The organism is Paenibacillus tundrae (assembly GCF_036884255.1).
GTDB lineage: Bacteria > Bacillota > Bacilli > Paenibacillales > Paenibacillaceae > Paenibacillus.
Map to the genome: position 1 here is coordinate 4,346,997 of NZ_CP145605.1, position 230,686 is coordinate 4,577,682.

Here is a 230,686-nt window from a genome sequence, read left to right on the forward strand (position 1 = left end):
CTCGATATGGTCGAGATAAGCATCCTGCTTCTCAATCAACTCTTCCTCAGGTGACCATATCCCCTGTATAAAATATAAAGGCTGCTGCTTACCCCGATTATAATCGACCAAGGCAGTATAAAAAATCGGCTCATGAACCGTATATACCCGGATTACATTAGCGCCCAGATCTTGAATCTGCTGGAACCACCTCAGATAATCCTCTTTAGTCAGCGGGAATTCACCCGGATAGTGTCCTGGTGACGTTGCGCCCAGATTGACGCCTTTGACGAACATCTCCTTCCACGTACCGTCCGATCCGTATTCCATGAATCGGTCTCCCTCTGTCTTGAACTTCATTTCTGTACCATTCTGCGCTGTATAGGTGACCAGTTTGGGCTGCATATAGTACATGCCGGCAAATATTCCTCCGGTCAATACTACGGCTCCAGCCAGCACCGTTAGCATCCAGCGTTTTCGTCTTCGTCTACTCATGCTCTCGTTTGCTCACCTCTCTAGTATGCATCCCGTCTTATGCCTGTGTTATAGATCAAACATGAAGACATGCGGCATATTCCGCATAGGATGACCGCATGGAATAGAGCTGTCAGCGGTGTAGTTCTCACTATAGCGCTAAGCGTCTGCATTTGTAACTAGGCTGATGGGAGCAAACATAAACTGCAACATTCTGCCCATTATTCGTAAAATACGCCATCAACTAGCATGCTTTCCCTCTGAACTTCATCCTCTGCTCACCATTGTATCTTCCCCCTGTGAACTGAGGATTTAAGATCTGTTCCTGTAGGGACGTATATGCCTGTTATTGTTATATGCAACGCGGATTACAGCATCTGAGTGTGCTTAGACACTTATCCCATTAAACGCAGGTTGTTTTTTAAAGTTGCGGCCTTTTTTACAGTATTAACCATAAAGATTACAAAATTGATACTATAGTCCGATAACGTATCCGTGAAAATCCGCGTCCTATCAAGCTTTTCTGAAATATGCAGAAAATCAAAAAAGGACATCAGTCCTGCACTGTAGGACTGTGCCCATTTATATCCCTTTTACAAATCCGTGAATGAACCAGGGGTCATCACCCAGAGGTCACAGATCTCTAACATTAAATGTAAAAATCCACGTCTTATTTCCTACAATCTGCTCTTCAGCAAGCAATGTAGTAATTGTGTCCAATTTGCAAAATAATTCCGCTTGCCGCATTTTAAATTGTCAGATATGCTTATAAAACAAGAACACATGTTCCATACTGTAAATAAACTGTAAAACAATCACCGAAATGAACCTATTTTGATTCAAACCTATGGATTGAGAAGTCAAAGGAGAGACTTGTTATGCCCCGCAAAGCCACACGTGTCATTATGCTAGCCGATTGCCAGTCGTTCTATGCCAGCGTAGAGAAATCTGCACACCCTGAATACAGGGACCGTCCACTCGTTGTAGCCGGAGATCCCGCACGACGTTCGGGCATTATTCTGGCTGCCTGCCCTTTGGCCAAATCTTATGGCATTACTACTGCTGAGCGACTAGGCGAAGCCTTAGCGAAATGTCCGGACGTTGTCGTCATTCGCCCAAGAATGGCGGAGTATATTCGGGTCTCCCTGCACATTACGAGCATTCTACAGACGTACACCGATCTCGTTGAACCTTACAGCATTGATGAACAGTTTCTAGATGTCACCGGAAGTCTCGATCTGTTCGGCAGTCCGGAAGAGATCGCTAAGAGCATTCAATCCAGAGTCATGGAGGAGACCGGCGTATACATCCGCATTGGTATTAGCGACACAAAGGTCGTAAGCAAAATGGCTTGTGACCTATACGCCAAAAAAGTCCCCGGAGGCATCTACACCCTTCCCCGTAAGGATGTACAGACAACATTATGGCAGATGCCAGTCAGAGATATGTTTATGGTTGGTTCTCGTATGGCGAACCATCTCTATAAGATGGGTATTCATACCATTGGTCAGCTGGCTCAGACTCCACTCTCCCGACTTCGAGATCGTTGGGGCGTAAACGGCGAGGTATTGTGGCGAATCGCTCGTGGTATAGACGATTCTCCAGTGAAGCCGGGAACATATGCCCACCAGCAAAAGGGGATTGGGCATCAGATGACGTTACCTCGTGACTATGAATCCTGGGAGGACATCAAGGTTGTTTTGCTTGAGTTAGCCGAACTTGTTAGCCGGCGCGCACGGGATAAATCACTGATGGGGGACGTTGTATCTGTCGGATGTCGTGGACAGGATTATGATCGTCCTACTGGCTTTTCGCGCCAAATGAAGGTGAATGAACCTACGAACATTACGGATGAGGTATACGATGCTGCGGCAGCCCTCTTCTTACGCCATTGGGACGGATTACCCATCCGCCGAATCAGCGTATCCTTAACTGGGCTTGTCGCTGATTCCGACATACAGCTATCCTGGTTCGACGATCGTGAACGAAAAAGAGAACTGGAACGTGCCACAGATGATATCAAACGTAAGTTCGGAGACACCGCGATTATGCGAGCCTCTTCCTTATGCTCATCCGCCCAGGCACAGGATCGTTCTCATAAAATTGGAGGTCATTATAAATGAGTAAAAAATTACAGCAAAACGGAATCTTTGAATCTTCTCGCATGATGCTCCCTGAACACCGAGAAGCTTATATTCTTCATCAAGAGCATCTGGCTCCACGCACTCGTCCTTCTCTGGATGCTCAGGCAGCAGAGGAAATGTCTCGGTTACTCAGCGATTCGATGGTGTTAGGAGATGCCATCACCATTACTCTGTTCGACGAATATGACGATATTCGTATCACCGGGCAGGTGCTGCGAATGAACCGTCCCGCCCGCACCCTTAAACTACTTACGAATAACGGGACTCGGGACATTCAGATGAATCTAATCACAGACGTCACCCTAGCCGGTGAGTAATACATCGCCCACATACTAACGTCTATATCGTCAATAGGAACTATTGGCTCGTGAAGTCAGATTTGCGGATTTTCGGAGATAGTTGCAGTTCAATTCACGGGGACAGGACTGCTTTCCTACACGAATTGGACTCACTTCATATATCAAGAATAACGATATAGAAGGCAGCTCTCTCGTACTAAAGGAGCAAAAGGAACCAGAAGTGATTCAAAAGATCATCTTAAGGGTATATTTCGCTTTCTTCATGCGTGTTCAAAAAGATCGGTTTTGAACAACCTCTTTTAGAAGAAGCTCCAGTCGAACTCCTTAGAGAGACGCTCAAGCAGATGCACCCCGGCAATACTATTTCCTTTGCGATTTAAAGCTGGCCCCACCAGTCCTATACCGAATTGACCGGGTACTAGTGTCAAAATCCCACCAGATACACCGCTCTTCGCAGGCAGTCCAACCTGAATAGCAAATTCACCGGATGCATTGTACATTCCGCAGGTGGTCATAAATGTTTTGGCAATCTGTACATAACGACGCGGAATTAACTCTTCTCCGGTGACTGGGTCTGTCCCGTTGTACGCAAGCACCAAAGCCATACGTGCGAGATCCGAACAGGTTACCTCAATGGAGCAATGACGGAAATACACGGCGAGTACATCTTCAACATCATCCTTCAGCACCCCGTTGTGCTTGAGGAAATATCCAAGTGACCGGTTTAGATGACCGCTCTCTGACTCAGACTGAAATACTGCCTCGTTGTAGTTTAATTGTTCATTGTTTGCGAGCTTACGGAAAAACTCTAGGATACGTCGGGACTTCTCTTCCTTGCAATCTCCTGCAATTAGAGAGGACACCGTGATTGCACCAGCATTGATTAACGGATTAAATGGGATTCCTGGATCAACTAATTCCAGCTTAATCATGGAGTCATAATCGTCGCCTGTTGGTTCTTTTCCTACATTAAAGAATACAGCTTCTTCTCCATGATCCATCAAAGCGAGAATTAAGGTGAACACTTTAGAAATACTCTGCATCGTAAAAGGTACACCACAATCGCCGGCTGATACATGGTTACCCTCAGCGTCCATGATATGTATGCCAAGCTCATCCTGCGAAGCTTTGACCAGCTCCGGAATATAGGAAGCTACCTTACCTTGCCCTGTATGCAAACGACTCGTTTCCAACCATTCGGGCAGTAGGGAGTTCAATTGATCCATCGTAGAATTGCTCATCTCCATCTCCTCCATCTCTCTAATTATGATCATACGGTATTAGAAAGGATTACCCGGAGTGGGTAATCCTTTACCATACGTTAACATCATTTTAGCGTTTCGCTCGCAAGCTCAGTTCCAGAATCTCCCCTGGTAACCCGTCATAATCGCCCACCCAAGTGGAAACAAAGTTCTGTCTGAGCAGAATTTGACGTGAGGCTGCATTCGTTGGATCAATCACAGCGTAGAGCTCGCTAATTCCTGCTGCCTGTGCCTTTATAATTAACCGAGCGGCAATGGAAGTCCCATGACCTTGTCCCCAATGTTGAGGCAATATCATATATCCGATCTCCGCCCGATCTGGGTTGGCCTCATCTGGAATTAGTTTAGCGTAAGCGATGCCGTTCCCCTCCTTGCTGGAGACCCGATAGAATCCGGTATCATTGTTGAGGTTGTAATCCAGCATGCTTCCGAATTCCTCTTTTGCTTCCTGTTCAGGAAATGCACGTTCGGTAATCTGTTTCATCACTTCACTATTGGAGACAAGCGCATAATAATCTGCAAAATCAGGCTCTGTGTATTTCATAAAATTCATTATATTCGTACCTCCTCTGAATGAACATCAGGGCTTGCCCTTTTGATTTCCCCTAGAGTATACCAGAAGCAAAGTATGCAATGCACATCCCCCACATCACCGATTCGCCCCCCTCCGTTCTTTTCCCTCACAGAACCGTATAAGAAGAACGTCGATCGACGTACTTTCACAGAAGATAGACCAGTGTAGATTGGGATTTTTCTTACGATAATCAAATGATTCATGTCCGCTAAAAACGTAGACTTTCAATTAACTTCAAAAAAAAGCGACCTCTTAGAGGTCGCCCAGTTCATTACAGATTCTAATATATATGTCCGTTCCGTATTAGCTTGCCCGGGATGAAGGATGCAGATTCAGCTTTCCTTCCCGCTGACGTGTACGACGTTGTTGCCCCGGAGGTGTGATAATACATGCAAGTAACAATGAGATCGTACAGAGAACGGCAATCACGATAAAGGTAAGATGGAACCCGCCCAGCAATGCGCTGATAAATGATCCGGCAAGTGCCCCAAAACCAAACCCTTGATAAATGACACCATAGTTTTTGCTCTGGTTTTTCAATCCGAAATAGTCTGCCACAATGGCTGGAAATACCGTGATATTCCCACCAAAACAAAAAGCAATGGCTGCCACACAGGCGAAGAACACTCCAAAACTTAGCGGAACCAGACTCAGCGTCATCACGGCTATCGCTGTAACCAGCAATGCTCCAGCGATAACCTTCATCCGTCCTACTTTATCCGACAATGCACCTAGGATGATGCGACCAGCCGTGTTAAATATGGCGACCATAGCAACCGCGTTAGCAGCCGTGGCTGCGTTTAAACCCGCGAGCTGAACACCAATGTCTTTCACGATCCCGATAAGGTATAGACCACTCATACATGCCGTGAAGAAAATAACAAACAGCATGTAGGCTTCTTTTGTACGCAGCATTTCTTTGACCGTATAATCCTGGCGTACATTCGAGGGCTGGTCTCCTTCTTTTTGACCCGCTGCAGCTTGATTACGAACCACCGCTTCACGGATCAAGAACGAGCCTGCCACGATTAGAACGAGTACGATGATTCCCCAATACATAAATGCCTGAGCCGGGCCTACCGAACTAATGAGTGCAGAATTCACATATTTGAACAGAAGACTGCCTGTACCAAAGGCTCCGACCGAAATACCTGAGATCAGACCTTTGCGCTCGGGAAACCACTTAATTAGATTAGACAACGAAGTGATATAAGCAGTACCGTCTGCGAATCCAACCACAAATCCAGCCAGAAGATAGAGCAGCGTTAACGAAGTAACTTGAGAACTAAGAACAAGTCCGAGCCCAAGCAGGATTCCTGCAATACGAATCAAGCGCTGAAGTCCCCATCGTTCCTGCAAACGTCCTGCAAACAATGTAGCAAATGCTAATGCAAAACTCGTTATTGAAAAAGTGATCGCTACAGAGCTCACGTCCCATCCGAATCGATCGGAGAGCGGTTGGTTGAACAAGCTCCATGTGTAAATTGTACCTAGACCCATCTGTACAATAATGGTGCCCAGTACGATAAGCCAGCGATTAATGGATGTAGATTCAGTCGTTGATGCCATATTAGTTGCTGATGAAATGATTGCTTTCATCGTAATCTCCCCTTTGCCGATGTCAAATGCTTGAATGCGTTCACAAGCTAATCATACATGAAAGGGGATTCATTACACCGATTTTGGCATGAGTTGCATCAGGGCGGGAATGAAATGCCTCTAAATGCGCATGAGCTGCCTGAACTCTTTTACCTTCCCACGACTTACAGGCACTTCTGCCTCCAGATCACGTAGGCGTAACAGATAAGTATTGTTAAACCAAGGCACAATTTCACGGATTTGAGCCAGATTAACCACATACGAACGGTGGCAGCGGAAGAAAGTTTCCTGTGGTAAACGTCCATGGAAATCCGTAATACTGACGGGCATCGTAAATTCACCATTTTTCGTGTATACCTTCGTTACCTTTTCCTGTGCTTCCGCATAATAAATATCCGTAGTATCCGTCACAATGATGTTGTCGTTCCGTAACAGGTTAATCCGCCTCACATCATGGCTGTTCGCTTCCCTCACCTGTTGCGTTCCAGATACCGAGCTTAATACCGACGAGCCGTCATGTGTAGAAGTCGTATGCTGAACTGATCCTTCGCCCATACCACGTTCATGCTCCCCCTGCTCCTGATCCCGGCGGAATGTGGATTCCAGCTTGTTCAGCATGGCTGCAATCCGTTTCTCGTCATAAGGCTTCAATATATAATCCAACGCTTCCAGCTCAAATGCCTCCACTGCATGTTCCTTGTACGCTGTCGTAAATACGATGTAGGGCTTACGGGCAAACTTCCCAATATGATGCGCCAGCGTCATGCCGTCTAACGAAGGTATGTTAATATCCAGAAAAATAACGTCAACTTCCTGCTCTTGCAGAAACTTCAGCACATCCAGTCCATCTTCAAGACAAGCAACGACCTCAATCTGGCTATGCTCCTGAATTAAATAATTCAACTCCTCACTCGCGAGGATCTCATCTTCAACAATAAGGGCTCTCATCGACCAATCACCTTGTTATGCATCTCCTTTGGGCACATCAAATAAAATATCTGTTCCTTGTTCCAGCCGGGTAATGGTTAAGCCTTGTCCATAAATAAGCTTCACGCGCCGGTGTACGTTATATAATCCGATCTGATTCCCAGGCATCCGGTCATGGTACACCTGTTCAATAATGTCTGGATGGATACCTGATCCTGTATCGCTGACACCCACCCGCACAAAATTAGGACAATCCTGTACTCGAATGCGCACTGTTCCCGGTCCTTTCACTTTAAGGATACCGTGGATAATGGCATTTTCAACAAGTGGCTGAATCACCAGACTTGGAATATGCACAGCCACCTCATCAATCTCATAGATCACTTGCAGCCTGTTGCCGAAGCGTGCCTTTTCAATTTCCACATAATTACGAACCTGCTCCAATTCCTTATGAATATCGATCAGCTCGTCTGACAGCTCCAGATTATAGCGCATATATCCCGACAAATTCACAATTAACTCCCTTGCTCGATCGGGCTTGGTACGAATGGAGGAGGCAATGGCATTTAACGCATTAAACAGAAAATGAGGATGGATGGTCGTTTGCAGAGCCCTAAGCTCTGCTTTGTTCGCAGCAGCCTTAATCTCCTCAACACGGGATACCTCCATCTGTGTAGAAATAATCTGAGATAGCCCTACTGCCATGGTCTGCAGAGGATACGTGATCTTGTACGCTTTTCGATAATAAATTTTTAGTGCTCCAGTCACTTCGCCTCGCTCTTCTAGCGGAATAATAAGCAGGGAGTGAATATCCGGCGTTTTCTCATCAATCACATCATTACTAATAGTAATCTCACCACTGGAGATCGTTTTCTTCGTCATCTCACTAATAATCTCATTTCCGATATGATACCGTTCTTCACCAAATCCCACATAAGCGAGTACATTTCGTGTATCGGTAATGGCCACCGCATCTGCCTGGATGTCCTCCTGAATAATTCGGCAGATTGTACGAAGAGAGTCTTCGTCAATAGAACGGAAATACGGCAGCGTTTTGTTGGCAATATCTAATGCGAGCTTCGCCTGGCGAGCTGCGATCATTTCTTTTTCCCCTTCAACACTCTGCACGAGAAGCACAATCAGCCCGATATTCATCTCACCTAGAATCATTGGTAGTGCAATCTGAGATACGATATCCGCCCCCAGTGGGTCTGGATAGGAATACAACAAAATAAGTAACATCGTCAGTGCTTCACAGATCATGCCAGCGCCGATCCCGATAATCCAGCGTTTGGACTTCGGCGTGTACTTGTGAATATAACCCGATACGAGACCTGCAATAATACTTGTAATGAGACAAGGAATAGCCGTTACTCCGTCCATATCAATCAAATAACGGTGCACTCCGGATACAATCCCTGTAATAATCCCCACTGGCGCTCCAAACAAAATACCACCAGATAACACGGCGATGATTCGTACGTTGACAAGAGAACCCTCTACATTAATTCCCGTATATGTCCCGAAAATCGCAAAAGCACAGAACAGTAGTGTAACTGCCACATATTCCTGCCACCTTAATTTGCCCTTCTGCAGGATCTGCCGAAATCGGGGTACTCTGGACAAAAAGAATAAAAAGATAATTAACAATGCCGCCCGTTCAAACAACCCAAGCAGCATAATAAACATTTCAGACAATCGAACTTCCTCCATATCTATTAGACATTAGCGTACCTATGTTAGTACAAAAGCTCCTATGTGTAGAACCCACTCATCATGCTCGTATGCAACAGTTTACCGCTACCCCTACAGGAAAGCAAAGCCCTACCCAAAAATTCAGAATCCATAGGTAATCCTTCGAATGCAATTTTAATATTAATTCTAATTGTATCTTTGATACCTATTGGTTCTCCACATGTCCAACATCATAACAAAAACAAGAAGTGAGATTCCAAGCGCATGCATCGGCTTCCTAACATACATATGTACTTATTCATGATCCTTTACTATCTGTTTATTAGACGGATTGCCATAATCCTTGTACAGATAAATGGATTGCGTTACCAAGCAAACTCCTATTCAACTGAAATAGTAAATAGCAAATAGCAAAGGAGCCATCCCGTCATAATCATGACTTTTGGGATAGCTCCTTTTTAACACATCATTGTTAGATCTCCATTATACATCAGACGTTACACCTATCTAAACATTCCCCATAGCTTAATCAGATGGAACGTATTATTTGGGTCAATCTTCTGTGCGATAACAAAAGCTACAAATTGCTCCTCTTGAGCAGACGAGAAGCTCTCATTCATAATGACTGCTGAAGACTTCACAAGTCTTCTCACCTTTGCACGATCCTGAAGATCCGACTTGGTTACTCCATCGATCAGTTTTTTGATGCGCTCTTTTACAGCAGGATTTTTCATCTTTGTTTTGATCCGCTCCACTAACTGCGGACTAATTCCATATTGTTGATAACCCAAGGGACTTAGCACCTCCTGAATAATGAACTCACTTCTTATTCATATGACAGGAGGGCTTGTACACTTGACCTTTTTCCCAAGGAAATACGGAAAGCGGCAATTATCATCTATTTGCTAAAATCCTTTTTTTCAGTACCAAGAAGATGGGACGAAGCTAGAAATGGAGTAGCGGAGCGTAGATAAGACTACGTGAGCAACTACATTGTTTCCGAAGGAAACAACCTTCGTAAGCATCTACTTATTTCGGCTGAGTCCCAGCTTCGCCGCTGATGATGCCGCAGGCATCTTTCGTAATCAAAGGCGGACTTTTTGAACTACCTCTTACAATCGAAGTTCAAAAAGTACGGTTTTCAGTACCAAGAAGATGGGATGAAGCTAGAAATGGAGTAGCGGAGCGTAGATAAAACTACGTGAGCAACGGACATTTCGGCTGAGTCCCAGCTTCGACGCTGATGATGCCGCAGGCATCTTTCGTAATCAAAAGCGGACTTTTTGAACTACCTCTTACAATCGAAGTTCAAAAAGTACGGTTTTCAGTACCAAGAAGATGGGATGAAGCTAGAAATGGAGTAGCGGAGCGTAGATAAAACTACGTGAGCAACGGACATTTCGGTTGAATCCCAGCTTCGACGCTGATGATGCCGCTAGGCATCTATCGTAATCAAAAGCGGACTTTTTGAACTACCTCTAAGTTAATCGATGAGGTCGCCTTGGAACACTTGTTGCCCCTGTAAATACTCACGCAGTGGTGCGTAGTCGATGGATGTCCAGAAGTTTGCATCGGTAATTAAACTGGAGACGTCATCTCTGGCCTGCTCCAATACTGCAAAGTCAGCAACCATATCTGCCAATCGAAACTCGGGCAATCCGCTCTGCTTGGTGCCGAAGAAATCACCAGGACCTCGCAAATCCAGATCGCGCCGAGACACCTCGAAGCCATCATCCGTTTCCGTCATGACCTTCATGCGTTCTTGTCCAACTTCTGACTTCGGATCAGCAATGAGTACACAGTAGGAAGCATGAGCCCCACGGCCAACACGGCCCCGAAGCTGGTGAAGCTGTGACAGACCGAAACGATCCGCATCCATGATCACCATAAGCGTAGCATTAGGTACATCTACCCCTACCTCGATGACCGTCGTCGAAACGAGCAGCTGAATATCGTTACTGTAAAAGTCACGCATCATTTCCTCTTTTTCCGTCGCCGTCATTCGTCCATGAAGCAAACCCACACGATAGTGAGGAAAATTCTGCTGCATCTGTACATGCAGATCAATCGCATTCTGAACGTCCAGCTTCTCCGATTCTTCAATGAGTGGACAGATCAGATATGCTTGCCGCCCCTGATCCACTTCTCGAGATATAAAGCCCAGCACTCGCTCCATCTTGTCATGCTTCACCCAGTAGGTGGAGATCGGGATACGCCCTTTAGGTCGCTCTGAGATCGTAGATACTTCAATGTCGCCAAAAGCCGTAATCGCCAGTGTCCTAGGAATCGGCGTAGCTGTCATCGTCAACACATCCGGGTTATATCCCTTACGGCGGAGAACACTGCGCTGATTCACACCGAAACGGTGCTGCTCATCGGTTACCACGAGTCCTAAATCACGGAAGAATACATCCTCCTGAATCAGAGCATGCGTGCCTACCACGATATCAATCATGCCCATTTGCAAAGAAGCAATCAGATCTTTACGTTTGCGGCCGTTCACACTACCTGTAAGCAGTCCAACGGTCACCCCAAACGGTTCGAACAGCTTTTGCAATGACCTCATATGCTGCTCTGCCAGAATCTCCGTAGGCACCATTAGAGCTCCCTGAAACCCAGACCGCACCGTGGTGTAGAGGGCAATCGCCGCAATGACGGTTTTGCCTGACCCTACATCTCCCTGAAGCAGACGGTTCATCGAATACGGCGAGCGCATATCATGCAAAATTTCAAGCTCTACCTTCTTCTGTGCATCTGTGAGCTCAAACGGCAAACTACGTACAAATTCGCGAATGGTCGTATTATCCGTCGTATGCACGACCCCATCCATACGATCTCGGTTAAGAGCACGATATGCCTGCATTTTAAGTTGGAATAAGAAGAGCTCTTCATACACCATCCGTTGTCTGGCTCGCTGGCCTTCCTGGTTATCCTGTGGATGATGAATTCCAGCAATCGCTTGTTTACGAGGCAAGAGACTGTATTTATTTAATAAGCTTCGAGGCAAAATTTCAGGAATTAACTCCCCATATTGTACGAGTCCTTGCTGAATGGTTTTGCGCATCCACGTTTGTGTGAGCTTACCCGTTACTGAGTATACAGGTTGAAGTGTACCTGTACGTCCTTCCCCTTTATCGGGAAATTCAGAATCGGATACCGTCATCTGCATGCGCTTTTGTTCCCATTTGCCTGTGATGACAATCTCACGGTTAGGTGTTAGCTGGTCTTTCAGGAAATGTCGATTAAACCACGTAGCTGTAATCATCCATTCCTCTGTCATCACCTTACACGTAAGCCTTGATTTCTTCCCGTATCTCTGCAGCATAGGAATGCCCATAATTTTGCCCTGAATGGTAATCTTGTCTCCATCCTTCACTTCACTGAGAGAACGCAGACGATAATCCTCGTATCTGAACGGATAATATTCTAATAAATCTTTTACAGTAGAGATGCCAAAGGCGTGAAGCTCTCCCTCTTTGAGAGCACTCACGCCGTTGATTTGTTTTACGGATATTTCATCCCATTTCATGTCTAATCCCTCATTCCGGAACAGGCCACATAAAGATCGCAATTACACCAGGACCGACATGGCTACCGATGACAGCGCCGATGTTGGTATACACTACCTCATTCAGTGTAAAATGCCCACGTAACTGCTCTGCACAAGCAATGGCTGATCCGGGATCTGCGGTGTGGCCGATTGCCACATTCACGCGTTTACCCGCGAAATCCTGCTGAAACAGCTCAATGATGCGAGCCATGGCCTTTTTTTGACCTCTGACCTTCTCAACGGCATAAATAATGCCTTCTTCATCGATAGATAGAATTGGCTTAATATTCAAAAGCGTTCCAAAAATCGCTGCCGCTTTGCCGATCCGACCGCCTTTCTGTAGATACTCCAGCGTATCCACAAGGAAGAACAGCTTACGAGTCCGGTGCATGCCTTCTACAGCACTAGCAATGTCGGCTGCTGATTTGCCCTGTAAGGCAAGCTCAGCGGCCTGCACCACCAGCAAACCATATCCATAAGATGCCGACTTGGAGTCCAGCACCGTAATGTCACCTTCACGCTCTAACAGAGACTTGCCAAGCAGAGCAGACTGATACGTGCCACTCATGCCAGACGACAAGTGAATGGATACGATGGCACGTTCCGGATCCTCATCCAGCAGTGACTGATATACGTTCATGAACTCGGTTGGAGAAGGCTGTGACGTCGTTGGCAATGTCGCAGCCTTTCCAAGTTTCGTATAAAACTCCTCTGGGGTCAGTTCAACTCCGTCAGCATACGTTTCTTCACCAAACAATACACGCAACGGCACAACATGAATCCCATACTTGCGAATCAGTTCTTCCGGTATATCTGCTGTACTATCCGTTACAATCGCAACCTTATGGCTCACTACATCCCCTCCTTCTTGGCTAGGTGAACACTAAGACTCTACAGAGAACAAATAATAGTAAACAGGCTGTCCTCCAGCATGTACCTCTACCTCAGCATCCGGATACTGCTCTTCGAGCCAAGCAACCAGTGCAGTTGTAACCTCAGAAGACGCTTCTTCTCCTTCAAGCAGGGTAACAACCTCGTCCCCACTCTCTAGCATGCGTGCAAGCAAACCTTGGCAGGCCTGCAACAGGTCTTCATCCGTAGCCACGATTTTGGAGTTGTGAATTCCAATATAATGACCTTCTTTAATATCCAGCTCATCATACTGAGTATCTCTCACCGCATGAGTTACTTGACCAGATTGCACCCGTGCCAGAGCATCCAGCATCTGATCCCGATTCACCTCAGCCGATTCATCTTCCTGGAAAGCAAATGCAGCCGCCATACCTTGTGGAATGGTCTTACTTGGAATGACAGTAATACGGCGTTCATCCTCCAGCAATTCACGTGCCTGCTCTGCAGCAAGTACGATATTAGAATTGTTCGGCAAAATAAAAATTTGTTCCGCTGCAATTGAACGCACCGCTTTCACAAAATCCTCCGTGCTCGGATTCATCGTTTGTCCACCAGACAGAACGACATCCACACCGAGGCTACGGAAAATCTCAGCAATCCCTTCACCTGAAGATACAGCGATAAATCCATATGGTGCCATCTCATCCGCAGGTGGTACAGCTTCCTCGTGACTACGCGACACTTCTGGTGGAATCTCTGCGAACAGTTCAGGCGAAGGCGCGATATCCATGCCAGCCGTAAGCAGGTCTCTATGCTGTTCACGCATGTTCAGAATGTGAATCTGCGTAATTTCACCATAGCGTAGAGCCAGGTTTAATACATCGCCAGGCGTCTTGGAATGCACATGCACTTTGATGATTTCATCATCGGCAATAATGATAATGGAGTCTCCGTTCACTGATAACGCTTTCCGGAAAACATCCTCATCGAATGTGACTCCTGCGTTGTCGCCAAGCTGACGGTTAATGAAAAATTCCATATCATACAGGAATTCGATATCTTCCGTAACAAGTCTAGCCTGTGCCGATAAGGGCATCTCTGGCGCGATAACCTGTTGTACAGGTTTAGCAGGTGTTACTTCTGGCTTCGCAGCAGGTTTGAGCGCGGAAGACGATACCGAAGGTTGAACTTCTTTTGGCAGAGTCGTCAGGCTTCCTCCATCTTGCTGCAATAAAACTTCCATGAAACCTTCGTAAATATATACAAGCCCCTGACCACCTGAATCCACAACCCCTACCTGTTTCAGTACAGGCAGCAATTCTGGAGTCATCGCCAGTGCTTCTTTTGCTTTTAACAATACTTCATTCATTAATTCAGTAATATCATTCGTCCGTCTAGCGTAATAGTTGGCATGCTTAGCAGCTTCCTTAGCTACGGTCAGAATGGTGCCTTCTACAGGCTTTACCACTGCTTTGTATGCTGCATCCACACCGTTCTGGAGGGCTGCTGCAAATTGGATTGTATTCAGTTCCTCGTAAGGCGCAGCGGAACGGCTGAATCCTCGGAACAATTGAGATAAAATAACTCCGGAATTGCCGCGAGCACCCATAAGCAGGCCTTTCGATAAAATACCAGCAGCTTCTCCGATTGAGGCAGAGCTCTTGCGTTTAATCTCAGCAACTCCTGCACTCATTGTCAAATTCATGTTCGTTCCCGTGTCGCCATCTGGCACAGGGAACACATTCAGGGAATTGACGTGCTCTGCATGCTGCCCAAGTTGTTCCGCTCCGGCAAGTACCATTGCGGTGAAATCTGTTCCATTTAAAGAACGTATACTCAAGTGAGAATTCCCCTTCCTAGCTTGATACACGAACATCTTGCACCAAGATGTTATCTGGTCTGTTCATGCGTTAACGCTATTGCGTTATTCTTCGTCCATACCTTGTCCGGCATAGGCATATAATACAACATGTCAGCCGGGTTTAACGGTCTGGGCGGCCTGGCCACCGATATCCTGCAACCAATTACAGCCCCAAGTTCGGGGCATACGGATATGCACCGGTATCGAGAGCCGGCATGAATGCCGCATGGAGACTGGTGCCAATGATGGAATGCCGCAGCGCGCAGCGTTGCCAAAAAGCAGACCCCCGACCTTTAAGGCCGGTCTTTTCTCCGGCTTCCCCGCGGCAAAAGCCTATTCACCGCTGTATTATGGACTATTCAACATTGTACTATATTAGACAGGAGAAATAAATAAAGTTTTTGGATCAGTTGACGAAGCTTTTTTCGGTATGATATTATATTCAAGTATTGTTTTAAGCAGGTTTAGTAATGGTAATGATCCGGCGATGCTGGCTTGAACAACCCATTAGCTACTGGAAACTGACTTTTTCTAGTCAGGTAGAACAATTTAGTCCTTATGGAATGACTTTCGTCTCTCCGAAGGCACTGGTTATTTTAGGATAGGAGGTGTAATCTATGTCTCGCAAATGTTATGTGACAGGTAAGAAACCGGGCACCGGTAACCACGTATCCCACGCTAACAACCGTAACCGTCGTTCTTGGGGCGTAAACGTTCAGAAGGTCCGCATTCTCGTGAACGGCAAACCGAAACGTGTATACGTAAGCACCCGTGCACTGAAAGCCGGTAAAGTGACTCGCGTATAATCACGCAAAGCTACTATAAATCGGATAAGCAAAAAGCACCTTGTCTATTGCAGGTGCTTTTTTGGTATTTAAACATAAAAGCCCCCACCTTAACACCATAGACATGTGAATGGCCGCCGCATCGTGCTTCGAAAGCTAATTTTCAGAACGCCCTGAAGCTAACAAAGCGGCGGTATTCGCATTGTAATGGATCAGTTCTTTTGAAACGTATTAAGAATCGCCTTTACAAACCCTCCCAAAAACTTCGGCAGTTTGAACGTGTAAAATTTCATACTTCACCCTCCCCATCATGCTCATACATCCGCCGTATCCTATGCTTCATGCCTTTCCCACCGCAAACACGACAAAAAAGGCTACATGAGAAACCTGCTCATGTAACCATATTTATGCGGAACTACCTGTCCCTATTCCATAATGACGAGCCTGAAACAAGGGATTTACATCTGGGTCGGAACAAATTGATAGACAGCGATCATGAATACACTCATTAAGTAGTAGAGTATGCTAAAAATGACAAATGTAACCCGAAGTCTCGTTCGGTCAAATTTACGGAAGTACAAGATGACAATCCCAACTCCAAGTAAAGAGGTAAATGCATTAAATGGAGATTGTACTACCGCAAATAATGCGAGCACTAATCCTGTAACGAGACTTGCAGCCATGGTCCACAGCGTCTCTTTCAGATTCATGTTTAGCCCCCGTAGCTGTTGCGAATGTCAGTAATTGCAGCTGCACGATCTTCACGTCCAAATACTGCACTTCCTGCAACGAGCACATCTGCACCAGCTTCCACCACGAGTGGAGCCGTATCGGCAGCGATTCCGCCATCCACTTCAATATGAACGTCATGACGTCCTTTTTCATTCAGCCAACTGCGAATTTGCTTTATTTTGTTCATTGTTCCGGAGATGAAGGCTTGTCCACCGAACCCCGGGTTAACCGTCATGACCAGCACTAAATCCACATCATCAAGTACTTCTTGAATTGCACTTGCAGGTGTACCCGGATTCAGAGCAACGCCTGCTTTTACACCTTGTTCTTTGATCAAGTGAATAACACGGTGAAGGTGCACACAAGCTTCAGCATGAACAGTAATGACTGCAGCGCCTGCTTTGGCAAACTCCTCAACATACCGCTCTGGATTCTCAATCATCAGATGCACATCAAGCGGCAAGCTCGTATGAGGCGCAATGGCTTTTACAATTGCAGAACCAAGCGTAATATTAGGGACAAAGTGACCGTCCATGACATCAACGTGAATCCAGTCTCCACCTGCGGTTTGAGCTTCCGCTACTTCTGCACCAAGACGGGCAAAGTCAGCAGATAAAATGGATGGGGCAATTTTAATCATGTTAGTACCTCCGCTTCTTGTCTTTCATTTCTGTAAGAAACAACTCATAGTGCCGGTACCGGCTTTCGGCGATTAGTCCTTCTTCCTTAGCTTCAAGTACCTTGCATGACGGTTCGTGGGTGTGTGTACAGCCTCGGAATTTACACTGATCTGCATACTGAGCAAATTCACGGAAACAGGTAGATAGCTCCTCTACACCAATCTCTAGAAAGTCCAGCTGGCTGAAACCAGGAGTATCGGCAACAAAGCCCCCATTATCCAGTGGAATTAACTCCACGTGCCTAGTGGTGTGTCTGCCTCGCCCTAGACGCATGCTGATCTCACTCGTTTCCAACGTAAGACCTGGCATCAAAGCATTCAGCATGGAAGACTTACCTACCCCGGATTGACCAGCAAATACGCTAATCTTACCTGCCAGCCGTTCCTTCAGCATTTCACTGCCTTCCCCGGTTCGCGAACTGGTAGAGATGACTTCATAACCAATCTGTTCATAGAGCGCCTTAACTTCAGCGACAGTATCTTTGTCATCTGCTTCTGAATTAGCTAAGTCTTGCTTCGTTACGACGATAAGCGCATCCAGCCCTGCCTGTTCGATATGAACCAGGAACTTGTCCAGAAGATTCAGATTCATATCCGGTTCCTTGACGGAGAATAGGAGAACAGCCAGATTGACATTAGCCACAGGAGGACGGATCAGTTCCGTGTCACGCTTTTTAATTTCATCTACTGTTCCTTCCCCATTCTCAGTCAACATGTAGCTAACACGGTCACCCACAAGCGGTGAAGTACCCCGCTTCCTAAAAATGCCTCTAGCTCGGCATTGAACGGCAGAGCCTTCAACCGAAGGCACCCCGTTATCTTCCAGTGGCATGACATAGTAGTAACCGCTTAGCGCTTTAACGATGATACCTTCAGGCATAGCTCCGTCGCCCTCCTTTAATTTGGCAATACGATTGTGCAAGCTCCAGACATACGATTTTCAGTGAATGGTTAAACTAACCTTTACTGGCTAAACGTCAGCAATAAGCCGTCCTTTAAGGACGGCTTGATGCATTAACGACTTCCTTGGTTCTCCCCTTGGCCTTACCGTTACCATTGCCATTGCCATTCCCTTGATCCATCGCTGAGGTGTCTCCCTCTTCGTTGTCAGTTTCACCATCCGCAGGCGTTGACTCAGGTTCACCTTCCTGGTTGGTTTCCGTATTATCCTCTTCCACATTTCCTGGATCCGGTTGTTGCTCATCCGGTGGTGGCTGCACGCCGCCCTCAGGCTCAATAGAAGGTACAACAACGGTTCCATTCTTGGCATCAATGTAGGTAACAAGGTACGTATCAAGGAATTTCCCATCCCGATAGACGGACACAGCGCCATTCTCATTTGGTGCAAGTACCAGTGGGATCGTCAACGCTTGGTTAGACTTGTTAATGGTACGTGTTCCCCACTCTTGGTTTTTGCCACGTGCATCTTCAAATGTAATTCGAATACTGCTGTTTTTGCCCTCTTCTTTTGGTGAGACATTAATATTAAACGAATATTCTAACGCTTCTGGCGGATATCCTGTACTGATGTAAATAGTAATATTGTCACCAGGACTAACCTCTGCACCCGCTTCAAAAGGCCATTGTTGGGTTACTTTACCGCGGTCAATGGTATAACTTGACTCTTCTTGAACCTGAGCTAGCGTTAATCCGGCGGATTTAAGCAAACGCTCCGCTTCACTACGGGTTTGATTTTTAAGATCAGGCATCTTAATCGTTTCAGCGCCTCTACTTACGGTTAAAACAATTTGAACTGATTCCAGATCGAAATCTTCATTGACTCCAGGCGTCTGGGAGATCACGTTTCCGGATTGGACTTCGTTGGAATACTCGTCTTTACGCTGAATTTGTTCCTCTTTAATACCCAGAGCAGTCAGACTTTTCACAGCAGCATCATAGGAGGAGCCTTTGACATCTATCATTTTGGTCGGCTCTTTCTCTATGCTGACACTAAGCTGGATCTCAGAGCCCTCTTTGACGACATCGCCTTCTTTTCTACTCTGATCAAAGACAATACCTGGATCAAAACCTTCTTCTGGGGCGCGAATGACCTCATTACTTACCACAAGCCCACTATCTTCCAAGATCTTGCGGGCATTTTCCTCAGTCTCGTTAATGACACTAGGAACCGTTATTTCAGGTACAACGAGCATGCCCTTGACGTACCACACCACGCCGACCATAGCTATCAGAATTAGAAGCGTCAACGAAATAAGCAGTGTTGGCTTTTTCCAATTCTTTGTTTTGCCCTTCTCTTTGCCTTCCTCAGCGTCAGATTCCATAACAGGAACTGCACCCGTTGACGTTACACCACGCGGTTCAGGCTTAATTGCAGGCATGACACGAGTTTGATCAATATCATCCTCATCCGGAAAATCAATCTTGTTTTCATTGCGACGCTCTGGCATCAAACAAGTTTCCAGATCGGTCTGCATTTCTTTCGCCGATTGATACCGCTCGTGCGGGTTTTTACGCATAGATTTCAGAATTACATTTTCCACACTTTGCGGAATCAATGGATTGAATTTGCGTGGTTCATCGAATTCTTCCTGCAAATGCTTCAAAGCAACGCTAATTGGACTCTCTCCCAAAAACGGAAGCTGCCCAGTCAACATTTGATAGAGTACGATACCAAGAGAATATAAGTCCGATTTTTCGCCTGTTACAATGCCTTTGGCATGCTCAGGCGAGAAATAATGAACAGAACCGATCACAGAACCAGTCTGAGTAATCGTCGTTGAGGTTACGGCACGAGCAATTCCGAAATCCGTCACCTTCACACGCCCATTACGTCCAATCAATATGTTATGCGGTTTAATATCCCGATGAATAATCTGATTATGATGTGCGTGATCCAGGGCATCTGCGATTTGAGAAGCGATACGAACGGCTTCATCAACTTGTAGAGGCGCCCTTTCCTTTATAATTTCATTCAAGTTTTTGCCTTCGACGTATTCCATAACAATATAATGCACATCATCTTCTTGTCCTACATCATAGATACTCACTACGTTAGGGTGAGACAGTGATGCAGCAGATTGTGCTTCTCTGCGGAAACGTCGAATAAACTCTTCGTCATGGACGAATTGCTGTCTTAACACTTTGATCGCGACATTTCGATTCAGCAGCAGATCCTGTGCTTTATATACAAGCGCCATGCCGCCGCCACCGACCCGCTCAATCACTTCATAGCGTCCGCCTAGCTGGTGCCCAATCATGACTCGCACCCCGTTTCCGCTACGGAACTTTCCTCTTGAGCCTCAAACAACGCAACGGTGATATTATCATCTCCGCCAGCGAGCAGAGCGAGCTGGAGTAGACGATCCGCTCGTTCCTCCAGAGGAAGATCCAGATTGCCAGCAACTTGAATGAGCTGCTCATTGCTGACCAGGTTGCTTAACCCATCACTGCATAACAAAAGGACTTCGCCCTTATCCAGCTTAACGGGATCCAAATCTACCTTTACCTCAGCATCTGTGCCAAGTGCACGAGTCAGTACATTACGACGTGGATGGTGAGAAGCGTCTTCCTTTTTAATGATACCGTTCTTTAACAAGTCATTGACCAGTGTGTGATCTTCCGTCAACTGAGTTAATGATTTGTTGGCAATTTTGTAAGCGCGGCTATCTCCGATATGACCGATAACTCCCTCAGCATCATTCAATAAGGCAGCAACCACTGTCGTCCCCATGTTATGGTACTTTTCATCTGCAGATGCTGTACGGAATATAACCTCATTCGCATGCAGTATCGCGTCGCTGAGAGCAGCAGACAAAGAGGCATGTGACAAGCCCGGTTCTAATGTACCGAGATCGCTCACGAGTGTCTCCACCGCAAGACGACTTGCGGTATCTCCCGCAAGATGTCCTCCCATGCCATCGGCAACAATGCCTAAGATATAACCTGTTTCCAAATTGCGAATCCAAGCTGAATCTTCATTAACCGAACGCACACGTCCGATATGGCTCACATGAACTGTTTTGATCAAAACGTTCTCACCTCAACTCCATATGCTTGGCACGAAGCTGACCGCAAGCGGCAGCAATATCATGTCCCTGTTCACGACGAATCGTTACATTGACGCCTTGCTCCGAGAGAATTCTCTGGAAGTTAAATATATCGCTTCGTGATGTTCTTACGTATTTGCGCTCAGGCACGTGATTGACCGGAATCAAGTTAACGTGGCACAGCATGTTCTTGAGCACACCTGCTAGTTCAGCAGCATGTTCAGGCTGATCATTAACTCCGCCAATCAGGGCATACTCAAACGTAATTCTCCGACCTGTTTTGGCCAAGTAATAACGCAAGGATTCCATAACATCTTCAAATGGGAAACGACGGTTAACCGGCATCAATTTGGAACGAAGCGCATCGTTCGGTGCGTGAATGGAGATCGCCAGATTAATCTGTGTATCTTCATCAGCAAATTTGTAGATGTTCGGTACGATGCCGCTCGTAGATACGGTAATATGACGTTGACCGATATTCAATCCTTTTTCATGAATCATCGTGCGTAAGAAGGTCATCGTAGCTTCATAGTTTTCAAATGGTTCACCTGAACCCATGATAACAATGCTGCTGACACGCTCGCCACGTTCATCCAGGATTTTCTGTGCCTGTACCACTTGAGCAGTAATTTCTCCAGCCGTAAGGTTACGTTTGAGACCACCCAGCGTAGAAGCACAGAATGTACAACCAATTCGGCAACCAACCTGTGTCGTTACACAGATGCTGTTCCCGTAGTTATGCTTCATGATAACTGTTTCAATGGCATGATCATCATGCAGACCAAACAGGAACTTAACCGTTCCATCCTTGGATTCAAATTTCGTGATTTCTGTGAGCGTTACAAATTCGAATTGCTCTGTCAATTTTTCGCGTAGTGCCTTCGGTAAGTTACTCATTTCATTAAAATCATTCACACGTTTCACGTAGATCCAGTCAAAAATCTGACCCCCACGAAACGCAGGCTCCCCGTTATTAACAGCCCACTGCTGCAGCTCTTCTAGGGAATAATCATATATAAAAGGTTTCATTTTGTTTTCAACACCTATTCCTTCTTTTCATTTAGATTGAACTATAAATATTTACACTTCCACTCCGATGACAGAATAACCTTCCGATCGCTGTTATCCCCAGATTTTTTGAATTCTCTTTTGCAAAGAGAAAATCCGGTGATAAAGGCGAACGCTTCGCTTCTTCACGTTATTTCTGTCCTCTCCGTTCTCGTGTAAATGTCTAATTCAATCTATATAGCTTCCTTCTTATCGTTCCATTCGTCCTATTCTATCATAAAGACCACTTTACATCCATGTATACCCTCGGAGCACACACTTCATGCATTATAACACCTCTATGCGCCTATCGCACCCTAAGATCGTTCGCCAATCACGAAAATCGCCCACTTCTATGGCCTAATGATGTGATATTAAAGTGTTCAAACATTTCATTATGACCTTCAAAAAAGACATGCTTCTCACAAAGAAATCCGCCGAAGTTTCCCTCGGCGGCTCTTGCTACAACGCTATACGATTCATCCATTCGCCGTACGGATCAAACGGGCAATGTAAAATCCGTCGCTGTGTGCATATTGCGGCAAAATTTGCACACCTCCGTTGACTGATCTCCATTCAGCCAATGCCGTATCAGACCATGTCGAATCAGCCGCTTCGAATTCAGGATGACGTTGCAAGAAGTCAGACACCATCATTTCATTTTCCGCTGGTTCAATCGTACATGTGCTGTATATCAGCATCCCTCCTGGCTTCAGAAGTGGAGCTACACGATCAAGCAACTCACGCTGTAGACCCGAAATGTCGTCGATATCTTCAGGAGACTTCGTCCATTTGACATCTGGCTTGCGACGGATAACACCAAGACCTGAGCATGGCGCATCCAGCAAAATCCGATCAAATGAAGCGGCAGGATAACGTTCATTCAGATCTAGTGCATCACCCGTAACGGCATCAATACAGCCTAATCCCAGACGATCCGCCTGATCCATAATCAATTGACGTTTATGAGCATGCAGGTCATTCGCTATAATTCGCCCACGATCTTGCATTTTCTCAGCCATATGTGCTGTCTTGCCACCAGGGGCTGCACAGCAATCCAGCACGGTTTGTCCTTCTTCGGGCGCGACCGCTTCAGCCACCAGCATGGAACTCTCATCCTGCACAGATAACAGACCATCACGATACCAGGATGTAAGAGCCATATTGCCTCCGCTACGCACCAGAATACCATCAGGACTCAGTCGGGAAGGCTCCACCGTTGCTCCCGCGCTCTCCATCTCGCCCATCAGCTTCTCTCGTGTTGTCATCGTTGTATTCACACGAACACTGACCGCAGGAGGCTCATTATTGGCACGGCAGATGTCTTCTGCTGTCTCTTCACCATATTGAGCGATCCAGCGCTCTACCATCCACAGTGGGTGTGAATGCTCCAGCGCAATCCGTTCAGCAACAGGCAGATTATCCGGTATCCGAAGCTCATTGCGATTACGAATCATATTCCGCAAAACGCCATTCACCATACCAGAAATACCTTGGTGACCCAGCTTTTTCGCAAGATTCACCGCTTCACTGACAACGGCATGCTCAGGAATCCGATCCAGATACAACATTTGATACACACTGATCCGTAACAAGCTTCTTACCCACGGCTGTAACTTAGACACACCTTTGGCTACATAACGCTCCAAATAATAATCCAGTGTGTTCAGCCTTGCGATTGTTCCATAGACTAATTCGGTCGCTAAACCTACGTCTGCTGGACTTAAATCAGCTTCTTTTAATCGGCGATTCAACTCTAGATTGCTGTATGCTCCATCCTGTTCAACTGCACTAAGTACCTTTACGGCAACGTTACGGGCAGAGGTTTTGGGACCAGAAGAGCGTTCAGCCCCTCGTGAAGCAGGCCTAGCAGCGCTTTTATTTTGAGTATGCGCAGGTTTGCCGTTGCTCTGATCCTTCTTAGAGTGGGTACGCGTCGTTGAATGTTGTGCTTGTTTCCCCTGACCTGATGTACGGCCTGATGTATTTCCGTTCATCGCAGCACCGTGCCTGGTTTCAAGGTACCACCACGACCAAAGTCTACAGCCTTCATCACTTTTTTACCTGCCGGCTGAACTTCAGTCAACCAGAGTGAACCGCTGCCTGTTGACACCTCGATACCATTAGCACCCAGTTGCAGAACAGTGCCCGGCTCGGTTTGACCCGTTTGAGAAGCTCCTTGTGCATCTGGATGATTTGGATTCGTCGCTGCCCATACTTTGAAGACTTGATCATCCCACATGGTGAATGCTCCAGAGAATGGCACAAGACCACGGATCTGATTAAACAGCTCTCGTGAGGAGCGACTCCAGTCTAGTTTTTCATCTTCTCGAGTCAGATTACGGGCATACGAAGCTTCGGCATCATCCTGAGGGACAGCCGTTGTTTCTCCTGCTATTAATCTAGGCATCTCTTCCTGTAACAATTTAGAGCCTGCTTCACTCAGCTTGATAAACATCGAGCCTGATGTATCTTCATCCGTGATTGGTACTTCTACGCGGGAGATCATGTCCCCGGTGTCCAGTCCTTCTGCCATATACATGAGCGTTACTCCAGTAACCGACTCCCCATTGATAATGGAGCGTTGAATTGGGGCACCTCCACGATATTTAGGCAAAAGCGATCCATGTACGTTCACACAGCCACGAACAGGCATGTCCAACACGGCTTTGGGCAGAATCTGCCCAAATGCTGCGGTAACAATGAGATCAGGTTTCCACTCTGCAAGCCGAGCCACTGCTTCTGGATCACGAAGTTTAACCGGTTGAAACACAGGCAAGCCATAACGCTCAGCTGCAGCTTTCACAGGTGTTGGTGTGAGTATCTTTTTGCGGCCTTGTGGTTTATCCGGCTGTGTTACGACACCGACCACATTGTATCCTTCCGCAATTAGCATATCTAGAGAAGGAACAGCAAAATCTGGGGTTCCCATAAAAACAATATTCAAATCCATCACTCCTTAATTACGTCGAGGTCCTGTCTGATCCGCAGAAATTTCGTACACTTTCTCGGCAATATCAGTAAAGAGAACTCCATCCAGATGATCAATTTCATGTTGGAATGCACGGGACAACAGACCGCTGCCCGTAATAATCAGTTCATTACCTTCACGATCCAGTCCTTTGACGGTCACCGTCTCAAAGCGACGTACATCCCCATTAATTCCAGGAATACTCAAGCAACCTTCCGGTCCGAACTGCTCGCCTTCACTTGAGATAATTTCAGGATTAATCATTTTGATCAGGCCCTGTTCATCTCCAGCATCAATAACAATCAAACGCTTCAAAATACCTACTTGTGGCGCCGCAAGCCCTACACCCTCAGCATCGTACATCGTATCTGCCATATCATCCAGCAGCTTTTGTACATTCGGTGTGACTTTGGTTACTTCCTTAGCTCTTTTGTGTAGCACTTCATCCGGTTCTTTCACGATAATGCGAATCGACATGTTGTAAGCACCTTCCTAATCCTCATCATAATTTCAAGACATCAAGCTGTGTAGTTATATCTCCAGCTATGATGCATGTTTTTACTAATCTATGTTTATACCGCCTGTTCACATTAACATTTGCGGGTCTACATCAAGACTAATTAGCAACTTCTGCGCTTGCACATCATCGTCCATGCGCCGAGCTGTCGCTAGAGCGAGCCCAATAGCGTCTACATCCCCACGCCATTTTATCATACATTGGAATCTGTATCTATTCTTGATCCGAGGAATCGGCGATGCTACAGGCCCGAGTACGTCAAAGGCTTCGTTACTAAAACGATCCAAACTGCCTAACCAGCCTGCTGCGTTTGCACGTTCTTTTAACATTCGCGTGTAGTTTTCAGCAAGCCGGATCAGCACTGGTAGTTGCTCGTGTGAAAAAGTCACCAGAATGAGCCGACAGTATGGTGGATATTGAAGATTACGTCGATGCAGCAATTCTTCTCGTACAAACGATACATAATCATGCTGACTAGCATGACCGATCGAGTAGTGCTCTGGCGTATAAGATTGCACAAAAACTTCACCTGGAAGCTGATGTCGTCCTGCCCTGCCGGCAACTTGAGTTAGCAGCTGGAATGTTTTTTCTGCAGCTCGGAAATCAGGTAAATTCAATGCCGAATCGGCCGTAATGACCCCTACCAGCGTCACATCTGGGAAGTCCAACCCTTTAGCGACCATCTGTGTACCCAGCAGGACATCTGCCTTCTTCTCCCGAAACTGCTTCAGCAACTTCTCGTGCGAACCCTTCTCAGTTGTTGTATCCACATCCATCCGAATGACGCGAATTCCGGGGAATAACTTAGCAAGCTCTTCCTCTACACGCTGAGTCCCTGTTCCGAAGTATCGAATGTGTTCACTTCCGCAATCCGGACACACTTCCGGAGCCGCTTCCGCATAACCACAATAGTGACAACGAAGATTATTAGATCGTTGGTGGTACGTCAGGGAAATATCACACTCTGGGCAACCGGCTACATAACCACAACTTCGGCACATCACAAAAGTAGAGTATCCGCGCCGGTTTAGAAGCAGCACCGTTTGTTCTCCACGTTCCAAGCGTTCCTCCAGACCTTTGTGTAACGCCCGGCTGAACATCGAACGATTGCCGTCCTTAAGTTCCTCACGCATATCAATAATGCGCACGTCAGGCAAGTTATTACCAAGAGCTCGCGTTGGCATCTCCAGCAGGAGTGGTGCGAATTCATCATTACTTTGAGAGCGAGCAGCGTAATAACTTTCTAGCGAGGGCGTCGCAGAACCAAGAACGACAACGGCTTGGTGCTGCTGGGCTCTTTTTACCGCAACATCACGAGCATGATATTTTGGCGTTTCCTCTTGCTTGTAGGAGGTCTCATGCTCCTCATCCATAATAATTAATCCAAGACGGCTGAACGGTGCAAACACCGCTGATCGTGCGCCAATCGCCACCTTGACCTGACCCTCTCTAATTTTACGCCATTCATCGTAACGCTCCCCACCTGACAGACGACTGTGCATAACCGCAACTTGATCCCCAAAGCGTCCTTTAAAACGCTCAACCATTTGAGGAGTCAAGGCAATTTCGGGTACAAGCACGATGGCCTGCCGATCCTGGTCAATGCACTGTTGTATCGTTTGCAGATAGACTTCCGTTTTGCCACTTCCTGTTACACCATGAAGCAAAAAGACGCCGTGGCGTCTCTCCAGTAATCTACCGTTGATGCTATCATACACATGTTGCTGTTCCGGCGTGAGCAAGAGCGGTTCGGTCGCCCGAAACTTCCTGCCCTGATAAGGATCACGAAAGACTTCAACATCCTCTGTTACGAGTAATCCCTTCTCTTCCAGTCCTTTGACAGTGGCCGCAGATACCTGAAGCGTTGACAACAATTCCTTCATTGGCATAGGCAACAGTTCTTTCATCTCGAGCAAAAAGGACAATACTTCCTTCTGACGCTGCGCCTTCGCTGGAAATGCATCAAGTGCTTCTTGTGCTGCCGAGGCGTCAACCGCAAGATCCACAGACTTCATCATCTTTTTGCCCATTTTATCCTTGATGGCCTGGCTTTCTAACAATATGCCGCCTAGAAGCAGTTTTTTGATTAAGGGTGCATGATTAGGGTACTTTCGACTTAGCTGTTGAAGAGGGACTTGTCCACGGCTTTGTACGAACCGAATGATATCCTGCTGTACCTTCTCCGTAGTTGATTCTTCTCCCCACACAAAAAGAACCTCTTCATTCGGCGACGAATTCGCCGTCTTAGCATCGAGTGCATCTCCAATAGAGATGTAACGCTCTGCTTTTCCTTTTAAAGCTGTGGGTACCATCACCTGCAAAGATAGAATGCGATTGCTCGCATAACGATCACTCATCCATTCTGCTAGTTCCACCAGATCTTTGGACAACGGCGGAACAATATCTAGCAGCTCCTGAACAGGCTTGAGCTTAAATGTCTCATTTCCAGTGCGAGGTACGAGATCAACGACGAATCCCTGCACCGTCCGATGTCCAAAAGGTACACCTACCCGACTGCCAATTTCGATCCATTCTCGCATCGATTCTGGCACAAGATAATCAAAAGGTCGGTCGGTTTCCTTCACAGGAACATCGACAATCACCTTGGCGATCTCCATATTAATTCCCCCCGGCAATGCGCTCCGCCGCAATTGAAAGCAACTGGCGTGCCACGTCTTCCTTGGCCATTACCTGAAGCTCTTCTACCAAACCCTCACGGTCATAAATGTTCACCGCATTGGTATCTGTTCCAAATCCTACACCTGCACGGGTGACATCATTGGCTACGATCAGATCACAGTTTTTCCGTTCCAGTTTTTCTCGTGCATACCGTTCAATATCATTCGTCTCTGCTGCAAAACCGATCAGAAATTGATGGGTCTTCTGCTTCCCTAAGGTTTCGAGAATATCTATATTTTTAATAAGTTCAAGCGATAATGTATCGCCAGTTTTCTTCAACTTTTCCTTATAAACTTCTTTAGGGCGATAATCAGCTACAGCCGCTGCCTTCACTACAATATCTGCTTCATCCCATTGGCTTAGGACAGCATCATACATTTCATCAGCAGACTGCACCCGAATTACCTGTACATTCGCAGGTGGGCTGACCTGTGTATTGCCCATGATGAGTGTAACTTCAGCTCCAAGCTCCTGCGCTATAGCCGCAACTGCAAAGCCCATCTTGCCTGAAGAGTCATTCGTAATGTAGCGAACAGGGTCAATACGTTCAATGGTACCTCCCGCTGTGACAACAACTTTTTTTCCTGTTAATAGCTGTGCTTCTGTAGCCGTTTGTGTGGTCATAGGGTTGATAGCGGGTGCCGGAACATAGGATACCTGTCCAGTATTGTTGCCACTCGCTTTAGCAGCGAAAAATTGTTCAACCACGTCAACGATTGTGTCTGGCTCTTCAAGCCTTCCTTTGCCTACATAACCACAGGCCAATTGTCCTTCGCTTGGCTCAATCATTAACGTTCCACGCTGGACTAATAGGTTCATATTATGTTGCACAGCTGGGTGATCATACATATGAACATTCATAGCCGGTGCAATCATTACTGGAGCAGTAGTAGCTAGGAGCGTGGTGGATAACATATCATCCGCCATGCCATGTGCCATTTTTGCAATCACATTCGCGGTGGCTGGAGCTACCAATACAAGATCGGCGAGATCAGCCAAATGAATATGTGAAACAACCGATGGTTCGCGCTCATCAAACGTATCGCTATATACAACATTACGCGTCAACGTTTGCAGTGTTAACTCCGTAATAAACTGTTTAGCAGATTCCGTCATGATGACATGAACATCCGCTCCTCTTTGCACAAGTCTACTGCATAGTGTTGCCGCTTTGTAAGCAGCGATGCCTCCCGTGACTCCAAGCACGATCTTTTTGCCGTTCAACATGTTATTTCCCCCAGTCTATGCGACATTTAAACGATAAATAGGAATCTATCTTGTAAACCCTTTAGAGGTTGTTCAAAAAGTCCGCTTTTGATTACGAAGGATGCCTGGAGGCATCTCAGCGTCGAAGATGGGATTCAGCCGAAATGTCCGTTGCTCACGTAGTTTGGCCTACGCTCCGCTATTCCATTTCTACCTTCATCCCATCTTCTCGGTACTGAAAACCGACCTTTTTGAACACGTACCTTTAGTTCGTTATAAGAAGAATTCAATAGAGAAAAAAATAACAACCTCGCGGTTGTCAAATAAATCCGGCTTACGCCGTATGCAGTTGAAGAGCAGCCGTTGACGGCTTACTCTTCCTCTTCTTCGTCCTGTCCTTTGATGACAACGAGCAAGTCACCATAAATCTCTTCAAGCGCAACGCCAACCTGTTTATTAGATTTTGCATTTCTCAGATCGGATTTTTCGCCTTCACGAAGTTGTCTAGCCCGGCGAGAAGCAGCAACAACAAGAGAATACTTGCTGTCGACTTTGTTCATCATTTCATCAATAGAAGGATACAGCATAGTTACAAAACACCTCTTCACATTAGTATAATCACCCTTCACCGCCAGACCGAACTTCAAGAGGCTGTTCAAATAGGTCATTTTCACGATAATGAAAACACGATTAATTCGAACATGCATCTACACAGTCCGGTCTGTATCCGTCATCCACACGAACGCGTTCTTTATCTATATATCCTATGACTGTAGTCGTGTGGAATATCGCATGTTGCTGCGGTAAAAGAGATTATTTATTGATCTTACAATGTTCGGCGATAATGATGCTTTCTATTCGTTTACACGCCAAATCAATTTCATCATTAACAACTGCGTAATCATACTGCTCCAATAAGCTGATCTCATCTACAGCAACGGACATCCGGTGGTCAATTGTTGCCTGACTTTCCGTGCCGCGGCCTTGAATGCGATCTTTAAGCTCGTCCAAAGAAGGAGGAAGTAGAAACACAAAGATCCCTTCCGGGAACTTTTCTTTTACTTTTAACGCACCTTGGACTTCAATCTCAAGAATGATGTCCCGGCCTTCGTTAATTGTTTTCTCCACAAAATCACGTGGAGTTCCATAATAGTTGCCAACATATTCTGCATGTTCCAGCAGTTGATCTTCAGCAATCATACTTAGAAACTCATCATGCGAATGGAAGAAGTAGTTAACTCCATGCTCTTCACCCAGACGAGGCTGGCGGGTTGTTGCCGATACGGAATAAGTCAAATTCGGCACCCGTTTGCGCAGCGCGCTGCATACTGTACCCTTCCCGACCCCAGATGGGCCGGACAACACTATCAGTAATCCCTTAGACATATTACACTCCATTTTATTCGTCGTTATCATCATCTTTCGAAGAAAGACGATGGGCAACCGTTTCTGGCTGTACCGCAGACAGAATGACATGATCACTATCCGTAATAATTACGGCACGAGTACGTCTTCCATACGTTGCATCAATCAGCATATGACGGTCTCTTGCCTCTTGTATAATCCTCTTGATCGGCGCCGATTCCGGGCTTACGATGGATATAATCCGGTTCGCCGATACGATGTTACCGAATCCAATGTTAATGAGTTTGATTGCCATAATCAGGTTCTTCCCCCTATACATGCGACTCTTCTGCCGAAATATGACCGTTCATTCGATATTCGCTGCTTGCTCACGAATTTTCTCCAGTTCCGCCTTCATCTCGACAACACGGTTCACTAGAGCCAAATGGTTGGCTTTTGATCCAATCGTGTTAACTTCACGATTCATCTCTTGAATAAGAAAGTCCAGCTTGCGTCCCACAGGTTCATCACTCTTCAGCAGTTCCCTGCTCTGTCCAAAGTGACTGAGTAAACGCGTAAGCTCTTCTTCTATGTTAGAACGATCGGCAAACACAGCAATTTCCATACCCAATTTATGCTCATCAAAAGGGAAAGAGCCTTCTTCCTGCATTTCCGTAAGCCTTTGTCTTAGCTTGTTGCGGTAATCACTTACCACAGTAGGTGCAAGAGTAAGCATCTCGGTATGCAGTGACTCCAGACGACTTATTCGACGTTCCAGGTCACTGGCCAGATGAAGACCCTCGCGAGCGCGCATCTGTTCCAGACCGGACAGAGCTTCTTCAAGTCCCTCCTGCAGAACACGTTCCCATTCGTCCTTCTGTTCTTCCGTCAGGAGATTAACCCCTTCTGAATGAACCATGACATCTGGCAACGAAAGTATGTCCATAATGGTCGGCTTGCCCTGCATCCCATACCGGGTCTCCAACTGCTCTGCAGCCTGCAGATAGGCTCTAACCGCCTGCTCATTGAGCACGGCAGGAAGAGCCTGGTCTTCATCTTTTTCTTTCATTACATAAACATCAATCCGCCCGCGTTTCAAACGGCCCTGTACGATTTTCCTCAATCCGTCTTCATAACATGTCCACTCTTTCGGTAGACGCATCATCACTTCACAATAACGATGATTGACCGATTTGACTTCCAACTGTACCTTATAGCCTCCAAAATGAAAAGCGGATTGACCGTATCCGGTCATACTGAATGACATCGGCATCACATCCGTTACACTATTGTAATTGATTATTAGGGTTGAAACAAGTGGGACATTGGTGCTCTGACTTCTCCCACACATATTGCGTAAGTTCCGCCGTCATGTTGTAGAACATAAATGGCGTCATTAGATAGATGCCTTTAAAATACGTGGTGGCTACATCCAATAGTTCCTTGGCGATTTTCACGCCCATCGCGCGGCCTTCTTCGCCTTCCAAACCAGCCATGCGTGACCGCACCTCATCCGACAGCTGAATTCCCGGCACCTCGTTATGGAGATATTCCGCATTTCGTCCACTTGCGAGCGGCATTACGCCAACGAAAATAGGGATTTCCAGATGTTTGGTTGCTTCATGCATTGCGACAATTAATTGTGGATCGTAAATCGGCTGGGTCATAATGTAATCGGCGCCGGAGGCAATCTTTTTCTCCAAACGTTGAACGGCTTTGTCCAGATGTTTCACGTTTGGATTGAATGCAGCTCCAATAACGAACCCCGCTTTTTGCTTGAGCGGTTTACCCGAGAAGGCTACACCATCGTTCAGTTGCTTAATCATCCGAATAATTTCGAAGGAAGTTAGATCATATACCGAGCTTGAACCCGGGAGGTCACCGAAACGGGCTGGATCTCCGGTTACGGCGAGCACATGATTAATTCCGAGCGCATCAAAGCCCATCATGTGGGATTGCGTACCGATCAGATTACGATCCCGGCATGCGATATGCACAAGCGGGCGCAGTCCTGTGCGATCTTGAACGAGATGTCCCAGAGCCATATTACTCATCCGGGTAACAGCAAGCGAGTTATCAGCAAGTGTTAATGCGTCAGCTCCTGCTGCTTTGAGTACCTCGGCGCCTTTCATGAATTTGGCGATATCCAGATCACGTGGTGGGTCAAGTTCAACGATAACCGTATGACGTTGCTTCACTAGATCAACAATTGTAGGTTGTCCTCCACGACCAGCACGTTCATCTACATTTTCATGTAGGACAATGCGTGGTTTGGGATCTGTTAGGTCAGGCTGGACAATCGGAGCAGCTTGATAGTCGGCCAAGGCTCCAGCCATAGCAGCGATATGATCAGGCGTTGTTCCGCAGCAACCACCGATAATCCGAGCACCCAAGTCTGCAAACTGTACTGCTGTCTGACCGAAGTACTCTGGAGTTGCACCATAACGGAATTCACCATCTACATAATCCGCGGCTCCCGCATTAGGATAGACGGACATCGGAATACCAATCCGCCCAGATACCGTTTCCATCGCACGCATAATACCGTTAGGACCTGTGCGACAGTTGAAGCCAATCACATCAGCACCTTGTTCACGCATAATCCGGAACGCCTCAGGCATTGTATATCCATCCAGTGTATGACCAACATGCTCAACCGCAAATTGTCCAATTACGGGCAGGTCACTCAGCTTACGAGTCTGCAGAAGGGCAATGTCCATCTCCTCGATATCATAGAAGGTTTCAAGGAGAATGCCGTCTACTCCTTCGTCAAGAAGTGCAAAAATCTGTTGCTCATAAAAGCGTTTCAGCTCGCTTGTAGATACATTCGTGCGTTTCCCCCCGCGAATTGAACCTACAGCACCAAGCACATAACCTTTACTACCTGCCACTTCCTTGGCGATACGCACACCAGCCCGATTCACACTCTCAACCTTAGACTCCAGGCCAAACTTGGATAACTTATCATAATTGGCAGAGTATGTGTTCGTCTCGAATATTTCTGTTCCTGCATCTCGATAACGACGATGTACATCAGCCACCACTTCAGGTGAAATTAAATTCAACTCTTCATATGAAATGCCTACCGGGAATCCCATTTGATAAAGGAATGTTCCCATCGCCCCGTCTCCCACGAGAACCCGCTCCTGCATTACGCTCCGTAAATCCGCCTTCATCCCATTTCCCCCCGCCTGGCTGTGATCAATTTCATACTAATGTAACACAAAAAACGCTAAAAAACGAAGGAAAACACAGGTTTTTTCCCGGAATTATGATGATATATGTTCTGTTCTGTCTGTTCTCATGGAATGTATGGCTGAACATATATACCCAAATTCTATTTCTGCAATACAAAAAGAGAGGCGCACAGGCCTCTCTTGGCTTAAATCTCCATTTTATGAGGTGATCCCTTTGAACACAACTTCCGCAGGCCCTGTCATATAAACGTGGTTATCTGATTCATTCCACTCAATGTGCAAATCTCCACCTTTGAGGCTAACGACAGCAGTACGGTCGGTGTGTCCGTTCAGAACTGACGATACGAGTGTTGCACAGGCTCCTGTTCCACATGCCAGCGTTGGTCCCGCTCCACGTTCCCATACACGCATATCTACATAACCCCGGTCACGAACAGTGGCGAATTCTACATTAATTTTTTTCGGGAACATCGGATGTACCTCTAGCAGTGGCCCCCATGTTGAGAGATCAAAATTCACAGCATCTTCTACATAAATAACAGCGTGCGGGTTCCCCATGGATACGGCGGTAAACTTAAATTGTTGACCATTCGCTTCAATGGAATGATCCACCACAGGATTTGCATCCACTGTTGTTGGAACCTTAAGCCCGTCCAAAATCGGCTCACCCATATCCACACGAACCGTCTCTACCTTACCATCACGAATGTTAAGGTTAACCGGTTGTACGCCTGCACCAATCGTCTCTATCGTAATATTCTCACCGGATACATGACCGTGATCATACACATATTTTGCGACACATCGAATGGCATTACCACATTGTTCGGCTTCGGAACCGTCTGAATTCATAATGCGCATCTGAAAATCTGCTTTCTCGGAAGGCAGTATATAGACGAGCCCATCCGCACCAATTCCGAAAAATCGGTTACACCATTTCACAGCCAATTCTGGCGCGTCTGCGGGAAGCTTTTCTTCTCCAAATACAACGATAAAGTCGTTGCCTAGTCCATGCATTTTCGTAAATTCCATATAATCTTCCCACTCCTTTTGGCAGTCTGCTGCCAAAGCATTTATTCATTTCAAGTTATGTTTTTTTTGAAAAGTCAGGCTCTTATGACTGGAAGAAGAGATGAAGCTCCGCTTCCAAAAAAAAGCTATCCTGCAAAATGGCGAAGCCGTTTGCTTCGACGCATTTTGAGGATAGCATAACGAAATTGGGAAGTAAAAGGTATTGATTTTATGCAGAAAACTTTGTACTTTTCGGAACGAAACGACCTGGTCCCATACGGCGACGGTTGCGACGGCCTCCCCACACGCTACCTGCCCCCATAAGGAACGTAGGAATTCCGGCAGCAACGATACAGATCGCCCATTCACGCAAGCCGAGTGGTACAGTTTTGAAGATCGGTTGCAGCGGCTCTACGTACATTACAATCAGCATCAGCACGACAGATGAAATGACTGCAAGGACCAAATATTTGTTTTGAAGCGGATTCCGATGAAAAATAGAACGCGAACTCCGGCAGTCAAACACATGGATCAGTTGAGCCAGAACCAATGTCGCAAAAGCCACAGACTGCGCCTTGATCAGTTGACCCGGATGATCCGGAGCGGCTTGTAATGTAAGCCAGAAAGCTCCCAGCGTACATAAACCGATCAGGACACCACGACTTATAATTTTCCAGCCCAATCTACGGGCAAAAATATTTTCCTTCGCACCACGTGGCTTGTGCTCCATGAGATCTTTCTCTGGCTGATCCACGCCCAGTGCCATAGCTGGAAGACCATCCGTCACGAGATTGACCCATAAAATCTGGATCGGTACGAGTGGCAAAGGCAAACCCATCATCATTGCGAAGAACATGGTCAATATCTCACCCACATTGGAGGCAAGTAAGTAACGAATAAATTTACGAATGTTCTCATAGATGTTACGCCCTTCTTCAATAGCAGCTACAATGGTTGAGAAGTTATCGTCACTCAAAATCAGGGCAGACGCTTCTTTCGTTACATCGGTGCCGGTAATCCCCATCGCGATACCGATATCCGCCGCTTTGATGGCCGGAGCGTCATTAACGCCATCCCCCGTCATCGCAACGACATGTCCTTTCCTTTGTAGCGATTTGACTATTCGTAATTTATGCTCAGGAGACACCCTTGAGAAGACATAAATCCCCTCAACGTGTTTATCCAGTTCGTCATCCGCCATGCCCGCTAACTGAAGTCCACTTAATGACTTTCCTCCTCGCGGAAGAATGCCGAGTTGTTGTGCAATGGCTTCAGCAGTTGTGCCATGATCACCCGTGATCATCACCGTTCGTATACCCGCTCTGCGGCAGGTTGCAATAGCATCCCTAACTTCACGGCGCGGTGGATCAATCATGCCTGCTAAGCCTACAAACACAAGCTGACTCTCCGCAGCGTTCTCATCTTCGACTCTTTCTTCTGGTCGTACATCACGATAAGCCATTCCAAGCACCCGAAGTGCTGAAGCAGCCATATTTTCGTTTGCAGCCATGACCTTCTGTCGTAAGGTTCCTGTGAAGGGTACTACTTTACCCTCCCATAAAATGTAGTTACATTGTCCAATCAGGACATCAGGAGCACCCTTGGTGTAGATCATTCGTCCTCCCTGATGATGAACAAGGACAGACATACGCTTTCGATCAGAATCGAATGGGAACTCTTGCTGACGTGCGTATAATTCTTTGAGCCCGTTAGGTGTTAGTCCCATTTTGGAAGCCAGCGCAACCAGTGAGCCCTCTGTCGGGTCACCTTTCAGTTCCCATACCACATCTTGGTCGGAATCTTTCTTCGAATCTTTGCCTTTTTTCTTATTCCGAAGCTCTTCTCCTCTATTCTCTACAATACTTGCGTTATTACAAAGAGCACTGATCTGCAATAGGCGTCGCAGCGTCTGGTCACTCTTCAGATCAACAGGACGTCCATTCTCAAGCATCTGTCCTTCTGGCGAATACCCGTCCCCGGTTACCTTAATTCCACGGCCCTCTAACCAGACATCTGTTACCGTCATTTTGTTTTGGGTGAGTGTACCAGTCTTATCTGAACAGATGACTGATGCGCAGCCTAACGTTTCGACAGATGGCAATTTCCGCACGATGGCTTTTCGCTTGATCATACGCTGTACACCTAACGCCAGAGCGATGGTAACAATCGCGGGCAATCCTTCTGGAATTGCGGCAACCGCAAGGCTGACCCCAGCGAGAAACATGCCTACAGCTGGTTGTCCATGAAGAATACCTGCAACGACAACCATGACAGTGAGTCCAAGAGCGACAAAAATCAATATCTTCCCCAACTGTTCAAGCCTGTGCTGTAGTGGTGTTTCCTGTTCATCGGTATTTTGGATCAGATCAGCGATTTTGCCCATCTCGGTATCCATACCCGTACGAATAACAACACCACGTGCCGTTCCGCGTGTTACCATCGTTCCCATGAATCCGATGTTCTTCTGATCTCCGAGCGGCACATCATCAGCGGCAATAGGCATACAATGCTTGCTTACAGGTACGGATTCACCAGTCAGAGCGGATTCCTCCACATCCAGGCTGTTCGTTTCCAGCCAGCGCACATCGGCAGGAATACGATCCCCACTTTCAACCAGCACAATATCACCAGGCACAAGCAGTTTAGCCGCAACCTGAATCTCTTGCCCTGATCGAAGTACTTTGGCGGCAGGAGCTGATAATTGCTTCAAGGCACGAAGAGATCGCTCCGCCCGAAATTCCTGTACAAACCCCAAAATAGCGTTGAGTACAATAATGGCCACAATCGTTACCGCGTCCAGATACTCCCCGAGCAGTCCGGATACCAGCGTCGCTCCCATCAACACGAGTACCATAAAATCCTTAAACTGATTCAGCAATAATGTGATTGGAGATATGCGTTTTCCTTCGCTCAGTTCGTTTGAACCGGCAACTTTCCTCTTCTCTGTTACAGCTTCGTCCGTTAATCCCTCCTGCGGGCTAACGCCAAGAGTATTACGCAGCTCTTCATCACTTAGCTGATGCCACTTGGTATGTTCCATGCTCCTTGGTTCCCTCCCAGTCTGTATTTCATCTGCAAAACTAGCTCACATGCATCACCGGCGCGCTGGTCGACAGGCTGTACACTATGCCGGACAAACTACCTAATCTATATGTATTCGGACAGACCCTTGATTAGCACACGGAAGGTGAATCCTTTCCCTAAGGGGCATAATAGGCTAAAATAAAAGTCTGTGGTTATATATACGCAACCGAGTTTAGCGTCCCATAGGTAGTAACAGCAAAACTACAACCGCCCTATCTTTTGTATACATAGCCCGGTTGCTCGTTTCAGTTAAAGAAGTTGTTCAAACATTGGTCTTTTTGAACACACACTTATAGATGTAGCATCTGGCATGAAGTCAGACGCTCGATAGAGAGGAAGTGGAGAAAATGGCACTCGACGGCATTGTAACCCGAGCCATTGTTCATGAACTACAAGGTTGTATCGGTGGACGTATCAGTAAGATCCATCAGCCTAATGGTCATGATGTCGTGCTCACCCTGCGTGCTCAGCGCGGTAACAGTAAACTGCTCGTATCAGCAAGTCCAACCTATCCCCGCGTGCATTATACAGAAAAGACGTTCCTGAATCCCACGGAAGCTCCGATGTTCTGTATGTTGCTTCGTAAACATTGTGAAGGGGCAATTATAGAGAACATTCGGCAGATTGGCATGGAACGTATCATTCATATCGATGTGCGGCAGCGCGACGAATTGGGAGATGTTTCGGTAAAACGCATCATCATTGAACTTATGGGAAGGCACAGTAATATTATTTTGCTTGATCCTATCACCGAAACTATTCTAGACGGTATTCATCATGTCACTCCATCCATCAGCAGTTACCGGGTAGTCATGCCTGGTTTCTCGTATACTGCACCGCCAGAACAACATAAGAGTAATCCGCTTGAAATTAGCAAAACGGAGTTCGAGAATAGCTACACCGCTGCCGAAGAGGATGCTTCACGCTGGCTCGTGAATGCGTTTAGCGGTCTAAGTCCGCTAATTGCAGGTGAGATTACTGCTCGGGCCGTTGCTGCTGACAGCGAAAAGCTATCTTCAACCGAGGGTGAGGGCCGCATCGAGGCGGAAGCGCTATGGAATGCTTTTGAATCCGTAATGGGACTCGTTAAGGACAATGTCTACACCCCTGTCACTGGCATGAACGCCAAGGGCAAAATGATCTTCTCTGCCATTCAGCTTCAGAGCATTCAAGATGGCGAGAAAACGTATGACACGATCAGCAAATGTATGGAAGATTACTACGGAGATAAAGCCGAACGGGATACCGTGAAGCAAAGAGTAAGTGACTTGCTCCGCTTCCTGCAAAACGAACGAAGTAAAAATATCAAAAAGTTGGATAACCTGAATAAGGATCTACTAGAAGCGGATGATGCGGACAAGTTCAGATTGTGGGGAGAGCTTCTATTTGCCTCGCTGCACCAGGTTAACAAAGGCGACAAAACAGCTCAGCTTGTTAATTTCTATGATGAAGATCAAGCAACCATTACGATCCAGCTTGACCCGTTACTTACGCCGTCCGATAACGCTCAGCGTTATTTCAAGCGGTATAACAAGTACAAGAACAGTCTAGCTGTCATTCATGATCAGCTTGGAAAAACGAAGGACGAGATCGCTTATCTAGACAACCTGCTGCAACAGCTATCCATCGCATCCATGAACGACATTGAAGAAATTCGAGATGAGCTTGTGCAACAGGGATACCTTCGTGACCGTAACAAAAAGGGCAAAAAGAAAAAGAAAAATGATCGTCCTACTGTACATCAGTTCACCTCCTCAGAGGGGATTGATATTCTTGTAGGTAAGAACAATTTGCAGAATGAATATGTGACGAACCGCTTAGCATCCGCTAATGATACGTGGCTGCATACAAAAGACATCCCAGGATCACATGTTGTCATCCGCAGCACTGACTTTGGCGAAGCTACATTGGAAGAAGCCGCACAGCTCGCAGCCTATTTCAGTCAAGCCAAAGAGTCCAGCAGCGTACCTGTGGATTACACGTTTATCCGCCATGTGCGTAAGCCAAGTGGTGCCAAACCTGGTTTTGTCATCTATGATCACCAGAAAACCTTGTTTGTTACACCCAATGAGGAACTGATCAAGAGTCTGCCTTCCACCATCAAAAATGGATAGATCATTACTCATCCTAAATTGAGTGCAAATACAATTAATCCCCTGACCATCCCATGGTTAGGGGATTTTAATTTTTCGGGAATAGACGGGCTTACGTATCAACCCAGATATGCAGTATTGAATTTTTATTCATCAAACAGTATTATAATTCAATTAATATTTTATTATCTTATCGAAAAGAGGGTTATTACATGACTGTTATTATTCGAACTACCCAACCTGAGGATTTAATTCCACTTACTGCACTCATGCATGAATATATAGTAGGATTTTATAACAACCTTTGGCCTGGTGACGAAGCTATCCACCTTTTGATCAACAACCTGCTCAATCATCAGATCGGGGTTCAATTCGTGGCGGAGCAAGATAATCAACTGATTGGATTCTCCACATTATATTTTACCTACAGCACAATGAAAGCAGAACGTGTAGCGATTATGAATGATCTTTTTGTTGTAGAAGCATTCCGAGACAGCGAAGTTGAAACTAAATTATTCGAACAGTGTCAGCAATATACGCGTGAACACGGGTGCCCTTATATGTCCTGGATCACAGCAGAAACCAATGTACGCGCGCAGCAATTATTCGAACGTCTTGGAGCAACGCGTGGTGCATGGGTGAATTACTCAATCACATAATTTTATAATTCAAAAAAAACATGTGAGCACGATGGGTTACCCCCTCATGTTCACATGCCTACAATGATTATTTAACCTGACTATCCATCTTCGGAAAAGAGAAATCATTTCTACGTTGTTCTTAGGCTCTCTTCTCTAACCAACGATCAAGACTCCCTATTGCGCCTCGCTGCTATTTGCAGGCTCTGCAACACGTCAACTGCGACCGACTTGCTGCCAAGATCCCCATGGAAAACCACACCTTGTCTCACACCGTGATAATCCGACCCTCCGGTCTGAATCAAGCCAAATTCAAGAGCAAGGTCAGCATACTTGCGCTCCTCTGCCAAATCATGATCCGCGTGGAACACCTCAATACCGTCGGGTTTCGAGTTCTGAATGATCTCTCGAACAAGCTCGTCATTCCCATACAAACCAGGATGTGCTATAACAGCGGCTCCGCCTGCCTCCCGAATCCATCGGCACGCCTCCTCTGGAGCCACCCGGGGAACGGACACAAATCCCGGCTTTCCTTCTGCTAGATAACGATCAAATGCATCTCGCATATCCGTCGCATATCCTTTGTTTACTAGTACATCAGCCATATGTGGTCTGCCAATGCTCTCATCCGGCTCCAGTGGACGCCCAAGTCCTTCAATTACTTCCTGCCAGCTAATCGCGAGTCCCAGCTCTTGCAGCTTGGCAATAATCCGATGATTGCGCTCCTCACGCGCTTCCCTTAAGTTTCGCAAGCGCTCCAGAAACGTCTTATCCTCAATATTTACATAATAGCCAAGCACGTGAATGTCTCTTCCACCTGCACGAGTACTAATTTCAACGCCAGCTACAACCTTAATTCCGAGTTCTTCCCCTGCACGTAGTGCTTCAGCTACACCAGCTACCGTATCATGATCCGTGAGCGCCACTGCCGCCAAACCTTTATGTTTAGCAAGCTCCACATTGGCCGTGGGTGACTGCATCCCGTCAGAAGCTTGGCTATGAGTATGAAGATCGCAACGTCCGTTAGGCTGATTCATCAAGAACGACTCCCTTCGATATGGCTTGAATTATTGTTGTAACTCGACCTGCTCCTGCTCCCGCAAATAGTTTAGAAAAGCTACCGCTGATAAGGGCAGTAACGAAGATTTGAGATGAATCGCATAGAATTGACGTTTGAATTCCAGTCCACGAATATCGACGATATGAACCAGACCAAGCGCAATTTCGTGTTGAACAGATGATGGTGATAACATCGTTATGCCCACACCGGCCTCAACGGCTGATTTTACCGCACCAGTACTGCCGAGTTCCATGACTACGTTCATGTCCTGAGGATCTATTTTTCTTTTTTGCAGCTGATCTTCCATCACTTGCCGTGTCCCCGAACCCTTCTCCCGCAATACAAATGGATAAGACATTACTTCTTCCAGCTCTACCTCACCTCGCTGAGCAAGGGCATGCCCCGCCGGAACGATCAGCTTCAGCTCATCCTTCATCACAGGCTCTACGATCATATCCGGATGATGAATAGGCGCTTCAATCAAGCCAAAGTTTAACTGGTGCTTCAGAATCTCATCCATGATTTGTGTTGTATTCATGACTTTCATTACGATTGAAATATCGGGATATTGACGAGCAAAAGGTCCTAGCATTCGAGGCAACACATACTCTCCAATCGTCAAGCTAGCCCCGAGCTGTAATCTCCCCTGGAGCTTTTGTGTGAATGCAGACATCGCTTCATCTGTGTGTCTAACCAATTCAACACTTCGTTTCGCATGAGGGAGTAATGTCATTCCCGCCTCAGATAATTCTATTTTTTTGGTGGAACGGTGCAGTAGTTTGGTGCCAAAGTAATCCTCCAGCGACTGAATCTGCATCGTCACCGCAGGTTGAGTCATATGTAACGCCTGAGCAGCCGCAGAGAAGCTTCCCTTTTCGGCAACTGTATAGAAAATGTGTAATTGATGAAAATTCATATCTTCGCCCCTCTTCTGTACACTTACCTCATTGTATCCGATTTCGCGAATTCCAACAAAAAAAGCATGCAGCTTGTCTGCATGCCATGTAGCCTGAATCTATCATTTAAGAAAATGTGAGATCTCCCGATATCACTTATGCTTGCGACTGTTCTTGACTAGAGTCATCCGTCTTGAATGTCTCAGCCACGAATAATACGATTTCAAATCACGTAGCTCAATGGTCTCTGACATACGACCCAGAAACGTAACCACAATCATTTTGTGAAGTGGATTGCCGGCAATATCATATTCTCCTTCAAGTTCGGAAAATTCAGCAACAACAACCAGATCTTCATCAATCAGGTATACATCCTGCTCATTACGGTAGTATGGTGTAATACGATCCTGCTTCAGACACTCCCATAACCATGCCGCAATATGGTCATCATCATTACGTGTCGGCTCAATGCGATCTGCATACCGCATCTTGGCATGATGGGTAATGACGATGTCTGCCACTTTTTTGTCTCCAAGAGCTACGAAAAACGGCTCGTAGGTGCTCCAACGTTGCATCACCTTATCACGCATGGGAATCACTCTCCACCAGATAGGACTTTCTATCTATTTATTACCAAATATATTACAACATAAGTCCCGTAAGCTCAAGGTATATGTTAAGATTTTTTCATAAGACATGTACGATGTCAATTGAATAAAAGAGCGACTCCGAGGAGTCACTCTATATACTTGATGCACCATGAATCATAGATAATCGTTTGTTTTGCGATCATACTTTGATATTTAGATGCCGTAATAACTTGTCTTGTCCATCGTTTTACTTGCGTACTCCGTTTTGATCTCATTCCGATAGGAACGTTCAATTTTGCGCACATAGGAAAGTCGTTTCACATTTTTCATCGTATCTTCAGCACGTTCTGCATTAACATACATCACAACATAATGCATACGACGGGAGATGTAATGAACAGTGCCATACTTTTCTAAATTACGAGCCGCTTTCAAATCACTTACCCAAATAATGAATCCTGTCCTTTCCGCAAACATCTTCTTCCCCCGCCTTTCGATCATGGAGACCGGATGCTCACGCAGTCCGGCCTAATGGATTAAATCAAACGTCACTTTAACCGCAACTGCACTTCCCGCCGCTTCCGCAACCACCTTTGGGATTCGGATCATTGCTTGGAACTTTAATCGTAGTAGACACAGCATAAGCAATCGTCTCAGACATCTGATGCAGCATGTCGTCCAGGGCTTTCTCAGCCTGCTTGAAACGCGCCACTGCCTCAAAACCCTCTAATTCTAGTTCCAACGCTGTAACCTGATCCTTGGCTGCATGGAAGTCTGGATGAAAATGTCCAAAGCGCTGGGTTTCCTCGAATAGCTCTTTCTTGGCATTCAGCTTGCGTATACCGGCTTGAATCTCCGGGTTCGTCTCAACTTGCTGTTTCCAATATAAATAATCCGATACTTCGGCAGATTGGTTAATCATGTCGCCTAATTCATATGCGCCCGTTAACACTTGGGCCATATCGACCGTGTTCAATTCCGCTACGCTCATGAAATTCATCCTATCTATATATAAAGTTCTACGTAAGGTAGATTACATTATCATAGCATATCCCCGATTAGTTAAGAAGCGTTTTTCCTGCAAATAGAAAACAAGGTAACGCAGAGGGTTAAGCTGGTCAAGGTCTATTGATGTGATCTACCTCACTCTTGCCCCATACTAGGCGTCACTTCATTCATGCTCAGGAACAATTAACCGTATGTTACCCCAGTCTCTTGGAGAGAGCACCTGTCGCTCAAAGACATTCTCTCCCCTACTGAAAGTCACCCAACCCGATAATGTCCAGTCACCGTGACCCTCAATCCGATCCGGTATGATATAGACTATATCTTCATTTCGTTTCAGCTCTAGCTTTGTCTGCCATTCAATCGCCTTGGAGGCAATTTGCCGAGCGGTTGATAGGTGGTACTTCCTCCATTCTCTGTGCCACATTTCCGGAATATCCTTATAGCCAGGCCATAGGTTATCTCGTTCTGTGATCACATATGGTTCATCTTCTTCCTCGTAAGTTTTATCTGCTGTGTGTATAATTCCCTGACTTCGTACATTTAGATTGACGGCTGATTCATCACCCTGGTGTGCCACTTCTAAAGTGGAGTCACTTGAGTTAATCGGTTTAGCTAAATGTTCTTCCGGCACTTGTCCCCATTGCTGCAGCGCCAAGTGCACATGTTCTGGAATGCCAGTCATGGCATGATTATTCAAGAAAAGAACGATCTGATCCAGCGGAAAGCCAATCCTTACCGCTTTCATTACCGATTCCTTTGTAAGCCGGTAAATACTCATTCGATCACGAGTCACAAGCTCAGCACATAGCGCAAGTCTCCAGCGGACATGCGGAGGTGCTTCGGGGGGAAGCAAAATCTCAAAATCAGGCTGTATAAACAGTCCCGATTTCTCTTCTTCTAATCTTTTATCATGTAGCGGATGAACCGAGCAGCATAAATCGGTCGGCGGAACTAACCAACGATAAACCGCTTCACCTGTCGCATCATGACCTACTTCGCCGAACCCCAAGCCTACAAGAGCTCGTAACCAGCTTTGAACAACATGGAGAGACGATAAACTCTTTGGATTGGAATTCTCGCATCTCAATAGATCTTGTTCTTCGACCTGTAGCTCGTCACTCCACGGAAGCAAAGGTCTTATAGGAAACCACTCATTCATTGCGGGTGCAAGTATGAGCAATCGAGATCGAAAATGCTGAGCATATGGTTCGGACATTCCGTAACGTTTTGCGCAAATGTTATAAATTTCACAATACATAGATGACCAAGATCGATTAATCCAGGCTTGCAACTGTTCATTGGATATGAACACGTGTTTATCACTCTTTTCAAGCAAACCTAAATGCAAAAGCAAATCCAGTACGATGGCGATATGAACAGGATATACCTCTGGATCATCATAACGAATATGCAATGCTTGAAAATGACTTTCGTTTAACGCAGTTATGTTACATAATTGTCGAATCGATTTTTTATGTATTGTACCTTTACTGGTTAATGGCAAGCCCTCATGTATGATCCATGCCATAAGATGAAGAAGTTCAGCAGCAATATCCACTTCGGCCTCATAAAGCACCTGTATGTGACCCTTTGTTATCATTTCAGATCGCTCAACATGCTGTTCACCTACTGACCCATCATGTGTATTTCCAGCACCAACTTTAATGGCAAAAACTTCAGTCAATTGGGGAAGCAGGACATTAGGAATATAGTACAGATGCTCCCCCCAGGTTTTGCGAGTCGTTTTGATCCAACCCTTCTGCCTAAGACCGATTAGAGCCATTCTGGCTTCGGCACCACTCAATCCTTCTGTTACCCACACTGCGGAAGAAAACTTCGGAGAGAAAAAGGCTGCAGCATGCTGCCGAAAAAGAGTACTTAGTACAATTTGCTCCGCGGATGATAGGAGCTCTGTACTCCATTGCACTTGTTGTGTGTTATGATTCCGCATTGGTTAGTGCACTCCTTTCACGAACAATCGCATATTCATAACCCTGCTCCACCAAAAACATCTGCCGCCGCAATGCAAACTCTTGTTCCTTGCTGTCCTCGGATACAAGCGCATAAAAATATGCTTTATTATCTCCTGGCTTAGGTCTTAGAATTCGTCCCAAACGCTGTGCTTCTTCTTGCCTTGAACCGTAACTACCCGATATTTCCAAGGCAACAGCAGCATCAGGCAGGTCAACAGCGAAGTTCGCTACCTTAGAGACAACAATCGTTTGAATCTCGCCGCGCCGGAATGCAGCAAACCATTTCACTCGTTCTTGTTGTGACATTGCACCAGATACGAGAGGAGCCTCAATTTCCCGGGCAATGGTCTCCAGTTGATCTAAATACTGCCCAATGACGAGTGCCGGAAGACCTTGATGATGATCTAAAAGCCTTCTAATCACATCTAATTTAGCCGGATTCTCAGCAGCTAGGCGAAACTTGTGCTTCCCTTCTGCCTCCAGATAGGTCAATTTGAGTTCAGGAGGTAACGGAATCCGTATTTCCTGACATTTCACATCTGCAATCCAGCCCTGCTGCTCTAGCTCCTTCCAAGGCATGTCGTACAATTTAGGGCCAATCAGCGAAAAAACATCTTGCTCACAGCCATCTTCTCGAACCAATGTTGCCGTCAATCCCAATCTTCGAGTAGCTTGAATATCCGCTGTCGCTCGGAATACAGGTGCTGGAAGCAGATGAACCTCGTCATAGATGATCAATCCCCATTTCCGTTCACTAAGCAGTTTGATATGGGTAAAATCAGCGTCCTTGGACTTTCGATGAGTTAGAATCTGATACGTTGCCACAGTGATTGGCCTCACCTGCTTTTTCTGACCTGAGTATTCGCCGATGAGTTCTCCAGTAATCGTTGTCTTGCGCTGTAATTCTTCGATCCATTGTCGTACCGATGTTGTGTTCGAGGTCAAAATAAGACATTCACATTGAAGTCGTTCTAATACCCCCATACCAATAACCGTTTTGCCTGCCCCGCAAGGTAATACCAGCAACCCACTTCCACCCATCCCTTCGCTACCCTCGAATGCTTCTATCGCTCTTTGCTGATAGGGACGCAGCTCAAACGCATCATCGTCGTCTGTCTTCTTCCAGCCAAAATGAAGCTGTGTTCCTTGACGATAGCCTGCATAATCAAGAACCGGATAGCCTAGGCGAGTGAGTTCCTGCTTCAACAACCCACGCTGTTCTCCTCGCACGATGAATTCCTCAGGTGCAGCACGTTCCATTCGAAAGGCCGCAACTGTTTTCATCATGGATAATTCATTCAACAGCTGCTCATGGTCTCCAACTAGACGCATATTCTCCTGATCTTGATCCCAGTGCAGCTTCAGCCTGCCATACTGCTCAACTATTCTCCGAATATCTTGTATCAGCGCTGAAGGCACAGTCCAACGTGAAATAGACTCCAAGCTATGGATAATGCGATCCGCATTCCAACCAATGGCCGCAGCATTCCACAGGGATAAGGAAGTCATCCGATACGTATGGAAGCCAGCCGGGGTTTTAATGAGTTCAGCATACATGCCGATCTGTGATCTAGCTTGTTCAAATTGGGGATGACCTACCTCAAGTAATAGGGTAAAATCCCGTTGGACAATACAGGCACCTGAAATTTCCATTACACACGCCTCCTAACTGCTGTTCTGTTCGTTGCTGAATGGGTATCACATGCATGACAAAAAGCCCAGTCCCGGTAAGCTCCGAAAATGAACCTTATGAACCTACTACCGATCTAGATCTCAAATAAAAAAAGAGCATCCTATGTTTAAGGATGCCCAATGAGTTGGTTAATCATTCTATAAGTGCGTGTTCAAAAAGGACGGTGGACTTTATGAACAACCTCTATAATTCAGCCGTATAACCTGTCGCCATCGCAATAAACAGCTTAACTGCATGCTGCATCGCATCTTCATCAAAGTCAAACTTCGGATGATGGTGCGGATAGATTGCGCCTTTATCTGGATTGCCTGCACCAACAAACATAAAGCAGCCAGGAATCTGCTGTAAATAATAAGCAAAATCCTCTGCAGGCATGATCATTGGTGAAGCTTGTACATTTTGTGAGCCAAATACATGCACCGCTTCTTGGAAGAACCGTTCTGTTTCCCGCTCATCATTAACAACTGGCGGGTAACCCATGATATATTTGATATCCGTCTTAGCTCCATAGGCTGCACCCGTCTGAGCCACCATGGTGTGAATGCGTTCTTTCATCCCCGATCGGGTCTCTTCATCAAACGTTCTGACCGTGCCACTCATTTTACAGGATTCCGCAATAACGTTCTGTGCAGCTCCAGCTTGCATTGTACCAATTGTCAGCACCGCCGGTCGCAATGGATCGACGGAACGACTAACTACCGTCTGTAATTGCATCACCAGTGCTGATCCTGCCACCAAGCTGTCTACAGTCGACTGCGGCATCCCCCCATGACCACCTTTGCCTGTGATCTCAATATAGAAATCATCCGCCGCGGCCATCATTGATCCCGCCGTACTCGCGGCAACACCTACAGGTAGAGGTGTCCACAGATGAATTCCATAGATGACATCTACGCCATCAAGCCCACCGTCGGCAATGACGTGAACTGCTCCGCCAGGCAATAGCTCTTCTGCTGGTTGGAACAGAAAACGAATCTCTCCTTTAATTGCAGCCTTATTACGACTGAAATACAATGCTGTTCCTAGCAGAATCGAAACGTGTCCATCATGACCACATGCGTGCATGGCTCCATCTTTTCTAGAAGCATATTCTATATCCTTCTCGTCTTGGATAGGCAAAGCGTCCATATCAGCTCGAAGCATGACTACAGGACCTGGCTGATCTCCGCGGATCGTACCGATAACTCCATGCCCCCCCACATGACGCTTCACTTCCACGCCAAAGCTCTCCAGCATATCTGCTACAAAAGATGAGGTCTTCTCCTCATGAAAGGAAACTTCAGGATTGCGATGAAGATGACGGCGCCACTCCACCATATGGATTTGCAGATCATCCCACCATATATTATTTGTCATATTTCCTCATCCTTTCGCTCTCGATCGGTACTTTCATCAAGCCCGAACCTCTCACTTCAAACCTATTGCAGTATATTGTAGCAGAATTGGAAGAAAACCGATATGAACAAGCCCTTGAAAGCTTGCACGGGAAGGGGAAACATACTATCATAAACTAGAGAAACAACGAGAAATTATACTCGGAAGCTTATGAGGAGGATCAAACGCTTATGATATTTGAGAATACAGGCTTAGACGGCTTGAAAAGCGACTTGGCATACCTGGATGAGAGCGCCGAGAAAGTCGGATTTGTCCGGTGGCAATGGGAGTATTACCGTGCTACATATGACTACAAAATTGAAGATGAACTTACTAAATCGGAATACTTTGTACGTATTAATACCCGTGTTGTGGATGGCAAGCTTGAGAAACCAGATTCTGTTCTTTCTGTAGAAGCAGTCTATCTTGGAAAAGCGACTTTCCCGCATGGTCTGGATTATGACACTACCGTTCCACAGCCAGTCGTGAAGCTGGCCGCTCAAAAATTACAGCAGCTCAAAGAACTGCTGGAAGCTTAGGTTGGGCTGAGCGATGAAACAACAAACAGCCCAAACGAAAACGAAGAGAGGCACGCCGGATTTCCAACTGCTAATCCTCACTTTATTGTTGGTGGGCTTTGGACTGGTAATGGTATTCAGCTCCAGTTCCAGTATTGCAATTGCAAGCGAACGCTTCAACAATGATCCCCTGTTCTTCACGAAAAAACAACTTATGTGGGCGCTCATTGGTGTAGTTGGTATGTTCTTTGCTATGAATATTCGTTTTAATAAGTACAAGAAGCTGTATGCGCCTTTTTTTCTCTTCACGACCGTCATGCTACTGCTTGTTCTCATTACGGGTAAGGTGCTCAACGGTGCTCGAAGCTGGATTCATATTTTTGGTTTTAGTGTTCAACCAGCCGAATTCGCCAAAATCGCCATTATTTTGTATCTCGCTGCGCTAATCACCAAGAAAGGCGAACGCTTTAGAGATCTTAAAACTGGTTATTTTCCTGTTCTTATCATTGTAGGTTTCGTTGCCGGACTCATTATGCTGCAGCCTGACTTCGGTACGTGCTTCATTCTCGTCTCCACGTGTGGTTTGGTGATCTACGCAGGCGGTGCAAGCATGAAGCATATTATGGGTTCAATTCTGCTCGTTGTCTTAGGAGGGGCGCTGGCTTTTGGAGCCAACGCCTTGTTCTCCTCTATGTCTTCGCCAGATGATGCGACAAGTACGGTAACAGAAGCCAAGACGAACTATAAGATCGGACGGATTCAGGCATTCCTTAACCCGCTCTCTGACCCTACCGATGGAAGCCTTAACCTCTATCGCTCCCTTGTAGCGATTGGAGATGGCGGAATTACGGGTTCAGGAGTTGGACAAGGTACAATTAAATTACATTACCTGCCCAATGCATATAACGATTTTATCTTCTCCGTTATTGGTGAAGAGCTTGGATTCTTAGGAAGTACCTTGTTCCTACTTGTCTATCTCTACTTTATCTGGCGAGGCATCATTGTGTCTCTTCGTTGTCCCGATCCATTTGGTACATTGGTCGGCATTGGAATTATGGGACTCATCGCCATCCAAGCCTTTATTAACATTGGCGGTGTTACTCAGACCATACCTGTAACAGGGGTCACGCTTCCGTTCATCAGTTATGGAGGTACGTCACTTTTCGTTATGATGGTCGCCATGGGCATCGTGCTCAGTATTTCACGCACCAATAATCTGGACGTCATCAAGGAAGAGAGAACAAAGTCCGTAACCGTACAGACTCGAACCTCTCCTGCCCTTCGTTCAAGAGAAGCGATCCGTCGTATTCGATAATCAAAGAACGTAAAAAAAGACTTCCCATCCATTATGGATAGGAAGTCTTTTTTGTTGAGTTTCACTTCGTGAGCGGAAGCTCTTCGGATAAACACTCTACGCTGGAAGCCGATCAGCTTATACGTCGTCGCCTTTGAAAGATACACCTTCTACCTTCACATTAACTTCGACAACTCGTAATCCCGTCATGGTCTCTACCGCTTCTCTCACATTCTGCTGAAGCATGCGGGAAACTTCATGAATCGGTGTCTCGTACAGGACGATGATGCGCAGATCAATGGCTGTTTCCAGCTGGCCGACCTCAACGCCCACGCCTTTCTGTACGTTTTTACCGCTGAGACGTTTGGCCCAGCCCTCTGACAATCCTCCAGACATTGCGGCAATCCCCGGTGTCTCAAGCGCAGCCATTCCGGCAATTTTCGCCACCACGTCGTCAGCAATCCGGATGTTACCGCCATCTAGTTGAAGTTGTTCTGCCATGCCACATCCTCCTTCACTTCGTTAATCGTATTTTAAATCCTTTCCACCCCAAAAAGCAAATTAAACTCAAAAAGTTGCGTTTACAACCTACTATGATTTGGTTATATTGAAATATGAAAATAATCTCATAATCATTTCGTCACCTTTTCACAAGATATGGCATGATTCGAATGATTATGATGACCAACATGTGATCACGTGTTGCAAACCAAATAATATGTAACCGAGGTGTGTGTTTGTGAGAAACCGGATTTCATCCATTCTGCTGATTGTTACTTTTGCACTCAGCGCGATTGCCCACTACATGAAATGGGATTCGATTCTACAGTTTGTGATTTCAGCCATTTCGGTTATTTTTGTCGCTGGTTTTTTAGGCAAAGCTACTGAAAATGTTGCCCACTATGCCGGACAGCGGCTGGGTGGGTTTTTGAATGCTACCTTCGGCAATGCTGCCGAGCTGATTATTGCGATCTTCCTCGTTAAAGAAGGACTGTTCGACATGGTCAAAGCCAGTCTGACGGGCTCCATTATCGGAAACCTGTTACTTGTTCTAGGACTGAGCATTTTCGCAGGTGGACTCAAGTTCAAAATCCAGAATTACAATGTTTCGCTTGCAGGCCTAAACGGCTCCTTGATGATTGTAGCTATCATCGCTTTATTCATTCCCGCCGTGTTCCTTAACACCCATTCTATCACTCAACAAGACACAAATACACTCAGTCTTATTGTTGCGGGACTGTTGATTGTGGCCTACATTGCTTGGTTGCTGTTCTCTATGGTCACACATAAGAAGTATCTTGCCGATGTCACGGTAGACGAGGATGAAGAACTTCCACATGAACATGCACCTGAATGGTCGAAGAAAAAAGCAATCCTGTATCTCGTATTGGCAACGGTTATGGTGGCCTTTGTCAGTGAGTGGCTAGTTGGCACGCTTGAAGTATTTACAGAGCGATTCGGACTGAGTGAGCTATTTGTCGGTGCGTTCCTTGTTGCTATCATTGGTAATGCAGCGGAACACAGTGCAGCCATTATGTTAGCGATGAAAAATAAAATCGGTGCCGCAGTAGAGATTGCGGTCGGCAGTAGCTTGCAAATTGCATTATTTGTTGCACCTGTGCTGATTTTTGTCAGCTACTTCACAGGCAGAACAATGGATATTGTATTTACCACCATTGAACTTGTCGCGATCGGTGTATCCGTGTTTATTGCCAAGTCGATCACGCAGGATGGTTCAACGAACTGGTATGAAGGCTTGCTGTTACTTGTGGTCTATATCATCCTTGGGGTGTCATTCTTTCTGGTATAAAATAAAGCACATAAAAAAGGTAGCTAGGTGATGTTTTCACCCAGGCTACCTTTTTTACATCCGTTCACACAGAAGTTCCCTTCCGCTCTCAGGCTGCGGTTAGTTAACTACCCTTGGCATCAAGCTGAGCAGAGGACTACGTGCTACGTGCTGTAACTGCACACATTAGCGAGAAGAAATTCCAAAAGAGCACACAAAAAAAGCATGCAATAACCTGCATGCCTTCTATTCTGACCCGCGCATATGCAGGCTATTGCTCATTCTTTTTGTTCAAGGCTTCATATAGAATCGCCAGATTCCGCTCAAGCGCGCTAACCATCTGCTTACCAGCACCTTCTGGAAGGAGACCTGCACGAACAGCAAAATCAACTTCTTTGGAGAACCCATACATCTGTGTATCCAATACTTCCTCATAGAGAGGGCAGTAGCGGGTAGCCAGATTCTCCATCTGTACTTCAATAAGCTTCTGTATTTTATCTGCATCTTCTTGAAGAAGACTGATCGCTTTCAAATTCAGCTGGTCCTGCAGATCAGATGAAGTCATGCATTTTTCCCCCCTATGTCCCAAAAATCGCGTAAAGACGTTCTATCTCTAATATTAGACGAAATCAGTAGGTAATACAAGAACCTGACCAAAATATCCGAACAAAGTGAGTGTCTTTGGGAGTGCTTATTTCAGATACAGCGCAAGGGGCTTTTTGTGTGATTCAGCTCAGTATACAAAAGAAGCACCCTCGCCACCACTGGCGAAGGTGCTTCTCATAACCATTACTCCGATGCGATCTTTACATTCAGTCCATGCTTAGCAAACACATCAGACATGGCTGCTTTGGCCTCATCGGCATCTGGACCATGAACATGCAATTCATAGCTATGAGTGCTGATCAGTGTTGTAAACAATCCCAAGATACTTTTCACATCGATATACTTGTTGTCTGAATGAAGCACGATTGAAGAAGTAAACTTGCCTGCTGTTTGAGCAATTTCCACTACAGCCGCGTTATTACTCGACATAGGAATCCCTCCGTCTTTTCACTTTTGGTATCATCTATTAATTACCACTACATGATACCGTGAATCCGCTTTCCTAGCAACAGCAAAATACTGATGCTACTTCAAACGGTCTGGATTCAGGCATTCCAGCTCAGGAATAACGAAAATACCGTCTTTCCGGATCAGTACATCGTCAAAATAAATCTCTCCACCGCCGTAATCTGGACGTTGAATCAATACCAGATCCCAGTGAATGGATGAGCGGTTTCCATTATCTGTTTCTTCATATGCCTGCCCTGGTGTGAAATGCAAGCTACCCGCAATTTTTTCATCAAACAAGATATCTTTCATGGGGTGAAGAATGTACGGATTGAATCCAATGGCGAATTCACCAATATGACGTGCACCATCATCCGAATCCAAAATATCATTCAGGCGCTCTGTATCATTGCTTGTCGCCTCAACAATTTTGCCGTCTTTGAACGTGAACTTAATATTCTCAAACGTAACACCATTATACAGTGTTGCCGCGTTATAGCTGATCGTTCCATTAACGGAATCCCGTACAGGAGCACTATACACTTCCCCGTCTGGAATATTTTTTTGACCAGAGCACTTCACAGCACCGATATCCTTGATGGAGAAGCTGAGGTCTGTTCCAGGGCCTGTAATCCGAACTTTATCCGTACGGTTCATTAGGTTAGCCAATGCATCTTGCGCTTTATCCATTTTGGCATAATCAAGGTTACATACATCAAAGTAGAAGTCTTCAAATGCCTCTGTACTCGTATTCGCGAGTTGTGCCATACTTGCATTCGGGTAACGCAATACAACCCATTTGGTATGCTTCACACGCTGCTCGCTATGTACAGGATGAGAATATAATGAATTATACATTTTCATCTTCTCTTCAGGTACATCGGACAGATCGTTGACGTTCTCGCCCGCACGAATCCCGATGTAACAATCCATTTGTTTCATCCGGTTCAGATCAATTTCTGCCCATGTTTTCATCATTTCTTCCGTTGCATTCTTGAGCATTGCACGTTGTACCGTTCGGTCAGTCAACTGCACAAATACGTTACCGCCCTTTTTCCCTACTTCCTCAACCACAGCGTTGATTAAGTCACGCTCGCTTCCGATCATTTCGACCAGAACGTTCTCGCCTGGTTGTACATCTACAGAGTAACCGACCAAGTTAGCGGCAAGCTTCTGAATTCTTGGATCTTTCATCTTGTATAATCCTCCTGTCATGTGTCATTCATAATTGAACAACGGTAAATTACGATACTATTGTAGCACGCTACCGTGATCCCGTCAGCAAGCAACCCGTAACTAGGGCTTGTCTTACATCACACTGAAGAGCTTCTTTAACCGCTTTTTCCGCACCACTGCGTCACTTTCTCTTAATGCCCCCCGGTACGCCTAAGAAAAGGTTTCTGACTTTGAGCATAATTTCAGCATAACTGCTGCTTTTGAAGCTGTAGCAAACTCCCTTGTCTACTCATAAGCTCCAAAGTTTACATCTGTAACGAGAGCTTCTGTATTCTTTTTATTATTCATATCCCGATAGCTAACCTGACTTTCAGATGAGAGCCGAAGAGGCAAGCTGGTTTTGCGATCGACGGTAAGATGGTACACGGTCTGCACACTAGCTTGCTTCATCATCTTATCCATCGTTACCTCCCCCTGCTCCCATACACGTTCCAGCTCCTGCTCAAGCTTCGCCTGGTTCGTGCCTCCGATTGCTTTTGCCTTCCGCATGTACTCCTCTCGCATAGCACTCATCTCAGCATCCAACTGTGTCGTAGCCCATGCCTTGGCATCCTCAGGCTTAAGCTCAATACGCAGAATCTGTGTGCGTCGTCCTCCGCCGTATTCCGATTTAATCGTTTTATTCATACGGTCAATATTCTCTAGCTGTGAAATCGGGTTATAACGAGACAGCGCCCCACGTAAAGGCTCCTGATCATTAGACAAAGCCATCCATTGCCCCTTCCTCCGCTGAAAGGATGCACTGAAACCCCCAGGTTGCTCGGCAGGAAGCACAGAGGTTGCGCTCATCTGTGTACCTCCGGAAGTGGTTACGCCGGGAAGCCGGGTCTGCAAAGTCAGACGGTTATGATCTTCCAATTTGCCTGCAAATTTGAATTGGTTCTCAAACACGCCGTTGCTCTCACGCCGCAGTCCTGCCTGACCCTCAAAACTGAGCTTCTCCTTGCCAGCAAGTCCGGATAAAGCAAGCGAAAAAATCTCCTCTGGCGTTTGATCTTTCTGTATAAATCCGCAACCTGGTGTGCAGATCAGTATCAAACTCAAAATCAGTAACATTACGCGTATATTCCGATAACTAACCATGGCTACCCCCACCTTTTTTGTCAAACGTTCTCCATAGGCTACCCCTCCGTTAATGACTTATACTGTGTGACCCACAATCTGTTCGCATAAAAAAAGAGAGAACGACTCCGACTTCGGAATTGTTCTCCCTTAACGTGTAACTTCTTGTTCTTCTAATACGATACGGTTACGTCCTCCGTGCTTAGCTTGGTAGAGAGCCATATCTGCACGATAAAACAGCGACTCAACACTCACCTTTTCATCCATCCAGCTCCACTCCGCGATACCGCTTGAGACAGTCACCGATGGCCTTGTCTCTTCCGACACCCGGAGACGTATCGTCTCGGCATATTCAAGAGCCTGTCGTATCCCCAATTGAGGCATATAAATCGCCAGCTCTTCACCGCCCCATCGGGCACATATATCCTCTGGACGAACTGAACTGACAACGATGTCACTTACCTGCTTAAGCACCTGATCCCCGGTTTGGTGTCCAAATGTATCATTCACTTGCTTGAATTGATCGATGTCAACCACAATGAGAGAACCACAGAACTCATGCGCCTGCCGTTCATGAATAACGTTATCTAGATAATGACGAACATATAAACCTGTCAGCATGTCCAGATTGGCCAAACGTCGTACTTCGGCATGGAGCGTTGCATTGGTCAGCGCAAGTCCCATATGAATCACTAACATCTGCAACAAACGATAATTATCGTAAGAGAAAAATTGCTCCTGAGTATGCCCGAGCATGATTACACATTTCACTTCACCGTTCACCCAAACTGGTGACGCAATCAGAGATAACGATTTCGTTTGCTCCATAAATTGAGAAGGAAATGAAGCATGTTGACGATAGTTAGACATAATAAGCGGCTCTTCCGACTGATACAACGCACCGGCAATACCGTAATTGTTCGGATATGATTGGCGCCGTAGCTGATGAACGTTAGAGGACATCACTTCAAATTGGTTGGTACTATCATTCAACTGGAGGATACAGCATGATTCAGCTTGGAATATACCAAGCATCTCTTGTTCAGCAAATTGAAAAATTTCCATCAGTTGAAGACTTTTATTCAAACGTTGTGTCAAATCGTTAATTAGACGAAGTTCCTGGATAAGCATATTGGATTGTTCATGCAATTTCGCATTCTCGAAGGCTGTTCCCGCCGTATCTGCCATCATCGTAATCAATTGCAGATCCGACTCCTCCATGAGCTCATCATTCATTTCAATGTAAAACACACCATAAATGCCCTGTTTACCTTTGAGAGGTAGCCCCACCTCAGTAATTCTATTCTCCCCATCGATCGATCGAGCAACAATCAGTCGTCCTTCCATAAAAGAACGTACACAGATATCCTCGCCTCGTTCATGAACCAATAAAGGCTTGATCCGGGCGTTAGAGCTATTCTGATCCTGAGACATAAAAAGCGTAATTCGCATCGTTGGATACAAATAATCCATACTACCAAACACTTCATCCAATATCGTATCCACATCCATGTTGTCGTGCATCCGTTGAACAATCTGGAAAAGTATTGATCTCCGATGTTCTTCTCGTGCCGTTTGCTCATGAGCATGCAATAGATCCGTCATGAATATGTATTCAAACCTGCGGTAAAAACAAGTCCGATAATGTGATGCCTCAGATCGAACCAAGGCTTCTGACGTTTCATATGGATTAGGTTCGTAGACCAATGCAGTGAATACAGCGAACATATCCTTATTGCTTCTAGAATAGAGAGGAAGGGCAAGCAAATGAAACTGACCATGTTGATCACTGCTACGCAGGGTTTGTTCTTGTCCCGTTTCCAGACATCTTAATACGGTGAGACTCACATCCATACTTACGGCATCCTCATATGGATCTCCCACCTTAACGCCTTCAGTATTCCATACATTAAATTTCATCGCTGCATGGTCTTGTGCGGGGCTGCGTTGTTGCTGCCAATCGGCAAAAGCCTGTTGTAGCAGGCTCCCCAAATATGAAAAATCAAAAGGTGTGATATCCACTTGCTGCATCCAGAGCGCATGCTCGTTATGAAGAGATGCAGCAGATGCGGGATCGCCCGAACTTGGCGAGTTCAAACTGGCTGGTAAACTTCCTAGATGTTCTAACATGTCAGGCGCTCCTTTGCACCGTTTTTGCATCTCATAGATGCATTAATCTGCATAGGTTATCGCAAACCTGCAAATTCGTCTGATAACCTTACAGCATAAGTTTATTTAAAGTTAAGATAGAATCTATTTTACTCTCTTTGCAACTTTTTTGCATCCATAGTTCAGAAAATTGTCCCATTATTTTAGGCCTAATGACCTATCGACAAATTTAGACGTTTTTTTCTTTTATCTTAACCTTGACTTTGTTTCTCCTAAACTGTAATATGAATTGTTGATGAAGACTACTAAATGGGTCTTTAAATTTGGGCATTACCGGTTGTGTCACCCTCATTCTTTTTGTTGCTTTCAGGACAGCGGCTGAACTCTCCTGATCGTCCTATGCGTGGCTGAGCCCGCATCAACAAATTGGAGCGCAAACAGAGCCCTATATGAACTTTAACTAAAAAGGAGCTACTTTAAACATGGCACGTTACACTGGTCCTAAATTTAAATTGAGCCGTCGCCTCGGCATTTCCCTTAGCGGAACAGGCAAAGATTTGAAACGTCCTTTCCCTCCAGGTCAGCACGGAGCTAACCAACGCAGAAAAATGAGCAACTACGGTATGCAGTTGCAAGAAAAACAAAAACTGCGTCACATGTACGGTTTGGGCGAAAAACAATTCCGCACTCTGTTTGCTAGAGCGCAAAAAATGCAAGGTATCGCGGGTGAAAACTTCATGTTCTTGCTTGAGTGCCGCCTTGATAACCTCGTTTACCGTCTTGGATTTGCTAACTCCCGTGCAGGAGCACGTCAGTTGGTATCCCATGGTCACATCACAGTAAACGGTAAAAAAGTCGACATCGCTTCTTACCAAGTAAGCACTGGCGACGTAATCAGCTTGCGTGAAAGAAGCCGCGGTTTGTCTTCTGTTAAAGAAGCATTGGAAAACCGTACGCATCTTCCAGCATACGTTGAATTCAACGATACAGCAGTTGAGGGTAAATTCATCCGTCTGCCTGAGCGTTCGGAATTGTCCCAAGAAATCGATGAGAAACAAATCGTCGAGTTCTACAACCGTTAATCGTTGCGATTACATTAAATCTTCAAATAAAACAGCTGTCGAGATTTTCTCGGCAGCTGTTTTTCTATGTTTTTGACTAAGCAAAGTAGAATTTAGGGGTGATATTGAGAAATTCGCCGTATCCATCAGCAGAATAACACGCGAAGGATACCGTTTTGATCAGGAAGTGATGATCTAATAACGTAAGAACTTATATGCAAAGTACGTCACAGCTGAAAAAATACCACTCACCATGATAATAATTGCTGATTCAAACATCTCTATTTCGATTCCAAACTGATATATCACAAGCATTGTGATTATGACTAAAATCATGACTATAAATCCAAGTGAAAATGAAGATTTACAATGTGAAATTATTCTTTCATCATGCTCCGAGTCCACACCCCGTTTAATCCCTTTGTTGTCCATAGCCAATATGATTAAGTTTATAATTGAACATCCGAGCAATCCAAAGCCCAAAGGCATAGCAAACGACAAGTTAGGATTATCTAATGCAAACTTCTGGTAGAGAGCAATTGAAAAAACGAGCAGTCCGATAATACACATAATAATAGATACTATAGTCCATTTCCTCACTCAACATCCCCCTCTTCCTCAAAAATAAAAACCTGCTCAATGCTTTTATTGAACACCCGAGCTATAAGATAAGCCAGCATGATGGATGGATTATATCGCCCTCTTTCCAATGAAATAATGGTCTGACGTGATACGTTAACCTTCTCGGCCAGATCCTGTTGTGTCATGTTAAGCTCTCTACGGTAGGTCTCAATTTTATTCTTCATGGATTTCATATCCTCGCTGTTTGATGTCAAGCTAACTTTACATCAAACATACCTCTCACCCTTCAAAATGTCAAGCTAACTTTACACCAAATCCGCACTATGAAACAGGCTGATAGAAAGTAACTCCTCTGGCCATATTCTTATCTCCTTATGATATGGTGCATTTACAAGCATAATAAATAACATAATTTCGAAAATAATGGCATTATTCGACTATTGCTTGTATTTCTCAGGCATGCAAACCCACCTTTTTATGCTATAATAAGTGCTGTTAAAAGGAGGAAGACACTGAATGGTTGATGTTAATAAGAAAAAGCCCGATGAACAGCCTGTCCGCAAACGTAGCTTCATTCGCAGACTAGGCAGTGTCGTCAAATGGATGGTCGTCCTGGGTATCATGGGTGTACTATTTGTAGGCGGCGCTTTAATGGGATACGTCAGTTCCATTGTGAAAGACGAGCCTGTCCGTTCCAGGGCCCTGATTGAACAGAAAGTCAGCGAAAACTCCATCACAGGCTTTGCTTACTTTGCCGATGGCAGTCCAATCGGTCAATTACGTACAGAAGAAGACAGACGTCCAGTCACCATTGACCAGATCCCACAGAAGGTTATTGATGCAGTTATTTCGATTGAAGACAATCATTTTTACGAACATAAAGGTGTAGACATGAACGGTACACTTCGTGCCGTAAAACAGAAAGTGCTTAAAGAGTCTGTCCAAACAGGCGGAAGCACACTTACACAGCAATTAGCGCGTCGTGTGTTCCTCAATCTAGATCGTACCGAGGATCGGAAAGTAAAAGAAATTCTTCTCTCGCTCCGTCTGGAACGTTTCTTGACAAAGGACGAAATTATGACTGCGTACTTGAACAAGGTTCCATTCGGTAATGGCTCCAGTGGATATAATGTCTATGGCATTAAGGCTGCTGCCAAAGGTTTGTTCAATATTAATGATCTAGAGAAAATAAATACGGCTCAGGCTGCTTACCTTGCTGGCTTACCACAGCTCCCCTCTTCATACTCTGCTTTTAATGGAAAAGGCGATTTTGTTGAGGATAATTTTGAGCGCGCTATTAATCGCCAGCACTTAGTTTTACGTCGAATGTTAGAACTGGGTAAAATCAATCAAACCGAATATAACGAAGCGCTTGCTTTTGACATCAAGAGCTCTCTAGCGCCCAAAACGGTTAAAGCTTACAACACTTATCCTTATCTTATGATGGAAACTGAACGACAAGCTGCTCAAATCTTGATGACGCAGTTGAATACAGATACTACCAAAGGCACAGATGAAGCTACCGACAAGGATGCAGCACCTAAAGATAGCAGTGCATTATTGGAAGAAGCTCAGCAGCAATTGCGCACAGGTGGATATCGCATTTATACCACAATTAACAAAAGTGTATACAAAACGATGCGTACCATTGCTGAAAATGACAGTAATTTTGCCGCAGACGATCCCAAAAAGGGAAAAGAACAAACGGCAGCTATGTTGATCGACCATAAGACTGGTGCCATTCTGGGCATGATCGAAGGTCGAAGCTTCCAAGATGAGCAGATGAACTACGCTACTCAGATGGTGCGTCAACCGGGTTCTGCTATGAAACCAATTGCAGCATACCTACCTGCTATGGATGAAGGTTTAGTTCAGCCGGGTTCCATTGTGGACGATTCACCAATTATTCTTAAGAATGGCCCAAGCGGATATCATATTCCGAAGAATGCAAATAATCGCTACCAAGGCCTGATCACTGCTCGTAGAGCATTGAATTACTCACTGAATACCGTGGCACTTAAGTTATTTAATGAAGACGTTGGAATTGATAAAGCCTGGGCTTTCGCCCAAAAGCTTGGCATTACCACTATTCAGAAAAACGATTATCAAGCACAAACTGGTGTTCTCGGTGGTCTTCAATATGGTGTAACCGTTGAGGAACTTACCAATGCCTATGGTGCCATCGCCAACAACGGTGTGTACAACGATTCATACATGATCAGTAAGATTGTAGACTCTAAAGGAAACATCGTATATAAACACGAAGCTGCCCCTGTTCAGGCGTTCTCCGAGCAGACGGCATACCTCATGACTGACATGCTTCGTACAGTTGTCACAGAGGGTACAGCGGATAAAGTACGTGAGAGCTACAAATATTCGAAGAGTGTACCGATTGTCGGAAAAACAGGCTCTACCCAGAACTATGCCGATGTCTGGTTTGAGGGTTACTCCCCAGATGTCACTTTGGGTGTATGGGTTGGATACAAACAGCCTGTTAACACACTAGAGACCAAGTCTCAGCGCAAACGTGCACAGCAATTATGGACTCAAATTATGAATGAGGTCATTGCCTCAGACAAAGAGTTATTTGTTACGGATAAGTTCGAGAAGCCATCAGGTATAGTAACGAAGACCGTTTCCGCTTATAGCGGCAAACTGCCTACGGCTCTGACAGACCGCTTTGTCACAGATATTTTCAATAGTAAATTTGTTCCCAAAGATAGCGATGATGGTGTCGCTAAGGCGAAGTACATCACTTACAATGGTGTGAACTACATCCCTCGTGATGAAACGCCTAGCGATATGCTGAAAGAAAAAACCGTAATTAAACGTAAAAAACCAATCTCCGATCTCATTAAAGAGTTGCAAAATGCATTCTCTCGTATGAGCCGGCATGAGTCACTTGCCTATTACCTGCCGCAGGATGCAGATTCAGACATGCCAACTCAGATTGATCCGCGACAAGATAACGGTAAAGCTCCTGATGCTCCAGGAAATGTAAGACTGTCTATGTCCAATGGCAGAGCAATCATTACATTTAACGCTACACCGGAAAGTGATGTTGTTGGGTATCGGTTGTATCGTTCTGTTAATGGCGGAGGATTCCAGAATCAAGGGCAAGTCGTCCTTACAGGGGAATCTCGATCATTTACCGCGTATGCACAAGGTGGTAGCTTCTCCTTCTACGTTACAGCAGTTGATGTAGCTGGCAGAGAGTCTGCACCAAGCGCAATTGCTACTAGTGCTGCGGTTGTAGAGCCGCCACCAGAGGAAGAAGTGAAGGAACCGATTAATGTTCCTGGAACAATCATCACGCCTGGCGAAGGATCAGACGATACTGCAGCAACTTCACCAAGCACACCGAGTCAGGTGAGTGTTACAGCTCTATCCCAAGGTATTCGTATCCAATGGGGATCAAACGCTGAAGCAGAAGGTGTACAGAGCTATTCCGTCTATTACAGCGAAACGGGCAATGCTCCATTCAACAAAATCGGCTCTACCTCAGGTACCTCGCTTGACTTCGGTGTACCGGCAACAACCAGCGGATGGTTTAAGGTCTCTGCGAGCAACAGTGCAGGAGAATCTGAACCTTCAGCAGCGGTACATTATCAACCATAAAGTTAGATCAATACGATCACACCAAACGGCCTCCTAAGTTTATCTTAGGGGGTCTTTTGTTTAACAAGTCAAAAAGCCTGATCTCTTAGACATCGCAGATCAGGCTTCTTCATGATGATATCAATTGCAATTCGGCAACTCGTGGCTTACCATATTCAACATTTAGTCTTCAATGGTGGACAGGTCTCCTGTCGGCAAATCAAGCTCCCAGGCTTTCAAGACACGACGCATAATTTTACCAGAGCGTGTCTTCGGCAATTTATCCTTGAATTCTATCTCACGCGGTGCAGCGTGGGCGGACAGGCCTTCTTTTACAAAACGATAAATCTCTTCCTTCAACTCCGGTGTCGCCTCATACCCATCACGAAGCGCTACAAAGGCTTTGATGATCTCTCCCCGTGTTACATCCGGTTTACCGATTACGCCAGCCTCAGCTACAGCAGGGTGCTCTACGAGCTTACTCTCCACCTCGAAAGGGCCGATACGCTCGCCAGACGAATTAATCACATCATCAATTCTGCCCTGAAACCAGAAGTAGCCGTCTTCATCCATATAAGCAGAGTCTCCAGATACGTACCAGCCAGAGAGCCGGAAATACTCCTCGTATTTAGCGGGGTTGTTCCAGATCTTCGCCATCATCGACGGCCATGGACTGCGTATTGCTAAATTCCCCATACTGTACGGAGGTAACTCCTGCCCACGATCATCGATAATTGCAGCTTCAATTCCGGGCAAAGGTCTTCCCATTGAACCTGGTTTAATCGGCATACCCGGATAGTTACAGATCAATTGCGCACCTGTTTCCGTCATCCACCACGTATCATGAATTCGTTGATTATACGCTTTCCAGCCCCAACGAACCACTTCAGGATTGAGCGGCTCGCCGACAGACATGACGTGACGCAGACTACTCAGATCATGCTGAGCAATCGTCTCGTCTCCTGCCCCCATCAACATCCGGAACGCCGTCGGTGCGCTGTACCAGACGGTCACTTTATTTTTTTCAATCGTACTATACCAGTCTTGTGGACTGAAACGACCTCCACGAATAACATTGGTTACCCCGTTCAGCCATGGTGCAAAAATACCATAAGACGTGCCTGTGACCCAACCAGGGTCTGCGGTGCACCAGTAAACATCATCCTGGCGTAAGTCGAGTACAACTTTGCCTGTATAATAATGCTGAACCATTGCATTCTGCACATGATATACGCCCTTCGGTTTCCCAGTAGAACCCGAAGTATAATGGATAATGAGTCCATCCTCACGAGTGAGCCATTCCACGTCCATCTCATCCGAAGCAACAGACATCTCTGCATCAAAATCAATCAGTCTATTTTCCGTCTGCTCACCACCACCAACGACAAATATATGCTTCAGCTCCGGTAATTCGGAGCGCTTAATTCGTCCAAGAAGCTCAGGTGTCGTCACAAGTGCAACTGCCCCACTGTCCTCCAATCGGTCTTTGACGGCGGTCTCCATAAAAGCTTCAAACAGCGGCCCTGCGATTGCACCCACTTTCAAGATACCCAAAAGGCTGAAATACAGCTCAGGGCTTCTCGGCATAAAAATAAATACTCGATCCCCCTTGGTCACCCCATATTTCCGTAGTACATTACCAAATCGGTTGGATTGCTCGCTAAGATCGGCAAAAGTGTATGCCTCTTCCCGTGAAGCATCACTGTATAGCAATGCCGTTCTACCGCCTCTTCCTTCCAGTACATGGCGATCTATCGCCTCATGAGCCATATTCACTTTTCCGCTGGCGTGCCACGTAAAGTGCCTTTCCACCGATTCCCAATCAAATCGGCTTCGAGCCTCCGCGTAATCGCCCAAGTTAGATTCAGACACAACCGTTTGCAGCATCTCTTCAAATGCTTGACTCATGCTTGCCAGCCTCCTTCAACTCGACATTTCGATTCCCTTAAATGGGTGACTTCTCATTGCCTTGTGTTGACTGAACTTCCAGTTAGCGCTTACATTAATAGAGAGAACATTCTCTTTATTTACTTGCTTGACCTACTGAATGAATTTTGAGCTGCACTTGAATTGTGAACATTTTTTGTCTACGCCATTATAGCAAATCTTCTCAATCATCGTCTAGGGGGAAGAAAGGAGCATGAACCATGGAACATATTAAGAAGCATCATATGCGTTCCATCTTCAAATCCGGTCACCACATCACGATTGAAGGCCCTATGCCCGCTGAGGCCATTTCACAGCTAGGTTTCCATCCGGATCTCGATGCTTTTCGGAGACCATCAGAGCAGCAGGAAGCCCTAACGGAGATTGCCGATCTGCCGGAGGGTCGTATCATTCTAGCACATGAAAATAGCATCATTATTGGTTACGTTACGTTTCATTACGCTGACGAATGTGAACGTTGGTCTGAAGGTAATATGACGGATCTCATAGAACTGGGAGCTATCGAGGTTGCTGATGAGTACCGCTCTCTAGGTATAGGACGTGAGATGCTGCTCACTGCGTTCGAAGGTGAACAGATGGAGCGATATATCATTTTTACGACCGAATATTATTGGCATTGGGATCTGAAAGGCAGCGGTTTATCCGTGTGGGATTATCGTAAAATGATGGAGAAGTTAATGCAAACCGTAGATATGACCTGGTACGCGACCGATGATCCTGAAATCTGCTCTCACCCGGCAAACTGTCTTATGGTAAGAATCGGCAGCCAGGTACCACTCGCGTCTGAGGAACAGTTCGATCGTGTGCGCTTCCGCTATCGGTTTATGTATTGAGTTAACCTTGAATTATGCTTACATAAAAAAACGCCTATCGTCGAACTTCTACAAAAGACAGACCGCGTTTGATTGTAGTTTTTGTTGCGATCATCGAATGGTTCAGCTCCGCTGAAAACTTATACGTTCTATCATCTAAAAAACCGCTTCTCACCTAGCTCTGCATACCTTAGGAGCTATCCGTTGAGAAGCGGTTTAGTTTAATTTTTGTTCAGGCGGCTCACTGCGAGCTTTTTTTATTTATCCTTATAAACCTTACATATTCTCCAGCATATGCTCCACAATGCGATGTGAACGCTGGGAAGACTGCACTGTAAATTCAGCAAAGTTAACATGTGCGGAACCATCTGCTTTATCGGACATGCCTCTCAGAACGACAAACGGTACACGATTCATGTAACTTACCTGTGCAACAGCCGCACCTTCCATTTCTGCACATGCTCCATCCATTTGGGTGTAGAGCATATTTACCGTTTCTTTGCTCGCAATAAACTGATCTCCTGATAACACCTTGCCAATCCGGTAATGAGCCCCTTGCGCCTTACAAGCTTCTTCAGCAAGTGCAATCAGTGAAGCATCTGCTGGAAATGCAGAGGTTTCTTGATATGGGATAACGCCCCGTTCAAACCCAAGTGGAGTCACATCCATATCATGCTGCACGCATACCGAAGAAATGACGATATCTCCGATGTTCAGCTCAGGATGAACCGCACCTGCAACGCCTGTAAAAATAATCCGGTCCACTTGGAAGCGATCAATCAGAATCTGCGTAGTTACTGCCGCATTAACTTTACCTACACCCGATTTGCAGACAACGATTTGTTTACCTAACCACTCGCCTGCTACATAGGTGATTCCGGTCTGTTTGACCGTTTCCAATTGCTTCATACCTGCAAGTAACAGTTCTACTTCCTCATCCATAGCACCAATAATACCGATTGTTTCGCGCATGTCCTAAGCCCTCCAGTCGATTCTATTCAGCACAAAAGCTCCGTCTCCGGAGCTTCTGCTAATTCGATATGTAGAGAGAATGTCTTCTCCCTGCCCTATACCATTTCCAATGCTATATTTACTTATCCAGCATGGCTTACAGACAAACGTAAAATCGTTTCATGCGGTAGAATAACCCGTGGGTTCTCCACATTTTCTTTTTTCATCAGCTTCGTCAACAAACGCATCGCAACAGCACCAAGGTCATACATCGGCTGAGCGACAGTTGTCAATTGTGGACGCACCATGGAAGCCATACGAATGTTATCCACACTAATGATGGAGAAGTCATCCGGTACTTTCAGACCCTCATCTTGAATGCTGTGAATCGCGCCAATAGCCATCTCATCTGTTGCAGCGAAGATTGCTGTTGGTTTTTTCTTCAGTCCGAGGAAATATTTCATTGCTTCCACACCGGATTCATAACGATAGTTACCGATGCGCACCAGATCCTCCTGATAGTCCATACCTGCTGCTTCAAGAGCTTTCTTGTACCCTTGGAAACGTGCATAGCCGTTAGCTGGATCTTGCAGCGTGCCACTAATCATCGCAATTTCTTTATGTCCATGACGAATCAATGTATTCACCGCATCAAATGCTGCAGCTTCATGATCGATATCTACAGAAGGATAAGTTCCCTTCTCGTCACTTGTCGCACAGAGCACGATAGGTACTGCTGCGGATTGAAAGGCTTGGATATGTTCATCCGTTACTGTACCGCCCATGAAAAGCAAACCGTCGACTTGCTTTTCTAGCAACGTGTTAATAACACGAATTTCTTTTTCTTTCTTCTTGTCCGCATTACATAGAATGATATTGTAGTGATACATATTAGCAATATCCTCAATTCCGCGAGCAATCTCAGCGAAAGTCGAGTTCGAAATATCAGGAATTACCACACCGACTGTTGTCGTCTTTTTGCTAGCCAAACCTCTGGCTACAGCATTCGGACGATATCCCAACCGATCAATGGCTTCATATACTTTTTTACGTGTTTGTGGCTTCACATTAGGGTTATTGTTAACTACCCGTGATACCGTTGCCATGGACACCCCAGCTTCGCGTGCCACATCATAAATGGTTACCGTCACAGTACTTCTCTCCATTACCAGTAAATTTTCAACCCATTTTCATTAAGAATTATATTACGACAAATTTTTGCATTAATCAATTAAAATAGGCTCTAGGACTCACTTAAAACCTGCGTGAGCGTGGTCGAAGTAATATCAGAATGGGAAGTATGCCATACAGGCATTCCCTTTTTAACTAGAATTGCCTGTGGAGATTCATGCTTAACACCCAGTTTCTCTGCTGCTTCGTTAGATACAGGGCGGTCTTCCACAACATAAATAATGCCGTATTTCACTTGTTCATTAGGATTGTTTTGCAAATAGTTGTTCATCTCCTGATAAGCATTCGCACTAATTGGGCAACGTGTACTATGCTTAAACAGAAGCAAAGGTTGTTCCTCGGTAGCCTCCACTGCGGAGTTTAGCTGTTCAATACTTGTCATTTTAGTCATGTCAGCCATTGGATATACATCCCCCTTTTTCAGGAATACCGCTATGTTGAGCGTTTTCACTCTTCGATATCTTAACAAAAAGCGCGCGAAAAAGCCAATTTTCATGAAAACAAGCATTTTACACGTCAAAACTAGACAGCATTCGAGAAATGCGCCTGCCAAACGAACCCCGATAACTGACCCAGTCTACGCTGCGTTGTCTCGATCCATTCTGCATCACCCGACTTTTGAGCATAACCCAAAATATCGAGCAATAGATTAATCCTTTCCTTCACAGCCTGCTGCATCTGATCTCGCATCTCTTGATCCGTTGCATTGGGTCTAGCAAGCAGCTGCTCGTGGAACAGGTCTGCAAGCTCATTTTGTTCACCAAATAAGACATCCTGCTTATTGGGCTCTTCGCCCAATTTACTAATACATTCTTTCAGGTCAGGCTTGACCGGTTGAAGCACTTCGTATGAAATACAATCTGTACACGCGAATACAGGTACGTTACGAATCTCTACTTTTTTGGCGTACACAACCGTTCTTAGTTCTAATTCCATTACATGTCCGCATCTGCACGATTTGCGCACATCCATCACCTCATTCGTTCTATACTCGTATACTGTTACCATTCGACCTTTTTCCGCCTAAATCCTGCTGCAAACCAAAGGTTGCACAAATTACCACTGACGCCAGGTTAAGGGTTGGTTGCGTATGCTAACAACGATTGAAATCGGTTACTCATCTTGGATGGTTATGTGTTCCGTGAAGCGAAGCTAGGAATCTGTTACAATGAAGTCGATTCATGCTACCGCAAAAGGAGAGATGGATGTGAGATTAACAGGCAAGAAAGTTATCGCTCTAGTTGATGAAGAATTCGAGGATCTGGAGCTATGGTATCCCGTACATCGTGTGCGTGAAGAAGGCGCCGAGGTGCATCTAGCAGGGGAGAAAAAAGGTAAAACCTACATCGGAAAATATGGTGTTCCCGCTGAAGCGGAATACAGCTTCGACGAGTTGGACAGTTCTGCATATGATGGTATTCTTGTGCCTGGCGGTTGGGCGCCGGACAAGCTCCGCCGCTATCCCAAAGTGCTTGAACTTGTGAAGGAGATGCATGCAGATCGCAAGCCCATCGGACAAATCTGTCACGCAGGCTGGGTGCTGATCTCTGCCAAAATTCTGGAAGGTGTTACCGTGACCTCCACTCCAGGCATTCGAGACGATATGGAGAATGCAGGTGCAATCTGGAAAGACGAGCCTGTTGTCGTAGATGGACATATCATATCGGCGCGTCGTCCTCCAGACCTTCCCCCTTATGGAAAAGCGTTCTGTGACGCGTTAGCTACAGCCAAAACGGAATGAACACTGAATCACCAAAAACCCCCTCGCTCTGTAGCGTGGGGGTTTCATGTTTTAGGTGGAACTCTTCTCATCCATTTACTTAACAAAATACGTTTACTAAGATTGGATTATCAAGAGGCATTCGAGCCACTTTGTTCATCCGGGTTGCCTGCTCCGTCATTAAACGTCTGTAAACGTTGTTCGATATCCAGGCTTTTTCGCAACGTGAAGCACTCGTGTGCTATTTCTTTGGCCGCTGCTGCAGTCGTGTTCAACACCCTATGCTTCACACGCAATAGTGATTGTGGAGACATACTTAGATTGCGTATGCCTAGCTCAAGCCATAGTGGAATCGAACGCTCGTCCCCTGCCATCTCTCCACATACACTAATCTCAATCCCAGCAGTGTGAGCTGCTTCTACCGTTGCTCTAAGCATACGCAACACGGCTGGATGATATGGATGATACATATGAGCGATCTGTTCGTTCATCCGATCCACAGCCAAGACGTATTGAACAAGATCATTCGTACCGATGCTGAAGAAATCCGCTTCCTCTGCTAATAAGTCTGCAATCATCACCGCTGCAGGCACTTCAATCATAATACCCACTTGGATATGTGGATCATATGGCAATTTACGCTCATCCAGATCGGCCATAGCTTCACGCAAGATTTCATTCGCCTGTTGAAGTTCTTCGACTGACGAAATCATAGGGTACATAATCTTTACATTCCCCGCAGCGCTTGCGCGCAGAATAGCCGTAAGCTGTGTTTTGAATAGATCCTTACGATCCAAACTGATGCGGATGGCGCGGTATCCAAGAAACGGATTATCCTCTTCAGGTAGCTCGAAATAATCAAGCTGCTTATCCCCGCCAATATCCAGTGTACGAATGACGACAGACTGACCTGCTGTTTTTTCAGCGACCAATCTGTATACCTCATACTGTTCCTGCTCACCCGGGAACGTAGCACGATCCATATAAAGGAACTCGGTACGGAACAACCCTACCCCCTTCGCCCCATGCTTCAGAGCGAGATCCAATTCCTTCACTGAACTGATATTGGATGCTAGGTGAAGTACTGAGCCGTCCTTGGTCACGGCATCAACAGTAGCAAGCACCTGCAATTGTTCTTTTTTCTGAAGCTGTTTGCTACGAATCATCGTGTAACGCTCAATCGTTTTGCGATCCGGCTCGGTAAATACAAGTCCGTTGTCCCCATCCACGACAAGCATATCGCCTGTCTCAACTGGCATGCCAAGACTCGCCTCCAGACCGGAAACGAGAGGTATACCCAAGGCACGAGCCATAATAGCGGAATGAGATGTTTTGCCACCAATTAGAGTAACGATGCCAAGCACATGCGTAGGATTGAGATGCGCCAGTTGTGAAGGCGACAGCTCTTTGGCTACAAGGATATACGGCTGAGTGTCTGAAGGAAGGGTAATCTCTGGTGCACCCAATAGATGCTTTAACAATCGATTGCCGACATCCTTGATGTCGATCGCCCGCTCCTTCATGTACTCATCATCCAATAAGTCAAACATCGTTACAAAGTGGTCAATCGCTTCTTTTACCGCCACTTCGGCAGCTTTATATTGCCGTTCAATAATGCCTCGAATTTCGTTCATAAACACAGGATCTTCCAAAATCGCTAGATGCGCATCAAAGATGCTTGACTCTTCTGGACCCACAACTTCCTTGAATTCATTCTTAATGTACTCTATCTCATCTCGTGAAGTCCGGATGCCCTCATACAGCCGTTCGAATTCCTGGGCGAGATCCACCGAATCCATCTTCTGATCCGGCAGATCCCATTCCCAACTGGGCAGGACAAATGCTTTGCCGATGGCTATGCCTGCAGCGCCGTTGATGCCTTGTATCTTCATTCTACCCCTCCAACGTTCCTGTCATAGAGCACCACGGACATAACGGATGCCTGACCTTTCTTGACTTGCTTGAATGGAGCAAAACTCCATGATTTGACACGATCCGGATTGGTAATTACCATCGGTGTTGTCAATGATGCTGCTTGTTCCCGCAGAACCGCAAGATCGAATTTAATCAGCAATTGACCTGGCTCAACCGTATCGCCTTCCTGAACAAAAGCTTCAAAATGACCTTTCAATTGTGAAGTATCAATTCCGATATGGAGCAGAACCTCAAGCCCTTCTCGGGTGGAAATGCCTAACGCATGCATCGTTGGATACAGATGCATAATCGTACCGAAGACAGGAGAAACCAGCTCTCCCCGCTCTGGGACAAAGGCTACTCCATCCCCAACAAGCTTGGCTGCGAATATCTGATCTGGCACCTCTTCGATCGGCAGCATTTTCCCCTGTACAGGCGCACAGAACAGCACTTGTGGCAGATCCCGTTCCAGTAGCTTCGCAATCTCCTCACGGATCAATTCGGAATAGGTACCGAATACCACCTGCACATTGCCTCCACCGAGCTTGATTAACCCAGCCGAGCCCATGCTCTTCATCGCACCCGTATCAATCAGGCGATCATCGTGCACCGTCAGACGAAGACGTGTGATACACGCCTCCACCTGCACAATGTTACTCTTGCCACCCAGCGCTTCCAAAATCAAAGGAGCCTGATAAGGAATATTGCCTACCCAATCCTCTAACATCGAACCTTCTTCACGTCCTGGCGTAGGAATCTTAAATGTACGAATCGCCCAGCGGAATAAGAAGTAATAGACTAGCCCATATAGTATGCCAATCGGGATAAGCTTCCAAGCATTCTCTGATAGATGGAAATTGAGTATGTAATCAATTATACCTGCCGAGTACGAGAACCCGTGGCGTATATCAAGCCAATAACTAATCCACATCGCAACACCAGACATCACCGCATGCACAATAAACAGATAAGGAGCTGCAAATAAAAAGGCAAACTCAATTTGCTCAGATACTCCTGTTAGGAAACAGACTAATGCTGAAGTAAGAAATGTTTTCTTAATCTTCGGCTTCAAGTCTTCCCGAGCTTCCTGAATAATGGCAAACGCAATCGCTGGAATAGCGAACATCATGATTGGGAACAACCCAGCCATGAAGAAACCTGCCGATGGATCACCTGCAAAGAAACGAGGCAAATCCCCCTGTACAATGTTTCCGTCAGGCGTCTCAAACGTCCCCAATTGAAACCAGAATACATTGTTCAGCAGATGATGTAAGCCAAAAGCAACCAATACTCTGTAGAGCACGCCATAGATGAACAAGCCAAAGCCACCGAGACTGTATTCCCATGTGGCAACCGCATTCAATCCATGCTGTAGTATTGGAGCGATCCATAACATAAAACAGGAGAACAGCGCCGAGCAGAGCCCAACGATGAGCAAGACGAACCTCGAACCGCCAAAAAATTGCAAAATCTCTGGCAGCTTAATACTTTTAAACCGGTTATGCATTACCCCAGCCAGTGCGCCGAGTATAATTCCGATTAAGGAAGCAGGCTGAACGGTGCCATCACCAAAATTGCGAGTCACTTGATCATATATGACGATACCAGCCAGTGCAGCGAGTCCCGCTTGTCCGGCCTGGTTGGAGAGTCCCAGCGCTACACCGACCGCAAATAAATAGGGCAAAAAATAAAAAATACCGTGTCCAGCCACGGTAGACACTTCACCAACAACTTTTATCCCCCAGGCGTCCCAGGGTAAACTGCCAACACTAAGCAATATTGCGGCGGCGGGCAGGACCATTGTAGGCAGCATTACCGCTCTTCCGAGCTGCTGCAAGGATCCGAGCCAATTCATGGCGACCTCTCCTTTCTATCCTTGATGGTAAGCTTTAAGAAACATTTTGTCAAAGCAAAACAGCAACCTACTGTAAAGTTAATTAGACTCCGCAATCACATACCAAAAAGACCACATACTGATGTGGCCATAACAATAACAAAACGTAATATATTCTCCAGAAAGGCAAGATGCTAAGCTAAGCCTTATGATGCTATATTCGCGATCACCCTAATGCAGTTATGCTACAAAAAAGAAATATCCCGTTAACTTATTGTCCGTTAACGGGATTCTCTACGTGCATAGTCTGATCCTATAGAACGTACTTTCCTAACACCTGGCATAACACAATACCAGACCGCCGCAAAACGACGGAAATGGCGCTTAGTCGCGTCCAGCACCGCGCAGAACGATGGAATCTTCGACCTTGATACAACGATTCGTAACAGCCTTCAGACCGTTCTCAGCCGCAATATGCACTGCTTCATCATTATGGATACCCAGCTGCAGCCACAATACGTTAGCTTTGATCGCCGCAGCCTCTCGTGCTACATCAGCACAATACTCTTCTCGACGAAACACATTAACGATATCTACTGGCTCTGGAATATCTGCGAGCGTGGCGTACACCGTTTCTCCAAGAATCTCACCTTGCACCTGAGGGTTCACAGGAATGATGCGATATCCTCTGCTCTGCATAGCTTCAGCAACCATGTAGGATGTGCGATCTGATTTGTCTGATAAACCAACGACTGCGATGTTGCCTGCATTACGTAAAATTTGTCCAATTTCTTCACGAGTAGGGTTGTTAAATTCCATGTTCAAGCACCATCCTTTTCTGCTTACAGATATCAGCTGATTTCCAACTTCGATGCTGATCATACCGCCAGGCATGTTTCGTACTCACAAGCGGACTTCTGGAACTACCTCTGAACGTGAGTGTTATTTTACTCTTTTACCCATTGTACGGAGGCACCAAGCGCCTGCAAGTGATCAAAGTATTGTGGGTAAGACTTGGCTACATGGTGTGCATCCCGAATGCGGAGCGGTTGCTTGGCACGAAGTCCAACAACGGTTAGAGCCATGATGACCCGATGATCATAATGAGCATTAATCTCAACGCCACCTTCGACGCCTTCTGGACGTCCATGCACGATGATCTCAGCCTGACGCTCTTCAACGTTCGCACCCGCCTTACGAAGCTCATTCAAGTAATCCGTAATTCGGTCACATTCCTTATAGCGTAGGTTCTCTACATTATAAAACCGTGAAGTTCCTTCCGCAAACACAGCCGCCGCTACCATGGCCAGAACAGCATCTGTTGCAGCATCTCCATCGAATTCAATTGCCTTTAATTTCCCGTTACCCTGTACGTGTACAACATTGTTCTCATGTGTGAGTGGCACTTCCATAATGCGCAGTACATCCACGATGGCACGTTCCCCTTGCTTGCTCTGTTCCATCAAACGCAAGATTTTTACATCCGATTGTGTCACTGCTGCTGCCGCGAGAACTGCTGCTGAACCTGGGTAGTCTCCTTGGACGGTATACGTCTGTGGTTGGTATGACTGGCCGCCAGGTACACGGAAGGACATATAATCATCGCTTGCATGGATAACGATTCCTGCTTGCTCCAATACCTCCAGCGTTTGTCCGATCACGACCTTGGATTTCAGGTCATTCAGCACTTCAATTGTGCTGTCTTCTGCTAGCATAGGTGTTACAAAGAGTAATGCACTGAGATATTGGGAGCTCACAGAACCGGATACACGGATATGCCCACCTTTGGGCTTGCCACCTTTGATTGTAATAGGTAGACGTCCTTGTTCATGCTGAACCTCCACACCAAGTTGTCCCAAGGCATCGATCAGATCATCATGTGGCCGCTTGCCGAGTGAATCTGGATACGTATTAACAAAAGTAACCTCAGGACATAATGCCGTTACACCCATCAGAAAACGTAAAACAGCACCTGCATTACCTACATTCAGTTCACGTACATCGCGTGGACTGCTACCGAAACCTTGGATTACGATTTTGCTATCGTCTTCTTCCAGAACTGCACCTAGATCACGAATACATCTACGCATCGCGTCACTATCTTCACTATGCGCAGGGAAATGGATGGTGCTTGTGCCTTCTGCCAATGCAGCAGCTAGCAAATAACGTGTTGTGTAGTTTTTGGAGGACAAGGCTCCAATTTCCCCTTTCAGGGAGGGAGTAGGTGTTACGATAACGTCCATGAATGAATTCTCCTTCATTATTCAAATTAATTAAACACTAGAATCATACCCGAGGGCATCTTGCTTAAATTGACATTCCCTGCATCGCTTGGGTATCATTATAAGCGTTAAGTCGATACAGAAAAGAGGATCTGAATATGACGCAAATTGCTGAAATTGAAACGTCTGAGCTACGCCGCCGTTTACAGGCTGGCGAGAAGTTGCAGATGATAGACGTCCGCGAGGACGAAGAGGTCGCACAAGGCATGATTGAGGGAGCGAAGCACATCCCCCTAGGACAAATTCCAGACAGATTGTCTGAAATTGAAAAGTCTGGTGAGATTGTCCTCATCTGTCGCAGTGGTTATCGCAGCGAGCGTGCTGCTGAATATCTGCAACAACTTGGCTACGAAGGCTGCACCAACATGGTTGGCGGCATGCTGCAATGGCAACAGGAAGACTAATTGAACGAGCCGATCGGCTCGTTTTTTCTTTAACCTGTACTTCCCACACCTCTATCGAAAACATACAACGATTACAGGCTTAGACGCGGTAATGCGCTAAAATTAAACGAGTCACTTCTGCCGCGGATAACGACGTGGTATCCACCGTGTAATGTGCAAACCGATATGCGTCTTTGCGTTCCTCCATAATCGTCTGAATCCGTTCCTCCGCATTGCCTGCCAGTAATGGACGATTGTCACAACCACTCACACGCTCTACAATCACTGCGGGATCTGCAGTCAGCGCAACGACCCAGCCATTCTTAGACATCACATCACAGTTGTCAGCACGCAGTACAACACCGCCTCCAGTTGCAATGACCTGTGCCTTCTTCTCTAGTACAGAGCACAGCACCCGACTCTCTGCATCCCGAAAGTAAGTCTCACCTTTACCTGTGAACAATTCAGGAATGGTGCAACCTTCCTCTTTCTCCACTGCGGCGTCCACATCAACCAACCGATAGCCTAGTTCTCGTGCAAGCAGATCTGCAACTGTTGATTTGCCGGTCCCCATCATACCGATGAGTATAATATTGTTAGCCTTGCTCAAAAGGTACACTCCTTTATTCCAAGAGGTTATTCAAAAAGTTCGCTTTGGATGACGAAACATCATTTTGAATTCGCATTTCAAGCATTTCTTGAGCACTTTTGTCCTATCATAACACAGCCCTGCTAACTGGGGAAGGCTAGAGCGCCGACGGCAGAGGTCAGAGCCATCTATGACCTTCTGTATGAAATAAAAAAGACCCACAACTCGGCATTGCCGAAATTGTGGGTCTTTGTGTCAGAGGTAATTTCCGCTCTAAAACTACTCCATCCAGTTGTGGTGGAAGCTGCCTTCTTTGTCCAAACGTTTGAACGTGTGTGCACCGAAGTAGTCACGTTGTGCTTGCAACAGGTTTGCAGGCAAACGCTCTGTACGGTAGCTATCGTAGTAGGACAGCGCGCTGGAGAAGCCAGGAACCGGAATTCCTTGTTGTACAGCAGCTGCCACGACTTCACGCCATGCGCCTTGGTAAGATTCAACGATGTTTTGGAAGTATGGATCTAAGAGCAGGTTTTTGAGTGCTGCGTCTTTATCATATGCTTCTTTGATGTTTTGCAAGAACTGTGAACGGATGATGCAGCCACCACGGAAGATCATAGCGATGTTACCGTATTTCAGATCCCAGCCATACTCATCGGATGCAGCACGCATCTGAGCGAAGCCTTGAGCATAGGATACGATTTTACTTGCAAAGAGTGCTTTACGCACGTTTTCAATGAAGGCTTTTTTGTCGCCAGAGAATGCTTCTGTCGCAGGACCATTCAGAATTTTGCTTGCTGCTACGCGCTCGTCTTTCATCGCAGACAAGAAACGGGAAAATACGGATTCAGTAATCATGGACAGTGGTACGCCGAGATCAAGCGCACTTTGGCTTGTCCATTTACCTGTTCCTTTTTGTCCAGCTGCATCCAAGATCACGTCTACCATTGGTTTGCCTGTTTCTGGATCGTATTTGGAGAAGATGTCTGCTGTAATTTCGATCAGGTAGCTATCCAGCTCTCCTTGGTTCCATTCTGTGAAGATTTCATGCAACTCTTCTACGGAAACGTTAAGTACGGATTTGAGCAGGTGGTATGCTTCCCCAATCAATTGCATATCACCGTATTCGATACCATTGTGAACCATTTTGACATAGTGTCCTGCACCGTCTGGTCCGATATATGTACAACAAGGGTCATCGCCGACTTTAGCTGAGATTGCTGTCAGAATCGGCTCTACTAATTTGTAAGCACTCTCTTGTCCACCTGGCATAATGGAAGGCCCTTTCAATGCACCCTCTTCACCACCAGATACGCCTGTACCGATGAAACGAATACCTTTGTCTTCCAGCTCTTTGCTGCGACGTTGGGTATCAGGGAAGTATGCATTTCCTCCATCAATGATGATGTCGCCTTCATCCAAATGAGGTAGCAATTGTTCAATGGTTGCGTCAGTCGCTTTACCTGCTTGAACCATGATCAAAATTTTGCGTGGGGATTCCAGGGATGCTACGAATTCTTCAATCGAGAACGTACCTGTCAGATTTTTACCCTCGGCCTCTTTCAGAAGATCCTCTGTTTTCTCTTGGGAACGGTTATATACCGACACCGTGAAACCTCTGCTTTCAATGTTAAGGGCCAAATTCTTGCCCATGACAGCCAGTCCGATTACGCCGATCTGTTGTTTAGTCATCTGGTCTCCCATCCTTTACTCCAATTGATTTTTAATGATATTGTCTCTCAACAACACTCTCATTTTAACGGTTTTACGTATAGAAGTGAACCCCGCAGAGCGTCCACACAACGAGAAAACGCCTCAATCAGCCGAGGTGTTCATCGTATTTTCATAATTACCTAGGATGGGGCGGACGTGGAGAAAACGAATCTTTGGAGCAAATCTTCTCCTATACAGCAATAAAAGCCCTGGCGTGTGCCGGGGCTTTGTTTACAAGTGTAGTCTAAAATGGGTATGTTTCATGCTTCCAGCATCAACAGATGTCCGGATAACCGCTGCAATACTTCGCGGCAAGCGTTTGCCTTTTCCATATTATTGAGCTGTATAGCGTTATGCAAACGTTCCAGTTCATCGTCCACTTCCATGCGCAACAGCATTAATCGCTCCTCGCCTTCACGCGAGAGGAACATTTCTTCCATCTCTTCCGCCGTAGGCGCAGGTTCCTTTTGAAAAATAACACGTTGCTTGAACCCAGATACCTCCACCAAACGAATCACTTCACCAAATAAAATGTTCTCTACCGTCATCTGCTGATCCTTGAATCGTTTTACAACCGCATGCCCTCTTGTGTCACCAATAAGCTTCTCCAGCCATTCCGCTAGCTTCGCGTCTTTGATGATGTAATCACCTGTCATTTTGTAGTTGCCACTGCGTGTTTGTTGAAAACGGAGCTTTACCAGCTTACGCCCAGTGCGGACTGACAAGATAAAGAAGGATTCGTCCTCGCTCCAATATAGTGAATAGCCCTCACGAATAAGGTCTTTGATCAAATTTTGGATATGCCGACGGTTGAACCGCAGCTCCAGATTGCAATATTCAACTTCATAACTCTTATTCACGGCACTCCCCTCCATCTGTACCGGATCTACACCGGTTCGCTTCTTACATCGCTTTTTACATGGCTTCTTCTACATCGGCTTACCCTATTTTATACTTCATTTTATGTAAGGGTACTTGGTTATTTGACTATTTTTCACCGAATCAACCCAGTGATCAGACCTTTCCGCAAGCGCACAGGGGCAAGCCCCCTGATTTTCATGATATAATAGACGCGAAATGGAGGAATACAGATGGATTTTTCCGGTTTTAACAGTCGCGATTTTGATGTATTTCAAGTTCCTGGGCTAGAGCCACGTATGGAGATGCTGATTGAACGAGTTCGTCCGAAGCTGGAAGCACTTGGTACAGAGCTTGCACCTTACCTCACTGAATTGTGCGGGGAAGAGATGTTTGTGCATGTCGCCAAACACGCACGTCGTACCGTCAATCCTCCCATAGATACATGGGTTGCCTGGGGATCTTCCAAACGGGGATATAAAGCACTGCCTCACTTTGAGGTGGGCATGTTCGATACACATGTGTTTGTCATTTTCGCTGTCATCTACGAAAGTCCGAACAAAATTACGTTTGCCGAAGCACTGGAGCGTGAGTTGGATGAGGTGCGCCGCAATCTGCCTGGAGAGTTCTATTGGTCGATGGATCATATGGATCCACAGGGTACATTTCATAAGGATATGAAGTCTGAGGATTATGACAAGATCATCACTAAGCTTAAGACGGTTAAAAAAGCTGAGGTTATGTGTGGTCTTCGTATTGAGCGAGATGACCCACTTGCTGCAGATGGGGAACAATTACTCAAAACGATACGTTCCACCTTCAAGACGTTACTACCGTTATACAGAATGTCTTTCTAATAATAACAAAGGGAATGTCACAACCGATCTGGTTGACGACACTCCCTTTTTTTTGAATTGAGCCCTTTACTCATTAAAATGCGCTATTTGGCAGGTGCTGTACGATATGGATTGCGTGACAATATAAAATGCACGATCGCAAGTCCAGCCATCACAATCGCGCTACCGATAAATGGTGCTGGGTGGCTGATATGATCCCACAACAAGCCTGAGACGATCGGTCCAACCACCATGCCTGACCCTTGTAATGCAAGGAAAAAGCCCCAGATGGCACCTCGTTCTCCTTTGGGAATAAGTGTGGCTACAAATGCGTTCCACGCCGGCAAAATCATAGCGTAACTAACTCCAACGAGCATTACAATTCCAAAGACCACCGGTATGGCGGTAATGGAAGCGAACGCGAACAAACTTGCGGATGCCATCAAAAAACCGATGTGCAAAAACACGGATGTTCCGAACCGATCCACCATTTTCCCTACGGGCAGCAATGCAATCACGGTAATGCCCCCACCCGCAATCAGTAACAGGCTGTAGAGATTGGGTGAGATATGCAGGTCGGTACGCGTATACAGTGTAATGACCGGACTGAGTAAGCCAATAACAAACGATTGCATAAACAATGCAGGGTATACGAGCGGGTTCACATTAAGTGTACTTCGCACACGCTGTAACGTGCCTTGAATGCTTCTTTTGAGCTTAATAAACGGTGTAAGCAGGTTCGGCTTGGGTGGGTAATGTGCAGGATGGCTCATTGTCTCTCCATGAGCTTGCTCCCCTTCCACAACGACGCGTCCTGGCAAGATTAAGGCGACTAGAATGACCAGAATGGCACAGCCCATCAACACTAGAAAGACCATACGATAATCATGATGAGTACGCTCTAGCAGCCAGTTCATGCCCACAGGTCCAAGTCCCGTCCCTCCAAGAGCCGCCATTTCAAGCGCACCCATTGCTGTGCCATTTTTGTTCTGTGGTCCTGACATCGCCGTCACACCTGTCATGGCGCAAGGCCAGAGCGGTGAAGTCCCTATTCCCAGAATGAGACAAGCCATGGCCAGTCCGAAGGCACTTTTGAAAAATATAATCATAATGACCGCAATCAACGTACAGATTAAAGCCGTCACCATCGTTGCACGAAACCCTATTCGTTCGGCTGCCCAGCCCGAGGGCGCACGGAATAGATTATCACCCAAATATTGAAGGGCAAATGCTACACCAATCACACCTGCTGACAACCCCAAAATGTTGTCCATATACACAGGTAATACTGCGACCAGTAAAGCACCTTTTATAATTTCGACTAAGAAAAGCGTCAGCCACATTGCGATAAAAAAAGGTGACCGCAAAATTTTGGCAGGTTTCGTGTTGGTTTGCATTCTTTTTTTCTCCTTTCGACGCTCCATTGCCCTTCCCCTAACCTTAGTGTAACCGCGGGGAAAGTGACCAAATCTCGGCAATTCAAAAATTTGTCGCTCATACCGCTTGCATTCGGTTCTTAATTTGCTATACTCATCTTTGTTTACCAATTTTATTAGGAAGGGTTGTGACAGCACTGATGAATCACCACCGTACGCCGCTGTTTACCGCTTTAAAAAATCATGCGGCACTCAATCCGGTACAGTTTCATATTCCGGGACATAAAAAAGGATTGGGAGCGGATACCGAATTCCGTGAATTTATTGGCGATAATGCCTTCTCCATAGATTTGATCAACATCGCACCACTGGATGACCTGCATCAGCCGACAGGTGTCATTCAGGAAGCTCAGATGCTGGCTGCCGATGCCTTCGGAGCAGATTATACTTATTTTAGTGTACAAGGTACCAGCAGTGCGATTATGACGATGATTCTATCGGTCTGCGGACCTGGCGACAAAATTATTGTGCCCCGTAATGTGCACAAATCGGTACTGTCTGCCATCATTTTCTCAGGTGCTAAACCTGTCTTCGTTTCTCCTGCACAAGATGTCAATCTTGGTATCGATCACGGAGTAACCATTCAATCTATACGTCGCGCTCTTGAGCGTCATCCGGATGCTAAGGCGTTACTTGTCATTAATCCAACTTACTACGGCGTATGTACGGATCTGAAAGCAATTGTTGAGCTGGCTCACAGCTACCAGGTTCCTGTCCTTGTGGACGAGGCACACGGCGTACTCATTCATTTCCATGAAGATCTTCCTCTGTCTGCTATGGCAGCAGGAGCCGACATGGCTGCAACTAGTGTCCATAAGCTCGGTGGCTCCATGACACAGAGTTCTATACTCAATCTGAATACGAAGAATGGATTCGTGAATCCCCAGCGTGTACAGACGATCCTGAGCCTGCTGACATCGACATCAACCTCATACATTTTGCTTGCCTCACTGGATACATCGAGACGCAATCTGGCTCTGCACGGTCATGAGATTGCACAGAAAGCGATCGACTTGGCAGAATTCGCGAGACGAACCATCAACGATATTGATGGATTGTATTGCTTCGGCAAGGAACTGCTCGGGACGGAAGCGACGTTTAATTATGACCCAACCAAAGTAACGATTCATGTTCGCCACTTGGGTATCACAGGCTATGAAACGGAAAATTGGCTACGTGAACACTACAACATTGAAGTCGAACTCAGTGATATGTACAATATTTTGTGCCTTGTGACGCCAGGTGATACAGACGACTCTGTAGGAATCTTACTGAATGCCTTGCAGGATCTGTCCAGAACGTATTATCAGGTTAACCCAGCTCACGAGCTCGTCGTTAAGGTTCCCGATATTCCGCAATTGATGCTCACGCCGCGTGATGCCTTCTACGGAGATACGGAAGTCATTCCTTTCAGAGAATCCGCAGGACGTATTATTTCGGAGTTCATCTATGTATACCCGCCAGGCATTCCAATTCTACTTCCAGGTGAGGTCATTACTCAAGAGAATATTGACTACATTATCGACCATGTTGAAGTTGGATTGCCCGTTAAAGGCCCTGAAGACCGAAGCGTAACGAATGTAAAAGTAATCGTGGAAGCAGATGCGATTTTCTAGAAGATCTTGCTGCAGTCATATATAAATGCATTAGACCAAGAGCCAGGCTTTCCCGCCTGGTTCTTTTTTTGTGCAAAAGAACAAAAAACAAAAGACCCCTTGGTCTCAAGGAGTCTTGTTGTTATTCCGAAAGAATGACTATTCTTGGCTTGCAACGAGTTCGTTGTACGCCGCTTCAACACGGCCCCACTCGGCTTCGTCTTCAATATTGTAGAGCACCATTTCTTCGTCTTCTTCTTCCATACGCAGAATGATGCCGTCAGCTTCAGGATTATTACGTTCCAGCAGGAGCGCATAAACATGGTTCTCCACGTCAAACGTCTCCACCAAAACCATCTCCACGTCGTTTCCGTTCTCGTCTGTGAGTGTCAGAAGAACTTCTTCATGCTCGTGGTCGTGGTCATGGTCGTGACCGCATCCGCAGTCAGCGCCGTGTTCATGTGTGTGATCGCTCATTGAAATACCTCGCTTTGTAAATAGTAATAGTGTAACCCTGCATATCGTAACATGTTCATGAATCCAGGTCAATTTACCCAGCTAGGTTATTTTGGGTTCAATCGTTCAGAGCGGTAATGATTTTCTCAGCTACCAGAACGTAGTTACTGTTTGCATTTTCTTTAATATGAAATCCGACTTGGTATTTACCAGCACGATTGAAATCATACGTAAAATCATAGGTGCGGAACCAGAAGTTGTCTTTCTGCGTTGTAAGCTCCTGTGACTGAATATCTTTCACTTGACCACTTGGATTCGTAATGGTTACTTTAACGGCAGCCACATCTGCTGTTAGACTGTCCACTTGAGAAAACACGTTGAATTTCAGTTTGCCTACGTTGACGTTACCAAACACAGTGTCTCCTTTGAACAGAAAAATATGTACATTCGGCTTGATCACCGTGACTCTCTTGTTGTTACTATCCCATCTGGCGATACCGCCAGCTTCTCTAACAGGTACATATGTCGTTCCATCAATTAAATAACCGCCATCAGCCGCTTCCTTGCCATTAATTAGAACTCGAATTTTCTCGTTCACTGAATCCGCAAATAATAAAGATCCGCCGAGCAAGGAAAAAACCGTGACACACAGCAAAACTCTCTTCCATTTCATCCCGTCATATTCCCTCCCCGCTGCTAGGTGTTGTACATTTATACTCTAGATTCAGCCACAAAGTTGCGCTGTTTTTCATCATTTTTCATTTTTTATCCAGAATTTTTTCCACGCCTTGGAACGTCCAAAAAGAAGCACTTCCTAAAAGGAAATGCTTCTATAATAGGTTTCTTATGAATGCGCTATTATATGCAGCTGTTGCATATCGCTTGTTATTTCCATCTATTGGGATCAAGATGACGTATGACGGGTCAAGATGCAAGGTACACCTTTACCGATTGCTCCATCCACCCGCATTCTGGCTGCATAGTTCATGCCCCGGGTACAGGGCGTTTTACAGCGCTCACATACATCCGATGTAACCAATTTCATGGATACACGCACTTTGTCACTCTTTAATGCAGCCGTCTTTTTGCCTTTTGCTTTTGCCATCCTGGATTCCCCATTTCCCCAAGTGCTTACTGATGTAGTGCATCATATGGGGGTTCGCCCAGTTTGGTGCCAATCTTAGGTGATTTATCAGAAATTTCAGGATTATTCCTCGGAGAAGTAGTGAGCAATGGGATTTTCTATTTTTTCAACATCTATCTCTTGACCCTGCTCATTCAGCACATAGTACTGATAGTAGTCGTTAGTAAATCCAATGGTGTTCTGCATTTGTAATACATAAGCTTGGGCGGCCTTTTCGCTCTGATGATCCTCATTCCAGAAATAATGCAGCATCAACCGATTCTGGTTATACGGATGTTTAATGATATATGCTCCTGAGGCATGAGGCTGTTCCATCATATATTTCCAAGCAAAACCAATCTGCTTCGCTCGATCCATAATACTGGGCTTCAATGCTTGCACGAATCCATTGTTCTTCGCGTTACCAAAGACAATCACGTTGCTCGTTGATATCTCACTCTTCATCTTTTGCTTCAATTCTCCGCGATCCTTGACCACTTCATATTTTACACCACTTGTATTGAAAAAAGCCGTTAATTGACTCATTATCGCCTCTTGCTGCTTATCCGCTTGTTTACTTAGCTGATCACTGAGGACAATCGTTAGTGGCTCATCCTGAAGAACCTTGGCCATCAGGCGATTCATCACTTCTACAGGTAGATCGGGAACCAGATTTAAGGATGCTTGATATTGCAATTGAAAAACGTCATGAAAATAGGCGGTTCTCTCTTCAAGCGATAGCTGGAATTCAGGCTTCAACACAAAATTAGGCTGTAATAAGGCGGTCTCCATCTCCTTGCGCTGTTCATGTCCTAACACATCTTCGATGGTCTGAAGTAGTCCATCAACCGTCGCATTCTGGTAGACATACCGCTTGAAATAGGCTTGCATAAAAGCATCAAATTTCTCTTCGCCAACAGAGCGGTATAGCTGGTAGATGGCTTGTCGTCCTTTTTGATAGTACAACAGTCCTGCCAGGTCTCCTGCCTCTTCATTCGTTGAAGCAACCGCTAAATCTACGGGTTCATTATCGAAACGTAAGGCGTTAAAGCCATTGAGCTTATCTCCCTGCTTCTCTTGAAAATATACCATGGAAAAGTCAGCAAATGCCTCATCTAAGAACGATTCGTTCTCTGAATCATTACCAATTAAGGCATGAAACCACTGATGCGCGATTTCGTGTATGAACGTGGTGTCTTTCTCTGGCAAAGAGTCCGTTGACAACTGTCCCATCTGAATTAGTCTTGAATACTCCACAGCTACATTCTCCACATACGATTCAACAATTCGGAACTCTGGATAAGGATACTGTCCATACTTCTTACCGAAGAACTCCATGGCTTTGAACGCCTGATTAATATATTGTTCAGCAATTTCTTTCTTACCTGGCTCGTTGTCCAAATAATAATATTCAACCGTCAGACCATTGCGGGTAATGCTAGCCACTGTGTAATTCGGGCTGGCAAACAAAACGAATTCTCGCGTATTGTTCGCCTGAGCGGATATGATTTTTCGGCCTTGCTCTGCATCCTCCCTTGTTGTCATGACACCAGGCATCGCGACCTCATAATCCTCCGGTACGCTCAGTTGCACGTCAAAATCGGATGAGGTATAATAATCGCTCTCGAAAGAGCGGCTATATGGCGTTGTATTCCATACTTGTTTACCTTCATCGTAGACAGACATGACAGGGAACCAATGTGCTCCATTGATCATGTCCTTGTAATACGATATCCGTTGCAATCCATACGGTATCTTCAAGTGAAAATCAATTTGTAGGGATACGGATGCGCCTGGTTGAAGCGGACTTGGCAATTGCACAGTTAACGCTTGATTTTCATTTTTATAATCCAGAGCTTGACCTCCCGTCATTGTCACATGCTTGATGTCGATTCCCCCGAGAAAATCCTGTGGTGTTTTATCCGGATTATTCTGGCTGATCTGCTCATTAGACTGTGCAAACGTGTCTGCCTGCGTGGATGCTGAGCGATTCGCATCCGCATATGTATGAAGAACTAATTGCTCCAATGTATCCTTACTTGTGTTTAGATACGTAATTTGCTCACTCCCCTCCAAGGTCATGTCCTTCTCGTTCAGTTTGGCTTGAATGTGGTATTGAATTGATGCCTGCTGCTTAACATTGTTTTGGATTTGCATTAACCCTGTGGTTGGATTCGTTGCAGTTACCGATTGTGCAATAGCATAATCCGTATTCACAAGTGGATAAGCTGCAAACATGAGGGCAAGTGCAGCCGTAATCCCTGTTTTGACAAACTTGGACTTGAATGGACTGGAATGTTTCATATGTTCTCTCCTCTACGTTATGTTGAATGTTGATTTAAGTTTAGAAGAAGAACCTTATGTTGAATTTGTGGTTTCTTTAATTTTGGTTTAAGAAAAGGAGTTGTTTCGTTTAAAAATAGAATTGAGCTTTAACGATACGAGGAATTGCTGATATGATTCTGGTGCATGTACGAATGTTAATGAGGATAACGAAGAGTTAGTCCGCTCTGTTACAGATGTTCAGCAAGAAGTTATACAGCCAGAGAATCTAACGACTACGATCACCGAGAACACCTCGAATACACCATCCGAGTTCGTAGCATTGGATCAGGGTAGTCTGTCTGTAAGAGATTTTGAATCAGCTTATGCCTTGTGTGTATCTGCCCTCACAGCGTATTACAAAGCCACTTGGAATGACTCGGAATTTGATGTGAACACTTATTTTGACAACGATAATTTAAAACAATATATGCAAGCGAAAATCGATTCCCAGCATGAAATATTTCTCCAAAATGACCTTACGGATAATACAGTAACAGGTCTTAAAGCAGGTGTTGAGAAAGCAGAGTTTCATGATGAAGGTGACTTCTTCTATCTTAAAATAGACGCAGAGGTAATTAAGGATGTGGGAAGTTATGCTGAGCCTACTGAATTTCTCATTCAGAACTCACGTGGAAATTTAGTTATCGTGGATTGGTATACTAGCGGGAAAGATAGCTATGATTCTATGATCCGCGGGGAAGGCCAGATTATTGATAATCCTGAGATTTGGAAAGATCGTGATTGGGTTAAGAGCTTGCAGCCGACTACGAACTAAATTGTGAGGTTAAATGGATTAGAACAATGTCGTGTAATTAAAGCCCGATAACTTTTCCTAAATAGGGAATCGAAAATTTCCTCAAACCTTTTAATAGTTAAACGATCAAAAAGCCCTTAATAGCCTGGATAGCCAAGGGCTTTTTTGATCTTTAGTGAAATCACGTAATTCGTTGATCGGAGCGTTGCCGAGGCTTGATTTCATCCAATTAAATTGCGAGTATTGTATTTTTTCCCTTTGATTGGACAGGGTTATTAGGGTTATTTCACCATGAGATTAAATCAAAAAAACAGCCACAATAGGCTGTCAATTAATTTTCAATTTATAGGACGAGTGGGGATCGAACCCACGACCCTTACCCTGTCAAGATAATGCTCTCCCGCTGAGCTATCGCCCTTCAATAATTGTATTATATCCACTGATAAAAAATATTTCAATATGGCATTAACTCATTACTCCAGCTGAGCTAACTGATCATGTACATATATGTAAATCAAGTAACAGTATCATATCAAGTAACCGCGTACATTGTCAATTGTTTTGTGGTTAGATTACTACCATATTGGAGAACAATAAAGGAATGATTCCCAATTAAATAATGAGGTGATTCTCTATGAAACACATACAATTGCGCAAAGTACGTTATGTGACTGCCAAACTAGTGGCTCTGCTCAGTGTCTCCCTAATCATTATTGTCTCTTCTGGCTGCAGCTTGGAACGGGATGAGCATACTGTACAATTTCAACAGTTACAGAGCCCAAGTGGGGCTGAAGCACTCCCGGTCTGGCTTGATGTATATTCCAAATCAATTATTAAGGACGTATATTCTCCACAGGGAAATAGTGAGGTTCTACCTTAAGTTATACTTTAATCGTATAGCTCACAGTTACTCATCTTCATCCCACTTCTTAGAATACGCCTTCTTGGTGACATAATATAATAAAGCAAACATACCGGCAGATAACAAGAGTGTTATGGTCATAACCCCTGCCATACCCATCATCAACACCCCTTTCCATTATGTTCCACTTTAACTATACAGGAATTGCATTTTTTTGTATAATGCATTCTTACACGTCGCGCAAGAGCAGAAAGAAGGAATGGAATTGGCAGCGGAAATTAGTTATGTAACAACAGAGGAACAGCTCCAAGAAGCTCTGGAGATACGCAATCAGGTTTTTGTAATCGAACAACAGGTACCCGCCGATCTGGAGATTGATCAATATGATGTTATTAGTCCCGATGCACACCATGTGTTATTGTATGCGGATGGACAAGCGGTAGCAACAGGACGTCTTCTCTATTACAGCAAGGATACCGCCAAAATGCAGCGTATCGCTGTACTTCAATCCCACCGTTCATTTGGTTATGGACGCGTGCTTTTGTTAGCGATGGAAGAGCGGGCACGAGAGTTAGGCCTAACGTATTCTGTACTGGATGCACAATGTCAGGCTCAGAAATTCTACGAGAAATTAGGATACGAAGTGATTTCGGATGAACCTTTTTATGATGCAGGTATTCTGCATGTTCGGATGAGAAAAGCACTATAATTAACACTTACGGCTTATACTTCTCTTCTCCAATGCATACTTTCTACTATTCCGGACAGGATAAGGTTGAAACCAGAATCCTACTTGTTCAGATAAGGAGAGTGTGACAACATGGATCAGACAACTCGTGAGAGCTTCACCGCCGTGCAGAAGAATGGAGATGGTGATCTGACTGCCTTTCAAACTTCAACAGGTCGGGTGTTAGATTATCAACAGGCACTGACAGAAGTACAGGCTGGCGCGATTGCTGGTGTCAATGTATTTAAGGGCAAGGATGGGGAGATGTATATCCGTGGTGATGCCGATGGCGATCCAACGAATAATCTCGATCAACTGCCAAGCTTCTAAATTGAGAGCATCGAACTGATATATAAAACGCTAATCCGTGTTAACGGGTTGGCGTTTTTGATTACGCTTATTTTGCCGGTTTAATATTCCGTAAAATATTTCAGGGCATCCACTTTGGGTTTGGGCTTTTGAATCGGTGTAGTCACCTGCTCCCATGCCTGCAATATTTGAATACCTTCAAGTGTTGACTTGTTCTCCCAGTAAATATATTGTCTGCGCTCAAGCTCCTGCAAGGACTCTTGGATGAGCGCTTTACTTCTGCCTGTCTTGGTCTCCAACTCATCCATACGAGGCATACGACGGCGTTGTCCTGCGTAATTTACAATAATTCGTAAGACTTTACGATCAAAATCATTTAGCATAGTCCAGCTTCCCTTCCTTCTGAAGTACTGGCCGCCAGGCTAGGATTCCCTGTTCAAGAAATGTTCGGGGAGCTCCATCTTTTCCTGCGGATGCTTTAATCAATCCACCTCGTACACTGTTAATTCGAATCTGACGCTGTGTAATGTGCCCTGCACGATCCATGTATACAAGCTCAACCATCTGACCGATGTATTTACCTAACATTAACGACCCCTCCTAAATAAGAACATATGTTTGTTATTCATTATATGCGAACATAAGTTCTTTATTCAACAACTAAAAAAAGGATTTGGTAAAAATAAAACCAGACATCCCTCTGTTCAGGGCTGCCTGGTTTCTATGGAGCGAGCACTATCCGCTATAACAAGCTTTGCACTCAGTGTCGATCTGATTCTGTAAATTGAACGTTTTTTAATTGCTGAGTTGAAGGATTGAAATCAACATTGACATACACCGCAAATTCTCTACCGTCTTTGGCTCGTACCCATAACTTGAATTGCTCCCTAGACTGATTAGCTGTAAGAGAGGTACGACCAATATGTTTATAATCGACAATATCAACATTATACTTAGTCTGGGTTTCCTTAACCGCAATGATTCCCCACTTCGCATAATCTGGTATCGTCGCTCCATTGCCTGTTGCAGAAACTCCCGTAAAACTGAGAATCACGGACATGAGAGTTACAATGAGCATTTTCATTTTACTCACTCCTTGAGATTGTTTCCCATTAGCCTGCCCCGCTAGGGCTCCAATTACACCAAGAGCTTACAGTTATGATGATTGGATGCCTCACCCACAGAATCATACTTACGATGAACTCATACCTAGTTGTTGAGGAATCGAAGCTCATCCCACAAAAGAACCATTTATGTATAAAACTGTTTGAACACCTCCAATCCAGTGTAATAGGCAAGTGACAGAACGACTTCACTGATCTAGCACTTATTCTAGAGGAGGTTACATTTGAATGTTCAAACGCATGGATGAAATTGCAATTGAAATTCCTGATGTCGAGAAGCCGGATCCGAATGCAGCCGCAGCAATACAAGAATTGTTGGGTGGCAAATTCGGAGAAATGTCAACATTGAACAACTACCTCTATCAGTCCTTTAATTTCCGCTCCAAAGAGAAGTTAAAGCCGTTCTATGACCTTGTGATGAGTATTACTGCGGAAGAGCTAGGCCATGTTGAGCTCGTGTCACACGGCATTAACAAATGTCTTAGAGGCTCAACAGAGTACAAAGAGCCTGATAACACCCCGCTAGGTTCCGTGAAGGATGCTCGCCTCTCGTATCACTACTTGGCAGGGGCACAAGGAGCTATGCCTTTTGATTCAATGGGGAATCCATGGACAGGTGCTAACGTCTTCAATAGCGGCAATCTCGTCGAGGATTTGCTACACAATTTTTTCCTTGAATGTGGTGCACGTACCCATAAGATGAAAGTGTATGAAATGACCGATCATCCTGCAGCACGAGAAGTTGTTGGTTTCCTGCTCGTTCGTGGCGGCGTTCATGTTGTGGCTTATGCCAAAGCATTGGAGATCGCAACCGGCGTCAACGTAACAAAGCTGGTGCCGATTCCTTCCTTGAACAATAAAGCCTTTAATGAAACTCGCAAATATGAAGACAAAGGCGTACACACCAAGCTATATACGTGGAGTGATAATGATTTCAATGCAATCAATCAGATCTAGAAAGGAACTCATCCTGAAGATGGGCTGCCTTTAGAGGTCATTCAAGGTGCACCAGAAGGTGTTCCTATACCTGAAGCTCCTCCGGTCGAGGAAGAGTTTGCTCCTGGCATTTCACACGAGGACTTCAAAGAAATCGCACGTCGCCTCAAAATGGCCGGCAATATTACAGATTAAACTGGTTATTGTGTGATAAAGTTTGATCACCACTAACGAATATAGATAAGGTAAAGCCCTCAGTTCCTGCTCTTTGCATGGAATTGAGGGCTTCTTGCATTTATAAATATTATGAGATTGACTCTATCGATTACTTACTGCTTGCCTTCTTATACATGTATCTTCCCCAGATCACCAAGGTCACACACAACAAAATAACACAGTATGCCCACACAAACAGCATGGCAAGTCCCAGTCCGATATTAGCATCCAAACGTTCATCAAACATCTCTGTATACAGTGCAAATCCAAGTGGTACCGCTCCCACGATAAACAGTCCAATCAGTCCAGCACCCCAGCGTTTTGACTCCCAGCCGGTTCCACCGCCGGAGAGCTTGCGAATGCCTTGGGTCAGAAGCAATAGAATTAAAATAAATCCAATGCAAGTCATCAAAATTTTCAGCATTTTCATTACCTCCTTCTTCAAGATCAGGACGTAAAAATCGCAATCCTTCTCTTTATATTTTTTTGGATATATTCATGAACGATCATAATCACATATTGCATAAGGCCGATACTTAAAATTACCCATTTGGCATGCAGTTACCACAAATCGTCTTCATCCTATCCATGCGCCCTCTTCCTCTCCACTTCCCACTTCCTTTGTATACGTTCATTTCATTCAAAGCGGTTCAGAGCAATTCATTAAATAAGCAATACTGCTGGTATCGTACAATCTACAATACGCTAGTCTTATTTCATTCATAACAAAAAAAGCCATCACCCGACTCCTTCCAAGTCAAGGCGATGGCATATATATAGAATTCCTTCTGAACAATTCTTAAAACTACATCACGAGTTATGCCCCAAACTGAGCGTAATGCAGACGACTATACACGCCTCCTGCGGCAAGCAATTCATCATGACGTCCCTCTTCAGTGATGCCCTGCTCAGCCACGACGATTATGCGATCAGCATTCTTGATCGTAGCCAATCGGTGAGCAATGACAAGTGTTGTCCGGCCTTCAGACAATTCAGCAAGAGACTGCTGAATCGCTGCTTCTGTTTCGGTATCGAGTGCAGATGTCGCTTCGTCAAGAATCAGGATTGGCGGGTTTTTCAGGAACATTCGTGCAATAGACAAACGCTGCTTCTGTCCTCCAGACAACTTCACTCCGCGCTCCCCAATTAACGTATCCAGACCTTCTGGCATGGACAAAATCAAGCTCTCCATCTGGGCGCGACGAGCCGCCATCCAGATTTCTTCTTCACTCGCATCCAATTTTCCATACGCGATATTCTCACGAATCGTGCCATCGAACAGGAATACATCCTGTTGAACGATACCGATCTGACTACGCAATGAATCCAGCGTCATATTCCGGATCTCCTGTCCATCGATCAAGATGTGTCCTTCCAACACATCATAGAATCGAGGCAGCAGACTGCACAGTGTTGTTTTACCCGCCCCTGAAGGCCCCACAAGTGCAACCGTTTCACCTGCTCGAATACTTAAATTAACGTTTTTCAGCACAGGCTTCTGATCCGGCTCATCCGAATATCCAAAAGTCACTTGCTCATAACGGATATCCCCGCGTAGCTGCGACACCTTCACTGCACCAGGACGATCTTCTACATCTGGCTCCATATCAAGCAGATCTGTATACCGTTTGAAGCCTGCCATTCCTTTTGGATAGGTCTCAATGACGGAATTAATCTTCTGGATTGGCGTTAGGAATACGTTAGATAACATAATAAATGCAATAAATTGACCGTAACTCATGCTTCCCTGAATGACAAACCACGTTCCACATACAAGTACAAAGAGAGAAACGAGTTTCATTAACATATAACTGATGGACGAATTCCACGCCATGATCTTGTAAGCAATCAACTTAGTTTGACGGAAACGACTATTGTTAACTGCAAATTGTGCTTTCTCATGCTCCTCATTAGCGAAAGCTTGAACAACACGAATTCCTGATACATTGTTTTCAACGCGAGCATTGAAATCGGCGATATCTCCGAACATTCGGCTAAACGCTTTGGACATCTTACTACCGAAGTATAAGGATATATAAATAATTAACGGCACAATGATAAACGTTAATATAGCGAGATTACCATTAATGCTCATCATGATACTGAAAGCACCCACCAATGTCATCACGGCGATAAATACATCCTCTGGTCCATGATGTGCAATCTCCCCAATATCCATCAGGTCATTCGTCATACGGGAGACCAGATGACCGGTTTTCGTATTATCGAAGAAACGGAATGATAGCTTCTGCACATGATCGAACAATTTTTTGCGCATATCCGTTTCAATGTTAATCCCCAGTTTATGACCCCAATAGGTTACCACGTAGTTCATGAAAGAACTGAGTAAATACACACCGAGCAATCCAAGACATGCCCATAAAATCCAGTCCCAGCGCCCTCCTGGCAGCAGTTCATCCACGACTTTATTTACAGCTAATGGAAATGCAAGCTCTAAAGCGGCTACGAAAATCGCACAGCTGAAGTCTAGAATAAATAGTTTTTTGTAAGGTCTATAATAGGCCATAAAACGGCGAAGCATATACAGATTTCCCCCTTATAGCAACCACTCCGTTATGATCACTTTCTATTTCGTCCTGCTCAAGAGATACAGGAAGTATGGTGCACCAATAATTGAAACTAGAATGCCGGCTGCCATCTCAGAAGGCTGTAGAATAACACGTCCTACAGTGTCTGCCACCAGAACCAACAACGAACCGATCAACGCAGATGCAGGCAGCAAAAATTGATGCTTCGGTCCAACCAGACGACGAGCCAGATGTGGACCAATGAGTCCGACAAACCCAATACCACCACTAACGGATACACATGACCCAGCAAGCCCTACCGCAGCAGCCAGCAAAATCAATCGTTCCCGATTTACCGGAGCACCAAGACCGGTTGCTGTCTGATCCCCGAGATTAAGTACATTAAGTACACGAGCCTTATACAATACCAACGGAACCAAAATGACGATAAACGGTAGCAGTGCCCATACAAACTTCCAGTTGGAACCCCAGATACTACCGGCCATCCAAGTGGCAACGAATTGATATTTCTCTGGGCTTAGTCTAAGGGTTAGCACGATCATTGCGGAACTAATCCCTGCGGCTACCCCAATACCTGTAAGCAACATACGTGTAGGCATGATGCCCTCTCCCTTTTTATAAGAGAGTACGTAGATAAGGAATGCAGCAAAGCTTGAGCCGATCAAAGCCAGAATAGGCAGCAAAAAGATCGGAGCGGCTGTAGTTGTCGGAAAAAATGACACAAACAACATCACGACAAGCCCAGCTCCAGCATTAATCCCAAGGATACCCGGATCTGCCAAAGCATTGCGGGATACCCCCTGCAAAATCGCACCTGATAAAGCAAGACCAGCCCCAACTAATACGGCAATTACAATCCGCGGTAAACGAAATTCAAAGAGGATTAGCTCTTGCTTAGGCGTGCCGGCTCCAAACAGTGTTTTTAATACCTCAATTGCGGACAGCTTGGTAAACCCCGTGTTCATGCTTATGATAAATGCAGATATAATTAGCGCACCAAGTACAAATAGTACAGCCGTGCTTTTCAGTCTCTTCTTACGCTCTGTTCCAACCATACTTGAGGATGCCATCTTTACAGAGCTCTCCTTTCTTTCCGCGCCAGATACAGGAAGAAGGGTACCCCGATCAGGGCAACCAGAGCGCCTATTGGCATCTCGTATGGCGGGTTAATCATGCGTGCAGCCAGATCTGCAAATACAATAAGCAGACTTCCCAAGACGGCCGAACAAGGAATAATCCATCGATAATCGACTCCAACCAACTTACGTGTAAGATGGGGAATGATAAGCCCAACAAAACCAACAGCGCCAACGATGGATACTGCTGTTCCTGCCAGAATAAGTACGACAATAAGACCAACGAGTTTAATGAGACCTGTACGTTGACCTAATCCCATAGCGATTTCTTCCCCGAGACTTAGCAGGGTAATCGATCGAGAGATGATCAAACCTCCAATGAGTGCAATCAAAACCCAAGGGAACATAATCTCCAGTTGAGACCACTTGGTTCCTGCAACACCACCTGCTGTCCAGAAGGCAATATCTTGTCCCACTCTGTAATACAAAGCGATCCCTTCGCTAAAAGCGGACAACATTGCGGTTACCGCAGCACCAGCCAGGACAAGTCGCAAAGGTGTGAGACCCGATTTGGACGATGCACCGAAGCCGTAGACGAGCAAAACCCCAAGCCCTGCACCGAGGAAACAATACATAATGATGTACATATACGGTAGACCTGGGAAAAACGCAAAACAGATCGCAAGCGCGAACCCTGCACCTGCGTTCAGTCCGAGCAATCCCGAGTCCGCAAGCGGATTCCGCGTCATCCCTTGCATGATTGCGCCAGCTACGGCGAAGCAAGCACCGACCATTGCCCCACCTAAAATTCGGGGTAACCGAATTTCCCAAATAATCTGATGTTGGTTAATATCTGGGTTAAAGTTGAAGATGGCTTGCCATACCACACTCAACTTAATACTTGCAGCTCCGAAGGAAACGGATAACGCCATGCTCAAAACAAGTAATATGGTTCCGCCGATCAAAATTAACGTTGCAGCCCAGGGACGAGTATGTATTTTGGCTGTCGGCGATTCTGTATTCTGACTTGCTGATGAATCTTGAGGAATCATATGCTGCCACCCTCGTTATGAGTGCAAACCGATTCTATGTACATAACAATCACCTCTCTGTAAATGCCGAACTTTAATGATATTGATTCTCATTCCCATACAACATTGTATGTCAATGAACGATTTCTCGCAATGGACAAAATGGACAAGTTTGTTGCACTTATTTTATTGGATAGCCCATTTAGAGCAAAAAAACGAGAAAATCATTAGTTCTATAGCTTTTTTTCTAATACAAAAAAAGCCACACTGGCAAAAACCCAGTATGGCTATGTATACATATGTGTCCGCATGATGTTTACGTGTTATGTGTTATTCCTTTCTATATTTAGTCAATACAATATGAAATATTAGATCATCAACGCGTATGCGCAGCAGTCAATGCTGCCAATACATCAGGTACATCCGTAATGATGCCCTGAACTCCCATCTCAATCATCGCTTTCATCTCTTCAGGATCATTCACGGTAAATGGATGAGTCGCCACCCCTTGCGCGATTGAAGCAGCAACCTCTTCTCGAGTCACGGCGAATTTATAAGGATGCAATGCGGACGCCTCCAACTTAACCGCGTAATCGTAAGGGCGATACAACTTTTCCATGTAAAGCAGCGCTGTTTGAATCTCGGGCGCCAGACGTTTACATCTCACTAAGGAAGCGTGATTGAAGCTAGAGAGAATGACCTGTTGCTCGAGATCCCAATCTCGAATAACCTGTACGATCTTCTCTTCCATTCCTTTGTAACTAACAATCCCATTTTTCAGTTCAAGATTCAGTAGGATCTTTTTCCCTCGAATTAGTCCAAATAGTTGCTCTAAAGACGGAATGCGCTCCGCTGCAAACGCTGGATGAAACCACGAGCCTGCATCAAGTTCTCGCAATTCCTCATAGGTCTTATCTTTGACCCAACCCTCTGCACCCGCTGTTCGCGTTAATGTCTCATCATGGATAAGCACGAGTCGACCATCGCTGGTCATCTGCACATCCGTCTCGATACCAGTAGCACCGAGTTCCAAACATCGTTCAAATGCAGCCATTGTATTTTCTGGGCACACTGCCGATGCTCCTCGATGGGCAATAATCTCTACCTTTTTCACTTCCGTAGCCTCCTCACATTACATTCCTTATATCACCTCACTATACATATCGTTTGTCATTCCAGTATTAACAGAACGTTTACTTATGTACTTGCTCATCGTCCAAGGTAAAGATATAGGGTAACATCCAGCAGGCTGGGGATTCACTCATTTTTGCGAACTCAATCTGTGAATTTGACATAACATAGTATGAACGATAGATGTTTCTCACTGCGCCATAAGGAGGTTGACTATTGAAGCCTTCAACGAAAATTCCATCTAGCCAGCGCCGCCGCACATCGCAATCACAGTCGGCTTCCAGGCTTTCCAAACCTACTGCGCACATTAAAAACAAATCCACCAATTCAGCCAATCAGCGCAATTCCACTCCCATCACAAGCAGTACGTTGGATCAGCTTGCTGTTATCGCGGCAATACTTTCCTTGATCGCGGCTGCCATCGGGCTGTATATCGCCTGGAAATCCTTAAGTATCCCAGACCAGACTGCTGTTGTGGTATAAGCTGTGCCAACTCAAATGTTTTACACTTGCGATGATTAGTCCTGCTTCTAAACAATCCATTGGAGGCAGGATTTATCTTTTTCTAATCGACTTATTCTTGGTGAAAAAGCAAAAAAAACCTTTCCCCTGAAACGCCGGAACATCCCCGGCGTTCCTTGGAAGGGCCATTTACCTACCGGGTTCGGTCACACGTCTGTGCCCCGCCCAATCTTAGAATGGCTGACGAAATTACAGAATGAACGCACTGGAGATAATAACCAGCAAAATGAACAATACCAAAATCGCGCCTGTAGATGTCCATGCTCCGCCGCCGAAACCTCCGCAATAACCATAGCCTGCACCTTTAAGTCCGCTCATGAGTGACACTCCCTTCTGTAAGAAAGTACACTATAGACTATGTCTAAGGCTGTTAATTGCTTGGGCAGAACGGAAAGTTTTCCATAGCGGCTACAGCACCCCGTTTGTCACTTTTTATCTAGCTGGGACCACTTTTGAGATAATTCAGCTGGAACATAGGCAGACATATGTTCTAACAATGTTGCTGGATCTGATTCCAAACTCCATAGACTAAGATGTGAAGTATTCGAAAATCCTTCATGCACGCTATGCTCCACCATCTTCATAAGCGGTTCATAGTACCCTTTCACATTTAATAGACCCACAGGTTTACGGTGAATACCAATTTGAGCCCAGCATAATACTTCGAACAATTCCTCAAACGTGCCCATACCCCCAGGTAGAGCGATGAACCCATCCGATAGTTCAGCCATCGTAGCTTTCCGCTCATGCATCGTACCTACCTCGATCAGCTGTGTAAGACCTCCATGTACAATTTCTCCCCGAAACAGCCCTGTAGGCATAACACCAATCACTTCACCACCATGCTGCAGCGCTGCGTCGGCCACCGCACCCATAAGTCCCATACATGATCCACCATAGACGAGAGTAAACCCGCCTGTAGCAATTAATTTGCCTAATTCAATAGCTTGCTGTGTATATTCCGGCTGATGACCTGGATTAGAACCTGCAAAAACACATATACGTTTCATACGCCTTCACTCCTTATCTCTTGTTGTTTATCTCACTAGTATATATCACAAATGTCATTGCTATGTTACTCCAATTTACATTCCTACAAGACCAGAAAAGCCCGACCGTTTGCAGCCGGTCGGGCTCCCATGTTATTACACATCATTTAGAAGGGGTTGTTACACTTAATATAACGGCTAAAGATTAAATCCAGATGATCTATACATGAAATGAATATTAAATATATTTATATGTTTAACGAATTCCTCGTCGTGAACGCACGACAAACATATATTTGTCCTTGCGAAGAAATCGACCATCTGCAATCTCAACCTGGTCTTCGTCATGGCGGAGGATGGTGGTGGATAAAGCTACAATCTTGGCTCTTCTCCATATCATCACTTCTGATTTAAAGTAAATCGCATTATCAAACTGTATGGCTTTCTTCATAACATATCCAACCTTATGCACCTCAGAACGCGCCTTCTTCAAAGGCAGGCTCTCCTCGGGCAAGGGTCTGATCATTGCGATATTATCGAACGATACCTTGATACGTTTAGGCCCAATCCGTACACAACCCGATTCTTCGTCCCAATCGACCAGCGTTCCTTTTAACGGCTCTCGAATACCAGTCGCTCGGTATACAGCTACTTTTCGTCCCACCCAATGTCGCAATGTCCTCACCCTCATTTGTCTAGTTTTGCGGTATATTCCAGTCGATCGGTTCAATACCTTTGGAGGTCAAGAAATCATTGGCCTTCGAGAAGGGACGACTGCCAAAGAATCCACGATGAGCCGCAAGTGGACTTGGATGTGTGGACTCCAACACCAGATGCTTGTCTCGATGGATAAAGGCACCCTTCTTCTGGGCATGACTGCCCCACAGCATAAATACCATAGGCTCCGAACGCTCGTTCAATTCCCGTATAACAGCATCCGTAAATGTCTGCCAGCCTAGACCTTGATGTGAGTTAGGTTGACCTTCACGTACAGTTAACACATTGTTAAGCAGCAATACCCCCTGTTTGGCCCAATGAACCAAATAACCATGTTCAGGGATAGGAAGACCCAGATCAGCATGCATTTCCTTATAGATATTTCTCAAGGATGGTGGAATGCGTACACCTGGCATAACTGAAAAACTCAACCCGTGAGCTTGGCCTTCACCATGATAAGGGTCTTGTCCAATAATGACTGCTTTGACCTGATGATACGGGGTGAGCTTTAGCGCCGAGAACAAATTCTCCTTAGACGGATATACAGTTTGAGTTTTGTACTCTGCCGCCAGCGCATAACGAATTTTATTGAAGTACTCGGCATTCACTTCTTCATGCAACACCGAATCCCAATCATTTCCAAACATAGATGTAGGCTCCTTCCCCTGGATGAATACGTACCTTTGCAGCCATCTAGCTGGCTGCTAGCTGTGTGAGCCGCTACCGTCGGCTCATAGACTATCCATCATTTTAACATAACCTAAGACTACAGGCTAGAAATCTGCACACCACCTGCAATTTGAGCCTCTCTCTGCTAGTGTACTATGTGCCCCACGAACCGTATTTTAGTTGTTAAACCTATCTAATATTGAGCCACAATGGTATCGAAATACAAACACATATGCACATAAGCAAAAAACGCCTTCTCCAAGGCGTTATCCATCGGAGAAGGCGCTAGTTTGTACCATTCAAGTCACGTCAATCACAAGTCAAGTCAAATACTTCTGGATGCTTATGATTAATACTTGATCAAATCAAGCGTTTCGTCGAACAAGTCACGTTGTTCCTCAATTTTGCTCTCATTACCAATAACGCACCGATGTTTCTCCTCAAGGATTGCTGAGATCAGCGGAGCAAAGTTGACGATGTGTGCTTCTGTGGTGCTCAGCACTTCATCTCTTTCTTTCTGGAGGTCTGCCTCCGTCACATTAGACAAGTAACACTCCAATGAGAAGGTTCCCTCTGCGTATGGAGTTCTAGGCGCATCGAGGTCTTGAATTGCACCAATGATATAACGGGTCATTTCGCGTGAATCCGCTTTGAAATTTTGCAAATACTGCGGCATCTCTTCGTACACGTTATAGGTTTTCTCTAGGTTAGGATCTCTGTAGGATGCCATATAGCTGTCGCCACTCCGTCTGAAACCTGTCATACAACCATATGCGCCACCTTTAGCGCGAATATTTGTCCATAAATAGTCCAGTGACAGAATTCCCTGCAATACGCGAAGCGAGCCTGTATACTCGAATCCTTTATGGATGAAGTTGCCTGTCTGCACGACGTACTGAACCTCTGATGGAGACTTGAAGCCCTCATTGTGATGGACTGCTTGGAACTCAGTATGTTCTTTAACAACCTCTTGCGTGTATAGCTTCGCTTTTAGTTTCGATACGTGCTGCTCTAGACTAGCATATCCTTGATCATCAGCCGTATAACTTACCAGTAGATTCTCAGGTCTAAAGATCATTCCTGTCAGTTCTTTCAGACGGTTCGTTAGTTCTTCTTTGCGATCTTCATAATTTGCCTGCAGCTCCTCAAGCCACTGATAGAACGCCACGCCACTTACCGCTTCACGAAAAGCAGCTACGGCTGAATGCTTGGCAGAGGATCTGCCCATTGCTGCCGAGTGTCCACTATTGATCAAGCTACGCTGCAATCTGCCCTTCAATTGGGAAATGATCTCGTACAACCGCTTCGTATCGTGGAACTGCGAAGTCAGTACAATCTCCTCAATCATATCAAAAGCAAAATCCAGCTTATCATATAGAATTTTAGCTTCAATCTCAAAATGAGCTTTATACGTATTATATTGACGAGCATCGGCGCTCGCCCCTACGCTGGCACTGATTCCACCGGAATGGATGTGGATTTCATTGGACAGACCATTGAATTTGAAGTTTGCGGTATCCACGTAACCTAACACACTTTTCAAAAGTCCTAAGTACGGCTGTAGATGCTCGGGAACTTCCTTCACATTAAACAACAATTTCAGATATCCAATTCCGTTCGTGTACAGATTGTGATGTACAATCGTTGTTCCCTCGACGGACTTTAATGTATTCGATAATTTGGACGCTTGCGGATCGATATCTTCAATCGACAAGGTTGGAATGACCTGCTGTTGTTCTTTCGTTGAAGGTGCATTCTGATAATCCGCGAGTTCCTTGGTACGTTGAACCAGTTGCTCGATCTCTTCCTTACTCAGACTGGCTTGGAGTGATTTCAAACGCGATTTCAATGCCTCTTCCTTACGCAAACTGAGTCCTTTATCCGGAGTCACGGCCACAAACGACGTGTGCGTATTTTGCAATAAATATTGCTGAATCAATTGCTCGAAATATCCTTCGTTCATCTTCGTTCTGAGCGAAGCAAATACGGCATTGGCCTCCAAATGGGTGAACGGTGCCTTGTCGTCATATAACCAGCTCTGTAGCGTATAGAAGCCGTAGATCAGCCCTTTAGGCATTCTTCCAAAGTCTGCTTCCCGATGATTAAATTCATATGAATTAATTCCGGCTAGAAGTGCTTTCGGATCGATCCCTTCGCGCACAACGCGCTCAAGCACTTCGTGAACCGTGTCGAGGAACACCTGTTTACTCTCCAAATTACTCTTCTTCAGCCCAATCGTCATGACCGGCTGGTACAAGCTATCATCATATGAGCCATATACGTCCTTGGCAATTCCTTTGTCGAGCAACGCCTGCTTCAATACCGCACCTGGAGCATTCAGAAGCGCATATTGTAATATTTGAAAGGCGATATTCAGCTCTTGATCCAGGCTTGTTCCAATAACTGCATTATAGGTTAAGAAGCTATTGTCCACTTCCGACTCTGTCGTTCCAGCCGAATACGTTTGTACCACATCGACACGTTCACCAAATGAAGGCTGCAGCTCAATCTCCGAATCTGTCTCCATCCGATCGTATTGACTCAGGTACGTTTCATCCAACCACTTAAGCTTCTCTTCCATATCCATGTCTCCATACAAATAAATGAAGCTATTAGAAGGATGATAATACTTCGTATGGAAATCCAAGAGTCCTTGATAAGTTAGATCTGTAATCTCGTCCGGGATGCCTCCCGATTCCTTGGAGTACGTTGTGTCTGGGAATAGAGAATTGAGCACGGCTCTACGAACAATCCGTTCAGGTGAAGAAAAAGCACCCTTCATTTCGTTGTAAACAACGCCGTTATATGTTAATTCATCCTCTGCAGAAGGTAACTTGTAGTTCCAACCTTCCTGCAAAAATATTTTTTCGTTCTCATAAATATTCGTATTTAACACCGCATCCAGATAGATGTCCATCAAATTATGAAAATCATGCTCATTACGGCTTGCAATAGGATAGATCGTTTTGTCCGGGTACGTCATTGCATTCAGAAATGTGTTGAGTGAACCCTTCAACAATTCAACAAATGAATCCTTCGCTGGAAACTTCTTAGAGCCGCATAATACGGAATGCTCCAGAATATGAGGTACGCCCGTATTATCGCTAGGTGGTGTTCTAAAACCGATACTAAATACTTTATTGTCATCTTCATTGGACATAAGGACAATTTTGGCGCCTGACTTTTTGTGTTCCAGCAAGTAGCCGTCAGATTTCAGTTCCTCCATCCTGCGTTCTTGGATTACTTGATAAGACTGAAGCTGTTTCAACATATGTCGAGTCCTCCATTAAAAATGTATTTGGTTAACTTTGAGCTCCGCAAGATAAAGGTAATATATGCCTATAGCCAGTATACACCAACATCCCTTGTCTTCATAACGACCACCACGGGATTGCTTCATTCCCCATCCCACAATGCCCCACAAAAAAAGATCGGACACTGATCTGAACGCAAAAAAATGCAACACAAATATGAATATTCAGCTATACTGTACCTAAATATTCATAGCCAACATTGGCGGAGGTTTTAAATTTGTCTAAGTACACTAAATTCTATGTATTATTCAACTCTGTTAATAATCCTCAGCTTTATTAAATACAGAAATTCCAAAAGTTAATCGCGCTTATGATTCAAGACCCTCATTTGAAAGTATAAAAAAAAGGAAATCCCCTGATATATCAAGGAATTTCCTTTTCTCTTAATGGATGCCGAGGACCGGGATCGAACCGGTACGGTAGTCACCTACCGCAGGATTTTAAGTCCTGTGCGTCTGCCAATTCCGCCACCCCGGCATGATTATGTATTTCTCAATCAAATGTGGCGACAAGAAATATCTTATCATGTATTTTAATAATATGCAACACTTTTCCGAAAAAATATTTCTAAAATGAAACAGGCACCACCGGCGTAAGCCAGCAGTGCCTAGAAAGGTCGAGTTGCGGTCTCGAACTTTCTTATAAACCATCTATATTAAGGGAGGTGTAAGGTAAGAATACCTCCCCAACATTAAAGAAACCTAAAATCAGGATTAAATTAAGCTAAAAAAGAAAAAAAGTTCACATTTGGTTAGTCACGCTTCATGATAATAGGCGTGATCCGAGCAATCTCGTCTTCACTGGTTTCCACAATCACAAGCAAATGTTGTTGCATAAGCCATTGCTCATAATAGTTTGCGTCATCCTCAGAGATACCGGCTTCCGTCAGGGTAAGTACAAAATCATCGGTCTCTTCACCGATTTCATTACCAGCAAGCCGGCGAACGGCCTTCCCAGCAGACATCGTTTGATCCTTACGTTTACCTAGCGCTGCTAGCACCCCCTTAAAGGCTCCTAATGCTCCATCAGTGCCTGCGCCCTTAAGTGGTTTAGGTAAACCTGCCTTCTCACTGATCAACTCCAAATCAAGCTGTTCTTTAGCGACTACGCCGAGTGAATCGGAATCAACTCCTGCCTGTCGAAGCTGATTCAGCATTAAAATGGCTTCGTTCTCAGTACGTACCATTCCAATCAATAACTTTGTCATACGAAATCCTCCTTAACATACATGCTTTAGCTTCAGTACCCTTTATAACCCTCTAACTGAAAAAAACAAACGCTAATCACGCGATAAGACGAATCACCTAACCCAAAAAGTCACTTCTCTTCTGGAAATTCATACCTAGTTCTGATAGACTATATAAAGAAGACAAATTAACCATTGAAATTATTGACATATCGAATCTAATCTCATAACCAGGAGAAATGACATATGAACAAAGAGGTAGAAATTGCCATCCGTCGTAATCAACAAATTATGGTTCGTAATACAAGCGGTCAATCTGTAACCGGATTTCCAGAACGCTCTGCCGATTCCTCCATCCTCCTTCTACGCACAGTACAAGGGAACCTCTGGATTCCGTTTGAGGAAGTTGAGCAGGTCACACGCCTGTTAAGCATTCGTTCGCATCATCTAAGCAGCATGGCACTGTGAGTAGCCGTTTGTAGCCAGCAGTGAATCGATTGAATCATCAGACGTTGAAGAACGCCAGACTTTGAGAAGTCTGGCGTTCTTCATTACTATACAACACTATACAACTAGGATCTGTCTTAGATCTTGCTATTCAACTACAAACTTCACTCGTGTTCCATTTGGATATGTACTAAGTTGATTGCCGACCCATGAACCTGCTCCGCGATTGTCCTTTGGCGTAATGTATTGGATATCTGCATTAGCCCCACCCTCTGCACACATAGCCATTGGCCACTCGTCTCGATCCTTCCCCTTCTTCACTGGCACTCCCTTCAGCGAAAGATCCCGATTCGTCTCGGCACCATCACGATCAATCGTACACACATCAGAATGCCCTGCCTTAACGGCCGACCGAATATGATTAGCTGTCTCTGGGTAGCGTTCAGAAGGGAAGATCAGCGTATGATCTACACCTTGGCTACTACTCCCATTAAATATAGAAGTCCAATCCCCCAGCTTATAATCTCCATTAAACCACGCGAAACAGGCGACTAGAGCAAGCGTGACCAATGTAACCCATTGCTTTTTCACCCTGGCCGTTCCTTTATTTCTTCTCTTTCTTGTGCGTTTACGCGTCATGCTGCCTCTCCCCCATTCATCATTACATTATATAGAACATTCGTTCGTGGAACAACGGAAATGTGCAGAAAAAAAACAGCCCGGATCGCTCCCGAACTGCCCTCTTCCGATCATATAATCATCCTTTTAACCTACATGACCCATGCTTGGCATCACCTGTTGTCGCTTTAAGGGCACAGTGACCTGGAATTGTGTACCCTGACCTTCTTCACTCGCTACCGTGATTTCACCATGCATCAATTCCAGCAGCTCTTTACAGATCGTTAATCCAAGACCGCTGCCCCCAAACCTCCGTGCATGAGACACATCTGTCTGAGTGAAAGCTTCAAATAATTGATTCATCTGATCTTGTGGAATCCCGATCCCTGTATCTTGGATGCTAAAGACCAGCGTCGTTACATCCTCCAATGTCTCTTTTACATCCAATTGAATATGCACTTCGCCTTGCTCCGTAAACTTAATCGCATTGTTTATTATGTTATCCAGCACCTGTCGTAAGCGCAACGGATCTCCAACGAGCACTTCTGGCACTTCAAGATCAACATGGCAGACTAGGCTGATCTGCTTCTGTATAGCAGACAGTTCATGCGTCTTGATGATCTGCTGCATTAGTTTGGATGGCTGAAACTCGATCTGCTCTACCTTCATTTTCCCACGACCTAACTTCGCCATATCCAAGCTCTTGTTTACAATGTTCAGCAAGGCCTCTCCCGATTGACGAGCAAGCTCCAAGTACTCCTTTTGCTCATTACTGGTTTCTTCCATGCCCACCAGCTCAATCATTCCCATAATTCCATTGAGCGGCGTTCGTAACTCATGATTCAGTTTGCCAATAAACTCTAGTTGTCCTCGGCTGTTCAATTCAGCCATGTTCGCTGCCATACGAAGCTGTTCTTCGGCATATTTCCGCTCTGAGATGTCATATTGTATCCCAACAAAAAAGAGGCAATCTCCCTCGTCATTAAAGATCGGATCTATATTCAACTCATTCCAAAACTTGTGTCCACTTTTGGTGTAATTCAGAATATCAATCTTAATTGATTTCTGCTCTCTGAGCGCTTCACGAATCTTATCTACTGTCTCCGGAAGGGTATCCCTCCCTTGAAGAAACCTACAATTTTGCCCAACAGACTCTTCAAATGAATATCCTGTCAATGTTGTAAAGTGCTCGTTTACATAGATCAGGGGCAGTTCTGGTGAGGTTGCGTCGACCACAGTTACGGAAGATTTAAGCTTAGAAATTAAAAACTCCCACTGAATGGGTATAGAATACTGATTTTGAATGGCCATGCTTCCCTCCTGCTTCTATCTGTCTTCAACAATATTCAATAATAAGTGGTTGTTTATCATCAATTTGGTATGTGATCATACTAATTCAATATCATTAATTGTATCATAGTTGTTCAAAAGGTGCCGAAAAGGTTAATGTTTTCATAAACTTAGGAGGAATACACATGAAGTTTCTGTTCATTCTCATCATCGTTATTCTGATCTTATTCATTTTCAATAGACGTCGTCGATAAGTGGATTGAGGCCATGCCTGAACGAGGAAGGAAGATCGCGCATGAGAACCCTCTTTTTTATTTTCATGATACTGTGCATTATCAATCTTTGTTTCCCCAAGTTCGGATGGTTCCTACGCTATGGTTGGATTGTGAAGGGGGAATCCGAGCCTAGCAAGCCGTATATGGTCTTTGTTCGTATGACTAGTTTAGTGATGTTATTAATTGCATTTTCACTAGTGGCGGCATGATACCACAGTTACAATCGATCATGTATATGTCGGAGAAACAGGCATTTATGCATGCAAGAATGACCTTTATTCTAACTGTCTTACCTTATCATCAGATCTCACTATAAATAAAAAAGACGAGCAGCATTCGCCCGTCTGTATCTGATCCAAGCACAATTGGATCAGATTTTTTTATTTGATCAACTTATATACTGGGTCATATCTCATTCAATTCAGTGGGTAATCCGTTAACGGTTTCCCCTGCTTGTAATATAGAGTAGGCTCCAAAATACTAAAAAATATGTGTACGTCTGGCAAACCTGCTTCGACCAAAATGACGTATATGGAAGAGGCCATTCGATTATGGATTTCCTGATCACGCTGAAACATAACAATTTCTATAGAAGCTGGAGAAGGAGTGAGTGCTTGTACATCATAACGCTCAGCCTTAATTCTTTCTTGTGGAATATTAGAAGTGAGCGACATCTGCTCTGTGATTTTAGGTACAACTTCTTCTAACTGATGACCTGTAAAGCCTCTGAAGCGAATAAACGGCATTGCAATCCCTTCAATCTTTAAATTTAGTTACTTATGTGATTTTAAGTACATTGTTTTCTATTGTCAAATGACAGACTTTCTATCATTTACTGTATATCATAAGGAAAAGCTCCACTGAGATCTCAGCAGAGCTTGGTGTAACCATCCACTTAGCTTAGTTATAAACTAACACCAGAAAGACTTCGTGATGATGACGAGCAGGATGAAAAGCACCAAAATTGCAGCAGTAGAAGTACACATTCCCTGTCCGATTCCTCCGACATTTCCACAACCGTATCCAACATGACTCATTTGATTGGCCTCCTTTGATTTAAAAGGTATGGGATAACATATGCCAATGCTGAGTAAATGACCGGGCTTCTCCCTAGATGCAACGCCCAATCCTCAGGGGATCACTCTAGCCCTCCACTTTTATCAAAAAACGTCCTTGCCTGGTTGTAGTAATCTCGTCAGCTCCTGCAAGCTCCACTACTACAACTCGGGTTCGAATATCATTATGTGATGCAAATACAACCTTACCATCGGAGGATATACAGTACGCAATTGGAATAGAGGTGTCACTGTCACGATACGAGCCATCTGCATGACTGGTACCCATCACCATACATTGATTACGAATAGCGATTGTGCGAGCCTCCTCCAGCCATTCATTGTACTGATCCTCACTGAACATCCCTACCCCGATGGAATGTAAGAGTATATCAACCCTGTCATCATCGTGCTGAAACCCTTGTAAGACGATCTCATCACACAATAGAGTACTGATCGCCACATCCTGTTGCGTGACAACTACGGCAGGTGTGTACTTCGCTTTCTCCATCACGACCTGTCCGTGCTGGTCGATGATAATGGATCGGTCCTTGGGACGCTCATCTAATCGGCGGTGTCCCGATACAATCATCGTTCCGTATGTAGCCGCAAGCCTGCAAGCCTCTTCTACATTCTGGTTTAAATACCCTTCGGGATACAACAAAATATCCGCATTCGCGTATTCCCTTAGCTCTTTTTCTAATTGTATTAATCCGGGCTCAAGGTTGGGTTGCCCAATAATAATCCGCATTCTCCATCTCCCCCTATAGCAGACAATAATGTATACTTATTCCATCAACGTATATCTATAAAAGTCATTCCGCTTCATAAAACACAGTTGTATTTACGGAGGGTTAATATGCGAAAATTTGGAAAGTGGGACAAAGTAATCATTGGTGTTCTGTTAGGACTAAGTTCACTGTTCCTCATTGCTTTAATGTTCTTCTATTGGGTTCTAACCAGTGTATCCTTTGCACCTTAGACAGAACGTAATCATCAGCCTTCCAGACTTTCAAGCAACGAACCAGCCTCTTCATGATCTGGCTCCAATGCCAGCACTTTACGTGTATACGCTAGAGCTTCTTCTTCCATCTCAAGCTCATAACAGCAAACAGCCAGATCATATAATACATCCGTATTGAACTTGTCCTTGTCTGCCTGCATTGATCGTTCTAGAAAATACTTTGCATCCTCGTACATATACATCGCATGGAACAATTGCCCTGTTATAAAAGCCAATTCCCCTTGCTTATCCATCACATAGTATGAAGACCACATGGAATGCATTCCGTGCTGCATATCCATCATTTCTTCATCGCTTGCATCTGGCAGCAGATCAGAAATACGTTCCGCACATAGAATTAGAAACTCTGCATCATAACCACCTAGACGCCAGAAAGGCAGAATTTGTTTGAGCTCCATTCGAGTTACCTGTCGATCGAACCATTCTTTCAAACTAAAGAAGTCATCCGGCCCAAAACGTTCAACCTCTCGCAGGTAAGCCAGACGGGCATTCACATAACTTGTAGGTTCTGCGACCATCAGAATACAGCCGACATTGATATCCTTATAATGATGCGTTGTAAAACAAGCCAGACCACCTTGCTGCTCCAACGTATACCGAATCGCATGATAGTTCGCCGTCAAGGAGAAACTGCCGTGAAGAACGAATTCAGGCGGCTCAGCGAATTTCCAATAATCTAATCGGTGATCACCTTTATCTGCTGTAATAAGCATATACCCAGCAGTAGATAAAGTCCCCAGTCGTTCAAGACAGGATAGTCCAGCTTCTGGAAACAGAATATGTGAATCCTCTAGCTCTTCCTCATACAATGAAATAACATCGCGATAAGGGGACGATTCGGCACTATACTCAGGTGCAAGGCGGTAAGCATAACTAATTTCCATCGCCTTTAATTTCTCTGACGGTGCAAGATTGACGTGTTCTTCGGCACTAGAGAGTATGAGATCACATTCATAAATCTGTCCTTCACCTACATATAGCAATTCCTGCGGAATGCTATCAAAGAAATAATTTGCGATAATGAGCAAGGGCTGCTGCAGATCTCCCGGCTGAATTGTTTCGCCTGCAACGACTAGATCCAGCGCAGTATCCTTCATTGCATCAAACTGAGCAAAATCCAACACGCCCTGCTGGATATAAGGCTCCATGGACGAATGGTTTCTCCACCCCACTACATTCTCCATCACTAAATCTGTCATCACGTAACGAAAAGCGGGCAACTCCGTTGCTGCATAATTCCGCAATTCAATCAATTTCGTAAGTATCTGAAACGCTAGACGACCTACTCCAGCGCCTAGTTCCAGAATCGTAACCGTCTCCGATGTCTTACCCTTCGCTGCCAAGTCTTGCAGAAAGCCAAATATCATTTCGGCATACGCCGCTGCAATCATCGGGTTACTCGTGATATATTGTGGAACTTGATTTTCCGTCCACGCGTCAAGCCCACGCTGTTCATAGTAAGCACGTTGCCATTCCCACACCGGTGCTTCACTGAAACGGAACCGTTGTCCTTCATTATGCATCATTAATTATAAACCGCCTTTTATCCATAATTCTTAACGTTCCAAGACCCACACAGTCTAAGCCAATCAAGCAATCCAATCATGTAAACGTTACACACTGTTATGCATTATATCATAACCAGAAATGTCCCATGTTAAGGTCTCTCTTAAATAAACCGAATAGGACTCGTATGCAGAAGCCTCAGCTACCTAATAAAAAAACCTGCCTCTATCAAGGCAGGATCAATCATTAACACACCGTATTCATACCCGTAAACGTCTGTCGGATAGTTGTACATTAGTCTGTTTAGTCTGAATACAAAACTCCGTCAAAGTTCTCAGGGCCTACACGAATCGTACCTAACAAGTTAGAGCTTACAAATGCAGTATACGTCAACTGTGGCGTGATCGGTGGGTTGTAGTCGTCCGCGGAGAACGTGATAACTTGAGGAGCTAATACACTTAAGCTAAATGTCGATGTCGCGGAGTAAATAACTGGATCTGTAGGTTGAGTTCCTCTAACGATTGTAATTGTTATACCCACAAGTGCCAGCGGAAGCTGTACAGACACCGTACCCTTCATTTGTACCCGTGGATTAGCACCGATACCTGCAGTAGTTACCAGTCCAATCTGACCAAATAGCTGAGGTGTATTCACAACCAAAATCGGAACGGCAATGGAGTTCGCTAAACTTGCATTCTGCGAAGTTCTCGCATCAATAAATTGACTCATTAAAATCTACCTCCTATTACTGGAATACGATAATATATGCAAGATTTATAATATGGCATGGACACTGTTACTAGTTTGCATAAATAAAAAAGATCATCGGGCTTTTTACCCAACGACCTTCAATATTGTGTCTTATCCTTTTGAAGTAGCCACACCGAAGCAGATTAAGCTATTCATCCTAACCCCGGCAGCAAACTTGCTCTTTTACAGGCGCTCCTGTCGTGATGTCTCTTTGTTACTTGGGTGTATAAATCTTCTCTTGTTCTTCGTTTCTATCACCTATATGACGGTCATTCCTATCCAGTTTATCTTGCAGAACTTGAATATCTTTACGAAGATTAGAGATTTCTTTTTGTACGCTACCCGAGCTCTTCCTTACTCTTGAAATGATTAGATAGACTATAAATACAATGACTGCTACAAACAATACTAAAAGTAATAATCCTGGCAAACCTACTGCACTTGCACCACCGCTGTTCAAGTATCCAACCTCACCTTATGCTAAATTATAACAATTATATCATATATCTCAATAATTATAGTTATTAGTCTCTATCATCCAGGTTCTTTCAAAAGGTAATGACTTTATAATTGGAACTATTTCAAATAATTCCCGTATATAAAGTATACATCACTACCGAGGGGGTGACCGTAATATTAATGATTATATTGGGCGTGATCGTCATTGCACTATCCCTGTACGACTATAAAAACCCTAACTCCAAAATATCACAGTTTTTCAGTCGTATTTCACGTACAGAAAGCAACGTACATAACTCCCAAACAAGTGGAATCATAGGCATAAGCTCAGGTGTTATCTTCATCATGATCGGTGTAATCGCCATTTTGTTGCCTTTACTATAAAAAGAATCCATTCACTTGTTCCAAGGTGGACACTGGTCAGATATGCCAGTGTTCTTTTGGTGTGTAACCTCTATACATGAACAAGTTTAATTAAAAAAATGATTAATCCCCGATTGACCCGCATCGCTAGAGAGTTCCTCTAACAATTGAATCCACATTTTATCGTTAATCATATCATTCCAATCAACATCACTGACACCGATTGCTGTCGCTTCAGGCACGTATTTTTTTACTATACCAGACCACTGGTTGTTCAGTTCTCGTATTTCTGCTATCTTCTGACTTTGCACCGCATCTAGTGAAATGGACATTTCGCCTAGACTGCAGTCCCCGAGGAGATCATTGCCAATAACAGATCGTGCTAGAAAAAAGGTCATATCCTGAGCAACATTTCCTAGCACAGGATTGATCTCCGCATTGTTCACTTTATTGAGATGTAACGCTGCGTTTAGTAAATGATTATATGTTGTACTCACAGTTGTGAAATTGGCACATAGGTTGGTTGCATGTTCTGATAAGAGGTTCTCCCCTTCACTTAAATTATATTGCTGGAGTATCTCATCATTGACCAAAATCGCTGTAACCAATGCCGATAAAGATTCACTTAGCTGAGTAGATATAAATTTTTCATATCTTTGATTCTCCTGAACAGTTTTATACAAAAGAAACATGCAAATTAGTAATAACATTGAAGTAACCGCTATCAATATAGTACAGCGCTTATTGCTCATTCCCCAACTTCACCTCTCACATCAATTAATGTAAACAACTTCAGCACATTTGTAAGGGATATTATTCCACCTTACACTCACCCTAATTGAGTCACAACTGAATAAGAAAAAAACCTTGCTATATAAGCAAGGTTTCAAAAGTATGGGCCCTACAGGACTCGAACCTGTGACCAATCGGTTATGAGCCGACCGCTCTAACCAACTGAGCTAAGGGCCCTCGACAAAATGTATAACGTTCAGATGATGGCTGTAAATCATCTAGTAAAAATTAAATTGCGGGGGCAGGATTTGAACCTGCGGCCTTCGGGTTATGAGCCCGACGAGCTACCGGGCTGCTCCACCCCGCGTCAGTTAAAATGTAAAACAGCGACTTAATTAATATACATTATATTCACCCAATAAGTCAAGGGGTAATGTTAGGGAATAAATCGTACACCATATCGACCTTTACGGGAACGGTATACCTCCACCTCAGCAGGTTCATTGTGACCATAGATCCATCCATCCTGCTCTAAACGTTTGGCAAGGCAGCCTGCCTGAAATTTGGTTGCATATAACTTACTGAAATATACCCAATGCATGCTGCTCGTCCTTTCTTCGCTGTAATGTATCCTGCACCTCTTCTTGTAGGATGCCCCAATTCAAGTAAAAATAGCCGCCGAAGAAATTATTCTTCAGCGGCTTATTAAGGAAGGCATGCTCATGAAGTTAGCTTACACATTCTTCAGAACAAGTGACGAGCGTTAAAATGTTGCTTTTGGATCTTTCTTCAGCTTCTCAAGCATTTCATTACCTTTGGCTGCCCACTCACCAAGCGCTTCTTTTGGTGTTTTCTTGTTATCAAGAACCTGATTGAAGTACTCCATCCCTTTGTCACTTACCTGCCAGAGATTAGGCATCTTTTGATACAGTTTATCCAGGTTGTTATTCGTTGGTGGAACAGGCTTCAGCGTGTAAAATGCTTGGATATTATAGTCTAAGCCGTCTTTCGGTTTAATAAAGCTTTTCCGGGATACCATCTCATAGCTGCTGCGTGCTTTGATTTTGGCCCAGTCCTCACTGTTCATATACTTGATTAATTCCCAGGCATCATCTGGATTTTGAGCAGAACTATTGATGGACATCAAGCTGCTCAAATAGATGTTGCCTCCAATTTCAGGAGCCTCAGGGTGTACCGGTGGTGTAACCACATCCCATTCTACCTTTGTGAATCCTTCCATTTTATCCGCATTTTTGTTGGCATCAATGAGCTGGTTAATGTAGCTGTAGTCGCCGATAACCATCGCTGCTTTGCTGCTGAGGAACAGATCGCCCTGAAGCGGATTATATCTTCCGTTTGGATCCTGATCCTGCGGTTCATCGCCTTTAGGAATGATTTTGTCGATAGCCAGCTTGCTAACGGTACTCCATACTTTTTCCCATTGCGGTGAATCAACGGTCATTTTCTCTGCTTTATCATCAAATATTTTCAGTTGTAGAGAATTGTAATACTGCTGCATGGAGTAGTATGGTGAGCCACCTTGATACGTACTGAAGGAGAAGCCAAACACATGGTCTTTGCCTTCACCTTTGGTCATACGGGTCGCTAAGTTAAGGATATCATCCCAAGTCATGTTATCTGTTGGTGGCTCTACGCCTGCCTTCTGGAACATTCCTTTATTAAAGAATAGAGCAGAAGAAGAGAACGTTGGCGTCAATGCATAGATACTTTGATCTCCTAAATCTTTAATGCCCTCCAGTACACTTGGCACAATATCCGTTGTATCGAATTTGTCTTCTTGCATCAATGGATCCAACTGTTTCAACATATTTTCCTGAATTAGAGACTTAACGGTAGCGGTATCCGCAACGATAACATCGACTGGGTTGTCTCCAGTCATAATTTTCTTCAGGCTCTCTACCGTATCGGGAATCTCCTGATTCTCCCCCTGCGTTCCATAACCATAACTGCTCTGTTCAACCGCAGGAACAACTTCAACCGTGATATTCGGATGAGTCAATTCAAACGCATCTGTAAACTGTTGGCGGAAATAACTGTCATCTTGACCGCCCCATAGTGTCGCTACGCGTAAAACACGCTGTTCCGTGTCCTTAGCCTCACTTGCCGTACAGCCTGCTAACAATGGCAAAGCTAAACTCGCAGTCGCCAAGACAGCGAGCACCCGTTTTCCCCACAACCTGTTCTTCATCTCCCAATTCCCCCTATTCATTATCTTGGCGGTGTAATCACAATACGTTCACCGTCAAATTCCAATGTAGCCCGATTGTCGATGGATAAGGCCTCCAGATACTCCTTAGGTACCTGCAGACGTCCTGCCCGGTCAATAATGACAAATGCTTCATGTATATCCTGAGCACCCATCTGTGATAAGCCTTGATCATCATCCAAGTTCGGGTTACGTTTCACAAACTCCGTACTCGTCAGTCCATCACGGATCGCAACAATGCGATCCACCTTACCTGCAAGCGTTAAGTCATGCGTAACAATGACAATCGTGACGCCTAGTTCTTTGTTCATTTTGCGAAAAATCCCCATAATGGTGTCACAAGTCTCGGAATCCACTGATCCCGTAGGTTCATCGGCAAGCAGCAGCTTTGGCCGGTTTGATAGAGATATTGCGATAGCAACCCGCTGCTGCTCTCCACCTGATAACTGATGCAGCTTGTTATGCATCCGATCCTTGAGTCCTACCCACTCTAATAGCTGCATGGCATAGGCACGATCACGCTTACCCCCAAGAATCATAGGTGTTTCCACGTTTTCGAGTGCTGTGAGATAAGGCAGTAGGTTTCGACCATTGTTTTGCCAGATGAAGCCTACTGTATGGCGTTTGTACTCCACGAGTTGCGCATCCGTCATCTTGAGCAGATCCCAATCGCCTACAAAGGCTGTACCTGCTGTCGGACGATCCAGTCCACCCAGAATATTGAGCAACGTTGATTTCCCGCTACCACTATTACCGATGATCGCCATCATCTCACCTTGGTTGACCGTCAAATTGAGACCTTGAAGGGCAACGACTTCCACATCGCTGGATTTAAAAATTTTCACAAGTCCTTCGCATTGGATCACGTTTACCTCTCCTCTCCCATTTTGACCGCCTGGTGTACCCGTAGTCTACGAATCTGCCATAGCAGCATCGTAGCCCCAATAATGAGCATAACGACGGTCACGCCGTACAGTTGCAACATGTCCTTCTCTTCAAACACAATTCGGAATGGTGGCACCTGTGCAGATACATTATCTGTCGTTTGTAGAAATGGTAAGAATAGACGACTCGATACTTGACCAATTCCAATGCCGAGAAGGATCGACAAACCCGCCGTGAACACCTGCTCCAGTAACAACATCCCACTTAATTGAGCCCGAGATAATCCCATGGCGCGCAGAACGCCGAACTGTACGACACGTCCTGAGAGGTTGAAGAACCAGTACAGAATATAACCAATCAAAGATATAATGACCGATACAAGGAAGCCGAGACTCAATATACCGAATACGCCGCCCCGTGATGGATGTTTCCCCTGCGTTACCAGTTCGGTACGCACGTCACGGACAGATGATAGCTCAATACCTTCTGCCGCAAGTTTTTCCATCAGTGGTGCAACTTTGGCATCCGGCTTCATCTTCAGCCAGACTTCATAAGGAATAAGTGGTACTTGATCATAGATATAATCCAGATTCGCAATAAAGAACGGTGTCTGATCTGGATACTGTGCAGGCCAGTATGGAAGAATGCCGAATATAACAAATTCAATCGCTTGACCTTGCACACCAATGGAGACTAAATCCCCGGTTTTGAGCTTATACTTATCAGCAAATTTGGAGGAAACCAATACAGCTCCTTCATATTTACCGAGCAAATCAAGGTACTTATAAGGATGTGCAGGGAAAAGATCGTTACGGAACCAGCCTACTTGGGCAAAATCCACATTATCAATTCCTACGAGCATCCCCTGTCCACCTGATTTTCCAGACACGATGATGTTTCCCTTGGTCTGCATCACCCTTGCTGCATGCTCTACTCCGTCTAAACTGCGGAACACTTCAAAGGGTGGCTCAGAATAGATCACTTTGGTCGGTTGTGAACCTCCACCAGGAGCACCTCCGCCCCCACCAGCGCCACCGCCTCCACCTGGTGCACCTCCACCAGCAGAGCCTCCGCCACTGTTGCCGCCTCCTTGCTGCCCTCCGCCTGAACCGCCACTTTGGCCGGAACCTTGTGGGGTCACTTCAGGAGAACCTTCCCATACCGTCTGCATAATGACATCTGTTCCATATCGGTATAGTGTACGTTCAGTAGAGTTCAGGTCAATGGTTCTGGCTGCGGCGGAATTATATACGCCAAGTCCCAAGGTCAGAACTAGCAATATCATCAACGGATAATAGGAAGACGACGAGCGCGAGAGTTGCGTCAGCGTCAGATATAGTGGAACCGGTAAAAATTTCTTGCCTATCCACTGAATTAGCTTCAAGATCCACGGGAATATCCGTAGAAAGAACAGACCCAGGGCAAAAATGGCAAGTGCAGGAACAAAGAACAAAAACGGTTGTACTTGCAGTTGATCTGTGGTCATGCCCGTCTGGAAGGTCAACATCTGTCGTTCATAAAATAGATAATATCCATATCCGGCAAGTCCAAGCAGAACAACATCGAGGAACCAGCGCTGCCAGACTGGGGCACGATCCGTCCGTGCCTGCCTTCTCTTCGCTGACACAATCGTAGCGCGCGCATACGTAATCGCAGGAATCAGAGACGCAATGATTGCCACAAGAACAGCCACAAGTCCTAAGAGAATCGCTTCCTTCGATACACCAATCGGGATAGACTTCCGATCTACGAAGGAGAGGAAACCACTCGCCGAACCAATACTCTTCGCCATAAACCAGCCGAGCAAAGGACCTACAATTAAGGCAATAGCGCCAAGGAATATTCCCTCTAACAGATATAAAGAGAAAATCTGTTTTGCAGAAGCACCACGACTACGAAGAACAGCAATGTCACTTTCCTGCTTCTGGAGCGATTGTCTTGCATTCATTGCAATAAAGTAAAAGACCATTGCAATCATGGGTGCAGCAAGAGTGAACAGCATCGTCTGCAACTGTAGACTCTGACTGCGGAACTGCTTCAGCAAATCACCGAAGGTGATATCTACCTTTGTATCCTTTAACCGTTGATACAGATCAATATCAAGTCTCTCCAGCACAGAAGAAAGCCCCGAAATCTGGCTAGTCTGAATGTCTTTCAGATCAAACGCATAATACCATCGTGAGTTCTGAAGCGGAATTCCTTTTTCCTTGAGTAGCACCTCGTTAAATACGGATTCATCGATGTAAAGTCCATTCATCATGCTATCGAATCCCTGCACCCAATACGGGCTGCTTGTATCATCTGCTGTGAAGGCACCCGTAATCTTCACCCGGAGCGTAATGTCTAGGCCACTATACACGGGATATTCAAGAATATCTCCAATGTGCAGATCGTTTCGATACATGCCTTCTTCCAGCATTACCGCTTCAATGATTCCATCCTTCACCTGGTTACCAGGCTTAAGTCCTGTCGAATAGCTGACCTGCGAATCCAAGCCAGACATCGTTCCCAGACTCATGCTACGCACCCGGCTTGCATCTACCTTAGTTGGATCCTCTGGATTAACCTCAGTACTGCGGATAGAACGAGAGTTCACATACGTATGGAAGGGGAAACCAATATCACGCGGCACATCCTCACGGATATACCGATCCACTTCTTCCAAACCCAGTGTATCTGTCTTCACTCCACCAGGAGCCTGGTAACTCATCAACAATGAACCTGCTGGCAAACCTTCGCTATTGTCCTGTAAGGTTTGGGCTACAACTCGCTTCAGCGCACCGTCGGCATACATCGGAATACTGACGGTGAACGCAACCGCCACGATTAATCCAATCAGTGTGCTGAAGGTCATCCAGCGAGTGTTCCACATTTTGCGGAACAGCAGCCGAAGCAATGGCAGCCCCATTAGCGACCCACTACTTTCTGTCCAACGGTAAGGCCTTTCAGAATCTCTACATCTGTAGACGTCTGCTGGCCAACCTCAACATCCACTTCTCGTTTGCTACCATCGTTCTCTACAACCTGGACATAGGTTCTTGATCCAATGGAACGAAGAGCCGACACTGGAATAACAACTGCGTCCTTGGTACGCTGCGTTACAATGGATACCGTAAGCGGTGTACCGCGTTCAACGCCCTTAGGCATTTTGGCCAAGGAAACGATCACATATTGATCAAGTGATTCTTTTGCCGGAGGTGTATTGGTGTCTCCTGAACTTCCCCCACTACCACTTCCACTGTCCGAAGATTGCGCAGTTGGCATAACTTTAATAACTCCAGAGACCTTACCTGCGCCATTAATATCCACGTCTGCTTTCATGCCTACAGAGAATTTCTCAAGATCTTCTTTGGCAAACGTAGCTGCAACGACGAGATTCGAAGTATCAGCAATCGTGGCAATCGGATCATACGCCTTGACAGCAGCACCCTTTTCCACCTGAACGGCAATGACTGTTCCCCCGAATGGAGCTGTTAGAGTCGCTTTCCCCAACTGCTCCTCCAGATCAGCCAATTCCTGACGCAGCTCTTCAAAAGCAATCGTCGCTTCTTCGAATTCCACAGGATCCATCTCATCCCGCTTACGCAGCGTTTCCTTCATCTGTACCTCAGCTTTGCGAATCTGAAGGTTCTTCGCCCGAATTTCCTTCTCTACGCTCTCCACATCAAGCACAGCAAGGAGCTGACCCTTTTTGACTTTATCCCCTAGTTTCACATTCAGCTCTTTCACATGCATACCATCCAGCGTAAAATACACCTTTTCTTCTCTCTGACTCATCATTTTACCGCTACCGCTTACTTTCTTCTCCAGTGTCTCGGTCCGGACTTCATATTCCGGCTTTTTGGAGATCGTTGGCGGTGTAATTGGCGGAAGCACTTCCTCTTCTGTCTCTGCCGGTAACAAAGAACATCCCGACATCGTTGCAACAACTATCGCACTAAGCACGATAAGCGCTGCACGTTTCCCCTTCTTCGTAGCGGCAGCTTTACTTGATAAATCTGCCGTCCGCCATTTCATAAACATGGTCCGCAACCTCCAGAATTGTAGGATCGTGTGTAGTCATACATATCGTTACTTGCTCTACTTCAATAATATTGCGAAATACAGCCATAACCTGTGCACCCATCTTGGAATCAAGTTCGGCTGTAGGCTCATCCGCAAGCAACAATCTCGGCCGATGTGCAATAGCTTTAGCAATCGCGACCCGCTGCTGCTCCCCCCCGGACATCTCAAATGGTCTGTGCTTCACCCGTTTGGTCAGACCAACTAGATCCAAACAATGACCTACTCGTTCTTTCCATTCCGAGCGAGGCACATCTGCCATTCTTAGCGACAGCTCTACATTTTCCCAAGCAGATAATAACGGCATAAGAGCATACGCCTGAAAAATAAATCCGATTTCCCTACGCCGTAACGCTGTCCGCCGCCTGTCACCCCAATCCTGCAGAGGCTGGCCAGAGAAAAGGATATCACCACTCGAAGGCTGATCCAGCCCACCAAGCATATTAAGAAGTGTTGTTTTACCAGAGCCAGAGCGACCCTTCAGCATGACAAGCTGCTGTGGGTTAACTTCCATGTCAATGCCTTTGAGTACATGTATAATTCGGCTGCCTGTCTGAAAACTACGATGCACATTACGCACTTCCAGCACAGGCCCATCATATGGAGGCAATAGATCCCGCTTCTTCACAGGTTTGGGCTTCTTGTCTTGAGCAGCAACTGCCAGTTCATCGGAGCTAGATTCATTCGGTTCAGTGAGAGTCTCATCTGAGAGGTTCTCCTCCACCGGAATCTTTGCTTCACTTATGTACGTTTGATCCTGCTGCTGGGCAGACTCCGGCTGCTCTGCTCCCTCAATATCATGCTTATCCCCTGGCTGACTTTTGGCAGATTTAATTTTGGAAAATAACTTCTTCATGCAGCAATCACACTCATCCTCTCTTTACATTCCGCTCATTTCATGAAGACTCTAAAACTAGAAATCTATTCCATACTACACTGCATTATAAACGACGAATCACAACTAAAAGTTACAAGCTTTTTACAACGTTCAGGAGAAAAAGTTAATATTCTGTAGAGAACAACAAAAAAGCACCCCAAAGTGCGGGATGCTTCATACTAAACGGTGGAATTTGCCTGTATACCAGCAATCGTTACAATTTTGATACCGTTCGTGTAAGGACTACTTTTTTGTGCCTATATGATATTATTTACCAAATGAAGAAGGATCTTCACGCCAAGATTTAAGCAGGGCGAAGTCGCTTTCTTGAATCGTTCCTTGAGCCAAAGCCACATCCATCAATGCTGTATAATTGGACAGGGTTTGCAGTGGAATTCCTGCTTCCTCAAAGGCTTTGATACCTTTGTCCAACTGGTAGCTGAAAATAGCGAGCACGGCGAGCGGTGTTGCGCCAGCGGCTTGTACAGCTTGCGCAGCTTTAATGGAACTTCCGCCCGTTGAGATCAGATCTTCAATGACTACGACCTTCTGTCCTTCCTGGATCAGACCTTCAATCAGGTTTTCTTTACCATGTCCTTTGGCTTTATCACGAATGTAGGCCATTGGCAGGTTCAGTTTCTGAGCTACCCATGCAGCGTGAGGAATACCTGCTGTAGCTGTTCCCGCAATCACTTCTGCTTCCGGATATTGTTCACGAATGATCGTTGCAAAAGCTTCAGCGATGTCCTCCCGAATCTCAGGATAGGACATGGTCAGACGGTTATCACAATAAATTGGTGATTTGATGCCAGACGTCCATGTAAAAGGTTGCTGCGGACGCAGTGCTACCGCTTTGATCTTCAACAATTGGGAAGCAATATGATTCGGAATCTCGTTAAGTGTAATCATACGTTTAACATCTCCTTCAAAATAGCCTCTGCCGCTTCACGCGGATTCGGGGCACCTGTAATCGGTCTTCCTACGACGATGTAATGACTACCTCTAGCAATCGCTTCTCCAGGAGTCAACACACGTGTCTGATCCCCGAGACCGCTTCCTGCTGGGCGAATACCCGGAGTGACGGTGTGAAACTCACTTCCACACGCCGCTCGAATGGCTGGTACTTCCAAAGGAGAAGCTACAACACCATCCAAACCTGATTCATGAGCGAGACTGGCATAACGGACAACCGTCGCTTCTACTGAGCCGTCAATGCCGATTTCCGTGTTCATCGTTTCTTGGCTTGTACTGGTAAGCTGCGTAACCGCTATGATCTCTGGTCTAGTTAGCGAAGCGTCAGCCAGCAATGCAGCTTCTGCACCTTCACGAGCTGCTCGCATCATAGCCGTTCCCCCGGCAGCGTGAACGTTGAACATATCCACCCCTAGACGAGTGATGCTCTCCGCACCTCCACGCACAGTATTCGGAATGTCGTGCATTTTGACATCAAGGAACACGGAGTATCCTTTGGCCTTCAACTCTCGAATGAAGTCTGGTCCTGCTGCGTAGAACAACTGCATACCAACTTTGAGGTAACAGGGTATTCCCTCAAGCGCCTGTACGAGCTCCTTAGCTTGCTCTGCTTCAGGATAGTCCAGTGCAACCATTAAACGTCCTGCCATTTGGTTGAAATCAGGATGGTTCATTTCGCAGCAACTCCTCTGCCTGTAAGGCTTATTTTTATTGTTTTTGCCCGATATAAAGGACATCCCGCCAACCCAGAGGTTGACTGATGTCCTTCATCAATTGTCTTTTTAGAGGTTGTTCAAAAAGTCAGCTTTTGATTACGAAGGATGCCTGACGGCATCTCAGCATCGAAGTTGGAATTCAGCCGAAATAAGTGGATGCTTACGAAGGTGTTTCCTTCGGAAACAATGTAGTTGCTCACGTAGTTTTGCCTACGCTCCGCTACTCCATTTCTATCTTCATCCCATCTTCTCGGTACTGAAAACCATCCTTTTTGAACACGCACTTTTTAGTTTACAAAGGCTGGCATAGCCTCAGAGGAGAAGTTGATTGTTTCCAGCATTTTCAGCAGGGCACTAATCGTATCCAATGAAGTCATACACACAACACCGTTCTCTACCGCTTCACGGCGGATTCTGAATCCGTCACGCTGTGGTGTTTTACCTTTGGTCAATGTGTTGAACACAAAGTTCGCTTCACCACTGCGGATCATATCCAAAATGTTCGGTGAACCTTCGCTTAATTTGTTTACTTTCGTTACCGGAATGTTGGCTGCTTCGAGAGCTGCTGCTGTTCCGCCTGTAGCCATAATTTTGTAACCCAATCTGTAGAAGCCTTCAAGCAAAGGTACTGCTTCATCTTTGTCTTTGTCTGCTACTGTAACTACAATGGCTCCCGTAGCCGGAATTTTCATGCCTGCTCCGATGAGACCTTTGAACAGCGCTTTGGCATAATTCGGGTCACGACCCATTACTTCACCTGTAGATTTCATCTCAGGACCAAGCGTTGGTTCCACACGACGCAGCTTCGCGAAGGAGAACACTGGAACTTTAACCGATACATGATCCGTTTCAGGCCAGAGACCATCCACATAACCCAGATCTTTCAGTTTCACACCGAGAATAGCTTGTGTTGCCAGGTTAGCCATCGGAATGTTTGTTACTTTGCTCAAGAACGGTACCGTACGGGATGAACGTGGATTCACCTCAATGACATACACTTGGCCATCATGGATGACAAACTGGATGTTGACCAGACCAATCGTTTTCAATTCTTTTGCAATTTTGATTGTAATTTCTACAATCTTCTCTTTCAGATCCTGGGACAGGTGTTGTGGCGGATACACCGCGATGGAGTCACCGGAGTGTACCCCTGCGCGTTCGATATGCTCCATGATTCCTGGAACGAGTATCGTTTCACCATCACAGATCGCGTCTACCTCTACTTCTTTACCCAGCATATAACGGTCAATTAGTACCGGATGCTCAGGGTTAATCTTAACCGCTTGCTCCATATATGTCAGCAATTCAGCATCGGAGTATACAATCTCCATTGCTCGACCACCAAGCACGTATGAAGGACGAACGAGTACTGGATATCCCAGACCTTGAGCTGTTTCTACTGCATCATCCACTGAAGTAACTGTTTTACCTTTCGGCTGTGCAATCTCTAAACGGGAGAGCAGATGCTCGAATTTCTTACGGTCTTCCGCCTCATCGATGCTTTCCAGATCCGTACCAAGGATGGTTACACCTGCATTACGCAGTGGTGCTGCGAGATTGATTGCCGTTTGGCCACCAAACTGTACGATTACGCCCACTGGCTGTTCTTGTTCGATTACGTTCATAACATCCTCGAAGAACAGTGGCTCGAAGTACAGACGATCTGATGTATTAAAGTCCGTAGATACCGTCTCCGGGTTGTTGTTGATAATAACTGCTTCGTAGCCTGCTTTTTGCAGAGCCCACACCGCATGTACTGTGGAATAGTCAAACTCAATCCCTTGACCAATCCGGATTGGACCGGAACCAAGTACAACTACTTTTTTCTTGTCCGAAGGAAGGACTTCATTCTCTGTTTCGTAAGTCGAATAATAGTAAGGCGTTGTTGCTTCGAACTCGGCCGCACATGTATCTACCATTTTGTATACCGGACGAAGGTTTTCTTCTTCACGGCGCGCTCTAACTTCTGCTTCTGTTGTCAATGTGCCTGCAGGTTGACCCTGAGCACGCAATTCAGCAATCGCACGATCCGTAAATCCAAGGCGTTTCGCTTGGTATAACGTTTCGGATGATAGTTCGGACTCTTCACGAATAGTATCCTCGAATTTAATTAGACCTTCAATTTTGTCCAAGAACCACCAGTCAATCTTCGTCAGATCTTGAAGTTGTTGCAGAGTATATCCTCTGCGGAACGCCTCAGCAATCAAGAACATACGCTCATCGTCCGCTTTGATCAGACGCTCGTTTAGCGTTGCTTCATCAAGCGTTTCTGCCTCTTTCAGATAGAGACGGTGTACGCCGATTTCCAGGGAGCGAACAGCTTTATGAATGGATTCTTCAAACGTCCGTCCAATCGCCATAACTTCGCCCGTTGCTTTCATCTGTGTACCAAGCTTCCGGTTAGCCGATGTAAACTTGTCGAACGGCCAACGAGGAATCTTGCTCACGATGTAATCAAGTGTAGGCTCAAAACAAGCGTAAGTTTGACCTGTTACCGGGTTCACGATTTCATCCAATGTGTATCCCATAGCAATTTTGGCAGCCATTTTGGCAATTGGATAGCCCGTTGCTTTGGAAGCAAGCGCGGATGAACGGCTTACCCGTGGGTTAACTTCAATAACATAGTATTGGAAGCTGTGCGGATCCAGTGCGAATTGTACGTTACATCCACCTTCGATGTTAAGGGCACGGATGATTTTCAAGGAAGCCGAACGCAGCATTTGGTATTCACGATCAGACAACGTTTGACTTGGTGCCACTACGATACTGTCGCCTGTATGAACGCCAACGGGGTCAAAGTTTTCCATGTTGCAGACTACGATACAGTTATCGTTTTTGTCTCGCATAACTTCATACTCGACTTCTTTCATGCCAGCAATGCTTTTCTCAACCAAACATTGCCCAATTGGACTGTAACGAAGACCTGCTGCTACTGTTTCGCGCAATTCTTCTTCATTCGCACAGATTCCGCCGCCTGTTCCACCCAGTGTGTAGGCAGGACGAACAATGATCGGATAGCCAATCTCATTTGCAAACTCCAGTGATTCTTCCAGTGTTGTTACAATTACGCTCTCAGGTACAGGCTGCTCCAGTTCACGCATCAGGTCACGGAACAAGTCCCGGTCTTCTGCTTTTTCGATCGAAGTTAGCTGTGTACCCAGCAATTTCACATTCTCACGTTCCAGTACACCTGCACGCGCAAGTTCTACTGCCATGTTCAAACCAGTTTGACCACCCAGTGTTGGCAACAACCCGTCTGGACGCTCTTGACGGATGATTTGAGTTACGAAATCCAATGTGATTGGTTCGATATATACTTTGTCAGCCATGTTTGTATCGGTCATGATCGTTGCAGGGTTGCTGTTGATGAGGACAACTTCCACGCCTTCTTCTTTCAACGCCTGGCAAGCTTGCGTACCGGCATAGTCGAACTCGGCCGCTTGACCGATGACGATTGGTCCGGAACCAATCACCAGGATTTTTTTGAGGTCTTTGTTAATCGGCATGTTATTGTGCTCCTTTCACTGCAGCTGCCAATACGGCTTGACGTGGCTGTGGTGGGTTAGTGATTTTGTGCTCACGAATCATCTCGATGAAACGATCGAACAGATAGCTGTTATCGTAAGGCCCTGGCGCTGCTTCCGGATGATACTGTACCGAAAACGCTGGGAATGTTTTATGTTTCAGACCTTCAATGGTCTTATCGTTATTGTTGATATGTGTTACTTCCAGATCTGTGTTCTTCACAGAATCCTCATTCACCGTGTAACCATGGTTCTGAGAAGTGATGAAGCAACGTCCACTTTCAAGCTCTTTCACCGGATGGTTTCCGCCGCGGTGTCCGAATTTCAGTTTCTCTGTGTCTGCTCCTGCTGCAAGCGCGAAGAGTTGGTGACCAAGGCAGATGCCGAAGATCGGATATTCGCCGAGCAACTCACTGATCATTTTAACTGCGTGAGGTACATCTTTGGGATCCCCAGGGCCGTTAGACAACTGGATACCGTCTGGGTTCAGGCGACGAATCTCGTCTGCAGTTACATCATGAGGCACAACAACTACGTCACAGTTACGTTTGCTAAGTTCACGCAAGATCCCTGTTTTTGCACCGTAATCTACCAACACAATGCGTTCAGCCGTTCCTGGGCTACTGTACACATGAGGAGTCGACGTCAGTGGAACTTGGTTACGCAGCTCAGCGATTGTTGTATCGCCCATCATCTCCAGCAGTTCTTCCACAGGTTTCGATCCTGTTGTGAGAATTCCCTTCATCGTGCCGTGGTGGCGAATCCGGCGAGTCAACATGCGTGTATCAATCTCACTGATACCTACAATGCCGTATTCTTTGAGCAGATTGTCTACGCTGTACTCTGCACGCCAGTTACTTGGCGTTGGCTCATGACGACGTACCACAAAGCCGTGTACAAATGGACGAATCGACTCAAAGTCATCACGTGTAATTCCGTAGTTACCGATTAACGGATACGTCATGGTTACGATTTGACCGCAATAAGAAGGATCCGAAAGCACCTCTTGGTAGCCTGTAATTCCCGTATTAAAAACGACCTCACCCGTTGTTTCACCTTCAGCTCCGAACGCTTTACCAGTGAACAGTGTGCCGTCTTCCAACAATAATCTCGCCTGTGCCATCCCATCTCACTCCTCTGTGTTTATCAACGTTGAATGTCATTTCGGTTGAACTTAGCTTAAGTTTGAGCGGCTCCGCGGACAGAAAGCCCTGCGATCGCTGTTATCTCCTGATTACTTTTTAATCAATTTTTCAATTGATGTAATCCGGTGATAATGGCGAGCGCTTCGCTTCTTCGGGTTCTTTCTGCCCGCTCCGCAGTTACTTCAGCGTCCAAGTTCAAAAGACTGCATTCAACGTGCTTGTTTCTTATATTGGACTCTCGGCATAAGCTGCCTCGAGTTAGTTAGTTATAAAGATGTTACTCATTAACATTTGTAGAATAAGAATTAATCCGTATCAGTTCAGTAATTTACCAATTTACTGTTGTACCGTGTTATTCCATACGCTTTTGCCATCTACCCACGTTTGCATAGGCCAGCCTTTTAGCTTCCATCCTGTAAATGGTGTATTTCTACCTTTAGTAGCAAATGTAGATGGATCAACTGCTTGTTCTTGATTCAGATCAATCATCGTAATATCGGCTGGAGCACCCTCTTCAAGCTTACCTGTATCCAGTCGGAATACTCGTGCTGGATCAGCAGTCATTCGTTTAACCAGGAAGTCGAGTGTCCAGATTCCTGTCTCCACAAACTTCGTGTAGAGAAGTGGGAAAGCTGTTTCGAAGCCGACGATTCCGAATGGTGCAAGTTCCATTCCTTTTGCTTTCTCTTCTTCGCTATGCGGTGCATGATCCGTTACGATCATATCCAGCGTTCCGTCCTGCAAGCCTTCAATGCAAGCCTGCACATCACGTGGTGAGCGTAGCGGTGGGTTCATTTTCCAGTTAGAATCCATACCCGGAATATCTTCATCAGATAAGAGCAGATGGTGCGGACATACCTCAGCAGTTACCTTGATTCCAATGGACTTCGCCAAGCGGATCAAGCGAACCGATTGTTCTGTGCTGACATGGCATACATGGTAGTGAACTCCCGTTGCTTCAGCTAGCAGGATGTCCCGCCCAACATGAATCGCTTCGGATTCATTCGGGATGCCTTTGATGCCGTGACGTTTGGAGAATTCCCCTTCGGTCACATAGCGACCCACAACCAGTGAATCGTCTTCACAGTGGGCAATAACCGGCATATCCATACTTGCTGCAAGAGTCATCGCGTCCTTCATCATTTGCGCATTTTGTACGCCAACTCCGTCATCCGTGAATCCAATCGCACCCGCTTCTTTCAGTGCGGCAAAGTCGGTAAGCTCACGACCAAGTTCATTTTTGGTGATCGCCGCATATGGCAGCACTTTAACCAGGTCAGCTTCCTTCGCTTTATCCAGTACCAGCTTCACGATATCCGGATTGTCGGTTACAGGTCTAGTATTTGGCATACATGCAATCGTAGTAAAACCGCCTTGTGCCGCTGACCGCGCGCCTGTTTCGATCGTCTCTTTGTGTTCGAATCCCGGTTCGCGCAGATGCACATGCATGTCAATCAGCCCTGGGATAACCAGTTTGCCTGAAGCGTCCGTTATACGCTCAGCTGACTTTTCCGCAAGTTGTACGGCCTCGTCTTCCACTCCAGCGATAGCTTGAATCTTTCCTTCATCTATAATGATGCTTTTCCGTTCAAGTTCCCCTTTTTGATTCAAGACATTTGCATTTTTAATAATCTGTACCATGATTGCCCTCCGCTTCGGTTCTGTCCGACTTCCTAGAAGCCGGATGATTTGGTTTATCGTTTACCCTCTTATTGCTCTATAAGAACTCTCATCCGTAAGCCTATGCCCTTGAGCCCAACGTTGCTACAGCTTCATCGCACGTTCCATAACCGCCATGCGGATTGGAACTCCGTTCGCCATTTGCGGGAAAATCCGCGATGCCGCACTTTCGACAACCGCGTCGTCAATTTCGACGTTACGGTTTACAGGTGCTGGATGCATAATGATGGTACTTGGTTTAAGGCTTGCCGCCCGTTCTTCCGTCAATCCGTAGTGTTCGCGATAATCCTCTGCCGAGGTAATAATTCCTTGCTTGTGACGTTCGAGTTGAACCCGAAGCATCATGACTACATCCGCATCCAAAGCATCTGGCAGCTCTACATAAGGAGCGTGCTCTGCAAGTTCAGGTGCCTGCATCGTTTCTGGAGCACAGAAACGTACATCTGCACCAAACTTCTGCAACGCCCACAGGTTGGATCGAGCGACCCGGCTATGCTTAATGTCTCCGATGATGGAAACACGCAGACCTTTTAGCTCACCAAACGCTTTGCGCATCGTGTACAGATCCAACAAAGCCTGAGTTGGGTGCTCGTTATTGCCGTCTCCCGCGTTCACCAGCGGCACGTTCACTTTTTGCGCCAACTGTTGCAGAACCCCTGAAGGCTTCAAGCGAATAACCCCTGCATCAATGCCCATAGATTCAAGGGTACGCACCGTATCGTAGATGGACTCGCCTTTTTCTACACTGGACGCCGCTGCAGTAAAGTTCAGCACTTGCGCACCTAGTCGTTTCTCTGCCATTTCGAAGGAGAACCGAGTGCGTGTGCTGTTCTCGAAGAACATGTTAGCGACAAATCGTGACTCTAGAACAGGGACAAGTTTCTCTTGCTGCGCTTCCCAGTGAGCCGCTCTGTTTAGGATTGATTCAATCTCTCCACGACTTAGTTCTTTAAGTCCTAGCAGGCTGCGATCTTTCAATGCTGGTTGTGTAATCATCATGCTTGCTCCCCCCGGTTCTGAATGATTTTGACTTCGTCCTGTCCATCCGTCTCCATGAGTGCAACCTCGATCTCCTCTGATTTGGAAGTCGGCACATTTTTGCCGATAAAATCAGGGCGAATCGGAAGCTCGCGGTGACCGCGATCCGCAAGAACGGCCAGTTGAATGTTTTGCGGTCTTCCGCAATCCATTAGAGCGTCCATTGCTGCACGAATCGTTCTACCGGTATACAGCACATCATCGAACAAAATCACTTTTTTGTTATGAATGGAAAGTGATTCAGGTGTCATAATCAAAAGTTCCTTCCGTGTCTCACCAGCTACATCAAGGCGATCATCACGATAAGGGGTTACATCCAGTTCTCCCCAGGGGATTGGCGTACCTTCGATCTCTTCGATCTTGGCTGCAATTCGTTCCGCAAGGTACACACCCCGCGTTCGAATTCCAATAAGTACGCATCCGTCAATGCCTTTGTTTTTCTCCAATATCTCATGGGCAATCCTTGTTAAAGCTCGGCGGATCGCCGTTTCATCCATAATGACATGTGTTTCTGTGCTCATGCGTTCAGCCTCCTCAGGATTCCTTTCAGATCATGGCCCCGTGACGAGGAGAACAAAAAAGACTCCTTGCCGTGTTTAATGGCAAGGAGTCTCCAAACTTCAGTCTACGCTGAAGAAAGTTTACTCTCGGGGATGCACCGTTTCGTTTGCCGCAGCAAATAAACGATGTATCGTTCACGTTACCTTGCCAGTCTCACGGGACTGATTTAAAGGTGCTATTCATGACGTCCATCTGGCAGTACCTCACAGGGTACTGTTATCCATCAGGTCGTTTTATCTTCATGAATTATGACAGAAAGACAACCCCCTGTCAACACCTCACCATAACAGGCGAAATTCCTCTGCTGTGATTCTCTTAGAATCAGCATTAGGGCTGAAAAACATCCATGCACACTACATTTCATTCGTTATTCATAATTATACAATAAATCTGTATATTTATCCATAGGTAATTATTCAAGGCTGTACACCAAAATAACCCTTTTCCCACATTGATAATGCGGAAAAGGGTTATAAAAGGTTTCGTGAATGTATTTAATGGAACAGTACGATAAGATATTTTTTCATGAATAGGCACATCATTATTTGTTATCCCGATAGGATAATCGACGGATTAATTCCAACTCTGCGACTCAACAACAGCCTTCTTCCCTAATTGCTCGTAAGATTGTTTAATGGTCGTGAGTGTCTCCATATGACGATATATATTATTGCCTGCTGTTATGAGTATACTTACGATCAATAAACCAACCAGAACTTTTTTTCCCGTTCCCTGACGTAAACCAATAACAAATCCTCCGCCTAATAGGAAGAAAGCAAACAAATAATGCCCAGCATACAGATACATGTCATATTGGAATACGGCGAGTCCAAAGCCAACGACAATATGAAGCAAAAATGCAAAAATAATATAAGGAAGCAGTGTCCAAACTTCACGTTCCCGAATACCTTTGATTGCTCCGGTTAGAGCAAGAAGCAAGATGAACACTCCTGTAATTTGCACATATATTGGATTGGATCGTGTGAGATCTGTGACAAACGCAACCATGCTCGGGTCAAGCAAAATAACTTTTGGCGTTAAGATCGGATTAATGGTTAATAAATTCAGTGCTTTCCAGTGAACGGCGAACTGAAAAGGTGTTGCATAACTCGTTCCTCCGTTTTGAATACCCAGCAGCCAATTGGTTACCCAGCTTCGTCCACCGAGGGATACATATTGAATAACGGTAAATATTACAATCAAGGCACCTGCCAATAACATAATCCCGATAAATTTTGTCCATCCAGCCTTACTTCTCCACGTCCGCATATTGCCAAACAATGCAGCAGCAAATGGAACAATATTGGTTGATGTTAACCCAAAATTCACAGTGGCCAGAACAGCATGAGGTACAACACGAACTTCATTCTGTTCGCGAGAATATTGCAGATATATCACAGATAACAAGATAACAAATTGAACATATGGGTAGGAATCAGGAATCAGAGCCGTGAACATCAGATATGAACTGAAGCCAAATAAAAGCGCAAAAAGTAACGGTATCGTGATCGTTCTGTCCTTCTTACTTAGAAAAACAAATACCAATACAACAGAAGCAGCGTTTATAAAGGATTGCAGGACGAGAAAGAATCCATTGCCACCTAACAACTGCGCCCCAGCGCCCAGAGCAAGAGCCATAAACGAAATTAGCGGATGAATGATGGATGAGCTATTGGTTCCGTAATACATCGATGGATCGAAATTGAATAAATTAAGCGGAAAAAGATGTGTACTAAATGGCGAGTAGACTGCCAAGCGATCTGCATTTTCCGAGATATAACTTACGTATGCCAGATTCATGACACCATAAAAAAGGGCAAAACCAACGAACAAGTACAGTGCTGCCCAATTTGTTTTGCGATTATAAAATATGTATTCTGAAAATTTCATGCACTCACATCCAATTTCTTTGATTACAAAACATGTTATGAACTTCAGACCAAGCTGTATTTAGAATAGCCTCGCCCGGACTACAGTACGAGAAAACATAACCCGCCCATGATGCAAATGACACCTAACCAGCGCAGTGTGCCGACATTTTCCTTAAATGCAAATCGAGCGATAAACAGCGTCCACACATAAGTGAGGGCATTGGCAGGTAATACCACCGTCAGTGGCAGAAACTTCAATAATAAAATATTCAGCAGTGCTCCTGTACCATAGAAGCCGAGTCCCATCAATACATGTATTCGTCTGCGGCTGGTTGCATAGGCTTTCAATCCTGCCCCCCCCATCGCCCCGCATAACGTCATCACAATGAGCACAACAATCATCCAGCTATCGATCAACACTAGTCAATGTCACCCCAATTCCGAGCAATACAACGGCTGCCAGCTTTTGGACGGTAATCTCCTCACCGAGTAGGAAATATCCATAGATCAGAGCAAAAATGTAACTGGCACACATCAAGGGATAAGCAACTGACAACTTTTCCAACGCGAAGGCTTTGATCATCAAAATTGCACCCAGTCCGTAACATACGAAGCCGGCACCCAAGAAAAACCAGTCCGTCAGTCCCCATTTCCAGAACAGTTGACCTGTCGCTGTAAGAAAAGCAGAGATAAGCATTAGCAGCTTTCCCGTATGGCGAATTCTTACTTCCCCCACGATAACGCCTCCGTCTCCGGCACATGTCTGTTGATAAAATACCGCTGTGCCACGAGCTGCATCACCGGCATATCAGACAAGGAATCTGAGTAAGCGCAGGACTGATCGTAGTCAATCACCATGCCCTTCTGATCGAGATATGCTTGTATACGTCGCACCTTCTCCTCACCTTTGCAATTCAAACCTTCAACGGTACAGGTATATCCTTGATCATGGCGTACAAGTTCTGTTCCAATTACGTGATCGACCCAAGGGAAGTTCTCAAAATATTTCATGTACGCATGTGGAGATGCTGTAACGAGCAAAACATGATAACCCGCTTCCTTGCGATGTTGCATCTCCACACTGGCTTCAGCAAAGATAGCTTTCCGCAATCTGGAGTCAAAAAAATGACTTAGATCTTCTTCCGTCATGCGTTCAATCCCTTTAAAATACGAGCGTTTGACTCGTTCAACACTCATAAGTCCTGCCTTAAACATCAGTGTGTGTAGAGCAATCACAGGTAATCTCCACGATTGTCCTGGATAACGTCGAACACCATAATGCACGAATTGAAACATGGAATCGGTACGTATAATCGTTTTATCAATATCAAATATCGCAATTTTTGTACTTCTCACTTTGATCCCCCTTACGCTCCAGAAATCACAAACACCTTATTCAAAAATAGCAAAAATGCAGATTACACTAATCACATACAGAATTACGGTAATGAGTATAGGCTTGTCCTCAAATAATACCCGATCAGGCGAACCACCCTGGTTCTTCATATGAATCAAATACAAGTAACGGAACATACCATAAATGACTAAAGGAATCGTCCACATAAGGTGTATCGTTCGATCCGACGTAAATGTAAATAACGAGTAACTAATAATCGTTGCTGTTGTAACAATGGTATTAAACTGATCCAATAAGGTAATCGAATAGTTATCAAGAACCTTACGATGAGAGCCTGTATTGCCTTCAAGCAAAGTAAGTTCGTTTCTCCGTTTTCCAATGGCCAGAAAAAGTGAAAGTAACAGCGTACAGATTAAAAACCAAGGAGTAAAAGGAACATGAATTAACACTCCACCTGCAATTGCCCGTAACACAAAGCCAGCTGCAATGGTCATCATATCCAATATCACAAGATGTTTCAGCACAAATGAATAAGATACATTCAGTATAAAGTACACGATACACAATACGCCGAATATCGGGTTGACCACAAATGCTGTTCCTACAGATCCAATCAACAGCAAAGCACCAAATAGAAGGGCATGCGTCGGGTTAACCTGTCCTGAGGCAAGTGGGCGGAATTTCTTCACCGGATGTTGCTGATCCCTTTCTCTGTCCACATAATCATTCAGAATATATACGCAGCCTGCAACCAGACTAAATAAAATAAAACCAAGTATCGTCGTTAGAACCGTTTCTGTGCGAATTTCTTCAAAAGAAAACAATAATGCTGCAAATAATAATGCATTTTTGGTCCATTGTTTAGGCCTTAACAATCGCAATAATCCTGATAGAGTGTTCCCAGTTCCTACTGAACTAGTTGACACTGAGTTCGTACGTGAAGATAACAATTTCCATAACTCCCTTCAATAACAACTTCTGTCTATACAAACAACGTAAAGACTTTATCATATGTTGCTTGTATATTTTTGTAAAGGGGAATTTACCCTTAAAATCAAAAAAAAGAGACCGATATCGGTCTCTTCTGTGATCTATCCTATTCAAACAAAAGTTTGTGTTGAACTAAAAGTGTTCATTAGAATTCAAACTGCACATCGCTTAGGCGGCGTTTAATTTCAGCAATAACACGTTTCTCTTCCTCTTCTCCTTGCGCTACAAAGGTAACGGAGAAACGAACAAAATTGCCTGCATCATCCCAAGGTACAGAAGAAATCAATTTTTCGCGGATCAAGAATTGGGAGAAATCTTCCCCAGACTCAAAGCGACGTCCACCAACTACACCTTTCGGAGCTTCAACATAAAGGAAGAATGAACCTTTAGGTTTTTCAGCCTGGAAGCCCAGTTCGTTCAATGCAGCAACAAGCATGTCATGACGACGGGAATATTTCTCTGCAATTTTTTCAGTGATTTCCGGGTGATTCAATCCATAAGCAGCAGCTTTCTGGATCGCGATGAATTGACCGGAATCGTTGTTGTCTTTAATATCACTGAATGCTTTGACTACAAGCGGATTACCCGCTACGAAACCAATTCTCCAACCTGTCATGTTGTAGGACTTAGACAAGGAATGTAGCTCAACCCCAACGTCTTTTGCACCAGGTACAGATAAGAAGCTGAATGGTTTTTTGCCATCATACGTAAGGGCTGCATAAGGAGCGTCATGGACAACCACCACGTTGTATTTCTTCGCCCATTCCACAACCTCGGTGAAGAATTCTACCGTTGCACTTGCACCCGTTGGGTTATTTGGGTAATTCAGATAAAGCAATTTCGCACGTTTGGCGATGTCTTCAGGAATCGCTGTCAGATCAGGCAAGAAGTTATTTTCTTTCGTCAACTGAATGTTGAACACTTCTCCACCAAGATATTTCGTGTGCGTACCCATTACTGGATATCCTGGCACCGTCATAATCGTTACATCGCCTGGGTTAATGAAGCAAGAAGGCATCATAGCCAGTGCAGGCTTCGAACCGATGGAATGCACGATTTCCGTATCTGCATCAATGCCATCCACGTTAAATACGTTCTTCAGGTAAGCTGCAGCAGCTTCCTTGAATTCTGGAATACCATTGTCCGCATAACCACGGTTCTCCGGTTTGGAAGCTTCTTGTGCCAGCGCAGCTACGATACCTGCATCTGCCATTTCATCAGGCTCGCCAACACCAAGGTCAATCAGCTCTACATCAGGGAAATCCTTTTTGGCTGAAGCTTTAGCGCGTTTAATTTTCTCAAATTTATAAATGTTTGTGTCTTTACCATAGTTGGAGCCGCCAATGCGGTCGGCAAAATTAGTTTGAATGTACGTTTCTTGATATTTATCGATACTCATTACGTGTTCATCTCCTCGTTTGACGCAAATTTCTACACTTTAATATGAAGCATTTGCGCAGGCTTAGCCATGGACAAAGTATCTGAACATTTGTACTTTCGCGAGATGTCAGCGGCTACGTAGTGAGGAGAGCACATCTTCCATATCCTGCGGAATCGGAGCAGAGAACTCCAGATACTCTCCTGTTGTCGGATGAACAAAACCCAAGATCGCAGCATGTAATGCCTGTCCTTGCATTTTGATGCCTTTGTTTCGTCCATACACCGGATCCCCCACAAGCGGATGTCCGATAAATTTCAGATGCACACGAATCTGATGGGTTCGTCCTGTCTCCAGCTTCAGTTCCAACAAGGTATAGTCGTTGATCCGCTCCGTCACGTTAAAATGAGTAACAGCATGTTTGCTGTTCCGCTCCGTTACCGTAAACATTTTACGGTCATTGGTGTCTCGTCCAATGGGTGCATCAATTGTGCCCTGATCATGGCTTAAGTGGCCATGAACAAGCGCGATATACCGTCTATTGACGCTATGATCCTTAAGCTGTGCAGCTAATGAGGCATGCGCCCGATCATTTTTGGCAGCCATGAGTAAACCCGATGTATCCTTATCAATACGATGCACAATGCCTGGACGCAGTTCTCCGTTAATCCCGGACAAGTCTTTGCAATGATGCATCAGCGCATTCACGAGCGTACCCGATGTATGTCCAGGTGCCGGATGCACAACAAGCCCCCGAGGTTTGTTAATGACGATAACGTCACTATCCTCGTATACAACTTCAAGTGGAATATCTTCAGGAATGATCTCTACTGCTTTCGGCTCAGGGATCTGCAGTACAACAAGATCACCTTCTGCTAATTTCGTATTTGCTTTGACTACAGCGCCATTCACAGTAACATTTCCCTCTGATATCCATAGCTGTACTTGAGAACGCGATACATTATCTATAGATTCAGTAATATATTTGTCGATCCGTTCCTTCTTATGGTCAAGAGAAATGATCCATTCCATACGTTCATCGTTCGTGATCTCATCATCAACATTCATGTGCAGTTCCTCAGTTGATGTGTTCTCGTTATTGTGTTCTTCCTTGTGTAAATTACTCATGGTGTTCATTCCTTTCAGTCTGTGCAGCAGCTTTCTCTCGACGTCCCTCAAGCAAGGTTTCGATGATGATCAGTGCTACACCAATACAGATTGCCGAGTCAGCGATATTAAAGATAGGGAACGTATAGGTTCCAAAATTAAGCTGGATAAAATCGACAACCTCTCCGGTTAATGCGCGATCAAGAAAGTTTCCAATTGCTCCACCAAGCACTAAACTAAGCGCTATAGGCAGCAATTTGTGCGGGGTATCCTTTACCTTTTGCAAATACCAGACCAATGCAACAACGACAACCAAAGTAACGACAATAAAGAACCAACGTTGATCCTGTAATATGCCAAAGGCTGCACCCGAGTTGCGATGTGATGTGATGACAAAGAAATTGCCGATCACTGGGATTTCTTCTCTTAGTTCCATCCGAGTTGCAATTAAGAATTTTGTTCCCTGATCCACCAAAAATACGATAAAAGCGAGGATATAATACACCACGTTTGTTTGTCACTCCGATCTTGTCTTTTCCAAACGATACCAGGCTTAATGCCAGACTTGTTCATTGTAGCACAGCTGTTTAGAAATCGTCCACGGGCGCGCTGTGCTGCAGATCGGTTGGTAAAAACGATAACATTTCCCTTCTGTAATCCTGCAAGCATTGGTACATCCTACAGTAGAGTCCACATCCGGCTTATGCACGGAGCAGAAAGGGGGAACATGATGTCACATTTTACAGGCAAACAACTACAATCCCTTCAATCTCAGCTTATTACTGAGAAGCAGGATATTGAGCATAGGCTCAAGCAGAACGAACACTATGGTCTTGGTGATTCAATGCGATTTCAGACAGGTGAATTATCCCCAATCGATAACCATCCCGGTGATCTAGCTACCGAGATGTATGACCGCGAGAAAGATATTTCCTTACTGGAGCACGATGAGTTCCAATTGGAGCGAATTGATTCTGCTCTTCATGCCATTCAAGAGGGACATTACGGCATATGTGCTGTCTGTGAGCAACCCATTGATTATGAGCGCATGCAGGCAGTTCCTTACACCAAATACTGCAAAAAACATCAACCCGAGACCGTTGTTTCTGAGAATCGACCGGTGGAGGAGGAATTTCTTGCTCCTGCATTTGGCCGAACCAGCTTGGATGAACGAGATGATCAAAATGGCTTCGATGGCGAAGATGCATGGCAGATCGTTGAAAGCTGGGGAAGCTCTAATTCACCGGCGATGGCTGAAGGCCGAGATATTGATAGTTATGACGTCATGGCAATCGAGGCCACGGATGAGATTGAAGGTTGTGTTGAAGCCTACGAGAGCTTTGTTGCAACCGACATCTATGGTCATGACGTGTCCATCGTCCGCAATCGGCAATATCGACAGTATCTAGAAAACCGAGAAGGTGATAACCTTCTCGAGCCTGATTCATCTTCAGACGATCTTTACTGACCCTCTACCGTCTTTTCAAAGATCAAAGGGTGCTCAGTTCAGTTCGAGCTGGCGTTGTACGATTCTGACGATATCCGCAATGTAATCACCTACAATAGGTAGATTAAGTGCTCCCAGTACCTGTAACACATAAATGATGGTTGCTGCAAAAAAGGTAAAGCCAATGGCAATTCCTACACCCCGGGCAGTTCCAGATAACAGGTTAAGTCCGATTAATTTCCACGGTCGGTTCAACAGCTCTGTATATTGAGCAATACGTGACCGTTCGAGCTCATTGGCAATTCGATTAGTTAACGTATGAAGCTCTCCGATCTTATCATCTGCTTCGTTCGTTGCTGACAAGGGTGAGGCACCTTGTTTCTCGTTATCGTTCATGTTTCGCTCAGTCCTTTAGAATAGAGTGACTGCACAATAGCAATCATTGCCCATTTGCCGAAAAACCAAACGAGCCAAGATACAGGGATTTTCATCCTTGCATCTAAGGCTCGTTTGATATTTACGCTATATTCTGTCCCATTTAAAATGGAGCTACTCCATCGTAACTGAGATCACGGCTCATTCAACCTGTACGCAAGCTTCAGATAAAGACATTACGCCTCGATATAAACACCGAACGTTTTGCCACCAGCTTCGATCTGTACCATGTTATCCACTTTAGCAAATGTAACTTCAGTTACGAGGACATTCTCACGCAGTACATCATCAAACGCCTGAATGGCTGCTTGAAGCTCTGCATCTACGTCCAGTGTCAAACGGACTCTTTTCTCAATTGGTAGATCCAGCTTCTTCCGAGTATCCTGAACAGCACGAACGACTTCACGAACCCAGCCCTCTTGTTCCAGCTCTGTTGTGATTTCCGTATTGAGCGCTACCGTCAAACCATAACCTGACGCAGAAGCAAAACCTGATTTGGCATGCTTATCTACCAGCAGTTCCTCTTGGGTCACTTGCAGTTCTTCTCCTTCTGGAGAAACCACATTCAGTACACCTTCTGTAACAACTTTGCGAGTTTCGTCAGCGGACATGCCTTTGAAGAAATTCTGCAGGAATCCAACATTTTTACCATACTTCTTCCCTGCAACTTTCAAGTTCAATTTCAAAGAGAAATCAACGAATTCCGCATCATCATTCTCGGTACGGATTCCCTTCACATTGATCTCTTCCTTGATGATCTCTTCATAACTATCCAAGTCGAAGCCTTTATCTAGTGATACGATCAACTCGGACAATGGCTGACGTGTCTTGATGCCTGTTTCGTTACGTACGTTACGAGCCAATTCAACGACCCGGCGTGCTGTCTCCATATCCTGCTCCAGCTTCAGATCAATCCAAGCCTCTTGAGCTACCGGATAATCCTCCATATGCACACTTTCACCCGTAGTCAGGTTCAGATAGATATCCTCTGCCAGCATCGGTGTAAATGGAGCCACCAGCTTCGCTGTAGTCACGAGCACTTCAGTAAGTGTACGATAGGCATCCAGTTTATCTTCGGTTAATCCAGCTCCCCAGAAACGGTCACGGGAACGACGGATGTACCAGTTGCTCAGCTCATCCACAAACGCTTCGATCGCTTTGGAAGAATTCAAGTAATCATTCACAGCGAGCGCTTTTTCTACAACCAGGATCAGACTGTTCAGTCTGGATAGAATCCAACGATCCAGCTTGTGTGAAGAGAGCTTGAACGGATGCTCCTGTGGATCAAATCCATCAATCGTGGCATACAACGTTAGGAATGCGTGTGTGTTGACAAGTGTATCCACCATTTTAGATTTAGCTTCACCGACAATCCCTTTGGAGAAACGTTTGCTGTTCCATGGTGCACTGTCAGACAATAAAGCCCAGCGGAATGCATCTGTACCATATTCTTCGATAACTTCCCAAGGGTCGATGACATTACCTTTGGATTTGGACATTTTCTGTCCACTCTCATCCAATACGTGACCTGTTGCCATTACCGCTTTGTAAGGCGCTTTGCCTGTCAGAAGTGTAGAAACCGCAAGCAAACTGTAGAACCAGCCACGAGTTTGGTCGATACCTTCACAGATCATATCTGCTGGGTATTGCTGTTCAAAGGTTTCTTTATTTTCAAACGGATAATGTTGTTGAGCAAACGGCATTGATCCACTGTCAAACCAAACGTCGATGACTTCTGGTGTACGCGTCATCTCGTATTTACCACAAGAGCTCATAACCTTCACATCGTCTACATACGGCTTGTGCAGTTCCAAATTCTCAGGCACATCCCCTACCGCACGTGCACGCAATTCAGCGATGCTATGTGGAGCGAATTGTTCTCCTGTCTCTTCACATACCCAGATGTTGAGCGGAGTTCCCCAATAACGGTCACGGCTGATGTTCCAGTCCACCAGATCTTCCAGGAACTTACCGAAACGGCCTTCACGAACGTGACCTGGATACCATTCTACATCACTGTTGTTTGCGATGAGTTGATCCTTGATCGCTGTCGTTTGGATAAACCAACTGTCCATTGCATAGTACAGAAGTGGTGTATCACAACGCCAGCAGAATGGATAGCTGTGCTCATATTTTTCTTTGCTAAACAAACGCCCATTCTCCGACAGATAACGTACGATATCAATATCACAGTCCTTCACGAAACGTCCGGCAAAGTCCGTAACCTCAGCCACAAACTTACCTTCAAGATCCACCATGTTCACGAAGCTGATTCCATTCTCACGGCATACACGGTAGTCATCCTCACCATGGGCAGGAGCCATGTGTACGATACCCGTACCGCTTGCATCTGTTACGAAGCTTGCTCCAAGGACGATGTTGGCTTTTTCAGCTTGTACGTAGTTAAACGGAGGGCTATACGTTTTACCAACCAAATCAGAACCCTTCAGCGCACCAACTACTTCATATTCCCCTTTGGCGTCCTTCATCACTTTCTCTACAAGATTAGTTGCCATGATATATACTTCGTTATCTTGACGCACACGGGAGTAGTCCATATCTGGATTCACTGCAAGTGCTACGTGAGAAGGAAGTGTCCAAGGCGTTGTTGTCCAAGCAAGGACAAATTCACCACTGTCATCCAGCTTAAACTTCGCTGTAGCACTTAGATCTTTAACATCCTTATACCCTTGTGCAACCTCATGGGAGCTAAGCGTTGTTTGACAAGAAGGACAATACGGACTAACACGGTGACCGCGGTAGAGCAGCCCCTTCTCATGGATTGTCGCCAAGATGTTCCATACACTCTCGATGTAGTTGTTATCCAACGTGATATATGGATGATCCATATCTGTCCAATAACCGATTCCTTCTGTCAGGTCACGCCATTGCTGTTCATATTCAAACACGCTGGCTTTACATTCATTAATGAATTTCTCTACACCGTAATCCTCGATCTCCCATTTATGAGAGATACCCAGCTTCTTCTGTACACCCAATTCAACGGGAAGTCCGTGTGTATCCCAACCTGCTTTACGAACGACACGGTACCCTTTCATGGTGTTATAACGTCCTACAAAGTCCTTGATAACCCGACCTAATACGTGTCCGATATGCGGCTTACCATTAGCTGTTGGTGGTCCTTCGTAAAATACAAAGTTTGGCTTACCTTCACGATTCTCAATTGATTTCTGGAATGTGTTCTCTGTTTTCCATTTGTTTAACATGCGTAGCTCTCTAGCCCGCGCTTTTTCTTTGACATCAACTCGTTGCATGATGATCATCTTCCTTTCAGCTGTTGAATTGTGGACCGTCCACAAAAGCGTTTCAATCCCCCTGAATCCCCCTTACCAAGGGGGACCCCATAGGCGCTCCGCCCTCTGGACACCCGGGATGGGTTTGTCTAGAGAGAGTCTGCGGCGCTGTGGGATGCGGTTTCCGTACGACCCGCCGGCTCTTATGCGGCTCGTTCCCTGCGTGAACGCCGCAGAGCCTCACTGCGAGAGTTCGGTTGCCGTCCGCTTCGCCCGGACGGCGGTTGGCTCTCTCCTTGAGCTCCCTGCGGGGCTCATGGACGTTCGCCTTAGCGAACCCTTGTGCCGTCCGCTTCGCTCGGACGGCGAGTGGCTCTCTCCTTGAGCTCCCTGCGGGGCTCATGGGCGTTCGCCTTAGCGAACCCCTGGACCGTCCGCTTCGCTCGGACGGCGAGTGGCTCTCTCCTTGAGCTCCCTGCGGGGCTCATGGACGTTCGCCTCAGCGAACCCCTGGGCCGTCCGCTTCGCCCGGACGGCGAATGGCTCTCTCCTTGAGCTCCCTGCGGGGCTCATGGACGTTCGCCCTTTTTTAGACACAAAAAAACCTCATCCCTGGAAAGGGACGAGGTTGTGCTCGCGTTACCACCCTAATTCTGTTCATCACAAACCACATCCAATACAATTGGGTATGCTCTGTCATCAACAGCGCTTATGCCCCGCTAACTTCAGCAGGGTGCCGATATAACGTTCGGCTCACGGTTTCGCTTACGCACGGCACAGTATCACCGCTTCAGCGTCACTTCTCCGGGGAGATATTCGGCTATAACTCATCCATTGGCTTGCACCGATATGCCAACTCTCTGAGGGATGAGATCATAACGTACTGAACCCGTCATGGAATCACTATTCATTATGAATATAGTTATAGCCTCTTTGCAGACAAAAGTCAACCAGGCACGTGGACTAATAAATTTCCTTCATTCCCCGCTCCCGATCACGGACTTCCTGCTCCCGGCTCTCCAGCGCTTCCCAACCATCTTGAGACAACAATTCAAGCTGTGCTTCAACAAGTGTACGGAAACGAGCACGATAGATGGAAGCTTGCTTCTTGAGCTCTTCCACTTCTAGAGCAATTTTACGCGATTTAGCCAAAGATTCGTTGACGATGCGGTCCGCATTTTTCTCTGCTTCCTTCACGATCAACTGTGCTTCCTTCTTCGCGTTATTCTTCACATCATCGGCAGCTTCCTGCGCGATAATGATCGTTTTGCTGAGCGTTTCCTCAATGGTTGCAAAATGATCCAGTTTCTCCTGAACGGACAGCAACTGATTGCTCAGTTCTTTGTTTTCGCGAATGACGCCTTCATAATCTTTGATGACTTGATCCAGGAACTCATTGACTTCATCCTCGTCATACCCACGCAAGCGTCGGGAAAATTCCTTGTTATGTATGTCCAGCGGCGTTAATGGCATGCTGTCCACCTCCTGTAAAAGTTCCTTCCCTTGAGAAGGGTTTGCAGCATATGGGTTCAACCCAAAAATCCGTATGCAGAATCGCGTAGAGATCTATACGAGTAAACGGCTAGACCACCTTGTGATCTGTATCGGTTAGGATAACCCTTTGCACTCCAATGTATATCGGAAACATCGAATGTTTTTTACACCTTTATTTTAAACATTTCGACAAGAAAGCTTGTTTTCCTGCAACACATCTAGGCAAATTTGCCGATTTTTACGCGACAGCGTCCTTTTTTGGTCATACCATCCTGCTCCAGCACCTTGAAACGGCCAAAACCTTGAATCGAGACCACATCGCCAGCCTTCAATGATTTGGAAGGATCCTCTTCCACCTTCCAGTTCACACGGCAACGCCCTGCCTTAATAGGCACCAGGACTTTACTGCGACTTAAACGGTAAACATCTGCACAGATTCCATCCAGACGCAACGAAGCGACCGTGATGTCCATGGTGTCCAGTTTGCTCTCTGACCATTTCATCTGATCAATCGGCAACAATTCTGTGAAGACATGTACACGGTGCACCTGATTCAATTGAAGCGATAAAAAAGCGCCGGTCTCCGCAGCCACTACAGTGTGGCATCCGTCATCCAGCACTTGGATATCTCCAATCTTACCCCGCTTCATCCCAAGCCCGAGCAGGGCACCCATATAGTCCCCATGCTCCAGCTCACTAATCTTCTGGTCATCCGACGTAATACTCATCACCTGCATACCCATGTCCTCATCATCCAGATAACGATAGTCAGGTGCAATCAACGCGCGTTTACGTTCAGCCGCTTCATAACCACCGTCCAAACGAATCTGTACATCATCACGGCGATTCACAAGTGTTTGCAAAATAAAAACCTGTCTTGGATCAAGAAAATCAGTAAGCTTCATATCATGATACTTACCTGCACGTTCTATCCAATCGGAGGCTTTATCCACAAAGTCTCGCTCGTCATGACTAAAATGCTCGTAAATTTCACCACTCATCTATGCTCACCCTGCCTAGATTAAATAGCCCAAAATTGTGAATAGCCCCATACGAACTAACGTCAGCGTAAAGAGAGCTACGATTGGAGAGATATCCAATGTCCCGAATAGAGGAGGTATAAACCTTCTAAACGGACTTAAGTATGGCTCTACAAATTTACCCAACATCTCACCGATGAAACTTTCTCTGGCGTTAGGTAGCCATGACATCAAGATATACGCAATAATCATCCAATAATAAATGTTAAACAGTGTATCCAACAAACTAAAAATCATCGGACTCAAAAACGGCTCACCTCATTCTGTTATAATCTTGCTCGCTTTCAGCCAGTATTTCCGAAATTGCTCCTTGAATTTCAACTGTATCTGGCGTACAAAGAAAAATGTTGCCGCCAATTTTAGAAATTCCGCCGCCCAGGGCATATACTGTACCACTCAAAAAATCGATCACGCGTAATGCCTGATCCTGACGCACTCGCTGTAAGTTAACAACAACCGTGCGATGGGAACGAAGATGATCGGCGATCTCTTGAGCTTCGTCATATGAACGCGGTTCATAAAGGACAACTTTAACATTTTTCTGGGAATGAATGCTCACGACATTATTACCCCTTTGGTTTCTACGTTTATCCAGACTGGAGGTTTCATTTTCTTGATGTTCTGCCTCAGTTTCCTCTTGCGCTGCCAAACGTTCACGCTCCACAATCTCTTCTTCTTCCTGGAGCCCTAGGAAATTCATGAATTTATTCATTACGCCCATCGTGAACCCTCCTCTTTTCCTACAAGAATTGAACCCAGCCGAACCCATGTTGCCCCTTCTTCAATGGCCACTTCAAAATCATTAGACATGCCCATAGAGAGCTGGGTGATTGGTTCTGAGGTCAAGGCTTGTCCATTTAAGTCGTCTCTAAGCTCACGAAGTCCACGGAATACAGGACGAGTAAGCTCAGGGTTTTCCTCATGAGGCGCCATCGTCATTAGCCCGACAACTTTTAGGTTGCTAAATGAACTGATTTCACACAAAAATGGTTTAGCCTGTTCGGGCTGTAATCCATACTTGCTCTCTTCACCCGAAATGTTAACTTGTAGAAACGTCTCCACCTGGATACCCAGTGCAGCCGCCTTTTTATCTAGCTCTTTCGCTAGGGATAAACGATCCAGGGAGTGTATGTAGCGGAATTTACCAATAACGTCCTTCACTTTGTTCGTCTGCAGGTGTCCAATAAAATGCCATGTGCCTTGTTGGCCAAAAGCTTCCCATTTTGCCTGCGCATCCTGCCAGCGGTTTTCTCCAATATGCTCAAGACCATGTTGCAGCACTGCTCCCGTCGTTTCAAGCGAGACGTATTTGGTAACTGCAATGACGTTCACTTCCTCACGTACACGGTTACTGCGCTGACACGCGTCTTCTATCTTCTGATTTACCTGTTGTATACGCTCCCCCAATGACAAAGAGGTCACCTCTCTTCCAGCCCAATCCAACTCGCCATTCTACCGGTTGTTCCATTTTCTTTGCGATAAGAAAAAAACAGCTCCGTATGGCAGCTTGTACACCAACTTGTACATTCGATATGATCCGGCAATATTCCTGCTTTCATCATAATGTGTCGATTACATTCTTTCAAGTTTAACATCGTTTTACCCTGATTGGCAGGCCGATAGATGCGATTAGGAGCAGATCCCTTGTATTCATCATTACCCGTAGCATCGTCTAGCCAAACCCGTACATGCTGCATAACGTTTTCGTCCACTTCATAACAACAGTCTCCAATAGAAGGGCCAATCGCGCAGCGAATGTCTTGCCTCCGGCTTCCATAGGTCTCTTCCATGGTTTCTACCATGGACTTTGCGATTCCAGCAACAGTACCTTTCCACCCCGCATGGGCAAGCCCAACCGCTTGTTGAACAGGATCATAGAAATACAGAGGTACGCAGTCCGCATAGAATGACGTTAATAACACACCGGGTACATTCGTAACCAATCCATCCGTATCCTGAATGGCAGACTGCCGATCTTGCAAACCTCTGCCGCGATCCTCCGCGGTAATTACCGCTACGTGTTTGCCATGCACCTGTTCTCCGCAAGTCCAAGCATCTACCGAGAAGCCGAGTTGCTCTGCCACAAGCTTGCGGTTATGAAGAACATCTTCTGCATGATCCCCCACATGATAGGCACAATTCAGACTGGCATAAGGAGTAATACCAACGCCTCCCTGCCTCGTAGTAAATCCTGCGGTCATCTGGCTAAATTGCCGTCTCCACGGCTCCAGATGTAATAACCTCGGTTCAGTATCCGTTTGTCCTGCCTGCTTTATATCTTGAACTGTATAATTTTGATCTAAAATAAAAGGTTCCATCTTCTCACCTCACAACTTCCAGTTTACCAAATGTAGCGCATTCTGTCTTGACTATATCGTTCGCCGCTGGCTACGCTCTAACCGCTCAATTCGTTCTTCACGTTGTGTACGTCCCTGCTGTTCATCGTACATCCGCGCTTCCCGGTCACGATCATCTAGAACCGTTTCCTTTACCTCATCCATTTTGACCAGAATAACGTCCGATCCGATCTTTACGATATTTCTCCATGGAATGACCAGATCTGTTCCACCCCCAAATAGCCCCATAAAGCGGCTATACCCTGGCACCACAATGGCTTCAATACGCCCCTGCTTCAGGTCCAACTCCAAGTCACTTATCTGACCTAACCGCTTGCCATCGGTAATATTAATAACTTCCTTTGTTTGAAAATCAGAAATCTTCACACCTCTGGATACGGATTCTCCTGTATTTCCCTTCATTCGGCTTCCTCCCGCCTTTGCCCACCATCACTTATAGGGGTTGTTCAAAAAGCCCGCTTTTGATTACAAAGGATGCCCTGAGGCATCTTAACGTCGAATATGGAATTCAACCGAAATGTCCGTTGCTCACGTAGTTTTTCCTACGCTCCGCTACTCCATTTCTACCTTCATCCCATCTTCTCGGTACTGAAAACCACCCTTTTTGAACACGCACTTATATATAATTATATGTGCTAGCTGCGAAAAATGTCCTATTTCTCGGCTCACAGCAAAAAGGCGATCCTAGGTTTTTTTCCTCTGATCGCCTTCTTAGCTTTACCCCGTATTACGATTTAACATGCTTTTGCATTTGTTGTATGGCCGACTTCTCCAGACGCGATACCTGTGCTTGAGAAATACCGATCTCATCTGCTACTTCCATTTGCGTTTTCCCTTCAAAAAAACGCATGGACAAAATCATTTTTTCACGTTGTCCAAGACGATGCATCGCTTCTCGAAGTGCAATCTCTTCAATCCATGATACATCCTTGTTTTTATCGTCACTGATCTGATCCATCACATAGATCGGATCACCACCATCATGATAAATGGGTTCAAAGAGTGAAACTGGGTCTTGGATGGCATCTAGTGCAAACACGACATCTTCCTTAGGCACATTGAGTGCTTCGGAGATTTCGAATATCGTCGGTTCACGGGAATTTTTATTCGTCAGGCTGTCACGAACCTGAAGTGCTTTATAAGCAATGTCCCGCAAGGAGCGAGATACCCGAATCGGGTTATTGTCGCGCAAGTATCTACGGATTTCCCCAATAATCATCGGAACCGCATACGTTGAAAATTTAACATTTTGGGATAAGTCAAAATTATCAATGGCTTTCATCAGGCCAATACATCCAACCTGGAACAGATCATCGACAAACTCCCCTCGATTGTTAAAGCGCTGAATGACGCTAAGTACTAGACGCAGGTTGCCATTCACTAATTTTTCTCTTGCTGAGCGATCGTGATGTTGCTGGAGAGAGTGAAATAACTCCCTCATTTCAGTGTTGGTGAGAACAGGCAATTTTGCGGTGTCCACGCCACAAATCTCGACTTTGTTTCGGGTCATCGTGATTTACCTCCCAAGGAGAAACATTAATGTACATTATCTCCGGGGCAGGCTTTTTTATTCGTCCTTGGCAACCTTGCCATTAATACCCAACTTTGCATTTCACTCCGTTTAGACCATTTTATTAAACTCTTTGCGGAGTCTTTTAATGATTCTTTTTTCGAGACGAGAGATATAGGATTGCGAGATTCCGAGTAAATCGGCAACATCTTTTTGCGTCTTTTCTTCCCCATCGGTCAACCCAAAACGAAGCTCCATAATCATTCGTTCACGATCCGTTAATTTTTCCAATGCTTTGTGCAGCAGCTTACGATCTACTTGTTCTTCAATATTTCGATAGATTGTATCATTCTCTGTACCGAGTACATCGGATAATAATAGTTCATTTCCATCCCAATCGATGTTGAGTGGTTCGTCAAAAGAAACCTCTGTACGAATTTTACTATTGCGACGTAAGTACATTAAAATTTCATTTTCAATACAACGTGATGCGTAGGTTGCCAGTTTAATTTTCTTTTCTGGATCAAATGTGTTCACCGCTTTAATAAGTCCAATGGCTCCGATGGAGACCAAGTCTTCAATGTTAATGCCCGTATTTTCGAATTTGCGTGCAATGTAAACAACCAATCGCAGATTGCGTTCAATCAGCATCGCTCGAATTGCAGCGTCTCCTGAGGATAACTTTTGAAGTAAGAATTCCTCTTCTTCACGGGTTAATGGAGGTGGTAGCGCTTCACTCCCACCGATATAATAAATCTCTTCACTCTTCAGACCGAACAAAAACAACACACGATAGTATTGCAACTGAGCTACCAATTTCCATTTTACAAGCATGTTCGTCCCTCCTATACCACATTCAGCGGCTTTTCTGTTGCTCCCACAGTGAGAGCCGTAGACTGTGTGCTAACAGCTTCTGACACGAGTTCAGGATGAATCACAGCACGATATTTGCCCTCTGAAGACAATACGCCGCCATCCAGACCTACCAATACCTTCGTTGTTTCATAGCATATTTCACCCAGACTCACTCGAACGAGATCAGGTCTTATCGCGAGCATAAAGGCAGTTCCTTTGTTAATCCCGCGAAATGGGACAAGCCTTAAACGATCTTGCCAACGAAACTGCTCTTGATCCAGTTCCATAATAAGGTTGTCCGGTGTCTCATCCTTCAACCTACCTTTCCAAGCCTCAGGCAACAGGTCTTGCCACAACGAGACTTCCATTACCATGACCGGTAAGCGGGAAAGAGGATCAGTCAGCTGATTACCGGTATCCACAAGGCCTGTACAAGTAACGCTCACCTCGTCAATTACAACCTCGACTCTGCCTAAATAGGTGGTCATACGATCTGTTTTGCGTTTGGAGTTCTGAACAACTTTGAATAGAAATAAAACTGTAAAGAATACGATAAACGTAAACCAAAACGCAATTTTCAGATCAAAGGACATCCCGCCAGAGGTGGTAAACCAGATTCCGTTAAATATCTCACCTGAATTCTGTAACATATAGTGCATACCTAGAATGCCGCCAGCAGCCACAAAATTAATGACGTAGAAGGTACCCAAGGTTCGTACAAAAGTCTGAAGACCTTTAAAGCCAAATGCGATGCTGAGCATCACCAGTGATAAGCCGAACTTGATCAGAAAGGTGAACATGAACTCAAGCTCTGGCACAAACATCATAACCACATATAGCGCACCCACCACCGCTGACAGTAGCCATCTCCACCACACTAACTTGATGCTGCGCATCCATGCCGTAAGACCAATGAGTGCACCGTCAATACACAAGTTCGTCAAAAAGATAAGATCCACATAAACAACCAACTCTTCACCTGCCTACATCCATATCAGAATTCGATATAATGCACCGCTATACACCTATCAGGATATTCACAAGTATACGCAGCCCCCTCTTCAAAGTCTGTCTAATCATGGAGGGATGGGTCCAACTATTTTTGTCGGATTACGCTTCGGATTGTTCAGAATTTGTTCATTACCGTATGATACAGTTAATTTGATTGCTTTATGGTCTAGCTCAAGCTATGTATACAGGGTGCAAAATAATATAAAAAACCCGGAACTCCATGAAGGAGAACCGGGTTTAGATTACATACTATATATTGCTTAGTCGTTATTAGTATTACGTGAACGATTGCGCAAAAATGTCGGAATGTCCAACTGATCACCGCTTGGCTGGTTGCCGAACGGACGCAGATTAGGCGCACGGTTATCCGTAGGCTCACTAGTTGGAGCAGTTTTGCGAGCAGGTGGCGGCGATACAGGCTTATCTTCAAAGCCAGTAGCAATCACCGTAACCTTGATCTCTTCCTTCAGGTTCTCATCAATGATGGCACCGAAGATCATGTTGACTTCCGGATCGGAGGCAGACGTGACGATTTCTGCTGCTTCGTTAACTTCATATAGCGACAGGTTAATGCCACCTGTGATATTCATGATTACACCACGAGCACCTTCAATAGACGTTTCAAGCAAAGGACTCATGATCGCTTTACGAGCTGCTTCAGCCGCACGATTTTCACCAGTGGATTCACCGATACCCATCAGCGCAGAACCGCGTTCATGCATAATCGTTTTGACGTCAGCAAAGTCAAGGTTGATTAGACCCGGAACAGCGATCAGGTCAGAAATACCTTGTACCGCTTGACGCAATACGTTATCCGCTTGACGGAATGCTTCCAACATTGGTGTCTTTTTGTCTACAATCTCAAGCAAACGATCATTAGGAATAACGATCAGTGTATCTACTTTTTCCTTCAGAGCTTCAATGCCTTGCTCTGCATGGCTAGAACGTTTACGTCCTTCAAAAGTAAACGGGCGTGTTACTACGCCGACTGTAAGTGCACCACATTCTTTAGCGATCTCAGCGATAACTGGAGCCGCACCTGTACCTGTACCACCGCCCATACCGGCTGTAACAAATACCATGTCTGCACCTTTGAGCGTATTCATGATCAGGTCGCGGGACTCTTCCGCTGCCTTTTTACCAACATCGGGGTTAGCACCTGCGCCAAGACCACGTGTCAGTTTGTCACCGATTTGCAATTTATGTTCGGATTTAGCCAGATGCAATGCTTGAGCATCTGTATTTACCGTTATAAATTCCACACCTTGTACACCATTTTCGATCATTCGGTTCACAGCATTGCTTCCGCCGCCGCCTACCCCGATGACCTTTATTTGAGCCAAGCTCTCCATCTCGAAATCAAATTCCAACATATTATTCCATCTCCCCCTCAATGTGCATGGATGGCTCGTCCAATTTTTGATTGAACCGAATCAATTTCATATATCGACGAACGAAAGCGTTTATGTTAGTTTCAGCGCATTCAGACGACTTCAAGAAGTATGAAAAAGATTCAACCTGTTATATAAATTCGCTGAACATATTTTTCAGCCGTTCGAACAAACCCGGTTTTTGCTCCGATTCCGGAGACGTATTCGGCTTAACACGGTTGGTCGGTTTCTTGTTGTTATTGTTATTATTGTTGCTGCCACCGCCGTTGCTGCTCGATGGACGAAGACGCAGACTACGGATTACATTGTGCAGGATACCTACCCCGCTAGTGAAGCCTGGGTCACGTACACCGATATAATCTGGAACAGCTACTCGCACCGATGCAGCAAGCTCATGCTGAGCTACCTGCAGAACACCTGGCATGGAGACGGTTCCTCCCGTTAGTATATAACCTCCAGGAAGCTCCGTGTAACCAAGTCGCTTCACTTCTTGAGAGATCATCTGGAATATTTCCTGAACTCTTGGTTCGATAATGGCCGCCAAATCCTCTTGCGAGAATTCTTTATCCACATTGCTACCGATTCGTGTCACTTTGAACATGACATCCGCAGCAGCATCATCCAGCCAAGCACAGCCATATTTCAGCTTCACCTTTTCAGCTTGATCCGTTAGCGTACGTAAACCATAGGCGATATCATTCGTTACGAACTCTCCACCGATGGGTAACGTTGAAGTTGCCACAAGGCTGTCCTCTTCAAAGACAGCAATCGTTGTAGCACCTGCTCCAACATCAACAAGCACAGATCCCATTGCTTTTTCATCTTTAGATAAAGCCAATTGTCCTGCACCAAGTGACATGAGTACCAAATCACTTACTTTCAGACCCGCTTTCTCTACGCAGCGCAAAAGATTATGTATCGCGGTTTTTGCACCCGTAATGATGGTCGCCTCCACTTCCAGACGAACACCAATCATACCACGGGGATCTTGTATGCCTTCCAAGCCATCAACAACGTACTGCTTGGCGACAACATCAATAATTTCCCGTTCCGGTGGAACCGCAATAACTTCGGCTGCTTTCAACACCCGCTCCATGTCTTCTTCTCCGATTTCACGATCCTCATTAGATACTGCCACGACGCCGTGACTGCTCATCAGCCCGATATGATTTCCCGAGATTCCAACATATACTTCGGATATTTGAATACCTACCATACGCTCAGCATGATCCACAGCATTGCGAATCGACTGCACGGTCTGATCGATATCTACGATTACACCTTTGCGAATTCCTTCCGAGTCGGCAGATCCAACTCCAATAATATTAAAGGTTCCATTATTAATTTCCCCAATAATAGCGCGAATTTTGGATGTACCGATGTCCAAACTAACAATGATGTCATTGTTACTCAAGTCTGTGGCACCTCCTGACTCCAATAGTAAAATACGTTCGGGTTTAAACACTCTTAAAACATATTCAACACACTTTAGGCTTTCCCTCTTTTTTCTACAATTTTTTTGGGTGCCAAGATCTGGTTGCGAGACATAAAACCTTGAAGAAAAAAGAAGGAGGCAACTCTAGTGCCATAAGTTCAAGTGTATCATTTTTTCTTCATCTCAGAAAGAACAACTTTCACAGGTTAGACGTGGGCAAACCCTGACTCCGTAGGGATTTTAAATTCTTTTCAAGCCCAACGATCCGGAATCAGGGACTTGCTCCTGGTTCAACATCATCCTCAGGGTTGTCGGCGATAAAAGGTACATAGGTATCGGCCTCCAACATCGTTATCTTTCCTGGTCGCTCTGTCTCAATAACCTGATTAAGGTATTCCACCTTATCCGGCAACATAGACACCGTTGTAATCACTTCAAACTGCGATTTTGTATAGATCCTAATCTGATCCGGAAATGAGGGCGTCGGATTCGGAATGATCTCCGAGATGTCCGTCGTAAGCTCGTTGGGAATGGTAGCTAAGACTTCACTCAATTTGGCCTTGAGCGGATCGTCTGTCTTCCACTGCGTCAGAATAGGTTTCTCTACAGCAACTCCAATGTTAGGTGGAACAATCAAGCTTGTCCCACTGGCAAGTATCGCTTTAAGCGCTCCGTCCGCGGCAAGTTCATATGCAACCGTAGGGTATTCTTCGACCTTGATATGAATTGTGCCAGGAAATTGCTTGTCCACTGTCACATTGGAAATCGCCTTATCTGTCTTCAGCTGTTCAATGATCTCTGACGAGCTTGTCCCAAAAAATTGTTCGCCCACCTTCAGACTACTCTTCTCCAATAATTCCGAAGTTGACGTGTACACATTACCCGTAATCTCAATCTCCGAAATCCGGCTCATTGAAGAGCGAAAGAACAATACTGCAAGTAACGCAACAAAAAGAAATAACAAAATGAATACAATTTTACGGCTTGTGTTTCGTTTAGGCCGATTCTTTTTGAGAACCGGAATTTGACTTTTTGGCATAGATCGCGCTCCACAAAGCCTTCGGCCCCCTTCCCTTGAAGAAGGGGACTCAAAGGACGTTAATTGGCAAAATCGAGCTGTTTCGAAACGGGAGATTGTCTTTCAACGGAAGCTCCGAGACTCTGGAACAACTTTTCGATACAATCATACCCTCTGTCAATGTGATGAACTTGCTCTACAACCGTCTTGCCTTGTGCTGCTAAACCAGCAATAACCAAAGCTGCACCTGCGCGCAAATCGGTTGCTTCCACTGTGGCTCCATATAAACGGGGAACACCACGTATAAAGGCTGCATTTAGATCCACCGATATGTCGGCTCCCATTACATTCAGCTCATCCACATGTTTAAATCGACCTTCAAACACGGTCTCCTTCATGACACTAAAACCATCCGCTAGACTAAGCAGAACCATAATTTGCGACTGCAGGTCTGTGGGGAACGAAGGATAAGGTGAAGTTACGATTCGATCTACTGATTTTGGACGGCTCATACAGCTCACCGTCATTATATCATTGCATACTGTAATTTGAACACCAGTGCGCTTCAACACATGTATAAGAGAAGTAAGATGTGCCGGATTGCAGTGTGTAAGCGTTACATTCCCTCTCGTAGCTGCGGCTGCGATCATCACCGTTCCAGCCACGATGCGATCAGGAATAATTTCGTATGAGCATGGTACCAGCTTTTCCACACCATTAATCGTAATGGTATCTGTTCCGGCACCTATGATACTTGCACCCATAGCATTCAGAAAGTGCTGCAAATCCTGAATTTCAGGTTCACGTGCTGCATTAAAAATGGTTGTTGTGCCCTTAGCTACCACAGCTGCCATCATAATATTCTCCGTGGCTCCCACACTCGGGAAATCCAGATGAATATCCGTTCCAACCAACGAACGACCACGACAGATGATCTGTTGATCCTGTTCCTCGATTGTGGCTCCGAGCGCTTCCAGGCCCCGGAGGTGAAGATCAATCTTACGTTCTCCAATCGCACAGCCACCAGGCTGATACACGGATACTTGCCCGAATTTAGCGAGCAGTGGTCCCATTAAGAAAATGGAAGAGCGCATCTGTTTCATAAGCTCCTCAGGCACATCATAAGACTGAATGGACGACGTATTAATCGTCACTGTTCCCTGTTCATGCCGACACGTGCATCCAAGCCGTTCCAGGATATACAGCATTACTTCAATGTCCAGCAAGTGTGGTACGTTATGCAGGGTGACTTCCCCATCTGCCAACAAACTTGCGGCCATAATCGGTAAAGCGGCATTTTTTGCTCCATGGATGCGTATGGATCCTGAGAGGGGTTTCCCGCCTTCAATCACCAATTTGTCCAATGTATCACCTCCGGGGTTTACCGCTCACCCACTACGAAGACTTCCGGTACCAGGTCAATACCGTTATGAGATGATATAGTGCTCTGAATATGCTGCATAAGGGTGATGACGTCCTCTGCTGTTGCTTGGCCGGTATTAACAATGAAATTGGCATGCATGGTGGATACCTGTGCGCCTCCCTGTGTCTTACCCTTTAGCCCTGCTGCTTCAATCAAGCGAGCTGCATAATCACCAGGTGGGTTCCGGAAAACACTGCCTGCACAAGCCATCTGCAGTGGCTGTGTACGCCGTCTGCGATCCTTATAGGCCGCCATCGCTTCCGAAATCACCTTGCGCTCGCCTTGCTGAAGAGCAAACGTAGCCTCAAGTACAATGCCTCTCTGATCATGCAGTACAGAGTGGCGGTAGGCAAAATTCATGTCCTCCTTGCTATAACGTACCAATTCCCCTGTCTCCAGCACAATCTCAGCGGATTGAAATATCCGTGACACATCCGATCCATGGGCTCCCGCGTTCATATACACAGCTCCACCGACAGTTCCAGGAATCCCGCTACCAAATTCCAAACCGGTAAATTCTTTTTTGGCAGCCATCACACTCAGCTTAACAAAAGAAAATGCAGCTCCGGCTGTTACGCCATCTTCGTGAAATTCCGCAAAGTCAAAGCCTTCTCCTGGTTTCACGACAACACCGCGTATTCCTTTGTCAGATACTAGCATGTTTGATCCACGTCCCAGTTGCATCCACGGGATCTTATGCTTTTGTAACAACTGAATTAGATTGACCATCTGCTCTTTGTTTTCCGGTATGACTAGCGCATCCGCAGGACCACCGATTTTCCATGTCGTATATTTTGCGAGCGGCTCGTTTTCAAGAACTTTGCCGACATTATTCTGGGATAGTACCGATATCCACTGCTGCATGTTGAAAACCTCCTTTACTTCGAACCGATGAGCCAGCCTGCTGCTGTTTCAACAGGCTGGGCTACGACGCTGTGGAACGATTGTCACGATTTATACGGTATCTTATGTCAGTCCCGGCAGGTATGTGACAATCGCCCAGAACACACTTTAGCGGTGCACAGCGAGTCGCCGAATTTCATTCACAAGCACCTCGGCTGCATCGGGTTTGCCAAGCTGTTTGGATGCTGCAGCCATCTTCCTGCGAGCTCCCTCATCATTCATGATGCCAGCAATCGTTTCATAGAGTTTTTGACCCGTTAGATCCTTTTCCAACATCGTTATAGATGCTCCTCCACCTTCAAGCGTGCGAGCATTCGCTTCCTGATGATTGTTTGTTACATTTGGTGAAGGGATAAGAATAGATGGAATGCCAAGTGACGTAATTTCCGCAAGGAATGACGCCCCTGCACGATTCACAATAAGGGAAGTACAAGCAAGCACTTCAGGCATATTGTGTACATAAGGCAGTACGTGCAGATGATTAGGCATCGTGCCGAGCGAACTTCGGATCGCTTCTCTTGTTTCATCGAAATAGGTATCGCCGGTGACGTATACGACATGAACATCATCCAGCCCAGCTAACCTAGGCGCCATATCTACCATTGCTTTGTTGATTGCCTTGGCTCCGCGACTGCCCCCTACAACAAGGACAACGCGACTATCCATCGGAACCCCCAACGTAGCAAAACCGCGATCACGGCTTGCCTTAGCAACTGTCGTTGCACGCGGATTCCCTGTATAGATGACTCGTTTAGCGCCAGAGAATGCTTTTTCAGCCCCTTCAAAGCTAACCGCTACGGTATTCACATAACGTGTGAGGAACTTGTTAGTCAGACCTGGAATGGCATTCTGTTCGTGAATAATACTTGGAATACCTAGCTTGGCCGCAGCGTAAACGACTGGACCGCATACATATCCACCCGTACCAATAACGACATCAGGCTTAAATTCCTTGAGCATTTTTTTGGATTTGCTAACACCTTGAATAAATCGCATGACGGTCTTCAAGTTGTCGATCGACAGTTTCCTACGGAAACCTGTAATGTCGATGGATTGAAACGGAATATTTTCTTGAGGCACCAGTTTGCTTTCCAAACCTCGGGTTCCTCCAATATATAAAAATGTCGAGTCGGGATTTTCCGCCTCCAATTGCCTTGCTATGGCAACAGCCGGATAGATATGTCCACCCGTACCGCCGCCGCTTAGAACGACTCGCATCGTATTCACCTCGCATAACGGGATAAGTTTAATAAAATACCTAGAGCAGTAAGCATAAGCGTTAGAGACGACCCACCATAACTGATTAACGGTAGTGTAATCCCTGTAACAGGCATGAGCCCAATAACAACCCCGATGTTAATGATCACCTGAACAGCAACCATACCTACAATCCCTACACCGAGCAAGCTGCCAAAGGCATCAGGAACAGTCATTGCTACACGCATACCTCTCCAGACTAATACTAGAAATAAAAGCAAAACGATTAATCCACCGATAAAGCCTAACTCCTCGGCCAAAATAGAAAAAATAAAGTCCGTTTGTGGCTCAGGCACATAGCTATACTTCTGACGGCTCATACCTAATCCAAGACCCGCGAGTCCTCCTGGCCCAATCGCATATAACGATTGAATAATCTGATAACCTGCGCCCAGTGGGTCAGACCATGGATCTAGAAAGGCTGTAATCCGTTTCAAACGGTAAGGTGCCGCCGCGATCAATGCCGCAAATCCAGCCACACCACCCAAAGCGAGGAACATTAAATGTTTCATGCGTGCACCTGCCGTAAACACAATCAACATGGATGCCCCCATCATAACTGTGCCTGTCCCCAAATCGGGCTGCAGCATAATAATGCCAAATGCCAACCCCATCAATCCAAGTGGTGGTAACAAACCGGTGGTGAAGGTCTTGATTTTCCCAGGGTCTTTACTAAGCCAGTGTGCCAAAAACAATATCATGCCTAGCTTCATAAATTCGGAAGGCTGAATACCAAACGAACCAATGCCAAGCCAGCTCCGCGCTCCACCGCGGACAACACCAATGCCCGGAATCAGTACAGCAATCAGCATAATAAAACAGGCAATCAAAATCGGCTTCGCATACTTCCTCCAAACACGGTAATCCACATTTGCCGTTACAAACATAGCGGCAAGTCCAAGTCCTGCGAACAGCAGTTGTCTTTTGGCAAAGTAAAACGAATCCCCATAGTCGTGGAAAGCAAGCACCGAACCTGCACTGTATACCATAATAATGCCGATGGCAAGCAATGCCATAATACAAATCAGGAGCCAGAGATCTGGCGCCGGTCGCGACTGTTTCATCAGGAGGCCACCCCTTGCATGGAAGTAGGGGCTTTTCCACCCCCCTACTTACAAGTTATGCGCCGCCTCTTTAAAAATGCGTCCCCGCTCTTCATAGGATGCAAACATGTCCCAACTTGCGCATGCTGGTGATAAAAGAACTACATCACCTGGAGCCGCAAGCTTAGATGCTTCCTGCACTGCAGCGGTTAACGTCTTGGCAGCGTCCTCCTCATTATCGACGACCTTAATTTGCTTTAACCCAGCTAGCTCAGCTACATGAGCGATTTTTGCACGATTCTCACCGAGTGCAACAACTGCCTTTACTCGTTCCTGGAACAATGGTAAGAGCTCCATCATATCTGAACCCCGATCCAGTCCACCTGCTATAAGTACAACGGGCTCTTTGAAAGAATTCAGCGCCATAACCGTAGCTTTGGAATTGGTTGCTTTGGAGTTATTGAAGTATGTAGCACCGTCATGCTGCAATACATATTCCAGTCGATGTTCCACTCCCTTGAACTCCGTAAGAGGAGCTGCAAGCATAGCAGGATCGGCTCCAGCGGATACCGCTATAGCTACAGCTGCCAGTGCGTTCTCTACATTGAATCTGCCGGGAATACCAATGTTCTCCACATCAACAATCACATGACGATTACCTTGCTCATCCGCATAGATCACTTGACGCTTCACATCATCCTCTTCGCCATCCACATAAGGAGGTTCAGCATATACACCTACTTCTAGCGTCTCGGTCATGGAGAACGGCAGCAGTTTGCTCTTGATGTAGGGTACAAGTCCGCGACATACCGGATCATCCCAGTTCAGAATGGCGATATCATCCGATTGCTGATTGGAGAACAATTTGGCTTTGGAAGCCACATAATCATCCATATCCCCATGGTAGTCCAGGTGAGTCTCGGCTACATTGAGTAGACTAGCAATCCGTGGACGGAAATCGGTGGTACCTTTGAGTTGGAAGCTACTGAGCTCCACGACCATCCAATTATCGGCAGTGGCTTGTTGCGCTGCCTCGGAAAGCGGGGTTCCGATATTGCCAGCAACGATAGGCTGCAAGCCTGCATGCTGAAGCATCTTGCCTACCCATGTTGTCGTGGTGGTTTTCCCATTGGAGCCTGTAATTCCAATCATCGGAGCAGCACACAAGTGATAGGCAACCTCAACTTCTGTCACGACCTCAATACCTAAATTCAGTGCTTGCTGAACTGGTGGAGCTTGATAAGGAATCCCAGGATTCTTGACCACTAGCTTCACCTCGCTGTGAATCAGATCGTCCGGATGCCCTCCGCATACAACAGAAATTCCCAAAGCCTCCAATTCGGATGCTTCGGGACACTGTTGTCTTTCTTTTTTATCATTCACTGTGACGATTGCCCCAACGTGATGCAGTACTTTAGCTACCTGCACACCACTCTTGGCAAGTCCTAGTACTACAACTTGTTGTCCGCGATACGATTCAGGATGGTTCATGATCTACAACCCCTTGTTGAGATAAAGTCCAAGAGCGGCCAGAATTGCGCCTACCGCCCAAAAGGTAATTACAACTCTCCATTCAGACCATCCACTTAATTCAAAGTGGTGATGAATGGGACTCATTTTGAACACACGTTTGCCTCGTGTCTTGAAAGATATCACCTGAATAACAACAGATAGAATCTCAATCACGAACACACCGCCGATAATGACGAAAAGCAGTTCTGTCTTGGTTACAATAGCTACTGCACCAATGGCTCCACCGATCCCAAGAGAACCGGTATCTCCCATAAATACTTTAGCAGGATGTGCGTTGTATACAAGAAAACCAAGTACAGCACCAATCATCGCAGCCGCACACACCGCAGCAGGCATTGAAGTGGCTTGCATTGCAACAATGGCGAATGCTCCGAAAGCTATGGCGCTAATTCCGGATAACAACCCGTCTAGTCCATCGGTAAAGTTAACCGCATTGGTGATCGCCAGCATCATGAACACTACAAACGGATAATAGAACCATCCGGTCCAATCGAAGGAAACCGATGTCCCTGGGATAGAGATCGCCGTGCTGTGTCCATTTTGAATTAACAAGTAACACATCACTGCACTGAAGAACAACTGACCAAGCATTTTTTGTCTAGCTGTCAGTCCAAGCGAACGTTTAAATACGATTTTGATGTAATCATCTAAGAATCCAATCAGACCAAAGCCCAGTGTAGCTACAAGCAGGACATAAAAGTCTGTATTCTTAACTGCTGAAAATTTCAAAAATGCCAATGTGAACGCGAGCAAAATCACGACTCCGCCCATTGTAGGTGTTCCGCTTTTTTTGAGATGGCTCTGTGGGCCATCCTCCCTTACCTGCTGCCCGAATTTCATACGACGCAGCAATGGAATCAGGAGCGGTGCGGCAATCACCGCCAGAATAAATGAAACGCCGATTGTTAACAGTAATACCTGGAAATCCATGGGTTCACCCCTCTAGTCTACTTCATTTCTGTAATGGTGCTATTTTTAGTGCTTCGACCACGTCCTCAAGTTTCATCCCCCGGGAAGCTTTGAACAAGACAACATCTTTTGGCTGGAGCTTCTCCATAAGGTAACGGGTCAGTTCCTCTTTATTATCAAAAGCTAGAACGGCTTCCGCCGGCATATGCTGCTTAGCCCCTTCAGCGATACTTGCAGCAAGCGAGCCATATGTCAGTACCATATCCATCTTATCTGGAGTCACATACGCCCCAATGCCATAGTGGAGCTCTTTCTCTTGTGGTCCTAGTTCAAGCATATCTCCTAGTACAGCGACTTTGAAACGATATCCTCGTAAACTCTCAAGAACGTCCACCGCTGCTTTCATCGAGGTTGGACTGGCATTATAAGCATCGTTAAGTATCGTGAGCCCACTGGAGGACTGGAGGACTTCAATACGCATACCTGTGAGCTTTAATCGAGATAACCCCTCAGCAATCTGCTCCGATTTCACTTCGAAGTGACGCGCGACAGCAAGAGCTGCCAGACAATTCACTACATTATGAGTACCTAGCAGTGGAAGCGTATAGGCTGCTTCTGCCGATTGTTTACTCGTAAACACAACGCCACTCGGAGCATTCATGATGCCTGTTGGATAATCATCGTTATCGGTTTGAAGTCCAAATGTAACTCGCTGCATGTTATTTGGCTTTATCGTTGATGGTTCAGCCAGCACTTGAGCGATTAACGGCTCGTCTCCGTTGTAGATCAACACACCGCTTGGCTTCATACCTGCTGCAATTTCAACTTTGGCTCTAGCAATCTCCAAACGAGATCCCAACTGAAGAAGATGAGATTCTCCGATATTCGTAATGATTGCCACATCAGGCTGGGCGATTTTGGATAGTACCTCAATTTCTCCCCGTCCACTCATGCCCATTTCCAAAATAATAATTTCGGTGTCCTCGTTCATGGAAAGAACGGTCAGTGGCAAACCGATATGATTATTAAAGTTACCTTGCGTTTTGTGTACTTTGTACGTCGTAGACAGAACCGCATCCACAATATCTTTTGTTGTGGTTTTACCATTACTGCCGGTAATGCCTACAACGGATGCACGACTCTCGTTCAGATAAGCTGAAGCAAGCGCCTGTAGTGCGAGTAGCGTGTCTTCAACAAGGATGATCGCTCCTTGAGGAGCAGTCCCATGATCCTTTTGCCATAGCGCAGCTGAAGCTCCTGTCTCTAAACAGGTTGGCACAAATTCGTGCCCGTCAAACCTCTCACCCACAAGCGGAATAAACAAGCTACCGACCGCTCGCTTACGTGAGTCTGTATATACGCCTTCTACAAGCGTCTCACCATATGCGGTAGCGTCACACAACGTTCCTCCGCACATCTCCGCCAATTGTGCCAATGTTCTTTTTATCAATTGGATTTGCCCCTTATCGCTTCTTTGGCTACGATTCGATCATCAAAGTCGGTTTTGGTTGTGCCGATAATCTGATAGGTTTCATGTCCCTTGCCCGCAATCAATACTACATCGGCTGGGCTTGCCATTTCAATAGCCTCATGAATAGCCTGACGTCGATCAACAATCATAACATAGCGATCCGCAGGAACGGATTCCTCAATCAGCCCTTGCTCAATGTCTTTAAGAATCAGGTCAGGATCTTCTGTCCGTGGATTATCAGAAGTGACCAAAACGATGTCGCTGTATTTAGCAGCAATTTTACCCATCAACGGCCGTTTCGTACGGTCCCGGTCGCCACCACAGCCAAATACGCAGATTACACGTCCTTCAGCAAATTCTTTGACGGTTCTTAATACATTCTCCAGTCCATCCGGTGTATGTGCGTAGTCTACAATGACTGCAAACGGTTGTCCCTCATCAACTGCCTCTACACGTCCATCTACCCCTGGCACAGTCTCCAGGCTACGTTTGATTTCTTCAAGAGGAATGCCCTCAATGAGTGCTGCAGCAATTGCAGCCATGGCATTATACACATTGAATTTACCAACCATACGTAGCGAAATGTCCGTGCTGCCTGCAAATGTATCCACATGGAATGCTGTACCCTGAGAAGTAATCGAAATTTGGGATGCACGTACGTCTGCATTGTCGCCCATACCATATGTAATCACTTCAGCCGCCGTAACAGAAATGAAATAAGCCGCTGCCGGATCATCCGCGTTAATGACCGCAAATTTCCGTTTGGAAGCTTCTTCGGCATAACCATTGCCTAGGCGGGCAAAGAACAACCCTTTCGCTGCGCGATATTCTTCCATGGAATGATGGTAATCTAGATGATCCTGTGTCAAATTGGTAAACACCGCTGTGCGGAATTCCGTTCCTTTTACACGACCCTGTTCAAGAGCATGAGAAGAAACCTCCATGACGCAGCACTGCGTACCCGATTGTACCATATCATTCAAACTCCGCTGCAAATCAAGTGCTTCAGGTGTTGTGCCTGACATTGGATAAGTACGGCCGGCATAACGCATTTGGATCGTACCGATCAAACCTGTATTTTGCCCATAGTCGCTCATGATTTTTTCGATCAAGTACGTGGTCGTTGTTTTACCATTCGTTCCTGTTACTCCAATCATATTCATCTTTTGACTTGGTGAGTCAAAAAAGAAATCAGCAAGCACAGCCATCGCTACTCGGCTATCTCTCACAAGAAGCTGTGGCACGGGTAGATCGAGTAGACGTTCCACAACTAGAGCTACAGCTCCTGCCTGTACAGCTTTCTCTGCATATTCATGCCCATCCACGGTATGTCCCGGAAGACAGATAAACAGATCTCCCGGTTGTACCTGACGAGAATCTGTCTGCAAGTTTAAGCACTCTGTATTGGGTTCACCATTCAGACGAGCAGTTATAAGTTTTGATGCAAGTTGTTTTAAGAGCACATGGATAACCTCACTTCTCAAAGTTTACTACTTCTGTATATGTCTTTATTATACTATCGTCATTATAACCAATTAATGAAACGCATCTCGATCCATTTTGTTGCGGTCAGGCCTTGATTAAGACTCAAGGCTCCTGACCTTCTTCTGCTGAATGATTATGGGCATCGTTGAGGACATCGCCCATATATATTCGTATAGTTGAACCTTGATCAACACGTGCTCCAGGCTTGGGTGCTTGATTAATCACATATTTCCCGCTGCCGGACTTTGCGAGCATGAAGTTCATATTCAGATCCTCATACAAGTCTTCAACGGTCGCGCCTGTTAGATCAGGTACGGTCACGATTTTAGTTTCACCATATTTATATTCTTTGGCCACTTGATCCTTACGTACAGGAACCTTCATATAGTGAAGGGCATCCTCCAAAATATTCTGTACGATCGGCGCCGCGACGACACCACCAAATTGGATCCCCTTAGGATTATCTACCGCAGTGTACACAACAATCTGTGGGTCATCAGCTGGGGCGAAGCCAATGAATGATACAATATGTTCACTCGAAGAATAACGACCATTTATAACCTTCTGTGCCGTTCCTGTTTTACCACCTACACGATAGCCATCAATAAAAGCTGGTCGGCCGGTACCTTTTGCCACAACACTCTCCAATGCTTCACGCACTTGTTTGGACGTGTTCTCCGAGATGACTTGTCGTACTAGCTCTGGCTTAGCTTCCTCTATCACTTCACCTGTCTCGGGATGAACCCACGCCTTCGTAACATAAGGCTTGTAGAGCTTACCGCCATTAATTGCAGCAGACACGGCTGCAACTTGCTGGATCGGCGTCACAGATACACCTTGACCAAATGCAGTGGTTGCCAGCTCTACAGGCCCTACGCGTGAGAGCTTGAATAGAATACCACTCGCTTCACCACTAAGATCGATGCCCGTTTTGGTTCCGAATCCAAAGTTTTTAATATACGAGAAGAGTGATTCCTTCCCTAACTTTTGACCCAAAGCTACGAATCCCGGGTTACAAGAGTTCTCGACAACCTGTAAGAATGTCTGACTCCCATGCCCGCCCTTTTTCCAACAGCGTAACCTTGCACCGCCAACCTCTACATAGCCTGGATCAAAAAACTGATCCTGCTGCAGATTCACTTTCTTCTCTTCCAGCGCTGCTGCTAATGTGATGATCTTAAACGTTGAACCTGGTTCATATGTCATCCAGATTGGCAGATTGCGGTTATAAATCTCGGCAGGATACTGTTGATAGTCAGCAGGCTCATATCCTGGTCTACTTGCCATCCCTAACACTTCACCTGTTTTGGGATTCATCGCTATGGCAAGTGCGGAGTTTGCTTGAAACTTGACCATCGCCTGATCTAACTCTCGCTCCATGATTGACTGAATGGATTTATCAATCGTCAATTCCAGATTCAGCCCATCCCTCGGTTCCACATACTTCTCAGATGAGCCCGGCATTAGCCTTCCGGCCGCATCGGACAAGTAGGACACGCTGCCGTTCAAGCCATTGAGCTTATCATCATACTTTTTCTCTACCCCAGTTAAACCTTGATTATCGATCCCAGTAAACCCAAGAATATGAGCAGCCAGATCCCCATAAGGATAAAAGCGTTTATTGTCTTCTGCAACAACGATACCCGGAAGCTTCAAATCACGGATGCGTTGAGCTTTATCCATCGTAATTTTGCGGCCGCCGGGCTGTAGTCTGACAATAAGTTCTCTTTTCTTGATGGTTGCCAGCACTTTCTCTTCCGTCATGCCTAGCAGTGGAGCAAGTGCTTTTGCGGTGACCTCTGCTTCCTTCACCTGGGCAGGAATAGCCATAATGGTCGGGCTCGTCACATTATAAGCAAGTGAGGTTCCATTCCGATCCAGAATCTCTCCCCGTTTTGCCGAATATGGAATATTCCGACGCCACGATTCCTCCGCCTTAGCCGACAATTCTGGCCCCTTTCCGAGTTGTACATATGCCAGCCGTATAACCAGAGCCGAAAACAAAAAGATTAAAACAACTAAACTCCATAACAGCCTGCGCCGTAAATTTACACTTGATCCCTTCACGAAAAAGATCCCCCCACTCGTCCCAAAATCATGACTTTCCTTACATTCATGAATATTCGGGACAACCAGGGGTTAGAACAAGCTCTATTTTAAATGCTATCGCGTGTTATGGAAGTGAACTGTCCACCTGTTTACCTTCGGACGATTCGGATTCACTTGAAGATGCATCATTCTGATTGGACTGATCCGCCTCTTCGCCCTGCCCAGTAGCATCTGATTTTGAATCTTCGGCATTCTTATCGACTGCCGCGTCCGAAGAATCAGGAGCATCATCTGCAATACCCGTGACAGCCGCCTTGGCCGGTTGAAGTACCAATTGAACCGTACGCTGCTCACCTGATATCTGCTCCGTCTGTTTCACCACAAAGCCTTCTCCCTTAACGGTTACACCTACTTTAATTAAAGAGAGAACTTCAAGTGCATCCCGGAGAGAGGAACCCTTCAGATCCGGAATCTTCATCTTACTGCTTTCTTCCGTCAGCAGGTAGATGCGTTGTCCAGGATTCATTAAAGACCCAGCAGCTGGATACTGACGTATTACATTCTCACCTTGGCCTAATGTTTCATAGGCAATACCTGCATTCAGCAATTGACTTCTAGCTTGCTTCGCTGTTTTGCCAATCAGATCAGGAGCCTTGGATTGAATGACAGGAGCAACTTTAGTTTTACTGTTCCCCGTTGAAACTGTTTCTTTGGGAATTCCCCAGTATTGAAGAGTTTGGCTAACAATTTTCTTAAATACCGGAGCGGCGGCAGTTCCGCCTCCAATGTTAGCACCGCTTGGTTGGTCGATAAGAACCAACATCGCGATTTTGGGATTGTTCACAGGTGCGAATCCAATGAAGGAAACGACATCCTTTGATTTGCTATATTCCTTGCCATCCCATTTTCTGGCTGTACCTGTTTTTCCAGCTACTCGATATCCTTCAATATAGGCATTTTTCCCTGTACCAATTGTTTGGTCAGCCACAACCTGTTCTAAATAACCACTCACAAGTTTGGAAGACTCTTTAGAAATAACCTGGCGAACTTCCTTCGGTTTAATAACCTCTGTCGTCCCATCATTCGGATTAATGATTTCTTTAACCAAATGAGGTGTCAGTAGCTTCCCGCCGTTGGCAATCGCTGAAATAGCTGCCACCTGTTGGATCGGTGTAACTTGCACGAGACCATGACCATAAGCAGCCGTTGCAATCTCTGACTTATACACCAGTGGTTTAATTGGTGAAGCCGACTCGCTTGGAAGATCAATGCCTGTCTTCTTACCGAAGCCAAACTGGTCAATATAGTGACGTAACCGATCACCACCCAGCATATTATAACCGAGGTTAACAAACGCAATGTTACTTGAACGTTTTACACCCTCCAAATACGAAATCCAGCCATATGCATGACCATTATCACTGATCGGATAACCGCCAATATAAACCCGTTTCGATTCAAAGGTCGCATTCGGATCGAATAACTTCTCTTCAACTGCGCCTGCTAAAGTGACAATCTTAAACGTGGAACCTGGTTCATAGATTGACTGTGTCGCATGGTTAATAAAGTTTTTCTGATCCGGCGTCTCACCATACGTATTCGGGTTAAAGGTTGGCCAGTTCGCCATACCTAAGATTTCCATAGTATTAGGATCTGCTGCAATGACAGTCATACTTAGCGGATTGTATTTAGCCACAGCTTCTTTCATGGCATCTTCAATATAATATTGAATCGTATCATCAATCGTAAGTTTTAACGTTTTACCATTCTGTGGTGGCAGATACGTATCCTGAGATCCTGGCAGTTTAATGCCTTTGGCATCCTTTTGGTAATTCAAATGCCCATCCGTGCCTGTCAATACATCATCATAAGACACTTCGAGTCCGTTAACCGCTTTTCCATCACGATTCATATAACCTAGCAGATGCGAAGCAAGTGTCTCTTCTGGATAGTAACGCTTCGATTCCTGTGTCATTACAATAGCATTTCGTGCCTTGTACTTTTCCTGCAACTCTTCCCGAAACTCATTCACTTTCGCTTGGAGGTCAGGTCCAATCTTGTACCCCTCACTGCGCACTTCACGTTGGGCGTAGAATCCGCCATTATCTGGTTTTTTCGCTGTAACGATCGCACGCATTTCACTTTCATTTTTACCTAGTATAGAAGAAAGTCTACTTGTAACTTCATCCTCAATACCTAGCTCATTAATTAGCAGAGGGTTTACAGATACGGTGTATGCAGGCGCATCCGTTGCCAGTATATTTCCGTTTCGATCTGTTATTGAACCTCGACTGGCTTTAATCGTCTGTTCACGCTCAATCAATCCGGAAGCTTCTTCTGTCCAGAAGTCTTTGTTCACAATTTGAATAAAGAAGATTCGAATCACTAGTACAAGAAAAAAGAGGGTAATACATCCCCCTATAAGTAGCGTGCGCATTTTTATTCTTTTTACCATCGGTACACCTCTTTACTTACTTTGCTGTATCCGAAGAAGACCCCGCGTTAGTTGAACGTGGTACATAAATAACGTTTTTGTCCGTCGCTTCAACGTAACCAAGTTCACGTGCATGTTCGATTACCAAATTGTTTAATTTCTCACGTTCCACTTGTAAATCAGCAATCGTTTTCTCAGCTTCTCTAACCTCGGATAACGTTGATTGTGCTTGTTTGTTCAGATCATAGATCTGAGCGTAACGTGACATCATTACGCCGCCTACAACGATTACTGCCACCAAAGTGAGTAAGTATAGAAATTTTTCACGTGCGGGAAGTCCGGTACGACGCGTCACTACTTTGGTAGTTTCCTTGTATCGTTGCTGGGTCACACGCTGTTGAGACGCTTTTTCTTTTACAGCCAGATTACCACGTGTATATGCCATGCATAGGCTCCTCCTTCACTCTTTAAGTTTACAATTTCTCTGCTACGCGCAGTTTGGCTGAGCGTGCACGGGAATTTTCAGCTAGTTCTGATTCCGTAGGAATCATAGGCTTCCTGTTGACTAAACGCAACGTTCCCTTACCGCCACACACGCATAAAGGGAAATCGGGAGGGCATGTACACTTCTCCAGATAACTGCTAAAAATCTGTTTGCATATCCGATCTTCAAGCGAGTGAAAGGTTATGACAGATACGCGTCCACCTGGTGCCAGGCATCGAACGGCCTGATGCAAGCCTTCCTCAAATGCACCTAACTCATCGTTAACTGCAATTCGTAGAGCCTGAAAACTTCTCTTAGCAGGGTGCCCACCGGTACGACGAGCCGCCGCAGGGATCCCTTCCTTGATTAACTCGACAAGCTCACCTGTCGTTTCAATAGGCGATTGACTTCGCTTATCTACAATGACACGTGCGATTCTTCTTGAGAACTTCTCTTCACCATAACGATATAGGATCTGAGCAATTTCATTCTCTGGCCACTCATTTATGATTTCTTTGGCAGTCAAAAATGCATCCTGATCCATTCTCATATCGAGTGGAGCATCATGATTGTAACTAAATCCACGTTCTCCTTCATCAAACTGCGGTGAGGATACACCTAAATCGTACAAAATGCCATCGACCTGTGGTACACCATCCTTCTGTGGAATGTCCAGTTCCTTTAGGACTTGTTCCAAATCACGGAAGTTGGTTTTGACCAATGTTATACGGTCTCCATAAGCAGCTAACTTCTCACGTGCATTATCCAAAGCCCAATCATCCTGATCCAGTGCGATCAGACGTCCCCCTGGACCAAGCTTGGAAGCAATTACGGAACTATGTCCGCCACCGCCTAAAGTGCAGTCCACGTATATACCGTCCTGCTTGATGTTTAATCCCTCTGTTGCCTCTTCTTTGAGTACGGTTATGTGGTGAAACAACCTGCACCCCTCCTGACTTTATAAATCAAAATTAAAATCGACTAGCTTTTCGGCAATGTCGTTGAATACTTCTTCTGATTGATTAAAATAATTCTCCCAGATGTCTTTACTCCAGATCTCTACCCGGTTCGATACGCCAAGTACAACACAATCCTTGTCTAGTTTGGCATATTCCCTTAGATTACCCGGCAAATTTACCCTACCCTGTTTGTCCAAATCACATTCAGTCGCACCAGAGAAAAAAAATCGAGTAAATGCACGCGCATCTGACTTCATTAAAGGTAGTGCTTTGAGTTTCTGTTCCATGACCCCCCACTCTTCCATAGGGTACACGAAAAGACATTGATCCAACCCCCGTGTGACAACGAAAGACGGCCCTAGAGATTCGCGGAATTTGGCAGGGATAATAACCCGCCCTTTATCATCAATGCTATGTTGGAACTCCCCCATAAACATTGGCCCACTCACTCCTCACCCGTTTCTCCCACTTCGCCCCACTTTCCACCACCTAAGCATAATAGATTCGCACTAAAAAATCAAAACCCTTCTTACTTGCTTGATTTTTTTTCATTTTAGCAAGTAAAAAAAACGCCTCTGACCCTGCAACTCAGGATCAAAGACGTTTCCTTCTACGGGCAAATGAATATTTACCCGATTATGAGCCATATCATCAATACACTATTGTAGACCGTTTGAATCAGTTATTCAGCTTGTAATTACTGGGAATCGTTTAGAATTTCCAGCTGTCCAGGTATTTTTCTTGCTCCGCGGAGAGTGAATCAATCGTAATATCAAGGCTCTCAAGCTTATAGCTAGCCACTTGTTGATCGATTTCATACGGTACATTGACCACGTTTTTGCCAAGACTTGCATAGTTCTCACTCACATAGCGCAAACCGAGCGCTTGAAGTGCAAACGTTGTATCCATGATCTCAGCCGGATGGCCATCAGCCGCCCCCAAGTTCACAAGACGACCTTCAGCTAACAAGTACATCTTACGTCCATCTTTGAAGCGATATTCTTCAATGTTACGACGAACTGTGCGAATAGACTCGGAACGTTTAGCAAGCTCAGGCTTATTCACTTCGACATCAAAGTGACCTGCATTACTTAGGATTGCACCATCTTTCATTACATCATAATGCTCACCTGTAATTACGTCTTTGTTTCCTGTAACTGCGATGAAGAAATCACCGATCTTCGCTGCTTCCACCATCGTCATCACACGGAATCCATCCATGTGCGCCTCTACCGCTTTGATTGGGTCAATCTCGGTTACGATAACATTCGCTCCGAGCCCTTTGGCACGCATAGCTACACCTTTTCCACACCAGCCATAACCTGCAACAACGACGTTCTTCCCTGCAACGACCAGGTTGGTCGTACGGATAATTCCATCAAATGCAGACTGACCCGTGCCATAGCGGTTATCGAACAAGTATTTGCAATAAGCGTCATTAACTGCAACCATCGGGAATTGCAATTGGCCTTCTTTCGCCAATGCTTTCAGACGAATAATACCTGTTGTCGTTTCCTCTGCACCACCACGAATCGTTGCAGCCAGGTCAGGACGTTCTGAGGCAATAATCGTAGCAAAGTCGCCACCATCATCAATGATGAGATCAGGCTTCACTTCAAGAGCGCGAAGTTGAAGCTGTTTGAACTCGGCAGGTTCTGGATTGTATTTTGCATATACCGTTACGCCATCTTCAACAAGCGCGGCACACACATCATCCTGCGTGGACAATGGGTTACTGTGGGTAATCGTCACTTCTGCCCCACCAGCCTGAATCACTTTAGCAAGATAAGCCGTTTTGGCTTCAAGGTGAAGGCAGATCGCAACTTTGAGTCCTTTGAATGGAAGATCCTGCTCAAATTGACGGCGAATCCGGTTTAAGACAGGCATGTGCGCCTCGACCCAATCAATTTTCAAATGTCCTTCTGGAGCAAGCCCCATATCTTTCACGATACTATTTTGCAGCGCGGGTGTTGTCATTACAGATCCTCCTTAGATTGTATTCCTTCTATTATAAAGAGCATTACAGTCTGATCACTTGATGTTGCCCACGGAATTCACGGTGATCTTGAATCAATTCTTCAATCCATTCGGTTCCGAAGCGATTCAGATAATAGAGCGCATTGTGCACGCGTTCTTGTGGTTTATTCATTGGGAAAAGAGCATTTTGTATGCCATTCCAATGACTAAGCCCCACCTGATGTTTAAGTGAAATCGCTTTGTTCGTCTGGTTTTGCAGATACTGAATTTGTTCGTTGATCTTTCTTAAATTCGTATCACAGATTCGATCTAGACCGGGATGAATTGCCGTAATTTGCTCAATCAAAGGACGATAGATATCAGCAATCGCCTGACTAGCCTGGCTGAATTGTTCTTCTACCTGAAATGTCTCTTGACCAGCAAGCCACTGATCACGTTTTTCTTCGAGATGGTACTGCACATCTTGGAAAGAAAGCCCGTACTGATTCATATGTTTCTGATGAACATCCTCAAGGATGGTAAATGACAAACGTGGTAACAGAATGGGCATCTGAAGACCAAACTGTGTAAATGCAGTGCGTGTCAAACCCCAATAGGAGATCTCACCTTGCCCCAAAATAACAGCGATAACAGGCAGGATTGAATCCTGCATTAACGGACGAGTGAGTACGTTATTACTGAATCTCTCGGGATGTTCTGCCAGCTCTTGTAACAAGCGTTCTTCTGAGAAGGAAACCAGACCTTTCCGATCCGTGTATAGACCGTCCTTCAAAAGCAACAACAGGCGTGCTCCTCCATGAATGTAAAACAAGTTGGCACCGTCATCTGCAACTTCTGCTGGCATGTCGTAGCCTGCTTCTTTCACTAATGAAGCTCCGTGAAGATAAGCCTCACGCAATATATCATTTTCACGAATGATCCGTTCAAAAACGGGTTGCTCTAATTGGCGAAGATCCGGCGAAGCAGCATCCATCAGGATAAGTCCACTTTTGCCAAACAACGCAGCAATCAATCGAGCAAAAGCATCACTAAGATTGGAACTTGAGTTATGGATATCAACCAGCAGTTTCATTAAGTTCGGTTTATGTACCGTGTCAGGTAATAGATGCTCTACCTGCTCAATTGAAGTCATCCACTGTTCTGTGTCAACCTTCACGTTACTGACCGAATCACGCCCCTCAAAGCGTCCATGCAGCTTCAGCTTCACGATATCGCCTTGGGTATCCGGTAAATAGGTGTGGTTAACCTCATCCCAGTCATGATCTTCTCCCGCAATCCAGAAGACGGGTACAACCGGGCGCTGTAATCTAGTCTCAGCTTCACGCGCAGCTGCTACTACACTGGCTGCTTTGTAAATAACGAACAAGGGTCCTGTCAACAATCCACTCTGTTGACCCCCTGTGACTACCAGCGCATTCTCGTCAGCTAAACGATCGAGTGATCGTTGCACAGCATCATCAGGGTTTAATCGCTTATTATATATACGTAGATATTCTACTAAGTCCTGACGGTTAATACGTGTGTCTTCCGATTGGTCGAGCCATTCGGCACGTCTGTCCAGTTCAGATTCCCAGTGAATGTCATACTCATAAAGGCCACGCGCAGCATCACGTGAACAGATGTAGTCTTCTGCAAGCCGTGATCCGCTGCGGAGCGCCTCTGTAACACCTTTCATGAGGTCTGCCTCCTATTCTGCTTCAAAGCCTTTCTTGATTGTACCGAATCCAATGCCTCTTCGTCAAAAGAAAGTCACAAAAACTACAAAAAAACCGCCGAACAAGTCGACGGTTTAAGATACATAGATAAGTCCAGTTACAATTGGTTTATACGTAAGGCTCTGAAACCCAATGACCTTTGGAAACTTCAATTAATTGAGCATTTTCCAGGTTATAAGGATCGTTTACAGGGCCACTACCTGCATTCTGGATTGGGCCAGCTTGCTCATCCGGCAACAAAATACGACGTTTGTTTGCTTCAACTTCCGGATCAGGTACCGGAATTGCTGACAGCAACGTTTTCGTGTATGGATGGATCGGATTAGCATATAGCTCTTCACTTTCAGCAAGCTCAACCACTTTACCCATATACATAACCGCTACGCGGTCACTGATATGTTTAACCATGGACAAGTCATGCGCAATAAAGAGATATGTCAAGCCAAGACGTTGTTGGAGCTCTTCCAACAGTTTAACGACTTGTGCTTGGATCGATACATCCAATGCAGACAATGGCTCGTCACAGATGATGAATTTAGGGTCTACAGCCAAGGCACGGGCAATCCCGATCCGTTGTCTTTGACCACCAGAGAATTCATGTGGGTAACGAAGCGCATGGCTAGGATTCAAGCCTACCAGATCAAGCAGCTCTTCAACCCGTTTTTTACGCTCAGCCCGGCTGGAAGCCAAACCGTGGATATCTAGGGATTCACCGATAATATCCATAACGTTAAAACGAGGGTTCAAGGATGCATATGGATCTTGGAAGATCATCTGCATATCTTTACGCATTTCTTTCATCTTACGCGGAGACAGCTTGTAGATATCTGTTCCGTTAAAGTTAACACTTCCGCCAGTTGGTTCATAAAGGCGCAGAATAGTACGACCTGTTGTAGATTTACCACAACCAGATTCGCCTACAACACCAAGTGTTTCGCCTTCAAAAATATCAAAGCTAACATCATTAACCGCCTTAAGAATGTTACCTTTACCCAAATTGAAGTATTGTTTCAAGTTCTTCACTTGAACTAGCGGCTTGTTGGCACCTTTGATAATACCAGCCGGTGCAGGTTTTTCTTTCTTAGGCTCATCCAAGCGTGGTAGAGCGTTCAACAACTTGATCGTGTATGGATGTTGAGGATTGCTAAAGATTTCGGCAGTTGTTCCTGTCTCAACCACTTCGCCTTCCTTCATAACTACGACACGGTCACACATACCAGCAACTACACCAAGGTCATGGGTAATCAGCATGATCGATGTTCCGAGCTTTTGTTGCATATCCTTCATAACGTCCAGAATCTGCGCCTGAATCGTTACGTCGAGTGCTGTTGTTGGCTCATCCGCGATAAGAAGAGATGGACGGCACGCCAGCGCGATCGCGATCATCGCACGTTGACGCATACCACCAGAGAATTGGTGTGGATAATGATTCATGCGAATAGCCGCATTTTTGATTCCCACGAGCTCCAACATTTCCAGGGCGCGTTTTTCTGCTTCTTTCTTGGACATATTCTGGTGCTTACGCAGAACTTCAGTGATCTGTTTACCTATTTTAATTGTAGGATTCAATGAAGTCATTGGATCTTGGAAGATCATACCGATATCTTTACCACGAATGGCTTCCATTTGTTTGTCTGTTTTATTTAACAGGCTTTGCCCGTGAAAAGTAATTTCTCCACTTTTGACCTTCGAAGGCGGGGAGGGAATCAACTTCATGATCGTTTGGGCGGTAACACTCTTACCACTACCCGATTCACCAACGATCCCCAACGTCTCTCCTTTGCCAAGTTCAAAACTTACATTTTTAACGGCATCAAATTCTCCAGAACGTGTCGTAAAGGACACGCTCAAATCTTTGACTGTTAAAATCGGCTCCATTAATCCCACCTCCTATTTCTATTTACGTAATTTCGGATCGAGTGCATCACGCAGACCGTCACCGAGCAAGTTAAATGCTAGCATTGTGATAACCATCAAACCTGCTGGGAACCACATCCGCCATGGAAACAGTGTCCAACCTGTCAAGGCATCATTGATCATTGAACCTAGTGAAGATCTCGGTGCAGATACACCTAGTCCGAGGAAGCTCAAGAAAGCTTCAGCAAAGATTGCATTTGGAATGGACAATGTCAATGTTACGAGAATTGGACCGATTGCGTTAGGCAGCAAATGACGGAACAATTGACGAGTTGTGCTTGCACCCATCGAACGTGCCGCGAGAATAAAGTCTCTGTTTTTGAGTTGCATAATCTCTCCACGGACAATCCATGACATACTGATCCAGCCCGTAATGGTGAGTGCAATGATAATGGTAGTCAAACTTGGTTCCAATACAACCAACAACAAGATTACTACGAGCATGTAAGGCAAAGAGTAAAGAATTTCGGAAAACTTGTTCATAATTCCATCTACACGTCCACCGTAGAAGCCCATGATTGCCCCATAAATAACACCGATAATAAGGTCAATCAAAGCTGCGGCCAAACCTACAGTAAGGGATACACGTGCACCGACCCATGTTCTTACCCATACATCACGACCAAGCTCGTCCGTTCCGAACCAGTGTTCCGCACTTGGTGGTGAGTTAGAATTGATCAGATCGTTGGAATAGTAATTGTACTGAGTAAACAATGAAGTTGGACCGATTATAGAGAAAATCACGACAAGAATTAAGACACCTAGACTGATCATTGCGGCTTTGTTCGCTGCAAGTCTATACATAGCATCTTTAAAAAGAGATATGCTTTCTTGCGGCTTAACCGCTGCCTGACTGTTCAGGTCAGTGTTAGCCGTTTCATTTTTTTTATTGTTCGTGCCAGACAACGTTATGCCCCCTTCCGGCTTTCCAGCTTAATTCTAGGATCAATTAGCACGTAAGCAATATCTGTGAAGAAACGTGCCAACATCAGGAGAATACCGTAGAAGATCGTAATCCCCATGATCATTGTGTAATCACGGTTTGTGATACTTTCTACGAATACTTTACCAATACCACCAATGTTAAAGATTTGTTCAATAACTACGGAACCTGTAATAATATTTGCTGTCATTGGACCAACATAAGTCACAACAGGAAGAATACCATTACGTACAACATGTCTGAACATAATTGCAGGCCATTTCAGACCTTTAGCTTTCGCTGTTTTGATATAGTCAGCATGAAGTACTTCCAGCATGCTTGAACGCGTCAAACGAGCGATAAAGGCGATCGGAGATGCAGATAGAGCTGCAACCGGGAGCACATAGTCGAGTGGTCCGTCGAAGCCCATTACGTTAAACCATCCGAGTTTGGATGCAAAAATGTATTGCAATAGGGACGCTAACAAGAAGCTTGGTACCGCGATCCCGATAACAGCAAGCACCATCGTGACATCATCAATGAGTTTACGGTGATACACTGCTGCGATCAGACCAAGCAGTACACCCACTATAACGGAGATAATAATTGCGAAGACACCCAGTTTAAGTGACGCTGTAAACGTTTGAGTAATCATGTCGGTTACTTCTTGGTTCAGGTATTTCATAGAAACCCCGAAATCCCCTTGAATAATTCCACCCATGTACTTCAGATATTGAACAAACATAGGCTTGTCTAATCCATACTTCACTTCTAGTAGTGCCCGAATTTCAGGCGTTACTTTTTTCTCGGATGTAAAAGGGTCACCCGGAATGGCCTTCATTAGGAAGAAGGTTGCTGATGCGAGTATGAAAAGCGATAGCAGCATAAATAGCAGTTTTTTCAGCACGTACTTAACCAACCCTTGCACACCTCCAAAAACAATATTTTGTATACAAATCGATTGTAGAATTAGACAACAATAAAGTCCAATCCATTTATCGGAAATTTCAAGAATTATAAGGAAAATCAGTTCACATACAAAAAAATCGGGATATATATGGAATTCCACATATATATCCCGAAGTAATCATATAGACTTCAGAACAACTTATTTCTCTTCCAGATATGCACGAGTGAAGTCAATTGCTCCACTGAAATCAAGTTGTACGCCTTTCAGGTAAGGCTTAGTCAAAGATACGTTAGTGTAGTAGTAGATTGGCATAACAGCCATTTCATCTTGAATCAGGATTTTTTCAGCGTCAGCGAAAGCAGCCATACGAGCAGCTGGATCAGCAGATTTTACAGTGTCTTTAACATCTTTGTCATACTGAGCATTGCTGAACTTGGAATCGTTGTTTGTGTTTCCAGTAGTCCACATTTCCAAGAAGTTGTACGGGTCATTATAGTCTGCAGACCAACCTGCACGAGCAACTTGGAAGTTTTGGTTTTGACGATTATCGAGGAATACGCCCCACTCTTGGTTTTCAGTTTTCACGTCAACGCCAAGATTATTCTTCCACATATCAGCAACTGCAAGAGCAATCTTCTGATGGTTGTCACTTGTGTTGTAGATCAAAGTGATTGCAGGCAACGTAGTGTAACCTTCTTCTTTCATACCTTCTTCAAGCAATTTTTTAGCTTCTTCTACATTTTCAGTGAAGTAGTCATCTTTGTGCTCATCACGGAACTCGCCGTTTTCACCACGGATACCTGGAGGTACGAAACCGAATGCTGGAATTTGTCCACCTTGAGTTACTTTGTCAACGATTGGTTGACGGTTAATAGACATTGCAAATGCTTTACGGATTTTAACGTTGTTAAATGGAGCTTCATTTACGTTAAATTGGTAGTAGTACGTACTTGCGATACCAGTAGCTTTGAACTCATCTGGCAATTCTGCTTTTACAGAAGGAATTTGGTCAGTTGGGATCTCACCGTTAGGTGCACCAGTGTAATCCAATTGTCCGGATTTGTAAGCTTGCAGTTCAGAAGCACTGCTGCTTGTCAAGGACATATCGATTTGAGTCAATTTAATATCAGATGCTGCATGGTAGCCATCATTTTTCTTAACTACGATTTTTTGACCTTTAGCGTACGTATCCATAGTGAATGGTCCGTTAACGATCATGTTTTTGTAATCTGTGAAGAATTTGTCATTTGTATCAGCAGACTGGTGTACTGGGTAGTACGTGTAGAATGCTGTCAGACCCAAGAAGTAAGGTGTAGGGTTTTCCAAAGTAACTTCAAGCGTATGCTCGTCTGTTGCTTTAACACCTACTTGTGCGAAGTCTGTAACTTTAGTACCTTCGAATGTTTCATCAGAGCTGCGGTTGTAACCTTCAGCGCCTTTGATGTAATACAATTGGTAAGCATAAGGAGAAGCAGTTTCTGGTTTCAATGCACGCTCCCAAGAACGAACAAAGTCTTCAGCAGTGATTGCATCACCGTTGCTCCATTTTGCTTCTGGATTCAGGTTGAAAACATATTTCAATCCATCTTCAGAAATTTTCCAGTCAGTTGCAACGCCAGCTTGTTCTTTACCATCAGCATCGATGCGTACAAGACCTTCATACAAGAATTTCAGAACTGTGTTGGTTTGGCTGTCTTTTGCTTGAGCCGGGTCCAACGTAGGAGGTTCAGCTGTCAGGTTAATTTTCAGCACTTGATCTTTCGCAAGACCATTACTTTCGCTTGCAGAACCAGTATCGGTGTTGTTACCTGTGCCTTCATTTTTCGATCCGCACGCTGCAAGTACGGTACCGAACGCCAAGATCAGCGTCAAAAGGACTAATAGACTTTTCCTTTTCATCTAACACTTTCCCCCTAAATTGATGTGGTTTATGTTTATAGATTATACAACCACCGGTCAAAAAAATCTACATTACTTTTTCAGAAAGTAATGTTTTTTTCACTTTTCGACAAAATCGACACATTTTTTAACCCTTTTGCGTTATGTAACCTCACATCTGTTTCATGAAATATCTAAATAGTCCAAATATAGTAAACAAAACATATCCAAAACTCATCATTACAAATGCCATACGCCAAACTGCCCGGAACATTCGTCCCCCATTCACTTTACCTTTTAGTCGATTTTGCGCTCCTCCTACCAATCCAAGTGCTATTAGTATGAAAATAAGCGTCAAAGAAAAACCAAAATTCGTCTCAAATGTTAAGTTGAATAACGCAGATACAGAGAAAATTAGAAATAGCGTTGTAACATCCATAGCTTTTCGAACCGCAACCCGTTTATCCTTTTTCCAAGCATACATAACCCAATATACAATAATGAAAGGAAAGAAGGGCAATATACTCAACGTGATAAAAAAGCTCATCAATTCACTCCTTCCGGATGCATACCTTTGATTAAATGCAGCAACGCTTCATGCAACGGAGCATTCAGTCCACACTGATGCGCCAAAATTACGATTTGCCCATTGATGGAATCAATCTCAGTACGACGTCCTTCCAGAACATCCGCAAGCATAGAAGAGGTATTTGAGGCTGTCGTCTGGCATACGTTCAACAGTTGTTCCCAAAGATCTGCATCCGCCGTAATTCCGCTTGCTCTGTATACCGTGATTGCCTCATCATAAAGCTGGCGCATAATCGTGGTGCGTTCTTTATTTAGAAGTAATTCGCCATTCGGTATTCGCCAGACGGCCGTAAGTGGGTTAATGACTGCATTGATGATCAACTTCCTATATATCAGCTTATCGATTTGATTCGACACTGTACAGTCAAATCCTGCCTGTTGTATAGTGTGCACCAAACTTATTAGTCCATTCTCTCCCGCTTGTCCTCCATAACGTGGTGAATCCTCATCACTTTGACCAATCCAAGTCTGTCCTTCACCTGCACGGATTACCTCGGTGCCTACTCTTTTGGCTCCTTCTGTAGTGATGGCGTTGTATATAGTAGCTCCTCGCATAGCTTCTTGTAATTTTGCCACATGTCCAATTCCATTTTGGAAACATATGATATTAAGCGGTTCCTTACCCATAGACTTAATGTCATGGATAATCTCATCCATTGCCGTCTGCTTCACCATCAGAAGTAACCAACTCCCAGGTGAATGTGCCCATGTCTCGGCTAAGCTCTTAATGCAATGGGCCTGAATATCCGCTCCGCTTATGGTCAGCACCTCTGCTTCGTTAGGCTCTATAATTTGCAAACCAAGCTTCTTCATGCTGGATGCTTGCTCAGAAGTTCGAGTCCAATAACGTACCTGGTGACCAGCAGCCTGTAGTTTACTTCCGTACAATAATCCAAGTGACCCTGCGCCTATAATGTCAATAATCATATGACACCCTCCTCTCGCCATTCTCCATACCTTAGATTAGATCTATATATCATAGAACAAAACGATTAAACAAAAAACCCGTGCACGTTACCGTATCTAACGGAAATGTGACGGGTTCATTCCTATATCGAAGATTAAGCACGGATCTGTACTACTCAATTCGCTCCAGATTTCCGTTAGCATCCATTTTAAACCGTGTTTTGAGCTCTTCTTCTTCCTCTGACAAAAATGCAAGTCTTCTTGCACGATCCATAATCTGAATCAATGCCTTGTAATCGTCGTTCACTACACGGTAATCGGTTTGAACTTCATTCACTTGCTTCGATAAACGATCATTCTCACAACGAAGCTCATGAAGTTCGTCTTCTTTTTCTCGTAATTCTTTTTCCAGCATTTTGAGCTGACGTCCGTTTTCTTGTACTGTTCCTCTCCATTGACGTAAGAAACGGATCACAGCATCGATGGAGAGAGTCTCTTCCAAGATTCCATCTGACTTATACAAGCTTTCTTCCGTCTCTAATGTAGAGAGTGCAGCCACTTGCGGCCCAAGCAATGCAGGTTGTTTTCTAAGATAACTACGTTTTTGGCGTTGTGCTTTGGCATTGCTGATCGCAGATTCATACTTTTTCCGCACAAAGCTGTTCCAGCGAAATCCGCAAGCGGCAGACGTTCTGCCAATTTTATCGCCTACTTCCTCAAATGCAGCGAGCTGCGTGCTTCCATCCCGAATATGACGTAATGTAACCTCAGCCAAAATCAAATCGTCCTCTGTACTCCAAGCATCCTGTCTCACTGCAGTCATGCTATAATACCCTCCTAACAACATCCTAAAATAACCGTTCACCTTACCGATCTCCCGGCTTGTGAATGAGGTATAAAAGCTGCTTCATTCATTCTTATGCCTCTCATAGAGTTCATAGAATTGATTTCATACTAAAATGTATTTCCACATTTAAGTGTACTCATACGTCACATGTGTAAAAGAAAGCATAATTAAGCCTTTCAAGGCAAAAAAAGAATTCGCTTTCATATCCTATTCTGTTTACACCTTTTTCCTTTCCCGGTATAATGTTGTGTAGACAATCTATGATCGTACATAGAGAGGAGGACTTACCGTGGCACGCATGTTTCGAGTACTCGGGTTCTTCACACTCACGATTGGCCTGATGGCTTTTGCAGGGAATTTGGTCGAGATGGCCTTGCTTTTTTTCCTGCAGACTGCGTTTTTCGTCATTTTGGGATATCTGAAATTCACCGAAAGAACGTACATATTGCTCTTCTGGGGTTATATGATCGTTACCTTCACGGGGTTCAGTTACTGGACCGTATTCCAAATGGATTTGCCGCTCTAATCCGCCAACAGCAAAAAAGCGATCCAGTTTACTCCGGATTGCTTTTTTTGTCGTTTCGAAATCTATGATAACTCAGGTGATTGAAGTATGGTTTAACGCGTTATGTAACCACTAAGGATATTTCACAGGTTTGTTTCATATATTGTTTGAAAGAGAGAAGCCTGTACAATAGATATGACTAAGGAAAGGAGAATGATATTCGTGAAACGTCGGTATAACATCATTGCTCTACTCGTATCCACCCTACTTTTTGTCCAACTTACATCGACTTCCGTTTATGCCGAGCCCTCTCCTGAGGAAACCCGTGAGATATTGCAAAAAAGCTTGTCCATCGTTGAGATCGACCATGAGATTGAACGGATCACACAAAGACAGAATGAATTGGATCAGCAGCAACTTACGTTGACGAGTCAGCTTCAAGAGCAAAAGGAACAAATACATATTCAACAGGAACGGGCAGGTTCAGTTGTACGATCCTATTATACAGGTGAACGTGACAGCCTCCTCATGACCGTCCTTGGTGCCAGATCATTCAAAGATCTATTTATTCTTTATGATTACTATCAGATTATTATCGGCAGAGACCAGGCGGTATTGGATAAGTTTCAGGAGAGATATAGAAGCATGCAGCAAACGTCAACTCGCATCGCTCAAACGAGCCAAGAGCTCAATGAACTTAAATCTAATTTGCAGAATCAACGGGAGCGTGTAATCACATTACAAAAAGAAGTGGATGGGCAGGTAGCGGCTAGCGGAAATGCAGATGCCATTCAGAAGCTAATGAACGAGCTTACGATCTATTGGGAGAATATCGGAATATACGACGTTAAACGGTATTTCAAAGCTTTGGCATCAGCCATGCAAAATCTACCTGACTTTATTCAAAATCAAAATGGTGGAATTTCTACAACGGGAACATCATACACGATTCGGATCGGACAGAATGAGCTTAATCAATTTTTGCGAGAGCAGAATCCTATTTTTAATGATTTTGCATTTCAATTTGAAAAAGATCGAATCACAGCATCAGGCAAACGTGATCAATTGGAGTTAAGCATTGAAGGTCATTATACGGTGGAGAACGAGCCTCAGAATTCCATTCGATTCCATGTCGATAAGCTGGTATTTAATCAATTGGAGCTGCCTGATACAACACGCCGGATGCTGGAAAAGGAATTCGATCTCGGGTTTTATCCACAGAAAATTCTTTCTTTCGTAAAAGCGACAGAAGTATCTACAAGTGAAGGTGTGCTCGAAGTGAAATTAGCTATTTCATTTTGACAAACCTCGTATTTCAACAATACTATTCATGTACTGAATCGCTGAGATCTGACCTTGGATAAATTGCTTTATCTTCTGCTGAACCTTTCCCGTTGGCACATACGTTATTTCAGTTTTGGAAGGTAAAGCGTTTGTAGCCAATAAAGCTTTAATGTCCATTTTTCCAAAAAGAGAAGCCAATTTGCCAGACTGGACATTCATCTGATCTTGTTTAGTTGGCAAATAATGCGCTCGTTGGAACCATTCCAATTGCACAGCGGCGGAAGTCATGCCTTCAATCCACCGACTGGCTCCATCGGTCTCAGAAGAGCCGGTTGTAATGACAAAGCTTCGCGATTTTACTGGCAGTAGAGCTGTAACCGCTATCTGGTTAAATGAACCTGTGTCCCCCACTATTGTCTTATTCTCTTGTAGAAGTCTGGATAGTGACATGACCGTCATCGGGACTATATTTTGTTGAAACGCCTCTGAAGACTCAGCATTCTTCGCGTCCAAATGCAGGTATGGTTGAATCTTCTCTATTAACTGTAACTCCTGTTGGTATTCTCCCTCTAAAAGACTACCTTGTTCCCCATTCATCATGTAGTTCATAGCAAGACCAGGCTCAAAATGATTCAGCCAAGCACTCGTTGCATAGATATCATCACTGTCGATTGATAACAGTTTCGTCCCCGCATTACTTGCCTGCTGTATTAGCTTAATCCACTGATCTTCCCGTTGTGGCAATGTATCTAAACCTGATTTAGTAAGAAATGCAGAACGGGCCGCAAGCACGTAAGTATCAAAATCAAACGGCATTGCCCATTGGTAGCCATTCCATTCAGTCATTTCCCGCAAAGGAATGACAGTTTCTCCAAGTGACTTGGATAACGTAGTCCCATTTAAGGGATACAAGAATCCTCTTTTGGCATAATTCTGAATCTCGGTACCATCTAACAGAATAACATCTCCACTATCTCCAACCGCAAACTCAGATTCAAGCACATTCTCGAATGTGTCCTGCTCCAAATTACGCAACTGTATCTCTACACCAGAGGAATCCGCAACTTGATTAGCAATCGTTTGAAATACAAGAAACTCCTCAGAAGTCATGGAAACAACAATTTCCACAGGTGCATGTTGATCTTCTCCACGGGATGTTTGGTTTGGAAATGTAGTACGATCGGGGTTACCCTCTTCACTTGATTGTGAGCCACCGAAGTCAAAGCTTGGAGAAAGTATAGTTAACGAAAGCAGCAACACTGCAAACAATACGATCTGATGTCTCCGCTTCATTACCTCTCCTCCTCGCTTCCTAATTATTTCCTGCGATGTCCATTGTAACAAATTCATAGGGCTCTTGTCCTAATCTGCCTAAAAACTGTTTTTCTAACTTTTGCATAATTTGAGCATATCGAGTTCTGAACATTATATGATGTTCGGTTTTTTCGCAATAAAAAACCGGCTCTATTGAGCCGGTTATGCTAGAAACATTTTCCGGGAAATAAACCTGCTGTATTCCCATGAATCACAACAAGTCTGCAGCTAATTGAGCAAGCTTGGATCGTTCTCCTTTTTCGAGCATAATGTGTCCACTGATTCCTTCTTGTTTGAATCTCTCTACGATGTATGTTAAACCATTACTTGCAGAATCCAGATAAGGGTGGTCAATCTGCTCAGGGTCGCCCATTAGGATGATTTTACTGCCTTCACCAACCCTTGATACAATCGTCTTCACTTCATGACGGGAAAGATTCTGCGCTTCATCAATGATAATGAATTGTCCTGGGATGGAGCGTCCGCGGATATACGTGAGGGCTTCGACTTGAATACTGCCTAATCCCATTAGGATTTTATCAATATCCCCTGCTTTTTTGGTATCAAACAGAAACTCCAGGTTATCATAGATCGGTTGCATCCACGGGCGTAGCTTCTCTTCTTTCTCGCCAGGTAGATAACCGATATCTTTTCCCATTGGAACTACAGGACGAGCAATCAATAGCTTTTTATATTTATGATCATCTTCCACTTTTAACAAACCTGCCGCAAGTGCCAGTAACGTTTTGCCTGTTCCTGCTTTTCCCGTTATCGTCACAAGAGGGATATCATCATTCAGCAGCAGCTCAAGAGCCATGCGTTGTTGTGCGTTACGTGCACTAATTCCCCACACATTATCATTACTAAGAAAAAGCGGCTCAAGCTTGGTTCCTTCTGTATTTACCTTGAGCAACGCTGATTTATTCGTACCCATCTCATCTTTGAGAATGACAAATTCATTTGGATAGAGTGAATAGGATAGTTGCAATGGTTTGATCGGGAGAAAGCGATAGGTGTAGAACTCATCAATAACGGATGGGTGCACCTTCAAGGCGGTATAACCTGGATACAGTTCACTCAGCCCTGCTGTCCGATCCGATAAGTAATCTTGTGTAACCAAACCAAGTACATCGGCTTTGATCCGAACAAGGACATCTTTACTGACCAGAACGACCTGTCGTTCTACAACCTCTTTTTCATTTTCTTCAATCTGATAATTCACAGCGACAGCCAAAATACGATTATCATTAGATACTTCACCAAACATCTCCTGTACCTTTACGAAACTGCGATGATTCAACTCAACTTTTAGGTTCCCTCCATTGGCAAGAGGCACACCACTATGCAGATGCCCTAACTCACGTAGTCCATCAAGCAACCTTGATACATTGCGGGCATTGCGGCCTATTTCATCGGCATTTCTTTTCTTGGAGTCGATCTCCTCCAGTACAACCGCGGGAATGATTACCTCATGTTCCTCAAAGGCAAATATGGCATTGGGGTCATGCAGAAGCACGTTGGTATCCAATACAAAAATCTTTTTCATTCAATCCCCTCCAAAGCGGCGTCGTTAAAGGCATGGATAAGTGCGATCTTTCAGCAGCGGCATGGACAATCATGCTCCCATACATAAATGTATTCGACTAGGACAAAATAATTGTCAACCATTCTGAAAAACTCTAAGAAAGGATGAACATTTATGAAATTTGGGATATGCGCGCTGCTTCTGATCTTTATACTTACAGGCTGTAACAGTACTTCGCATAACGCTTCGCAGAATGCTTCACAAGATCAGTACAAGATGCATCCAAGAAGTTATGGAGGTAATATTACAACTCAGCAAGATCGGATGAGAGGATCTCATATGCTGGACGCACAAGATGATCTTAGAAACCCTACAGGACTTGAACCAGTTCCTGAAAATACAGGTGAAGTCCATGATACAAACATCGTAGATGATGCACAAACAGGCCGGATGCCTAATGATCAACGAATTCATCACCTCAAAGCACTCGCTAAGCAAGTGGAAGGTGTGGAGGATGCCAATTGTGTCATTCTAGGTAATACTGCTGTAGTTGGTATCGATGTTGATGGCGAGCTTGAGCGTGCACGCGTTGGTACCATTAAATACGCTGTTGCCGAGGCTCTTCGTAAAGACCCTGAGGGTGTAGATTCTATTGTTACGGCAGATGCCGATGTCACTGAACGAATCAAAGAAATTGGTGAGCATATCCGTCAAGGACACCCGATCTCCGGTTTTGCCTCAGAGCTTGCTGATATGGTGGGACGAATCATCCCACAGCTACCAAAAGACGTACAGGTTCGACAAAATCCCGATGAACAAAATGAGCAGCAACCTCAAATGCAACAGCAACAGCAGCAACAACATTCTACAGACAAAAGACAACAAAAAGCCCAGTGATTTCTCACTAGGCTTTTTTCATCGCAGCAAACACCTGCTCATCTAATTTTTCAGCAGCACGCTGATCGTATATTTTGACATATTGAGGCACAGAGGATAGCTGAGCTCCATAAAACAACGCATTTCGCACAGCTTCGATTGAAATGTCGAAACAGCACATATTAAATGGAACATCCTGCAATGGATCTTGGCGTACCGAAGCACGACCGTTAATGGCATACACCATCTCTTCTCCAAATACAGTGACAGTTATCAATGGATTATGGATCATATTCTTCACGAGACGTGAACGATGATCCAGTGCAACACGAAGAGTCGAAGCATTCTCTGCATAAATCCATGAAATCGCAGTAGATGTAGGGCCTCCGAATTCCAAATCAACGGTGTTCAGGAGGACAAATGTCTCATGTTTGAACTGTTGCAAAAGAGATTCAGTTAATTGTGTGACGGCTTCGGACATTCAACCAGCCCCCTAATCTTCTTTAGGCAAGACTTGCTTCACTGCTTAAGTCATTATAGCATACCGCTAAGCTCGCTTCCAATCCCCAAAGAATGAGAGTTATTCTGCTGCTGGAGACGCAGTCACTTTACCGGATAACGTATCCTGCAGAGCTTGCTTTGCATTCGCTAGCTCCGTCTCGTTGATATATACATATGGACTTCTCCACTCACCTGTCACTGGAGTATAGTGTACATCCGATTTAGATATATCCCAATACGTGGAAATGAAATTTTTCATTTGTTCTGATTCCACATCTGTGGTCATATTGTCATCCACTGCACCAATAACCTTACCGATTTTGGTAACACCACCTAGTGACTTCATCTGATCTAACATGGAATTCAACACTTGGTTTTGGCGTTTATTTCGGTCAAAATCGTTGGATTCTTGTGTTTTGGGATCACAATTCGATTTACGGTAACGAACGAAGTCAAGCGCTTCTTTACCATCGAGATGCTGTGGGCCTGCTTTGAGATTAATATCTGTACCATCTGCTTTATCTCGGTAACACATATTTTTATCTACAGTCACATCTACCCCACCAACCGCATTAACGGCATCGCGGAAAGCTTGGAAATTCAAGACGGTTGTATAATTGATGTCCACACCAAGATACTTGCCCATCATTTCTTTCATCTGATCTTCCGCTTTTTTACCGGAGGTTTTCTCCTGTGCCTTAAATCTCGGATAATATGAGTTCAATTTATTCGATTTATATCCATCCAATACAATGCGTGTATCCCGTGGTAGCGACACTATCGTTGCCGTTTTGGTCTCCGGATTCATGGAAGCCACCATCACTACATCGGATAGGTAAGTTCCTGTCTCAGGACGATTATCCGTACCTAAAAGTAGCATCGTAATCGGTTTGGTCTTAGCCGACATCCCTGCAGGTACCGGTTTATCAATACCTGTATCCGCTACTTGGTTGTACACCCAGTAGATATATCCAGCCCCCACCAATATGCCGATGACGAACAAACTGAGTACGATCTTCGCAAATGCTCGCAACCCTTTTTTCTTTTTCTTAGGTTGACCCTTGCCATTCTTCGATCCAGAAGTACTGGATTTCGTCGGTGCCTGTCTCCGTGGAGGTAAGCCGTTCGAATTCATATCTTCAACACCTTTATCACATCTGTTTTTTGTCTAAATAAAAGACAACCGCTTTCCCGAGGGAAAACGGATGGTTTGTACAAGACAACATTTATGAGTTCCGTGCGGAAGCTTCCGCTTTTTTCTTTTGACGACCTTCAATAAAATAGCGCACTCGTACTAACAACATCAAACCAACCGCTACCAGCAAACATTGAATGATGGGAAGCTTATCGATCTGAAAAATAAGAAGCATGAATGTGCCCATCGCCATCAACAGATAGAGGAAAATTTCCTTAACGAGTGGTAACTTCTGACGTACCCGAAACACCTTGTTGTATACGTAAGTTATTAGCACAAAGATGACGATATAGGCTACGATCGGGTGTGATGCGAACCATGCTTGCATGTTAAGGCATCTCCTTTCGTGATCATGCTTGTATAAGTAAATTGGTTGATGAAACAACACTGGAACTTAGAAGTTCATACGAGCATTAGTGGCCGTTCCGGGTTCGGATCGTTCTTTCGATCGCTGTTATCTCCAGATTTTTTGATCCATTTTTGCAATGGGAAATCCGGAGATAAAGGCGAACGCTTTGCTTCTTCAGAATCGATTCCGTTCCCTCCACTACTTATGCTGCATCAACCTAAGTAATAGTTGGAGAACATCAAACGTTAACTTATACATTCTATTTTTTTGTTAGTTAAGATTAAGCGTTATTTTGAGCCATTTTGCGTTGTTTTTCTGCACGCTCACGCTCGGATTTGTTCAGAAGTTTCTTACGAAGACGAATGGATTTCGGCGTGATTTCACAGTATTCGTCATCGTTCAAATATTCAAGCGCCTGTTCCAATGAGAAGATAATCGGCGTTTTAATTTTAACCGTATCATCTTTACCAGCAGAACGAACGTTACTCAGTTGTTTTTCTTTACAGATGTTAACTACGATATCATTGTCACGTGTATGCTCACCAACAATCATACCTTCGTAAATTTCTGTTCCTGGCTCAAGGAAGAGCGTACCACGATCCTCAACACCCATCATTCCGTAGAACGTAGATGTACCCGTTTCAGTTGAGATCAGTACACCTTGGTGACGTCCACCCACTTGACCGGATACCACTGGAGCATAGCTGTCAAATGCATGGTTCATTACGCCATAACCACGAGTCAATGTCAGGAAGTTAGTGCTGTATCCAATCAGACCACGTGCAGGAATCAGGAACTCCAGACGTACTTGACCAGTACCGTTGTTGATCATGTTAACCATCTCTGCTTTACGTGCGCCCAGGCTCTCCATGACGGAACCCATGCTTTCTTCAGGGATATCAATCAACAAACGCTCAAGAGGTTCCATTTTCTTACCGTCGATTTCCTTAACGATAACTTCTGGTTTGGAAACTTGAAGCTCATATCCTTCACGACGCATATTTTCAATCAGGATACCCAAGTGAAGCTCACCACGTCCGGAAACGATAAATGCATCTGGGCTCTCTGTTTCATCAACACGAAGAGATACGTCTGTTTCCAATTCTTTTAACAAACGCTCGCGTAGTTTACGGGAAGTTACCCATTTACCTTCACGACCTGCGAATGGACTGTTGTTTACGAGGAATGTCATTTGCAGTGTTGGCTCATCAATTTTCAGAACCGGCAAAGCTTCAGGGTTGTTCGGGTCAGCAATCGTTTCACCGATGTTGATATCCTTAATACCCGCGATCGCAACGATGTCACCTGCACCAGCTTCCTCTGTCTCAACACGTTTCAGACCTTGGAAACCAAACAGTTTCTCGATACGAGCTGTTTTGCTTTTGCCATCACGCATAATAACAGTAACGGATTGGCCTTGACGAATCACACCGCGGTTTACACGACCGATAGCGATACGTCCGAGGTATTCATTGTAGTCCATCAGAGTTACGAGGAATTGCAGTGGCTCTTCAACGTTCTCTGTTGGATGAGGGATATGACTTACGATGGTATCGTAGATCGCCATCATGTTGTCATCTTGTTTGGCAGGATCGTCTTCCATGCTTGATGTTCCGTTCAATGCGGAAGCATATACGACAGGGAATTCAAGTTGTTGATCGTTGGCACCCAGTTCGATGAACAGGTCAAGTACTTCATCAATAACCTCAGCCGGACGAGCCGCTGGACGGTCGATTTTGTTTACAATAACGATCGGAGTCAGGTTGTGCTCAAGTGCTTTACGAAGTACGAACTTCGTTTGTGGCATACAGCCCTCATAAGCATCAACAACGAGCAAAACGCCGTCAACCATTTTCATGATACGTTCTACTTCACCACCGAAGTCGGCGTGACCAGGTGTATCTACAATGTTGATCAGGAAATCTTTATAAGTTATAGCCGTGTTTTTGGCCAAAATCGTAATACCGCGTTCACGCTCCAAATCGTTGGAGTCCATTGCGCGCTCCTGTACAGTCTCGTGATCACGGAATGTACCGGATTGCTGGAGCAACTTGTCGACGAGTGTCGTTTTCCCGTGGTCGACGTGGGCAATAATCGCAATATTGCGAATGTGTTCTCTTGAATGCATGGTTTGTATCCATATCCTTTCCAATTTCAATTCTTATCTTATCTACTAAACTTCCCGCAAAATCGCAGGTTACTCACAAAATAAGCGTCGGTGATAACCCGACGCATGTCTATATCCCTTATATTATAGTTTATCATAGGTAAAAATCAAGATATTTCGCTTGAAATCAGCACTGAGATTATTACCAGCCCTTACCTCGACGTCCCCGTCCTAGTAATAACCACACTCCGCCTAAGATCAACAGGACAGCAAGTACGTAGACAATCCCCGTCTGAAGCAAGGTAAATCCGAGCAATATGACAGCTACTGCACCTATAATCATTGCAGCAGGTAACACATACTCAGGTCTTCTTCGACGTTCAGCTAGTCCGTATTCTAATAAACCTACAGCAACACCTAGCAGAAGAACCGGCCACAACCTTGCCATCAGACCCACTCCCCATGTGTTCGTTATGCCGAACAACAAGCCGTATACCGTTAAAATTCCCGCAGGAACAAGTGACCATGAAGGCGAGAGTCGTGCATAATACAGCGCATGAAGAGCAATACCCGGCAGAAGGATCAACAACGGCCAGAAATGGCGCCCAATGAATCCAAACACCCCTAGCTTACCGAGCAAAATAATCACACCTGCAACAACTATAAAAATCCCGATTGCTTTTTCATTTCTCATTCTCATTTTCTGCAAGTCACCTCTTAACTGAAAATTGTAAAAACCTTCACACCCACTTGTTAGTTTCTAATTTTCTGTTTAAAAACAAATCAGAGATCAGCATAAATTGCTTGTTTAGTATTATAGTGCAACATAGATGCAACATCATGTCTAAACAATCTCTTTTCGTATCATAATTCAGCCTAGATATTTAACATATTTCTTTTCAGTTTGAGTTGACAGAGTTAGATAAAGAACTTTTTCTCCAATTTCCCGTTTTTATTCAGTTACTTCGATTTCTATAATTATTATACCAAACTAAGCAACGCTTCTGTAAATAAGCTTTGATACGTTTCTAATATATAAATGAAAATAGATAAGAGTATAATGCCCCCTTACAAAATCCATTAAATATAATTTATAACTAACGAACAAAAGGGTTTATATAAATCAAATTTATCATTTTATATATTTTATTTCATTCAACTTCTTTGCAAAAAAATAAACGGCCTTGTTCTATTAGGAACATAGCCGTTTATTTAAAGTATGGATCATACTTATGTAGTACATTAAAGAAATAAGTTGAAAACTATTATCTATTGGATACCGCGATCATAAATAGTTCCTGAATATACCGGATACCAAACACCTCCGCTATAATGTGTTCCTGCATATGTTAAGTAACCTGAATAGGTTCCTTCAACATAATACCAAGTTTGTGGATATGTCATACCTTCTCTATATCCTGGCAAACTATAATTTGTAACTTTAACACCTTTACTATTAGCTAAAGCAATTACTCTTTCTTCAATATTTTTTTTTGAAGTATGAGATTGTAAATCAGATGCAAGCCCTACACCAGGCAAAGATAAGAGCATAGCAGAAGCTCCAAGGATAATAATGGATTTTTTCATAATAAGTACCTCCAAATTTATTTTTTTACTTAATTAGAATATCATATTATCCAAAATATTCAAGGTTTTTTTAAAAAAAAGTATATTATTATATTAATTGTATTAAAAAGAGACAACACCATTAAGATTTTTTTGGAAAATTTCAAAAGATTAATGCCTCTTTTTTATATCAATTCTTCATTGAAAATACTTGGAATAAACATCTATATTTTCTCGCGCTCTACAAACTTATTTGCTCCTCCAACAGCAAGAACCAGACAAGCCATGGCTGCTGGAAGCAGCGTATGTGCTTCGGTTGTCATTCCGTTTAACCACTGCCCAAGCTTCGGATCGTTCATTACCATCTCACCAGCTGTAAAAGCCAAAATTCCAGAACCGACAAACACCAAGATCGGGTATCGCTTCAACAGTCCCACGATTAGACCACTTCCCCATACGACGATAGGAATGCTAATGGCAATACCAATAACGATCAGTGCCAGATCACCTTTGGCTAATGCAGCGATGGCTAGAACGTTATCTAAACTCATGACAAAGTCAGCGATCAAAATCGTTTGAATCGCTTTCCACGTCGTCTTTGCTTCACGAATATGTACCGCATCCTCATCCTGAAGCAATAGCTTCATGGCAATCCAGAACAGCATCAGTCCACCAGCAGCTTGAATGAATGGAATCCCCAGCAATAAAACGGCGGCAAAGGTCAGTACACAGCGTAATACTACCGCTCCAAATGCCCCCCACCACACGGCTTGTTTACGCTGCCTCACAGGTAAATCCTTACTTGCAAGTGCAATAACAACAGCATTATCTCCACTCAAAACCAGATTGATCATTAATATTTCAGTCAACAGCCATAAAGTATCCATAATCATCCCCCCACTCTAACTTGTATGTCAAAGTTGTCCATGCTATTCTTATCGATTGAACAAGCTTATTTTAGACAGGCATGTAAATGAAGGAGTGACAGCAATGGACATATTTAGCGCTGTTTTTTGGATTGCTTTAGTTAAAATTGTATTTATTGATCTCATGTTAGCTGGGGACAATGCCATCGTCATTGGTTTAGCTGCACGTAATCTTCATCCCTCCGTGCAGAAAAAAGCGATCCTATACGGAACAGTAGGTGCACTCCTTATACGAATTGTAGCAACCGTTGTTGTACTCTGGCTCCTTAAAGTGCCTTGGTTGCTCCTAGCTGGAGGCGTGCTTCTCGTCTGGATTGCCTATAAATTGTTAGCGGATCAAGGAGAAGAGCACAGCGATATCCAAGCAGGTAACTCGCTGTGGGTTGCAGTACGCACCATTGTTATCGCAGATGCAGCCATGGGGCTGGATAATGTCATTGCTGTCGCGGGCGCAGCCGAGCAGCATCTCCTACTCGTTATCCTAGGACTTCTTATTAGCGTACCTATTATCGTGTGGGGCAGTACGCTGTTCATTAAGCTGATTAATCGTTTTCCATGGATTATTTATCTTGGAGCTATCGTGTTAGGCTACACGGCTACCAATATGATTACGGAAGAGCATCAGCTTGTGCCTTTCTTCACCGAGCATCCGGCACTGCGAATATTGTTCATTGTTCTAGTCGTTGCCGGCATCGTATTGGCAGGTTATCGAAAACGTGTAAATCATGATAAAGCAGTCAAAAAGCATGAGCGCTCTTATTCGTAAGAAGAGTATATAAATATAAATGGTTTAAAAAAAGGACTGGCCGATGATTGTCGACTAGTCCTTTTTGTGTTTAACTTTGTCATATTTTAAGATGCGGGTAAACATATTCCTTGTTATGTCTTTCCATCCACTTGAGGTCACTATGAGGATTAAATGACGAATTGATTAAAACCAGTCTTCTTTGATTTCAGAGTCGTCACTAGAACTTGCTCCAGTGACAGATTCACCTGCATGTAACACAATCGTTTCGGTCTGTAGTACAGCTTCGTCGACCCATGCAGTCAGATGACTCATCGTTGCCTCAATTTTATCCACAATGCGGAGATTAGGATTCGTCGTTGGCGATTTGGGCACAAACAGAGTACAGCAGTCCTCATAAGGCAAAATGGAGATATCGTACGTTCCAATTTGCTTGGACAGCGTAATAATTTCTTGTTTGTCCATCATAACTAGCGGTCGCAGCAACGGCAGATCCGTTGCACGTCCAATCACGTTCATGCTGGGAAGTGTCTGACTGGCTACTTGACCTAAGCTATCGCCTGTAATCAATGCAAGCGCCCGTTCACGTTCAGCCAGTTTGGTTGCAATCCGCAACATAGAGCGCCGCATCAGCGTAATGATTAAGTTGTCCTGTCCGAGCTGCGTGAATGCCGTTTGTATCTCGGTAAACGGAACAAGATGCAGCTTAATCGTTCCCGCATGATCCGCCAGTGCACGGGCGAGGTCAATAACTTTCTCCTTGGCACGCTGACTTGTGAACGGATAGCTGTAGAAGTGTACACATTCTACTTCGAGTCCACGACGCATCGAAGACCAAGCGGCTACAGGACTATCGATACCACCGGACAACAAAAGCATGGCCTTTCCGTTTGTACCTAATGGGAATCCTCCTACAGCAGGTATTACCTCATTGAAAATATAAGTACCCTGCTCACGAATCTCTACGCGCAGCTCAATATCCGGCTCACGCACATCCACGCTAAGATCCTGAAAGGTTCGGAGAATGGGAGATCCCACCAAATGGTTCATCTCATGCGAGGAATGAGGGAACTCTTTCCATACACGGCGAGCATTTACTTTGAAAGTCATACCGCCTTCGAACTCGTGCTTTCTCTCCTCCATAAAAGCAACTGAAGTCTCCACAATGGCATCCCGCTCAGAGGGGGTCACTTTAACCGGACTGATCGACATCACGCCGAAAACCCTTTTTAACACCCGAATCAGATCTGTATAGGATTCATTACCGAGATCTACATACAGGCGACCAAACTCTTTTCGCAAACTCGCACTAGGGTAAGGCTTGAGCAAGGAACGCACTTGAGTAATGATCGTTTTCTCGAAACGTGCACGATTTTTTCCTTTTAACATAAATTCTCCAAAACGGAGAAGTAACATATCGTATTTCATCTGACTTTACATCCGCCTTTCCAACGGGCGCAATTGCGCCATCATCTGATGTATGGCCTGCTTCAGCAGGGTTACATCTTCTTCTGTATGTTCATCACCAAGACTAATGCGTAATCCTCCAGCTGCACAAGCCGCATCTTTGCCCATCGCGAGCAGTATACGACTTGGTTCAGCAGAACGAGAAGAACATGCTGACTGGGTCGATACCGTAACCCCGAGCTGCTCCAATGTATGAAGCACTACTTCGGCTTTCATGCCAGGATATGAGAAATGAATGATATGAGGTGCTCCCTGTTGATCGCTATTCAGCACTAAACCCGGAACTTCCTTAATAAACGCCATGATCTGATCACGATACACCGTCACGCGTTCAGCAAATTGGGGTTGACGCTCTACAGCAAGACGTATCGCCTTCGCCATACCTACGAGCAATGCTACATTTTCCGTCCCTGCTCTCATCCCGTTCTCCTGTGAACCCCCGGATAATAGTGGAGTCAGTTCAATCCCACTGCGCACGTACAAGAGTCCAGCTCCTTTAGGGCCGCGAAATTTATGAGCAGACAAGCTATATAGGTCGGCATACCAGGAAGCAGGCTTAGCCTCCAGCTTTCCAACGCCCTGCACACCGTCTACATGAAACAAAACACGGGGAGCTTCTTTCTTGAGTCGTTTACCGATCTCAGCAATCGGGTGAATAGCACCTGTCTCATTGTTGACATGCATTAAGCTTATAAGGACAGTATCCGGTCTTAACGCTTCGATAACCTGCTGCGCAGTAACCCTCCCAAGTGAGTCTACAGGAATCCATGTAACGTCCCATCCCCACTGTTGCAATTGGAGGAAGCTCTCATACACTGATGCATGTTCGGTAGCCGTGGTAATGATGTGTTTGCCTCGTGATTGGTAGCGTAATGCTGCCCCCTTAATCGCGAGATTGTTGCTTTCCGTTGCACCCGAGGTGAAAATGATCTCTTCAGGCCTAACCCCGATTGCTGTAGCACAACCAGCTCTCGCTCGCCGTAATAGTTGGTGTGCTCGCTCACCATAGCCATGGATGGATGAAGGATTACCATACTGAGCCTCCATCACTTCAGCTATAGTTCGTACGACATCTGGATCTGGAGGCGTCGTCGCTGCATAATCAAAATATTTCAAAACGAGGTTAAACCTCCTTATCGTCTGCACTCAAACTTCATGATTCTACAGTGAGCATTGTAACATGATACCGCTCCAACACAAAAAGACCAAACAGAAACAGGTAGAAACGCCCCTTCAAGTTCCTGAATTGATCTTTTGGCTGGACTCACTGTATATGCATTTCATTCAAAAGTTATAGCGTATATTTTGCTTGCGCCTTCTCTACCTTTGCGATATAAGCTTGCGTCTCGGTAGGCAGAAGCTTCAGTGCATTCATCAGTTCAGTGTCATTGGATACGCCCAAGCGTGATACACGTCCAGGTCCTGCATTGTACGCGGCGAGAGCCATCTTCACTTCTCCACCAAAACGTTGAAGCTGAAGAGAAAGATACTTCGTTCCCCCATCAATATTCTGCGCAGGGTCGAATGAATTGCTTACTCCGAGGCCAGCAGCCGTTCCGTCCATCAATTGCATTAAGCCTTTGGCTCCTGCTGAGGAAACAACGTTTGGATTAAAATTGGATTCTGTATCGATCACGGCCTTGATTAACGACTCAGGCACGCCATACTTGGCACTCGCTGCCGCAATTAAGGAATCATAATCGGTAGGTACAGTCTCTTCCCCATTCGTTGACACTGCATCCAACAGAGACGTAAGAGATACAGATGGACTGCTGCTTGTAGAAGCGGTTAAAGGTGTACCCGAATCTGAACTGTACTGGCTGCCCAATTGCAACCATAATAACCCGTCATTGGATCGTTTGGACAAACCAAGAGATGCTGAAGATGCCTCGCTACTGCTAGTCCCCCGGTTTCCAGTGCCTAATAGCCCGTCCATCATATTAGCAAAATCTACAGAGGAATTGACCGCTCCGGCTGACCCGCTTGATGGATTGGCAACGTTGGACAATTGCAGTTCAAGCAACTGCCGTGACCCACTGGGATCAATCTGCATGTGTATATCCACTCCCGTAATTTAAAACTATATTCTGCCTTTATTCTACATCGTTTTACATGAATCTGCCATCATTTTCAAAAAAATAAACACAGATATACTCTCTTTTGCACATAGACGAAAAAAACCTTCTCCATTCCCCGAATAGGGAACAGAAAAGGTCATCATATTAAAGTACTGTGTTCGTTTAAAGAAGATGCAAGAGGGACGACCCTCTGCTCTTATCGCGCGAAAGGAATCATGAAGAAATAACTGAGTGTAGCTACAATGCCTAGCCCCATAGACCAAGCACCTGCCGTTTTACGGCCGTTTACAAAAGCATAATAACCAAGTACAGCCGCAACGGGTCCAAGCACGATAGACCACATGAACAATGATGCGATCCCTGAGGCCAATCCAACATAGCCCGCAACCCTGCCTGTAGACTCCATCACTGCATCTGCCTCATGATTTTCCTGCGTACTTACGGGACGTTCAGAACGCTCCGTATGCACAGCCGTTGGGGGAGCAACCTCGGCACCATATTCTTCCCGATGTTCACGTCTTGGATAATCAACGCGTTCACGAGACTTCTTGTCCTCAGATTCAGAGCGCTTAAGCAAAAGATCTTTGTAATCATTTTTCATTACTAAGCACCTCCATTAAGAATGGGAATGACTGCTCATTTGGGTTTGAACGTGTGACAGCATGTGGCAGAGGATGTTCGTGCATGATCGTGATGATCGGAATCAAACGTCTCTCCAGCAAATTCCTCATGTAGGCGGCGGGTAGCATGCTGATCGATATCAATCATGATGGCATCCGCCTGACAGAAGTTATTCTCGCCCCAGTAGTTACAGTTAGAGACACTGCATTTAACGATTGGCTTTTCTTGACTCATTATTTATCACCTCGCACCTATTGTCTCCACGGTAATAATCAGCTATTCCCGTTCAAAATGTCAGATGATGACATGAATTCCCCTCTCGTAGCTATTTAGTGAGAACGCAAAAAAACCGCCAAAATCGGCGGTTTCATTCATTGATATAGTTAGTCTACATGTAGTCTACACTTAGGCGTGGTTACGTTGATTCTGCATCCGACGCTGAGTCAAGTAATCACTCTCATAGAACGCCAAGTCGTCGCGCAATTCTTCATACGTTTTGGAGATCTCAAGAATGACGTCACGCACTGCACGGATAGGCTTGTCACGGAAACGAATTGCATCTTGCCCTGTGTAAGCATATCTGCCGTCTTCAGAGTAACATTCATTTTTGGGATAGAAAAAGCTATTTACACTTTGGTGGTACGTATTATAAAGCGCCTTTTCCGCAAAATCGATATCGAAATTAGCACGACGCAGCACAACGCCAAGTTTTTCGTAAGAAACTTCAGAAAAAACAAGCAAATGACGGAGATCCGAAAGAAATCCTTTGTAGAACGTTGTTGATTCTTCCGTCTGATTCTGATCCAGTTCAGGCAAAGCATTTTCGTTCAAAAATTGTTCAATCCGATCGATAGCAGGTTTTAACTTTTCCCTAGTTGACTCACAAATTTTCTGTACATTGGCTGCTGACATAAAGGTAGCTCCCCCTTAAATAAGTCCTTACATATAGGTAGGTCGGGCGGTGAATTTCACCTGACCTTCAATTCTCAGGTACTATCCTACCATAAAAAGCTGACGAGCGGTATCCCATAATCCAACCGGTGTCTACATGTGTTCGACGATCTTAATTGCAAAATGCTACGCATGGTCTAGATCTGCATAAAAATATCTGCTTTTCCTAACGATAGAACTATGCACGGACAACGATGAGACCTGAGCACGGTTCAGATTATTGTCCCAATTACAGAGGAGGTTATCATCCCGATGTCTAAACCAAAATGGATTAACTGGGTTATTGCTGCAGGTGTAGGAACGCTTGCTCTAACCCTGCTACTACCAACATCCAATCGCACGCTGCCAGAGCATAGTGCATTACCTGATACTCCTCACGTGGAGCAAGGGAATAAACAGCGCCTGAAAGTTCAAGACGTGAAAGCTACGGATCTCCTCACTCGAATGGATGCAAAGCAGCATCTAAGCACCATGTTAGAGAAAACCTCCAGCATGTCAGATTCAGAATTGCGTAAATATGTGCAAGACCTTCAACAATCTCACAAACACATCCATTCTCTCCTGTTCATGGACAATAAATCAGGTTCACAGCGCCATCAGTTCGGCAAAGATCTGCCAAAAGGAAGTAAATTGGAGCAACAACGCTTCGATCATTCTCTTAGCCTAGCCAAAAAAGCCGTTATGAAACGCCAAAGCTTCGAGTCTTCTTCATTTTCCATGGGTAAAGAAAAGTATTTTGTGTTAGGCCAGCCTTCCAAGGATGGCAAGCAAGCCATCATCGCTTTATTCAGCCAAAACGTGCTTAACGCGGTGGAACAGCATCAACGTAAAAATCTACGTATGATTCCTTACCCTCGGGAAGGCAAATTCAAAATTGAATCGGTGCACCCAGATACCTTAAACGAAATTACGGTCAAAACAGGGCATGATAACGCAAATGCCAGCCACTTTTATGAGAATGAAATCGTAATTCGTTTTCGACAGGAGCCGGGCGAACGTGACATGCGCATCATCAAATCTGACTTGCGAACACAGTCTGCTCGCAAATTGGGATACACGTATGTTTTCCGGTCAGAACATATGAATTATGAACAGCTGCATTCCTATTTTGATCGTAAATGGAATCCACTTTATATGGAACCCCACTTCATGTATTTAACCAATGAGACACTGACTGAAAAGGACAATTCGGCGGAGGTCACCGTTCCTAATGATATTTTGTTTACCGATTACCAATGGAACCTGCCTGCAATTGAAACCAACCGAGGGTGGAATATTTCAAAAGGGAACAAGGATGTTATTGTTGCCGTGGTGGATACTGGGGTAGATATCAATCACCCTGATCTCAAAGGAAAGCTGCTTAAGGGATACAATGTGATCGACCCTACTAACGAACCTCTTGATGATGTCGGTCATGGTACGCACGTTGCTGGAATTATCGGGGCGATTGTTAACAACAATGAGGGTGTAGCAGGAATGAGCTGGTACAATAATGTACTTCCGGTAAAAGTTCTGGATAGCTCGGGTTCAGGCACGACTTATGCTGTTGCTGAGGGGATTATCTGGGCAGCAGACCATGGAGCTAAGGTCATTAACATGAGCTTAGGAAACTATGCAGATGCTCAGTTTCTTCATGATGCAATCAAATATGCGTTTGACCGCGATATTGTGCTGATTGCCGCCACAGGCAACGATAATACAGAACGTCCTGGATATCCGGCTGCCTATCCCGAAGTATTCGCTGTATCTGCTACTGACCCTGACATGAATAAAGCTTCCTACTCCAACTATGGCGACTACGTTGATGTTATGGCACCAGGTACCAGCATTGCGAGCACCTATCCTGATAACCAGTATGCTGCATTGTCGGGAACATCCATGGCGAGTCCCCACGTGGCCGCACTTGCAGGATTAATTCGTTCGATCAACCCTGACTTAACGAATACCGAAGTGATGGATCTCATGCGTCAGAGCGTGATTGATCTCGGCGATCCTGGACACGATAAATATTATGGATACGGTCAAGTGGATGTCTACAAAGCGCTTCAAGCCGCATCGAGCAATAGTGCCCCCCTGCAATTCTGGCCACAACATGTGAGACAGCAAATGGACAATACCATGAAGAAATATACGAAGTAGTGTTTATTTATGTTCGACAACAACAAAAGCAGCTGCGCCCCCGGGCGTATGCTGCTTTTTGATATGGTATCAAATTATCATTCCCGGGGGCTTAGGCTGCGCTTAACGTTTACGTGAAGCTGTACGGGATTTGCTTGATTTTTTGGCGGATTTTTTCTTGCCATTGTGGCTGGAAACATAACCTGTTTCTTCTTCTCTTATAACGACTGGGTACATATGGTGAGGAATCGGCACACAGTGGTGCTTCTTGATAACCTCAATCGGATGAATTACAGGTACGATTTGTGGAATGTAGTAGTCTTGCACAACCTGGATAGGATCACAGACAATCGGGCAAACCGGTGGACAGAAATGGTTCATTTCAAAACCAACTCCCTTTCAAGTGATACTATAACGTATTGCATTAGGACGAAAGTGGATTGGATGTATGTCCATTTTTGAGAAATTAAATAAGCGGGAGCCTGTCCGCAGCCGCCCCTCCCTTAAGTGGGGCTTCGTTTGCGATTACATTACATAAGACACGCAGACCTTCACACAATCGTTCCATGTCCGTCACCGTAAAACAAATTCGCAAATTCGAAGTGTCCGGTTCCCTCACATAACAAGCTGAGCCAGGTAAAAAGGAAACGCCTGCAGCCAGCGCGTGCCTATGCAGTTCCCGCATATCTATACCATCGGGCAGTTGCAGCCACAGGTTCAACCCTCCATCTGGTAAGACCCAGAACATCCCTGGTGGTGCATAGGCTTCTAAGACAGCCGACGCTGCGCTCAGTCTAGCATACAGCTCATCTCGAAGCTGGCGGATATACGCGCTATACTGATGCTGAATAAAGGATTGCAACGCTTTTTGAGTTAACAGAGGACTGCCTAGATCTGCAGTCGATTTGGCTGCCACCAGCCGCGTAAGAACACTTCCATCTGCGATAGCACAAGCCACACGACAGCCTGGTGATAATACTTTACTGAATGTTTTGAGGTATACGACATGCCCGGTTGAATCCATTGATTTAATGGAGGCAGGAGGTGGGTCGCGGAAATAAAGATCAGAAAACGGATCATCCTCCAGAATGAGGCAATGGTAGCTTTGAGCCAAATTCAGCAACTGCGCTCGCCTTTGCGCACTCATCGTGATCCCTGTGGGATTATGAAACGTTGGAACGGTATAGATTAACTTCGGCGGATGGGTATCGCATAACCGGGTCAACAGATCGATGCGCATCCCCTCGTCATCCATCGGTACGGTAATAATTTTGGCGCCTCTGCTCGTAAATACATCGATGGCTCCCGTATACGTCGGGGCTTCCATGTAAACCACATCACCAGGCCCTACAAACGTCCGAGCCACCAAATCAATTCCCTGTTGCGTGCCGCTAGTAATTAACATGCGCTCAGGCATCACCTGCGAACCTCTCTCTGCAAAATGATCTGCAAACGTCTGGCGAAGCTCACGGTCTCCTTGGAAAGAACCATACGCAGCCATCCGTTCCGGATGATCTGAGGAGAGACGATACGCACTCTCAATAATCTCCCGTGTAGGCAACAATTCAGGCTGAATAGCAGACATATGGAGTTCATACTGCACTTGTGGAGAAGTATCGAAATGTCGCCAAAGCTGAGCCCGAGGCAAATAATCAACCAATGCCATCTGCCAGTTCCACGGTGTATTTTTCTCCCCGTTTCCTTGCACTGGATACATCTTATCTATATTTTCGCTTCTCTCGGACTCCTGTACTCCCCGCACATAACAACCTTTGCCTTGAGAACACGTAATTAATTGAATCGCTTCAAGCTCCGCATACGCTTTGGACACCGTCACTAAACTTACACCAAGGTCTGAGGTAAGCTTTCGGACGGATGGCAGACGGGTTCCTGGTTCAATAAGCCCAGATCGGATACGATCTGCAAGAGTAAGTGCAATCTGTATGTACAATTTGGTACGACTTCCCCGCTTCAGTTCGATATGCATTGTTCCCGTCCTCCCAACTGTTATGATCTACATTTTACTGTTATACAGTTTCGGTCTATTATAGAATATAACATTACTATAAGTTCGTGTTCAAAGGTTCGTTTTCAGTACGAAGACGATGGAAAATGCTGCAAAACGAACTTTATGAAGCACCTCTATAACAGTGAATAACAGGAGATGAAAACACAATGAATATCCCATGGTCTAAAATGGCACTAAACACACCGTCCTCTGTCGTTCGCGACATGTTGCAGGCAGCGCAAGCTCCGGGCATGATTTCATTAGCTGGAGGTTTACCCGCGCAATCATCATTCCCTCTGGAAGCGATTCGTGTCGCTTATGAAAAAGTATTTGCGTCCGGAGCATCTGCTCTTCAATATGCAGAAACGGAAGGATATCGTCCACTTCGTGCCAAAATCGCGGAGCGCCTCGAATCCAAAGGCATACCCGCTTCTCCAGATCATATGCTACTGACTACAGGATCTCAGCAATCCATTGACCTTGTATGTCGCATCCTGCTTGATCCGGGTGACCGCGTACTGGTTGAATCACCAACCTATCTGGCTGCGCTTCAAGTGATTCATTCCTACCAGGCGATATCGCACGGTGTAAGCTGTGATGACGAAGGAATGCTGCCTGAATCATTAGAAGAACTGCTTCAATTGCATCGTCCAAAATTGGTTTACATCAACCCAACCTTCTCCAATCCTTCGGGTAAAGTGTGGAGCCGTGAAAGACGTCAGAAAGCGGTGGATCTTTGCCGGAAATACGGCGTCCTGATTCTAGAAGATGACCCGTATGGCGAAATTCGTTTTAACCCGGAAGAGCTGGACGCGCCCGCACTTGCAGAATTGGATGCTGCCTATGAAGGACCTTCCAACGTGATCTATACCAGCACCTTCTCCAAAACGGTTGCTCCTGGACTTCGTACAGGCTGGATCCTGGCTGCACCAGATATTGTTAAAATCGCGGCAAGAGCTAAACAGGGTGCCGATCTGCACTCTAGCAGCATCGACCAAAGGGCGCTTCATGCCCTGATGGAGACGTTTGATCTCGATGAGCATATTCGTGGAATTTCCGCTGATTATAAACAGCGCATGGAGAAAATGACTGAGCTGATGACAAAAAAAGCATGGGAAGGCATCTCGTGGAATTCACCACAAGGGGGAATGTTCCTCTGGCTCGAATTACCTGAATCGATGTCTGCCAGCAATCTGTTCACTTATGGCATTCAAGAAAAGGTATGTATTGTTCCTGGTGATTCCTTCTACGCAGGTACGCCTGAGTTGAACCGGATGCGGATTAACTTTACCCACACTGATCCAGATCTGCTCCCTGAGGCTGTAGAACGTATGGATCGCGCCATTAAACGCTGGCATGCTTCAGTACAATCCGATGCTACAGTGACCATGTAAATTCTGATACTGGCATTTATATTGCAATATAAATGCCAGTATTGCTCCCTTATCAATTGCAATGAATAAATGCAAAAAAATGGCGTCAGATTCCGTATAGATCGGATTCTGACGCCATCTCTGTTTATAACACTAAAATTACGCTATGTTCATCATGAGAATTACCATTCACATGAATGAATTCCAAATGACTAGCTGTTGTTGCAGTTAGGAAAGCTTACCGTAAGCCGGGTTCTGTGCTCTTCGTGGTTCATACGGGAACTACCCTCCCACCACAAGCGACAATCATCTATCTAGGCCATACATTGCTGCACAGCTCAAGCGACCAACCTAGACACACCTCGGGCTAAGGCTGCCTCCTCCAAAGAGTCGACTGTGTCCCATTAGGTCTTGCTCCAGATGGGGTTTACCAGGAACGAAGTCACCAGCGTTCCTCGGGGTCTCTTACACCTCGGTTCCATCCTTGCCTGTGCCGGAGAATCCGGCCATCGGCGGTCCATTTCTGTGGCACTATCCTTCAACTCGCGCTGACTGGACGTTATCCAGCATCCTGCCCTGTGGAGCCCGGACTTTCCTCTCGTGGCAACAAGGCCACCAGCGATTGTCTGTCAAGCTTTCCGAAACAACATTACATAGTATACAAGGATTTCAGTTTACAAACAAGCTTAATATTAATGGAAGCATTGGGAACAGGCATGTTTAGAGAAAACGGAATACTTCTGTATTTACCTCTGATGCTGTTACCTGTGTTTCATAACGTTTAAGGTCTAAGCGCTCCCGCAGCCAATCAGCTGTTTTGGGTTTCATAATTTTCTCGGCATTATGTCCAACATCAATGATACACATGCCTGCCATTAATGCATCGTGAGCTGTATGATAATCTATATCCCCAGTTACGATGACATCTGCTCCTTTGAAACGTGCCGTAAGTGTATAACGGCTACCTGAGCCACCAAGAACAGCCGCCTTTTTCACTTTACGGTTCAAGTCTCCCACCACTCGGACGTGAGACACGTTCAGTTGGGTCTTCACGACGTCGACCAGCTCACCGAGTGTCATCGATTGTTTGAGTGGTCCCAAGCGCCCCAGACCAAGCGTACGCCCTTTTAAATCCATAGGGTATAGATCGTATGCTACTTCTTCATAAGGATGTGCCTTCAACATTGCTTGTATAACTTGACTGCGCAGACTTTGGGGCACAATCGTCTCGATACGCATTTCCTCTACACGTTCCATCTGCCCCTGTGTACCAATAAAAGGCTGCGTGCCTTCTCCAGGTACAAATGTACCTGTGCCTTCCGTATTGAAGCTACACTTATTATACTGCCCAATGCTGCCAGCACCAGCTTCTAGAATAGCGTTCAATACTTGTTCATGATGTGTACGAGGAACGAATACCGCCAGCTTGAAAAGATGATCCGTATGTACATCTTCCAGTGACTCTCTGCTATCGATTCCGATCGCTTCCGCCATCCAATCGTTCATACCACCCTCTGCTACGTCTAGGTTCGTATGACTGATGTACACAGCAATATCATGCTTAATCAGCTTTTCGTACAATTTTCCCATAGGTGTATCGGTTGTTAGTGATTTAACTGGACGGAATATAATAGCATGATGCGCAATAATGAGATTGGCACCGATGCGAATTGCTTCCTCGACCACTTCATCAGTGACATCCAATGCAACAAGAACATGTTTAATTTCCTTTTGCAGACTTCCCAGCTGCAGACCGATCCGGTCATCAGGTACAGCTAAATGTTTGGGAGCGAGTTGCTCCATCAATTGAATTACAGCTTGACCTTTGGCAAACATGCCAATACCTCCTTCAAATTCGCAATCAGTCGTTCAACATCCGCAGCCTTCTCTCGAGCAGATTCCTGATCCGATTTCATGATCGACTGTACTACGCCCTGCAGCTTAACGATTTCACTTTCCCATTTGGCGAAAAATACGTCTGTTGGTTGATCTACCAGATATGGCCCCATGCGAAGCAAAATTTCCTCCGTCAACTCTACACCATTTGTGAGGGGACGAGGCTTGTATACTTCTTCATTCGCAATAGGACTACTCGCTTGTGGCATAGCCGTGATAATTTCGTAGATCTTCCCATCTTCCTCGAGCAGTCTCTCCGCTACGACCACCCAGTTGTGAGCTAGAAGCCACCGTCTCAAGATATCCTCGCCTACGTTGGGTTGCAGCACAAGCAGGCTAACCCCTTCTAACTTGGACACACCGCGATCCAGAATGGATGCAATTAATGCTCCGCCCATACCAGCAATTGTAATCACGTCCACTTCACCGGGCTCGATTACATCAAGACCGTCCCCGCGACGAACCGTAATTTTCTCTTGCAGACCTGCATCACTCACTTGTTTCCGCGCTGCTTCATAAGGTCCGGGATTCACTTCACCAGCGATTGCGCTGACAACGTTACCGCTGCGAACAGCTGCTACAGGTAACAACGCATGGTCTGAACCAATATCCGCTAAACGGCTTCCCTCCGGAATTTGTACACGTATTTGCTCTAAACGATTCGAAAGTTTCATGACACACCTACACCATTCATTTAATTTATTGATTTGCATTGAACAACGAAAAGCGATAAAATAAAATCCAATCAAACATTTCAAGGATGAATTACCAAAACCAAGAAATTAAGACGTTCAATTTAAAAATAAAGGAGACCCCGCAGCCGCGTTAGCGTCTTGCGGAAAGTCTCCCAAAGTGTTGTTATTCGAGGAAATCCTTGAGTCGTTTACTGCGACTCGGGTGACGCAACTTACGAAGAGCTTTGGCTTCGATCTGACGAATCCGCTCACGCGTAACGCCAAATACTTTGCCGACTTCTTCGAGTGTTCTCGTCCGTCCATCATCGAGACCGAAGCGTAGACGTAGTACATTTTCTTCCCGTTCAGTCAATGTATCCAGAACATCCTCAAGTTGCTCTTTCAACAGTTCATACGCGGCAGCATCAGCAGGAGCCAATGCCTCCTGATCCTCGATGAAATCACCCAGATGGGAATCATCTTCCTCACCAATTGGTGTTTCAAGGGAAACCGGTTCTTGTGCAATCTTCGTAATTTCACGCACTTTCTCAACACTCAGATCCATTTCAGCTGCGATTTCTTCTGGTGTTGGTTCACGCCCAAGCTCTTGTAATAGCTGACGGGATACCCGGATCAGCTTATTAATCGTTTCTACCATGTGTACAGGGATACGAATTGTCCGTGCTTGGTCAGCAATGGCACGAGTAATCGCTTGGCGAATCCACCATGTCGCGTACGTACTGAACTTGTAACCTTTTTTGTGGTCGAACTTCTCAACCGCTTTGATCAGACCCATGTTACCTTCTTGAATCAGATCGAGGAACAACATGCCGCGTCCAACATAACGTTTAGCTATGCTGACAACGAGTCGCAAGTTGGCTTCAGCCAAACGACGCTTGGCTTCCTCGTCCCCATTCTCAATCCGTTTAGCCAGTTCTACCTCATCGTCTGCGGACAATAGCGGGACACGACCAATTTCTTTGAGATACATACGAACAGGGTCATTGATTTTGATGCCTGGCGGCAAGCTCAGATCATCATCAAAGTGGAACTCATCGCCCTCTTCTCTGTTGTTGTTTTCCGAATCCTCGCTCGGACGAAGTGTTACCTCTTCATCATTCTCGTTAACAACATCAATACCAAGATCGCTCAATTGCTCATAGAACTCATCCATTTGCTCTGCATCCTGCTCAAACGGGGAGAGTTTTTCAATAATTTCCTTGTAATTTAGCGAAGCTCTTTTCTTACCTGATTCAATCAATTGATCTTTAACCTGATCCAGCGTCAATTCTGTCTCTAGTTCAGTATGCTGATCATTCGCCATAATTCGACTCCCTCCTCCCTAGAAACATCCAACACACAGACGTTCACTGTCTCTCTAGGGCAATCATTTCAATTGCAATTTGTGCCGCACGTACTGAATCACCTGCACGCTCTGCAGCAATCATTTCTTCTTTCTTCAAGTCGTACTCTTTCTTACGCGGATACTTCAGCACTTCTCTGATGCAATCGTCGAGTACTTGAACACTCCATTCACCCGGACCATCCATCATCGAGATTGAACTGACTGTCTTCTCAAGGCGGTCATCATGCAGCGAAGACATGAAGCGGCTCGTATCCGGCGGTTTGCCTTGCGCATAGTAGGCATATAGATAAGCAGCAATAGCTGCATGATCATCCAAGTTAAAAGCTTCACCAAGATGCTCGTTAACGTACTGTGCAGCCTCGTCGTCCTGAAGCATCCAGGCGAGCAGCTTACGCTCAGCAGCGTGATAAGCCGGCAACAGATTAGGTGTAGGCACCTGCCTATTTTGTTGCCTACCATTATTCCACCTTTTCGAATTATTATCCCCAAACTGCTCGTTATTTTTCATGGCTTCTCGCTCTTCGTTGCACTCCTGCTTCAATGTTTCAAACGAAACGTCGACTTCGGCAGCAAGCTCACGAAGGTAAACTTCCCGTTCTGTTGGGGAAGGCAAAGGCGCAATGAGTTTCACAGCTTCCTTTGAATAAGCGATTTGTCCGCCACCTTCTAGCAGTATATGGTTTTTCTTAAGGTTTATAAGCTTAAATTTTGTTGTCGTTACGGCACCATCTATAATCTGATTCCGGAATCGTTCGCCACCATGCTTGCGAATAAAATCATCCGGGTCAAGCCCTTCGGGAATGAGTGCTACCTTAACTTGCAGCCCCGCTTCCTCAAGAATAGGGAAGTTTTTGAGCGCCGCAGCCTGTCCTGCTCGATCGCCGTCATAACAGATAACGACCTCATCGCACATGCCTTTCAGCATTAAAGCCTGATTCTCGGTAAGTGCGGTTCCCATAGCTGCTATACCGTTCTGGATGTCTTGATCCCAAGCGGAGATAACGTCACCGTATCCTTCGAATAGTATAGCTTGTCTTTGTTTACGAATTGCATTCTTGGCATGATGCAGGTTGTAGAGAACTCGGCTTTTATTGAACAACCGGGTTTCCGGAGAGTTAAGATATTTAGGCTGTCCATCTCCCAAAATGCGACCCGCAAATGCAATTGGCTTACCGCTCCTGCCATTAATCGGGAACATCACTCTGTCACGGAATCGATCGACATAACCTTGACCTTCGTTTCTCTGTGACAGAAGGCCACCCTTCTCCATCTCTTCAAGCGGAAAATTGCGTTTCTCCAAAAATTGAACCACCGTATCCCAGCGATTAGGTGCATAACCGATCTGGAAATGGTCAATCAGCTTGTCATTGAAGCCCCTTGAGCGTAAATAATCCATAGCCGCTTTGCCATGCTCTGTATTTTTCAATAAGAAATGATACAGCTTCGCGGTAAGCTCGTATGCCTCCAGCAGACGCTCAGTCTCCGGATTCACATGAGCAGATTCACGCCCTTGCCAGTCACCCATAGAAATATGGCTTTCTTCTGCCATCGTCTTAACAGCCTCGGGAAAGGATAACCCTTCGATTTCCATCCTAAATTTGATGGCATTTCCACCCGTGCCACAGCCGTAGCAATAGAAAATTTGTTTCTCTGGTGTAACTGTAAACGAAGGCGTCTTCTCAGAATGAAAAGGGCAGAGGCCTTTCATATATTTCCCCTGCTTGGTCAGATGCACAAATCGGCTCACCGTATCGACAATATCATTCTGCTGTAACACCGATTCAATAATACTTTCGGGTATACCGCCTTGTCCGGTACTCATCTCTGGCCACCTTCATCTCTTTAGCACGTAAATATAATTCGATAAACTTACACATTCTCCTGCAAATCTTTTAAAAGTTTTGTCAGTTTATGTTGAAATATTTCACGATCCTGCTCTGTGAAAGGCTTTGGCCCTTTCCCATAGTGACCTCTTTTTCGCGCTTTAGCCGCAGTGTGGCGGGAATCAAGCATGAAATCAATGTCACGATCGTTAAACTCACGACCACGAAATGATAAAACATAACAACGCTTGCCTAACGCGAGCGCAGCCAAACCATAATCCTGTGTAATGACCACATCGCAAGGCTTAATATGATTAGCAATATATAGGTCAGCGCTTTGGTCACTACGATCTACCTGCACCGTTCGTACCCCTTCTCCACCTTGAAGCAGATGGTCAAAAGAAGACACCAGCAGCACAGGAATTTTGAAACGGCGAGCCGTTTCCGCAATCTCGGCCTTAACCGGGCAAGCATCGCCATCCACAACAATGTGGCGTACATTCAACTCACTCAATCCCAGACCACCCAGCTTCATAAAGTTCGCATGTTGTCATCATGTCTAGATGCAAAATGCACAAAATAAACTGCATATTGTTATATACGACCTTAGTTAGGCGAAATCCTTCTGACGAGTCAACGTAAATCAAAGGCTAAAATACGGAACAGGTGTTTAAAATAAATTTCACAACCCGTTCCGTATATTTATACCCTGTTATATCCCGCTTTAATACTGAAATTGTGCTTTGTCTCTGAACCACTTGGTCTAAGCGCTCAGAAGTAGAATTACCACACTAATTTAGAGAAATCAGCGAATTGTTTCAGGTCACGATCAATTGTGGCAAGGAGCGCCAAACGGTTAGCACGTACAGCTTCATCCTCCGCCATTACCATAACGGAATCAAAGAATACGGTAATTGCCTCTTTCCAAGCTGAAGCAATGGCAAGAGCCTCTGCAGCGGCATGTTTAGACAATGCTTGGCGATACTCTTCACTCGTTTTGCTCCAAGCTTCATGCAGCTGGCGTTCTCCTTCTTCTACGAACAATTCAGGATGAACAGAAGCATTGGATGCTTTGGCAGCCAAATTCCCCACACGGTTGAACGATTCAACCGTTGTTTTGAATACATCTCCGGTTTGAACAGCCGCCATCAACGCTTCACCCTTAGGGACAATAGCACTAATATCATCGAAGCCAGAAGAGATCACTGCATCAACCACATCGTATCTCACCGTATCGGATAGCAATTTTTTCACACGAAGCCCGAAGAAGTCCTGCAAGTCTTTACGCACTTCCTCGTCTGCACGTTTCAACAGATTCATCTGAGCGTGTACTTCAAGTGCAACTCCGAATACGTCTGACAATGTCAACGGAAGCTGATGATCAAGCAGAATCTGCACGATTCCTGCAGCCTGACGACGAAGCGCGTACGGATCTTGCGAACCTGTTGGAATGATGTTGATGGAGAAACAGCCTACAATCGTGTCCATTTTGTCCGCAGCGCTCACAATCGCACCGATCAGTGAAGCCGGAGATTGATCTCCAGCAAAACGTGGCTGATAGTGTTCAAATACGGCTTTGGCCACATCTTCTTTTTCGTTAGCTTTGCGTGCGTAATCCTCACCCATAACACCTTGCAATTCTGGGAACTCACCAACCATCAGGGTAACGAGATCGAATTTGCAGATATCCGCAGCACGGCTAACCGATTCCGCTACTGCATTCGACACCTGCAGCTTAGCTGCCAGAGCATCTGCAATTTTGCGAATACGGCGAACTTTATCACCAACAGTACCTAGCTCTTCCTGGAACACGATTGTTTCCAGCTTAGATAGTGCGTCTTTGATCTCTAGCTTTTGATCTTCTTCATAGAAGAATTTCGCATCCGAAAGTCTTGCACGCAATACTTTTTCGTTCCCTTTGGCAATGACCTCCAGTGAATCCGCACCACCATTACGAACGGTAACGAAATATGGAAGCAATTGTCCCTCACTGTCAAGCACAGGGAAGTAACGTTGGTGCTCTCTCATAGATGTAATCAGAACATCCTGAGGAATATTTAAGAATGAAGAGTCGAATGTGCCAAATAGCACGGTTGGCGTCTCAACTAAGAAGAGTACTTCTTCAAGAAGATCTTCTTTGATGCCAATACTCCATTTTTTTTCAGCAGCGAGCGCTTCGATCTGGGAGACAATCATCTGTTCACGTTCAGCGATGTCTATAATGACATGCTCAGAACGAAGAGTCTCTACGTAAGAAGAAGCACTGCTAATTACGGTATCCTTACCCAAGAAGCGATGTCCACGAGTAACATTTCCAGACTGCACACCTGCTACTTCAAGCTCAATGACTTCACTACCGAACAATGCAACAATCCAACGAATTGGACGGACAAATTTGAAATCGTAGGAAGCCCAACGCATGAATTTAGGGAACGTCATCGCATGCAGGATAGACAACAGGCCTTCACCGATTACAGAGGAGGTTTCCACCCCTTTACTGCTCTTCGTTGCATAGATGTACTCTACGCCACCAAGTTCCTTAAATGTGAATTGTTCTGGGTCTACACCCTGGCTACGAGCAAAACCTAAAGCTGCTTTGCTCCAGTTACCGCTCTCGTCCAATGCAATTTTACGCGAAGGTCCCTTGACTTCTTCCTCCACGTCCTCTTGCTTCTCAGCTACTCCTTGAATCAATACAGCCAATCTGCGTGGCGTTGCATAGGCATTCACTTCACCGTAAGTAATACGAGATGCGTCCAACCATTTCACAACACGCTCCTGTAACTGCTCTATCGCACCGCGCATGAAACGAGCTGGGACTTCTTCAAGACCAATTTCAAATAATAGATCCTTAGACATGCTCAGCTCCCCCTTTCTTAATCAGCGGGAAGCCAAGCTTCTCACGCTCTTCCATGTATGTGGCAGCCACTTGCCGAGCTAGATTACGAACACGTGTGATGTAACCTGTACGTTCTGTTACACTGATGGCGCCTCGAGCATCCAGCAAATTGAACGTATGTGAACATTTCAGCACATAGTCATATGCAGGGAATACCAGGTTTTGTGCCATTGCTTTATTTGCTTCTTCTTCATGCATGTTGAAAAGCGTAAATAACATTTTCACGTCTGATACTTCAAATGTATATTTAGAATGCTCGAACTCTGGTTGACGGAATACATCACCATAGGTAATGCCTTCAACCCATTCCAGATCAAACACGTTTTCTTTATCTTGAATGTAAGAAGCAAGTCGCTCCATACCATACGTAATCTCAACAGCAACCGGATTCGTCTCGATTCCGCCTACCTGTTGGAAATACGTAAATTGGGTTATTTCCATACCATCCAGCCATACTTCCCAACCCAAACCTGCGCAACCAAGAGACGGATTCTCCCAGTTGTCTTCAACAAACCGAATGTCATGTTTGAGCGGATCAATACCTAGACGCTTCAAGCTCTCCAAATAAATCTCTTGAATATTGTCTGGAGAAGGTTTGATAATGACTTGGAATTGATGATGCTGATACAGACGGTTTGGATTTTCACCATAACGTCCATCCGATGGGCGACGGGAAGGCTCCACATAAGCTACTTTCCACGGCTCAGGTCCAAGTGAACGCAAAAAGGTCATTGGGTTCATCGTACCTGCCCCTTTTTCCGTATCATACGGCTGGACAATAATACAATTGTGCTCAGCCCAGAATTGTTGCAGCGTTAAAATCATCTGCTGAAAATTCATAATCATGCTCCTTTTCAATGGTTTGTTGGCAAGCTAGAACGGTTTAGAAAATAAAAAGCCCCCGTCCTACGCCTGTTATCCAGACGTAGGGACGAGAGCTATTCCCGCGGTTCCACCCTACTTGGCTCAAGGATTACAGGATAACCTGCTAAACTTAAGCCCACTTTTCCGTGTCCATTCATGCTCCCGAGTGCCCTTTCATAGACCAATTCATCCAGGCTTCCACCATCCCCGGCTCGCTCTATTATGATATTAGAGCTAATGCCCTCAATCATAAATTATAGAATCCTGTCTACTACTCTCTCGTTCAATGCATGTCTCCAAAAGAGAAATTATAGTTCATCATATATAAAAATAAGAATGAAGTCAAGTTGAATTTCATCACTTCTACAAACAACTCAAATCCCGTACTTCTCCATTTGATCGAGAAAAGAACGGGACTTCAAATTCAAACCTAATTGGTGATCCATAAACGCGCGCATGATTTTTTTGAGCTCAGCTCGTGTTCCTTCGCTTACAGATATGTTACCCAGCCGTTGCAGATCAAACTGTGCAAACAATCTCAGCAATTTTAGCGCCTTAGGGCTTACAGACATAGCAGGCGGATCAAAATGCTTACATGCACGGCATAAGACGCCCCCAAGTCTAGGACTCACGAACAATTGCTCATCTGGTCGTTCCTGACCACAAGAGATACATTCATCCAGTGCAGGCCCGTAACCAGCCGATTGCAAAATTTTCATTTCGTATAAACTAGTCATGACGACTGGATCCTTATCTTCCTTTAATGCTTGGAGACAGGCTTTTAGTTGTTTAAACCAGAAGGTACCTGTCTCCTCATCCTGTAGCACGCGATCAAGCAGCTCACACGCATAAGATGCATATGCAGCTTTGACCAGATCCTCACGCAGCTCATGGTATGACTCAATAATTTCGCCTGCATTCAAGTTTCCCAAGCCCGTGTTCCGAAAGTAAACGTACTGACCGAACGTAAACGGCTGCACAAGTGCAGCATGTCGACTTTTGGGCTTTTTGGCACCACGGACAAGTACACCTACTTTTCCGCCGCTTTCGGTGCAAAGCGTAATAATTTTGTTTCCCTCGCCATAGTCCATGCTGCGGATGACAATCCCTTCCACCCTGTATAGCATGCCTCGTCACCTAACCATTCTCGAATCCGCCAATCAATGCTCGGCTTCTTCATCTTCAATCACTTCCCCTGCAATATCCGACTCTTGCTCCAATGAGCTGCATGCCTCGGCGTACAGTAAGTAGGATTCTACATCCCCCGTCATCGCAAAAACCTTCCACGAAAAATCTCGCATCGGAATTTCATCCTCTCTTCGGAAATGACGTGTGCATCTAGAAGATAGGATGGAGTCTTACAAGGTAAACTATGCGTTGCAATTACTGGATACAACTCGGATCACTATTCACGACCAAAACCAAGGTCACGCAACACGCGATCCTGATTTCTCCAGTCCTTTTTCACCTTTACCCACAGATCCATAAAAATTTTGGAGCCTAACAGGTTCTGAATGTCCTGCCTAGCACGTTTACCGACTTCTTTGAGCAAGGCGCCTTGCTTGCCGATAATAATCCCTTTTTGTGAATCACGCTCAACAAAAATAACTGCCGAAATATAGACAACGCCATTATCCTGCACCTTCATGTCCTCAATCGTTACCGCAATGGAGTGTGGCACTTCTTCACGAGTCATTTGCAGAATTTTCTCCCGAATCAGCTCAGCGCAAACGAATTGTTCCGGGTGATCTGTCACCTGATCCTCAGGGTAGTATTGCGGACCTTCTGGCAGATAATTACTGATCTGCTCCAGCAATGTATTCACGTTACTGCCTAGCTTAGCGGATACAGGAACAATCTCAGCAAAATCGTGAAGTTTACGATATTCCTCAATCAAAGGAAGTAACGCTTCAGGTTCAACTTTATCAATCTTGTTCATTACCAAAATGATTGGAGTGCGCACATTTTTTAATTGTTCTGCAATGTAACGATCTCCTCCACCCATGCCCTCAGAAGCATCAATCAGGAATAACGCAGCTTCAACCTCGTGAAGTGTGTTCAGTGCAGTCTGATTCATGTAATCACCTAGTTTGGACTGACGCTTATGGATACCAGGCGTGTCTAGAAATACGATCTGCTGCTGCTCCGAAGTATATACACCATGAATTTTATTACGTGTCGTTTGAGGCTTGTCCGACATAATGGCAATCTTCTGACCAATAACTTGATTCATTAACGTCGATTTACCTACATTGGGGCGTCCAACGATGGCTACAAATCCGGATTTAAATGCTTGTTTTTTCATATGTTCCTCCTCAGGCGCCTAGGCCTGGAATGTAATGGTTTATTTTTGAGACGAATTCAGATCGGATGGCCCAAAAGCATAAGGAATCAATTCTGCAACCGTAGTTTCGCGCAGGTCACCTTTCATGTTTCCAAGAATAACCTTCATGTCTGGTTCGCACAATTCGAACATTACCTGACGGCATACTCCACATGGTGCAATCGGATCATCCGTGTCACCTACAATAGCAATGGCTTTGAAGCTCCGCGGCTGCTGGCCACCTGCAATCGCACTAAAAAGTGCTGTTCGTTCAGCACAGTTTCCAGGCGTATACGCAGCATTTTCAATATTACATCCATGGTGCACATTACCTTCTTGATCAAGCAATGCCGCGCCTACACCGAAATGCGAATAAGGGATGTACGCTTTGGTACGCGCCTTAATCGCTTCCTGCATCAGCAGTCCGTTATCCATACTTATTTCTCTCCCTTAGGTCATATAAAGCTACGCTCTATAAATTAAATTCAAATTCAACTACATCCAAAAAAACGAATGCAATCCTAACCAGTTCAGCACAGGTTCAAAGAATACAACACACCCAATAATGACAGCGAATACCGCAGCCAGAAGTACAGCTCCAGCCGCGGTATCCTTCGCCGCTTTGGCAAGCGGGTGAATATCCGGATGTGCGAGATCAACCGCAGCTTCCACAGCAGTGTTCATTAATTCGGTCACCAGTACCAAAAAAATGGCTGTCAAAACAAACATCCAATCTGTTCTGGAAATTCCGAAAAAAAATCCAGCTGCACACATGATGAGAGCTACTCCTGTATGGACTCTTACATTCCTCTGAGTTCGGAAGCCGTATGCAATTCCTTCCGCTGCATTGCGGAACACTAGACCCCAGGAGCGCCGCTTCATTATCGTGTCAACCCGGCCTGAGCCAATACAGCTTCCTGCTTACCCATCATCTCAGCCTCACTGGCCTCATCCTGATGGTCATAGCCAAGCAGGTGTAAAAATCCGTGGACAAACAGGAAGCCTAGTTCGCGTTCAAAGGAATGCCCGTACTCTTCACTTTGCAGAATGGTACGTGGAACGGAGATGATAATGTCCCCCAGTACATCTGGCATTTCTTCCATTTCCTCATCTTCGTCCAGTTCATAAACGATATCCAGTTCTTCATCCACAGTCTCATTCATCGCGAATGACAATACATCTGTTGGACGGTCGATCCCACGATAATCCCGGTTCAACTCATGGATCTGCTCATCATCTACAAATGTCAGAGCTACTTCTCCTTCAGCAACACCTTCGGCTTCCCCTGCAAGGTTGAGCAATTGCTCCAACATCGCGATCATAGGCTCTGTAATTTCTTTATCCTGTTGTTCATTATTCCATGCCAGGTTAAGACTCATTCTTTCATAACTCCTGTCTACTGATTATTAGAGGTTTTATTCAATTAACCTGCTTCGGGTGAAGTAGGTTTTGGTTTCTTCATTTCCTCTGGATATTCGATCCGGGAGTGGAAAATGCCCATTACCGTTTCTTTCAGAGTTTTGGCAACAATATCAAGTTCCCGCATCGTTAGATCACAATCATTAAACTGATGATCGTCCAATCTACCCTTGATAATCTTCTCAATCATGGACTCCACTTGCTCTACCGTCGGTTTACGCAGCGAACGAACAGCCGCTTCCACACTATCTGCTATACCAACAATCGCAGATTCTTTGGATTGAGCTTTCGGCCCTGGATAACGGAAATCCTCTTCCGTAAAATCAGGCTCGATCCCCGCTTCTTCAGCCTGCCTTAATGCCTTATGGTAGAAGAAGTGAAGGAATGTTGTCCCATGATGCTGTTCCGCTATATCGCGAATCGGTCTGGGCAGCTTGTAATCCTTCTGCATTTCCACTCCATCTCTAGCATGAGCAACGATGATCGACTTACTCAACTTCGGATCAATGGAATCATGAGGATTCTCCATATTATTTTGGTTTTCAATAAAATAAATAGGTCGCTTCGTCTTCCCGATATCATGATAATACGATCCGACACGACAGAGCAGTCCGTTAGCTCCGATCGCTTCAGCCGCAGCCTCTGACAGATTGCCCACCATGACGCTGTGATGATACGTGCCTGGCGTTTCTGTCAACAGTTTGCGTAACAACGGATGATTTGGATTGGATAGCTCCACAAGTTTGAGAGCAGACAAGATGCCAAACGATGTTTCAAAGAATGGCATAAGTCCAATGACAAGTATAGCGGTTAACACACCACCAGCAAAGGCGAAACCTACCCCATACAATGTCGTTGTGCGATTCCAGTCACCTGTGTCGATTAAAGCGAGTGTGAAAACAGCAATGGAGCCAAAGAGACATACCATAATGGCACCCTTTAAGATCGTTGAGCGCTGACTGGCCTTATGGGTGGCAAAAATAGCAACAAAGGAAACCAATACAGCGAAGAAGCCAAATTCGAAGTCAAAAATCTGACCCTGATGTGTATTAAGAATGATACTTGAGAGCATGCCAATGATTATGGAACATACAAAAGCAAGCGAAGTATCCAGTAGCAAAGCAATCAACATCGCACCCACAGCAACCGGTGCAAGGAATCCTACATACGACTGTTCGTTTGTCTGGATGAATGCGGTCACATGCATAACTACAATCGTAATAATGAATATAAGGACAAGCATTAGCAGCTGTGCATTGTTGTATTTAAAATGTGTGCCGCTACATTGCTGAATATACATGAGAATCGCCGCTGATAACAGACAGGACAGCATGAGCAATCCAAGTTGCGGCCAATAATTCACATCATTTTTCAACAAATCATTCTCATCCAGCAGTGCATACATCTCAGGGGTGATTATTTCCCCTTTGGCTACTAGGGTATCTCCTTGCTTGATAAACACGGTTTGCGTGTTCTCACGAGCCTGTACCTTCGCTTCTTTGGTGCCCTCTTCATCGTAGAAACGATTGGACGTTAGAACAAGTCGTCCTAGCTCCTGCACAACCTCACGCTGTGTACGTTTGCTAAGCGAACTGACACTAACCATCTCGGCGACTTTCGCACGAGCCGTTGTTGCATCACTGATCTGATCCGTCATTAGTCTAGAGACAATGTCCCGTGCAACAGATTTCATCTCCTGAATATCATCCGACGTGAGACGAGATATTTTGATATATGTCTCTTCCGGGATCCGGTAGCTTTGCTCCTGTACTACATTTCTGATTTCTTCCAGTAACGTTTCGGAGTATGTACCTGACTTCCGGTTATTGTTGATAAAATTGGACACAAAATCCTTCTGACGCTGCGGAATTTCTTCCCGGTAAATGTCAATCTTATCTTGACTTGATATCTGATCATCCTGATTCAATCGGTCAATACGATCAAGTAATGTCGTCATTAGATTCTCATTGCGCATCTGCACAATTTGATAAATAGGCTGCACACGTTCGGCGGCTTCTTCTTGCGCTTTTAGCGTAGCTTTATTGTTTGGAATCTGCATAGGTGCAGCAATATCCACTTCACTGCGTGTCCCCTCCTGAATATCGTACCGCTCAGGAAGCAGCTTGGGAGCTAGGCTCACGAAGAAGAGAATCACCAGAAACAAAAACAGAAGATAGCGTGCCCACACGCTATACTTCCATCCTGTAGCTCTATTCTGAAAAGATTTGCCTTTTGACAGTTCCTTAGAGGTCACCTTAGACAATCCCTTTCTATTCTTGATTTTCTGCGGCGTGGTTGTATGCAACGATAATTTTCTGAACGAGAGAGTGTCTTACAACATCTTGCTCTGCAAAGAACACAAATCCGATTTCTTCCACTTCATTCAGTATCGCTTTTGCTTCAACTAATCCAGATTTCTTGCCGCGGGGTAAATCAATTTGTGTAACATCGCCGGTAATGACCATTTTGGAGCCAAAACCAAGACGGGTCAAAAACATTTTCATTTGTTCAGGCGTGGTGTTCTGGGCTTCATCCAAAATAATGAATGAATCATCAAGCGTACGTCCACGCATGTATGCCAAAGGTGCAATTTCTATCAACCCTCGCTCTAGCGCTTTTGCTGTCTGCTCTTGTCCCATCACATCATATAATGCATCATACAGCGGACGTAAGTAAGGATCTACCTTCTCTTGCAAATCACCCGGGAGGAAGCCTAGGCTTTCACCAGCCTCAACCGCAGGTCTTGTAAGTACAATCCGCTTCACACTACCTTCCTTGAGCGCTGCTACAGCGAGCACGACCGCCAGATAGGTTTTACCTGTACCTGCAGGACCAATACCAAACACAACGTCCCGTTTCTTAATCGTAGTTACATAGTGCTTCTGTCCAATCGTTTTTACCCGGATCGGCTTCCCTCGGTAGGTCGTTGTAATCTCACCCTTGAACAGGTCAAGAAGCTGGTCTGCACGCAGTTCCTTTGCTAGCTCAATCGCGTATTTAACGTCCCTCTCAGTTAACACATATCCATTACGTACCAATTGCAATAATACATCAAATAACTGTTCTAGCGATTCTACGTTCTGTGCATTCCCGAAGATCACGATCTCCGCTTCACGGGATGAGATCTGAGCAGGAATCTCAGCTTCAATTAATTTCAGAAAAATATCTTGGGGTCCAAACAGAGATTGACCCTCTCCCGCACTTTGGAGGGAGATTCGTATGCTGCGTGTTTGTTCTGACAAATAGCCTCATTCTCCTTGACTATGGACTAGCGGAAGTTCTTCCGCAATACTTTCTTCTACTTCAAATAATACTTTCATATAAACTTTACCATTCTCTTTCTTCTCATGCAAAATTTTTTCACTTATAATTTTAGTTTCTTTCCCATTTTTAGCGATAATATCGTTTCTAGCCCCTTCCAATCCTTTGCTTTTTGCCCATTCCACACTCTGCTGTACTTCATGTGCACGGGTTTCCCGATCTGTCTCCGTTAACCACCCCATAGGAAGAGTAAAGGAGCGCCAAGTGAGCGGATCATGGTTGCTGGATGTTTCATATGAGGTAAAAGGAACTTTACCATACCCCCATAGTTGTACTGCCCATTTCCCAAGCACAATGTAAAATCGCTCTTTGCTCTCACCAGTCATCGTATTGAGCTTTTGTATAAGCGGGACTTCAACTTGATATTCACGCCACACCAAACCCCGAATGTCACCTTTCGCCACCACGTTTTCCGTATTTTCTTCATCTCCGAGTATTCCTGAGATCAGCACTTGTCCTTTTTTCACACGCATGTTTTCCTGTACAACCGGCCGCCCCTGCTCCGCGTAAATCTGAGTGACCACTGCGTCGGACTTACTTATTAGATGTCTAGGGTTCATTAATGGCTCTCGCTTCGGTTGGGCTGACTCTACAACTTGAATAGTAACTTTCGTGCCTTCCTTGGTTACTCCCACCCAAGTTACATCTGGCAGTGTCAACGCAAGCTGTCTAGAGAGCTTGTCCTGGCTGGGAAGACGAAATGACCACTGAAAAGGATATAACCCCTCTTTTTGGGCAGCCGCAAGAATCTCATCTGATGGAATCTTCACATTGCCCTTCACTTCTACATTCCAGACCATAGACGTTAACGCAAACAAAGCTGCAATAAAAAATAACATTCCGCCCAGGAAAAACTTCCTTTTCAATAGTCGGGCAACAAAAAACGGGAACCCTCTGCGATGAGTCACCTTCACTTTGCAGCCTGTCCGTTTCAGTAACGGACGCAGCTTGAAGAAATCAGGCAGCAAGATATTCATATCTGCCCGTCGCCCATCCCTGGCACGCAGGTTCCAAACTCCCAGTCCCTGCACTGCCAGCAAGTTAATTAACCCCTCAATGTCTCCCCCAGTAACCGTGATCCGGACCGCTCCACGCAGTTTGTACAGACTGGGCTGCTTCATCCGTTCCCCTCCGCTCCATTCATATGAATATCTAGAATCGTGCCCTCCACGGCCACCTCATCAGGTAAAATATTACGGATCATCAGCTCAGCTCCTCTAATCTCCAATTCACCTTGGGATAGAGCAAGAACGATTCGATCCGGTGTAAAATGGATGACACCTCGATGATTCTCTATATACAATTGCTTATTGCCAATCAGGGTTAACCGTGGCATATCGTAAAGCACATCCTGCGGCAGATCCAGCACCTCACTAGTCCATCTGCGCAGCTTGCGGCTAATTCGAGTCATTCGAAGGTCTTCCCCCTTCCTCTACAATTCAACTTATGCGGCTAAGCCTGAATATATGAGAACTATGGTAAAGGTTGAGTTGGAAACGGATAAAAGAATTATAAAAACAAAAAAAGAGCCATCATCTGGCTCAAACACTCACCAGAGACGACCCTTTTCCTCATTGTTTTAGAAATGATTACAGCTTGCCCCGAGTCCCAAACGGTTGTTTGGAACGTGGGGAACCTAATACTTCAGCCCATAAAACACCCGTACGAATATCTTCCCTGCGAAGCATAGACTGCCCAGATTCATTCGAGGTTTCATCCCAGCTGGAATCAGAGACAACTGGCGTATTCGCTGATGAAATACGATTCAAACGCTCTTGAATTACACGTTGTTGCTGTTCCATCTGCTTCATTTGCTCTTCAAGAGAATTGCTCATCGCACTCACTGTACTCTGGCCGTCATATTCATCGGATTGCCTAGAATTTGGCGCAGGCTCAGAATACATGGGTTCATAACGATCATCATACGTTTCCGCATCATACCTTCTATCATCATAACGATCATCGTATTGCTCATCGTAACGTGTGTCTCCATGATTAGAAGACCCTGTGGATTGCGTTCTCGTATCCTCAGAAGAGCGTCCATTTCGATCAGAGTCACCACTACCACCAAAGGTAGGCATCCCATTGTTCGGACGCTTTTTGTTCGGATCTACCGATTTGGCGGCTTTTCCGAGGAATGAAAACAACATAAATCCAACAACCGCTACAATATACAGATTGTCAAATACCCAATCTAATAGGCTCATGTGCATTCACCGCCTATCTTCCGTTTTTGGAATCACCCTGATCATTGGAATTGGAGCCTTCACCAGGTTTTCCTAATGTGTTACGCATTTGAGTATCTGCTTCAATATTCTTCAGGTTCATGTAGTCCATAACACCGATTTTACCGCTACGAAGCGCTTCTGACATTGCCAAAGGTACTTGGGATTCGGATTCAACTACACGCGCTCTCATCTCTACTACGCGCGCTTTCATCTCTTGCTCTTGGGCTACGGCCATTGCACGACGCTCTTCAGCTTTTGCTTGGGCAATACGCTTATCTGCTTCTGCTTGTTCCGTTTGCAAGAATGCACCAATGTTTTTACCTACATCTACGTCCGCGATATCAATGGACAAGATTTCAAAAGCGGTACCTGCATCCAAACCTTTAGACAATACTGTACGAGAGATCAGATCTGGATTTTCCAATACGTCTTTGTGTGAATTTGAAGAACCGTTCGTACTTACGATACCTTCGCCGACACGGGCAATAATTGTCTCTTCACCAGCACCACCGACGAGGCGATCAATGTTTGCACGAACTGTAACACGCGCTCTAACTTTAACTTCGATACCATCTTTTGCTACAGCGGATACAATTGGTGTTTCAATTACACGAGGGTTAACGCTCATTTGCACGGCTTGCAATACGTCACGACCCGCAAGGTCGATTGCAGCAGCACGTTCAAACTCCAATGGAATATTAGCACGTTGTGCAGCAATCAACGCATTAACAACGCGGTCTACGTTACCACCAGCAAGGAAGTGACTTTCCAATTGGTTGATATTTAATCCAAGTCCTGCTTTTGTTGCTTTGATCAGCGGATTTACGATCCTGCTAGGTGTTACACGTCTCAATCTCATCGCAACAAGGGTAATAATACCGATCCGTACGCCGGATGCAATTGCTGAGATCCAGAGCATAACCGGGAAAAAGCTGAAGAATACGCTCAGTACGATAATCGCAACTACCGCAACAAGCAATACCGTAATCAAGGTTGGTTCCATAGTCAAAATTCCTCCATTTGCATTTTAAATTTTGTACCAATACACAGCATAACAAACCTGGGTTAACTCTGCTGTTTATTTTGATCCCCCACTCTGGCAACAGCCTCACAGAATGGATATGTACGTTGCCGAAGACCTTATCGGCTCCGGCAATGGAGAAGGTTACACAGGTAGAGCTTGTTGCACGACAATACGAGTACCTTCTGCCTTAATGACGATAATCGGTGTATCAATTGGAATAAAATCACCATCGGATACAACATCGACTCGTTCTCCATTTAGCATGGCGGTTCCAGACGGACGCAGCGGAGTAAGGCTGATTCCTTGCATTCCAATCAGTTCCTTGCGTTCTGTCGCTGATGAGAACCCACGATCAGCAGACAGCTTCTCACTCAATATGAATCGATTCCATATGCCCTTATCCTTAAACAGGATAACAACGATCGCAATAACGACAAGCGCTGCTCCAAAGGCAATACCGAGTGATACAAACGCATCGCTTGTGTCATACGCTGCTCGCACGACACCGGCAACGAGTGCGATAGATCCGAGAATACCCAGTATACCGAAACTAGGTATAAACATCTCGAGTATCATCATGATGAGACCAACAGTAAATAATACCCACGTCTCTGCTCCGGCAAAACCAGCAATATAGTTTCCGGAGAAATACAGCACAAAACATACGATACCAACAATACCAGGAACCCCGAAACCAGGAACGATTAACTCAATGATCACCCCTGCAATACCGAGGAATAAGAGCACAGTCATAACCACAGGGTTTGTAAGGAATGTAGAGATGTTCTCAGCTGTGGTTCTTTCCACCTTAAACACATCATCCTGACTGTATCCTAACCAGGCAGCTGCCTCTTCTGGAGTGTTACTAATATGGTCTGCGTATCCAACTTTTAACGCTTCTTCTGCCGAGAGTGCGATAATTTCACCTTTTTGTTTGGTTTTATTAATCTCTGGCATTTCGACCACCATATTAACATCCGTCATTCCAGCAGCAATTTTGCCATCGCGACCACTTTTTTCGGCCGCTCCTTGCATTTTGCTCTTCCAGAACGCAACGAGTTTTGGATCATCGACATGTTTACCTGTACTGTCCACCATCGCTGCCGCACCAATCATGCTACCTGGCGACATTACGATCTTATCCGCATTCAAGGCCAAAAAACTCCCTGCAGAAGCAGCGTCACCACGCACAAAAGCCAAGGTCTCAATTGGGCTATCTTTAATCATGACTCCCAGTGCCTCCGCAGTATCAACACGTCCTCCCGGCGTATTAATGTCCAGTACAATCAGGCCAGCGTTCATGTTCTCAGCTTCTTTGAAGCCACGCTCCATAAATTTGCCAAGCCCCTGCTCGATTGGTTTATCAACCGGAATAATGTATACGGCGCCGCTCTTCTCAGCCGCATGCGCTGAAGGCGATCCAATCCAAACAGGAAGCAACAGCGTCAGCAGCATCAAGAGCATGAATGGCCCTGTAAGCATCTTCCGGTGCTTTCCCTTCACCAATAATCCCCCCTTTTCCAATATTGTTATACTGTCCAGCTTATGGTTGTTATTACGTACAAATCAACATTTCGTTTCAAAATCTTAAAATTATATTTGAATCTTGCAACAATTGCAACATTTATAATCCATTTTCATGTCGAACATCCAAATTAAAGAAAAAATACGATGCGTTTATTCACGTTTTGTCCATCTGTCATGTCAAACCACAAATCCAATCCCTTCTTCGAAAACTTCTATGCTCGCTCATAGCGATTCACTAAGAGATCCTAACAAAGGAAAAAACACTCCCTGACAAGTCAGGAAGTGTTTATTGATTGCTTTATTGCAGAAATTGTTGAACTGCTTGGTTAACCAGCTTGCCGTCCGCTTTGCCTTTGACTTTCGGCATAAGGGCCGCCATAACTTTCCCCATCTCGGCTTTCGAAGAAGCACCGGTTTCCTGGATGGTCTGCTGTACAATAACTTTAATTTCTTCTTCGGTAAGCTGTTCGGGAAGGTATTGACCGATTATATCAATTTCCGCTTTTGCATTTACCGCGAGGTCTTCACGGCCCAATTTTTCAAATTCTTGGAGGGCATCTTTGCGCTGTTTGATTTCACGACTTAGGATATCAAGCACTTCGTTGTCATCCAAATCTCTTTTCAAATCTATTTCAAGATTCTTGATCGTCGAACGAATCAACCGAATGGTGGAGAGCTTGAACTTGTCCTTGCTCCTCATCGCTTGCTTCATATCTTCGTTCAATCGTTCGCTAAGATTCATGTAGTTAAAATCCTCCTAAAACTTTCTCTTACGAGCAGCCTCGGACTTTTTCTTGCGCTTCACGCTTGGCTTCTCATAATGCTTACGTTTCTTCACCTCAGCCAAGACGCCATCTTTAGCGATGGAACGTTTAAAGCGACGAAGTGCAGCATCAATAGTCTCGTTTTTGCGAACTTTAGTTTCAGACACCAGTTTTCCCTCCCTCCGACCAGACCGTCCAAGAGCAATAACACGGTTCATCACCTTTCATTATAGGCGAAAGGTAATAAACGTGTCAACCTCAACGTAAAATGATCATTTAATTTAAACAAGCAAGATGCCTTACATTGTTCAATAGTGCAAAAAATAACGTTGATTTTCAGCACTTTAACTGTTTATTTGTGCGAATCAGATAGGCTAGTCAAAGCTCCGAGTCTTGTGCCTCCAAGCAGATGATAATGCAGGTGATGCACCGTTTGCTCGCCATCCTGGCCACAGTTATTGATTAATCTGTAACCAGACTCGTCAATGCCTAAGCGTTTTGCTGCTTCCTGTGCAGCCAAATGAACCTGTCCAATCAAGGGCAGATCCTCTGCCGTTACTTCATTCATCGAAGCAATATGTTTCTTAGGAATCACTAACACATGTGTTGGCGCAGCGGGCTGTATGTCATGGAAGACGACAACATGGTCATTCTCCAGCACTTTGTTGGAGGGAATGCTGCCCTCTACAATTTTGCAAAACAAGCAATCCATTGTTCATACCCTCCTTTAAACAGTAATTATGTATACCCTCTTATCATACCGGATGTGCTAAGCAACGTCCAATTTCAAGTGTAATCATGGGGGAATTTTTGTACTATTTAAAATAGTGCCTATTCCAAAGCCATTGGCGGATAACAGATTTCACTTTGGTTGAAAGTTTGGGCGTTGTAAAAGTTTAACTTCTGTACTTGTCCGAATGACACGTGGTCTATTCCATTTGAAGGTAGACAAAAACAGATGGGTTGATACGCATTTCGATTGGCATTGAGGATGCCCAAGATTTATTCGAGGATCTGACTTCTGCCTTAAGTGAATCCCATTTATAAAGGAAAATCATGCCTTTTCAGAAGCAAACCTTCTGTGAGGCATGATTTTGTGGGTATTTGG

The 230,686-nt window shown here is 45.2% G+C and carries 213 protein-coding genes, 4 tRNA genes, 1 other RNA gene, 2 pseudogenes and 1 other annotated feature (1 of these 221 running past the window's edge); of the genes and pseudogenes, 32 read left to right on the forward strand and 188 right to left on the reverse strand.

The features are described 5' to 3' along the window. Positions 1–474, reverse strand: the 5' portion of a protein-coding gene (locus V6W81_RS19495) for a hypothetical protein (RefSeq protein WP_338540110.1). It extends 1,752 nt beyond the left edge of the window; only the first 474 of its 2,226 coding nucleotides appear in the window; its start codon is at positions 472–474; the stop codon falls past the left edge of the window. An 857-nt stretch (positions 475–1,331) separates the two neighbouring features. Between V6W81_RS19495 and V6W81_RS19500 the strand changes: the two genes are divergently transcribed. Beyond that, complete coding sequence (locus V6W81_RS19500; protein ID WP_145045417.1) at positions 1,332–2,576, forward strand: DNA polymerase IV; 1,245 nt, start codon at positions 1,332–1,334, stop codon at positions 2,574–2,576. Then, a complete protein-coding gene (locus tag V6W81_RS19505) occupies positions 2,573–2,914 on the forward strand; it encodes a YolD-like family protein (protein WP_145045419.1) in 342 nt (113 codons plus the stop codon). The genes V6W81_RS19500 and V6W81_RS19505 overlap by 4 nt, the downstream gene beginning before the upstream one ends. A 281-nt stretch (positions 2,915–3,195) precedes the next feature. Here the strand turns inward: V6W81_RS19505 and glsA are convergent, their stop codons facing one another. The 9 genes from glsA to V6W81_RS19550 all read right to left on the reverse strand — a co-directional run bounded on the left by glsA (position 3,196) and on the right by V6W81_RS19550 (position 15,195). After that, on the reverse strand, positions 3,196–4,137 hold the full coding sequence (glsA, locus tag V6W81_RS19510; RefSeq protein WP_338540111.1) for a glutaminase A: 942 nt from the start codon (positions 4,135–4,137) through the stop codon (positions 3,196–3,198). A 91-nt stretch (positions 4,138–4,228) separates the two neighbouring features. Next, on the reverse strand, positions 4,229–4,711 hold the full coding sequence (locus V6W81_RS19515; RefSeq protein WP_338540112.1) for a GNAT family N-acetyltransferase: 483 nt from the start codon (positions 4,709–4,711) through the stop codon (positions 4,229–4,231). A gap of 324 nt (positions 4,712–5,035) precedes the next feature. Next, positions 5,036–6,331, reverse strand: a complete 1,296-nt coding sequence (locus tag V6W81_RS19520) for an L-lactate MFS transporter (RefSeq protein WP_338540113.1) — start codon at positions 6,329–6,331, stop codon at positions 5,036–5,038. A 120-nt stretch (positions 6,332–6,451) separates the two neighbouring features. Next, positions 6,452–7,279, reverse strand: coding sequence for a LytR/AlgR family response regulator transcription factor (locus tag V6W81_RS19525; RefSeq protein WP_338540114.1), 828 nt, complete (start codon positions 7,277–7,279; stop codon positions 6,452–6,454). 15 nt (positions 7,280–7,294) lie between these two features. Continuing rightward, a complete protein-coding gene (locus tag V6W81_RS19530; protein ID WP_338544031.1) occupies positions 7,295–8,938 on the reverse strand; it encodes a sensor histidine kinase in 1,644 nt (547 codons plus the stop codon). A gap of 518 nt (positions 8,939–9,456) precedes the next feature. Beyond that, positions 9,457–9,744: a stage VI sporulation protein F gene (locus V6W81_RS19535; protein WP_056696392.1), complete on the reverse strand. Its 288-nt coding sequence runs from the start codon at positions 9,742–9,744 to the stop codon at positions 9,457–9,459. Between the two features lie 692 nt (positions 9,745–10,436). Further along, a complete protein-coding gene (gene recG, locus V6W81_RS19540) occupies positions 10,437–12,482 on the reverse strand; it encodes an ATP-dependent DNA helicase RecG (RefSeq protein WP_338540115.1) in 2,046 nt (681 codons plus the stop codon). Between the two features lie 10 nt (positions 12,483–12,492). Then, on the reverse strand, positions 12,493–13,356 hold the full coding sequence (locus tag V6W81_RS19545; protein WP_251381284.1) for a DegV family protein: 864 nt from the start codon (positions 13,354–13,356) through the stop codon (positions 12,493–12,495). Between the two features lie 30 nt (positions 13,357–13,386). Further along, the gene (locus V6W81_RS19550) at positions 13,387–15,195 is read right to left on the reverse strand and encodes a DAK2 domain-containing protein (protein ID WP_338540116.1); all 1,809 of its coding nucleotides are present in this window, start codon (positions 15,193–15,195) and stop codon (positions 13,387–13,389) included. Between the two features lie 638 nt (positions 15,196–15,833). On the opposite strand from V6W81_RS19550, the gene rpmB reads away from it, so the two are divergent. After that, on the forward strand, positions 15,834–16,022 hold the full coding sequence (gene rpmB / locus V6W81_RS19555) for a 50S ribosomal protein L28 (protein WP_024631107.1): 189 nt from the start codon (positions 15,834–15,836) through the stop codon (positions 16,020–16,022). A 191-nt stretch (positions 16,023–16,213) separates the two neighbouring features. On the opposite strand, the gene spoVM is transcribed toward rpmB, so the two are convergent. The 19 genes from spoVM to V6W81_RS19650 all read right to left on the reverse strand — a co-directional run bounded on the left by spoVM (position 16,214) and on the right by V6W81_RS19650 (position 38,431). Next, the gene (gene spoVM / locus V6W81_RS19560; RefSeq protein WP_019424875.1) at positions 16,214–16,294 is read right to left on the reverse strand and encodes a stage V sporulation protein SpoVM; all 81 of its coding nucleotides are present in this window, start codon (positions 16,292–16,294) and stop codon (positions 16,214–16,216) included. Between the two features lie 165 nt (positions 16,295–16,459). Then, a complete protein-coding gene (locus V6W81_RS19565) occupies positions 16,460–16,711 on the reverse strand; it encodes a hypothetical protein (protein ID WP_056696385.1) in 252 nt (83 codons plus the stop codon). A 2-nt stretch (positions 16,712–16,713) separates the two neighbouring features. After that, positions 16,714–17,373, reverse strand: a complete 660-nt coding sequence (gene rpe, locus V6W81_RS19570; protein WP_338540117.1) for a ribulose-phosphate 3-epimerase — start codon at positions 17,371–17,373, stop codon at positions 16,714–16,716. A gap of 1 nt (position 17,374) precedes the next feature. Further along, complete coding sequence (gene rsgA, locus V6W81_RS19575) at positions 17,375–18,292, reverse strand: ribosome small subunit-dependent GTPase A (protein WP_338540118.1); 918 nt, start codon at positions 18,290–18,292, stop codon at positions 17,375–17,377. A 115-nt stretch (positions 18,293–18,407) separates the two neighbouring features. Continuing rightward, positions 18,408–20,630, reverse strand: a complete 2,223-nt coding sequence (gene pknB, locus V6W81_RS19580; RefSeq protein ID WP_338540119.1) for a Stk1 family PASTA domain-containing Ser/Thr kinase — start codon at positions 20,628–20,630, stop codon at positions 18,408–18,410. Then, a complete protein-coding gene (locus V6W81_RS19585) occupies positions 20,627–21,400 on the reverse strand; it encodes a Stp1/IreP family PP2C-type Ser/Thr phosphatase (protein WP_338540120.1) in 774 nt (257 codons plus the stop codon). The genes pknB and V6W81_RS19585 overlap by 4 nt, the downstream gene beginning before the upstream one ends. 7 nt (positions 21,401–21,407) lie before the next feature. After that, positions 21,408–22,448, reverse strand: coding sequence for a 23S rRNA (adenine(2503)-C(2))-methyltransferase RlmN (gene rlmN / locus V6W81_RS19590; protein ID WP_056696377.1), 1,041 nt, complete (start codon positions 22,446–22,448; stop codon positions 21,408–21,410). Positions 22,449–22,945: 497 nt separating this feature from the next. Further along, positions 22,946–24,463, reverse strand: coding sequence for a 16S rRNA (cytosine(967)-C(5))-methyltransferase RsmB (gene rsmB, locus V6W81_RS19595; RefSeq protein ID WP_338540121.1), 1,518 nt, complete (start codon positions 24,461–24,463; stop codon positions 22,946–22,948). Continuing rightward, the gene (fmt, locus tag V6W81_RS19600) at positions 24,460–25,419 is read right to left on the reverse strand and encodes a methionyl-tRNA formyltransferase (protein WP_338540122.1); all 960 of its coding nucleotides are present in this window, start codon (positions 25,417–25,419) and stop codon (positions 24,460–24,462) included. Before fmt ends, rsmB begins: the two co-directional genes overlap by 4 nt. 6 nt (positions 25,420–25,425) lie before the next feature. Beyond that, entirely contained in the window at positions 25,426–25,914 is a 489-nt protein-coding gene (gene def / locus V6W81_RS19605) for a peptide deformylase (protein ID WP_056696370.1), read from the reverse strand. 108 nt (positions 25,915–26,022) lie between these two features. Then, entirely contained in the window at positions 26,023–28,572 is a 2,550-nt protein-coding gene (priA, locus tag V6W81_RS19610; protein ID WP_338540124.1) for a primosomal protein N', read from the reverse strand. 1 nt (position 28,573) lies between these two features. Then, the gene (coaBC, locus tag V6W81_RS19615; protein WP_338540125.1) at positions 28,574–29,860 is read right to left on the reverse strand and encodes a bifunctional phosphopantothenoylcysteine decarboxylase/phosphopantothenate--cysteine ligase CoaBC; all 1,287 of its coding nucleotides are present in this window, start codon (positions 29,858–29,860) and stop codon (positions 28,574–28,576) included. A gap of 350 nt (positions 29,861–30,210) precedes the next feature. Continuing rightward, on the reverse strand, positions 30,211–30,426 hold the full coding sequence (gene rpoZ, locus V6W81_RS19620) for a DNA-directed RNA polymerase subunit omega (protein ID WP_056696365.1): 216 nt from the start codon (positions 30,424–30,426) through the stop codon (positions 30,211–30,213). A 226-nt stretch (positions 30,427–30,652) separates the two neighbouring features. Beyond that, positions 30,653–31,225, reverse strand: coding sequence for a guanylate kinase (gene gmk / locus V6W81_RS19625; RefSeq protein WP_056696363.1), 573 nt, complete (start codon positions 31,223–31,225; stop codon positions 30,653–30,655). Between the two features lie 13 nt (positions 31,226–31,238). Then, a complete protein-coding gene (gene remA / locus V6W81_RS19630) occupies positions 31,239–31,499 on the reverse strand; it encodes an extracellular matrix/biofilm regulator RemA (protein ID WP_006209218.1) in 261 nt (86 codons plus the stop codon). 51 nt (positions 31,500–31,550) lie between these two features. After that, positions 31,551–32,450 (reverse strand): YicC/YloC family endoribonuclease, encoded by a 900-nt coding sequence (locus V6W81_RS19635; RefSeq protein ID WP_145045448.1) that lies wholly within the window; start codon positions 32,448–32,450, stop codon positions 31,551–31,553. Positions 32,451–32,469: 19 nt separating this feature from the next. Continuing rightward, a complete protein-coding gene (locus tag V6W81_RS19640) occupies positions 32,470–34,359 on the reverse strand; it encodes a bifunctional homocysteine S-methyltransferase/methylenetetrahydrofolate reductase (RefSeq protein ID WP_145045450.1) in 1,890 nt (629 codons plus the stop codon). Between the two features lie 219 nt (positions 34,360–34,578). Further along, a complete protein-coding gene (gene dapF, locus V6W81_RS19645; protein WP_145045452.1) occupies positions 34,579–35,412 on the reverse strand; it encodes a diaminopimelate epimerase in 834 nt (277 codons plus the stop codon). Between the two features lie 208 nt (positions 35,413–35,620). After that, positions 35,621–38,431 carry a calcium-translocating P-type ATPase, SERCA-type gene (locus tag V6W81_RS19650; protein WP_338540127.1) on the reverse strand — a complete coding sequence of 937 codons (2,811 nt, stop codon included), beginning with the start codon at positions 38,429–38,431 and terminating at the stop codon, positions 35,621–35,623. Between the two features lie 391 nt (positions 38,432–38,822). Between V6W81_RS19650 and V6W81_RS19655 the strand changes: the two genes are divergently transcribed. Continuing rightward, complete coding sequence (locus tag V6W81_RS19655) at positions 38,823–40,589, forward strand: Rqc2 family fibronectin-binding protein (RefSeq protein WP_145045456.1); 1,767 nt, start codon at positions 38,823–38,825, stop codon at positions 40,587–40,589. 191 nt (positions 40,590–40,780) lie between these two features. Next, on the forward strand, positions 40,781–41,227 hold the full coding sequence (locus tag V6W81_RS19660; protein ID WP_338540128.1) for a GNAT family N-acetyltransferase: 447 nt from the start codon (positions 40,781–40,783) through the stop codon (positions 41,225–41,227). Between the two features lie 146 nt (positions 41,228–41,373). Here V6W81_RS19660 and V6W81_RS19665 read toward each other — a convergent pair whose 3' ends face one another. From V6W81_RS19665 to V6W81_RS19700, 8 genes are all read right to left on the reverse strand, one after another. Next, complete coding sequence (locus V6W81_RS19665; protein WP_338540129.1) at positions 41,374–42,243, reverse strand: PHP domain-containing protein; 870 nt, start codon at positions 42,241–42,243, stop codon at positions 41,374–41,376. A 30-nt stretch (positions 42,244–42,273) separates the two neighbouring features. Further along, complete coding sequence (locus V6W81_RS19670) at positions 42,274–43,182, reverse strand: selenium metabolism-associated LysR family transcriptional regulator (RefSeq protein ID WP_145045460.1); 909 nt, start codon at positions 43,180–43,182, stop codon at positions 42,274–42,276. Between the two features lie 132 nt (positions 43,183–43,314). Further along, complete coding sequence (locus tag V6W81_RS19675) at positions 43,315–43,752, reverse strand: hypothetical protein (RefSeq protein WP_056696348.1); 438 nt, start codon at positions 43,750–43,752, stop codon at positions 43,315–43,317. 213 nt (positions 43,753–43,965) lie between these two features. Then, a complete protein-coding gene (locus tag V6W81_RS19680; protein ID WP_056696929.1) occupies positions 43,966–44,229 on the reverse strand; it encodes a YlbG family protein in 264 nt (87 codons plus the stop codon). A 76-nt stretch (positions 44,230–44,305) separates the two neighbouring features. After that, a complete protein-coding gene (locus V6W81_RS19685; RefSeq protein WP_145045462.1) occupies positions 44,306–44,743 on the reverse strand; it encodes a YlbF family regulator in 438 nt (145 codons plus the stop codon). A 180-nt stretch (positions 44,744–44,923) separates the two neighbouring features. Then, positions 44,924–46,711 (reverse strand): helicase-associated domain-containing protein, encoded by a 1,788-nt coding sequence (locus V6W81_RS19690; protein WP_338540130.1) that lies wholly within the window; start codon positions 46,709–46,711, stop codon positions 44,924–44,926. After that, positions 46,698–48,386, reverse strand: coding sequence for a DNA repair helicase XPB (locus tag V6W81_RS19695; RefSeq protein ID WP_338540131.1), 1,689 nt, complete (start codon positions 48,384–48,386; stop codon positions 46,698–46,700). Before V6W81_RS19695 ends, V6W81_RS19690 begins: the two co-directional genes overlap by 14 nt. A gap of 223 nt (positions 48,387–48,609) precedes the next feature. Further along, complete coding sequence (locus tag V6W81_RS19700) at positions 48,610–49,782, reverse strand: amidohydrolase (protein ID WP_338540132.1); 1,173 nt, start codon at positions 49,780–49,782, stop codon at positions 48,610–48,612. 209 nt (positions 49,783–49,991) lie between these two features. On the opposite strand from V6W81_RS19700, the gene V6W81_RS19705 reads away from it, so the two are divergent. Beyond that, positions 49,992–50,339: a YugN family protein gene (locus V6W81_RS19705; RefSeq protein WP_056696340.1), complete on the forward strand. Its 348-nt coding sequence runs from the start codon at positions 49,992–49,994 to the stop codon at positions 50,337–50,339. 13 nt (positions 50,340–50,352) lie between these two features. After that, positions 50,353–51,633 (forward strand): putative lipid II flippase FtsW, encoded by a 1,281-nt coding sequence (gene ftsW / locus V6W81_RS19710; RefSeq protein ID WP_056696338.1) that lies wholly within the window; start codon positions 50,353–50,355, stop codon positions 51,631–51,633. A gap of 117 nt (positions 51,634–51,750) precedes the next feature. On the opposite strand, the gene V6W81_RS19715 is transcribed toward ftsW, so the two are convergent. Then, complete coding sequence (locus tag V6W81_RS19715; RefSeq protein ID WP_056696336.1) at positions 51,751–52,113, reverse strand: Asp23/Gls24 family envelope stress response protein; 363 nt, start codon at positions 52,111–52,113, stop codon at positions 51,751–51,753. 238 nt (positions 52,114–52,351) lie between these two features. On the opposite strand from V6W81_RS19715, the gene cax reads away from it, so the two are divergent. Further along, positions 52,352–53,422 carry a calcium/proton exchanger gene (cax, locus tag V6W81_RS19720; RefSeq protein WP_145045470.1) on the forward strand — a complete coding sequence of 357 codons (1,071 nt, stop codon included), beginning with the start codon at positions 52,352–52,354 and terminating at the stop codon, positions 53,420–53,422. 250 nt (positions 53,423–53,672) lie between these two features. On the opposite strand, the gene V6W81_RS19725 is transcribed toward cax, so the two are convergent. The 5 genes from V6W81_RS19725 to V6W81_RS19745 all read right to left on the reverse strand — a co-directional run bounded on the left by V6W81_RS19725 (position 53,673) and on the right by V6W81_RS19745 (position 58,882). After that, complete coding sequence (locus tag V6W81_RS19725; RefSeq protein WP_056696331.1) at positions 53,673–53,966, reverse strand: YlaN family protein; 294 nt, start codon at positions 53,964–53,966, stop codon at positions 53,673–53,675. Positions 53,967–54,190: 224 nt separating this feature from the next. Beyond that, positions 54,191–54,436: an HPr family phosphocarrier protein gene (locus V6W81_RS19730; RefSeq protein WP_145045472.1), complete on the reverse strand. Its 246-nt coding sequence runs from the start codon at positions 54,434–54,436 to the stop codon at positions 54,191–54,193. A gap of 96 nt (positions 54,437–54,532) precedes the next feature. Further along, on the reverse strand, positions 54,533–55,648 hold the full coding sequence (locus V6W81_RS19735) for an aminopeptidase (protein WP_145045474.1): 1,116 nt from the start codon (positions 55,646–55,648) through the stop codon (positions 54,533–54,535). Positions 55,649–55,915: 267 nt separating this feature from the next. Further along, entirely contained in the window at positions 55,916–56,773 is an 858-nt protein-coding gene (locus V6W81_RS19740; RefSeq protein ID WP_338540133.1) for a hypothetical protein, read from the reverse strand. Positions 56,774–56,902: 129 nt separating this feature from the next. Continuing rightward, positions 56,903–58,882, reverse strand: coding sequence for a sensor domain-containing diguanylate cyclase (locus V6W81_RS19745; protein WP_338540134.1), 1,980 nt, complete (start codon positions 58,880–58,882; stop codon positions 56,903–56,905). 461 nt (positions 58,883–59,343) lie between these two features. On the opposite strand from V6W81_RS19745, the gene rpsD reads away from it, so the two are divergent. Further along, positions 59,344–59,943: a 30S ribosomal protein S4 gene (rpsD, locus tag V6W81_RS19750; RefSeq protein ID WP_056696322.1), complete on the forward strand. Its 600-nt coding sequence runs from the start codon at positions 59,344–59,346 to the stop codon at positions 59,941–59,943. A gap of 174 nt (positions 59,944–60,117) precedes the next feature. Here the strand turns inward: rpsD and V6W81_RS19755 are convergent, their stop codons facing one another. Then, positions 60,118–60,522: a hypothetical protein gene (locus V6W81_RS19755; RefSeq protein ID WP_338540135.1), complete on the reverse strand. Its 405-nt coding sequence runs from the start codon at positions 60,520–60,522 to the stop codon at positions 60,118–60,120. After that, positions 60,519–60,728: a helix-turn-helix transcriptional regulator gene (locus V6W81_RS19760; RefSeq protein ID WP_338540136.1), complete on the reverse strand. Its 210-nt coding sequence runs from the start codon at positions 60,726–60,728 to the stop codon at positions 60,519–60,521. Before V6W81_RS19760 ends, V6W81_RS19755 begins: the two co-directional genes overlap by 4 nt. A gap of 292 nt (positions 60,729–61,020) precedes the next feature. Between V6W81_RS19760 and V6W81_RS19765 the strand changes: the two genes are divergently transcribed. After that, positions 61,021–64,122, forward strand: a complete 3,102-nt coding sequence (locus V6W81_RS19765; protein WP_338540137.1) for a transglycosylase domain-containing protein — start codon at positions 61,021–61,023, stop codon at positions 64,120–64,122. Positions 64,123–64,284: 162 nt separating this feature from the next. Here V6W81_RS19765 and acsA read toward each other — a convergent pair whose 3' ends face one another. Then, positions 64,285–66,009: an acetate--CoA ligase gene (gene acsA / locus V6W81_RS19770; protein ID WP_338540138.1), complete on the reverse strand. Its 1,725-nt coding sequence runs from the start codon at positions 66,007–66,009 to the stop codon at positions 64,285–64,287. A 239-nt stretch (positions 66,010–66,248) separates the two neighbouring features. Between acsA and V6W81_RS19775 the strand changes: the two genes are divergently transcribed. After that, the gene (locus tag V6W81_RS19775; protein WP_239287672.1) at positions 66,249–66,881 is read left to right on the forward strand and encodes a GNAT family N-acetyltransferase; all 633 of its coding nucleotides are present in this window, start codon (positions 66,249–66,251) and stop codon (positions 66,879–66,881) included. Positions 66,882–67,136: 255 nt separating this feature from the next. Here V6W81_RS19775 and V6W81_RS19780 read toward each other — a convergent pair whose 3' ends face one another. The 4 genes from V6W81_RS19780 to V6W81_RS19795 form a co-directional block, all read right to left on the reverse strand. Next, a complete protein-coding gene (locus V6W81_RS19780) occupies positions 67,137–67,832 on the reverse strand; it encodes a 5'-methylthioadenosine/adenosylhomocysteine nucleosidase (RefSeq protein ID WP_338540139.1) in 696 nt (231 codons plus the stop codon). A gap of 122 nt (positions 67,833–67,954) precedes the next feature. Then, positions 67,955–68,962 carry a catabolite control protein A gene (gene ccpA / locus V6W81_RS19785; protein WP_145045491.1) on the reverse strand — a complete coding sequence of 336 codons (1,008 nt, stop codon included), beginning with the start codon at positions 68,960–68,962 and terminating at the stop codon, positions 67,955–67,957. Between the two features lie 92 nt (positions 68,963–69,054). Next, the gene (gene ytxJ / locus V6W81_RS19790) at positions 69,055–69,402 is read right to left on the reverse strand and encodes a bacillithiol system redox-active protein YtxJ (RefSeq protein WP_145045492.1); all 348 of its coding nucleotides are present in this window, start codon (positions 69,400–69,402) and stop codon (positions 69,055–69,057) included. Positions 69,403–69,524: 122 nt separating this feature from the next. Next, positions 69,525–70,010: a hypothetical protein gene (locus V6W81_RS19795; RefSeq protein ID WP_338540140.1), complete on the reverse strand. Its 486-nt coding sequence runs from the start codon at positions 70,008–70,010 to the stop codon at positions 69,525–69,527. Between the two features lie 160 nt (positions 70,011–70,170). Here V6W81_RS19795 and V6W81_RS19800 point away from each other — a divergent pair, with 160 nt between their 5' ends. After that, positions 70,171–70,743 carry a type 1 glutamine amidotransferase domain-containing protein gene (locus V6W81_RS19800; protein WP_260985296.1) on the forward strand — a complete coding sequence of 191 codons (573 nt, stop codon included), beginning with the start codon at positions 70,171–70,173 and terminating at the stop codon, positions 70,741–70,743. Positions 70,744–70,853: 110 nt separating this feature from the next. Here V6W81_RS19800 and ptsP read toward each other — a convergent pair whose 3' ends face one another. The 4 genes from ptsP to aroA all read right to left on the reverse strand — a co-directional run bounded on the left by ptsP (position 70,854) and on the right by aroA (position 76,713). Further along, a complete protein-coding gene (ptsP, locus tag V6W81_RS19805; protein WP_338540141.1) occupies positions 70,854–72,614 on the reverse strand; it encodes a phosphoenolpyruvate--protein phosphotransferase in 1,761 nt (586 codons plus the stop codon). Continuing rightward, on the reverse strand, positions 72,611–74,491 hold the full coding sequence (locus V6W81_RS19810; protein ID WP_056696302.1) for a glucose PTS transporter subunit IIA: 1,881 nt from the start codon (positions 74,489–74,491) through the stop codon (positions 72,611–72,613). The genes ptsP and V6W81_RS19810 overlap by 4 nt, the downstream gene beginning before the upstream one ends. Positions 74,492–74,854: 363 nt before the next feature. Continuing rightward, positions 74,855–75,289 carry a CoA-binding protein gene (locus V6W81_RS19815; protein ID WP_338540142.1) on the reverse strand — a complete coding sequence of 145 codons (435 nt, stop codon included), beginning with the start codon at positions 75,287–75,289 and terminating at the stop codon, positions 74,855–74,857. Between the two features lie 128 nt (positions 75,290–75,417). Beyond that, positions 75,418–76,713 carry a 3-phosphoshikimate 1-carboxyvinyltransferase gene (gene aroA, locus V6W81_RS19820; RefSeq protein ID WP_338540143.1) on the reverse strand — a complete coding sequence of 432 codons (1,296 nt, stop codon included), beginning with the start codon at positions 76,711–76,713 and terminating at the stop codon, positions 75,418–75,420. A 137-nt stretch (positions 76,714–76,850) separates the two neighbouring features. Between aroA and V6W81_RS19825 the strand changes: the two genes are divergently transcribed. Continuing rightward, the gene (locus V6W81_RS19825; RefSeq protein WP_056696298.1) at positions 76,851–77,156 is read left to right on the forward strand and encodes a rhodanese-like domain-containing protein; all 306 of its coding nucleotides are present in this window, start codon (positions 76,851–76,853) and stop codon (positions 77,154–77,156) included. Positions 77,157–77,235: 79 nt separating this feature from the next. Here the strand turns inward: V6W81_RS19825 and V6W81_RS19830 are convergent, their stop codons facing one another. From V6W81_RS19830 to V6W81_RS19840, 3 genes are all read right to left on the reverse strand, one after another. After that, positions 77,236–77,745: a shikimate kinase gene (locus V6W81_RS19830; protein ID WP_235540546.1), complete on the reverse strand. Its 510-nt coding sequence runs from the start codon at positions 77,743–77,745 to the stop codon at positions 77,236–77,238. A 258-nt stretch (positions 77,746–78,003) separates the two neighbouring features. After that, the gene (gene gndA, locus V6W81_RS19835; protein ID WP_145045502.1) at positions 78,004–79,413 is read right to left on the reverse strand and encodes an NADP-dependent phosphogluconate dehydrogenase; all 1,410 of its coding nucleotides are present in this window, start codon (positions 79,411–79,413) and stop codon (positions 78,004–78,006) included. A 281-nt stretch (positions 79,414–79,694) separates the two neighbouring features. After that, complete coding sequence (locus tag V6W81_RS19840; protein WP_056696292.1) at positions 79,695–80,294, reverse strand: hypothetical protein; 600 nt, start codon at positions 80,292–80,294, stop codon at positions 79,695–79,697. A 231-nt stretch (positions 80,295–80,525) separates the two neighbouring features. Between V6W81_RS19840 and V6W81_RS19845 the strand changes: the two genes are divergently transcribed. After that, entirely contained in the window at positions 80,526–81,149 is a 624-nt protein-coding gene (locus V6W81_RS19845; protein ID WP_338540144.1) for a YktB family protein, read from the forward strand. Positions 81,150–81,232: 83 nt separating this feature from the next. Here the strand turns inward: V6W81_RS19845 and V6W81_RS19850 are convergent, their stop codons facing one another. After that, positions 81,233–82,525, reverse strand: coding sequence for an MFS transporter (locus tag V6W81_RS19850; protein WP_338540145.1), 1,293 nt, complete (start codon positions 82,523–82,525; stop codon positions 81,233–81,235). Between the two features lie 179 nt (positions 82,526–82,704). On the opposite strand from V6W81_RS19850, the gene V6W81_RS19855 reads away from it, so the two are divergent. Next, positions 82,705–84,180: an aminotransferase class I/II-fold pyridoxal phosphate-dependent enzyme gene (locus tag V6W81_RS19855; protein ID WP_338544032.1), complete on the forward strand. Its 1,476-nt coding sequence runs from the start codon at positions 82,705–82,707 to the stop codon at positions 84,178–84,180. A 138-nt stretch (positions 84,181–84,318) separates the two neighbouring features. On the opposite strand, the gene V6W81_RS19860 is transcribed toward V6W81_RS19855, so the two are convergent. The 4 genes from V6W81_RS19860 to V6W81_RS19875 form a co-directional block, all read right to left on the reverse strand. Continuing rightward, on the reverse strand, positions 84,319–84,636 hold the full coding sequence (locus tag V6W81_RS19860) for a DUF1292 domain-containing protein (RefSeq protein ID WP_056696285.1): 318 nt from the start codon (positions 84,634–84,636) through the stop codon (positions 84,319–84,321). A 97-nt stretch (positions 84,637–84,733) separates the two neighbouring features. Further along, positions 84,734–85,288, reverse strand: a complete 555-nt coding sequence (locus V6W81_RS19865; RefSeq protein WP_145045508.1) for a copper amine oxidase — start codon at positions 85,286–85,288, stop codon at positions 84,734–84,736. A 231-nt stretch (positions 85,289–85,519) separates the two neighbouring features. Next, positions 85,520–85,720 carry a hypothetical protein gene (locus V6W81_RS19870; RefSeq protein ID WP_145045510.1) on the reverse strand — a complete coding sequence of 67 codons (201 nt, stop codon included), beginning with the start codon at positions 85,718–85,720 and terminating at the stop codon, positions 85,520–85,522. A gap of 102 nt (positions 85,721–85,822) precedes the next feature. Next, positions 85,823–88,042, reverse strand: coding sequence for a M1 family metallopeptidase (locus tag V6W81_RS19875; RefSeq protein WP_338540146.1), 2,220 nt, complete (start codon positions 88,040–88,042; stop codon positions 85,823–85,825). Positions 88,043–88,343: 301 nt separating this feature from the next. Between V6W81_RS19875 and V6W81_RS19880 the strand changes: the two genes are divergently transcribed. Next, complete coding sequence (locus tag V6W81_RS19880) at positions 88,344–88,838, forward strand: hypothetical protein (RefSeq protein WP_338540147.1); 495 nt, start codon at positions 88,344–88,346, stop codon at positions 88,836–88,838. A gap of 325 nt (positions 88,839–89,163) precedes the next feature. Here the strand turns inward: V6W81_RS19880 and V6W81_RS19885 are convergent. Next, a tRNA-Val gene (locus V6W81_RS19885) sits at positions 89,164–89,235 on the reverse strand. A gap of 216 nt (positions 89,236–89,451) precedes the next feature. Here V6W81_RS19885 and V6W81_RS19890 point away from each other — a divergent pair. From V6W81_RS19890 to V6W81_RS19900, 3 genes are all read left to right on the forward strand, one after another. Further along, positions 89,452–89,697, forward strand: a complete 246-nt coding sequence (locus tag V6W81_RS19890; protein ID WP_338540148.1) for a hypothetical protein — start codon at positions 89,452–89,454, stop codon at positions 89,695–89,697. A gap of 247 nt (positions 89,698–89,944) precedes the next feature. Continuing rightward, positions 89,945–90,388, forward strand: a complete 444-nt coding sequence (locus V6W81_RS19895; RefSeq protein ID WP_056696921.1) for a GNAT family N-acetyltransferase — start codon at positions 89,945–89,947, stop codon at positions 90,386–90,388. 111 nt (positions 90,389–90,499) lie between these two features. Further along, complete coding sequence (locus V6W81_RS19900) at positions 90,500–90,736, forward strand: DUF3892 domain-containing protein (RefSeq protein ID WP_310142515.1); 237 nt, start codon at positions 90,500–90,502, stop codon at positions 90,734–90,736. Positions 90,737–90,816: 80 nt separating this feature from the next. On the opposite strand, the gene V6W81_RS19905 is transcribed toward V6W81_RS19900, so the two are convergent. The 3 genes from V6W81_RS19905 to V6W81_RS19915 all read right to left on the reverse strand — a co-directional run bounded on the left by V6W81_RS19905 (position 90,817) and on the right by V6W81_RS19915 (position 91,799). Next, complete coding sequence (locus tag V6W81_RS19905) at positions 90,817–91,098, reverse strand: hypothetical protein (protein WP_186380837.1); 282 nt, start codon at positions 91,096–91,098, stop codon at positions 90,817–90,819. Continuing rightward, positions 91,088–91,303: a hypothetical protein gene (locus tag V6W81_RS19910; protein ID WP_056696260.1), complete on the reverse strand. Its 216-nt coding sequence runs from the start codon at positions 91,301–91,303 to the stop codon at positions 91,088–91,090. The genes V6W81_RS19905 and V6W81_RS19910 overlap by 11 nt, the downstream gene beginning before the upstream one ends. A 172-nt stretch (positions 91,304–91,475) precedes the next feature. After that, positions 91,476–91,799 (reverse strand): DUF3889 domain-containing protein, encoded by a 324-nt coding sequence (locus V6W81_RS19915; RefSeq protein ID WP_338544033.1) that lies wholly within the window; start codon positions 91,797–91,799, stop codon positions 91,476–91,478. Between the two features lie 268 nt (positions 91,800–92,067). On the opposite strand from V6W81_RS19915, the pseudogene V6W81_RS19920 reads away from it, so the two are divergent. After that, positions 92,068–92,970: pseudogene (locus V6W81_RS19920) on the forward strand (manganese catalase family protein). A 130-nt stretch (positions 92,971–93,100) separates the two neighbouring features. On the opposite strand, the gene V6W81_RS19925 reads toward V6W81_RS19920, so the two are convergent. The 5 genes from V6W81_RS19925 to V6W81_RS19945 all read right to left on the reverse strand — a co-directional run bounded on the left by V6W81_RS19925 (position 93,101) and on the right by V6W81_RS19945 (position 98,761). Beyond that, the gene (locus tag V6W81_RS19925; RefSeq protein WP_338540149.1) at positions 93,101–93,415 is read right to left on the reverse strand and encodes a hypothetical protein; all 315 of its coding nucleotides are present in this window, start codon (positions 93,413–93,415) and stop codon (positions 93,101–93,103) included. Between the two features lie 393 nt (positions 93,416–93,808). Then, positions 93,809–95,533 (reverse strand): ABC transporter ATP-binding protein, encoded by a 1,725-nt coding sequence (locus V6W81_RS19930; RefSeq protein WP_338540150.1) that lies wholly within the window; start codon positions 95,531–95,533, stop codon positions 93,809–93,811. 45 nt (positions 95,534–95,578) lie between these two features. After that, positions 95,579–96,610, reverse strand: a complete 1,032-nt coding sequence (locus V6W81_RS19935) for a FecCD family ABC transporter permease (protein WP_338540151.1) — start codon at positions 96,608–96,610, stop codon at positions 95,579–95,581. Positions 96,611–96,612: 2 nt separating this feature from the next. Then, the gene (locus V6W81_RS19940) at positions 96,613–97,668 is read right to left on the reverse strand and encodes a FecCD family ABC transporter permease (RefSeq protein ID WP_145045528.1); all 1,056 of its coding nucleotides are present in this window, start codon (positions 97,666–97,668) and stop codon (positions 96,613–96,615) included. Between the two features lie 355 nt (positions 97,669–98,023). After that, a complete protein-coding gene (locus V6W81_RS19945) occupies positions 98,024–98,761 on the reverse strand; it encodes a glycerophosphodiester phosphodiesterase (protein WP_338540152.1) in 738 nt (245 codons plus the stop codon). A 233-nt stretch (positions 98,762–98,994) separates the two neighbouring features. Here V6W81_RS19945 and V6W81_RS19950 point away from each other — a divergent pair, with 233 nt between their 5' ends. Then, on the forward strand, positions 98,995–99,261 hold the full coding sequence (locus tag V6W81_RS19950) for a hypothetical protein (protein WP_145045530.1): 267 nt from the start codon (positions 98,995–98,997) through the stop codon (positions 99,259–99,261). 228 nt (positions 99,262–99,489) lie between these two features. Here the strand turns inward: V6W81_RS19950 and V6W81_RS19955 are convergent, their stop codons facing one another. From V6W81_RS19955 to V6W81_RS19985, 7 genes are all read right to left on the reverse strand, one after another. Then, positions 99,490–99,618 (reverse strand): sporulation protein YjcZ, encoded by a 129-nt coding sequence (locus tag V6W81_RS19955; protein WP_200956152.1) that lies wholly within the window; start codon positions 99,616–99,618, stop codon positions 99,490–99,492. Positions 99,619–99,725: 107 nt separating this feature from the next. Continuing rightward, complete coding sequence (locus V6W81_RS19960; protein WP_338540153.1) at positions 99,726–100,310, reverse strand: TIGR00730 family Rossman fold protein; 585 nt, start codon at positions 100,308–100,310, stop codon at positions 99,726–99,728. 235 nt (positions 100,311–100,545) lie between these two features. Continuing rightward, on the reverse strand, positions 100,546–100,965 hold the full coding sequence (locus tag V6W81_RS19965; RefSeq protein WP_056696236.1) for a hypothetical protein: 420 nt from the start codon (positions 100,963–100,965) through the stop codon (positions 100,546–100,548). A gap of 19 nt (positions 100,966–100,984) precedes the next feature. Then, entirely contained in the window at positions 100,985–101,653 is a 669-nt protein-coding gene (locus V6W81_RS19970; protein ID WP_310142541.1) for a uracil-DNA glycosylase, read from the reverse strand. Between the two features lie 371 nt (positions 101,654–102,024). Beyond that, entirely contained in the window at positions 102,025–104,946 is a 2,922-nt protein-coding gene (locus V6W81_RS19975; protein WP_338540154.1) for an insulinase family protein, read from the reverse strand. A 434-nt stretch (positions 104,947–105,380) separates the two neighbouring features. Then, a tRNA-Leu gene (locus tag V6W81_RS19980) sits at positions 105,381–105,466 on the reverse strand. 274 nt (positions 105,467–105,740) lie between these two features. Further along, entirely contained in the window at positions 105,741–106,196 is a 456-nt protein-coding gene (locus tag V6W81_RS19985; RefSeq protein ID WP_338540155.1) for a general stress protein, read from the reverse strand. Positions 106,197–106,421: 225 nt separating this feature from the next. On the opposite strand from V6W81_RS19985, the gene V6W81_RS19990 reads away from it, so the two are divergent. Beyond that, on the forward strand, positions 106,422–106,643 hold the full coding sequence (locus V6W81_RS19990) for a hypothetical protein (RefSeq protein ID WP_145045535.1): 222 nt from the start codon (positions 106,422–106,424) through the stop codon (positions 106,641–106,643). A 126-nt stretch (positions 106,644–106,769) separates the two neighbouring features. Here V6W81_RS19990 and V6W81_RS19995 read toward each other — a convergent pair whose 3' ends face one another. The 5 genes from V6W81_RS19995 to V6W81_RS20015 all read right to left on the reverse strand — a co-directional run bounded on the left by V6W81_RS19995 (position 106,770) and on the right by V6W81_RS20015 (position 110,611). After that, positions 106,770–107,261, reverse strand: coding sequence for a NucA/NucB deoxyribonuclease domain-containing protein (locus tag V6W81_RS19995; protein WP_338540156.1), 492 nt, complete (start codon positions 107,259–107,261; stop codon positions 106,770–106,772). A 126-nt stretch (positions 107,262–107,387) separates the two neighbouring features. Beyond that, positions 107,388–108,551: a sensor histidine kinase gene (locus V6W81_RS20000; RefSeq protein WP_338540157.1), complete on the reverse strand. Its 1,164-nt coding sequence runs from the start codon at positions 108,549–108,551 to the stop codon at positions 107,388–107,390. 670 nt (positions 108,552–109,221) lie between these two features. Continuing rightward, positions 109,222–109,551 (reverse strand): DUF1904 family protein, encoded by a 330-nt coding sequence (locus V6W81_RS20005; RefSeq protein ID WP_128102825.1) that lies wholly within the window; start codon positions 109,549–109,551, stop codon positions 109,222–109,224. A 165-nt stretch (positions 109,552–109,716) separates the two neighbouring features. Further along, positions 109,717–109,842 (reverse strand): YjcZ family sporulation protein, encoded by a 126-nt coding sequence (locus V6W81_RS20010; RefSeq protein ID WP_082560390.1) that lies wholly within the window; start codon positions 109,840–109,842, stop codon positions 109,717–109,719. Between the two features lie 106 nt (positions 109,843–109,948). Then, on the reverse strand, positions 109,949–110,611 hold the full coding sequence (locus V6W81_RS20015; RefSeq protein ID WP_338540158.1) for a hypothetical protein: 663 nt from the start codon (positions 110,609–110,611) through the stop codon (positions 109,949–109,951). Positions 110,612–110,719: 108 nt separating this feature from the next. On the opposite strand from V6W81_RS20015, the gene V6W81_RS20020 reads away from it, so the two are divergent. Then, on the forward strand, positions 110,720–110,842 hold the full coding sequence (locus tag V6W81_RS20020; protein ID WP_338540159.1) for a hypothetical protein: 123 nt from the start codon (positions 110,720–110,722) through the stop codon (positions 110,840–110,842). 14 nt (positions 110,843–110,856) lie between these two features. On the opposite strand, the gene V6W81_RS20025 is transcribed toward V6W81_RS20020, so the two are convergent. The 3 genes from V6W81_RS20025 to V6W81_RS20035 all read right to left on the reverse strand — a co-directional run bounded on the left by V6W81_RS20025 (position 110,857) and on the right by V6W81_RS20035 (position 113,600). Then, a complete protein-coding gene (locus V6W81_RS20025; RefSeq protein WP_338540160.1) occupies positions 110,857–112,410 on the reverse strand; it encodes a tetratricopeptide repeat protein in 1,554 nt (517 codons plus the stop codon). Positions 112,411–112,693: 283 nt separating this feature from the next. After that, a complete protein-coding gene (locus V6W81_RS20030) occupies positions 112,694–113,119 on the reverse strand; it encodes a hypothetical protein (RefSeq protein WP_307211867.1) in 426 nt (141 codons plus the stop codon). A 235-nt stretch (positions 113,120–113,354) separates the two neighbouring features. Beyond that, entirely contained in the window at positions 113,355–113,600 is a 246-nt protein-coding gene (locus V6W81_RS20035; protein ID WP_338540161.1) for a hypothetical protein, read from the reverse strand. Between the two features lie 179 nt (positions 113,601–113,779). Here V6W81_RS20035 and V6W81_RS20040 point away from each other — a divergent pair, with 179 nt between their 5' ends. Next, on the forward strand, positions 113,780–113,983 hold the full coding sequence (locus V6W81_RS20040) for a hypothetical protein (protein WP_056696207.1): 204 nt from the start codon (positions 113,780–113,782) through the stop codon (positions 113,981–113,983). 86 nt (positions 113,984–114,069) lie between these two features. Here the strand turns inward: V6W81_RS20040 and V6W81_RS20045 are convergent, their stop codons facing one another. The 24 genes from V6W81_RS20045 to lspA form a co-directional block, all read right to left on the reverse strand. Continuing rightward, a complete protein-coding gene (locus tag V6W81_RS20045; RefSeq protein WP_338540162.1) occupies positions 114,070–114,714 on the reverse strand; it encodes a hypothetical protein in 645 nt (214 codons plus the stop codon). 143 nt (positions 114,715–114,857) lie between these two features. Beyond that, positions 114,858–114,931: transfer RNA gene (locus tag V6W81_RS20050), tRNA-Ile, on the reverse strand. 56 nt (positions 114,932–114,987) lie between these two features. Beyond that, positions 114,988–115,061, reverse strand: a tRNA-Met gene (locus V6W81_RS20055). Positions 115,062–115,130: 69 nt separating this feature from the next. Next, the gene (locus V6W81_RS20060; RefSeq protein WP_338540163.1) at positions 115,131–115,295 is read right to left on the reverse strand and encodes a hypothetical protein; all 165 of its coding nucleotides are present in this window, start codon (positions 115,293–115,295) and stop codon (positions 115,131–115,133) included. Between the two features lie 162 nt (positions 115,296–115,457). Then, positions 115,458–116,903: an ABC transporter substrate-binding protein gene (locus V6W81_RS20065; protein ID WP_145045547.1), complete on the reverse strand. Its 1,446-nt coding sequence runs from the start codon at positions 116,901–116,903 to the stop codon at positions 115,458–115,460. A gap of 20 nt (positions 116,904–116,923) precedes the next feature. Then, positions 116,924–117,787: an ABC transporter ATP-binding protein gene (locus V6W81_RS20070; RefSeq protein WP_338540164.1), complete on the reverse strand. Its 864-nt coding sequence runs from the start codon at positions 117,785–117,787 to the stop codon at positions 116,924–116,926. Positions 117,788–117,789: 2 nt separating this feature from the next. Then, a complete protein-coding gene (locus V6W81_RS20075) occupies positions 117,790–120,714 on the reverse strand; it encodes an ABC transporter permease (protein WP_338540165.1) in 2,925 nt (974 codons plus the stop codon). Further along, positions 120,714–121,829 (reverse strand): efflux RND transporter periplasmic adaptor subunit, encoded by a 1,116-nt coding sequence (locus tag V6W81_RS20080; RefSeq protein WP_145045553.1) that lies wholly within the window; start codon positions 121,827–121,829, stop codon positions 120,714–120,716. Before V6W81_RS20080 ends, V6W81_RS20075 begins: the two co-directional genes overlap by 1 nt. After that, on the reverse strand, positions 121,792–122,724 hold the full coding sequence (locus tag V6W81_RS20085; RefSeq protein ID WP_338540166.1) for an ABC transporter ATP-binding protein: 933 nt from the start codon (positions 122,722–122,724) through the stop codon (positions 121,792–121,794). The genes V6W81_RS20080 and V6W81_RS20085 overlap by 38 nt, the downstream gene beginning before the upstream one ends. Before the next feature lie 288 nt (positions 122,725–123,012). Next, complete coding sequence (gene pyrE / locus V6W81_RS20090) at positions 123,013–123,654, reverse strand: orotate phosphoribosyltransferase (protein ID WP_239287785.1); 642 nt, start codon at positions 123,652–123,654, stop codon at positions 123,013–123,015. Then, positions 123,651–124,391, reverse strand: a complete 741-nt coding sequence (gene pyrF, locus V6W81_RS20095) for an orotidine-5'-phosphate decarboxylase (RefSeq protein ID WP_338540167.1) — start codon at positions 124,389–124,391, stop codon at positions 123,651–123,653. The genes pyrE and pyrF overlap by 4 nt, the downstream gene beginning before the upstream one ends. Positions 124,392–124,720: 329 nt before the next feature. Then, a complete protein-coding gene (gene carB / locus V6W81_RS20100) occupies positions 124,721–127,939 on the reverse strand; it encodes a carbamoyl-phosphate synthase large subunit (RefSeq protein ID WP_338540168.1) in 3,219 nt (1,072 codons plus the stop codon). A 1-nt stretch (position 127,940) separates the two neighbouring features. Continuing rightward, the gene (carA, locus tag V6W81_RS20105; RefSeq protein WP_307211823.1) at positions 127,941–129,080 is read right to left on the reverse strand and encodes a glutamine-hydrolyzing carbamoyl-phosphate synthase small subunit; all 1,140 of its coding nucleotides are present in this window, start codon (positions 129,078–129,080) and stop codon (positions 127,941–127,943) included. Positions 129,081–129,438: 358 nt separating this feature from the next. Next, complete coding sequence (locus V6W81_RS20110; protein ID WP_338540169.1) at positions 129,439–130,743, reverse strand: dihydroorotase; 1,305 nt, start codon at positions 130,741–130,743, stop codon at positions 129,439–129,441. A gap of 123 nt (positions 130,744–130,866) precedes the next feature. After that, the gene (locus V6W81_RS20115) at positions 130,867–131,778 is read right to left on the reverse strand and encodes an aspartate carbamoyltransferase catalytic subunit (RefSeq protein WP_145045883.1); all 912 of its coding nucleotides are present in this window, start codon (positions 131,776–131,778) and stop codon (positions 130,867–130,869) included. Beyond that, positions 131,778–132,341, reverse strand: a complete 564-nt coding sequence (gene pyrR / locus V6W81_RS20120; RefSeq protein ID WP_145045564.1) for a bifunctional pyr operon transcriptional regulator/uracil phosphoribosyltransferase PyrR — start codon at positions 132,339–132,341, stop codon at positions 131,778–131,780. Before pyrR ends, V6W81_RS20115 begins: the two co-directional genes overlap by 1 nt. 613 nt (positions 132,342–132,954) lie before the next feature. Further along, on the reverse strand, positions 132,955–134,271 hold the full coding sequence (locus V6W81_RS20125) for a DUF6080 domain-containing protein (RefSeq protein ID WP_338540170.1): 1,317 nt from the start codon (positions 134,269–134,271) through the stop codon (positions 132,955–132,957). 80 nt (positions 134,272–134,351) lie between these two features. Then, positions 134,352–134,672, reverse strand: coding sequence for a permease (locus V6W81_RS20130; protein ID WP_260985298.1), 321 nt, complete (start codon positions 134,670–134,672; stop codon positions 134,352–134,354). Further along, positions 134,659–134,949, reverse strand: a complete 291-nt coding sequence (locus V6W81_RS20135) for an EamA family transporter (protein ID WP_338544034.1) — start codon at positions 134,947–134,949, stop codon at positions 134,659–134,661. The genes V6W81_RS20130 and V6W81_RS20135 overlap by 14 nt, the downstream gene beginning before the upstream one ends. 26 nt (positions 134,950–134,975) lie before the next feature. Continuing rightward, a complete protein-coding gene (locus V6W81_RS20140) occupies positions 134,976–135,608 on the reverse strand; it encodes an HAD family hydrolase (protein WP_145045571.1) in 633 nt (210 codons plus the stop codon). 36 nt (positions 135,609–135,644) lie between these two features. Continuing rightward, positions 135,645–136,535, reverse strand: coding sequence for a decaprenyl-phosphate phosphoribosyltransferase (locus tag V6W81_RS20145; protein WP_145045887.1), 891 nt, complete (start codon positions 136,533–136,535; stop codon positions 135,645–135,647). A gap of 209 nt (positions 136,536–136,744) precedes the next feature. Then, positions 136,745–137,998 carry an LL-diaminopimelate aminotransferase gene (locus V6W81_RS20150; RefSeq protein ID WP_056696180.1) on the reverse strand — a complete coding sequence of 418 codons (1,254 nt, stop codon included), beginning with the start codon at positions 137,996–137,998 and terminating at the stop codon, positions 136,745–136,747. Positions 137,999–138,106: 108 nt separating this feature from the next. Next, positions 138,107–139,009 (reverse strand): RluA family pseudouridine synthase, encoded by a 903-nt coding sequence (locus tag V6W81_RS20155; RefSeq protein ID WP_397349653.1) that lies wholly within the window; start codon positions 139,007–139,009, stop codon positions 138,107–138,109. An 88-nt stretch (positions 139,010–139,097) separates the two neighbouring features. Next, a complete protein-coding gene (gene lspA, locus V6W81_RS20160; RefSeq protein ID WP_056696177.1) occupies positions 139,098–139,592 on the reverse strand; it encodes a signal peptidase II in 495 nt (164 codons plus the stop codon). A 222-nt stretch (positions 139,593–139,814) separates the two neighbouring features. Here lspA and V6W81_RS20165 point away from each other — a divergent pair, with 222 nt between their 5' ends. Continuing rightward, positions 139,815–140,552, forward strand: a complete 738-nt coding sequence (locus V6W81_RS20165) for a TraR/DksA C4-type zinc finger protein (RefSeq protein WP_145045575.1) — start codon at positions 139,815–139,817, stop codon at positions 140,550–140,552. A 33-nt stretch (positions 140,553–140,585) separates the two neighbouring features. On the opposite strand, the gene V6W81_RS20170 is transcribed toward V6W81_RS20165, so the two are convergent. The 37 genes from V6W81_RS20170 to V6W81_RS20350 form a co-directional block, all read right to left on the reverse strand. Then, complete coding sequence (locus tag V6W81_RS20170) at positions 140,586–140,927, reverse strand: DUF5665 domain-containing protein (RefSeq protein ID WP_145045577.1); 342 nt, start codon at positions 140,925–140,927, stop codon at positions 140,586–140,588. 215 nt (positions 140,928–141,142) lie between these two features. Further along, positions 141,143–144,241: an isoleucine--tRNA ligase gene (gene ileS / locus V6W81_RS20175; RefSeq protein WP_338540172.1), complete on the reverse strand. Its 3,099-nt coding sequence runs from the start codon at positions 144,239–144,241 to the stop codon at positions 141,143–141,145. Between the two features lie 594 nt (positions 144,242–144,835). Next, positions 144,836–145,125 (reverse strand) — a binding site (T-box leader). Between the two features lie 58 nt (positions 145,126–145,183). Further along, the gene (locus V6W81_RS20180) at positions 145,184–145,693 is read right to left on the reverse strand and encodes a DivIVA domain-containing protein (RefSeq protein ID WP_338540173.1); all 510 of its coding nucleotides are present in this window, start codon (positions 145,691–145,693) and stop codon (positions 145,184–145,186) included. Positions 145,694–145,932: 239 nt separating this feature from the next. After that, entirely contained in the window at positions 145,933–146,715 is a 783-nt protein-coding gene (locus tag V6W81_RS20185) for an RNA-binding protein (RefSeq protein ID WP_145045581.1), read from the reverse strand. Positions 146,716–146,730: 15 nt separating this feature from the next. Next, positions 146,731–146,991, reverse strand: a complete 261-nt coding sequence (locus V6W81_RS20190) for a YggT family protein (protein ID WP_145045891.1) — start codon at positions 146,989–146,991, stop codon at positions 146,731–146,733. Between the two features lie 16 nt (positions 146,992–147,007). Continuing rightward, on the reverse strand, positions 147,008–147,475 hold the full coding sequence (locus V6W81_RS20195; RefSeq protein WP_145045583.1) for a cell division protein SepF: 468 nt from the start codon (positions 147,473–147,475) through the stop codon (positions 147,008–147,010). Further along, positions 147,466–148,167, reverse strand: a complete 702-nt coding sequence (locus tag V6W81_RS20200) for a YggS family pyridoxal phosphate-dependent enzyme (RefSeq protein WP_338540174.1) — start codon at positions 148,165–148,167, stop codon at positions 147,466–147,468. The genes V6W81_RS20195 and V6W81_RS20200 overlap by 10 nt, the downstream gene beginning before the upstream one ends. A 5-nt stretch (positions 148,168–148,172) precedes the next feature. Beyond that, a complete protein-coding gene (gene pgeF / locus V6W81_RS20205; RefSeq protein ID WP_338540175.1) occupies positions 148,173–149,072 on the reverse strand; it encodes a peptidoglycan editing factor PgeF in 900 nt (299 codons plus the stop codon). A gap of 51 nt (positions 149,073–149,123) precedes the next feature. Further along, the gene (locus V6W81_RS20210; RefSeq protein WP_056696162.1) at positions 149,124–149,513 is read right to left on the reverse strand and encodes a YlmC/YmxH family sporulation protein; all 390 of its coding nucleotides are present in this window, start codon (positions 149,511–149,513) and stop codon (positions 149,124–149,126) included. Between the two features lie 325 nt (positions 149,514–149,838). Continuing rightward, a complete protein-coding gene (sigG, locus tag V6W81_RS20215; protein ID WP_056696161.1) occupies positions 149,839–150,621 on the reverse strand; it encodes an RNA polymerase sporulation sigma factor SigG in 783 nt (260 codons plus the stop codon). 111 nt (positions 150,622–150,732) lie between these two features. Next, positions 150,733–151,455, reverse strand: coding sequence for an RNA polymerase sporulation sigma factor SigE (gene sigE / locus V6W81_RS20220; protein WP_056696160.1), 723 nt, complete (start codon positions 151,453–151,455; stop codon positions 150,733–150,735). Positions 151,456–151,466: 11 nt separating this feature from the next. Continuing rightward, positions 151,467–152,447: a sigma-E processing peptidase SpoIIGA gene (gene spoIIGA / locus V6W81_RS20225; protein ID WP_338540176.1), complete on the reverse strand. Its 981-nt coding sequence runs from the start codon at positions 152,445–152,447 to the stop codon at positions 151,467–151,469. A 300-nt stretch (positions 152,448–152,747) separates the two neighbouring features. Continuing rightward, positions 152,748–153,860, reverse strand: a complete 1,113-nt coding sequence (gene ftsZ, locus V6W81_RS20230; RefSeq protein WP_145045591.1) for a cell division protein FtsZ — start codon at positions 153,858–153,860, stop codon at positions 152,748–152,750. Positions 153,861–154,008: 148 nt separating this feature from the next. Continuing rightward, entirely contained in the window at positions 154,009–155,292 is a 1,284-nt protein-coding gene (gene ftsA / locus V6W81_RS20235; RefSeq protein ID WP_145045593.1) for a cell division protein FtsA, read from the reverse strand. 292 nt (positions 155,293–155,584) lie between these two features. Next, on the reverse strand, positions 155,585–156,352 hold the full coding sequence (locus tag V6W81_RS20240; RefSeq protein WP_338540177.1) for a cell division protein FtsQ/DivIB: 768 nt from the start codon (positions 156,350–156,352) through the stop codon (positions 155,585–155,587). 59 nt (positions 156,353–156,411) lie between these two features. Further along, positions 156,412–157,695, reverse strand: a complete 1,284-nt coding sequence (gene murA / locus V6W81_RS20245) for a UDP-N-acetylglucosamine 1-carboxyvinyltransferase (RefSeq protein ID WP_145045596.1) — start codon at positions 157,693–157,695, stop codon at positions 156,412–156,414. 17 nt (positions 157,696–157,712) lie between these two features. Beyond that, entirely contained in the window at positions 157,713–158,618 is a 906-nt protein-coding gene (gene murB / locus V6W81_RS20250; RefSeq protein WP_338540178.1) for a UDP-N-acetylmuramate dehydrogenase, read from the reverse strand. A gap of 147 nt (positions 158,619–158,765) precedes the next feature. Further along, complete coding sequence (gene murG / locus V6W81_RS20255) at positions 158,766–159,875, reverse strand: undecaprenyldiphospho-muramoylpentapeptide beta-N-acetylglucosaminyltransferase (RefSeq protein WP_145045599.1); 1,110 nt, start codon at positions 159,873–159,875, stop codon at positions 158,766–158,768. 5 nt (positions 159,876–159,880) lie between these two features. After that, positions 159,881–160,978, reverse strand: coding sequence for a stage V sporulation protein E (gene spoVE, locus V6W81_RS20260; RefSeq protein WP_145045601.1), 1,098 nt, complete (start codon positions 160,976–160,978; stop codon positions 159,881–159,883). A gap of 48 nt (positions 160,979–161,026) precedes the next feature. Then, positions 161,027–162,448, reverse strand: a complete 1,422-nt coding sequence (murD, locus tag V6W81_RS20265) for a UDP-N-acetylmuramoyl-L-alanine--D-glutamate ligase (protein ID WP_338540179.1) — start codon at positions 162,446–162,448, stop codon at positions 161,027–161,029. Between the two features lie 3 nt (positions 162,449–162,451). Further along, a complete protein-coding gene (gene mraY, locus V6W81_RS20270; protein ID WP_056696140.1) occupies positions 162,452–163,420 on the reverse strand; it encodes a phospho-N-acetylmuramoyl-pentapeptide-transferase in 969 nt (322 codons plus the stop codon). A gap of 22 nt (positions 163,421–163,442) precedes the next feature. After that, positions 163,443–164,846, reverse strand: coding sequence for a UDP-N-acetylmuramoyl-tripeptide--D-alanyl-D-alanine ligase (locus tag V6W81_RS20275; protein ID WP_338544035.1), 1,404 nt, complete (start codon positions 164,844–164,846; stop codon positions 163,443–163,445). Continuing rightward, positions 164,846–166,333, reverse strand: a complete 1,488-nt coding sequence (locus tag V6W81_RS20280) for a UDP-N-acetylmuramoyl-L-alanyl-D-glutamate--2,6-diaminopimelate ligase (protein ID WP_338540180.1) — start codon at positions 166,331–166,333, stop codon at positions 164,846–164,848. The genes V6W81_RS20275 and V6W81_RS20280 overlap by 1 nt, the downstream gene beginning before the upstream one ends. A gap of 124 nt (positions 166,334–166,457) precedes the next feature. Then, positions 166,458–168,422, reverse strand: coding sequence for a stage V sporulation protein D (locus tag V6W81_RS20285; RefSeq protein WP_056696136.1), 1,965 nt, complete (start codon positions 168,420–168,422; stop codon positions 166,458–166,460). A 106-nt stretch (positions 168,423–168,528) separates the two neighbouring features. Beyond that, the gene (locus tag V6W81_RS20290; protein WP_338540181.1) at positions 168,529–170,859 is read right to left on the reverse strand and encodes a penicillin-binding transpeptidase domain-containing protein; all 2,331 of its coding nucleotides are present in this window, start codon (positions 170,857–170,859) and stop codon (positions 168,529–168,531) included. 16 nt (positions 170,860–170,875) lie between these two features. Further along, complete coding sequence (locus V6W81_RS20295) at positions 170,876–171,283, reverse strand: hypothetical protein (RefSeq protein ID WP_145045621.1); 408 nt, start codon at positions 171,281–171,283, stop codon at positions 170,876–170,878. Between the two features lie 28 nt (positions 171,284–171,311). Continuing rightward, a complete protein-coding gene (gene rsmH, locus V6W81_RS20300) occupies positions 171,312–172,262 on the reverse strand; it encodes a 16S rRNA (cytosine(1402)-N(4))-methyltransferase RsmH (RefSeq protein ID WP_338540182.1) in 951 nt (316 codons plus the stop codon). A gap of 18 nt (positions 172,263–172,280) precedes the next feature. After that, positions 172,281–172,718, reverse strand: a complete 438-nt coding sequence (gene mraZ / locus V6W81_RS20305; RefSeq protein WP_145045895.1) for a division/cell wall cluster transcriptional repressor MraZ — start codon at positions 172,716–172,718, stop codon at positions 172,281–172,283. 274 nt (positions 172,719–172,992) lie between these two features. Then, positions 172,993–174,258 carry an adenosylhomocysteinase gene (locus tag V6W81_RS20310; protein ID WP_056696126.1) on the reverse strand — a complete coding sequence of 422 codons (1,266 nt, stop codon included), beginning with the start codon at positions 174,256–174,258 and terminating at the stop codon, positions 172,993–172,995. A gap of 43 nt (positions 174,259–174,301) precedes the next feature. Then, positions 174,302–175,933, reverse strand: coding sequence for a bacillithiol biosynthesis cysteine-adding enzyme BshC (gene bshC / locus V6W81_RS20315; RefSeq protein ID WP_338540183.1), 1,632 nt, complete (start codon positions 175,931–175,933; stop codon positions 174,302–174,304). A 148-nt stretch (positions 175,934–176,081) separates the two neighbouring features. After that, positions 176,082–177,851, reverse strand: a complete 1,770-nt coding sequence (locus V6W81_RS20320) for an ABC transporter ATP-binding protein (protein ID WP_056696122.1) — start codon at positions 177,849–177,851, stop codon at positions 176,082–176,084. A gap of 18 nt (positions 177,852–177,869) precedes the next feature. Further along, on the reverse strand, positions 177,870–178,751 hold the full coding sequence (locus V6W81_RS20325; RefSeq protein WP_430701366.1) for an ABC transporter permease: 882 nt from the start codon (positions 178,749–178,751) through the stop codon (positions 177,870–177,872). A 47-nt stretch (positions 178,752–178,798) separates the two neighbouring features. Beyond that, positions 178,799–179,731, reverse strand: coding sequence for an ABC transporter permease (locus V6W81_RS20330; protein ID WP_128102863.1), 933 nt, complete (start codon positions 179,729–179,731; stop codon positions 178,799–178,801). Positions 179,732–179,920: 189 nt separating this feature from the next. Further along, the gene (locus V6W81_RS20335) at positions 179,921–181,621 is read right to left on the reverse strand and encodes a peptide ABC transporter substrate-binding protein (RefSeq protein ID WP_338540185.1); all 1,701 of its coding nucleotides are present in this window, start codon (positions 181,619–181,621) and stop codon (positions 179,921–179,923) included. Positions 181,622–181,772: 151 nt separating this feature from the next. Then, positions 181,773–182,147 carry a DUF3397 domain-containing protein gene (locus V6W81_RS20340; protein ID WP_145045633.1) on the reverse strand — a complete coding sequence of 125 codons (375 nt, stop codon included), beginning with the start codon at positions 182,145–182,147 and terminating at the stop codon, positions 181,773–181,775. Continuing rightward, positions 182,147–183,115 carry a ketopantoate reductase family protein gene (locus V6W81_RS20345; protein WP_338540186.1) on the reverse strand — a complete coding sequence of 323 codons (969 nt, stop codon included), beginning with the start codon at positions 183,113–183,115 and terminating at the stop codon, positions 182,147–182,149. Before V6W81_RS20345 ends, V6W81_RS20340 begins: the two co-directional genes overlap by 1 nt. Before the next feature lie 151 nt (positions 183,116–183,266). Then, positions 183,267–183,917: an RsfA family transcriptional regulator gene (locus V6W81_RS20350; protein WP_056696111.1), complete on the reverse strand. Its 651-nt coding sequence runs from the start codon at positions 183,915–183,917 to the stop codon at positions 183,267–183,269. 313 nt (positions 183,918–184,230) lie between these two features. On the opposite strand from V6W81_RS20350, the gene V6W81_RS20355 reads away from it, so the two are divergent. Then, positions 184,231–184,467, forward strand: coding sequence for a DUF2626 domain-containing protein (locus V6W81_RS20355; protein ID WP_056696109.1), 237 nt, complete (start codon positions 184,231–184,233; stop codon positions 184,465–184,467). A gap of 201 nt (positions 184,468–184,668) precedes the next feature. Beyond that, a complete protein-coding gene (locus tag V6W81_RS20360) occupies positions 184,669–185,748 on the forward strand; it encodes a coiled-coil domain-containing protein (RefSeq protein ID WP_430700900.1) in 1,080 nt (359 codons plus the stop codon). Here the strand turns inward: V6W81_RS20360 and V6W81_RS20365 are convergent. Next, positions 185,740–187,023, reverse strand: coding sequence for an ABC transporter substrate-binding protein (locus V6W81_RS20365; RefSeq protein ID WP_338540188.1), 1,284 nt, complete (start codon positions 187,021–187,023; stop codon positions 185,740–185,742). The two genes, V6W81_RS20360 and V6W81_RS20365, sit on opposite strands and share 9 nt — an antisense overlap. A gap of 232 nt (positions 187,024–187,255) precedes the next feature. Continuing rightward, positions 187,256–188,590, reverse strand: a complete 1,335-nt coding sequence (locus V6W81_RS20370) for a PhoH family protein (protein ID WP_056696100.1) — start codon at positions 188,588–188,590, stop codon at positions 187,256–187,258. A 153-nt stretch (positions 188,591–188,743) separates the two neighbouring features. Between V6W81_RS20370 and V6W81_RS20375 the strand changes: the two genes are divergently transcribed. After that, a complete protein-coding gene (locus V6W81_RS20375) occupies positions 188,744–189,466 on the forward strand; it encodes a YhcN/YlaJ family sporulation lipoprotein (RefSeq protein ID WP_145045642.1) in 723 nt (240 codons plus the stop codon). Positions 189,467–189,473: 7 nt separating this feature from the next. On the opposite strand, the gene V6W81_RS20380 is transcribed toward V6W81_RS20375, so the two are convergent. The 7 genes from V6W81_RS20380 to V6W81_RS20410 all read right to left on the reverse strand — a co-directional run bounded on the left by V6W81_RS20380 (position 189,474) and on the right by V6W81_RS20410 (position 196,050). Beyond that, positions 189,474–189,926 carry a pyridoxamine 5'-phosphate oxidase family protein gene (locus V6W81_RS20380; protein ID WP_145045644.1) on the reverse strand — a complete coding sequence of 151 codons (453 nt, stop codon included), beginning with the start codon at positions 189,924–189,926 and terminating at the stop codon, positions 189,474–189,476. A gap of 99 nt (positions 189,927–190,025) precedes the next feature. Beyond that, positions 190,026–191,081, reverse strand: coding sequence for an LCP family protein (locus tag V6W81_RS20385; RefSeq protein WP_145045646.1), 1,056 nt, complete (start codon positions 191,079–191,081; stop codon positions 190,026–190,028). Positions 191,082–191,172: 91 nt separating this feature from the next. Continuing rightward, positions 191,173–191,469, reverse strand: coding sequence for a YlaH-like family protein (locus V6W81_RS20390; protein ID WP_338540189.1), 297 nt, complete (start codon positions 191,467–191,469; stop codon positions 191,173–191,175). A 301-nt stretch (positions 191,470–191,770) separates the two neighbouring features. Then, positions 191,771–193,618 (reverse strand): translational GTPase TypA, encoded by a 1,848-nt coding sequence (gene typA, locus V6W81_RS20395; protein WP_128102875.1) that lies wholly within the window; start codon positions 193,616–193,618, stop codon positions 191,771–191,773. A 181-nt stretch (positions 193,619–193,799) separates the two neighbouring features. Then, positions 193,800–194,297, reverse strand: coding sequence for a hypothetical protein (locus V6W81_RS20400; RefSeq protein ID WP_338540190.1), 498 nt, complete (start codon positions 194,295–194,297; stop codon positions 193,800–193,802). Between the two features lie 569 nt (positions 194,298–194,866). Then, positions 194,867–195,184 carry a hypothetical protein gene (locus V6W81_RS20405; protein ID WP_338540191.1) on the reverse strand — a complete coding sequence of 106 codons (318 nt, stop codon included), beginning with the start codon at positions 195,182–195,184 and terminating at the stop codon, positions 194,867–194,869. Between the two features lie 203 nt (positions 195,185–195,387). Further along, a complete protein-coding gene (locus V6W81_RS20410; RefSeq protein ID WP_338540192.1) occupies positions 195,388–196,050 on the reverse strand; it encodes a TerC family protein in 663 nt (220 codons plus the stop codon). A gap of 103 nt (positions 196,051–196,153) precedes the next feature. Here V6W81_RS20410 and V6W81_RS20415 point away from each other — a divergent pair, with 103 nt between their 5' ends. Continuing rightward, positions 196,154–196,855 carry a TerC family protein gene (locus V6W81_RS20415; protein ID WP_338540193.1) on the forward strand — a complete coding sequence of 234 codons (702 nt, stop codon included), beginning with the start codon at positions 196,154–196,156 and terminating at the stop codon, positions 196,853–196,855. A gap of 165 nt (positions 196,856–197,020) precedes the next feature. Here the strand turns inward: V6W81_RS20415 and thiI are convergent, their stop codons facing one another. The 6 genes from thiI to V6W81_RS20445 form a co-directional block, all read right to left on the reverse strand. Next, positions 197,021–198,262: a tRNA uracil 4-sulfurtransferase ThiI gene (thiI, locus tag V6W81_RS20420; protein ID WP_338540194.1), complete on the reverse strand. Its 1,242-nt coding sequence runs from the start codon at positions 198,260–198,262 to the stop codon at positions 197,021–197,023. 6 nt (positions 198,263–198,268) lie between these two features. After that, positions 198,269–199,417, reverse strand: coding sequence for a cysteine desulfurase family protein (locus V6W81_RS20425; protein WP_338540195.1), 1,149 nt, complete (start codon positions 199,415–199,417; stop codon positions 198,269–198,271). Between the two features lie 175 nt (positions 199,418–199,592). Beyond that, positions 199,593–200,354, reverse strand: coding sequence for a lytic transglycosylase domain-containing protein (locus V6W81_RS20430; RefSeq protein ID WP_338540196.1), 762 nt, complete (start codon positions 200,352–200,354; stop codon positions 199,593–199,595). 221 nt (positions 200,355–200,575) lie between these two features. Beyond that, on the reverse strand, positions 200,576–200,980 hold the full coding sequence (locus tag V6W81_RS20435) for a hypothetical protein (protein ID WP_338540197.1): 405 nt from the start codon (positions 200,978–200,980) through the stop codon (positions 200,576–200,578). A gap of 35 nt (positions 200,981–201,015) precedes the next feature. Next, positions 201,016–201,234: a DUF1540 domain-containing protein gene (locus V6W81_RS20440; RefSeq protein ID WP_082560385.1), complete on the reverse strand. Its 219-nt coding sequence runs from the start codon at positions 201,232–201,234 to the stop codon at positions 201,016–201,018. 171 nt (positions 201,235–201,405) lie between these two features. Continuing rightward, positions 201,406–201,912, reverse strand: a complete 507-nt coding sequence (locus tag V6W81_RS20445; protein ID WP_338540198.1) for a YpuI family protein — start codon at positions 201,910–201,912, stop codon at positions 201,406–201,408. Between the two features lie 291 nt (positions 201,913–202,203). Here V6W81_RS20445 and V6W81_RS20450 point away from each other — a divergent pair, with 291 nt between their 5' ends. Next, on the forward strand, positions 202,204–204,090 hold the full coding sequence (locus V6W81_RS20450) for a S8 family peptidase (RefSeq protein WP_338540199.1): 1,887 nt from the start codon (positions 202,204–202,206) through the stop codon (positions 204,088–204,090). A gap of 102 nt (positions 204,091–204,192) precedes the next feature. On the opposite strand, the gene V6W81_RS20455 is transcribed toward V6W81_RS20450, so the two are convergent. Both V6W81_RS20455 and V6W81_RS20460 read right to left on the reverse strand, forming a co-directional pair. After that, positions 204,193–204,450 (reverse strand): hypothetical protein, encoded by a 258-nt coding sequence (locus V6W81_RS20455; RefSeq protein ID WP_307211654.1) that lies wholly within the window; start codon positions 204,448–204,450, stop codon positions 204,193–204,195. 85 nt (positions 204,451–204,535) lie between these two features. Next, complete coding sequence (locus tag V6W81_RS20460; RefSeq protein WP_338540200.1) at positions 204,536–206,056, reverse strand: PLP-dependent aminotransferase family protein; 1,521 nt, start codon at positions 206,054–206,056, stop codon at positions 204,536–204,538. Positions 206,057–206,244: 188 nt separating this feature from the next. Between V6W81_RS20460 and V6W81_RS20465 the strand changes: the two genes are divergently transcribed. Next, the gene (locus tag V6W81_RS20465; protein ID WP_145045667.1) at positions 206,245–207,471 is read left to right on the forward strand and encodes a PLP-dependent aminotransferase family protein; all 1,227 of its coding nucleotides are present in this window, start codon (positions 206,245–206,247) and stop codon (positions 207,469–207,471) included. A gap of 208 nt (positions 207,472–207,679) precedes the next feature. Here the strand turns inward: V6W81_RS20465 and rnpB are convergent. The 24 genes from rnpB to V6W81_RS20585 form a co-directional block, all read right to left on the reverse strand. Further along, positions 207,680–208,088, reverse strand: an RNA gene (gene rnpB / locus V6W81_RS20470) — RNase P RNA component class A. An 82-nt stretch (positions 208,089–208,170) separates the two neighbouring features. Continuing rightward, positions 208,171–209,286 (reverse strand): Nif3-like dinuclear metal center hexameric protein, encoded by a 1,116-nt coding sequence (locus V6W81_RS20475; RefSeq protein WP_338540201.1) that lies wholly within the window; start codon positions 209,284–209,286, stop codon positions 208,171–208,173. Next, complete coding sequence (locus tag V6W81_RS20480) at positions 209,262–210,020, reverse strand: tRNA (adenine(22)-N(1))-methyltransferase (protein ID WP_145045672.1); 759 nt, start codon at positions 210,018–210,020, stop codon at positions 209,262–209,264. The genes V6W81_RS20475 and V6W81_RS20480 overlap by 25 nt, the downstream gene beginning before the upstream one ends. Before the next feature lie 184 nt (positions 210,021–210,204). Next, on the reverse strand, positions 210,205–211,344 hold the full coding sequence (gene rpoD / locus V6W81_RS20485) for an RNA polymerase sigma factor RpoD (RefSeq protein WP_128102888.1): 1,140 nt from the start codon (positions 211,342–211,344) through the stop codon (positions 210,205–210,207). 43 nt (positions 211,345–211,387) lie between these two features. Further along, complete coding sequence (dnaG, locus tag V6W81_RS20490; protein WP_145045674.1) at positions 211,388–213,208, reverse strand: DNA primase; 1,821 nt, start codon at positions 213,206–213,208, stop codon at positions 211,388–211,390. Between the two features lie 47 nt (positions 213,209–213,255). After that, positions 213,256–213,723: a YaiI/YqxD family protein gene (locus V6W81_RS20495; RefSeq protein ID WP_397349601.1), complete on the reverse strand. Its 468-nt coding sequence runs from the start codon at positions 213,721–213,723 to the stop codon at positions 213,256–213,258. Positions 213,724–213,992: 269 nt separating this feature from the next. Then, the gene (gene glyS, locus V6W81_RS20500; RefSeq protein WP_338540202.1) at positions 213,993–216,068 is read right to left on the reverse strand and encodes a glycine--tRNA ligase subunit beta; all 2,076 of its coding nucleotides are present in this window, start codon (positions 216,066–216,068) and stop codon (positions 213,993–213,995) included. Next, positions 216,061–216,948: a glycine--tRNA ligase subunit alpha gene (glyQ, locus tag V6W81_RS20505; RefSeq protein WP_056696050.1), complete on the reverse strand. Its 888-nt coding sequence runs from the start codon at positions 216,946–216,948 to the stop codon at positions 216,061–216,063. Before glyQ ends, glyS begins: the two co-directional genes overlap by 8 nt. A 398-nt stretch (positions 216,949–217,346) precedes the next feature. Next, a complete protein-coding gene (gene recO / locus V6W81_RS20510) occupies positions 217,347–218,099 on the reverse strand; it encodes a DNA repair protein RecO (protein WP_145045678.1) in 753 nt (250 codons plus the stop codon). Between the two features lie 33 nt (positions 218,100–218,132). Next, positions 218,133–218,273 (reverse strand): YqzL family protein, encoded by a 141-nt coding sequence (locus tag V6W81_RS20515; protein WP_145045680.1) that lies wholly within the window; start codon positions 218,271–218,273, stop codon positions 218,133–218,135. Between the two features lie 104 nt (positions 218,274–218,377). Further along, complete coding sequence (gene era, locus V6W81_RS20520) at positions 218,378–219,277, reverse strand: GTPase Era (protein WP_145045682.1); 900 nt, start codon at positions 219,275–219,277, stop codon at positions 218,378–218,380. 39 nt (positions 219,278–219,316) lie between these two features. Next, entirely contained in the window at positions 219,317–219,730 is a 414-nt protein-coding gene (locus tag V6W81_RS20525; RefSeq protein ID WP_128102896.1) for a cytidine deaminase, read from the reverse strand. 60 nt (positions 219,731–219,790) lie between these two features. Further along, on the reverse strand, positions 219,791–220,177 hold the full coding sequence (locus tag V6W81_RS20530) for a diacylglycerol kinase family protein (protein WP_338540203.1): 387 nt from the start codon (positions 220,175–220,177) through the stop codon (positions 219,791–219,793). Further along, a complete protein-coding gene (ybeY, locus tag V6W81_RS20535; RefSeq protein WP_338540204.1) occupies positions 220,177–220,674 on the reverse strand; it encodes an rRNA maturation RNase YbeY in 498 nt (165 codons plus the stop codon). Before ybeY ends, V6W81_RS20530 begins: the two co-directional genes overlap by 1 nt. A 44-nt stretch (positions 220,675–220,718) precedes the next feature. Continuing rightward, positions 220,719–222,968, reverse strand: a complete 2,250-nt coding sequence (locus V6W81_RS20540; protein ID WP_338540205.1) for an HD family phosphohydrolase — start codon at positions 222,966–222,968, stop codon at positions 220,719–220,721. A gap of 16 nt (positions 222,969–222,984) precedes the next feature. Continuing rightward, positions 222,985–223,956, reverse strand: a complete 972-nt coding sequence (locus V6W81_RS20545; protein ID WP_145045688.1) for a PhoH family protein — start codon at positions 223,954–223,956, stop codon at positions 222,985–222,987. Between the two features lie 6 nt (positions 223,957–223,962). Continuing rightward, positions 223,963–225,156 (reverse strand): sporulation protein YqfD, encoded by a 1,194-nt coding sequence (gene yqfD / locus V6W81_RS20550; RefSeq protein ID WP_338540206.1) that lies wholly within the window; start codon positions 225,154–225,156, stop codon positions 223,963–223,965. After that, positions 225,153–225,446, reverse strand: coding sequence for a sporulation protein YqfC (gene yqfC / locus V6W81_RS20555; protein WP_056696021.1), 294 nt, complete (start codon positions 225,444–225,446; stop codon positions 225,153–225,155). The genes yqfD and yqfC overlap by 4 nt, the downstream gene beginning before the upstream one ends. 178 nt (positions 225,447–225,624) lie before the next feature. Next, positions 225,625–226,242 (reverse strand): hypothetical protein, encoded by a 618-nt coding sequence (locus V6W81_RS20560; protein WP_145045692.1) that lies wholly within the window; start codon positions 226,240–226,242, stop codon positions 225,625–225,627. 13 nt (positions 226,243–226,255) lie between these two features. Then, complete coding sequence (gene floA / locus V6W81_RS20565) at positions 226,256–227,266, reverse strand: flotillin-like protein FloA (RefSeq protein ID WP_145045694.1); 1,011 nt, start codon at positions 227,264–227,266, stop codon at positions 226,256–226,258. Between the two features lie 162 nt (positions 227,267–227,428). Beyond that, entirely contained in the window at positions 227,429–228,769 is a 1,341-nt protein-coding gene (locus V6W81_RS20570) for an NfeD family protein (protein WP_430701368.1), read from the reverse strand. A 343-nt stretch (positions 228,770–229,112) separates the two neighbouring features. Then, complete coding sequence (locus V6W81_RS20575) at positions 229,113–229,556, reverse strand: GatB/YqeY domain-containing protein (RefSeq protein WP_145045696.1); 444 nt, start codon at positions 229,554–229,556, stop codon at positions 229,113–229,115. Positions 229,557–229,571: 15 nt separating this feature from the next. Further along, positions 229,572–229,745 (reverse strand): 30S ribosomal protein S21, encoded by a 174-nt coding sequence (gene rpsU, locus V6W81_RS20580; RefSeq protein ID WP_005547957.1) that lies wholly within the window; start codon positions 229,743–229,745, stop codon positions 229,572–229,574. A 185-nt stretch (positions 229,746–229,930) separates the two neighbouring features. Further along, a complete protein-coding gene (locus tag V6W81_RS20585) occupies positions 229,931–230,290 on the reverse strand; it encodes a histidine triad nucleotide-binding protein (protein ID WP_056696014.1) in 360 nt (119 codons plus the stop codon). A gap of 152 nt (positions 230,291–230,442) precedes the next feature. On the opposite strand from V6W81_RS20585, the pseudogene V6W81_RS29240 reads away from it, so the two are divergent. Next, positions 230,443–230,625 (forward strand): annotated as a pseudogene (locus V6W81_RS29240) (PLP-dependent transferase); the annotation flags it as partial. Positions 230,626–230,686: the final 61 nt, after the last annotated feature.

What these genes read in the sequence shown, in the direction of transcription:
- V6W81_RS19500 (WP_145045417.1), top strand. Translation starts at nt 1,332, where the DNA reads ATGCCCCGCAAAGCCACACGTGTCATTATGCTAGCCGATTGCCAGTCG.
- V6W81_RS19505 (WP_145045419.1), top strand. Translation starts at nt 2,573, where the DNA reads ATGAGTAAAAAATTACAGCAAAACGGAATCTTTGAATCTTCTCGCATG.
- glsA (WP_338540111.1), bottom strand. Translation starts at nt 4,137, where the DNA reads ATGAGCAATTCTACGATGGATCAATTGAACTCCCTACTGCCCGAATGG.
- V6W81_RS19515 (WP_338540112.1), bottom strand. Translation starts at nt 4,711, where the DNA reads ATGAATTTTATGAAATACACAGAGCCTGATTTTGCAGATTATTATGCG.
- V6W81_RS19520 (WP_338540113.1), bottom strand. Translation starts at nt 6,331, where the DNA reads ATGAAAGCAATCATTTCATCAGCAACTAATATGGCATCAACGACTGAA.
- V6W81_RS19525 (WP_338540114.1), bottom strand. Translation starts at nt 7,279, where the DNA reads ATGAGAGCCCTTATTGTTGAAGATGAGATCCTCGCGAGTGAGGAGTTG.
- V6W81_RS19530 (WP_338544031.1), bottom strand. Translation starts at nt 8,938, where the DNA reads ATGCTGCTTGGGTTGTTTGAACGGGCGGCATTGTTAATTATCTTTTTA.
- recG (WP_338540115.1), bottom strand. Translation starts at nt 12,482, where the DNA reads ATGAAATGGGATGAAATATCCGTAAAACAAATCAACGGCGTGAGTGCT.
- rpmB (WP_024631107.1), top strand. Translation starts at nt 15,834, where the DNA reads ATGTCTCGCAAATGTTATGTGACAGGTAAGAAACCGGGCACCGGTAAC.
- spoVM (WP_019424875.1), bottom strand. Translation starts at nt 16,294, where the DNA reads ATGAAATTTTACACGTTCAAACTGCCGAAGTTTTTGGGAGGGTTTGTA.
- V6W81_RS19565 (WP_056696385.1), bottom strand. Translation starts at nt 16,711, where the DNA reads ATGAATCTGAAAGAGACGCTGTGGACCATGGCTGCAAGTCTCGTTACA.
- rpe (WP_338540117.1), bottom strand. Translation starts at nt 17,373, where the DNA reads ATGATTAAAATTGCCCCATCCATTTTATCTGCTGACTTTGCCCGTCTT.
- rsgA (WP_338540118.1), bottom strand. Translation starts at nt 18,292, where the DNA reads ATGCCTGAAGGTATCATCGTTAAAGCGCTAAGCGGTTACTACTATGTC.
- pknB (WP_338540119.1), bottom strand. Translation starts at nt 20,630, where the DNA reads ATGATTGGGCACCAGCTAGGCGGACGCTATGAAGTGATTGAGCGGGTC.
- rlmN (WP_056696377.1), bottom strand. Translation starts at nt 22,448, where the DNA reads ATGAAACCTTTTATATATGATTATTCCCTAGAAGAGCTGCAGCAGTGG.
- rsmB (WP_338540121.1), bottom strand. Translation starts at nt 24,463, where the DNA reads ATGAACGGAAATACATCAGGCCGTACATCAGGTCAGGGGAAACAAGCA.
- fmt (WP_338540122.1), bottom strand. Translation starts at nt 25,419, where the DNA reads ATGGATTTGAATATTGTTTTTATGGGAACCCCAGATTTTGCTGTTCCT.
- def (WP_056696370.1), bottom strand. Translation starts at nt 25,914, where the DNA reads ATGTCGATTCGCATTATCGTGAAAGAACCGGATGAAGTGCTACACAAA.
- priA (WP_338540124.1), bottom strand. Translation starts at nt 28,572, where the DNA reads ATGGAGATCGCCAAGGTGATTGTCGATGTTCCTGTGAAGGAAACCGAC.
- coaBC (WP_338540125.1), bottom strand. Translation starts at nt 29,860, where the DNA reads ATGTTGAACGGCAAAAAGATCGTGCTTGGAGTCACGGGAGGCATCGCT.
- rpoZ (WP_056696365.1), bottom strand. Translation starts at nt 30,426, where the DNA reads ATGCTGTATCCTTCTATTGATGAAATGATGAACAAAGTCGACAGCAAG.
- gmk (WP_056696363.1), bottom strand. Translation starts at nt 31,225, where the DNA reads ATGTCTAAGGGATTACTGATAGTGTTGTCCGGCCCATCTGGGGTCGGG.
- remA (WP_006209218.1), bottom strand. Translation starts at nt 31,499, where the DNA reads ATGGCAATCAAACTCATTAACATTGGATTCGGTAACATCGTATCGGCG.
- V6W81_RS19635 (WP_145045448.1), bottom strand. Translation starts at nt 32,450, where the DNA reads ATGTCATTCAGTATGACCGGATACGGTCAATCCGCTTTTCATTTTGGA.
- V6W81_RS19640 (WP_145045450.1), bottom strand. Translation starts at nt 34,359, where the DNA reads ATGAAGGCGGATTTACGGAGCGTAATGCAGGAGCGGGTTCTCGTGGGA.
- dapF (WP_145045452.1), bottom strand. Translation starts at nt 35,412, where the DNA reads ATGGAATTTACGAAAATGCATGGACTAGGCAACGACTTTATCGTTGTA.
- V6W81_RS19650 (WP_338540127.1), bottom strand. Translation starts at nt 38,431, where the DNA reads ATGGAACATACCAAGTGGCATCAGCTAAGTGATGAAGAGCTGCGTAAT.
- V6W81_RS19655 (WP_145045456.1), top strand. Translation starts at nt 38,823, where the DNA reads ATGGCACTCGACGGCATTGTAACCCGAGCCATTGTTCATGAACTACAA.
- V6W81_RS19660 (WP_338540128.1), top strand. Translation starts at nt 40,781, where the DNA reads ATGACTGTTATTATTCGAACTACCCAACCTGAGGATTTAATTCCACTT.
- V6W81_RS19665 (WP_338540129.1), bottom strand. Translation starts at nt 42,243, where the DNA reads ATGAATCAGCCTAACGGACGTTGCGATCTTCATACTCATAGCCAAGCT.
- V6W81_RS19670 (WP_145045460.1), bottom strand. Translation starts at nt 43,182, where the DNA reads ATGAATTTTCATCAATTACACATTTTCTATACAGTTGCCGAAAAGGGA.
- V6W81_RS19675 (WP_056696348.1), bottom strand. Translation starts at nt 43,752, where the DNA reads ATGCGTGATAAGGTGATGCAACGTTGGAGCACCTACGAGCCGTTTTTC.
- V6W81_RS19680 (WP_056696929.1), bottom strand. Translation starts at nt 44,229, where the DNA reads ATGTTTGCGGAAAGGACAGGATTCATTATTTGGGTAAGTGATTTGAAA.
- V6W81_RS19685 (WP_145045462.1), bottom strand. Translation starts at nt 44,743, where the DNA reads ATGAGCGTAGCGGAATTGAACACGGTCGATATGGCCCAAGTGTTAACG.
- V6W81_RS19690 (WP_338540130.1), bottom strand. Translation starts at nt 46,711, where the DNA reads ATGCGGAATCATAACACACAACAAGTGCAATGGAGTACAGAGCTCCTA.
- V6W81_RS19695 (WP_338540131.1), bottom strand. Translation starts at nt 48,386, where the DNA reads ATGGAAATTTCAGGTGCCTGTATTGTCCAACGGGATTTTACCCTATTA.
- V6W81_RS19700 (WP_338540132.1), bottom strand. Translation starts at nt 49,782, where the DNA reads ATGACAAATAATATATGGTGGGATGATCTGCAAATCCATATGGTGGAG.
- V6W81_RS19705 (WP_056696340.1), top strand. Translation starts at nt 49,992, where the DNA reads ATGATATTTGAGAATACAGGCTTAGACGGCTTGAAAAGCGACTTGGCA.
- ftsW (WP_056696338.1), top strand. Translation starts at nt 50,353, where the DNA reads ATGAAACAACAAACAGCCCAAACGAAAACGAAGAGAGGCACGCCGGAT.
- V6W81_RS19715 (WP_056696336.1), bottom strand. Translation starts at nt 52,113, where the DNA reads ATGGCAGAACAACTTCAACTAGATGGCGGTAACATCCGGATTGCTGAC.
- V6W81_RS19725 (WP_056696331.1), bottom strand. Translation starts at nt 53,966, where the DNA reads ATGACTTCATCTGATCTGCAGGACCAGCTGAATTTGAAAGCGATCAGT.
- V6W81_RS19730 (WP_145045472.1), bottom strand. Translation starts at nt 54,436, where the DNA reads ATGTCGAGTAATAACGCGGCTGTAGTGGAAATTGCTCAAACAGCAGGC.
- V6W81_RS19735 (WP_145045474.1), bottom strand. Translation starts at nt 55,648, where the DNA reads ATGAAAGATCCAAGAATTCAGAAGCTTGCCGCTAACTTGGTCGGTTAC.
- V6W81_RS19740 (WP_338540133.1), bottom strand. Translation starts at nt 56,773, where the DNA reads ATGGTTAGTTATCGGAATATACGCGTAATGTTACTGATTTTGAGTTTG.
- V6W81_RS19745 (WP_338540134.1), bottom strand. Translation starts at nt 58,882, where the DNA reads ATGTTAGAACATCTAGGAAGTTTACCAGCCAGTTTGAACTCGCCAAGT.
- rpsD (WP_056696322.1), top strand. Translation starts at nt 59,344, where the DNA reads ATGGCACGTTACACTGGTCCTAAATTTAAATTGAGCCGTCGCCTCGGC.
- V6W81_RS19760 (WP_338540136.1), bottom strand. Translation starts at nt 60,728, where the DNA reads ATGAAGAATAAAATTGAGACCTACCGTAGAGAGCTTAACATGACACAA.
- V6W81_RS19765 (WP_338540137.1), top strand. Translation starts at nt 61,021, where the DNA reads ATGGTTGATGTTAATAAGAAAAAGCCCGATGAACAGCCTGTCCGCAAA.
- acsA (WP_338540138.1), bottom strand. Translation starts at nt 66,009, where the DNA reads ATGAGTCAAGCATTTGAAGAGATGCTGCAAACGGTTGTGTCTGAATCT.
- V6W81_RS19775 (WP_239287672.1), top strand. Translation starts at nt 66,249, where the DNA reads ATGGAACATATTAAGAAGCATCATATGCGTTCCATCTTCAAATCCGGT.
- V6W81_RS19780 (WP_338540139.1), bottom strand. Translation starts at nt 67,832, where the DNA reads ATGCGCGAAACAATCGGTATTATTGGTGCTATGGATGAGGAAGTAGAA.
- ytxJ (WP_145045492.1), bottom strand. Translation starts at nt 69,402, where the DNA reads ATGGCTGACATGACTAAAATGACAAGTATTGAACAGCTAAACTCCGCA.
- V6W81_RS19795 (WP_338540140.1), bottom strand. Translation starts at nt 70,010, where the DNA reads ATGGTAACAGTATACGAGTATAGAACGAATGAGGTGATGGATGTGCGC.
- V6W81_RS19800 (WP_260985296.1), top strand. Translation starts at nt 70,171, where the DNA reads ATGAAGTCGATTCATGCTACCGCAAAAGGAGAGATGGATGTGAGATTA.
- ptsP (WP_338540141.1), bottom strand. Translation starts at nt 72,614, where the DNA reads ATGAAGATACAAGGCATCAACGGCGCTGCAGGCATAGCCATCGGCAAA.
- V6W81_RS19810 (WP_056696302.1), bottom strand. Translation starts at nt 74,491, where the DNA reads ATGAATTGGCTCGGATCCTTGCAGCAGCTCGGAAGAGCGGTAATGCTG.
- V6W81_RS19815 (WP_338540142.1), bottom strand. Translation starts at nt 75,289, where the DNA reads ATGGAATTTAACAACCCTACTCGTGAAGAAATTGGACAAATTTTACGT.
- aroA (WP_338540143.1), bottom strand. Translation starts at nt 76,713, where the DNA reads ATGGACGTTATCGTAACACCTACTCCCTCCCTGAAAGGGGAAATTGGA.
- V6W81_RS19825 (WP_056696298.1), top strand. Translation starts at nt 76,851, where the DNA reads ATGACGCAAATTGCTGAAATTGAAACGTCTGAGCTACGCCGCCGTTTA.
- gndA (WP_145045502.1), bottom strand. Translation starts at nt 79,413, where the DNA reads ATGACTAAACAACAGATCGGCGTAATCGGACTGGCTGTCATGGGCAAG.
- V6W81_RS19845 (WP_338540144.1), top strand. Translation starts at nt 80,526, where the DNA reads ATGGATTTTTCCGGTTTTAACAGTCGCGATTTTGATGTATTTCAAGTT.
- V6W81_RS19850 (WP_338540145.1), bottom strand. Translation starts at nt 82,525, where the DNA reads ATGCAAACCAACACGAAACCTGCCAAAATTTTGCGGTCACCTTTTTTT.
- V6W81_RS19855 (WP_338544032.1), top strand. Translation starts at nt 82,705, where the DNA reads ATGAATCACCACCGTACGCCGCTGTTTACCGCTTTAAAAAATCATGCG.
- V6W81_RS19860 (WP_056696285.1), bottom strand. Translation starts at nt 84,636, where the DNA reads ATGAGCGATCACACACATGAACACGGCGCTGACTGCGGATGCGGTCAC.
- V6W81_RS19865 (WP_145045508.1), bottom strand. Translation starts at nt 85,288, where the DNA reads ATGAAATGGAAGAGAGTTTTGCTGTGTGTCACGGTTTTTTCCTTGCTC.
- V6W81_RS19870 (WP_145045510.1), bottom strand. Translation starts at nt 85,720, where the DNA reads ATGGCAAAAGCAAAAGGCAAAAAGACGGCTGCATTAAAGAGTGACAAA.
- V6W81_RS19875 (WP_338540146.1), bottom strand. Translation starts at nt 88,042, where the DNA reads ATGAAACATTCCAGTCCATTCAAGTCCAAGTTTGTCAAAACAGGGATT.
- V6W81_RS19890 (WP_338540148.1), top strand. Translation starts at nt 89,452, where the DNA reads ATGAAACACATACAATTGCGCAAAGTACGTTATGTGACTGCCAAACTA.
- V6W81_RS19900 (WP_310142515.1), top strand. Translation starts at nt 90,500, where the DNA reads ATGGATCAGACAACTCGTGAGAGCTTCACCGCCGTGCAGAAGAATGGA.
- V6W81_RS19905 (WP_186380837.1), bottom strand. Translation starts at nt 91,098, where the DNA reads ATGCTAAATGATTTTGATCGTAAAGTCTTACGAATTATTGTAAATTAC.
- V6W81_RS19910 (WP_056696260.1), bottom strand. Translation starts at nt 91,303, where the DNA reads ATGTTAGGTAAATACATCGGTCAGATGGTTGAGCTTGTATACATGGAT.
- V6W81_RS19915 (WP_338544033.1), bottom strand. Translation starts at nt 91,799, where the DNA reads ATGAAAATGCTCATTGTAACTCTCATGTCCGTGATTCTCAGTTTTACG.
- V6W81_RS19925 (WP_338540149.1), bottom strand. Translation starts at nt 93,415, where the DNA reads ATGCTGAAAATTTTGATGACTTGCATTGGATTTATTTTAATTCTATTG.
- V6W81_RS19930 (WP_338540150.1), bottom strand. Translation starts at nt 95,533, where the DNA reads ATGCTTCGCCGTTTTATGGCCTATTATAGACCTTACAAAAAACTATTT.
- V6W81_RS19935 (WP_338540151.1), bottom strand. Translation starts at nt 96,610, where the DNA reads ATGGCATCCTCAAGTATGGTTGGAACAGAGCGTAAGAAGAGACTGAAA.
- V6W81_RS19940 (WP_145045528.1), bottom strand. Translation starts at nt 97,668, where the DNA reads ATGATTCCTCAAGATTCATCAGCAAGTCAGAATACAGAATCGCCGACA.
- V6W81_RS19955 (WP_200956152.1), bottom strand. Translation starts at nt 99,618, where the DNA reads ATGAGCGGACTTAAAGGTGCAGGCTATGGTTATTGCGGAGGTTTCGGC.
- V6W81_RS19960 (WP_338540153.1), bottom strand. Translation starts at nt 100,310, where the DNA reads ATGAAACGTATATGTGTTTTTGCAGGTTCTAATCCAGGTCATCAGCCG.
- V6W81_RS19970 (WP_310142541.1), bottom strand. Translation starts at nt 101,653, where the DNA reads ATGTTTGGAAATGATTGGGATTCGGTGTTGCATGAAGAAGTGAATGCC.
- V6W81_RS19975 (WP_338540154.1), bottom strand. Translation starts at nt 104,946, where the DNA reads ATGTTGAAACAGCTTCAGTCTTATCAAGTAATCCAAGAACGCAGGATG.
- V6W81_RS19985 (WP_338540155.1), bottom strand. Translation starts at nt 106,196, where the DNA reads ATGACAAAGTTATTGATTGGAATGGTACGTACTGAGAACGAAGCCATT.
- V6W81_RS19990 (WP_145045535.1), top strand. Translation starts at nt 106,422, where the DNA reads ATGAACAAAGAGGTAGAAATTGCCATCCGTCGTAATCAACAAATTATG.
- V6W81_RS19995 (WP_338540156.1), bottom strand. Translation starts at nt 107,261, where the DNA reads ATGACGCGTAAACGCACAAGAAAGAGAAGAAATAAAGGAACGGCCAGG.
- V6W81_RS20000 (WP_338540157.1), bottom strand. Translation starts at nt 108,551, where the DNA reads ATGGCCATTCAAAATCAGTATTCTATACCCATTCAGTGGGAGTTTTTA.
- V6W81_RS20005 (WP_128102825.1), bottom strand. Translation starts at nt 109,551, where the DNA reads ATGCCGTTTATTCGCTTCAGAGGCTTTACAGGTCATCAGTTAGAAGAA.
- V6W81_RS20010 (WP_082560390.1), bottom strand. Translation starts at nt 109,842, where the DNA reads ATGAGTCATGTTGGATACGGTTGTGGAAATGTCGGAGGAATCGGACAG.
- V6W81_RS20015 (WP_338540158.1), bottom strand. Translation starts at nt 110,611, where the DNA reads ATGCGGATTATTATTGGGCAACCCAACCTTGAGCCCGGATTAATACAA.
- V6W81_RS20020 (WP_338540159.1), top strand. Translation starts at nt 110,720, where the DNA reads ATGCGAAAATTTGGAAAGTGGGACAAAGTAATCATTGGTGTTCTGTTA.
- V6W81_RS20025 (WP_338540160.1), bottom strand. Translation starts at nt 112,410, where the DNA reads ATGATGCATAATGAAGGACAACGGTTCCGTTTCAGTGAAGCACCGGTG.
- V6W81_RS20030 (WP_307211867.1), bottom strand. Translation starts at nt 113,119, where the DNA reads ATGAGTCAATTTATTGATGCGAGAACTTCGCAGAATGCAAGTTTAGCG.
- V6W81_RS20040 (WP_056696207.1), top strand. Translation starts at nt 113,780, where the DNA reads ATGATTATATTGGGCGTGATCGTCATTGCACTATCCCTGTACGACTAT.
- V6W81_RS20045 (WP_338540162.1), bottom strand. Translation starts at nt 114,714, where the DNA reads ATGAGCAATAAGCGCTGTACTATATTGATAGCGGTTACTTCAATGTTA.
- V6W81_RS20060 (WP_338540163.1), bottom strand. Translation starts at nt 115,295, where the DNA reads ATGCATTGGGTATATTTCAGTAAGTTATATGCAACCAAATTTCAGGCA.
- V6W81_RS20065 (WP_145045547.1), bottom strand. Translation starts at nt 116,903, where the DNA reads ATGAAGAACAGGTTGTGGGGAAAACGGGTGCTCGCTGTCTTGGCGACT.
- V6W81_RS20075 (WP_338540165.1), bottom strand. Translation starts at nt 120,714, where the DNA reads ATGGGGCTGCCATTGCTTCGGCTGCTGTTCCGCAAAATGTGGAACACT.
- V6W81_RS20080 (WP_145045553.1), bottom strand. Translation starts at nt 121,829, where the DNA reads ATGTTTATGAAATGGCGGACGGCAGATTTATCAAGTAAAGCTGCCGCT.
- V6W81_RS20085 (WP_338540166.1), bottom strand. Translation starts at nt 122,724, where the DNA reads ATGAAGAAGTTATTTTCCAAAATTAAATCTGCCAAAAGTCAGCCAGGG.
- pyrE (WP_239287785.1), bottom strand. Translation starts at nt 123,654, where the DNA reads ATGATTACACTTAACGAGATTCCGAATCATATTGCTTCCCAATTGTTG.
- pyrF (WP_338540167.1), bottom strand. Translation starts at nt 124,391, where the DNA reads ATGAACCATCCTGATTTCAACCAAATGGCAGGACGTTTAATGGTTGCA.
- carB (WP_338540168.1), bottom strand. Translation starts at nt 127,939, where the DNA reads ATGCCGATTAACAAAGACCTCAAAAAAATCCTGGTGATTGGTTCCGGA.
- carA (WP_307211823.1), bottom strand. Translation starts at nt 129,080, where the DNA reads ATGGCACAGGCGAGATTATTGTTGGAAGACGGCACACTGTTCACTGGT.
- V6W81_RS20110 (WP_338540169.1), bottom strand. Translation starts at nt 130,743, where the DNA reads ATGGTACAGATTATTAAAAATGCAAATGTCTTGAATCAAAAAGGGGAA.
- V6W81_RS20115 (WP_145045883.1), bottom strand. Translation starts at nt 131,778, where the DNA reads ATGATTACACAACCAGCATTGAAAGATCGCAGCCTGCTAGGACTTAAA.
- pyrR (WP_145045564.1), bottom strand. Translation starts at nt 132,341, where the DNA reads ATGAGCACAGAAACACATGTCATTATGGATGAAACGGCGATCCGCCGA.
- V6W81_RS20125 (WP_338540170.1), bottom strand. Translation starts at nt 134,271, where the DNA reads ATGAAATTTTCAGAATACATATTTTATAATCGCAAAACAAATTGGGCA.
- V6W81_RS20135 (WP_338544034.1), bottom strand. Translation starts at nt 134,949, where the DNA reads ATGCTTATCTCTGCTTTTCTTACAGCGACAGGTCAACTGTTCTGGAAA.
- V6W81_RS20150 (WP_056696180.1), bottom strand. Translation starts at nt 137,998, where the DNA reads ATGAGTATCGATAAATATCAAGAAACGTACATTCAAACTAATTTTGCC.
- V6W81_RS20155 (WP_397349653.1), bottom strand. Translation starts at nt 139,009, where the DNA reads ATGGAATGGATCATTTCTCTTGACCATAAGAAGGAACGGATCGACAAA.
- V6W81_RS20165 (WP_145045575.1), top strand. Translation starts at nt 139,815, where the DNA reads ATGTCACATTTTACAGGCAAACAACTACAATCCCTTCAATCTCAGCTT.
- V6W81_RS20170 (WP_145045577.1), bottom strand. Translation starts at nt 140,927, where the DNA reads ATGAACGATAACGAGAAACAAGGTGCCTCACCCTTGTCAGCAACGAAC.
- ileS (WP_338540172.1), bottom strand. Translation starts at nt 144,241, where the DNA reads ATGCAACGAGTTGATGTCAAAGAAAAAGCGCGGGCTAGAGAGCTACGC.
- V6W81_RS20180 (WP_338540173.1), bottom strand. Translation starts at nt 145,693, where the DNA reads ATGCCATTAACGCCGCTGGACATACATAACAAGGAATTTTCCCGACGC.
- V6W81_RS20185 (WP_145045581.1), bottom strand. Translation starts at nt 146,715, where the DNA reads ATGAGTGGTGAAATTTACGAGCATTTTAGTCATGACGAGCGAGACTTT.
- V6W81_RS20190 (WP_145045891.1), bottom strand. Translation starts at nt 146,991, where the DNA reads ATGATTTTTAGTTTGTTGGATACACTGTTTAACATTTATTATTGGATG.
- V6W81_RS20195 (WP_145045583.1), bottom strand. Translation starts at nt 147,475, where the DNA reads ATGGGCGTAATGAATAAATTCATGAATTTCCTAGGGCTCCAGGAAGAA.
- pgeF (WP_338540175.1), bottom strand. Translation starts at nt 149,072, where the DNA reads ATGGAACCTTTTATTTTAGATCAAAATTATACAGTTCAAGATATAAAG.
- V6W81_RS20210 (WP_056696162.1), bottom strand. Translation starts at nt 149,513, where the DNA reads ATGAAGGGAAATACAGGAGAATCCGTATCCAGAGGTGTGAAGATTTCT.
- sigG (WP_056696161.1), bottom strand. Translation starts at nt 150,621, where the DNA reads ATGACCCGAAACAAAGTCGAGATTTGTGGCGTGGACACCGCAAAATTG.
- sigE (WP_056696160.1), bottom strand. Translation starts at nt 151,455, where the DNA reads ATGCTTGTAAAATGGAAATTGGTAGCTCAGTTGCAATACTATCGTGTG.
- ftsZ (WP_145045591.1), bottom strand. Translation starts at nt 153,860, where the DNA reads ATGTTGGAATTTGATTTCGAGATGGAGAGCTTGGCTCAAATAAAGGTC.
- V6W81_RS20240 (WP_338540177.1), bottom strand. Translation starts at nt 156,352, where the DNA reads ATGCCAAAAAGTCAAATTCCGGTTCTCAAAAAGAATCGGCCTAAACGA.
- murB (WP_338540178.1), bottom strand. Translation starts at nt 158,618, where the DNA reads ATGCAGCAGTGGATATCGGTACTATCCCAGAATAATGTCGGCAAAGTT.
- murG (WP_145045599.1), bottom strand. Translation starts at nt 159,875, where the DNA reads ATGCGAGTCGTTCTAAGCGGCGGCGGTACGGGTGGACATATCTATCCG.
- spoVE (WP_145045601.1), bottom strand. Translation starts at nt 160,978, where the DNA reads ATGAAACAGTCGCGACCGGCGCCAGATCTCTGGCTCCTGATTTGTATT.
- murD (WP_338540179.1), bottom strand. Translation starts at nt 162,448, where the DNA reads ATGAACCATCCTGAATCGTATCGCGGACAACAAGTTGTAGTACTAGGA.
- mraY (WP_056696140.1), bottom strand. Translation starts at nt 163,420, where the DNA reads ATGGATTTCCAGGTATTACTGTTAACAATCGGCGTTTCATTTATTCTG.
- V6W81_RS20290 (WP_338540181.1), bottom strand. Translation starts at nt 170,859, where the DNA reads ATGGTAAAAAGAATAAAAATGCGCACGCTACTTATAGGGGGATGTATT.
- V6W81_RS20295 (WP_145045621.1), bottom strand. Translation starts at nt 171,283, where the DNA reads ATGGCATATACACGTGGTAATCTGGCTGTAAAAGAAAAAGCGTCTCAA.
- mraZ (WP_145045895.1), bottom strand. Translation starts at nt 172,718, where the DNA reads ATGTTTATGGGGGAGTTCCAACATAGCATTGATGATAAAGGGCGGGTT.
- V6W81_RS20310 (WP_056696126.1), bottom strand. Translation starts at nt 174,258, where the DNA reads ATGACAACACCCGCGCTGCAAAATAGTATCGTGAAAGATATGGGGCTT.
- bshC (WP_338540183.1), bottom strand. Translation starts at nt 175,933, where the DNA reads ATGAAAGGTGTTACAGAGGCGCTCCGCAGCGGATCACGGCTTGCAGAA.
- V6W81_RS20320 (WP_056696122.1), bottom strand. Translation starts at nt 177,851, where the DNA reads ATGGAGCCGATTTTAACAGTCAAAGATTTGAGCGTGTCCTTTACGACA.
- V6W81_RS20335 (WP_338540185.1), bottom strand. Translation starts at nt 181,621, where the DNA reads ATGAAAAGGAAAAGTCTATTAGTCCTTTTGACGCTGATCTTGGCGTTC.
- V6W81_RS20340 (WP_145045633.1), bottom strand. Translation starts at nt 182,147, where the DNA reads ATGAGCTTTTTTATCACGTTGAGTATATTGCCCTTCTTTCCTTTCATT.
- V6W81_RS20345 (WP_338540186.1), bottom strand. Translation starts at nt 183,115, where the DNA reads ATGATTATTGACATTATAGGCGCAGGGTCACTTGGATTATTGTACGGA.
- V6W81_RS20350 (WP_056696111.1), bottom strand. Translation starts at nt 183,917, where the DNA reads ATGACTGCAGTGAGACAGGATGCTTGGAGTACAGAGGACGATTTGATT.
- V6W81_RS20365 (WP_338540188.1), bottom strand. Translation starts at nt 187,023, where the DNA reads ATGAAGCGGAGACATCAGATCGTATTGTTTGCAGTGTTGCTGCTTTCG.
- V6W81_RS20370 (WP_056696100.1), bottom strand. Translation starts at nt 188,590, where the DNA reads ATGAAAAAGATTTTTGTATTGGATACCAACGTGCTTCTGCATGACCCC.
- V6W81_RS20375 (WP_145045642.1), top strand. Translation starts at nt 188,744, where the DNA reads ATGAAATTTGGGATATGCGCGCTGCTTCTGATCTTTATACTTACAGGC.
- V6W81_RS20380 (WP_145045644.1), bottom strand. Translation starts at nt 189,926, where the DNA reads ATGTCCGAAGCCGTCACACAATTAACTGAATCTCTTTTGCAACAGTTC.
- V6W81_RS20385 (WP_145045646.1), bottom strand. Translation starts at nt 191,081, where the DNA reads ATGAATTCGAACGGCTTACCTCCACGGAGACAGGCACCGACGAAATCC.
- V6W81_RS20390 (WP_338540189.1), bottom strand. Translation starts at nt 191,469, where the DNA reads ATGCAAGCATGGTTCGCATCACACCCGATCGTAGCCTATATCGTCATC.
- typA (WP_128102875.1), bottom strand. Translation starts at nt 193,618, where the DNA reads ATGCATTCAAGAGAACACATTCGCAATATTGCGATTATTGCCCACGTC.
- V6W81_RS20400 (WP_338540190.1), bottom strand. Translation starts at nt 194,297, where the DNA reads ATGAGAATGAGAAATGAAAAAGCAATCGGGATTTTTATAGTTGTTGCA.
- V6W81_RS20405 (WP_338540191.1), bottom strand. Translation starts at nt 195,184, where the DNA reads ATGAAAAAATCCATTATTATCCTTGGAGCTTCTGCTATGCTCTTATCT.
- V6W81_RS20410 (WP_338540192.1), bottom strand. Translation starts at nt 196,050, where the DNA reads ATGGATACTTTATGGCTGTTGACTGAAATATTAATGATCAATCTGGTT.
- V6W81_RS20415 (WP_338540193.1), top strand. Translation starts at nt 196,154, where the DNA reads ATGGACATATTTAGCGCTGTTTTTTGGATTGCTTTAGTTAAAATTGTA.
- thiI (WP_338540194.1), bottom strand. Translation starts at nt 198,262, where the DNA reads ATGAAATACGATATGTTACTTCTCCGTTTTGGAGAATTTATGTTAAAA.
- V6W81_RS20430 (WP_338540196.1), bottom strand. Translation starts at nt 200,354, where the DNA reads ATGCAGATTGATCCCAGTGGGTCACGGCAGTTGCTTGAACTGCAATTG.
- V6W81_RS20435 (WP_338540197.1), bottom strand. Translation starts at nt 200,980, where the DNA reads ATGAAAAATGATTACAAAGATCTTTTGCTTAAGCGCTCTGAATCTGAG.
- V6W81_RS20440 (WP_082560385.1), bottom strand. Translation starts at nt 201,234, where the DNA reads ATGAGTCAAGAAAAGCCAATCGTTAAATGCAGTGTCTCTAACTGTAAC.
- V6W81_RS20445 (WP_338540198.1), bottom strand. Translation starts at nt 201,912, where the DNA reads ATGTCAGCAGCCAATGTACAGAAAATTTGTGAGTCAACTAGGGAAAAG.
- V6W81_RS20450 (WP_338540199.1), top strand. Translation starts at nt 202,204, where the DNA reads ATGTCTAAACCAAAATGGATTAACTGGGTTATTGCTGCAGGTGTAGGA.
- V6W81_RS20455 (WP_307211654.1), bottom strand. Translation starts at nt 204,450, where the DNA reads ATGAACCATTTCTGTCCACCGGTTTGCCCGATTGTCTGTGATCCTATC.
- V6W81_RS20460 (WP_338540200.1), bottom strand. Translation starts at nt 206,056, where the DNA reads ATGCATATCGAACTGAAGCGGGGAAGTCGTACCAAATTGTACATACAG.
- V6W81_RS20465 (WP_145045667.1), top strand. Translation starts at nt 206,245, where the DNA reads ATGAATATCCCATGGTCTAAAATGGCACTAAACACACCGTCCTCTGTC.
- V6W81_RS20475 (WP_338540201.1), bottom strand. Translation starts at nt 209,286, where the DNA reads ATGTTTGCCAAAGGTCAAGCTGTAATTCAATTGATGGAGCAACTCGCT.
- V6W81_RS20480 (WP_145045672.1), bottom strand. Translation starts at nt 210,020, where the DNA reads ATGAAACTTTCGAATCGTTTAGAGCAAATACGTGTACAAATTCCGGAG.
- rpoD (WP_128102888.1), bottom strand. Translation starts at nt 211,344, where the DNA reads ATGGCGAATGATCAGCATACTGAACTAGAGACAGAATTGACGCTGGAT.
- dnaG (WP_145045674.1), bottom strand. Translation starts at nt 213,208, where the DNA reads ATGAGTACCGGACAAGGCGGTATACCCGAAAGTATTATTGAATCGGTG.
- glyS (WP_338540202.1), bottom strand. Translation starts at nt 216,068, where the DNA reads ATGTCTAAGGATCTATTATTTGAAATTGGTCTTGAAGAAGTCCCAGCT.
- glyQ (WP_056696050.1), bottom strand. Translation starts at nt 216,948, where the DNA reads ATGAATTTTCAGCAGATGATTTTAACGCTGCAACAATTCTGGGCTGAG.
- recO (WP_145045678.1), bottom strand. Translation starts at nt 218,099, where the DNA reads ATGCTATACAGGGTGGAAGGGATTGTCATCCGCAGCATGGACTATGGC.
- V6W81_RS20515 (WP_145045680.1), bottom strand. Translation starts at nt 218,273, where the DNA reads ATGCGAGATTTTTCGTGGAAGGTTTTTGCGATGACGGGGGATGTAGAA.
- era (WP_145045682.1), bottom strand. Translation starts at nt 219,277, where the DNA reads ATGAAAAAACAAGCATTTAAATCCGGATTTGTAGCCATCGTTGGACGC.
- V6W81_RS20525 (WP_128102896.1), bottom strand. Translation starts at nt 219,730, where the DNA reads ATGGATAACGGACTGCTGATGCAGGAAGCGATTAAGGCGCGTACCAAA.
- V6W81_RS20530 (WP_338540203.1), bottom strand. Translation starts at nt 220,177, where the DNA reads ATGAAGCGGCGCTCCTGGGGTCTAGTGTTCCGCAATGCAGCGGAAGGA.
- ybeY (WP_338540204.1), bottom strand. Translation starts at nt 220,674, where the DNA reads ATGAGTCTTAACCTGGCATGGAATAATGAACAACAGGATAAAGAAATT.
- yqfD (WP_338540206.1), bottom strand. Translation starts at nt 225,156, where the DNA reads ATGAAGCAGCCCAGTCTGTACAAACTGCGTGGAGCGGTCCGGATCACG.
- yqfC (WP_056696021.1), bottom strand. Translation starts at nt 225,446, where the DNA reads ATGACTCGAATTAGCCGCAAGCTGCGCAGATGGACTAGTGAGGTGCTG.
- V6W81_RS20560 (WP_145045692.1), bottom strand. Translation starts at nt 226,242, where the DNA reads ATGAGCCTATTAGATTGGGTATTTGACAATCTGTATATTGTAGCGGTT.
- floA (WP_145045694.1), bottom strand. Translation starts at nt 227,266, where the DNA reads ATGGAACCAACCTTGATTACGGTATTGCTTGTTGCGGTAGTTGCGATT.
- V6W81_RS20570 (WP_430701368.1), bottom strand. Translation starts at nt 228,769, where the DNA reads ATGCTTACAGGGCCATTCATGCTCTTGATGCTGCTGACGCTGTTGCTT.
- V6W81_RS20575 (WP_145045696.1), bottom strand. Translation starts at nt 229,556, where the DNA reads ATGAATCTTAGCGAACGATTGAACGAAGATATGAAGCAAGCGATGAGG.
- V6W81_RS20585 (WP_056696014.1), bottom strand. Translation starts at nt 230,290, where the DNA reads ATGGATTGCTTGTTTTGCAAAATTGTAGAGGGCAGCATTCCCTCCAAC.